The sequence below is a fragment of the Vibrio paucivorans genome (assembly GCF_054053395.1).
In genome coordinates this window covers 1-230686 of the sequence record NZ_CM133231.1, presented here as the reverse complement: position 1 = coordinate 230686, position 230686 = coordinate 1, and the positions used below count along the sequence as shown (strand labels likewise).

At 44.8% G+C, this 230686-nt stretch carries 204 protein-coding genes, 1 tRNA gene and 2 pseudogenes (1 of these 207 cut by a window edge); 97 read left to right on the top strand and 110 right to left on the bottom strand.

Translation table 11 applies throughout. The features are described 5' to 3' along the window. The 4 genes from galE to ACXABW_RS16170 form a co-directional block, all read right to left on the bottom strand. Positions 1 to 629: the 5' portion of a UDP-glucose 4-epimerase GalE gene (gene galE / locus ACXABW_RS16185; RefSeq protein WP_265688244.1), read on the bottom strand. It extends 385 nt beyond the left edge of the window; the window shows 629 of its 1014 coding nt (coding positions 1-629); the start codon lies at positions 627 to 629; the stop codon falls past the left edge of the window. A gap of 113 nt (positions 630 to 742) precedes the next feature. Further along, entirely contained in the window at positions 743 to 2719 is a 1977-nt protein-coding gene (locus ACXABW_RS16180) for a diguanylate cyclase domain-containing protein (protein ID WP_457526182.1), read from the bottom strand. After that, positions 2712 to 3221 (bottom strand): YfiR family protein, encoded by a 510-nt coding sequence (locus ACXABW_RS16175; protein WP_265688242.1) that lies wholly within the window; start codon positions 3219 to 3221, stop codon positions 2712 to 2714. The genes ACXABW_RS16180 and ACXABW_RS16175 overlap by 8 nt, the downstream gene beginning before the upstream one ends. Beyond that, positions 3211 to 5211, bottom strand: a complete 2001-nt coding sequence (locus tag ACXABW_RS16170) for a TonB-dependent receptor plug domain-containing protein (RefSeq protein WP_457526180.1) — start codon at positions 5209 to 5211, stop codon at positions 3211 to 3213. The genes ACXABW_RS16175 and ACXABW_RS16170 overlap by 11 nt, the downstream gene beginning before the upstream one ends. Positions 5212 to 5383: 172 nt before the next feature. Between ACXABW_RS16170 and ACXABW_RS16165 the strand changes: the two genes are divergently transcribed. The 3 genes from ACXABW_RS16165 (at position 5384) to ACXABW_RS16155 (ending at position 7896) form a co-directional block, all read left to right on the top strand. Further along, on the top strand, positions 5384 to 6136 hold the full coding sequence (locus ACXABW_RS16165; RefSeq protein ID WP_457526178.1) for a 5-oxoprolinase subunit PxpA: 753 nt from the start codon (positions 5384 to 5386) through the stop codon (positions 6134 to 6136). A gap of 130 nt (positions 6137 to 6266) precedes the next feature. Further along, positions 6267 to 6983 carry a 5-oxoprolinase subunit B family protein gene (locus ACXABW_RS16160; RefSeq protein ID WP_457526176.1) on the top strand — a complete coding sequence of 239 codons (717 nt, stop codon included), beginning with the start codon at positions 6267 to 6269 and terminating at the stop codon, positions 6981 to 6983. Beyond that, positions 6970 to 7896 carry a 5-oxoprolinase subunit C family protein gene (locus ACXABW_RS16155; protein ID WP_457526174.1) on the top strand — a complete coding sequence of 309 codons (927 nt, stop codon included), beginning with the start codon at positions 6970 to 6972 and terminating at the stop codon, positions 7894 to 7896. The genes ACXABW_RS16160 and ACXABW_RS16155 overlap by 14 nt, the downstream gene beginning before the upstream one ends. Before the next feature lie 77 nt (positions 7897 to 7973). Here ACXABW_RS16155 and ACXABW_RS16150 read toward each other — a convergent pair whose 3' ends face one another. The 3 genes from ACXABW_RS16150 to ACXABW_RS16140 all read right to left on the bottom strand — a co-directional run bounded on the left by ACXABW_RS16150 (position 7974) and on the right by ACXABW_RS16140 (position 12898). Further along, positions 7974 to 9419 carry an FAD-dependent oxidoreductase gene (locus ACXABW_RS16150; RefSeq protein WP_457526172.1) on the bottom strand — a complete coding sequence of 482 codons (1446 nt, stop codon included), beginning with the start codon at positions 9417 to 9419 and terminating at the stop codon, positions 7974 to 7976. Positions 9420 to 9788: 369 nt separating this feature from the next. Further along, positions 9789 to 12224, bottom strand: coding sequence for an ABC transporter permease (locus ACXABW_RS16145; RefSeq protein ID WP_457526171.1), 2436 nt, complete (start codon positions 12222 to 12224; stop codon positions 9789 to 9791). Next, positions 12224 to 12898 carry an ABC transporter ATP-binding protein gene (locus tag ACXABW_RS16140; protein ID WP_457526169.1) on the bottom strand — a complete coding sequence of 225 codons (675 nt, stop codon included), beginning with the start codon at positions 12896 to 12898 and terminating at the stop codon, positions 12224 to 12226. The genes ACXABW_RS16145 and ACXABW_RS16140 overlap by 1 nt, the downstream gene beginning before the upstream one ends. Between ACXABW_RS16140 and tesA the strand changes: the two genes are divergently transcribed. From tesA to ACXABW_RS16120, 4 genes are all read left to right on the top strand, one after another. Beyond that, complete coding sequence (gene tesA / locus ACXABW_RS16135) at positions 12897 to 13496, top strand: multifunctional acyl-CoA thioesterase I/protease I/lysophospholipase L1 (protein ID WP_457526167.1); 600 nt, start codon at positions 12897 to 12899, stop codon at positions 13494 to 13496. The genes ACXABW_RS16140 and tesA overlap by 2 nt on opposite strands. A gap of 78 nt (positions 13497 to 13574) precedes the next feature. After that, positions 13575 to 14786 (top strand): enoyl-ACP reductase FabV, encoded by a 1212-nt coding sequence (fabV, locus tag ACXABW_RS16130; RefSeq protein WP_457526166.1) that lies wholly within the window; start codon positions 13575 to 13577, stop codon positions 14784 to 14786. A 189-nt stretch (positions 14787 to 14975) separates the two neighbouring features. Further along, positions 14976 to 16892, top strand: coding sequence for a sensor domain-containing phosphodiesterase (locus ACXABW_RS16125; RefSeq protein WP_457526164.1), 1917 nt, complete (start codon positions 14976 to 14978; stop codon positions 16890 to 16892). A 95-nt stretch (positions 16893 to 16987) separates the two neighbouring features. Continuing rightward, positions 16988 to 18643 (top strand): P-loop domain-containing protein, encoded by a 1656-nt coding sequence (locus ACXABW_RS16120; protein WP_457526162.1) that lies wholly within the window; start codon positions 16988 to 16990, stop codon positions 18641 to 18643. 77 nt (positions 18644 to 18720) lie between these two features. Here the strand turns inward: ACXABW_RS16120 and ACXABW_RS16115 are convergent, their stop codons facing one another. Both ACXABW_RS16115 and ACXABW_RS16110 read right to left on the bottom strand, forming a co-directional pair. Beyond that, positions 18721 to 19338, bottom strand: a complete 618-nt coding sequence (locus ACXABW_RS16115) for a DNA-J related domain-containing protein (protein WP_265688206.1) — start codon at positions 19336 to 19338, stop codon at positions 18721 to 18723. Positions 19339 to 19486: 148 nt separating this feature from the next. After that, complete coding sequence (locus ACXABW_RS16110) at positions 19487 to 20326, bottom strand: isopenicillin N synthase family dioxygenase (RefSeq protein ID WP_457526160.1); 840 nt, start codon at positions 20324 to 20326, stop codon at positions 19487 to 19489. A 235-nt stretch (positions 20327 to 20561) separates the two neighbouring features. Between ACXABW_RS16110 and ACXABW_RS16105 the strand changes: the two genes are divergently transcribed. Further along, on the top strand, positions 20562 to 21191 hold the full coding sequence (locus tag ACXABW_RS16105) for a DUF2238 domain-containing protein (protein WP_252033895.1): 630 nt from the start codon (positions 20562 to 20564) through the stop codon (positions 21189 to 21191). Here the strand turns inward: ACXABW_RS16105 and cutA are convergent. The 3 genes from cutA to ACXABW_RS16090 form a co-directional block, all read right to left on the bottom strand. Beyond that, positions 21148 to 21474 carry a divalent-cation tolerance protein CutA gene (gene cutA, locus ACXABW_RS16100; RefSeq protein ID WP_457526158.1) on the bottom strand — a complete coding sequence of 109 codons (327 nt, stop codon included), beginning with the start codon at positions 21472 to 21474 and terminating at the stop codon, positions 21148 to 21150. The two genes, ACXABW_RS16105 and cutA, sit on opposite strands and share 44 nt — an antisense overlap. A 323-nt stretch (positions 21475 to 21797) precedes the next feature. Continuing rightward, positions 21798 to 22478 (bottom strand): HAD-IA family hydrolase, encoded by a 681-nt coding sequence (locus ACXABW_RS16095; protein ID WP_457526156.1) that lies wholly within the window; start codon positions 22476 to 22478, stop codon positions 21798 to 21800. Between the two features lie 144 nt (positions 22479 to 22622). Beyond that, complete coding sequence (locus ACXABW_RS16090) at positions 22623 to 23129, bottom strand: flavodoxin (RefSeq protein WP_457526154.1); 507 nt, start codon at positions 23127 to 23129, stop codon at positions 22623 to 22625. 421 nt (positions 23130 to 23550) lie between these two features. Between ACXABW_RS16090 and ACXABW_RS16085 the strand changes: the two genes are divergently transcribed. Continuing rightward, positions 23551 to 24024, top strand: a complete 474-nt coding sequence (locus ACXABW_RS16085; RefSeq protein WP_252033891.1) for a CreA family protein — start codon at positions 23551 to 23553, stop codon at positions 24022 to 24024. A gap of 166 nt (positions 24025 to 24190) precedes the next feature. Beyond that, complete coding sequence (locus tag ACXABW_RS16080; RefSeq protein ID WP_457526152.1) at positions 24191 to 25495, top strand: inosine/guanosine kinase; 1305 nt, start codon at positions 24191 to 24193, stop codon at positions 25493 to 25495. A gap of 81 nt (positions 25496 to 25576) precedes the next feature. On the opposite strand, the gene torS is transcribed toward ACXABW_RS16080, so the two are convergent. Then, positions 25577 to 28504, bottom strand: a complete 2928-nt coding sequence (gene torS / locus ACXABW_RS16075) for a TMAO reductase system sensor histidine kinase/response regulator TorS (RefSeq protein ID WP_457526150.1) — start codon at positions 28502 to 28504, stop codon at positions 25577 to 25579. Between the two features lie 79 nt (positions 28505 to 28583). Here torS and torT point away from each other — a divergent pair, with 79 nt between their 5' ends. After that, entirely contained in the window at positions 28584 to 29588 is a 1005-nt protein-coding gene (gene torT, locus ACXABW_RS16070; protein ID WP_457526148.1) for a TMAO reductase system periplasmic protein TorT, read from the top strand. 62 nt (positions 29589 to 29650) lie between these two features. After that, on the top strand, positions 29651 to 30106 hold the full coding sequence (locus tag ACXABW_RS16065) for a methylglyoxal synthase (protein ID WP_252033886.1): 456 nt from the start codon (positions 29651 to 29653) through the stop codon (positions 30104 to 30106). A gap of 66 nt (positions 30107 to 30172) precedes the next feature. Here the strand turns inward: ACXABW_RS16065 and helD are convergent, their stop codons facing one another. Then, on the bottom strand, positions 30173 to 32242 hold the full coding sequence (gene helD / locus ACXABW_RS16060) for a DNA helicase IV (protein WP_457526146.1): 2070 nt from the start codon (positions 32240 to 32242) through the stop codon (positions 30173 to 30175). Positions 32243 to 32435: 193 nt separating this feature from the next. On the opposite strand from helD, the gene yccS reads away from it, so the two are divergent. The 5 genes from yccS (at position 32436) to ACXABW_RS16035 (ending at position 37495) form a co-directional block, all read left to right on the top strand. Beyond that, a complete protein-coding gene (yccS, locus tag ACXABW_RS16055; protein ID WP_457526144.1) occupies positions 32436 to 34592 on the top strand; it encodes a YccS family putative transporter in 2157 nt (718 codons plus the stop codon). Positions 34593 to 34716: 124 nt separating this feature from the next. Further along, on the top strand, positions 34717 to 34941 hold the full coding sequence (locus ACXABW_RS16050; protein ID WP_457527224.1) for a hypothetical protein: 225 nt from the start codon (positions 34717 to 34719) through the stop codon (positions 34939 to 34941). An 81-nt stretch (positions 34942 to 35022) separates the two neighbouring features. Continuing rightward, the gene (locus ACXABW_RS16045; RefSeq protein WP_265688197.1) at positions 35023 to 35310 is read left to right on the top strand and encodes a hypothetical protein; all 288 of its coding nucleotides are present in this window, start codon (positions 35023 to 35025) and stop codon (positions 35308 to 35310) included. Between the two features lie 101 nt (positions 35311 to 35411). Next, positions 35412 to 36674, top strand: a complete 1263-nt coding sequence (locus ACXABW_RS16040) for a hydroxymethylglutaryl-CoA reductase (protein WP_252033879.1) — start codon at positions 35412 to 35414, stop codon at positions 36672 to 36674. Positions 36675 to 36829: 155 nt separating this feature from the next. Beyond that, positions 36830 to 37495, top strand: a complete 666-nt coding sequence (locus ACXABW_RS16035) for a PilZ domain-containing protein (protein ID WP_457526142.1) — start codon at positions 36830 to 36832, stop codon at positions 37493 to 37495. A 27-nt stretch (positions 37496 to 37522) separates the two neighbouring features. Here ACXABW_RS16035 and luxQ read toward each other — a convergent pair whose 3' ends face one another. The 6 genes from luxQ to ACXABW_RS16005 all read right to left on the bottom strand — a co-directional run bounded on the left by luxQ (position 37523) and on the right by ACXABW_RS16005 (position 43744). Beyond that, on the bottom strand, positions 37523 to 40096 hold the full coding sequence (gene luxQ, locus ACXABW_RS16030; protein WP_457526140.1) for a quorum-sensing autoinducer 2 sensor kinase/phosphatase LuxQ: 2574 nt from the start codon (positions 40094 to 40096) through the stop codon (positions 37523 to 37525). After that, a complete protein-coding gene (locus ACXABW_RS16025; protein WP_457526138.1) occupies positions 40093 to 41190 on the bottom strand; it encodes an autoinducer 2-binding periplasmic protein LuxP in 1098 nt (365 codons plus the stop codon). The genes luxQ and ACXABW_RS16025 overlap by 4 nt, the downstream gene beginning before the upstream one ends. Before the next feature lie 131 nt (positions 41191 to 41321). Next, complete coding sequence (gene traF / locus ACXABW_RS16020; RefSeq protein WP_457526136.1) at positions 41322 to 42479, bottom strand: conjugal transfer protein TraF; 1158 nt, start codon at positions 42477 to 42479, stop codon at positions 41322 to 41324. A gap of 72 nt (positions 42480 to 42551) precedes the next feature. Next, on the bottom strand, positions 42552 to 42869 hold the full coding sequence (locus ACXABW_RS16015) for a GIY-YIG nuclease family protein (RefSeq protein ID WP_286036695.1): 318 nt from the start codon (positions 42867 to 42869) through the stop codon (positions 42552 to 42554). Next, positions 42853 to 43509 (bottom strand): YceH family protein, encoded by a 657-nt coding sequence (locus ACXABW_RS16010; protein WP_457526133.1) that lies wholly within the window; start codon positions 43507 to 43509, stop codon positions 42853 to 42855. The genes ACXABW_RS16015 and ACXABW_RS16010 overlap by 17 nt, the downstream gene beginning before the upstream one ends. Positions 43510 to 43546: 37 nt before the next feature. Further along, the gene (locus ACXABW_RS16005) at positions 43547 to 43744 is read right to left on the bottom strand and encodes a hypothetical protein (protein ID WP_252033873.1); all 198 of its coding nucleotides are present in this window, start codon (positions 43742 to 43744) and stop codon (positions 43547 to 43549) included. Positions 43745 to 43897: 153 nt separating this feature from the next. On the opposite strand from ACXABW_RS16005, the gene ACXABW_RS16000 reads away from it, so the two are divergent. After that, positions 43898 to 44245, top strand: a complete 348-nt coding sequence (locus tag ACXABW_RS16000) for a DUF496 family protein (RefSeq protein ID WP_265689047.1) — start codon at positions 43898 to 43900, stop codon at positions 44243 to 44245. Between the two features lie 120 nt (positions 44246 to 44365). Here ACXABW_RS16000 and ACXABW_RS15995 read toward each other — a convergent pair whose 3' ends face one another. Together ACXABW_RS15995 and ACXABW_RS15990 are read right to left on the bottom strand one after the other, a co-directional pair. Next, complete coding sequence (locus tag ACXABW_RS15995; RefSeq protein ID WP_252033871.1) at positions 44366 to 44884, bottom strand: NUDIX hydrolase; 519 nt, start codon at positions 44882 to 44884, stop codon at positions 44366 to 44368. A 123-nt stretch (positions 44885 to 45007) separates the two neighbouring features. Further along, a pseudogene (locus ACXABW_RS15990) lies at positions 45008 to 46625 on the bottom strand (mechanosensitive ion channel domain-containing protein). A gap of 534 nt (positions 46626 to 47159) precedes the next feature. Here ACXABW_RS15990 and ACXABW_RS15985 point away from each other — a divergent pair. Further along, on the top strand, positions 47160 to 47321 hold the full coding sequence (locus ACXABW_RS15985) for a hypothetical protein (RefSeq protein ID WP_252033869.1): 162 nt from the start codon (positions 47160 to 47162) through the stop codon (positions 47319 to 47321). Between the two features lie 145 nt (positions 47322 to 47466). Beyond that, positions 47467 to 48000 carry a DUF3332 domain-containing protein gene (locus tag ACXABW_RS15980; protein ID WP_457526130.1) on the top strand — a complete coding sequence of 178 codons (534 nt, stop codon included), beginning with the start codon at positions 47467 to 47469 and terminating at the stop codon, positions 47998 to 48000. An 8-nt stretch (positions 48001 to 48008) separates the two neighbouring features. On the opposite strand, the pseudogene ACXABW_RS15975 reads toward ACXABW_RS15980, so the two are convergent. The 4 genes and pseudogenes from ACXABW_RS15975 to ACXABW_RS15960 all read right to left on the bottom strand — a co-directional run. Continuing rightward, positions 48009 to 48515 (bottom strand): annotated as a pseudogene (locus ACXABW_RS15975) (potassium channel family protein); the annotation flags it as partial. Next, positions 48515 to 49579, bottom strand: a complete 1065-nt coding sequence (locus tag ACXABW_RS15970; protein ID WP_252033863.1) for an AI-2E family transporter — start codon at positions 49577 to 49579, stop codon at positions 48515 to 48517. The pseudogene ACXABW_RS15975 and the gene ACXABW_RS15970, both read right to left, overlap by 1 nt. 22 nt (positions 49580 to 49601) lie before the next feature. Then, complete coding sequence (locus ACXABW_RS15965; protein WP_457526128.1) at positions 49602 to 50615, bottom strand: DUF2955 domain-containing protein; 1014 nt, start codon at positions 50613 to 50615, stop codon at positions 49602 to 49604. After that, a complete protein-coding gene (locus ACXABW_RS15960) occupies positions 50605 to 51726 on the bottom strand; it encodes an HlyD family secretion protein (protein WP_457526126.1) in 1122 nt (373 codons plus the stop codon). Before ACXABW_RS15960 ends, ACXABW_RS15965 begins: the two co-directional genes overlap by 11 nt. Positions 51727 to 51888: 162 nt before the next feature. Here ACXABW_RS15960 and ACXABW_RS15955 point away from each other — a divergent pair, with 162 nt between their 5' ends. Further along, on the top strand, positions 51889 to 52881 hold the full coding sequence (locus tag ACXABW_RS15955) for a helix-turn-helix domain-containing protein (RefSeq protein ID WP_457526124.1): 993 nt from the start codon (positions 51889 to 51891) through the stop codon (positions 52879 to 52881). Between the two features lie 68 nt (positions 52882 to 52949). Here the strand turns inward: ACXABW_RS15955 and ACXABW_RS15950 are convergent, their stop codons facing one another. Beyond that, positions 52950 to 54173, bottom strand: a complete 1224-nt coding sequence (locus ACXABW_RS15950) for a carbohydrate porin (protein ID WP_457526122.1) — start codon at positions 54171 to 54173, stop codon at positions 52950 to 52952. A 303-nt stretch (positions 54174 to 54476) separates the two neighbouring features. Between ACXABW_RS15950 and ACXABW_RS15945 the strand changes: the two genes are divergently transcribed. The 4 genes from ACXABW_RS15945 (at position 54477) to ACXABW_RS15930 (ending at position 57745) form a co-directional block, all read left to right on the top strand. Further along, on the top strand, positions 54477 to 55379 hold the full coding sequence (locus ACXABW_RS15945) for a helix-turn-helix transcriptional regulator (protein ID WP_457526120.1): 903 nt from the start codon (positions 54477 to 54479) through the stop codon (positions 55377 to 55379). Between the two features lie 284 nt (positions 55380 to 55663). After that, positions 55664 to 56134 carry a hypothetical protein gene (locus ACXABW_RS15940; RefSeq protein ID WP_457526118.1) on the top strand — a complete coding sequence of 157 codons (471 nt, stop codon included), beginning with the start codon at positions 55664 to 55666 and terminating at the stop codon, positions 56132 to 56134. Between the two features lie 491 nt (positions 56135 to 56625). Next, the gene (locus ACXABW_RS15935; RefSeq protein ID WP_457526116.1) at positions 56626 to 57069 is read left to right on the top strand and encodes a hypothetical protein; all 444 of its coding nucleotides are present in this window, start codon (positions 56626 to 56628) and stop codon (positions 57067 to 57069) included. Positions 57070 to 57097: 28 nt separating this feature from the next. Continuing rightward, positions 57098 to 57745 (top strand): hypothetical protein, encoded by a 648-nt coding sequence (locus ACXABW_RS15930; protein WP_457526114.1) that lies wholly within the window; start codon positions 57098 to 57100, stop codon positions 57743 to 57745. 64 nt (positions 57746 to 57809) lie between these two features. Here the strand turns inward: ACXABW_RS15930 and ACXABW_RS15925 are convergent, their stop codons facing one another. Further along, the gene (locus ACXABW_RS15925) at positions 57810 to 58856 is read right to left on the bottom strand and encodes a GMP reductase (protein WP_252033845.1); all 1047 of its coding nucleotides are present in this window, start codon (positions 58854 to 58856) and stop codon (positions 57810 to 57812) included. A gap of 575 nt (positions 58857 to 59431) precedes the next feature. Between ACXABW_RS15925 and ACXABW_RS15920 the strand changes: the two genes are divergently transcribed. After that, complete coding sequence (locus ACXABW_RS15920; RefSeq protein WP_457526113.1) at positions 59432 to 60025, top strand: porin family protein; 594 nt, start codon at positions 59432 to 59434, stop codon at positions 60023 to 60025. A 24-nt stretch (positions 60026 to 60049) separates the two neighbouring features. Here the strand turns inward: ACXABW_RS15920 and ACXABW_RS15915 are convergent, their stop codons facing one another. The 4 genes from ACXABW_RS15915 to ACXABW_RS15900 all read right to left on the bottom strand — a co-directional run bounded on the left by ACXABW_RS15915 (position 60050) and on the right by ACXABW_RS15900 (position 63798). After that, positions 60050 to 61525 carry an NAD(P)H-hydrate dehydratase gene (locus ACXABW_RS15915; protein WP_457526111.1) on the bottom strand — a complete coding sequence of 492 codons (1476 nt, stop codon included), beginning with the start codon at positions 61523 to 61525 and terminating at the stop codon, positions 60050 to 60052. 122 nt (positions 61526 to 61647) lie between these two features. Then, entirely contained in the window at positions 61648 to 62085 is a 438-nt protein-coding gene (locus ACXABW_RS15910; protein WP_252033839.1) for a PAS domain-containing protein, read from the bottom strand. Further along, complete coding sequence (locus tag ACXABW_RS15905; protein WP_252033837.1) at positions 62085 to 63089, bottom strand: response regulator; 1005 nt, start codon at positions 63087 to 63089, stop codon at positions 62085 to 62087. Before ACXABW_RS15905 ends, ACXABW_RS15910 begins: the two co-directional genes overlap by 1 nt. A 247-nt stretch (positions 63090 to 63336) precedes the next feature. After that, positions 63337 to 63798 (bottom strand): TetR/AcrR family transcriptional regulator, encoded by a 462-nt coding sequence (locus ACXABW_RS15900; RefSeq protein ID WP_265688809.1) that lies wholly within the window; start codon positions 63796 to 63798, stop codon positions 63337 to 63339. 533 nt (positions 63799 to 64331) lie between these two features. Here ACXABW_RS15900 and ACXABW_RS15895 point away from each other — a divergent pair. Both ACXABW_RS15895 and ACXABW_RS15890 read left to right on the top strand, forming a co-directional pair. Beyond that, complete coding sequence (locus ACXABW_RS15895; protein WP_252033833.1) at positions 64332 to 64631, top strand: YfcZ/YiiS family protein; 300 nt, start codon at positions 64332 to 64334, stop codon at positions 64629 to 64631. A 197-nt stretch (positions 64632 to 64828) separates the two neighbouring features. Continuing rightward, the gene (locus tag ACXABW_RS15890) at positions 64829 to 65428 is read left to right on the top strand and encodes a hypothetical protein (RefSeq protein ID WP_457527206.1); all 600 of its coding nucleotides are present in this window, start codon (positions 64829 to 64831) and stop codon (positions 65426 to 65428) included. Between the two features lie 69 nt (positions 65429 to 65497). On the opposite strand, the gene ACXABW_RS15885 is transcribed toward ACXABW_RS15890, so the two are convergent. Continuing rightward, complete coding sequence (locus ACXABW_RS15885; RefSeq protein ID WP_457526108.1) at positions 65498 to 66601, bottom strand: 1-acyl-sn-glycerol-3-phosphate acyltransferase; 1104 nt, start codon at positions 66599 to 66601, stop codon at positions 65498 to 65500. 176 nt (positions 66602 to 66777) lie between these two features. Here ACXABW_RS15885 and ACXABW_RS15880 point away from each other — a divergent pair, with 176 nt between their 5' ends. Next, positions 66778 to 67386: an AraC family transcriptional regulator gene (locus ACXABW_RS15880; RefSeq protein ID WP_265688807.1), complete on the top strand. Its 609-nt coding sequence runs from the start codon at positions 66778 to 66780 to the stop codon at positions 67384 to 67386. A 31-nt stretch (positions 67387 to 67417) separates the two neighbouring features. Here ACXABW_RS15880 and ACXABW_RS15875 read toward each other — a convergent pair whose 3' ends face one another. Beyond that, positions 67418 to 68788: an alpha-amylase family glycosyl hydrolase gene (locus ACXABW_RS15875; RefSeq protein WP_457526106.1), complete on the bottom strand. Its 1371-nt coding sequence runs from the start codon at positions 68786 to 68788 to the stop codon at positions 67418 to 67420. A 234-nt stretch (positions 68789 to 69022) separates the two neighbouring features. Here ACXABW_RS15875 and ACXABW_RS15870 point away from each other — a divergent pair, with 234 nt between their 5' ends. Together ACXABW_RS15870 and ACXABW_RS15865 are read left to right on the top strand one after the other, a co-directional pair. After that, complete coding sequence (locus ACXABW_RS15870) at positions 69023 to 69676, top strand: DsbA family oxidoreductase (protein ID WP_457526104.1); 654 nt, start codon at positions 69023 to 69025, stop codon at positions 69674 to 69676. 318 nt (positions 69677 to 69994) lie between these two features. Next, on the top strand, positions 69995 to 70912 hold the full coding sequence (locus tag ACXABW_RS15865; protein ID WP_457526102.1) for a M14 family metallopeptidase: 918 nt from the start codon (positions 69995 to 69997) through the stop codon (positions 70910 to 70912). 40 nt (positions 70913 to 70952) lie between these two features. On the opposite strand, the gene ACXABW_RS15860 is transcribed toward ACXABW_RS15865, so the two are convergent. Then, a complete protein-coding gene (locus ACXABW_RS15860) occupies positions 70953 to 71741 on the bottom strand; it encodes an AraC family transcriptional regulator (protein WP_457526100.1) in 789 nt (262 codons plus the stop codon). 99 nt (positions 71742 to 71840) lie between these two features. On the opposite strand from ACXABW_RS15860, the gene ACXABW_RS15855 reads away from it, so the two are divergent. Both ACXABW_RS15855 and ACXABW_RS15850 read left to right on the top strand, forming a co-directional pair. Further along, the gene (locus ACXABW_RS15855; protein WP_457526098.1) at positions 71841 to 72737 is read left to right on the top strand and encodes a DMT family transporter; all 897 of its coding nucleotides are present in this window, start codon (positions 71841 to 71843) and stop codon (positions 72735 to 72737) included. A gap of 173 nt (positions 72738 to 72910) precedes the next feature. Then, positions 72911 to 73633: a LuxR family transcriptional regulator gene (locus ACXABW_RS15850; protein ID WP_457527204.1), complete on the top strand. Its 723-nt coding sequence runs from the start codon at positions 72911 to 72913 to the stop codon at positions 73631 to 73633. A gap of 12 nt (positions 73634 to 73645) precedes the next feature. Here the strand turns inward: ACXABW_RS15850 and ACXABW_RS15845 are convergent, their stop codons facing one another. Beyond that, entirely contained in the window at positions 73646 to 74227 is a 582-nt protein-coding gene (locus ACXABW_RS15845; protein ID WP_252033820.1) for an acyl-homoserine-lactone synthase, read from the bottom strand. 247 nt (positions 74228 to 74474) lie between these two features. Continuing rightward, entirely contained in the window at positions 74475 to 76292 is a 1818-nt protein-coding gene (locus ACXABW_RS15840) for an MOSC N-terminal beta barrel domain-containing protein (protein WP_457526096.1), read from the bottom strand. Between the two features lie 138 nt (positions 76293 to 76430). Here ACXABW_RS15840 and ACXABW_RS15835 point away from each other — a divergent pair, with 138 nt between their 5' ends. Then, positions 76431 to 76598 (top strand): YqaE/Pmp3 family membrane protein, encoded by a 168-nt coding sequence (locus tag ACXABW_RS15835; protein WP_252033816.1) that lies wholly within the window; start codon positions 76431 to 76433, stop codon positions 76596 to 76598. A gap of 160 nt (positions 76599 to 76758) precedes the next feature. Then, positions 76759 to 77787 (top strand): dihydroorotase, encoded by a 1029-nt coding sequence (gene pyrC, locus ACXABW_RS15830; RefSeq protein WP_457526094.1) that lies wholly within the window; start codon positions 76759 to 76761, stop codon positions 77785 to 77787. Between the two features lie 371 nt (positions 77788 to 78158). Here the strand turns inward: pyrC and ACXABW_RS15825 are convergent, their stop codons facing one another. After that, complete coding sequence (locus ACXABW_RS15825; protein ID WP_252033812.1) at positions 78159 to 78359, bottom strand: restriction endonuclease subunit S domain-containing protein; 201 nt, start codon at positions 78357 to 78359, stop codon at positions 78159 to 78161. Between the two features lie 305 nt (positions 78360 to 78664). On the opposite strand from ACXABW_RS15825, the gene ACXABW_RS15820 reads away from it, so the two are divergent. The 7 genes from ACXABW_RS15820 to ACXABW_RS15790 all read left to right on the top strand — a co-directional run bounded on the left by ACXABW_RS15820 (position 78665) and on the right by ACXABW_RS15790 (position 88372). Further along, positions 78665 to 79621, top strand: coding sequence for an AAA family ATPase (locus ACXABW_RS15820; RefSeq protein ID WP_457526092.1), 957 nt, complete (start codon positions 78665 to 78667; stop codon positions 79619 to 79621). Positions 79622 to 79634: 13 nt separating this feature from the next. After that, complete coding sequence (locus ACXABW_RS15815; RefSeq protein WP_457526090.1) at positions 79635 to 80558, top strand: DUF58 domain-containing protein; 924 nt, start codon at positions 79635 to 79637, stop codon at positions 80556 to 80558. Further along, positions 80558 to 81052: a DUF4381 domain-containing protein gene (locus tag ACXABW_RS15810; RefSeq protein WP_265687209.1), complete on the top strand. Its 495-nt coding sequence runs from the start codon at positions 80558 to 80560 to the stop codon at positions 81050 to 81052. Before ACXABW_RS15815 ends, ACXABW_RS15810 begins: the two co-directional genes overlap by 1 nt. Then, complete coding sequence (locus ACXABW_RS15805) at positions 81045 to 82013, top strand: vWA domain-containing protein (RefSeq protein ID WP_457526088.1); 969 nt, start codon at positions 81045 to 81047, stop codon at positions 82011 to 82013. Before ACXABW_RS15810 ends, ACXABW_RS15805 begins: the two co-directional genes overlap by 8 nt. Continuing rightward, a complete protein-coding gene (locus tag ACXABW_RS15800) occupies positions 82006 to 83964 on the top strand; it encodes a VWA domain-containing protein (protein ID WP_457526086.1) in 1959 nt (652 codons plus the stop codon). The genes ACXABW_RS15805 and ACXABW_RS15800 overlap by 8 nt, the downstream gene beginning before the upstream one ends. 2 nt (positions 83965 to 83966) lie before the next feature. Continuing rightward, positions 83967 to 85604 carry a BatD family protein gene (locus tag ACXABW_RS15795; protein ID WP_457526084.1) on the top strand — a complete coding sequence of 546 codons (1638 nt, stop codon included), beginning with the start codon at positions 83967 to 83969 and terminating at the stop codon, positions 85602 to 85604. Between the two features lie 233 nt (positions 85605 to 85837). Continuing rightward, positions 85838 to 88372, top strand: coding sequence for a bifunctional diguanylate cyclase/phosphodiesterase (locus tag ACXABW_RS15790; RefSeq protein ID WP_457526081.1), 2535 nt, complete (start codon positions 85838 to 85840; stop codon positions 88370 to 88372). Between the two features lie 109 nt (positions 88373 to 88481). On the opposite strand, the gene ACXABW_RS15785 is transcribed toward ACXABW_RS15790, so the two are convergent. Further along, complete coding sequence (locus tag ACXABW_RS15785; protein WP_457526079.1) at positions 88482 to 90605, bottom strand: sensor domain-containing diguanylate cyclase; 2124 nt, start codon at positions 90603 to 90605, stop codon at positions 88482 to 88484. A gap of 294 nt (positions 90606 to 90899) precedes the next feature. Here ACXABW_RS15785 and ACXABW_RS15780 point away from each other — a divergent pair, with 294 nt between their 5' ends. Next, positions 90900 to 91376, top strand: a complete 477-nt coding sequence (locus tag ACXABW_RS15780; protein WP_457526077.1) for a L,D-transpeptidase family protein — start codon at positions 90900 to 90902, stop codon at positions 91374 to 91376. A 120-nt stretch (positions 91377 to 91496) separates the two neighbouring features. Here ACXABW_RS15780 and ureG read toward each other — a convergent pair whose 3' ends face one another. From ureG to urtA, 13 genes are all read right to left on the bottom strand, one after another. Further along, on the bottom strand, positions 91497 to 92132 hold the full coding sequence (gene ureG / locus ACXABW_RS15775; protein ID WP_457526075.1) for an urease accessory protein UreG: 636 nt from the start codon (positions 92130 to 92132) through the stop codon (positions 91497 to 91499). A 45-nt stretch (positions 92133 to 92177) separates the two neighbouring features. Continuing rightward, entirely contained in the window at positions 92178 to 92858 is a 681-nt protein-coding gene (locus ACXABW_RS15770; RefSeq protein ID WP_457526073.1) for an urease accessory protein UreF, read from the bottom strand. Between the two features lie 40 nt (positions 92859 to 92898). Further along, positions 92899 to 93510, bottom strand: coding sequence for a HupE/UreJ family protein (locus ACXABW_RS15765; protein WP_457526071.1), 612 nt, complete (start codon positions 93508 to 93510; stop codon positions 92899 to 92901). Positions 93511 to 93625: 115 nt separating this feature from the next. Beyond that, positions 93626 to 94078, bottom strand: coding sequence for an urease accessory protein UreE (ureE, locus tag ACXABW_RS15760; RefSeq protein ID WP_457526069.1), 453 nt, complete (start codon positions 94076 to 94078; stop codon positions 93626 to 93628). A 99-nt stretch (positions 94079 to 94177) separates the two neighbouring features. After that, positions 94178 to 95881 (bottom strand): urease subunit alpha, encoded by a 1704-nt coding sequence (gene ureC / locus ACXABW_RS15755; protein ID WP_457526067.1) that lies wholly within the window; start codon positions 95879 to 95881, stop codon positions 94178 to 94180. Positions 95882 to 95921: 40 nt separating this feature from the next. Beyond that, positions 95922 to 96257 (bottom strand): urease subunit beta, encoded by a 336-nt coding sequence (locus ACXABW_RS15750; RefSeq protein WP_252033787.1) that lies wholly within the window; start codon positions 96255 to 96257, stop codon positions 95922 to 95924. 11 nt (positions 96258 to 96268) lie between these two features. Then, on the bottom strand, positions 96269 to 96571 hold the full coding sequence (ureA, locus tag ACXABW_RS15745; protein WP_265687195.1) for an urease subunit gamma: 303 nt from the start codon (positions 96569 to 96571) through the stop codon (positions 96269 to 96271). Between the two features lie 124 nt (positions 96572 to 96695). Further along, the gene (locus ACXABW_RS15740; protein WP_457526064.1) at positions 96696 to 97631 is read right to left on the bottom strand and encodes an urease accessory protein UreD; all 936 of its coding nucleotides are present in this window, start codon (positions 97629 to 97631) and stop codon (positions 96696 to 96698) included. After that, positions 97628 to 98323: an urea ABC transporter ATP-binding subunit UrtE gene (gene urtE / locus ACXABW_RS15735; RefSeq protein ID WP_252033781.1), complete on the bottom strand. Its 696-nt coding sequence runs from the start codon at positions 98321 to 98323 to the stop codon at positions 97628 to 97630. Before urtE ends, ACXABW_RS15740 begins: the two co-directional genes overlap by 4 nt. Before the next feature lies 1 nt (position 98324). Then, positions 98325 to 99167 (bottom strand): urea ABC transporter ATP-binding protein UrtD, encoded by an 843-nt coding sequence (urtD, locus tag ACXABW_RS15730; protein WP_457526062.1) that lies wholly within the window; start codon positions 99165 to 99167, stop codon positions 98325 to 98327. Further along, positions 99164 to 100336, bottom strand: coding sequence for an urea ABC transporter permease subunit UrtC (gene urtC / locus ACXABW_RS15725; protein ID WP_457526060.1), 1173 nt, complete (start codon positions 100334 to 100336; stop codon positions 99164 to 99166). Before urtC ends, urtD begins: the two co-directional genes overlap by 4 nt. A gap of 10 nt (positions 100337 to 100346) precedes the next feature. After that, complete coding sequence (gene urtB / locus ACXABW_RS15720) at positions 100347 to 101975, bottom strand: urea ABC transporter permease subunit UrtB (protein WP_457526058.1); 1629 nt, start codon at positions 101973 to 101975, stop codon at positions 100347 to 100349. 156 nt (positions 101976 to 102131) lie between these two features. Continuing rightward, positions 102132 to 103418 (bottom strand): urea ABC transporter substrate-binding protein, encoded by a 1287-nt coding sequence (gene urtA, locus ACXABW_RS15715; protein WP_252033773.1) that lies wholly within the window; start codon positions 103416 to 103418, stop codon positions 102132 to 102134. A gap of 328 nt (positions 103419 to 103746) precedes the next feature. Here urtA and ACXABW_RS15710 point away from each other — a divergent pair, with 328 nt between their 5' ends. Continuing rightward, positions 103747 to 104748, top strand: a complete 1002-nt coding sequence (locus ACXABW_RS15710; RefSeq protein WP_457526056.1) for a metal-dependent hydrolase — start codon at positions 103747 to 103749, stop codon at positions 104746 to 104748. Between the two features lie 109 nt (positions 104749 to 104857). Here the strand turns inward: ACXABW_RS15710 and ACXABW_RS15705 are convergent, their stop codons facing one another. Further along, the gene (locus ACXABW_RS15705) at positions 104858 to 107218 is read right to left on the bottom strand and encodes a Lon protease family protein (protein WP_457526054.1); all 2361 of its coding nucleotides are present in this window, start codon (positions 107216 to 107218) and stop codon (positions 104858 to 104860) included. 227 nt (positions 107219 to 107445) lie between these two features. Between ACXABW_RS15705 and ACXABW_RS15700 the strand changes: the two genes are divergently transcribed. Both ACXABW_RS15700 and ACXABW_RS15695 read left to right on the top strand, forming a co-directional pair. After that, a complete protein-coding gene (locus tag ACXABW_RS15700) occupies positions 107446 to 107940 on the top strand; it encodes a hypothetical protein (RefSeq protein WP_457526052.1) in 495 nt (164 codons plus the stop codon). Between the two features lie 12 nt (positions 107941 to 107952). Beyond that, positions 107953 to 109572: an ABC transporter ATP-binding protein gene (locus ACXABW_RS15695; RefSeq protein WP_457526050.1), complete on the top strand. Its 1620-nt coding sequence runs from the start codon at positions 107953 to 107955 to the stop codon at positions 109570 to 109572. Positions 109573 to 109924: 352 nt separating this feature from the next. Here the strand turns inward: ACXABW_RS15695 and ACXABW_RS15690 are convergent, their stop codons facing one another. Next, on the bottom strand, positions 109925 to 110824 hold the full coding sequence (locus ACXABW_RS15690; protein ID WP_252033764.1) for a LysR family transcriptional regulator: 900 nt from the start codon (positions 110822 to 110824) through the stop codon (positions 109925 to 109927). Between the two features lie 156 nt (positions 110825 to 110980). On the opposite strand from ACXABW_RS15690, the gene ACXABW_RS15685 reads away from it, so the two are divergent. The 3 genes from ACXABW_RS15685 to ACXABW_RS15675 all read left to right on the top strand — a co-directional run bounded on the left by ACXABW_RS15685 (position 110981) and on the right by ACXABW_RS15675 (position 117249). Beyond that, positions 110981 to 112672, top strand: a complete 1692-nt coding sequence (locus ACXABW_RS15685) for an L-lactate permease (RefSeq protein ID WP_457526048.1) — start codon at positions 110981 to 110983, stop codon at positions 112670 to 112672. 201 nt (positions 112673 to 112873) lie between these two features. Next, entirely contained in the window at positions 112874 to 114010 is a 1137-nt protein-coding gene (lldD, locus tag ACXABW_RS15680; RefSeq protein ID WP_457526046.1) for an FMN-dependent L-lactate dehydrogenase LldD, read from the top strand. Positions 114011 to 114396: 386 nt separating this feature from the next. Continuing rightward, the gene (locus ACXABW_RS15675) at positions 114397 to 117249 is read left to right on the top strand and encodes an FAD-binding and (Fe-S)-binding domain-containing protein (RefSeq protein WP_457526044.1); all 2853 of its coding nucleotides are present in this window, start codon (positions 114397 to 114399) and stop codon (positions 117247 to 117249) included. 190 nt (positions 117250 to 117439) lie between these two features. Here the strand turns inward: ACXABW_RS15675 and ACXABW_RS15670 are convergent, their stop codons facing one another. Together ACXABW_RS15670 and ACXABW_RS15665 are read right to left on the bottom strand one after the other, a co-directional pair. Further along, on the bottom strand, positions 117440 to 118300 hold the full coding sequence (locus ACXABW_RS15670; protein WP_457526042.1) for a hypothetical protein: 861 nt from the start codon (positions 118298 to 118300) through the stop codon (positions 117440 to 117442). A gap of 251 nt (positions 118301 to 118551) precedes the next feature. Next, the gene (locus ACXABW_RS15665; RefSeq protein WP_457526040.1) at positions 118552 to 120060 is read right to left on the bottom strand and encodes a DUF3360 domain-containing protein; all 1509 of its coding nucleotides are present in this window, start codon (positions 120058 to 120060) and stop codon (positions 118552 to 118554) included. Between the two features lie 527 nt (positions 120061 to 120587). Here ACXABW_RS15665 and ACXABW_RS15660 point away from each other — a divergent pair. The 4 genes from ACXABW_RS15660 to arsB all read left to right on the top strand — a co-directional run bounded on the left by ACXABW_RS15660 (position 120588) and on the right by arsB (position 123891). Further along, on the top strand, positions 120588 to 121358 hold the full coding sequence (locus tag ACXABW_RS15660; protein ID WP_252033717.1) for a hypothetical protein: 771 nt from the start codon (positions 120588 to 120590) through the stop codon (positions 121356 to 121358). 230 nt (positions 121359 to 121588) lie between these two features. Next, positions 121589 to 122221: a triacylglycerol lipase gene (locus ACXABW_RS15655; protein ID WP_457526037.1), complete on the top strand. Its 633-nt coding sequence runs from the start codon at positions 121589 to 121591 to the stop codon at positions 122219 to 122221. A 116-nt stretch (positions 122222 to 122337) separates the two neighbouring features. Beyond that, complete coding sequence (locus tag ACXABW_RS15650; protein ID WP_457526035.1) at positions 122338 to 122679, top strand: ArsR/SmtB family transcription factor; 342 nt, start codon at positions 122338 to 122340, stop codon at positions 122677 to 122679. 102 nt (positions 122680 to 122781) lie between these two features. Next, on the top strand, positions 122782 to 123891 hold the full coding sequence (arsB, locus tag ACXABW_RS15645; RefSeq protein WP_457526033.1) for an ACR3 family arsenite efflux transporter: 1110 nt from the start codon (positions 122782 to 122784) through the stop codon (positions 123889 to 123891). Positions 123892 to 123957: 66 nt separating this feature from the next. Here the strand turns inward: arsB and ACXABW_RS15640 are convergent, their stop codons facing one another. From ACXABW_RS15640 to ACXABW_RS15615, 6 genes are all read right to left on the bottom strand, one after another. Next, entirely contained in the window at positions 123958 to 125313 is a 1356-nt protein-coding gene (locus tag ACXABW_RS15640; protein ID WP_457526031.1) for an EAL domain-containing protein, read from the bottom strand. Between the two features lie 250 nt (positions 125314 to 125563). Next, on the bottom strand, positions 125564 to 126409 hold the full coding sequence (locus ACXABW_RS15635) for a mechanosensitive ion channel family protein (protein WP_457526029.1): 846 nt from the start codon (positions 126407 to 126409) through the stop codon (positions 125564 to 125566). A gap of 53 nt (positions 126410 to 126462) precedes the next feature. Then, entirely contained in the window at positions 126463 to 127377 is a 915-nt protein-coding gene (locus ACXABW_RS15630) for an OmpA family protein (protein ID WP_457526027.1), read from the bottom strand. Positions 127378 to 127386: 9 nt separating this feature from the next. Then, the gene (locus tag ACXABW_RS15625) at positions 127387 to 130914 is read right to left on the bottom strand and encodes a hypothetical protein (protein ID WP_457526026.1); all 3528 of its coding nucleotides are present in this window, start codon (positions 130912 to 130914) and stop codon (positions 127387 to 127389) included. Between the two features lie 60 nt (positions 130915 to 130974). After that, the gene (locus tag ACXABW_RS15620; RefSeq protein ID WP_457526024.1) at positions 130975 to 142089 is read right to left on the bottom strand and encodes a DUF11 domain-containing protein; all 11115 of its coding nucleotides are present in this window, start codon (positions 142087 to 142089) and stop codon (positions 130975 to 130977) included. Between the two features lie 192 nt (positions 142090 to 142281). Continuing rightward, positions 142282 to 142749 (bottom strand): DM13 domain-containing protein, encoded by a 468-nt coding sequence (locus ACXABW_RS15615; RefSeq protein ID WP_457526023.1) that lies wholly within the window; start codon positions 142747 to 142749, stop codon positions 142282 to 142284. Positions 142750 to 143030: 281 nt separating this feature from the next. Between ACXABW_RS15615 and ACXABW_RS15610 the strand changes: the two genes are divergently transcribed. Both ACXABW_RS15610 and ACXABW_RS15605 read left to right on the top strand, forming a co-directional pair. After that, on the top strand, positions 143031 to 143798 hold the full coding sequence (locus ACXABW_RS15610; protein WP_457526021.1) for a winged helix-turn-helix domain-containing protein: 768 nt from the start codon (positions 143031 to 143033) through the stop codon (positions 143796 to 143798). Then, on the top strand, positions 143795 to 144262 hold the full coding sequence (locus ACXABW_RS15605) for a hypothetical protein (protein ID WP_457526019.1): 468 nt from the start codon (positions 143795 to 143797) through the stop codon (positions 144260 to 144262). Before ACXABW_RS15610 ends, ACXABW_RS15605 begins: the two co-directional genes overlap by 4 nt. 39 nt (positions 144263 to 144301) lie before the next feature. Here the strand turns inward: ACXABW_RS15605 and ACXABW_RS15600 are convergent, their stop codons facing one another. Beyond that, a complete protein-coding gene (locus tag ACXABW_RS15600) occupies positions 144302 to 144946 on the bottom strand; it encodes a hypothetical protein (protein WP_457526018.1) in 645 nt (214 codons plus the stop codon). A 286-nt stretch (positions 144947 to 145232) separates the two neighbouring features. Here ACXABW_RS15600 and ACXABW_RS15595 point away from each other — a divergent pair, with 286 nt between their 5' ends. Further along, positions 145233 to 145682, top strand: a complete 450-nt coding sequence (locus tag ACXABW_RS15595; RefSeq protein WP_457526016.1) for an exoribonuclease R — start codon at positions 145233 to 145235, stop codon at positions 145680 to 145682. A 217-nt stretch (positions 145683 to 145899) separates the two neighbouring features. Further along, positions 145900 to 146754 carry a hypothetical protein gene (locus tag ACXABW_RS15590; protein WP_252034189.1) on the top strand — a complete coding sequence of 285 codons (855 nt, stop codon included), beginning with the start codon at positions 145900 to 145902 and terminating at the stop codon, positions 146752 to 146754. Positions 146755 to 146822: 68 nt separating this feature from the next. Here ACXABW_RS15590 and ACXABW_RS15585 read toward each other — a convergent pair whose 3' ends face one another. The 4 genes from ACXABW_RS15585 to ACXABW_RS15570 all read right to left on the bottom strand — a co-directional run bounded on the left by ACXABW_RS15585 (position 146823) and on the right by ACXABW_RS15570 (position 151187). Then, the gene (locus ACXABW_RS15585; RefSeq protein WP_265687452.1) at positions 146823 to 147539 is read right to left on the bottom strand and encodes a carbonic anhydrase; all 717 of its coding nucleotides are present in this window, start codon (positions 147537 to 147539) and stop codon (positions 146823 to 146825) included. Positions 147540 to 147831: 292 nt separating this feature from the next. Next, a complete protein-coding gene (locus ACXABW_RS15580; RefSeq protein WP_457526014.1) occupies positions 147832 to 148683 on the bottom strand; it encodes an ion transporter in 852 nt (283 codons plus the stop codon). Positions 148684 to 148882: 199 nt separating this feature from the next. Beyond that, positions 148883 to 149914 (bottom strand): L-threonine 3-dehydrogenase, encoded by a 1032-nt coding sequence (gene tdh, locus ACXABW_RS15575; RefSeq protein WP_252033692.1) that lies wholly within the window; start codon positions 149912 to 149914, stop codon positions 148883 to 148885. A 79-nt stretch (positions 149915 to 149993) separates the two neighbouring features. Beyond that, positions 149994 to 151187, bottom strand: a complete 1194-nt coding sequence (locus tag ACXABW_RS15570; RefSeq protein WP_252033691.1) for a glycine C-acetyltransferase — start codon at positions 151185 to 151187, stop codon at positions 149994 to 149996. Positions 151188 to 151520: 333 nt separating this feature from the next. Between ACXABW_RS15570 and ACXABW_RS15565 the strand changes: the two genes are divergently transcribed. Together ACXABW_RS15565 and ACXABW_RS15560 are read left to right on the top strand one after the other, a co-directional pair. After that, positions 151521 to 152258: an EAL domain-containing protein gene (locus ACXABW_RS15565; RefSeq protein ID WP_457526011.1), complete on the top strand. Its 738-nt coding sequence runs from the start codon at positions 151521 to 151523 to the stop codon at positions 152256 to 152258. An 11-nt stretch (positions 152259 to 152269) separates the two neighbouring features. Next, positions 152270 to 153883: a response regulator gene (locus tag ACXABW_RS15560; protein ID WP_457526009.1), complete on the top strand. Its 1614-nt coding sequence runs from the start codon at positions 152270 to 152272 to the stop codon at positions 153881 to 153883. On the opposite strand, the gene ACXABW_RS15555 is transcribed toward ACXABW_RS15560, so the two are convergent. Further along, positions 153864 to 154682: a helix-turn-helix transcriptional regulator gene (locus tag ACXABW_RS15555; RefSeq protein WP_457526007.1), complete on the bottom strand. Its 819-nt coding sequence runs from the start codon at positions 154680 to 154682 to the stop codon at positions 153864 to 153866. The two genes, ACXABW_RS15560 and ACXABW_RS15555, sit on opposite strands and share 20 nt — an antisense overlap. Before the next feature lie 199 nt (positions 154683 to 154881). Between ACXABW_RS15555 and ACXABW_RS15550 the strand changes: the two genes are divergently transcribed. Beyond that, positions 154882 to 155817, top strand: a complete 936-nt coding sequence (locus tag ACXABW_RS15550) for a LysR substrate-binding domain-containing protein (protein ID WP_457526005.1) — start codon at positions 154882 to 154884, stop codon at positions 155815 to 155817. A gap of 28 nt (positions 155818 to 155845) precedes the next feature. Continuing rightward, positions 155846 to 156229: an SMU1112c/YaeR family gloxylase I-like metalloprotein gene (gloA2, locus tag ACXABW_RS15545; protein WP_252034186.1), complete on the top strand. Its 384-nt coding sequence runs from the start codon at positions 155846 to 155848 to the stop codon at positions 156227 to 156229. A gap of 42 nt (positions 156230 to 156271) precedes the next feature. Here gloA2 and ACXABW_RS15540 read toward each other — a convergent pair whose 3' ends face one another. The 5 genes from ACXABW_RS15540 to ACXABW_RS15520 all read right to left on the bottom strand — a co-directional run bounded on the left by ACXABW_RS15540 (position 156272) and on the right by ACXABW_RS15520 (position 160145). Continuing rightward, complete coding sequence (locus ACXABW_RS15540) at positions 156272 to 157699, bottom strand: PepSY-associated TM helix domain-containing protein (RefSeq protein WP_457526003.1); 1428 nt, start codon at positions 157697 to 157699, stop codon at positions 156272 to 156274. A 102-nt stretch (positions 157700 to 157801) separates the two neighbouring features. Continuing rightward, positions 157802 to 158158 (bottom strand): hypothetical protein, encoded by a 357-nt coding sequence (locus ACXABW_RS15535; RefSeq protein ID WP_252033679.1) that lies wholly within the window; start codon positions 158156 to 158158, stop codon positions 157802 to 157804. Positions 158159 to 158338: 180 nt separating this feature from the next. Beyond that, the gene (locus ACXABW_RS15530) at positions 158339 to 158737 is read right to left on the bottom strand and encodes a cytochrome b562 (RefSeq protein WP_457526000.1); all 399 of its coding nucleotides are present in this window, start codon (positions 158735 to 158737) and stop codon (positions 158339 to 158341) included. Between the two features lie 173 nt (positions 158738 to 158910). Continuing rightward, on the bottom strand, positions 158911 to 159654 hold the full coding sequence (locus ACXABW_RS15525; RefSeq protein WP_457525998.1) for a PHP domain-containing protein: 744 nt from the start codon (positions 159652 to 159654) through the stop codon (positions 158911 to 158913). A 47-nt stretch (positions 159655 to 159701) separates the two neighbouring features. Then, positions 159702 to 160145, bottom strand: coding sequence for an SRPBCC family protein (locus tag ACXABW_RS15520; RefSeq protein ID WP_252033673.1), 444 nt, complete (start codon positions 160143 to 160145; stop codon positions 159702 to 159704). A gap of 313 nt (positions 160146 to 160458) precedes the next feature. Between ACXABW_RS15520 and ACXABW_RS15515 the strand changes: the two genes are divergently transcribed. The 4 genes from ACXABW_RS15515 to gnd all read left to right on the top strand — a co-directional run bounded on the left by ACXABW_RS15515 (position 160459) and on the right by gnd (position 167369). Next, a complete protein-coding gene (locus ACXABW_RS15515) occupies positions 160459 to 163335 on the top strand; it encodes an HD domain-containing phosphohydrolase (protein WP_457525996.1) in 2877 nt (958 codons plus the stop codon). A 334-nt stretch (positions 163336 to 163669) separates the two neighbouring features. After that, on the top strand, positions 163670 to 165172 hold the full coding sequence (gene zwf / locus ACXABW_RS15510; RefSeq protein ID WP_457527202.1) for a glucose-6-phosphate dehydrogenase: 1503 nt from the start codon (positions 163670 to 163672) through the stop codon (positions 165170 to 165172). Then, complete coding sequence (gene pgl, locus ACXABW_RS15505; protein WP_457525994.1) at positions 165169 to 165885, top strand: 6-phosphogluconolactonase; 717 nt, start codon at positions 165169 to 165171, stop codon at positions 165883 to 165885. Before zwf ends, pgl begins: the two co-directional genes overlap by 4 nt. A 35-nt stretch (positions 165886 to 165920) precedes the next feature. Beyond that, positions 165921 to 167369, top strand: coding sequence for a decarboxylating NADP(+)-dependent phosphogluconate dehydrogenase (gnd, locus tag ACXABW_RS15500; protein ID WP_457525992.1), 1449 nt, complete (start codon positions 165921 to 165923; stop codon positions 167367 to 167369). A gap of 84 nt (positions 167370 to 167453) precedes the next feature. Here gnd and ACXABW_RS15495 read toward each other — a convergent pair whose 3' ends face one another. Continuing rightward, positions 167454 to 167651, bottom strand: coding sequence for a hypothetical protein (locus tag ACXABW_RS15495; RefSeq protein WP_457525990.1), 198 nt, complete (start codon positions 167649 to 167651; stop codon positions 167454 to 167456). Positions 167652 to 167978: 327 nt separating this feature from the next. Here ACXABW_RS15495 and ACXABW_RS15490 point away from each other — a divergent pair, with 327 nt between their 5' ends. Next, positions 167979 to 168122: a hypothetical protein gene (locus ACXABW_RS15490; RefSeq protein ID WP_252033660.1), complete on the top strand. Its 144-nt coding sequence runs from the start codon at positions 167979 to 167981 to the stop codon at positions 168120 to 168122. A 60-nt stretch (positions 168123 to 168182) separates the two neighbouring features. Here the strand turns inward: ACXABW_RS15490 and ACXABW_RS15485 are convergent, their stop codons facing one another. After that, entirely contained in the window at positions 168183 to 168623 is a 441-nt protein-coding gene (locus tag ACXABW_RS15485; protein ID WP_252033658.1) for a YtoQ family protein, read from the bottom strand. A gap of 2 nt (positions 168624 to 168625) precedes the next feature. Next, the gene (locus ACXABW_RS15480) at positions 168626 to 168934 is read right to left on the bottom strand and encodes a putative quinol monooxygenase (protein WP_457525987.1); all 309 of its coding nucleotides are present in this window, start codon (positions 168932 to 168934) and stop codon (positions 168626 to 168628) included. A gap of 86 nt (positions 168935 to 169020) precedes the next feature. On the opposite strand from ACXABW_RS15480, the gene ACXABW_RS15475 reads away from it, so the two are divergent. Further along, positions 169021 to 169425, top strand: coding sequence for a VOC family protein (locus ACXABW_RS15475; protein WP_252033654.1), 405 nt, complete (start codon positions 169021 to 169023; stop codon positions 169423 to 169425). A 19-nt stretch (positions 169426 to 169444) separates the two neighbouring features. On the opposite strand, the gene ACXABW_RS15470 is transcribed toward ACXABW_RS15475, so the two are convergent. Continuing rightward, positions 169445 to 171223 carry a sigma-54-dependent Fis family transcriptional regulator gene (locus tag ACXABW_RS15470; RefSeq protein WP_457525985.1) on the bottom strand — a complete coding sequence of 593 codons (1779 nt, stop codon included), beginning with the start codon at positions 171221 to 171223 and terminating at the stop codon, positions 169445 to 169447. Between the two features lie 256 nt (positions 171224 to 171479). On the opposite strand from ACXABW_RS15470, the gene exaC reads away from it, so the two are divergent. Both exaC and ACXABW_RS15460 read left to right on the top strand, forming a co-directional pair. Further along, positions 171480 to 173000: an acetaldehyde dehydrogenase ExaC gene (gene exaC, locus ACXABW_RS15465; protein WP_457525983.1), complete on the top strand. Its 1521-nt coding sequence runs from the start codon at positions 171480 to 171482 to the stop codon at positions 172998 to 173000. 144 nt (positions 173001 to 173144) lie between these two features. After that, complete coding sequence (locus tag ACXABW_RS15460; RefSeq protein WP_457525981.1) at positions 173145 to 173921, top strand: substrate-binding periplasmic protein; 777 nt, start codon at positions 173145 to 173147, stop codon at positions 173919 to 173921. A 79-nt stretch (positions 173922 to 174000) separates the two neighbouring features. On the opposite strand, the gene ACXABW_RS15455 is transcribed toward ACXABW_RS15460, so the two are convergent. After that, positions 174001 to 175941, bottom strand: coding sequence for a DEAD/DEAH box helicase (locus ACXABW_RS15455; RefSeq protein ID WP_457525979.1), 1941 nt, complete (start codon positions 175939 to 175941; stop codon positions 174001 to 174003). A gap of 368 nt (positions 175942 to 176309) precedes the next feature. On the opposite strand from ACXABW_RS15455, the gene rnb reads away from it, so the two are divergent. Continuing rightward, complete coding sequence (gene rnb / locus ACXABW_RS15450; protein WP_457525977.1) at positions 176310 to 178310, top strand: exoribonuclease II; 2001 nt, start codon at positions 176310 to 176312, stop codon at positions 178308 to 178310. An 84-nt stretch (positions 178311 to 178394) separates the two neighbouring features. On the opposite strand, the gene ACXABW_RS15445 is transcribed toward rnb, so the two are convergent. Continuing rightward, the gene (locus tag ACXABW_RS15445; protein WP_457527200.1) at positions 178395 to 178742 is read right to left on the bottom strand and encodes a DUF3024 domain-containing protein; all 348 of its coding nucleotides are present in this window, start codon (positions 178740 to 178742) and stop codon (positions 178395 to 178397) included. Positions 178743 to 178895: 153 nt separating this feature from the next. Between ACXABW_RS15445 and ACXABW_RS15440 the strand changes: the two genes are divergently transcribed. Next, complete coding sequence (locus ACXABW_RS15440; RefSeq protein ID WP_457525975.1) at positions 178896 to 179714, top strand: phosphate ABC transporter substrate-binding protein; 819 nt, start codon at positions 178896 to 178898, stop codon at positions 179712 to 179714. Positions 179715 to 179761: 47 nt separating this feature from the next. Here ACXABW_RS15440 and ACXABW_RS15435 read toward each other — a convergent pair whose 3' ends face one another. After that, positions 179762 to 180439 (bottom strand): MaoC family dehydratase, encoded by a 678-nt coding sequence (locus ACXABW_RS15435; protein WP_457525973.1) that lies wholly within the window; start codon positions 180437 to 180439, stop codon positions 179762 to 179764. A 317-nt stretch (positions 180440 to 180756) separates the two neighbouring features. Between ACXABW_RS15435 and ACXABW_RS15430 the strand changes: the two genes are divergently transcribed. The 3 genes from ACXABW_RS15430 to ACXABW_RS15420 all read left to right on the top strand — a co-directional run bounded on the left by ACXABW_RS15430 (position 180757) and on the right by ACXABW_RS15420 (position 182816). Then, a tRNA-Ser gene (locus ACXABW_RS15430) sits at positions 180757 to 180847 on the top strand. Between the two features lie 164 nt (positions 180848 to 181011). Further along, a complete protein-coding gene (locus ACXABW_RS15425) occupies positions 181012 to 182238 on the top strand; it encodes an integrase domain-containing protein (protein WP_457524208.1) in 1227 nt (408 codons plus the stop codon). 128 nt (positions 182239 to 182366) lie between these two features. Continuing rightward, on the top strand, positions 182367 to 182816 hold the full coding sequence (locus ACXABW_RS15420; protein ID WP_457524207.1) for a hypothetical protein: 450 nt from the start codon (positions 182367 to 182369) through the stop codon (positions 182814 to 182816). Between the two features lie 37 nt (positions 182817 to 182853). Here the strand turns inward: ACXABW_RS15420 and ACXABW_RS15415 are convergent, their stop codons facing one another. After that, positions 182854 to 183279, bottom strand: a complete 426-nt coding sequence (locus tag ACXABW_RS15415) for a hypothetical protein (RefSeq protein WP_457524205.1) — start codon at positions 183277 to 183279, stop codon at positions 182854 to 182856. Between the two features lie 123 nt (positions 183280 to 183402). Next, positions 183403 to 183615 (bottom strand): hypothetical protein, encoded by a 213-nt coding sequence (locus tag ACXABW_RS15410; protein WP_457524203.1) that lies wholly within the window; start codon positions 183613 to 183615, stop codon positions 183403 to 183405. Between the two features lie 223 nt (positions 183616 to 183838). Between ACXABW_RS15410 and ACXABW_RS15405 the strand changes: the two genes are divergently transcribed. After that, positions 183839 to 184150, top strand: coding sequence for a hypothetical protein (locus tag ACXABW_RS15405; RefSeq protein WP_457524202.1), 312 nt, complete (start codon positions 183839 to 183841; stop codon positions 184148 to 184150). A gap of 114 nt (positions 184151 to 184264) precedes the next feature. Further along, positions 184265 to 184714, top strand: a complete 450-nt coding sequence (locus tag ACXABW_RS15400) for a hypothetical protein (RefSeq protein ID WP_457524200.1) — start codon at positions 184265 to 184267, stop codon at positions 184712 to 184714. Positions 184715 to 184843: 129 nt separating this feature from the next. On the opposite strand, the gene ACXABW_RS15395 is transcribed toward ACXABW_RS15400, so the two are convergent. From ACXABW_RS15395 to ACXABW_RS15385, 3 genes are all read right to left on the bottom strand, one after another. Next, the gene (locus ACXABW_RS15395) at positions 184844 to 185020 is read right to left on the bottom strand and encodes a hypothetical protein (RefSeq protein WP_457524199.1); all 177 of its coding nucleotides are present in this window, start codon (positions 185018 to 185020) and stop codon (positions 184844 to 184846) included. Next, complete coding sequence (locus ACXABW_RS15390; RefSeq protein ID WP_457524198.1) at positions 185017 to 185415, bottom strand: hypothetical protein; 399 nt, start codon at positions 185413 to 185415, stop codon at positions 185017 to 185019. The genes ACXABW_RS15395 and ACXABW_RS15390 overlap by 4 nt, the downstream gene beginning before the upstream one ends. A 113-nt stretch (positions 185416 to 185528) precedes the next feature. After that, positions 185529 to 186278: a helix-turn-helix domain-containing protein gene (locus tag ACXABW_RS15385; protein ID WP_457524197.1), complete on the bottom strand. Its 750-nt coding sequence runs from the start codon at positions 186276 to 186278 to the stop codon at positions 185529 to 185531. 141 nt (positions 186279 to 186419) lie between these two features. Between ACXABW_RS15385 and ACXABW_RS15380 the strand changes: the two genes are divergently transcribed. After that, positions 186420 to 187316: a hypothetical protein gene (locus ACXABW_RS15380; protein WP_457524195.1), complete on the top strand. Its 897-nt coding sequence runs from the start codon at positions 186420 to 186422 to the stop codon at positions 187314 to 187316. 813 nt (positions 187317 to 188129) lie between these two features. On the opposite strand, the gene ACXABW_RS15375 is transcribed toward ACXABW_RS15380, so the two are convergent. Continuing rightward, a complete protein-coding gene (locus ACXABW_RS15375; RefSeq protein WP_457524193.1) occupies positions 188130 to 188699 on the bottom strand; it encodes a recombinase family protein in 570 nt (189 codons plus the stop codon). A 190-nt stretch (positions 188700 to 188889) separates the two neighbouring features. Between ACXABW_RS15375 and ACXABW_RS15370 the strand changes: the two genes are divergently transcribed. After that, a complete protein-coding gene (locus ACXABW_RS15370; protein WP_457524191.1) occupies positions 188890 to 189159 on the top strand; it encodes a hypothetical protein in 270 nt (89 codons plus the stop codon). A 786-nt stretch (positions 189160 to 189945) separates the two neighbouring features. Here the strand turns inward: ACXABW_RS15370 and ACXABW_RS15365 are convergent. Then, the gene (locus tag ACXABW_RS15365) at positions 189946 to 190905 is read right to left on the bottom strand and encodes an NAD(P)H-dependent oxidoreductase (protein WP_457525971.1); all 960 of its coding nucleotides are present in this window, start codon (positions 190903 to 190905) and stop codon (positions 189946 to 189948) included. A gap of 157 nt (positions 190906 to 191062) precedes the next feature. On the opposite strand from ACXABW_RS15365, the gene ACXABW_RS15360 reads away from it, so the two are divergent. The 3 genes from ACXABW_RS15360 (at position 191063) to ACXABW_RS15350 (ending at position 192781) form a co-directional block, all read left to right on the top strand. Beyond that, the gene (locus ACXABW_RS15360) at positions 191063 to 191962 is read left to right on the top strand and encodes a LysR family transcriptional regulator (RefSeq protein ID WP_457525969.1); all 900 of its coding nucleotides are present in this window, start codon (positions 191063 to 191065) and stop codon (positions 191960 to 191962) included. A gap of 201 nt (positions 191963 to 192163) precedes the next feature. After that, a complete protein-coding gene (locus tag ACXABW_RS15355; protein WP_457525967.1) occupies positions 192164 to 192601 on the top strand; it encodes a hypothetical protein in 438 nt (145 codons plus the stop codon). Then, entirely contained in the window at positions 192602 to 192781 is a 180-nt protein-coding gene (locus ACXABW_RS15350) for a DUF1289 domain-containing protein (RefSeq protein ID WP_457525965.1), read from the top strand. It abuts the gene before it with no gap. Positions 192782 to 192819: 38 nt separating this feature from the next. Here the strand turns inward: ACXABW_RS15350 and rcnR are convergent, their stop codons facing one another. Continuing rightward, complete coding sequence (gene rcnR, locus ACXABW_RS15345; protein WP_457525963.1) at positions 192820 to 193092, bottom strand: Ni(II)/Co(II)-binding transcriptional repressor RcnR; 273 nt, start codon at positions 193090 to 193092, stop codon at positions 192820 to 192822. Between the two features lie 321 nt (positions 193093 to 193413). On the opposite strand from rcnR, the gene ACXABW_RS15340 reads away from it, so the two are divergent. The 3 genes from ACXABW_RS15340 to ACXABW_RS15330 are packed head-to-tail and all read left to right on the top strand — an operon-like array spanning position 193414 to position 195180. Further along, a complete protein-coding gene (locus ACXABW_RS15340) occupies positions 193414 to 193710 on the top strand; it encodes a hypothetical protein (RefSeq protein ID WP_457525961.1) in 297 nt (98 codons plus the stop codon). A 51-nt stretch (positions 193711 to 193761) separates the two neighbouring features. Beyond that, positions 193762 to 194499, top strand: coding sequence for a HupE/UreJ family protein (locus tag ACXABW_RS15335; RefSeq protein ID WP_457525959.1), 738 nt, complete (start codon positions 193762 to 193764; stop codon positions 194497 to 194499). A gap of 18 nt (positions 194500 to 194517) precedes the next feature. After that, on the top strand, positions 194518 to 195180 hold the full coding sequence (locus ACXABW_RS15330; RefSeq protein WP_457525957.1) for a transmembrane anchor protein: 663 nt from the start codon (positions 194518 to 194520) through the stop codon (positions 195178 to 195180). Between the two features lie 31 nt (positions 195181 to 195211). Here ACXABW_RS15330 and ACXABW_RS15325 read toward each other — a convergent pair whose 3' ends face one another. The 11 genes from ACXABW_RS15325 to hisD all read right to left on the bottom strand — a co-directional run bounded on the left by ACXABW_RS15325 (position 195212) and on the right by hisD (position 205197). Continuing rightward, positions 195212 to 195472, bottom strand: a complete 261-nt coding sequence (locus ACXABW_RS15325; protein WP_457525955.1) for a hypothetical protein — start codon at positions 195470 to 195472, stop codon at positions 195212 to 195214. A 48-nt stretch (positions 195473 to 195520) separates the two neighbouring features. Beyond that, complete coding sequence (locus ACXABW_RS15320) at positions 195521 to 195811, bottom strand: hypothetical protein (protein ID WP_457525954.1); 291 nt, start codon at positions 195809 to 195811, stop codon at positions 195521 to 195523. Between the two features lie 254 nt (positions 195812 to 196065). Next, positions 196066 to 196938: a heme o synthase gene (cyoE, locus tag ACXABW_RS15315; protein ID WP_457525952.1), complete on the bottom strand. Its 873-nt coding sequence runs from the start codon at positions 196936 to 196938 to the stop codon at positions 196066 to 196068. An 8-nt stretch (positions 196939 to 196946) separates the two neighbouring features. Next, a complete protein-coding gene (gene cyoD / locus ACXABW_RS15310; protein WP_457525950.1) occupies positions 196947 to 197258 on the bottom strand; it encodes a cytochrome o ubiquinol oxidase subunit IV in 312 nt (103 codons plus the stop codon). After that, positions 197258 to 197857, bottom strand: a complete 600-nt coding sequence (cyoC, locus tag ACXABW_RS15305; protein WP_457525948.1) for a cytochrome o ubiquinol oxidase subunit III — start codon at positions 197855 to 197857, stop codon at positions 197258 to 197260. Before cyoC ends, cyoD begins: the two co-directional genes overlap by 1 nt. Beyond that, positions 197847 to 199883 (bottom strand): cytochrome o ubiquinol oxidase subunit I, encoded by a 2037-nt coding sequence (gene cyoB / locus ACXABW_RS15300; RefSeq protein WP_457525946.1) that lies wholly within the window; start codon positions 199881 to 199883, stop codon positions 197847 to 197849. Before cyoB ends, cyoC begins: the two co-directional genes overlap by 11 nt. Positions 199884 to 199887: 4 nt before the next feature. Continuing rightward, the gene (cyoA, locus tag ACXABW_RS15295; protein ID WP_252033633.1) at positions 199888 to 200769 is read right to left on the bottom strand and encodes a ubiquinol oxidase subunit II; all 882 of its coding nucleotides are present in this window, start codon (positions 200767 to 200769) and stop codon (positions 199888 to 199890) included. A 563-nt stretch (positions 200770 to 201332) separates the two neighbouring features. After that, entirely contained in the window at positions 201333 to 202046 is a 714-nt protein-coding gene (locus ACXABW_RS15290) for an alpha/beta fold hydrolase (RefSeq protein WP_457525944.1), read from the bottom strand. A gap of 10 nt (positions 202047 to 202056) precedes the next feature. Next, a complete protein-coding gene (locus ACXABW_RS15285) occupies positions 202057 to 203052 on the bottom strand; it encodes a cupin domain-containing protein (protein WP_457525942.1) in 996 nt (331 codons plus the stop codon). Between the two features lie 116 nt (positions 203053 to 203168). Next, positions 203169 to 203903 carry an SDR family NAD(P)-dependent oxidoreductase gene (locus tag ACXABW_RS15280; RefSeq protein WP_457525940.1) on the bottom strand — a complete coding sequence of 245 codons (735 nt, stop codon included), beginning with the start codon at positions 203901 to 203903 and terminating at the stop codon, positions 203169 to 203171. Position 203904: 1 nt separating this feature from the next. After that, the gene (gene hisD / locus ACXABW_RS15275; protein ID WP_457525938.1) at positions 203905 to 205197 is read right to left on the bottom strand and encodes a histidinol dehydrogenase; all 1293 of its coding nucleotides are present in this window, start codon (positions 205195 to 205197) and stop codon (positions 203905 to 203907) included. Positions 205198 to 205487: 290 nt separating this feature from the next. Between hisD and ACXABW_RS15270 the strand changes: the two genes are divergently transcribed. From ACXABW_RS15270 to ACXABW_RS15250, 5 genes are all read left to right on the top strand, one after another. Then, entirely contained in the window at positions 205488 to 206237 is a 750-nt protein-coding gene (locus tag ACXABW_RS15270; RefSeq protein WP_457525936.1) for an HpcH/HpaI aldolase family protein, read from the top strand. Between the two features lie 149 nt (positions 206238 to 206386). After that, the gene (locus ACXABW_RS15265) at positions 206387 to 207349 is read left to right on the top strand and encodes a LacI family DNA-binding transcriptional regulator (RefSeq protein WP_457525934.1); all 963 of its coding nucleotides are present in this window, start codon (positions 206387 to 206389) and stop codon (positions 207347 to 207349) included. Positions 207350 to 207861: 512 nt separating this feature from the next. Continuing rightward, positions 207862 to 208836, top strand: a complete 975-nt coding sequence (locus tag ACXABW_RS15260; RefSeq protein WP_252033622.1) for a nuclear transport factor 2 family protein — start codon at positions 207862 to 207864, stop codon at positions 208834 to 208836. Positions 208837 to 208887: 51 nt separating this feature from the next. Further along, positions 208888 to 209883, top strand: a complete 996-nt coding sequence (locus ACXABW_RS15255) for an ester cyclase (protein ID WP_457525932.1) — start codon at positions 208888 to 208890, stop codon at positions 209881 to 209883. Continuing rightward, the gene (locus tag ACXABW_RS15250) at positions 209876 to 211621 is read left to right on the top strand and encodes a sodium:solute symporter family transporter (RefSeq protein ID WP_252033618.1); all 1746 of its coding nucleotides are present in this window, start codon (positions 209876 to 209878) and stop codon (positions 211619 to 211621) included. The genes ACXABW_RS15255 and ACXABW_RS15250 overlap by 8 nt, the downstream gene beginning before the upstream one ends. Positions 211622 to 211848: 227 nt before the next feature. Here ACXABW_RS15250 and rplT read toward each other — a convergent pair whose 3' ends face one another. From rplT to ACXABW_RS15220, 6 genes are all read right to left on the bottom strand, one after another. Beyond that, positions 211849 to 212202, bottom strand: coding sequence for a 50S ribosomal protein L20 (gene rplT, locus ACXABW_RS15245; RefSeq protein ID WP_004401084.1), 354 nt, complete (start codon positions 212200 to 212202; stop codon positions 211849 to 211851). 41 nt (positions 212203 to 212243) lie between these two features. Continuing rightward, positions 212244 to 212438, bottom strand: a complete 195-nt coding sequence (gene rpmI / locus ACXABW_RS15240) for a 50S ribosomal protein L35 (protein ID WP_019275792.1) — start codon at positions 212436 to 212438, stop codon at positions 212244 to 212246. Positions 212439 to 212544: 106 nt separating this feature from the next. Then, positions 212545 to 213096 (bottom strand): translation initiation factor IF-3, encoded by a 552-nt coding sequence (infC, locus tag ACXABW_RS15235; protein WP_252034180.1) that lies wholly within the window; start codon positions 213094 to 213096, stop codon positions 212545 to 212547. A gap of 3 nt (positions 213097 to 213099) precedes the next feature. Further along, a complete protein-coding gene (gene thrS / locus ACXABW_RS15230; RefSeq protein ID WP_457525929.1) occupies positions 213100 to 215028 on the bottom strand; it encodes a threonine--tRNA ligase in 1929 nt (642 codons plus the stop codon). A 253-nt stretch (positions 215029 to 215281) separates the two neighbouring features. After that, the gene (locus ACXABW_RS15225; protein ID WP_457525927.1) at positions 215282 to 215737 is read right to left on the bottom strand and encodes a hypothetical protein; all 456 of its coding nucleotides are present in this window, start codon (positions 215735 to 215737) and stop codon (positions 215282 to 215284) included. A 12-nt stretch (positions 215738 to 215749) separates the two neighbouring features. Further along, a complete protein-coding gene (locus ACXABW_RS15220; protein WP_457525926.1) occupies positions 215750 to 217705 on the bottom strand; it encodes an alkyl/aryl-sulfatase in 1956 nt (651 codons plus the stop codon). Between the two features lie 353 nt (positions 217706 to 218058). Between ACXABW_RS15220 and ACXABW_RS15215 the strand changes: the two genes are divergently transcribed. The 3 genes from ACXABW_RS15215 to ACXABW_RS15205 all read left to right on the top strand — a co-directional run bounded on the left by ACXABW_RS15215 (position 218059) and on the right by ACXABW_RS15205 (position 220778). After that, positions 218059 to 218397: a DUF3316 domain-containing protein gene (locus ACXABW_RS15215; protein WP_252033609.1), complete on the top strand. Its 339-nt coding sequence runs from the start codon at positions 218059 to 218061 to the stop codon at positions 218395 to 218397. A gap of 182 nt (positions 218398 to 218579) precedes the next feature. Continuing rightward, the gene (locus tag ACXABW_RS15210) at positions 218580 to 218960 is read left to right on the top strand and encodes a cystatin domain-containing protein (RefSeq protein ID WP_457525923.1); all 381 of its coding nucleotides are present in this window, start codon (positions 218580 to 218582) and stop codon (positions 218958 to 218960) included. A gap of 258 nt (positions 218961 to 219218) precedes the next feature. Then, positions 219219 to 220778, top strand: coding sequence for a methyl-accepting chemotaxis protein (locus ACXABW_RS15205; protein WP_265686904.1), 1560 nt, complete (start codon positions 219219 to 219221; stop codon positions 220776 to 220778). A gap of 38 nt (positions 220779 to 220816) precedes the next feature. Here the strand turns inward: ACXABW_RS15205 and ACXABW_RS15200 are convergent, their stop codons facing one another. Then, positions 220817 to 221044: a hypothetical protein gene (locus ACXABW_RS15200; protein ID WP_457525921.1), complete on the bottom strand. Its 228-nt coding sequence runs from the start codon at positions 221042 to 221044 to the stop codon at positions 220817 to 220819. Positions 221045 to 221080: 36 nt separating this feature from the next. Then, positions 221081 to 222469, bottom strand: a complete 1389-nt coding sequence (locus tag ACXABW_RS15195) for an MATE family efflux transporter (protein ID WP_457525919.1) — start codon at positions 222467 to 222469, stop codon at positions 221081 to 221083. An 88-nt stretch (positions 222470 to 222557) separates the two neighbouring features. Between ACXABW_RS15195 and ACXABW_RS15190 the strand changes: the two genes are divergently transcribed. Further along, on the top strand, positions 222558 to 223448 hold the full coding sequence (locus ACXABW_RS15190; RefSeq protein ID WP_457525917.1) for a LysR family transcriptional regulator: 891 nt from the start codon (positions 222558 to 222560) through the stop codon (positions 223446 to 223448). 49 nt (positions 223449 to 223497) lie between these two features. On the opposite strand, the gene ACXABW_RS15185 is transcribed toward ACXABW_RS15190, so the two are convergent. After that, the gene (locus ACXABW_RS15185) at positions 223498 to 224667 is read right to left on the bottom strand and encodes a lytic polysaccharide monooxygenase (protein ID WP_457525915.1); all 1170 of its coding nucleotides are present in this window, start codon (positions 224665 to 224667) and stop codon (positions 223498 to 223500) included. Between the two features lie 231 nt (positions 224668 to 224898). Then, a complete protein-coding gene (locus ACXABW_RS15180) occupies positions 224899 to 225411 on the bottom strand; it encodes an RNA methyltransferase (protein WP_457525913.1) in 513 nt (170 codons plus the stop codon). A 215-nt stretch (positions 225412 to 225626) separates the two neighbouring features. Between ACXABW_RS15180 and ACXABW_RS15175 the strand changes: the two genes are divergently transcribed. The 4 genes from ACXABW_RS15175 to ACXABW_RS15160 all read left to right on the top strand — a co-directional run bounded on the left by ACXABW_RS15175 (position 225627) and on the right by ACXABW_RS15160 (position 229584). Beyond that, positions 225627 to 226004 (top strand): DUF3316 domain-containing protein, encoded by a 378-nt coding sequence (locus ACXABW_RS15175; RefSeq protein ID WP_457525912.1) that lies wholly within the window; start codon positions 225627 to 225629, stop codon positions 226002 to 226004. 90 nt (positions 226005 to 226094) lie between these two features. Further along, positions 226095 to 226778, top strand: a complete 684-nt coding sequence (locus ACXABW_RS15170; protein ID WP_457525910.1) for a heavy metal response regulator transcription factor — start codon at positions 226095 to 226097, stop codon at positions 226776 to 226778. Further along, the gene (locus tag ACXABW_RS15165) at positions 226762 to 228120 is read left to right on the top strand and encodes a heavy metal sensor histidine kinase (protein ID WP_457525908.1); all 1359 of its coding nucleotides are present in this window, start codon (positions 226762 to 226764) and stop codon (positions 228118 to 228120) included. The genes ACXABW_RS15170 and ACXABW_RS15165 overlap by 17 nt, the downstream gene beginning before the upstream one ends. A 207-nt stretch (positions 228121 to 228327) precedes the next feature. Continuing rightward, complete coding sequence (locus tag ACXABW_RS15160; RefSeq protein ID WP_252033595.1) at positions 228328 to 229584, top strand: hypothetical protein; 1257 nt, start codon at positions 228328 to 228330, stop codon at positions 229582 to 229584. A gap of 94 nt (positions 229585 to 229678) precedes the next feature. Here ACXABW_RS15160 and ACXABW_RS15155 read toward each other — a convergent pair whose 3' ends face one another. Further along, entirely contained in the window at positions 229679 to 230686 is a 1008-nt protein-coding gene (locus tag ACXABW_RS15155) for a substrate-binding domain-containing protein (protein ID WP_265686899.1), read from the bottom strand.

Below are 230686 nucleotides of genomic sequence, written 5' to 3'. Positions count from 1 at the left end.
CTGCCAACAGCGACTTGAGATACAAATGGCATCAAGTTGTTTGGGATTCCTTGAGGATCCTCCCCAAGTTCACCACTAGGATGAGAACCTACTGGGTTGAAATAACGCAGTAGCGTAATGCTCCAGTCTGAGTTAGCCTTTTGAAAATCCGTCAAGCACTCTTCAACCATAAGTTTACTGCGTCCATATGGGTTAGTCGCACTGGTAGGAAAGTCTTCAGTAATAGGCACTGACGCAGGGTCACCGTATACCGTTGCAGATGAACTGAATACCAATGTTTTTACCCCTGCTTCACGCATAGCGTCAACTAGCACAAGCGTACCATTGACGTTGTTATCGTAATACTCTAGAGGCTTTTCTACCGACTCACCTACCGCTTTAAGGCCAGCAAAATGAATGACGCTCTCAATGGCGTTATCTTTCAAAGCCGATGTCAGTAAGTCTTTGTCACGGATATCGCCTTCAATGAACTTTGGGCGCACACCTGCTACTTTTTCAATTCTATCCAGAACCGTATTCTTACTGTTATAGAGGTTGTCCAAAATAATAGGCGTCATTCCTGCTTGGATCATTTGAATACAAGTGTGGCTTCCGATATATCCCATACCACCGGTAACTAAAACATTCATTGTTTCTAACCTTCTGATAAATTTTGGAAATTGTACATAACCACCAGTAAACCTCAATCTAGAAACTGAGACTAGGAAGAGTTAGTGGTCTTAAACACAAACTGTCTTGAATTTTATGAACCAGTACGTAGTTTGCTGTGTACAACATAGCGCCCTTTCCCAGATGACTTCGCTTGGTACATCGCTGTGTCTGCCGCTTTCATAATTTCATCTTGAGATTCACTGCCACCCGTAATGTGGTAGCCACCAATACTCGCACCAACACGCAGCACACGGCCTTTATAAATTATCTCTTTTTCCATTAAGCTTAGCAGCCTTACCGCGCACTCCTCTAAGCTATCAACATCACACGAGCGCAACACCAAAACAAACTCATCTCCAGACAGCCTTGCAACTAAATCTTGGCTTTGAACTTGGGAAAGCAAACGTTCGGCTACTTGCTTCAAGACTTCATCGCCGGCATCGTGGCCATAGGTATCATTAACTTGCTTAAAGCCATCGAGATCTAAGTATAGAAGGCCAACACCCTCTTCGATGCAGTATTGTGGCGAAAGTATCTCATCCATAACGCGGTTCAACTGCGCTCTATTGGCTAGACCTGTTAGTAAATCGTGATGAGCCAAATATTCGAGGCGTTCCATCTCTTTCATATTAGAAAGGTCAGACAAAATAAGTACGTAATCGTAGACGCTATCACCTTCTTCAGTCACGATTCGGTTTACTTTGACAAACATCGGAATCGCTTGGCCTGAGGAGTGCTTTTCCCAAATTTCTCCTTGCCATTGGCCAAAGTTGTCTACTGACTCAATAATCGTCGGCATCAAAGTACCAAATTGGCGCCACTCCAATACATCAGACGGTCGCTTATTCATCAACTGCTCTTGTGAATATCCAAGTAACTTTGCTACCGCTGGGTTAGTCATGGTGATCACACCATCTTGATTAAGTACAACTAATCCATCTTGGCTGTTTTCAAATACTCCGGCCGCGAGTTTTTGACGTTTAAGCGCCGCTTCAACTACAGTCACATCTCTGATTGCAAACAAGAATTGGTCTTGGCGTGACAGCTTCCTACAGCTCACTTTAAGAAGCTGTTTATCACTGAATACATTGGTGAATACCAACAATTCATCGTCAAACTCTTTACCCGTTTTGACCGCATCTAATAGTAAGTGATACTTGTCCGTATTGAGTATTTCTAGGAAGTTGGCGCCTTTCAGGTAAGCAGGTGTGCACTTAAACACTTCATTACTCGCAGCATTGCTGTGCAGGATATTCCCACTGCTATCAACAACAACTAATGCATGGCGAACCGCTTCGACCACTTCGTTAACAAAGAATTTTTCTTGCTCTAGCTTATCTAAGGTATACGCAACTTGCTGATCACGTTGACCAATTTTATCTAGCATGTGATTAAACGCGTTCACTAGATCGCCTATCTCGTCGCTTGAAGAAGCGGACAGTCTCGTGCTTTGAGTCTTACGCTCATTAAATGACTGGATGGCTTGGTTCAACGCATAAACCGGATCGAGTATAAACTTTTGCGCCATTAAATAGAGCGTTGCTGAGGAGATCACCAATAAGCCTAAAAACAACATAGCGTTATTGACAGTGCGATCGTAAATTTTTGAAAACGACGACTTAGAGACAACAACCCTTAATTTAGCAATCACCTCACCTTCGACTAAGATAGGGACCAGCAAAAATAGATGTTTATCGCCCATTGAGTAACCTTGTTTAACAATCTCGGCACGCTGAGTTACATTCGGAATGGGCGCACTTGCGTCTCTGCGTTCATACATAGAGAAAAGCTGGCCATCAGCAGTGTACAGCTTCACTCGTAAGATCTGTTCATCGGCAGAAAACGCTGAAAGAACTTCTTTAGCGCCCAAACTATCGTTAAACAAAATTGCAGCTTGCAAGTTATAGGCAACACCGTTCGCTAGTACTTTAGTTCGCTCGACGAGTACATCTTTTTGCTCTGCGTGGCTCGATACAAAACTATAAAGCTGTGACACAAAGAAAATTACGACACTAAATAGAATTATCGGAGTTAGCAGTTTACTTCGTAAGGAGAAAGTACTAATCATCTTGGCTGCCCCCTTCGATAATTGAAATTCGTAACAGGCTGGATGAAATCGAGTAACTGCCGATATTATCTATATTAATCTTAGGTTTGATTCGGCCTTCACTCGGCACAAGTGCGATAACGCCTCCTCGCTCCGTAAAGCGTTTTGAATCACTTATCGTCACCATCGAATCACTATGAGTGATGTCTTGAGACAAAAGGCTCTTTTTTGAAACGAACAACACATTACACTTTTCACTAATGCCGGGATATAAAGCGAGCGGCATCGAGCGAATGGTCTTCCCTTGAATAATGACGTCGAGCAATCGGGCGATTTGTTTATCTCCTTCAACACAAAAGTTCAGTGATGTCATCGACGCTTCATCGGGCCAATTAATGAAATTAGCAATTCTAAATACATAAACTGCCAATACTTCTTCTGGTTTATAGGCGGCATGGAGATGCCCTGGCACCGCTACGCACACCATTAGAATCATTGCGATATAAATGCGCTTAAAATTCATAGGATACTCTCAGGTAAGCCAGTTGCTCTTGTGTATACCCCATCCAATCTTGAGTATATCCTTCCTTTTCTCCTAGATTTTTGACGATCGCTTCAAACAAGGGGGCATGCGAATGTTTTTGCCACGCTAGCCTTAGATCAACGGCGATAAAATTAGGTACTTGTTCATACTGCTGCGCATACTCAATTTCTTGAGCTCGAACTAAGAAGTCGAATTGCCATTGTGGATTAATGTCGAACAGCCCCTGCAATGTAGCCAGATGTTGATGTTCAACGGTATATAAGTTTTTAGATTCTCCCGTCGAATATTGACCACCGTCCCATTCTCCCTGAGCAGAGAAGTAGGTGTATGTACCAAATACCTTAAACCAATCTCTTACCGGCCACTGAGCCGCTAGCTCTACCCCATGACTGTCTAGCGAATAGTCATCTGTTGTCACATTCACATCTACCTGATAGTAGTCTGGGTGGTAACCAATGAAATCCTGGCCTCTTACATTGTCATGTTGACTGTAAAATACGGTAGCATCGAGCTCCAATCCCGCTGACAAGTAGCGATAACCTAGTTCATAGGTCGTCACAATTTCTGGTGACATATCAGGTTGAGGATAATATCCCGAAATCCAATAGGCGTCCCCTTGAGGGTAGTTATTAAAATAGTACGAATTCGTTTCAATATAGGACGGTGCCGTGGCACTGCGACCAATTCCAGCCCAGAATGATTGGTTGTCCGAAACTTGATACAAAGCACGAGCTTGAGGCGAGAGTTCAAATGCGCTGGTATGTTCGAAGTACTCTCCTTTTATACCAAAAACAGTTTTGAATGATTCGGTCCAGAATTTGTCCGATTGAATGTACGCGCTCGCTATACTGTCACGTGTCGAATCACCGCTGAACGCTCGAATAAAATAGTCAATATTATTGAAGTCCACATCGGAAATCTCAGAACCAAAATCAATCGCCACATATCGATAGGCAAATCCGTATGACACAATTTGGGTTGGTTCCAGATCTTGGACAAAATTGGCTTCTATATCGAATGTTGTGTATGTGCCCGGCGCGTCCAATGCCTCATCTTTATTGGTTTCAAGCGCAATCATACTGTTGGCATGAACAGACTCTGACAATTCGTGCTCAGTATTGAGCTGAACATAAGCCGAGTGACTGGCAACGTCACCCTCCGAGCTTGTTAGCGCTTGCGACTGGCCATTTTCATATTGAACCTGATAAAAGGTTCGGTCGTATTTAGATTGTTCTCCACCAAATCGTAGTGTCCACTGTTCCTCATTTTCTAGCACTACACCAGCCGACTCTCTTAACCAATGTTGCGCGTCACTTGAAAAATCACGTTTCTCATCTCTTCGCTTATAAAACGCTCTGCCCGTCACTGATTCATTAAGCTGTAAACCATGTCGAACGCTCGTAATATAATCACCATTGTCTGCAAATGCCCCTTTTACGAACGTTCCTAACGTATCTTGCGTCGACTTGGTAATAATATTGATGACGCCGTTAACTGCATTTCCTCCCCACATCGCCCCACCTGGGCCACGCAGTACTTCAATTCGGTCTATATCCTGCAATATGTAGTCAACATCGGACCAATAGACCCCGCCATAAACTGGGCTGAATAAACTGCGTCCATCTATCATGACTAACATTTTATTGTACAAGCCGTCATGAAACCCACGGGACGAAACCATGGGCTCTGTTTGAGAAAACATAGAAACATTGAGGCCAGGGACTAACGCCAGTGCTTGAGCTATCGTTGTGGCACCGCTACGTTGAATACGGTCGCTTTCGAGTACATAAACGGACGATGGAATATCGGTCAGCTGCTGAGAGTATTTTGACGCTGTCTGCATCTCAATTTGAAGTAAAGAAAGTTCTTCTAAGCTCATTGACATGAGATGCTCTAAGACACTCTCTTCAGCCAGAACTGGGCGGGAAACTAGAGAAAGAAAAAGAGACGTTAACAACGTGTATTTCATACAGCACTCTCGTAATATTAGTGAGTACTATTATTCCATTTATTGATAGAAATATACATACAGCATGATAGGTCTATATACCAAAACCCGCTAAATGATGAATTCGATCACTGTTTATATTTAACAATGATAAATATTACACTAATTACACATGGAACACGTGAATACACTGATGAAGAAACGAACAATCACATTAAACTGCGATATGGGCGAGAGCTACGGCTCTTGGAAAATGGGTTTAGATGAAGACGTTATCCCATTTATAGATATGAGCAACATCGCTTGTGGTTTCCACGCCTCAGACCCCCATATCATGAGCCATACCATCGATTTAGCCATCAAGCACAATGTTATGATTGGTGCTCACCCGAGCTACCCAGACCTACATGGTTTTGGTCGTCGTTCTATGGCGTTTTCGGCCAGTGAATTGGGAGAGATTTTGATTTATCAGATTGGTGCGCTCAAAGCGTTATGTGAGAGTAAAAACACCGAGCTTAGCTACGTAAAACCTCATGGTGCTTTGTATAACGATATGATGAGAGACCAAGAGATTTTTGCCGCCGTCGCCGATGCAGTGTCCTGCTTTAATGTACCATTAATGATGCTTGCAACCCAAGACAACCAAGCATTTCTCGACATTGCAGAAAGGTACGATCTCCCACTGATCTTTGAAGCGTTTGCGGACAGAGCCTATCTCGCTAATGGCATGCTTGCTCCGCGTTCAGAAAAAGGAGCGGTTCTTGGCAGTGAAGAGGATATTCTTAATCAAATAAAACAGCTAGTCAGCTACGGCAAGGTCACAACCTTGGATGGTTTTGTTATCCCTATAGAGGCAGACACAATATGTGTTCACGGAGATAACCAAGAAGCTATCGCCCTGATTGAAAATATCGCGCAGACTATCGACAACCTAAGCCAACGCTAGCTCGTTGCTTTACCGATAGATCTTACTTTACAGATAGTTATTACTTTGCAGTCAGTACTGCGCTCTCAATATCAACGGTGCTTTAGAGCCACATAAACGTTATAGAATCAAATGAACGTTGGAGTATCAAATGGAATTTGAATTCACTCTCGAACCAATCGCCGAATGTTCAACTCTGGTGTGCTTTAACAGTACTCCGTCACCTGCCCTTTCATTGCATATCGCTCAAGTCAGCAAAGCCATACTTAATGAGCTTGGCATGCTCGTCATGAACGTTACGCCTTCTTACCACACCATTTTGGTGGATTACTTACCTCACCGTGTCAACGTTTTCGAATTTCATGCACGTCTAGAAAGCGTTATCAAACATACTCAGGTTGATTTAGATGCGAGTCTCGCTCCCGTCATTGAGTTGCCTGTCTACTACGATATTGACGTCGGCCCCGATATCCCGTTGTATCAAGCTAAGGGAATTTCAATAGAAGATCTCATCGAGGCTCATACCTCCGTTAGCTACACCGTTTCTGCTGTTGGGTTCGCACCAGGGTTTGCGTTTCTAACCAGCGTTGCTGAGTCGTTACAGCTTCCACGTAAAAACAGCCCTAGATTACGGGTTCCGAAAGGCAGCGTTGCGATCGCCGATAATCAAACGGCTGTTTACCCAAATCTATCTCCAGGTGGATGGAATATCATTGGTAACTGCCCTATCGACTTATATGATCCCAATAATTCCCCTATGACACCTTTCGAAATTGGGGCTCAAGTCCAGTTTCGCTCGATCAACAAACAAGAATTCACTTCTTTGGGTGGCGTGATTTCATCGGAGGTGTTCAATGAGCTATCTTAACGTCATCAAACCCGGACAACTTAGCTTAATTCAAGATTTCGGCCGCTATGGGCACAGCCAATCAGGTGTGACACAAGGAGGTCCTGTAGATGATTACGCCTATAGCTGGGCCAATCATCTGCTTTCTAACCCTATCAATAGCTCGACGCTGGAAATCACCTTAGGGCAAGCCGAGTTTAAGGCACAAGGCGACTGTGAACTTGCGATAGCAGGAGGAAACTTAAACGCGAAGTTAGACGGTCGAACGATCCCTAACTGGAGTACCTTCTGTGTGCGTAAAGGACAAACCCTTACCTTCGGCTTGCCATCTAATGGCCTTCGCGCTTATTTAGCCGTAAAGGGAGGCTTTAACGTACTTCCTCAGCTTGGAAGTACGGCAACCGTGGTGCGTGAGAACTTAGGAGGCTTAGAGCAACAGGGGTTAAGATTACAAGTGGGAGACCAGCTCTCGTTTAACTCACACAATTTAAGCAAGCACACCGTACAAACAACCTTTCGTTATCAGCCCAACTACAATTTGCCGCTGCAACTGAGAGTGATAGAAAGCTACCAAAACGAATTATTTTCAGAATCAGCTCAGCAGTCGATTTATCAACAGACATTCCAAGTCAGTCAGCATATCGATCGAATGGGTTATCGTTTAACGGGCGGGAACATTACTCCGCCTAGTAATGGCGTGATTAGCGAAGGGATTGCACTTGGCTCAATCCAAGTACCTCCAAATGGAGAGCCCATTATATTGCTCAACGACAGTCAGACTATTGGCGGATATCCTAAATTTGGCTGCGTCGCGCGTATCGACCTGCCTAGACTCGCTCAAGCAAAACCCGGCCAAGAAGTGCAATTTGTAAAAGGCGATTTACTTGGTTTGCAAACCGTTTGGGCTAAATGGGCCCGATTTTTTGGCTATTAGGGTCTGTTGAGCTTACAGATAATACAAAGGGGGAGCATTTGCTCCCCCTTTGTTTATTCAAGCAAATCAATTCGGTTCTATCTCTCACCTATCACAATAGCCAACTGCTTTGGGTATCCGCGACTTATAGCTAACTCACAAGCTAAGGTTTCAACTTGCGCTTCGGTCAGCGACATACTCAGAGGGTGTAGCTGCTCAATATTCTCAGGTTGATAATCTTCAACCAAACTCCAATGTTCAATGATCTTAGACGCTGCTTCTAATGCCGACGACCCTTTAACCACTTCCATTCGAGCATAATTTTCGTTTTCAAATGTCACATCCGCAGCCCGCAGCGTTTCATCTCGACCTGGGATTTGTTGTGCACCGTATAACGGCTTGCCCGCCACTTTTGCTGAATCAAAGCTTGGGACATATCGAGCCACATGCTCTATCGCCCGTTCTGTGCGTAATTGAACAACATCTGGCTGCCAACCTTTTTCTAACTTGTTGGTCAGAACTTCAGGTAACTTAGGATGAGAAGATTGGTAACAAGACGACACGAGTCCGCCTTCAAAAAGGGTAATATCTTCGGTCATGCCATGGAGTTGGAACACACCATCAGCATAGGGAGTTAACTGGGCCATCCCATTTGGTGTCCCTCTTTCACCATGGAAGATCACTTCTGGCCACTGGGCTTGTCCATTTCCCCATTGAGTCACATAAGCGGCCTTGAATTCAACCAAGCGAGAGCGAGGTAACTCCGCGCTATCGTCGACCTGGCCTGTTTGATAACCACAAGCGTTAATCAAATATTCCGCATGAAGCTCTTTCACATCACCTTGGGAGTCTTTGTACGTGAGCACCCAACATTCATCCTTTCGCTGCGCCCGCAATAAGGTGCTATTGAGCATCAGTCGACTGTATTTTGACTGCTGAATCGTAAGCGTTGCACTGGCCGCCAAGCGAAAGACACTCCAGCCATATTCATTAACGGCAACAACGGGATATTTAATAGAGTCTAAGTCTACCGATTTAGCAAAAGGTATTAGCCATTGCTCAAAAGATGTTGGCGTATCAGGTTGAGACTGACCTGCAAGCAATTCAAGCTCATCACGCTCGAATAATCGATAATACTGCTTAGGGTCACCCAGCACATGATTTTTGGGCTCTTGGTCTACTAGCGTTTGATAGCTACTTGTAATGCGTTTTAGGCGCGGTAGTAACTCTTTCGGGCAACCCGTGTCAGTATGAGGCACCGCAATGACGGTAGGCCTCTTATTAATAGTATGGGGAAACAAACGAACGGAAGCGATGGACTGCTCTAGTAACTCGATGCATTGCTGTTCAGATATCTCGCGATACAGATTGCCACCAGCGTGAAGATGGCAGATAGGTGGGCCATTGACTAGCCCAGGGCCTTTTTCCAACAGCGCAACATCAATTCCCAATTCACCTAAGTGAACTGCAGCTGTTGCTCCCGAAACACCACCTCCAATGATGGCAACTTTTACAGATTGTGACGCAGATTCGTGTGTTTTCATTTCAAACGCTATGCTTTTATTCTGCCAGCATTTTAAAGCCAAACACCTCGTATGAAAATCACATTTTTTGAGTGGGATTTTAGTGGTGATCTGCGTGCTAGAATCAGGGTTTTCATACAAGTTATTAACACGTAGCAAGGCATACAGAATCTTTATGCCGTTTTAATGAAAATTAGCTAAAAAAGATTGAAAAAACTCTTGACTCATTAATCCCCGAATCTGAATTTTTACTCTGTGTGAATAACAAAAATTGCTGCAGCCAAAGCAGCATGTGGGCTGCGCCTCGATACCAAGTTATCTACAGGGTAAGTTATCCAAAACTTTATCCACTGTTTTTGTGGATAACTGAATAACGAGGCACTCCCAGTTTTAGCTAAACGCTTTATTGATAGGGGTTAGCAGCTTATTTATCAAACTATTAACAACCAAGAAAAGTGTGCAAAAAGCAACCACAGGGAGCAATAACCATAACCAAATATGTATCTGTGGATCGAGCTCAAAACCGAATTTCATGATACTTGCCACAACGATTTCCGCTCCTAAACTCGCGACTAAACTCGCTGTTAGAGCCATGATTCCATATTCAGCCCAGATGGTTGTGCTTATACGCTTTCTACTTGCTCCAAGAGTACGATACAACCTGACTTCCTGTTGACGCTGACTCAAGTTCAACCGCAATAATGTGAAGATCAAAAGTAATCCAGCAACACCCGATAGCCCAGCAAGCACCGTAATAGACAATACAATATTGGCGAGCAAGTCTCTGATCTTGTCCCCCATCCTTCTAATGTCCATCAAACTCACTGTTGGAAAATCTCGCGAAAGCTTAGAAATCAAGTCATTATGGGTATCATCTAATCGGAAACTCACCAGATAAGAAGCTGGGAAATTCGCCAAAACATCAGGAGTAAAAATAAAGTAGAAGTTTGGTTTCATCTCTCGCCATTCCACCGCTCGGATGGTGTTAACTTCCGCGGTATAGGTTTGAGAGGCGATGGAAAACTCTAATTTATCCCCAATTTTCAAGCCAAGCGCTTGTGCAACTTCGCTTTCAACTGATACACCGTTGGTCTGTGTCCAATTACCTTCTAGTGTTTCATTGTACTTAGGTAGCGTATCCGCCCAAGTAAAGTTCAACTCGCGCCTTAGCGCGTCTGTTTTTTCCTCAGCGACATCAACTTGCTTTGCAGGCTCATCGTTCACCTTAGTCAAGCGTCCACGAATAATTGGGAAGGCTTCAGAGCGTTCGATATTGTTTTCATCTAATACGTTCAAATATTGCTGCTGCTCATAGTCCGCAATATTCAACGCAAAAGCATTAGGCGCGTTTTCTGGCAATGTCTGCTGCCAGTCTGAAAGAAGATCGGTACGAATTAACCAAATCGTCGCGATAAGCATCAACGAAAGCCCTAACGCCCCGAATTGAAACCCTGTCGCAACGGGTGAACGGTTGATACGGCTCAACGCCAGTTTCATGGATACGCCAACCGGTGCCTTGGCTAACAATCGATTGATTAACACACCACATACAGCCAATACAGCGAACAAAGTGACAACACCAAACAGCACCATCCAAACCATTTGATTGTCGCCATACGCAAATCCTAAAGCAGCGATGGGTAAGGCAATAAGCCATAGTGGCTTTTTGCTGCTACCTGTTACCTGCTGAGTTTGCATCACATTGGCAGCACTGACATTAAGTAATCCCATCAATGGAATACTCAGCGCTGGCAAAGCAATCACAACACTGGTACCAATCGCAAGAACAAAAGGATAAATGCCGTAACTCGGAAGCGGATCAGGAAGGAGGTCAACTAACGGGATCCTCAACAAAAACTCTAAACCGACTCCTATTAGTGAGCCGACTACCGCTGAAGTCACAAACAGTAAGGCAACCTGAGTAACAAGCCAGCGCTGCAACCAATGTTTTGTCGCACCAAGACTTTTTAACATTGCGATAGTCGTACGACGGGTAGAAACATAATGCTGACAGGTTAGAACCAGTGTGGTTGCTGCCATGAGCACGACAATAGCGACACTTAAAGACAAATACTGTTGAGTCTGCGTAAAGACTTCGTTAGTGCGGCTACCACTATTTTCATCACGCCAGCGATCGCTCGGTTGAAGTTCTATCTCTGACTTTAATGCGTCAATAGCCGCAGCATCGCCATTAATGAACAAGCGGTATTGGACACGGCTTCCCATCTGAATAGCCCCTGTTTTATCCACATCTTGCTGATGAATAAAAACGGTAGGCATTTGTTGGAATGGGTTGAAGCTCATCCCTGGCTCTTCTGCAATACGACCAGAAACAGTGAAGTCAGCATTACCAATGGACAGCGTTTGTCCCACTTCGGTATTTAACTGCGCAAACAAGCGCTCATCCAGCCAGAGCTCCCCGGGCTTTATGTTGGATTGAGCCCCCTCATCGCCCACTAACACCATCTCGCCTTGCAGTGGATAATTGCTTTCGATCGCTTTAACCATAACAAGCTGCATACCTTGGTCACTGAATGCCATGGTTGAAAAGCGAGTATAGTTCGAGGTATCGAGACTTCTCTGCTGAGTCAGTGTCGTTAGATCCTGTGGCAACGGATTTGAAGAAACAAAGACGCTATCAGCGGTGAGAGCTTGCTTTCCCTGAGTAACAACAACTTGCTCCAATCGATTGGCTAGAGCACTAAGTGCAAACACTGAAGCAATAATAAGAACAAGTGCTAACGCAACGGGCCATAATTGCCCTTCTTTAATTTCTCGGAAGCTCCATTGGAGCATTTTCAGGTTGTGTGTTTGTTGGCCTTTCATTAGGACTCCTCCACACCACCAGATTTCAAATGAATGGTTCGGTCACAACGCTTCGCCAGCGACAAGTCGTGTGTAACCAACACTAACGTTGTTCCGTGATTCTTGTTCAGCTCAAACAACAGTTCAACGACTCTTGCAGCTGTCTGTTGATCAAGGTTGCCTGTCGGCTCATCAGCAAACAACACGCTAGGTTCAATCATAAAAGCACGCGCCAACGCGACACGCTGCTGCTCACCACCAGACAGTTGTGCGGGCGAATGATCGACCCTGTCAGCCAAGCCCACATCCGCTAAAAGTTTAAGTGCGCGCTCTCGATTCTCTTCTTCGCCTTTAAGCAAACATGGTAACGTCACGTTTTCTAATGCGGATAAACTTGGGATCAAAAGAAAGCTTTGAAATACAAACCCTACTGACTCGCTTCGGATCTGAGCACGTTGCTCATCAGACATGGTTGCAAGCGAATGACCAAGTAGCTCTACGCTACCATGGCTCGGTACATCGAGCCCTGCCAATAAAGTCATCAGCGTTGATTTCCCTGCGCCTGATGTACCCACTATCGCAACGCTTTCGCCTTGCTTGATATCTAGGCTTACATCGTTAAGGATTGTTAATTGCTCTTGTTTAGTAGAGACTACTTTCGATAATGATTCAGCTTTAATAACGGATGTTTGCATGATTCGATTACTTTCCTTCGTATTCGCTTTGTTTGTGTCTAGCTACGCCAGTAGTACCACATTATTAATTTTGGGTGATAGCCTGAGTGCGGGATATCAAATGCCGATCGCTCAAGCGTGGCCTTCATTGCTGCCTGAAGAACTGGCTAAACAAAATAAAACCGTTGATGTCGTTAATGCCAGTATATCAGGTGACACAACGGGTAATGGATTATCTCGCTTACCCTCGTTATTGCAAGAACATCAACCGTCTTACGTACTTATCGAGCTCGGTGCCAACGATGGCTTACGTGGTTTTCCGCCCAACATTGTTGAGAAGAACTTATCAGCAATGATTGCACAAGCGAAAGCCTCTGGTGCGACACCTATTCTGATGCAAATTAGAGTGCCACCTAACTACGGTAACCGTTATAGCGATGCGTTTTTCGACATCTATCCAACAGTCGCCCAAAAAGATGGTGTGAGCCTAATCCCTTTCTTTCTCGAACAAGTGATAATTAAACCAGAATGGATGATGTCTGATGGTCTGCATCCAAAACCAGAAGCTCAGCCGTTCATTGCAGAGTATGTGGCAGGTCACCTAGTTAAGCATCTCTGATTTTACTGCCCTAGCTCAATAAAATTTACCTTGCTTTACGTTACGTTATTTGAACGTTGCGTAAATCAGGATAGGACTATGATTATTGAACCCGTAATCAACGGCGTGGTTGCCCGAACTGCTCACCCATACGGTTGTGAACAAGCGGTCTTAGAACAAATTCGTTATATCCAACAAACGACTACCTCTGACAAGAACACCAATCATGGGCCAGCAAGAGTATTAATTCTTGGTGGCTCTTCCGGCTTTGGCCTTGCTGCCAGAATCGCTCTCGCATTCGGCGCTAGTGAGTCTGATACCATCAGCGTCTCATTCGAAAGAGGCCCTTCTAAAAAGGGTGTAGGCACCGCGGGTTGGTACAACAATTACTATTTTAAAAAGCATGCAGAACAAGAAGGTCGAATAGCCGTCAATATCGATGGTGACGCTTTTAGTCAAGAAACGCGAACCCAAGTGATTGAAGCGATCGAGACCTATTTCGAAGGGGAAGTTGATCTCGTTGTTTACAGCCTAGCCACTGGCGCACGTCCAAATCCAGAGACAGGTGAGCTGTGGCGCTCGTCAATAAAACCTATTGGAGAAGCCGTTACAGGCGCCAGTGTGATGTTGGAAACCGACACATGGCAAGATCTCACTTTACAACCTGCCAACGAGCAGGAAATCGAATCAACAATGAAAGTGATGGGCGGCGAAGATTGGGAAAGCTGGATCGATACTTTAATTAACGCTGAATCAATTGCCGATGGTTGCCAAACCATCGCGTTTTCATACATCGGCCCTGAAGTTACCCATCCTATTTATCTAGACGGCACTCTCGGGCGAGCGAAAGTTGATCTACACCAGACCAGCCACGCGCTGAACTTAAAACTCGCAAACTTTGGTGGTGCTGCCTACGCGACGGTGTGTAAAGCGCTTGTCACTAAAGCCAGTGTATTCATCCCCGGCCTAACCCCTTACATCATGGCGTTATATGAAGTGATGAAAGAACAAGGCACCCATGAAGGATGCATAGAACAAATGTATCGTTTGTTCGCCCAGAAGCTCTACATCGATGAGCCAGTGCACGTAGACGGTGAGCGGTTGATTCGTATAGACGACTTAGAACTCGATTCGGAAACTCAGCAAAAAGTACAGCAGCTACTTGGTAAACTTAACCGCGATAACTTTAAAGAACTCGCTGATTACCGTGGATTCAAAACTGAGTTTATGAATTTAAATGGATTCGACTTTGATGGAATTGATTACAAAGCGCCCATCAATATTGATGAGTTTATAAATATAAACCCTTAATTATAAATGTCTTATTTTTAAGACTAATTGCAAACGATAAAGTCCTATTGTCTAAATAGGACTTTTTTTTGTTACATTGCCAATGCGTTCTTATAATTAAGAATAAGTCTCGTCCACAGATAGAGTATTTGACGGGTAATAAGAGCAAAGGACGCTCATTCATTGCGAAGTTCCCAAGGATAATTACGTATGTCAAAAATCAACACACAAGAGTTGACTATTCCGGCTAGCACATTGTCGGGGTGGCAAAATATTGTGAACTTGCTTGCTGAAATAATCTCCGTACCTTCCGCACTTATCATGCGTGTACGCACAGACACTATTGAAGTCTGTAGCTCAAATAATAACGTCCCTACTCCCTATTCAATCGGCGACTCAGAATCATTAGGGCAAGGTTTATATTGTGAAACCGTCATCCAATCTCAGCAAGAATTACTCATCCCAAACGCGCTGTCCGATCCTGAATGGGACAAAAACCCAGATATCAAGCTAGGCATGATCGCCTACTGTGGTCTTCCGATTAATTGGCCGTCAGGCGAACCTTTTGGCACCATCTGTATTCTGGATACCAAAGAGAACCCGTTTTGCGATACCTACCGTAACCTGCTCGACAGTTTCAAGGAGTCGATTGAGTCTCAATTGAAGACCATTTACCAACATGAGCGTCTCAATCAACTTAACTTTGAACTACAAAATCGAGTCGAGACTCGTACAAAAGATCTTGCTACGTTAAATTTCTCGTTAAGCCAAGAAATAGATAAACGTCGCGCGGCAGAACAAAAGATTCAATATCAACAAAGGCACGACATTGGCACAGGTTTTCTTAACCGTACTGCGATCGAAAGCGAACTCGACGGTTGGTATAGAAAAGCTATAGAGCAAAACCAGAAGCTAGCCGTGATTCATATCGGATTCAGTAACGGTCGACGCTTGCAATCGAAGTACGGCTACACCGAGTGGGATAATATCCTCACCCATTATCGAAACCGCTTGAGTGCACCTTTTCACAGCTTAGAGCTCATTACTGCAAGACCAACCTCCACTGATTTGGTGCTTATCGTAAAAGCCGATCAAATTCGCGGACAACTCGAAGCGTTATGCCACACTTTGGTGGAAATCGGCCATTCCGAATTCAAAGTCGAAGATGACATGGTTCATTTACATGCCTATATTGGCGTGTCCACTTCAGAGGATGCTAACAATGGTAGCGACCTATTGAAATACGCGGCTGAAGCGATGATTTCATGCAAAGATTCAGGGCATAAGTTTAGTTTCTATTCTCAAGCATTTTCAGATACTCAAAGTCACTTGAACCAACTTGAAAGCTACTTACTGCAAGCAGTTCGAAGCGATGATTTGTTACTCTATTTCCAACCTAAGGTTTCTCCAACCACTCACCGTTGGACAGGCGCTGAAGCCTTACTCCGTTGGCGACACCCTGTGCTGGGTGATATGTCCAATGAAAGATTGATCCATATCGCCGAACAAAATGGATTGATTTTTGAGCTAGGTAATTTCGTATTACGCTCTGCGATCGAAAAGGCTTCTCAGTGGGCTCGCTATGTAAACGACTTCAAGATTGCAATTAACGTCTCTGCGGTACAACTAAAAAACACTAACTTTGCTCAACAAGTGAAGGATTTATTGCAGACCTACAACCTACCCGCTCATTACTTAGAGCTAGAAGTGACAGAAAGCGGTTTAATCGGCGATGAAGTGGTAGCCAGTAACACATTAAAAGCACTGCACGATCTTGGCGTAACCCTTTCTCTGGATGACTTTGGTACAGGTTACGCGTCTTTCCAATACTTGAAGAAGTACCCGTTTGACAGCATCAAGATCGATAAAAGCTTCCTCCATCAGCTCGAGAACAGTGAGCAAGACAAAGCCATCATTCGCTCAATTATCAATGTTGCAAAAAAACTCGACCTCGAGGTGATAATGGAAGGTGTAGAAACTAAGAGGCAAGAAGATTTTATCATCAGTGAAGGCTGCGAGTATGGACAAGGTTATTTCTATGGTAAACCGATGCCTTGTGATGAGTTTGAGGTAAGCCTCATTGGCCAAAACAACGTCGAGCTACCTTGGCCTAGCTATCATCACTGATAAGCCTCATACGCAGGCTCGGGAAAACCCTTTACTCAACGGGCGGTGATTTCTATAATCGCCGCCTTTATCATTATTTAAATGAGCGCTTGGATATGGATCGACTCATCGCAGTCCTTAAAAAACTAGAAAAACAAAACTACCGTGCGTATCAGCAAATCAAAGGCAACTACGATTTTACTGATTACACGCTTTATATTGATCACATCCAAGCCGACCCATACGCCTCTGCTTCTCGATTCCGTGCCACAAGAGCTTGGTCACTAACTGGATTAGAGTGGCTAAAAGACAAATCCGAGGCATATCAAATCGCGGCCAGAGATTACATCGCCCGTAAGTTCGCGGAATTTGCTAAGCAAGAAAATAGCATCAGCATTGCCTTAACTGGCCAAACTGTACTCGACAGCACAGCAGTTCTTTTCACTGAAGAAGGCATTGAACTACGCTTTCGCGTACACCTTCCTGCAGAAGGACGCCAGATCCTGGCTAAGAAAGCAACGAACACCCTTACCTTCCACCTACCTAAGTTCATTCGACGCGCTACACTTGAGCGTGAACTCGATAAAGATGCTCTCATTCACCATTGTGAGGTGATCGAAGATCAAGAAGCAATGCGTGCCCAACTAAGTGATAAAGGCTTAGTCGCATTTATCGCCGATGGTAGTGTGCTACCTAGGGTTGCAGGTAACTGCGATTTGCCAATGAAGGAAGCGGTTGCTTTTCAGGCTCCGGAATCTCTAAGGGTTGAGCTAGAAACACCTAACCAAGGCAAAGTTGTAGGTACCGGTATCGCAAAGGGCATTACTTTGATCGTTGGTGGTGGCTTCCATGGTAAATCAACTCTGCTGACAGCAATTGAACGTTCTATTTACAACCATATTCTAGGCGATGGCCGAGAAGGTGTGGTCACTAGCCTAGATACCGTGAAGATTCGAGCGGAAGATGGCCGATGTGTTCATCATTTAAACTTATCTAACTACATCAATCATTTACCTATGGGTAAGGATACAGGTGACTTTTCTACTCAGGATGCGTCAGGCTCAACTTCTCAAGCCGCTTGGTTGCAAGAATCAATTGAAGCTGGTGCGACATCGATGCTCATTGATGAAGACACCTCCGCTACCAACTTCATGATTCGCGATGAGCGCATGCAGGCGCTGGTTAGTAAAGGTGCAGAACCAATTACCCCACTTGTAGACCGTATCGGTCAACTACGCGATGAGATGAATATCTCAACCATCATTGTTATGGGTGGCTCAGGCGATTATTTAGATGTCGCTGACACTGTTATTCAAATGCATGATTACCAGCCAATCGATGTGAGTGAAAAGGCGAAAGAAGTGATTGAGCAACACCCGACTCAGCGCTCAAATGAATGTGAGTCACCGCTGAATTCATTTAGGCCACGTGCGTTAAACCGAGCGTCGTTGCAAAGCATTTTGGTCGACGGAAAGTTCCGAGTCTCAGCTAAAGGCAAAGATTCACTAAGGTTTGGCAAGGAGTTCACTGATATCTCTGCTCTAGAACAACTAGAATCTGCATCTGAAGTGAATGCGATTGGTTGGGCATGGTTCCAGTTTGCACAACTCCCAGGCTGGTCTGGCAACCCAGCAAAAGAGTTCAACGAGCTGCTTAACGAAAATTGGCATGTAAATATGCCCAACCATGGCGACTTAGCTAAGCCTAGAGTGGTCGATGTAATGGCAACCCTAAACCGTATGAGAAAGTCACATTTCAAACCGTCCAAGTAGCTATACTCCGCGACATAAAAATAAAAAAGACGCTTTAATGCGTCTTTTTTATTTGAAAATGAAACATCATTTGCGAACTAGTGACGAAGTACGTGCCACGCTTCGCACAGAACTCTAAATTGGTCTGCGTCACCGTTGTCTCTATCAGGGTGCCACTTCAGCGCGAGCTTACGCCATGTCTTGCGAATTTCAGAGTTACTTGCATCATAAGGAAGCTTAAATAGGCTCAAAGCTTTAGCTCTGTCCATATCTTTGCCATTGGTGCTACCAACAAATTCACGGTATCGTGTCCAGAACTCGTTGAGCAAGCGTTTCACCTCTCCCTCTTCGGCTTCATAGTTCACCCATTGAGTATAATACTCTCTCAGTGCATCCTGATGCCCCATTTCCGTCTCAGACACTCGATACGCGGGCATCAGGGCAATGTCCATCGCTTCTACCTGCAACCATTTTTCTGGGTACAAGGTTTCTTGCAATTGATACAACGCATTCATAATGAGGAAATTGCGCTTGAATAAATCTTTTTCTGGAGAGCCATCCAAAACCGGCATCAAGCCAAGTTCAGTGATGTGAGAGGCTAAAGTGTGGACTTTCCAGCCATTTGGCTGCTTTTTTAGAACTTCGAGAATTGGCCAGAGCAACGGATTTTCCATATAACTCTGAAAGGTGGCAGTAAGGTCATGCTGTTCGGTCATAATTGTTCTAAACGTCGTAAGCCAATAACTTAATTCAAAGCTACTGTGCTCCGTTTGTCGAATTATTACTGCACTGAGATGGCAACGACATGATCCCTGCTACAAAAAGAGCCAGCGATGCTGGCTCTGACTTTATTATCAATTAATCCTAGATCACACCGAGCTCTCTCAGGCGTTCCATTAGGTAGCTGTCCGCTGTGTAGCGCTCAGAAAGAACCACATCCGGCTTCGGATGTAAGAACAAAGGAAGTGAGATACGAGAGTGTTCCTGACGACCACCTGTTGGGTTAATAACTCGGTGAGTCGTGCTTGGGAAATATCCGCCCGATGCCTCTTGCAGCATGTCACCAATGTTGATGATCAAGTTACCAAAATCACACGGCACATCAATCCAGCCTCCGTCTTGACCTTTTACTTGTAAGCCAGGCTCGTTAGCAGCTGGCAATACTGTTAGTAGGTTGATGTCTTCATGTGCTGCTGCACGAATTGCTCCCGGTTCTTCTTCGCCCGTCATTGGTGGGTAATGAAGTACACGTAGCAAAGTTTTTTCACTGCCGTTAATCATGTCAGAAAGTGCAATAGAGAAACGCTCTTGTACTTCTTTTGGTGCGTGAGCTTCTACCCAGCTTAAGAGTTCTTCAGCAAACGCATTTGCACGTTGATAGTAATCTAAGATCTGCTCTTTGAGCTCTTCAGGGATTTGTCCCCATGGGTACACATGGAAATACTCTTTAATGTCTTTAACGCTGTGCCCTTTTGCCACTTCAGACACCGACGGTGGGAAGTAACCGTCTTGGGTTTCTACATTGAAGTGAAATTCGTTCTTACGCTCAGAAGAAAAAAACTTGTACCAATTCTCGTAAATTGATTCGACCAACTCTTTTGGAATTGGGTGATTTTTCAAGACACCGAACCCTGTTTCTCTCAGTGACTTTACAAATTCTTCCGCTGCGTTCTCAGCAAGATAATCGACGGTTTCCAGTTTCATGGCTTTACTTTTATAGTTATTTAATTGAACGCATAATTTTAAAAGTGAGTCATATGTAAATCAAACTTTAATGAAATGCTTACTCGCCGTTTGGACATTATTGTGCCAAATATTCATCTTTCAACATATTCGGTTACTTTAAGGCGAAACTGTCTAACCTCGACAAATAAAGTATTGAACAGTGTTCATTATCAAGTAACATGACTTTGATAAACGCAAATTTAAGGTGAAGACCATGTCATCCAACTCAAATAGATTGACCTTCAATGTATTGCTACTTTTCTATACTGCTGTATTTCTATTCTCTGCAATCTCGCCTGCTTCTCGCGCAGTATGGATCGCGGAAATCATTCCTGCTGTAGCCATCCTAGGCGTCATTGCATGGGTATCCACTAAAGTCGAATTCAGTAAAACGGCTTTAGTGATGATGTTTATCTGGTTGTGCTTACACACCATCGGTGCAAAGTATACCTTTGCGGAAGTGCCATTCGATTGGTTCAATCATGTTATTGGTTCTGAGCGTAATAACTTTGATAGAGTCGCCCACTTCTCTATCGGGCTATATGCCTACCCAATCGCCGAAGTATTAATCAAGAAAAAAGTCGCAAAGCCAGTATTTGCAAGTTTATTCGGCCTGTTTGCCATAATGAGCGTTGCTGCAGCGTACGAGATAATTGAGTGGTGGTATGCGGCCATTGCCGGTGGTGATGAAGGAATCGCTTTCCTTGGCTCCCAAGGCGATATTTGGGATGCGCAAAAAGACATGTTGTGCGACACAACAGGCGCATTGGTCGCGCTATTGATCATGCGGGTACAACGTTCTACTGACTGGTATTGCTCTGAATCCAGCTTAAGTAAGGGTTAAAACCATCGATAAATGGTACCTCGACGATTTGAGGTACCTCATAAGGGTGTCGGCTTAGCAACGCCGACTCTAACTGTTGATAAAGAAAGTGCTGAGTTTTTATCACCAATAAAAATTCAGCATCACAACACACTTCACCGTTCCAAATGTAGCTACTTTTGATTTCCAACTGCTGAATGCAGGCTGCGAGTTTATTCTCTAGGACGTAAGCGGTAATGTCAGCCGCACTTTCTACAGAATTGGTTGTGGTTAATACCATGCTATACACACAATCGCTGCTCATTGATTACCTTCTTTCCGTCAAAAACGTCAAAATACTATGAAATGCTTCTCAAAGTTAGCATGAAAACTGCGGTTATGATTCATCCATTTGCCCCTTAGGCTAAGATGAAAGAACGCACTACAACTGTAGTGCTTTTAGCTGCTGAGACAAAAATATGAAATATAATAATTCTGAAAAAGACATCCCATCGTGCTGTCCATTATGTACATCCGATGAGTTTTTAATCTCTGAAGATAACAACACGCTGCTGTGTGCACACTGCGGTTCCTTTCTTGAACAAGTACCACACATCCAACAAGCCATTCACCCCTTACCAACCGTCACTACCCCAGCGATACATTCAATAAGTTGTGCTGTGCACTGATCCAGTGCTGAAGTGACGGTAAATCAGGAAGCGTTTCAACATCATCGTAGATAGAGCTTGTACTAGAGTTGACTAGTTGAAACGTTTTCACTCCAGCGCGGATACCCGCTTCCACACCTTTTAACGTGTCATCAACGTAAACACATTCAGAAAGCGTATACCCCATATTCATTGCTGAATATCGGATGAGATCGGGCTCAGGTTTCCAGCTATTGGTATCAAATGCAGAGAAGACATTGCCGGTAAAATACTGTTCTAAATGGGTAAGCTTGAGTGAATGAATGATTTTGCTTCGCGGGCCATTCGATGCCACGCAAAAGTCTATTCGATTGGCCATCAAAAACTCGAGCAAATCACGCGCACCAAGCATGGGTTTCAAATTCAACTCAAATAGGCGAGTTACTTCCTCACGGTAAAGCGGTTCAAGAGTGTCGAGAGGAATACTCACCCCAGCATCTTGACTGGCAGAAGCAAGAATATCGGCCAGTTTTCCTCCCTCGAAACGGTTAGTCGCCTCTGACAAAGAGTAACGAACACCGAGTCGATTAAAAATATTCACCAGCGCCTGACAGCAAAGTATTTCACTGTCGACAAGCGTTCCATCGCAATCAAAAATAACGCATTTAATCGGATTATTCATAGCTCGCCTCATCCATATGACTTACTTCATCATATTAAATAAGATCCGTTTGAATACGATCTGGTTAACAGTACTAAGAACTTACTCGAATAAATCGACGAAAATCGACGTTAAATCACTATTTGTTCAAATGATATAGAGAGATTACTCAACCACTTCTATCAATATTTCATCGTAGTCGCTTGCGCTCACTTTTGCTTTCGACAAAACAGCGCTAACAAAGCAATGCTTATCACTAGCTTCTCCCAGACAGAAAACATCCGATACCAACGCTATTGAATGATGTTTGGTTACGATCGCAGTTGAGAAAGGTTGCCCATCTTTAAAGCCAACAAATAAATCGCAAGGGGGAGAGAAAATGATTTGAGTAAAAAATTCCAAAATTGCAGACTTTTCTTCTTCACTGCCCCATTGTTGCCCTTGCAGTAACGCAAACATTACTGTTAAACGATGAAAGTCGACGAGGTATATATCGTCTAAAGAAAATCCATTTGGTTGTTCGCCTACTTCTAAGTAATGCTCATAGGTCGCGGTATCCATTCGCGCTTGATAGAGCGCCTTACCTTGTAAGCTTTCTTTAGTAGGGAATTTCACGTTGACGTGATCGAAGAGCCAGTTGTTCTTTAGTCGTGCAATCTCAGGAGTAGACATAAATACGTCCGTTGTAGAAGTTAGCACAAGCATAGCGATGCGCTGTCACCCCCACAAGCGCTATTTCAGATTTTGCAATTTGTTGTTATGAATCTGGTACATCAATAACAGATAGGTATATACCCAAGTAACCTCAAGATGCGTAGTTCAGCGAGAATTGCCTAGTTTGCAAACGCGGCAACGATTCAGACAATCTAGTCGTTCTAAATTGAGGATCGTTAACAACGTGTGCGAGCTAGGCAAACTCGCCCTTTGGGAGCGTATCACTGGCTCAATTTCTACGTTAAATGCCTTGGAAAGAACCCGTTATTCCGCTGAGCCATTTGTCTTGAACTTGAACCAGTGATAACGCTCTGAATCCTTCATCTTGAAGTCACTTGGGTATACACTAGTCTGAACATTAAGGATTTAGGTTAATAATATGATGAAGAAAATCGCTGTACTATCTGCTTTAACACTCGCTTTGGTCGGTTGTGACAACAAAGAAGTAGGCGACGTAAGCCTTGGATTTTTTACGTTGAAAGACATTAAAATTTCCAACCTAGACGATGAGAAAATACCGGGGGTTACTTGTCATATTGCTTCTGTTGAAGCAAACCTGAGCCTCTCCGATCCAAGTGACAGCTCTATCTCTTGCCGACAAACTGGCGATATCACACCGGAGATGATTGCATCAATTGACAAAAGCAAATCCGGTGAGGTGGTCTTTAAGCAATCTAAGAGTATTTTCTTTAAAACAATGAAAGTACGTCGTATCTACGATGCTGAAAACCAAGCCTTGCTGTACCTGTCTTACACAACAAAAGAAACTGAAGGTAGCTTTAAGCACAGTCTATCAACCGTCCCGCTGTGGGGTACTAAAGCCTACGTGGACCAACCTGAATCGGTAAAATAAATTAAAAGAGAGGAGCTGAGTTAGGCTCCTCTTTTGATTCTGCTTAAAACTCAAACAAGCGCACTGTCACCTCGCGTTATAAAACACGTTTTTATGTAATTTAAATGAAAGCCATATAACATTTATGTGATATTATGCAGGAAAATTCTCAACTACCCGTTTTCACATGAAGTTCCCTGGACAGCGTAAATCTAAGCACTACTTCCCTACTCATGCTCGTGACCCATTGGTCAATCAAATACAGCAAACACCCAAGTTACATCGCCCTATTATTGTTGGCGTTGGGCAAACGATTGTTGATATTGAAGCTCGTGTAGGCAATGAGTTCCTAGAAAAGTACGAACTCAGCAAAGGACATTCATTAGTCCTAGAAGAAAGTAAAGCGAACGCTCTTTACGAAGAACTCGTCGAGCGTGGACTGATTACTCACCAGCATCCAGGTGACACAATCGGTAACACACTGCACAACTATTCGGTGCTTGCAGACAGTAAATCAGTGCTACTTGGCGTAATGTCGAAGAATGTAGAAGTAGGCTCTTACGCTTATCGTTATCTATGTCGAACTTCTTCACGGATGAACCTAAACCACCTACAAATGGTGGATGGTCCTATCGGCCGTTGCTACACCCTGATTTCAGAAGATGGTGAACGTACATTTGCTATCAATGAAGGCCACATGAATAAACTTCGCCCAGACAGTGTGTCTGAAGAGGTGTTCGATAAAGCATCAGCGCTAGTGGTTTCATCTTACCTAATGCGTGGTAAGCCTGAAGACCCTATGCCTCAAGCCGTCGCTCGTGCGATTGAGATTGCCAAATCTAAAAATGTTCCTGTTGTACTGACTCTAGGGACCAAGTGGGTCATTGAGGGCAACGAAAAATGGTGGCAAGACTACATCAAAGAAAACATTACCGTTGTCGCAATGAACGAAGAAGAAGGTGAATCACTGACTGGTGAGAAAGATCCTCTATTAGCTGCAGACAAGGCACTTGAGTGGGTTGATCTAGTGTTGTGTACTGCCGGACCAATTGGCCTATACATGGCTGGTTACGTTGAAGACTCTGCAAAACGCGAAACTGAATTACCTCTGTTGCCAGGTAACATTCCTGAATTCAATAAATATGAATTTAGCCGAGCAATGCGTAAGTCTGAATGTAAGACCCCGACCAAGGTGTACTCACATATAGGCCCTTACCTAGGCGGTCCATTAGAAATCAAGAATACAAATGGTGCTGGTGATGGCGCTCTATCTGCATTACTGCATGATATGGCAGCAAATAGTTATCATGAAACGAACGTGCCAAACTCGTCTAAGCATGACCAACCGTACTTAACTTACTCTTCACTCTCGCAAGTGTGTAAGTACGCTAACCGCGTAAGTTATGAAGTGTTAACTCAGCACTCTCCTCGACTTTCTCGCGCACTCCCAGAACGAGAAGACAGCTTAGAAGAAGCGTATTGGGATCGTTAAGCTATCTTGTTATTGAACTGAAAAGGCTGCCAATAGCAGCCTTTTCTATTTTGTAATCTAGCTATCCATTCGTTGTTGGTCTTATTGGGATTGATAACTCCTAATCAAAGCAACATACGATGAAGTGACCAGATCGTTTAGGAGCGCTTGATTATTGAAGTATTCAGTAACAGGGTTAGTACTGGTCTCGATGGATTTACATACCATATATAACTGCGTTAAGCCCAGACTGGAAGCTGAACCTTTTAGTTTGTGGGCATGTGCTTTAGCAGATTGATGATCTTGCTCTGCTGCAGCCTGCTCTAGCGCTGTCACACTCTCTTTAGCGCCAACCTCGAACAATTCTACGATTTGGCGTACTTTATCCACTCCAAGGACCTCAATATCCCTGTTCAGCACTTTTTCATCAAGTAGCTCGTTATCGACAAGCGAACACACTCCATCTGACAACTCATTGCTCGGGTCGAGACTCAACAAGGTTTTGTCTTCACTCGCAAACGGCGCCATCTCAATTGGTGTTCCCCCAGTTAGCTCGCTTTGAATCGCTTTTGAAAGCGCTCGCTTATCTAACGGTTTTGGTAGAAAACCATCAAAGCCAGACGCCAAGTAGCTTTCAACTTCCTCGTTAAAGACATGCGCAGATACCGCATACATAGGCAAAGATGGATGAAGTTCCCTCAACTGATTCAAAAGCTCAACGCCACTGCAGTCAGGTAGATTGATATCAAGAAGCGCAATATCAAAGACACCATTTTTCGCTACTTTTAAAGCAGATTCACCACTCTCCGCGGTTGTCACACTATGGCCAAGGCTATGTAAAAAGCCCTCAGCGACCATGCTATTGACCGGATTATCCTCCACCAGCAGTACGTTAGCGGTAAGTAAATCAATCTCTAAAGCTTCAGTGGCCTCTTGTAACTCCTCACCTATAGTAAGTGGTACTGATACAATGAATTGGCTCCCCTCTCCTTCTACGGAGCGAAAACTTAGCTCACCTTCCATAGCTTCAACAAGTCGCTTGCTGATAGCCAAGCCCAGCCCAGTCCCACCTTTTGCTCCGACACCGCCCGATGCTTGTGTAAAGGCATCAAATAATGCCGCCTGCTCGGATTCTGCAATACCGATCCCCGAATCTGAAATTTCAAAAACCACAATGTCTTCATTATCTGGATCAAGGCTAATGTAGATATCGACATAGCCTTCGTCTGTAAACTTAATGGCATTTCCCACTAAGTTATTGAGCACTTGGCTTATTCGAGTCACATCGCCCAGCCAGAACTTGGACACATCACTTTCAATTTGCAGATTAAGGTCTATCCCTTTCTCGGTTGCTCTACCTAGTAACAATTGGTAGGTATCATCGGCCATAGAATGAAGGTTAAAGTTAACCGGACGAATGGCTAAATGCCCTGCTTCAATCTTTGAGTAATCGAGTACATCGTTGAGGATAGCGAGCAAGGTATTTCCGCTTCTGTTGATCACGTTGACATAGTGACTTTGCAGATGATTCAGGCCTGAGTCTTGTAACAAATGTGCGGTACCCAACACACCATTCATCGGTGTACGAATCTCGTGACTCATGGTGGCCAAGAAAGCCGATTTTGCGCGGTTAGCTTGCTCTGCTTGGCTTCTAGCTTTCGCGTGATTCAGCACTTCTTGGTTAAGCTTGGTATTACTCTGCTCAAGTTGTTGAGTGCGTTCCGTGACTAATTCTTCTAAGTGTTCCTTGTGCTCTTGAAGCTCTTTCTTCGCTTTCGCTTCACTTTCAGCAGTCACTTTCAAGGCACTGGCTGTATCTCTAGCTGTTACTATCGCCTGCCCCATATGAGCAAGCTCATCGCTGCCTTTTACTGAGATATCCACATCTAGCTGACCACGAGCCACAGATAGCAAAGCCGCTGAGTACTCAGCCAATCTGCTTACCACTTGCACGTAAACCACTCGCCACACGATCACAGCCACAATAATAAGACCAAACATACTCAGTACAACGAGTGTAACTTGAGCGTAATCGAGAGTCGTTTTCAGTTCTTCAACTGCGGCTGTCGTGGTCGAATTGGAATCATCAACCAATTGATTTACGGTGTTGTTTAAGTCTGCAAATTGAACAAGCGTGTTTTGCATTAACGTTTGGGAGTTTTGCTCGTTGTTATGCCGTTCTTCCAGAACATTAAACACGCTCGCCCGTTCAGCCAATTCATTTAACAACACGGTCATTTGCTGAGATCGCGTTGGGTCTTCAACAGCGGTCGCCCTACGCTGCATAATGCTCAAGTTGGATTTAAACTCTTTCCGAATTGCCTCAATACGATTCGCATCCGTCACCGTTTGAGTTTCTTCGATTTGGTTTAGCATAGTGAATGCGAGTAAGTGCAGCTCGTGTAGACGTTCAGAAAGGTCGAGATCGACCTCGACTAACGTATCCAAAGCTTGATAAGCACTGTCTAGCTGCTTTTCTTCGAGTAAGTCATAAATATGGGTCACGTTAGCGACTGCAACAGTACTGGTATTGAGTACTTGGGTACGGGTAAGTTGTTCAAGCTCCGTTGCAAGGGCACGCATCTGCGCTACCCGAGTCGCGAGTTCATCGTCTAAGTTCAGCCTTTGCTCAACGGTCAAGCCAAGCTCAGCCAACGTATCGATAATGGTTTGAACGTCTCGCTCGAGTTTGGCCAGCAGGTCAGAGTCGAAAGAGTACGCTCCGAGTTGTTTGATATGGGTGAGTAGTGATTCAAGCTGGGCAAATAGCAACTTTCCCGACTCTTGCCTTTCATCTTCGGTTCGAGCATTAGACAGTACCTGAACAGAGGCAATAATTCGTGCACTGAGTTCAGATACTTGGCGCGCTTCAATCATTGAAGGGATGGCAAAGTTCACCACGTTGCGCTCCGTTTTCGCAACCGAAGAAAAACCAAATACACCGATCAATGCCGATGACAAGACAAGTAATGCCATCGCCAAAAAAGCGAACAGTAACTTTCGACCTATACTGGCCTTCGCCAACAACATATGAAAACTTCACTTCTTTACTGAAACAGAATCCGATATATTCTGCAGTGTTTACCGTCAATATGCCACTGAATTACCCATGAGCACATCTAATATGCTTTCTAAGTTCAAACGTATAACACTACTTGGCTTAATAACTGGGTTAACCGGCGTTGCACATGCAGACGACAACAAGCTGTGTGCTATCTACCCTCATTTAAAAGACTCATATTGGTTGTCAGTGAACTACGGCATGGTCGATGAAGCTCGTAAGCTTGGTATACAGCTCCAAGTATTCGAGTCCGGCGGCTACCCTAACCACGACAAGCAACGGGAACAGCTGAAGCGCTGCACTCAGTGGGGAGCAGATGCCATAGTATTGGGTACCGTCGCTCCGAATATCTATCAAAATGATCTTCCTGAACTGATTGGTAATACCCCGCTTTTTGCAAGTGTGAACCATCTAGAAGTGGGGAAAGCTAACCAGGCTTCACTCAAAGGTGAAGTGGGTGTTGATTGGTACTGGATGGGCTACCTAGTTGGCCAATACATGGCAGAAAAGCACCCTAAAGGCTCAGGGATAACCAACATTGCTTTGTTGCCTGGCCCCGTATCTCGGGGGGGAACCAAACCGGTTATTCAAGGTTTTCATCGAGCGATAAAAGGCAGTGACATTAATGTCGTGGAAACCTATTGGGCGGATAACGATAAAGAATTGCAGCGTAACCTAGTTCAAAAGGTCATTGATGGTCACGAAGTGAAGTATATTGTTGGCAGTGCCGTTGCTATCGAAGCAGCGATTAGCGAACTTCGCACTGCTGGAAAATCTCAGAAAATCTCATTGATATCGACTTACCTCAGTCACGGTGTATACCGCGGCCTGCTGCGTAAACGAGTCGAGTTTGCTCCAACGGATAAAATGGTCAAACAAGGGCGCCTTTCAGTTCGTCAAGCATACCAATACTTGAACAACCAACCCTATGAGTTCGCACAAGCACCAATCATTGAACCCCTTACTCCGAATAAATTAAAACCGAGTGTCATTGCAGATTCCCTCTCTCCTTCCGAGTACAGGCCAACTTTTGAGGTTAACCTGATTGATTAGTGCCGCATTTTTCGTTATTGATAAACAAAGAATTAAAATTGATTGAAACATTAGGAACGTACATGCAAAAAACAACACGCACCATGCCAGCACATAAACATGTGGCTTTGGTCGCTCACGATAATTGTAAGCCTGAACTGCTACGCTGGGTGAAAGAGAATAAAGAGAAGTTACAAAGTCACTTTTTATACGCTACCGGAACGACGGGTAACATGCTTAGTAAAGAGACAGGCTTAGCAATCAAGAGCATGATCAGTGGCCCAATGGGCGGCGATCAGCAATTGGGCGCGCTGATCTCTGAAGGCAAGATTGACATGATGATCTTCTTTTGGGACCCGCTTAATGCTGTGCCGCACGACCCTGATGTTAAAGCCTTGCTTCGTATCGCCAGTGTATGGAACATTCCTGTCGCAACTAACCGTGCTACAGCGAAGTTTTTGTTTGAGTCCCCACTGGTTGAACAAGAGGTGGATATCGAAATCCCTGATTACGAAGCTTACCTCGCTGAGCGTACATAAGTATCGAGTCGCTAGGTTGAAAAGCAAAACACCCCGCAAAAGCGGGGTGTTTTCTTTTGATGCAAGTTATTTGAGCTTAGCGACCGGATAATCATTATCGGCAAGCTCTTTCACAAAGCTAGAACCACTACCGTTATGTAGGATCCACACCTTCTCTTTGGCACGAGTCATCGCCACGTAAAATAGGCGTCTTTCTTCTGCATAAGGGTAATCATCATCCGACTTAGTCAATGCTCCATCTAGATGCAATGTTTTCACCCTTGAAGGGAACTGCCCTTCATCAACAGAAAGAATAATAACAAAGTCAGCTTCTTTACCTTTGCTCGCATGACAGGTCATAAACTCGAGCGACAACATCGAGAAACTCTTTTGCCACTCACCCAATAACTCAGGGCAGTGATAATGATTACGGCCTAATAGCAATACGGATTTCGATGACTTCGCACTGCGATTGAGCTGATCGAGGATTTTTTCAATACGGCTTGTAGGAGCTAGAGATACAGACTTCTGCTTCTTTTGTTTGTAGCTGTTTAGTTGCTTTTCTAGCTGTGCAGGGTTTTCTTGAATGAAACGATTCGCCACTTCACCAATTTTGTCATTAAATCGGTATGTCGTATCCAAGTAATGCACCGTAGAGTGTGGAAAACGCTGCTCAAAACCAGTGGTAAGGTCGACATCCGAACCAGCAAATTGATAAATAGACTGCCAGTCATCACCCACTGCAAATAATACGCAAGGATCCGTTTCTCGGTTTTGCTCACATAGTGCTTCCACTAGTGCCAAACGATCCGGTGAAATATCCTGATATTCGTCAATCATGATGTATCGCCAACGCGATTTAAACTTACCTTTCTTCACGTGTTGGGTCGCACGATTGATCATTATATTGAAATCAATGTGTTTCTCGTCTTTTAGCATCTGCTGCCAAGCTTGATAACATGGCCATACTAATGCGATTTCACTATTCAAACGCGTATATTCAGGGTGTGACACTAAGCGCTCTTGCAGTTGTTTTTTGTTTAATCCAACCGCCGCCAACTGCATCATCTGCTTTTCCAACCAAGCGATCAGCTTAGGGTTTTCTACGTGACTCCCAAGCTCGTCATCGCCGGCCAAATATGCAATAGGCCATTGAGATAAGTGCTTCTGCCAACGCTTAAAGCTTGTTGGCGTCATCCAGTGCTTCTTGAGCCAATCAATACACCAAGCTTGTCTTAACTTGTCGTCCAACGCCACTGGCGAAATGGTGACGGGTTCCTTTTCTACATCATTGAGTATCTTTAGGCCAAGTTGGTGAAAGGTGTTCACCTGAATACTTTCTGCTGCCAGACCGACTTTATCGTTCAAGCGTTGGGACATTTCTCCAGCGGCCTCTCGGCCAAATGCCAACATCAGAATATCTTCTGCTTGCGCAAGGTGGCTCTGAAGTAAATAAGCAACACGGGCTGTAAGCACGCTAGTTTTACCAGAGCCAGCCCCAGCGAGGATTAGGTTATTGTCATCATTAAGAAGTACAGCGTGCTGCTGAGACGCATTCAGTGGCGATGACTCTACTTGGTTGAATAACACTTCCCAATTACCAAGCTCATTGGCGATCCAAGCTTTATTGCGTTCAGCTAAAACCTTATCGCTTTCAATAAGCCAAGGTTCAAGAGCTTGAATTCGAGCCGGCATCCGTTGGCTTGCTTCAAGTAGGCTCATCCCCATGGTTTCAAAGTCATTTGAAATAGAGCTGTACCAGTTATTGATCTGAGAATGCGACAAAAAAGTCGGTAATTTAATGAGACGCTCGAGCTCTTGCTCCCAGTTAGGCAAATACTGATGAAGCTGTTCACATTGATGGTTGTGCCACTTTTGATAACTCGCGACAGCAACTCGCGCAAATTCTCGGCAGCGCTCCCATGGCAGGCCTTGAACCATCCAAGACTGTTGAACACCCTCCTCTTCATGTGCGAAGAACTGAATACTCCCCCAAAATAGCCCACGTTTGAGCGTGACATGCCCGTTCCAGACATGGAAAGGAATATGCTCTTCACTTATACCCGAAGAGAGAATAAGAAGAGCCGGTTCAAGGTTAACTTGGTGATACTCGTTTTGAATAAGATACTGTGCAGTCTTATTAGCACTCAGCTGCATTGGAATTTAGCCTGTTGTTTTTATTAGTGGGTAGCTGGATAGCAGTATATATGAATGGTTTCTCATTATGATAAGTTTTTGTCAAGAAAGTGAGTGACCAATTAGTAAGCATTCGGCACCTTTTCTGTATCTGTGTCAGAAAGTTAGATGCAAAGTCTGCTACACTCATTTTTTTGTTATGAGTTGAACCCGCGTGCCACTTTCGAATCAGTTACGCCTATACTGGGCAAACAAAACGATAAACTATAGCATCCTGATTGTAATCACCCTTCTGGGGGTTGTGGTTCCGGCTTGGTACTACCAACTCAATACTCTCATTATTCCATTGATTCTTGGCGTCATCGCCGCAGCACTTGCCGAGAGTGACGATAGTTTTACTGGGCGATTAAAATCTCTCATCATCACTTTAATCTGTTTTGGCATCGCCTCTTTTTCGATCGAGTTTTTATTTAGCACACCAATATTGTTTGCTTTAGGCTTATTTGCCTCTACTTTTGGTTTCATCATGCTCGGTGCTATTGGCCCACGCTACGCAAGCATTGCATTTGGCTCTTTGCTAATCGCGATTTATGCCATGCTCGGTGCACACGAAAGCACCAATCTATGGTTCCAGCCTTTAATGCTGCTCACTGGGGCAAGCTGGTACTACTTCATGTCCATGATTTGGCATATATTTTGGCCTATGCAGCCCGTTCAACAGAGCTTAGCGAATGTATTTTTGCAGCTAGCCAATTACCTCGAATCGAAAAGCAATCTGTTCCACCCTGTTTCAGACCTTGTACCTCAACCTCACCGAATTGCTGAAGCCAAATTAAATGCCGCGACCGTAACAGCCCTGAACCTATGTAAAGCGACGCTACTCACTCGCTCAAAGCGTGGGCACATCGACGGTGCCAGTGACCGTTTCTTGAATATTTACTTTCTTGCGCAGGATATCCACGAGCGTGTCAGTTCAAGCCACTATCGCTATCAAGAGCTCGCTCAAAACTTCCAACGTTCAGATGTGATGTTTAGGTTCAAGTATCTACTCGAGACACAAGCCAAGGCATGTCGAGAGATTGCTTATTCCATTCGCCTTGGAAAAGAGTATCAGCATACTGAAGACTCAATCATGGCTTTGGACGAGCTGCAACTTTCTCTAGAGCATTTGCAGCATCACCGTTCCAGTGAAATACGAGGTTCTCTGGCTCAGCTTGATTATCTGTTTAACAATTTAGCGACGGTAGAAAAACTCCTCAACAATGTGAACAACCCAGACGTACACAGACTTGAAGAAGACGTACTCGATGACACTGATGCGCATACCCTAAAAGCAATGTGGCAGCGGATTAGAGCTAACTTCAGCAAAGACTCTATGCTCTTTAGGCACGCCGTTAGAATGTCGATTGCGCTCACGGCCGGTTACGGAATCATACAAGGATTTGATATTGAAAGGGGATACTGGATTCTACTGACCACCTTATTTGTCTGCCAACCTAACTATAGCGCGACAAGACAGAAGCTTACGGCTCGTGTTTTGGGCACCATAGCGGGTCTGCTTATCGGTGTACCTCTACTGACCTTTTTTCCATCTCAAGAAAGCCAACTGTTCTTAATCGTGTTCTCTGGAGTCATGTTCTTTGCCTTCCGTATCAATAACTATGGCTTTGCGACTGCGTTCATTACTTTGTTGGTTCTCTTCTGTTTTAACCAACTCGGTGAAGGTTACGCTGTTGTCCTGCCTCGTTTGGCCGATACACTAGTAGGCTGCGCTCTAGCGGTTGCGGCGGTCGTTTTCATCATGCCAGACTGGCAGTCTAAACGACTTCATAAGGTTATGGCAGAAGCCATTGACTCAAATAAAACATACTTAGGCCAGATTATTGGGCAATATCGCATTGGCAAGAAAGATAGCCTGACCTACCGTATTTCTCGCAGACATGCTCACAACAATGATGCCAACCTAACGGCTGCTATTAGTAGTATGCTAGCAGAGCCTGGGCGCTACCGAACCGCAGTAGATGAAAGCTTCCGTTTCCTCACCCTAAATCACGCACTGTTGAGTTATATCTCAGCACTGGGAGCCCACCGTACGCGCATAGAAGACGAATCGACCCATCAACTCGTTCTGGATACTCACCGTGTGATCCACAAACATCTGGAGGTGCTCCATACTCAACTCCATGATCATTGTGGTGACTGCGACACATCTGATTTTTCTGACCCTGCATTGGAGCAACGCCTGTCAGAATGGCGCGATGATGATGACACTTCGGCGAGAATGGTATTGCAGCAGCTGCACCTAATATATCGAATGCTTCCCGAGCTGCATTCTTTAGCCAGCAAGTTTGCAGTACGAGTAAGCAACTAGCTGCCTAAATTGGTAATATCTTACCTTTGGTTTACGTTTGTCTTACATGGATTGACAAAAATCGGACAAATATTGCACTACAGCAAATACAATGATCTCAGTTTATTCTTACGAGGGTAACGAGATGAATGGATCTGTCTCTTACTTTCAAGATAGCGTGACTACGCATATTTTGGGAAACAAGCAAATGACATCGATTCAATTTGAACAGTTGAAAACACAGTTAAAGCTGCTAACTCCTCAACAGTTGAGATCTCTGCAAGGTGAGATTCGTTCTTCTCTAGATATTGAGAAAGAAACGGTACTAACCGAAGAAGAGCTGAACCTTATAACAAGCCTATTTGACTAGCGCCTTTGCCCTACAGTCACTGCTAGCACAGCTTGCGAAAATTGCAAATGCGTCTTACGCTTTTATTAGCGGAGGTACGTTATGCCAGTATCAGGAGTCCAATCTGGTTATCAAGTAATTGAGCAATCAAACAAGATGGCAGAAGAAGCCGCTCTTGAAATTGCCCAACAGCAGTCCATTGCCCCTGTAGAATTGCATGACAAATCACTCGAGTTCAACAAGATCGATGACGACTCCCCTCCTCCTCTACCTAGCTCTCATGAACCACTCATCAAGCTTGGAAATGCTCAACACTACAATCGCATAGGCACTAATATGCTTCAGCGTGAACAAGATATGATTGGCTCGTTGCTCGATATACATGTTTAGATGAAATCTAGCGACGATTTCGTTGCAAAACGTTCCACCAGCATTGTGTTTCTATACTCAGTCAGTAGAATCCCAACTCAAAGTTACAATATCGGTTCACTATGCCAAAACTAAACCTGCACCAACGCGATTACGTTTCCTTTCTTGGAGGTGAACTGAGCGCTGACCAGTTAGAACAAACCCTACGCCCGAATCTAGGCAGGTCTTCCCTAAGACTTACTCCCAGCCCCTACCTAACAGATAAGAACGTCGACAAACGCTGGAGTGTCTTGGAATCCTTAACCGATAAAAGCCAACTTCTTGATGCCACGACAGAGCAACAAAAAGAAGTGTACGCAAAAAACATCGAGCACTTTATCGGTACGGTCAAGCTACCTGTTGGTGTGGCAGGCCCTCTTCGAGTCAATGGCCTTTTCGCCAATGAAGATTACCTGATTCCCCTAGCGACGACTGAAGCGGCATTAGTGGCGTCGTACAATCGAGGCTCTCAGCTCATCACTGCAGCGGGTGGCGCGAGTGCCATGCTGCTTAACGAAGGCGTGACACGTACACCCGGATTCGCTTTTCATAGTTTAAAAGAAGCCGGCCAATTCGTCGCTTGGGTTGTGACTCAATACGACACCTTCAAACAAATTGCAGAGTCAACCACATCGCACGGTAAACTCACCGATATTAACGTCAATATCGAAGGCAACCATGTCTACCTCGTTTTTGAGTACCTGACTGGCGACGCATCCGGACAGAATATGGTGACAATAGCTACCAATGCAGTATTCGAGTTCATTATGGAGCACACTCCAGTTGATCCTGATTATGCATTTCTAGATGGCAACCTGTCTGGCGACAAAAAGCCAAACGCACACTCCCTTCGTAGCGTTCGAGGTAAGAAAGTCACTGCCGAAGTACATCTAACCAAAGAGTTGGTGGAAAAATACCTACATACAACGCCTGAGAAGATGGTTCAATTTGGACAAATGACCACGGTTGGTGGTGCACTAAGTGGTACAATTGGTATCAATGCCCACTATGCCAATGCTCTCGCAGCGCTCTATATTGCATGTGGCCAAGATGCTGCTTGTGTTGCTGAGTCTGCAGTAGGTATGACTCGGATGGAAATCAATAAATCCGGTGGTTTATACGCTAGCGTAACACTACCAAACATTATGGTCGGTACAGTTGGCGGTGGTACTGGGCTCCCAAGCCAAAAAGCCTGTTTGGATATTCTTGGTTTACACGGTAATGGCAAATCCCAAGCATTAGCTGAAGTTGCGGCTGCGCTTTGCCTCGCGGGTGAACTGTCGATTGTCGGCGCGTTTTGTGCGGGGCACTTTTCTAGAGCCCACCATAAACTCGCCCGTAAATAGCTTTCTAACTCTGCTGTTCATCGCTAGCTCCAACCAAATCAAGTCAACGGTCTAGCGATGAATCACACTTCACCGACTTTCATCTTTATGTCCCTGTAGGCGAATGGTAATTTAACCATCTAAAATTATGACAAATATGCCTATCAGCACACGCTATGCCTTCTACTCATCAGTCTATTGACGAGCTCTACACATTGCTCACTCCTGGCCTAAAACTCTCGGTGGTGATTGAATTTGGCCCCAATGATCAATTTACATTTGCCACCCATTTGATCGGGTTCAAGCACGGTGCGTTCATTATCCTAGATGTCCCAATGAAAGTACGCTCGTCGTTAGTTATGCGTACTATAGATAACGTCTCTATTGTCGTGCGTGGCATCTCCAATTCAAAACTCGGCCACATTATTGCCTTCAAAACGACCATACTGACTTCAACAACTAAACCTGCGAACTTAATGTTTCTTCGTCCACCTCAACGCTTTGCTTCAAAACCAACAAGAGCACACGAGCGCTACAGTTTAGATTTAGAAACGACCATTACCGAAGGAACCAAGACGTACCAAGCGTATTTGAGAGATATTTCACTCACCGGGTGTGCACTTTTCATTTTAGGGGAAAATGAGCTGACGAAGTCGAGCGTTATTGAAATTGAAAATGACCTCACCACGTTTTTCAGTAACGAAATTAAATATCAAATTGTCAACATTACTAAAACCAAATCAGGCCATAAGATTGGTATCAAGTTTAATCATTCAATTGAGATGACCGATGAGCTGAAAGGACGAATCTTGGAGCTATCGGTTAATGCGTCAGTGCTATAAAAGAACGGTGCGACAGGTAAGAGAATGCTATTCGACTAAATCGTCGCTTAAGTAATGAGATTTTAAATACATAAACGCGTCAAATAGCGCTTTTTCTTTAAGCGGTTTAACCAACACATAATCGGCACCCGCTGCAAGAAATTCTCGCTTAGTGTCGAGCATACCATCGGCGGTACAGGCAAATACTGGCACTTCTGATTGCAGCTCTTCTTTTATAATTCGTGTTGCTTCAACGCCACCAAGATTTGGCAACTGATTGTCCATCAGTACGAGGTCATATTGGTGTTTTTGGACGCTTTCAATCGACTGGATTCCATCTTGGACCCAAGTCACCTCCATGCCATATTTCTCACAGAATGCTTTGGCAATAAATGCATTGGTGTGATTGTCTTCCACCAGCAAAACGCTAAGCTGCCTGTCGAACAGTTCATCAGGGTTAACATCATTGGCGGTATTGGGTTGAGAACCGTGACAATCGACGACATCTACTGGTATCACCACCTCAAAGCGAGAGCCACGGCCCAGCTCACTGTGAACGTCGATCGTACCACCAAGCAAGTCAACCAAACTATTCACTATCGTCAATCCGAGGCCGCTTCCTCCATATTCGCGCGTGGTTGTTGATTCAGCCTGAACAAATGGCTCAAAGATCGTGTCCGTTTTATTCTTTGATATTCCGATACCACTATCTTCTACTACTACGCTTAACTGGCTCTGTTTATCGGCGGTCTTTAAAGAAACCAACACATTAACAAAGCCTTGGTGAGTGAACTTCACCGCGTTACTTACCAAATTGAACAAGATTTGGTTGAGACGAACCTGATCGCTGTTGAGGATAATGTCTGGTTCAAAGTCTGTTTGAACCGACAAGGAGACCCCCTTTTCGTCACAAAGTGGAGAGAATATTTTTTCGACCGCTTGGTTCGTTTCAATTAAACGAAATTCAGTGTGTTGAATATTGAACTTACCTTGCTCTATTTTAGAAAAATCGAGAATATCGTTCAGTACCGCCAATAGGTGCTCGCCACTATTGCAAAGTATGTCCACGTGTTCTTTCTGTTCAGGCTCATTCAACCCACGTTTAAGTAACTGGGAGACACCTAAAATACCATTAAGCGGTGTGCGAAGTTCATGGCTCATCTTAGCCAAGAAATCAGCCCTAACGCGAGCCGATTCTTCCGCTTCTAATCGAGCAGTCTCACTTTGCTGTTCAGCGAGGATAAGTGACGTGATGTCTTGTCCCTGAGCCAGAATGTGCTGTGTTTGATGTTCAACTCTAATTGGCGACAAATTCCATCGAAAGACTTTGTCATTTAAAGGAATATTGAGGCCAGTCAGCGTCGCACCACGTGCAGCCATCATGACTTGAGGAAGTAGCTTTTCAACCAATTGATGGAAAGTTGGGTCCTCAACTTTACTTGCGTTGAAGTATTTTTGAGCCGCAGGGTTCATTTTGATCACTCGCCCTTCACGATTCCACACAAGAATTGGTGAAAGAGAGAAATTAAACAGATCTTCAAATTGCTTTTCTTGTTCAGTCAAGCGCTTAAAGGACAACTCTAATGCTTGACCAATTTGGTCGAACTCTTCGATCTTGCTGCCATTAAACGGCTCAATATAACGCCTTTCAACCGTATCTGAAGTGTACTGCATTAACGAGCCTAACTCTTGGGTGACTCTACGTTGAATCCAATATCGGGTGGTCACAGCAACAACACTCATGAGAGCCAAAAGCGTCAATATCCAAAAATAGTGGTGTCGCTTGAACTGTAGAATAGAGTCGTTATTTTGCACGGTGTAAACAGACAGATACGTCGGCACACCATTAATACGTATTTCAGTTTCTCCGACTAAGTATGCAGACGTATTATCGTGCTCTGCAAACTGATTGATGACATCGAGCTGTGTATAATCATCTTTCTTCGATAGCGTTGATGCAATGACTTGAGAACCCACTAGCATCAATACATTTTCGGAGTTACTGCCCCTTTTTAATGCTTCAATCAAACCAAAGTTGTTGTTAAGTACAACACCGATATGTAGTGTCGCCATCACTTCACCACTCGCACTATCCACTATCGGAGTCTTGCGTGCCAAAATATAGCGAGCTCCTAGAGAAGACGGTACCTGAGTTATGTGCCAGTTACTGCTCAATGTCATATCTTGGCTCAGCTGCGCTAAAGACGACGTTTCCATCCCATAGAACTGGTAACTAGCGTCATCCCAAATTAACCGATTATTGATGGTGATGTAACGAAAGTCCGGTGTGTAATCCGGTTCCGTTTCATCAACACTATCGAAGAACTGACTGATTTCCCCCTGAAGACTGGCGCGTATTGCTTTGACCAAGGTGTCATTCCTGCTGTAACTGTCTTGCTGAATCTGTAAAGACGTGAGCTTAAAGTTGACGATCCCTTGAGCCAAGCTGGAGGTCTGTTTGGTTGTCCGTTTGATTTCTTCTGAAATAAGCTGTGAACTAACCTGATAGTTTTGAAACAAAACTATCAGTGTTAATGCCGCGATCACCACAAACACCGATCTTGAAATCAGTGTCGCTAGGTTTCTCGTTTTAGGCCTTAACTTTTCGCTCAAAAATCTCACTGGTCTGAATACCTAAATGCTCTCTTTTTCAATCCGTCTATTTTCTCCTGACTGTCTTCTGCAGTCACAAGTTCAAAGTCACCTGAATATACCTGCGGTACAGGCTTGCCTTCCAAATCCCATTTGATGGCTTCAGCCATTGCAATGCCAGTGTCATCGTTCATGCGCATTACAGTCACATTAAGTTCGTTGTTCTTAATTGCTTCAAGCTCGGCACTGCCGCCGCCCCAACCATTCAATACGATATCAGTACGGTTGAGTTCTTTTAGAGCATCTGCTGCGCCCAAAGCCACATCAGTTGAACACGCATAAATGAACGATACATCAGGCTGCTTTTCAATCGCATTCAATGCGGCCTGATAGCCACTTTCTCGAGTCGCCTTGGTGTAAAACGACGACTTCAGTTGGTATTTATCATGATGAGTCATTTCTTCAATAAAGGTATTGCCACGCGCGTCACTCACGTAACCTTCCGAGAAGTATAAAACGGAGTAATCCCCACCTTCTGGGAACTTTTCTCTGTAGTAATCTTCCAGCACTCGCGTACCCGTTGCGTGGTCAAAACCAACATACATAAAAGGTTGGCGGTCTTCCCAAGCTCTGAGTGGCGTGGTGATATTCTGCAAAATCAATTTTGTGTTATTCGCAGCAAGAACATGTTCTACGAACTTACGGTGACGAGTCGTATCAAGCGTGAAGATTAAGTAATCAGACTTGTTTTTCACCGCCTCCATTAACGACAAGCTCTGTTGACGAACATCGACATTTGGGCGAGTAAATACTTGGTTAATTTGATATTGAACACCAAGCTTTTCCAGCCGAGTTTCAAATGCCTGGATATTCCGAACCCAATAATCGGAAATTTGCTGACCAGGATAAACCACTGAAATATGAACAGGCTCTGACTGCTCTTGGCTGAGTATGATAGGGCGCTCGCGCACCGTCGATGCTAAAGACTGAGTCAATTCAGCCTGCTGTGGATAAGCATCAAGGAAATCTTGATAGCTCCAGTAGTCGGTTAAAGCCTGAGCCGATTGTGCCGAGTTAGCGAGTGTGCAACATGTGAGCAGTGATATTTTTATAAAATTATTCATTCCTGCCTTCTTGAAAAATAGCCAATTATACGTTGTGAGCCTATCTTATCCGCTTAATACCGTAGGTCATAGTGATTGGAACAAAATTATTTTATTCCAACCACTTACGCTCAGTTAATGAACAATTGTCATTAAAATGTAAAGGCCAAATTAGCCGATGCACCGAATTGATTATCTCCCGCATAACTCCCAGCAAGATCAAAGCTTACGAGATCTCCGGGACTGATCCCAACACCAAAAGTGACGGAATCGTCTAGTGTATCTTCCATTTCAATTTCATAACCAATACGTGCTTGTGCCCAGCCCCATGCGTTGACTTCTCCGCCAAAACGTAAGAACTGCGTATCATCATTAACGCCACTAAATCGTTTTTGTTTGGTCAGGTCCCAGTCAGTAGTCAGTACAAATAGGTTATGTACATAGGCGCCTGACAAGGTAACTTGTGTATCTAAGTGGTATGTACTTACGCCACTGACATCCAATGTGTCGATTTCCTGTGAGAACAAATCTCTTACCACTACCCCCGCCCGGTAGTTGTTGTATAACCACACGGCCCCGAGGTCCATGTTAAACGCATTCTTAGATGTTTCACTTTGGTCATAATCGCTGATGTCAAAATCTTCGATAGAGATGTCTTGCTTATAAGTCCGCATCTGTTGGAATTTGGGCGTAATACCAAACGACACATCCTGACCTCCAAGCTTCATTCTTTTTGCGAGGGCTAGGCCGAGTTCGGTATATCCGAATGCAATAAGATCTACTGAAGATGTTTCATAGCGTGTTTCTACCGCGGAAGGGGTATCTCCCGTATTCTCGGATATTTCTGGGCTAGCGATAACTTCGGCATAACCACGAACAAAGAAGTTACTTGAAACAACATCGAATGGAATCGCCACAGCTGCCGCTGCACCACCAGAAATAGCCAGCGGCTTGTCATCTTCAAGATCGTCCAGATAACCGTTCATCCGCGAAATGAGTTCCGGAGACGGCGTATTAGTGTTTTCGAATTCGTTGATCGAATCTTGAAGGGAGTCAATAGTATCTAGAGATTCATCGGTATCGCGAGCATTGATGCCAAGTGAAGGAAACAGTATCCCTATATTGTCCCTATCCCGGTACACCGCGACAAGTGCAGGATTGTAGAAAGGAGCTAACAGGTAATCTGCTGTTGTGACACCGGTATTACCCATACCGTTACCACGCGCATCGGAGACAGCGGTCGCACCCTGTGCAGCCATCGTCACCAAAGAAGCCCCTACCACCACTGATAATTTTGTTAGTTGTTTCATTTCCTTACCAACCTTTTTTATGTTCCCATAAACAAGGTTAATACATACTTTGAATCACCACATAAAAATTAATCAATTAGCTTCAACGACCTGCGTCAAGGACAGCTCACCACTAACCAAGGCTTCCTTAGTCTGTTTTGGTAATCGCTTTAAATACAGCTCTAACTTCGTCGCATCACTTCGGGTCGTTCCAGCACTTTCACTCCAAACTAGAGTGAGTGGTGATTTTCCTTTTAACGCTTTTGCGCCTTTACCTTGGCAATGCTGAGAAAAGCGACGCTCTACGTCGGTTGTGATACCGCAGTAGAGCGCGTTGTTCGGCATTCGTACGAAGTAAGCATACCACTCACAAATACCTGTATTGGAGGACATATTAGCTGGTGAGGTCATTGACTAGGCTGCGAAGTTCAGCCAGTTCTTGTTTAAGAACAGCGACTTCACTCTCCAGTTCATCAAGTCTCGTATTCGAAGCGGCTGGTGCAGCAGGTGCGGCATATTGTGCCAATGCTTCAATGTCTACTTCACCACTGAATAAGTGCTGGTATCTCGACTCTCGTTTTCCCGCTTCCCTTGGGAGTTTAACCACCAGCGCTCCAGACTCACGTGAAGCCATCGCATCGAGCACAGATTCCACTTCTTTTACATCACCAAACTGGCACAAGCGGTTAGTTCGAGTACGAAGCTCCCCTGGCGTTTGAGGGCCTCGTAACAGCATGCAACAAACAATGCCTTTCTCTTGTTCACTCAGTTTCAAATCACCAAACTCAGTGTTGCAGAAACGGTGTTGGTATTTACTTGCACGACTATTGAAGCCACTTTCATCGCTCACCAAACGCTTAGCAATCAAACCTTCCAGTGCATCCTGTACTTCTGCATCCGAAAGCGCCATAACAGGCTCTCGATTACTTTTTTGATTGCAGGCTGTTGTGAGGCCATTTAACGTCAAGGGATAGTAATCAGGTGTGGTTACTTCTTTTTCGATTAAGCAGCCAATGATACGTGCTTCAATCGCTGTCAACTCAATAGTCATGTTCATATCCTTTTCTATTCCGCTTCTCTCACAGGGCTTAATGCTCTGCCAAGAGTGATACCTTTTTCATGTTACCGTGTTCATCAATCATGAAGACTTTCGCACGGCTTAATTCCACTTCAACGACTTCCAATTGCTTGCTCTCACTTTGGTAAGCTAACCGTAGGCGCTCATTAACCAAAGGGGCAACTTTCTCATTCTCTATTGGTGGAAGAATGATCTCTGATTCTTGCATAGTACGTGGTACAAACTTCTCTAACTGCAAGCATAATATATTGATAAAAGTGAAGATGACAAACGGATTTAGCCCAGTTGATGATTAAATCGTCAAGATACCGTTTGGATTGATCTTAAGACTGTTCTGGACTCTATTGTTATGCTTTAATCGTTGACAGTTAATAAATCTAGGGAAAAGGAACCTATGAGTAGTGTATTTGAAATCGTGAACCAAGCACGTCGTAAAAACAAACTGAAGCGTGAACTTCTAGATAACGAAAAGAAAGTTCGTGACAACCGCAAGCGTGTTGATCTACTTGAGAACCTACTAGACTACATCAAGTCTGATATGAGCCACGACGAGATCGTTGCTATCATCAAAAACATGAAAGCGGATTACGAAGACCGTGTCGATGACCACATCATCAAGAGTGCTGAAATCTCTAAAGCACGTCGCGACATCAGCCGTCGTATTCGCGAGCTAACAGAAGAAGACAAACAGACTCAAGGTAAGAAATAACCCTTTGCGTTTGTGATGCGGTAAGACTGGTCCTATAGCACCTTACCACTTGAATGAAAAAAGCCCGAACTCATTGAGTTTCGGGCTTTTTTGTTTTTGTGCTATGTCAAAGGAGCTATTTCATAGCATCTCTTTTGCGACAAGCTGAAGCAGGAATGTTTCTCGCTCGATGCTCATACCTTTCTTGTCGCTCTCAGCAATGGTTTTTTCATTGTGGGCAATCGCGTCGTGGATATTAATCCAAACCGGTTTCATCCCGTTTTTGATCTCGTAATCTTCGTAGTTGGTCTCGCCAAGTTCTCGATTGATTTTGCAGGTGTAGCAATACGAAATCATGTGGATGACATCTGCGTCATCTTTATACCACGGACGAAACTCTTCAAAAATGCCAAATGGCTTTATGCTGTGGATGTTTTGCGCGCCCGTTTCTTCTTCCAGCTCTCTAACCATTCCTGCTATCACGTCTTCACCGTCATCAAGGCCACCACCTGGGATTGAATAGTCGTGATAACGTTCGGTGTACAACATCAAGATATCTTCTCCATCGACAACGATAGCGCGAGCTGCATTTCGTTTATAAACCGTTTGGTTATCGAGGTGTTCAATATCAGGGTGAACCGTGGTTTTTAAATGTCTCATACCAAAAGCAAATTGATTAATTTGTCGCGATTCTAGCACAAGAGAGTTCGTCACGTGCAAAAACGGCGACCTTATAGGCCGCCGTGTTACTGAGCTTGGTTCTCAGTATGAAGGTGTGAACTCTTATTTGGATTCAACGTTGTGGGTATACAAATGAACATCGCGTTGTGGGAACGGAATAGTGATCCCTTCGGAATCTAGGCGTTTCTTCACTTTCTCTGTGACATCCCAATACACATCCCAGTAGTCATCAGTTTGTACCCAAGGCCTTACAACAAAATCTACCGAAGAATTCATTTAATGTATGCAGTTTGACCATTGGCTCAGGGTCTTTTAGTACTCGTGGGTCAGCAAGCAAGATCTCCATGAAGATGGCTTTAGCTTTATCGATATCATCAGCGTAACCAATGCCAAACACCATATCGACGCGGCGGATAGTCTCTGCTGTGATGTTGTTGATCACATCACCCCAAATCTTATTGTTTGGAATAACTAAGCGTTGGTTATCAATTGTTTGTACCGTGGTCGATACTAGGCTCATGTTCTTAACGGTACCTTGAATTCCCGCCACTTTGACCATATCACCAACATCATAAGGGCGATAAATTAGAATCATAAGTCCAGATGCAAAGTTCGAAAGAGTATCTTGCAATGCAAAACCGATGATCACACCCGCGACACCGAAACCTGTCAATAGTGGACCGAGCTCAATGCCGACTTGCGATAAGGCTACCAGTAAGCCGACAAAGACAACTGCTTTTGATGCGATCGATACGAAGAACTCTTGCATTAGGACGCTAAAGTCCATTTTCGAGTGCTTCACGCTACGACCAACGGCACTCGAAACTACTTTGGACAATTTACGAGTCAAGTACAAAATAGCTAAGAATAGCGTTAGCTTAACCACCATTGACGGAGTGTTTTCGAATGCCCATTCTTTAAATGACATCAGCCAACCTTCGAGTAGGCCATAAGCAACACTAATGTCTAACACGTCCGCATTGATATCACCGGTTAAGGTCAGTAGTAACTGCTTGTATTCAGTAACGTCTTGCCCCATCGCCTCCATGAGTGCGATACCTGATTCGAAACTCACGACCATCATAGCGATACGCTCGTTGTATCGAACCATATCTTCTGTCAGATTCGCTTTTTCCGCTTCACTAACATAAGTAAGACGCGATTCAGTTTCTTTCTTTTGGGTGTCTAGGTACAAAGTCGCATTGGCTAAGTACTCCACCCTACGCTTCAGCTTTTGCTTAAATTCATCTCGAACACTAGAAACATCGATTGAGCGCTGCTCAGCCATTTTGAGCGTGGTTTCAAGCTGGTCATAGTATGTGTCCATCACTGCAATTCTGCGCTGGATCCTAAACTCAATCTTCGCTTTGTCTTCGTCAGCAGCCGCTCGTGAGGCCTTTGCTAGCTTCGAAATTGCCGATTCACTTAAATCCAATAAACCCTGCAGTAAATCAATTTGGGCGAGCAGTACTGGCTTGGCTTTTTCGTCTGACGCGCCACTACTTAATTGTTCTGTGATTCTATCTCTTAGGCGCTCGTTTTTACGCCTAAGTACATCCTCGAGAAAAGCCTGCTCACTTTCGTGAGCTTGTTTTAGTGTCTCTAGATCCGCACTAAGTGCAGATTGAGTATCCAAGATTGGTTGTGCATACGCGATATTGGCTACGGACACCAACATGCTGAGAAACAGTATTTTAAATACCATCATTACACGATTCATGAGTTCACCTTAGGTTGATTCATTGCAACATTAGGTTGTTATCACTAACAACATTACTGTTCATTGGGCGACACCGAACGGTTCGCTGAATATAAAGAATTAAGCCGCTCAGCTAATAGTAGTCGAGCATTTATAAACATGTTCTCAGTGACTTATCACTTCCATCAATTTAAACCGACTTGAGGTCACGTTTTGATTATGTCGATAGGATTGAGATCAGTATCTCGGTTATTCCTCGGATTGTTTAATTAACACCCGACACCGATGACACCCCTGTTTAAAAGATACACATAGTTTATTTCATGGTTCAAACACAGACTTACCACTTTACGCCGGATCCACTTTAGCTGACGTTATGATGACCAAGCTTCATATCAACCTGTTTTTATTTTCACTTAATTTTTCCTACCGACATCAAGTGAAAAACAAACTGGCGCTAAATGGTAAGTACGAGAATTATCGCTCGGATATAGTTCACCCCATCAAGGCAGAGCGTCTGGAACGGATTCTTCATTCAGTTATAAGAAGATAGCAATGACTTATTCCGATTTTAAACACAGTGATCTGCATAAATGCCTTAGTACCGCAGGTGAACTTCTGTTCATGGTAGGCAAATATACGCTGAAGATTTTTGCTGGTATTACGAAGTTCATATTTTGGTTAGCAGCCAAAGCGTACTACTACGTAATGAAGTAATAGCAGCATCTAAAGCTCCTTGAATTCACCATTTCTACGTAAACGACAGAATTAGTTATTGGCGTAAAGTGGTAAAACAATCGAATTTAAAAACGGGATACTACGCTCGTTTTAACACAACAACATATTAAACACAGGTATCGAAATGAAAAAATTAGCACTTAAAGTAGTAGGATTAACAGTTTTAGCGTCAGCACTAACTGGTTGTATCGGTAGCAATGCCGTAACAGGGAAAGTAATGAAATTTAACGTTGAAGTTGTTGATAACCGCTATGCTCGTGCTGGAGTAAACTTCCTTTTGGCACCTGTTTACGGTATCACAACTGCGGCTGATTACGTGGTGTTTAACTCTCTAGAATTCTGGACAGGTAAAAACCCAATTTCAGGTGCTCCACACATCTTTGATAGTAAAGTTGATACCCAATTCAAAGTAAACGATGAGCTGGATCCAAGCTTAAAAGACGCTCCGATTGATCCTTTGTCAAACAACCGTACTATCGAAAGCGGTGAAATGATCAAAATTGATGACAACACTGTTCAAATGGACATTGTTTACAACAACGGTGACAAAGCAACACTAACAGGCATCAAAGATGGCGAGAACGTTAGCTACTACATCGACGGTGAGCTTGTATCGCAAACAACAATCGCTGAGCTAGAAGCACTTCAAAACAGCTAAGATTGACAGACAAAACTAAAATAAAGTGCATTAAATAAGTTGGTTAACCAAGGCTTCGCTTCTAAACCAGTAAATGCAACAGGGAATACTTCTAATATCAACAAATACAGTGTTGCCCAAGCTAACCCTAATAAGAGGTAGATACACAACGAGCCAATGATATGGTTGGTGGTAACCGTTTTAGTTTGCATCACTTGCTTAAGCGCAGAATAGATATGCGACAACAAGAAGGCTAACAGCGCCGACAAGGTCACGATAGAAAGATCATAGTCTTCAAAGAATGAGAAAATGCCCGAGACGGAAGCCGTCACGAGCAGTACTCCATACCAAGAACGATAAATCGCTTTTCCTCGATTGATACCCGCAATGGAAGCCGCAAGCGTAACAATGATCAGCCCCAACACTGTTTTTTGGCCTTCCGGAAAAAACTGCTGCATTACCGCACAGCCAAAAAACAAGATAAGAAGTGCGAAAAACAAAAAATAGAAATTATCGTCCTTCGAAATAGGCTTCATTATTTAGCCTCTTGCGGGTGACTTTCTAGCCAAGCAACCATTAGCTGATAAGTTAAACTAAGCACAACCGCACCTACGAATAAGCCTACAATACCCGACATCGCCATACCACCTAGTGCCCCAAGCAGAATCACAAGCATTGGGATGTCTGAACCACGACTTAACAAAATTGGCTTAAGGATAGCGTCACTGCCGCTTACGATGATACACCATACAAGGAAAAGGCCTGCAGCCAGTGTCGATTCAACGCTGAACATGTAAATAATTGCAGGAAGAAGCGCTACGATTGGTGGCAGTTGAATGATAGCAACAAGTAAAACAGCAAGCGCCCATACCGCAGCCATAGGTACGCCAGCAACCACAAGGCCAATTGCCGACAAAGTCGACTGAATCACAGCAACGCCGATTACGCCTTGAACAACGCTTCGCACTGTCGACTTAGATAACTCAACAAGTTCTTCACCTCGCCCATCCGTTAAACGCGTCACAAGCATCGTCATGCCCGCTTGGCATTTATCTGCATTGCTCATGAATGCACCCGCAATGATGGTAGAAATAATGAATTGAAGAAAGCCACCGCCAACAGAACCAATTATAGAAGCCGCTTTACCTGCAAACTGTTTGATCTCTTCTGCGTATTTCACAAAAGCCCCTTCAATATTCGAAGAAGCAAATAGCATGAAGCTATACAGTTTCTCACCAATTAATGGTAGATCTTGAATAGAAGCTTTTGGCTTAGGTAACGTCAGAGTGCCCTCTTGTACTCCGGTTACTAGCTCCGATGCACTGGTATAGATACCAGAAGACAATGCGACCAAAGGAATCAACAGCAGCAACACCCCGATAAAGCTTAACAATGCACTCGCTTTACCTTTCGAGAGTCCAGTTCTTTTGTGAATGGACAGCGCCACTGGATAAAGTGCAGTAGCAATGATTGCCCCCCACACCACCAGCATTAGAAATGGTCGAAGTATTGAAAAACACCAATAAACCAAAATCGCCACAACAGCAATTTTAATTGCTGCATCTATAGCATTACGAGAAAACTCGTGATCTATCTTCATAAGACACCCTTTTAAATTAACGCTAGTTCTGTAAGAACTTCCAATTTCTCGTCTCTAAAAACAAACTAGCTAAAATCATATACACCCCAATCATGACTAACTGGAATATACGAATAAACGTACTGCTATCTATATCACCTGAACTCATTAACGTACTACCCACTAATACCAACAACGTACTAAAGGCAGTAGCAAATATCGGCGCTTTCTCTGGAATGGTATAAATTTTCCTTGCCATGATGATTGCAATGAGTCCGATAAAGCACGAATAGAACACAATGCTCGGCACAATTGCTAAAATTGAAAAGGAAATAATTGCTAATAAACCACCAATACCATTACTAATAATAAGGAATGCGCTCAACTTGACCGACTTTTCGGCGGTTATCATCAAAGACAACAATGCAATAAACATCATTGTGAGCAGCGCTTCTGATATTTGGAAAATAAAGAAAAAGCACACGACTGGGAAGGAAATAATCATGGCTCGAAATGCAGCGTGCCATCGCTGCTGTCTGTTGATAGGTGGCTTAGCAAAGCCAGCAAATTCACCTTTTGGTTCAGGAAAATAAATATGAACTAACGCAAAAATACCTACCGCTACCACCCCTGAAGCCGATAGCCCGCTTGCCAGCAACACCGACACACCCGGTGTAGCAATTGCCATGAATGGCAGCATCAAAACAGAAATCAATAGTATCGTAGCGAACAAGTTCCACTTAGGATCGGTAAACAAGTAGTATCCCCAAAGCATCATCAGCCCTACGACTGTTAATAACGGCAGCGGATACTGAGTGATCCCTCTAGATAGCAGTAACCCGAGCGCCATGGTTGCCAGTAATGCAAGTAACAACTCGTAAATGGTTTCCTTATGCAGCCTCGGCTTATCTATCAAAAATTTTGCCGTAAATACTGGAGCGACAAAAGCAAGCGGCCAATTGATCCAAGCAGCTAGGAAAACCGAGAGCGTTACTCCCACCATAAAGCGAATGATGCGAGTCTGTATTTGCTGGTCTGGTATGAGCTTATCGGACATAAGAAAGCAAGCTAATGAAGCGAATCCAAACTTTACCAATTGCGTTAAAGATAAAGTTGTCACCACTATAGACAATCACATCCGCTTGGCCGCCCACTCTCAGCATGCCTCTCACCTCTTCTCTATCAAAATCGATAGAAATCGGTAGCATTTGAGTTTGACGTAGCCAACCTGTCTGTTGGCTTGCTTGAGCCAGTTTACCAGCTTGATCATTCTGGCCCCAATCAACCCCCCAGTCGATGCTTGTTACTCTACCTTGCACCACTTTTCCAGGAACAAAATCAAGCGCAATTTCTACTTTGTCACCCACCTTAATATTACCTAGGCTGTTTTCTCGAAAATACGCTTCAACCCAAATATCTTCGGTAGACACGAACGTCATCAAAGGCTGGCCAGCTGACGCATAAAAGCCTTCCGATAGACTAAAGTTCGATACCCCGCCCTGAGTTGGAGCTTTAACAACTGTGCGTTCAAGATTTAGCTGAGCTTGCTCTAATGCGAGTAACGCCGCTTTCACTTGACTGTTCTCTTCACCATCTTTACCCAGTTGCTGTTTCGCGCGTTCTAAATCAGCTTCAGCATTCACAACCGCTGCTCGCGCAGTCGCTAAAGACGCTCTCGCTTCGTCAGCATCCGATTTAGATACCACACCCTTTTCTACCAAGGCTAAAATACGATTGGTTTGCAGTTCTGCATTTTGCTTTTCAACCAAAGCAGACGTTAAACGCGCTTGAGCCGATGCAATATTGGCAGTTTGAGCACCGACATTTTGCCCCGCTATTTCTAAGTTTTGCTCGGCTTGTTGAACAGCAATGATGTAATCAGATTGGTCGAGAATAGCGAGCTCGTCACCTTCCTCAACCAATTGATTTGGTTTGACTTTGATATCCAGTACCTTACCCGAAACCTGAGGCTTAATCGGGACAATGTAACCCTGAACACGAGCACTATCGGTGATAGGAATAATTCGGTCAGCCACCACACTAAAAAGCAACATAAAAGCAACAAAAAACAACAGATAGTTAGTCACTTTCCTTACTTTGTCTTTCTTGTTGGCTTCTTCTTTTGGCTGCGGCTCATTTTGTTGAACGTCGTCCTTAACTTCAGACATACAGCTCCCTTCTTGTAGATTAAACTTAATAAAATTAATACGTTAAGAATATACCCATCGACTTAAAACACAAGAAAATTGACTACTTTTTTGTACGTCATGTTATAATTTTGCGACTGTACTTTTATTGCCGAAAATCTAGCCTTTGGAGCGTGCGAACACATGAGCTCAGACTCTTTCCAAGTCCCTGTTATACAAACTAATTACGCAAAGATATTGGTTGAGATCTTTTCTGAATACGGATTTGACGTACATAAGTTATTGAATGAATCTGGGCTTCCTGCTGATCTGTTTCAGTCCAACAGCGATTTTGTGCCCTCTGACTCGATAAAACGACTCATTTACTTAACATCTTCTCAACTCAAAATTTCAAACTTCGTCGAGTTACTTAGGCTAGCGCTACAACAACGTATTATTCCGCATATACTTCATCAGTTTGCTGAATACGACACAATTGGTGCAGCACTGAAAGATGTCAATCGCATCTTCGTCAATGACACCCCCAGTAGTAGAGTTCATTTCAGGCAAGAGCATGGAATGAGTTGGTTTTGCGTTGACTCACCGCATAAAGAAGGCCTCTACCCTGAATGGACTAAGCTTTTCCCGATAGTCTACATCCAAGAGCTCATGAAGTTGCTTACCAATTCCGACTGGCAATTCGAAAGTGTAAAACTACAAAATACGGATATTGATATTATTCAATCTGCGTTACCAAAAAGCTGCCAAGTGTTTGTCGGCCACGAATATACTGCGGTACTGATCCCACAATCGTTACTAGACAAAGAGATCCATCTACCTAAAAGCGCTTTGAGCCCAAAACCCGCCATTGTTGAATGGCACACCAGTTTTACTGACAGTGTGTTTGAAGTGCTTAAACCGTATGTAAAAGAACGAAACCTAACCATTGAAGATGCTGCCGAGCTGCTGAATTTTTCAGTGCGTACGCTGCAACGAAAACTCAAAAATGAGCAAAGTTCATTCAGAAAAATCAAAGAAAATCTGATGTTCTCAGTGGCTTGCGAATTAATGGAAGAGGGCCATTCGCTGACCTATATTTCTAGCCAGCTCGGCTACAATAACATTTCACATTTTTCGCGTGCCTTTAAACGAGTGTCAGGTTTAACGCCAAGGCTTTATCAGAAGTCCATCACCTAAAAAAGCAGAGCTTATTGCTCTGCTTTCTAGTGAAATTAGCTCTTTGCCTAGAGTGCCTAACTGTTTTTCTAGATAATGATTCTCGCTCTTAGGCCTACAACCCAAGTGCTGTCTTCACTAGAAAATGCGGGATCGGAGATATACTGTAAATCGGGCGTCAATTGAACAAAGTCATTAAGCTCAATGTTGTAGTAAAGTTCAGCCGTAAATTGCTTCGACTCTCCCACTGCATACGCAGATTCTAAATTGTCATTCACGTTACTCCAGTTCACTGCAAATCCTAGATTGTTCTTCTCACCAGCTAATCCAAAGTACCCAAAACCAAGCGTAAGCGAGCGGTCATATAAGGCAACATCCCCTTCCGATATCCCACCACGAACGAACGGCATTAGATGGGGTGTTGCAAAGTAACTGGCTGAAAAATTGATACCCCGCCCACTTTCTTCACTAGTTAGGTTGTGCTGTGTACCTCCATCTAGGTGCCATGCTGTAATATGGATATTGTCCGTGTAGATCTGATCTTGAGATGCCGTCCAGCCGAGCTCAAAGGTAGTAAACAGTTTATGGTCATTAAAAAGCGTCTCGAAGCCATCAAGTGGTTTATCGGAGTTTCCTTTCCCATCAGCCACACCGGCAACAACATAGAAGTTTTGAGTGAGCATGTGTCCTGCCGCTACGCCCAAAATACCATCATCAGGTAAGCCAACTGCCCCAGCCCCTGTGCTAAACGCTAGGTTAGTAAATCCTGTCCAAGGGCTAGCCAAAGTATAGACATCTACATAATCGGTGGTATCCAAGTAACCCACCATGATGGTGCCTCTACCATCACTGATTTTTTGTTTCCAATATAGATTTGTTAGTCGACTGCCTTGGTTGCTATAAGCTGGAGCTATCATACCCGCATATCCTAAACCATTGCCGATAAATGCAAGATCTTTAGGAGCGAGTTCCGTATACGAATGGCGATGCTCCAATTTCCAAACCACCCCACCACGATTCGCTCCATTAAGCCCGACAAGTTCCCATGAACCATAGAACCGCGCTACACCGCTAGAGGCAGTATTATCGCCCCCAGACGTCGGAGCGGAAGCTGAAAGAGCAAGCGCTTGGTAGTCGAAACCAAACGTTAAGTGATGCTTAGCTGCTAAGTGTTCTCGCCAACTTTTCTTTTTACGTTCGTTTTCTCTAATGGCGTTGTCGACTGAATCTGGACTACCAAAATTAGCTTCAGCAAAAACAGAAGGTGTTAACAGCAAACAACAGACACTTGCGATTGCAGCAGTAAATTTCATGATGACCCTTTTGATAGAAACCTATAAGAGTAGGGATAAAGGCATTAAAGGGAACGAGCTGAATCGCGTGAGGAACAATCGCGATAAACAACGTGTCACTTACCTCCACTCTTGACTGTGATGGGCATTCTAGAGGCTCGAGCATGCTGAAATATACATTTTGCGCCAGTCAACACATCCCTGCTAACCTATTAAGCATGAATGGTTTGGTTTCACTACGATAACATCGAATAAAACTCAAATAGCAAATAGTTAAGCTTTTGATTTAATGTAGATATTTACAGGGAACAACGTGAGGAATGTATGCGATTACCCACTATAGACAAACGTATTGTGCTGTCTTATCTAAAACAGCTGAAATTGTGTTGCGGCTCTTACGATCAGTTAGTTGACAAGGCAGGCATGCCGTTTTCGCTCGAAACCACACCCGCCCTACATGTTCCCTTTTTACCTTTCAGTAAGCTACTTCACTTAGCCAAGTTAGAGATGCAGGGGGCAGACTTTACCCAATACTTAATACACTCTGTGAATACTGTACCTCGTGAAGCCATAAACCTTGGTGACCTCTATGGGCGCCTTCCGCTAAGCCACTTACAGTTAAGCAAAACGGAAAGCAGTATGTCACTGCAAGCACAGCTTATTACATCTGTTGAATTAAGCGTAGAATCCGAACTTAGCCTGATCACTTTACTTCATGCTAGTTTCAACGCTCATGTAAGAACTACGTTAGAACCGATTAGCTATCATTTGCAATCAACAAGCTCACAAGAGCTAGACCAACTCAAGATTAGAAACGACATCCCACAATATATGGGAGCAAAGGCGACAACAATCGAGTACTCCGTGTATGCAGATACTGAATTACCGCCAATAACGGAATCAGAACAGTCGTTCACTGAATCTGTACGGCAGTCACTCGCACCCTACATTGGAAGACAAGATATATCGCTGGAGAACTTAGCTGAGATTTCCGGAATGTCCCGCCGCACAACTCAAAGGTATTTACAGTCAGACGGCTCTACATTTAGGGGAATTAAAGAACAGCTGAATATTGAATTTGCCAAGCGGGTTTTGGTAGACAGAAATGTTAGTATCGCCGATGTCGCTATCCACCTTGGCTACTCTGATTCAGCGCAGTTTATACGAGCATTCAAAAGAGTCACCAAATCTCCTCCCAAACAGTGGCTAAAAGAGCAACTTCGTTAGAAACTCAACTTATCGATTTCACAGGCGTTTTAGGCAATTTATCTTGCATAAATGTTGCCAAATCTATGGCCATCCATAGCTCTTCTACATCCTGAACTCTAAAGTAAACAATCATAATAAGCTCTTAGTTTTGGAATAGAAGCGTATGATAAACAGCAGCTCCCCACCCTGCTTACCAAATAGCGCCACTAAGCTATTTGAATTGCGCCCAGGAGTATAAAAGCAAATTCGAAATAGTGTTCGCGATCTACTAGGGTAAGATCATGTTAGTAAAAGGAATTTACATGAGCAACGTAGAAAAGGTATACGGGTTCAACACACCTCAAAGGTTATTTGTTGGATATACATTGGCTATTCTGGTCGACTTAACCGTTCTCAATTTTTTTGATGAGTACTGGGAATACGTAACGATCGACTCTTTTACCATTTCATTTGCTGCAGCGATATTGCTTCAGTTACTCCTCAAACTCTCAATAGGGTTAGAACACAAACTTGCCAACTACTTCAAAACGAAACCGGGAACTGGTGCAAAAGTGATGAGAGGGATCTCTACGTACATCATCTTGGTTGGCTCCAAATTTGTGATGCTAGAAGCCATCAACCTTATGTTTGGTGATAAGGTCCAGTTTACCGGCCCACTCAACGGCGTTGTGGCTTTTTTTGCGGTGGTGTTTGTCATTCTAATCTCGGAAATAACAGTATCTCGAATCTATTTTGCATTAGAAGACCGGAAAGAAGACAAAGTATGCGAATAAAAAAAGCCCCATGATGCAAGCATCATGGGGCAAGATCCGGCTGTAAAATACAGAATCGAACAAACTCTTAATTCGAAACTGCGTATGTTCAGGTACCGCTACCACTACAGCCAATACAGGTTCCCCCAGGGCATGGGGGCTCTCTCCTAAGTGGTGGAACAAACCGAGGCGAATTATGCAGTCTTTTGCTCGATACGACTTACCAATTTACGCCACAACATAATCTATTTGATAATTAAGTTATTAATCCAATCTCGAACATTTCCCTGCCTCTACTAATTCCCTTCAAATAAATCTCGTACTTTGATTCGCTTCCAAACATCACAAATTTCACGCAATAAATGTCACTTCTGCCTTATATTTTGTGCATCACCACACAACAACATAAGAAACCAAGCGCATATAAACTTATTAATTATCATGGATACTACAACTACTAGGCATCAACGCAAAAGCTATTGATGCTTCTATAAAATAATAAGGAATATCAGATGGCTAGTATCAAACTCACTCAAGATACAGTATTAAAGCACTTTGAAAAACGGACCCCAGAAGTACCTATAAACTCCGATAATTGGATATCAGTCGCTCAGAACAATCACCTTGAGCGCGGTGGCAATGGGAATCCTAAAGTCGCTAATACCAATACACTTCTATTTGTTAACGTTGAAGTATGGGAAAGCATCTGTGATGGCAGTTATTTTGGGGAGGTTCATGATCAAATTGGATCCGGCCAAATCGCACTCACGATTGATTCCCAAGATTTAGACCGGATCATTACTACTATACGAGACAATGGCGATTATTCAGTTGTTTACGACAGTATCAACGAAGCTTCATGTCCAAGTGCCACATTCCTATGCGGCTCGACACCGATTTTAGTTGGTGGTGAACAACAGTATGAAATCGTCCACTTTGAAGGACTGGGAAACTAATTAATCACGTATTGATAAGGGAAGAACAATGGGAAAAATTAGAGAGCTTATAACAGGTGCTGACGAATCAGACAAAATCGTACAAGAGCAGAATGCCCACCTCGACACACTCGCAGAATTGGCAGACGTGAAAGCGGAACTATTTACCGAAACGATCGCGCAAAAGCTAATTAATGCAGGGCAAGGAACAGATAAAACTATTCCTATAACGCAAGTTCAGGACTCTATCACAGAAACTCATGCCTATCTCTCATCCAACGCTGATAAGATTTCGGGCGCGGTAACAGATGCTGTACAAGGTTTCGTTCAAGGTGGTAAAGAGAATATTACCAACGGTGTATGTAAGTTAATCACTACCGCGATCTCGGCTTTGTTTGGGGAATCTGAAGCAGATGATACTAAGTTTGAGAAGTACTACATTACGCTTGAAGGGGTTTCTCTGATTCGACTCGATATCATGGGTTGGAAAAGAGCAGTTAAAGGAACCTCTCTCACGACCAAGGTTGAGCAAGTTAGTGCGTTTGTATTGACGAAGTCTACAGTAGATATTGCGAAAACAGACAAGAATACATTCTTAGACTTATATCAATCCGCTATTCTTGCTGAAACCCCAGATGCGACAATGGCCGACGTTATTAAAGAAGCCAACGATTTGTACAAGGCGCTCACAGCATAAGCCAAAAAACAAAAAAGAGCCGCATCAAGCGGCTCTTTTTAAATAACTCATTGGTAATCGAAAATTACTTCTCTTTACCGAATACGTTGTTCTCTTGCTCTTGTACGCGGATAAAGGTAGTACGCTTAGTTAGCTCTTTAAGCTTAGCTGCACCTACGTATGTACACGTTGAGCGAACACCGCCAAGGATGTCTGAAATCGTGTTGTTTACATCACCACGGAAAGGAAGTAGTACTGTTTTACCTTCAGCTGCACGGTACTGAGCAACACCACCAGAGTGCTTGTCCATTGCAGATTGAGAAGACATGCCGTAGAACTTCATGAATTTCTCGCCATCTTTCTCAATAACTTCACCACCAGATTGCTCGTGGCCGGCTAGCATACCGCCAAGCATGACGAAATCTGCGCCGCCACCAAATGCTTTAGCAACGTCACCAGCACATGAACAGCCACCGTCACCAATAATCATACCGCCTAGGCCGTGTGCTGCGTCTGCACACTCGATGATTGCTGAAAGCTGAGGGTAACCAACACCAGTTTTAACACGCGTAGTACATACAGAACCTGGGCCAATACCTACTTTTACGATGTCTGCTCCCGCTAGGATAAGCTCTTCACACATATCGCCAGTTACAACGTTACCTGCAGAGATAGTTTTCGTTGGGAATGCTTCACGAACACGCTGAACAAACTCAACTAGGTGCTCTGAATAGCCATTAGCAATATCGATACAGATGAACTCTAGATCTTCGCTTAGCGCTAAGATTTCAGAAGTTTTATCAAAGTCACGATCAGACGTACCTGTTGATACGAATACTTTGTTTAGCGTTTCTTTGTCTGAATTTTTTACGAACTCAGCCCATTGCTCAACAGTGTAATGCTTGTGCATTGCCGTCATTGCGCCATGCTTAGCTAGTTCAGTCGCCATTTCAAAGCTACCTACTGAATCCATGTTTGCTGCAATAACTGGAACTCCAGACCATTGACGACCACTGTGCTTGAATGTAAAATCGCGGGTTAAATTTACTTGAGAACGACTTTTAAGAGTTGAACGCTTCGGGCGAAACAGTACATCTTTAAAGCCTAACTTAAGTTCTTGTTCGATACGCATTGTGTAAATTCCTTGATTTATTAGTACATGTTCCAGTGGGCATATGGCTTACTCGAAAGAGCACAGTCATAACTAAACACAGTCATAACTAAGCATAGTGCGTTGGCATTGCGTTGGCAGACGCTTTACCTTTCTTCGGACACAAAAAAACCGGAGCGTTGGCAGACGCTCCGGTTTTCAGCATTATAGGTTGTGATTTATTTCCCGCAAGACTGATAAAATTATTTTTTTTGTGTTACCTTACGACAGAAATCATACCCCAAAACGTGCAAACCGTTCTCTTCTCCTAAGAACACCCTAATACCTCCTTAAATTACAAACACTTAGCTAGAATTTTATATTCTTTAATTTTGCAACCATCGTTTCGCAAACGTTTACCGAAATCGTTACCTCTCATTACAAAAGCCACACTATGTGATTCAAGTCACATCTAAAACCCTAGAAAGGCGGTTAATTTTCATACTGTTCTTTCCGATTATTTTTCACATCACAAAGAACATAGAAATAATCTCAAGCATTACTTATCTGGTTTAGTTATTGCTTTAATTTATTCATAACGTCAAAAGAACAACAACATGAATACCAAGTCATCATTAACATGGAGTGAAGTGATGAAAGTAACCTACTCAAGCTTGTTTATTATCGCACTACTACTTATTAAGCCCGCTGTATCTCTGGCGGCTTCATCACCACACCAAATCTATATCGATACCGGTTACGCCGAGCTCAAAGGGCCACTAGGTAAAGATGACACTTGGGTGACCAATGTAGGTTACAGCTACTTTTTTACACCATTCATCGGCTTCGACGTGGGCTACACAGACACGGTGATCAGCACCGCTGAATATGTGAACTCGCTAGATGAAACAATTGAGGCTGGTTATAAAGGCTTTTATGGCGGGGCTAGAATTGAACACCCGATACGCAATATCGGTATGCTGTATGCGAAAGGTGGGCTGAGCCATACAACCCTAGAAGAAGTGAATGTGACTAGTGCTCCTAACACCACCATTGACACCTCTGGCACTAATCCTTACTTCGGCATTGGTGCCACAATTCCTTCACGCATGCAGCCGAATCTGGAGTTTAGTATCGAGTACAACTACCAAGACTTAGAGGGAGATTACAAAAACTCGGCGATTTTATTCGGTGCACACTATCGACTTTAAATGGTTATTGACCAGTTTAAGTCATCATTGATTCATCAGGCGGCGAATAGCTGGAATTAGGTCGCTTGCGAGTAGCCCTCTTGAGCCAAATTCAGTTGCAAGTTCGTCTGCTGCGACGCTATGTAGCTGAACCCCTGTCAGCGCAGCATCACCCAACGACATGCCCTGCGCCAATAAGCTGACAATAACGCCCGTTAATACATCTCCCATTCCACCAGAACCCATTCCAGCGTTACCGGCGGTGCAAACATAGATGGTTTGTCCATCATGTACTAGCGTACCAGCACCTTTGAGAACAATAACCCCTCCATAGATTTGCTGTAGCTGAGTCACGGCTTGGAAACGATTCGATTCGACTTCTTTAATTGAACATGCCAACAAGCGTGCTGCTTCACCAGGGTGAGGCGTTAGTATTCGGTTATCGTCTTTGAAGGGATTTTCAGCCAATAACGTCAAAGCATCTGCATCCAACACTTTTGCTTTGTCATAACGGCGTACTAATTCAAACAGTGAACGAGCATGGTTTGACGTGGATAGCCCGGGACCAAGAGCAATGGCATCAGACCAATCAACCCGTTTGGCTACAAAAGCCATACTTTGCCAGTTTGAAACCATAACTTCAGGGCAGTGATTTAACATTGGCGCTATACTGACTTCGTTAGTCAGCACTGCAGTAAGGCCTGCGCCTGATCGAGCAGATGCGTTCCCAGAAAGAATAATGGCACCGGAGAAACCTTGCTCGCCGCCTATTAACGCTACCTTGCCATGCGTTGATTTGTGAGAAGCGGGTTTACGTTTCGGTAAAGATGATTGCCAACAACGTGAATCGATAGCCAAGGTAGCCGGCACATTCTGCCTATGGAAGGTTTCAGATACCCCTAACCCATCATAAACAAACTTACCGGTATGATTTCGTGCTCGCCCTGTCACTAACCCCTGTTTCATTCCAATAAACGTGACTGTATAGAACGCTTCAATGGCCACACCCAATACACTCCCTGTATCAGCACAAAGCCCCGAAGGTATATCTACCGAGATTACTTTAGCCGAGTGAGCATTGATCAGTTCGATTAACGATCGCTGCGCAACGCGAACTTCTCCTGTTAACCCAGTTCCGAGTATCGCGTCGACGATCAGTTCAACGTCGCTCACTATCGCGAGAGCTGGCTTTTCAACACGGCCACCGGCACTGATATAGGCTTGATACGCTGACTTAGCGTCGCCAGTTATCTTTTCTATATCTACCGCTGACCAAAGCTCGACCTTGACTCCTGCTTCAAGTAGCAATCTTGCTACGACATAACCATCACCACCATTATTGCCTCCACCACAACACACAAGCACTCGCCGTGCACTTGGAAACTGCCGCTTGATAGTTTGAAACACGGCTAAGCCCGCACGTTCCATCAAGGCATACATTTCGACTTGGCAATCTTTGGCGGCTTTCTGCTCACCCGATTTAACTTGCTGCGCCGTGTAAAAACGAGCTTGTTCATTCATCAGTAGAGTTCTCTAGAGACTATTATTACTCGCTATAAGCATAGACAAAAAAGCCAAGGAAAACCTTGGCTTAGTCAACATAGTGATGATTATAGATACCGGAGTTCAGCTGCGGCAAGGCTTCAAGCTTTACCAGAAATCAAGGCTTCCGCAGTCGCATCTTGGATCGAAAGAAATAGAGATTTAATTTCTCCCGTTGGGGTACGCATCGGATTCAGTGTGACATTTTGGTACATGAAATCCGCTTGCTGGGTAACTGGCCTCACGTTACGACAACGGAATAAATATGGCCGTTGCTGCCAAGTGATAAAGCTTCGACAACCAAGGTCATAAACAGGCTTTGTCTTAAACTTAAACCACTCTTGAGGGATCTCAGGAAACAGTTCAAACAGTGACTTTCCAATCGCATCATGAGATTGCTTACCACTGTGATGAGTCATAAAGCCATTCCACACTTGCACATTGTAGTCCCTGTCGATAACGATCAATCCCATATCGACATTTTGCACCATGTCCACCATCCAGTGGAATTGCTCAAATTCAGCAGGAAGATTCAACATCAAAAGTCCTCCATCAAATAGGCTAGCTTGTTATCGAGTAGTGGGAGTGACTCGTCAACGAACATAAACAGTAAATCACAACGAATCGAAGTGCCATCGATGTTATAACTTACCTCGAAGGTCATGGTCTTTTTAAATGAACCCGTCGTCGAAGAAATTACCGAATCGATAGAAATATGCTGGCCTAACAACACGGGTGAACTCTGGAAGAAACGCACTTCAGATTGTTCTCCCAAGCCGTTAAGAAAAGACCCCACAAGGATGTTGGATACGTCCATCAAAAGCTCTAATTCTTCTAGCTCTTCGCTGTCTGCTGGGATCTTCATAAGCTTCTTCAGATCCGAAACACTGGAATCACTAAGCAGCACCAAAGCTTCGCCCGCAATACCTTCACCACTGAAGCCCTGACACACGCCAGAAACTTGGTCATTTTCAGCAAGGTCACGAAGGGCCATATGGAGTTCACTCAACTCCAATATATTTACGTTAGGCAATGGCAAGTGCACAAACACATCAAAATGACGCGCCAACGCATCGGCTGCGCGTCCAATCGAAACGTTTGCCACTTCCATATACACATCTCGGCGACGAAGTATTGGCAGCTCAACCGATACTGGAGTCACTATACGCGGCTGGGTAACTGGCTCTACAAGTTCTTTTAATACATCGTTGAGAATTTGTTTATCGATGGGCTTTTGAATAAAGGCTTTTGCGCCAAGTGCGGTCACGCGTTCTTTGGCTTTAGGCTGAATATCCCCAGACACAACAACTACAGGGATCGAATAGCCTCGCTTTTGGATTTCTTCTAACGTACCAAAGCCATCCAGCTCGGGCATCGTCAGATCCAAAAACATCAATTTGAATTCATTTTGGGCTAGTTGGTCCAGTGCATCTAAACCGTGCACTGCAAAAGTGATATCTGCGTTGAGTGATGCAGGAAGAGAACGTGCCATCTGCTTGCGCGCAAGCGCAGAGTCATCACAGATGAGTACGGGATAAGACATGCGATCACCTACTACTATTTTACTGTCGAATAAATACAGTGTAACAGATAGTTACCGGACAAGATCCCAAACGTAATGATATTTTCACATTTATATTGCCAAGATTATAAGAAGCGAAGTTGGGAAAAGAAAATGCCGTTAGATAAAAGAGTATGTCACTGTTATTCAACGTTTAATGGCAAGCGTTGCTCAAGAGAAAGGGAGAAAGTAAAAAGCCCTCGAATGAGGGCTTGATAATGAACTGTTTTTATTTGGTCATTCGAATCAACGAGCAACCCATGAGCCACTCCAGCTCACGTGCACTAGCGTCACCAAATTGGGTTTCTAACAGCTTGTACAAGCGGTCTACACCTTGCGCAGCAAACTCATGCGCGTTTTCGGTTGTTACAATATGGTGGAACAGTAAACGAAGAATCGCTAAGAACTCTTCGTTCTCTAGTGATTCAATCCAACTCTGTGAAAACGCTTCTAGGCCGTTTTCAAAGTCTAAGTGTTCAATAAACAATCTGAAAATACGACCATCTAAAGCAGCGGTAAAATCGGTCTTTTTCGGAAAGTGGTGGCTAATACCAGTACGTGATACGCCCGTCTGTTGACTCAGAGTGGTGTACGACATCTTGTCGTAGCCCAGTCTTAACAGTTGGTCGACCACTGCATCCATAATTTTCTGGATAGTGATCTCAGTATCTTCTTTACTACGTTTAGGCATGGTGAGGCTCTTCTCTCTGTAAATCCATCTGACTCAAATTGAGTCTTGAATGAAAATCTCTACGGTTTGTCCACAATGATTCACAGCGATTTATATATAGTTTTGTACGCTATGAAGACTTTTCATCGGTTGGCTTAAACCAAGCTGCTTATTCCGAACAGCATAGCCTAAAACAATCCGACTCACCAAAGCGAAACTAATTTTTCACTTTTGTTTGTGCAACATATCTAGCTAACAAATGTGATAGCTTGCTGCATTGGTTATATAAATATTTTATCCATCGGGATGATGTTATAAAACCAGCCAATACACAACTCAGGGAAACGATACCCCACAGAATTCTGACACACTGTTACGCATTTATATGATCTACATCACATGTAACAAAGCAGGCTGGAGGTATATAGGAAGACAGTTACATACCCGATATCAACATAACATACCGTTTCTTGTGGCTTTAATTTGACTCCGTTTTTGTAGATGAAGATCAAATTCAATTGTAGAATAGCCCTAATTTCTTTAAGGAGTACCTAATGAGCATCGAACAAACCGAAGCTGAAGTATGTGAAGCATGTGGCTGTGCTGGCGAAATGGGCTTTATTATCAAAGAAGGTGACGACGTCGCAGAAGTCACGATTTTTGCCAATAACAAAGAACAGCTAGATGGCGAATTCCAAAAATACCTGACACTGGCACAACAAGTCTGCGCAAACGTCGAGCACGAACTTAGCCCTGTGTCTGACGAGTCTAAAGAACTGACTGCCCGCTTCAAGTTCGAAGTTAGCGCTGAAAAACTGATTTTTGAATTGAAATCTCGCTCTATCTCACGATGAGTCTAATTACTAAAAACGAGCCCTTGGGCTCGTTTTTTATTCCTCACACACATCCAATACTGCCCTTTCCATCCACACACAAAAAAAAACAGCTAAGCCGCTGACATAAAATCACAAATTGTCGGCTTGCCATTGCACTGCCAAACAAAGCCACCGATACTACCACTATGTTTGTATCATCGACTTCTTGGCCATTTATGAAGGCAGCACTACTCTTCTTGACCCTAAGCCTACTTTCTACTCGCGCCGCTGCCGAGCCGCTTGACTATTACCGTATGCTCAACCATTTAGACAACTACGGTAACTTAGATCTACGCAATAAACCCTATACAGCGCTACCCGATGGTCTACAGGTCAAAGGAAACCTCAATATTGCAAAAACATCGATTGAGCGCCTACCTAAGGGCTTGGATATTCAAGGAAGCTTGGATGCCTCAAATAGCAAACTAAAGCGCATTGAAAAAGGCACTAAAATTAAGGGGTTTGCAAACTTGTTAGGCAGCGAACTCACTCGATGGCCTGGCGGAATCCAAGTCGGCGGTTTTATCAACCTAACCGACACCAAAGTTACCTCACTCCCTCCGCGTTTTTATGTCAAAGGCGACTTGAGTGTCATTAGAACCCCCCTTGAGCAGCTACCAGAGGGCCTGACTGTCGAAGGCAATTTGTTTATTGGCGGTTCAAAAATAACGACCTTCCCAGACACTATGACAGTCAATGGCAATATATTCCTTGGCGGCAACGTCGTGACTAAATGGCCAAGCAATTTAACACTGGGTGGAGCGGTAGCTCGTTAACGTGCAGACTTAGCAAACCAAAAAAAGAGAGGCATCAGCCTCTCTTTTTCATTTTGTAACTCAGCAAATTTACGCTTGGTTACGTACTGGGTTAGCGTAGCTGTCTAACAAGTACTGATGCGCATCTTCCGGAAGCTCTTGAAGCTTCTCGTCTAAATGGCTGCGCACCGCAGATTCAACGCTATGATCATTGCCTGCAGCCAAATGGTTAATTGGGTACAGGTTGTAGTTTGCGTGGATCTGACGATCAATTTCTGCAGCGAGCTCTTCAGGCGTTTCAAAGGGATCGGAAATAACGTCACCAAACGCGACGTGAATGCGGCCTTTATTACCCACAATGCCCTGAATGATGCTTTCGATATCTTCAAACTCACCTTTTTCATAGCTGCCATTGGTCGCTTTCTCATACAACTCACGTGCTTTAGCGATATCACACGGGTCATTTTCGTAAGCAATCGATACTGGGACGATTTTCAGAGACTTAATGTAGTCCGGGAAGGCTACTTTTTGTTTGCGACCTTCTACGTGGAACATCTTCAGAATAGCTGGATCGGTAAAATCGTTGCCATCTTTGGCACGACCTTCTTTCTGAGCGATCCAGATAGAATTCCCAGTGTCTAAAGAGTGTTTGATGTAGCTAGACAGTGTACCTAGAGCTTTCATCATTTCACGAGGGCCTTTTGCCGAACGTTTCACAATGAAACTCTTGTTCAAACGCATTAGTTCTGTCGCACATGGCTTTTTGAGCAAGTTATCACCAATAGCAATACGAACCGTTCTGTGGTTCTCTTGGTGTAAGCCATAGTTCACGAGCGCTGGATCCATCGCGATGTCGCGGTGGTTAGACACAAACAAATACGCCGTGCTCTTATCCAGCTTATCTAGACCTGTGTACGTCACACCATTTGTAGTGGTTTCTAATGTCTTAGTGAGGTACTTCTTCACTTCCATTTGAATCGCTTCAACAGAAGTTAATTTGGCCCACTTAAACTTCAGGTAAGCTTTCACAAATGGGCTCATAACCGCTTTGAACCAAGGGGCGTGATTAGAGAATCGGTGCTGTAAAATCGCACTGATAAACTCTTCATCGTTGATAAGCCGATCAATAGCGGATGGAATTTCTTCGTCGTTATACGGACGAATATCTACATAAGGGTCAGTATTAGAACTCATTTTTCACTACATCAAATAAAAAGCTGGCCTATTCTACGCATAGTTTTTATGGTTATCAGCAACAGACGTCTGAGAATACTCAAGGTCAGACCAGAAGATGGTCAATAAACTACCACGCTATTGGCATTTTTGGGAAGAAAAGGTAACCTTAGCGCCCCATTTTTGGAGACGAATTAATGAATTACGCCATTGAACATCAATACGAGCAGTTTAACTACCTAATTACGACACCGCGTAAAAAAGTAATTAAATACAGTTTGGTAAGAGTGATTCATGGCCTAGTCTTGGTTCGGTTAGGAAAACATGAGTACACGGTCGAAGCAGGTGAAGCAATGTGGATTCCATTTGATTGCTTATGCTCACTGTCCTTTTTTCCAGGTTCGAAAGTACAACAAGTACACTTTTCTGCTCGCTTAACCGACTCTTTCCCAAGCCAGGCAGGATACGTAGAACTTAACGACCTAACGGTTGCCCTGCTCGACCGACTAGCAACCAAGACATCGTCTGTGGAGCATAGCCAAGATATGCTGACCGTTGTGCGAAATGAAATCGGCACGCTGAAGCCACTTCTGTCTCTCAACCTGTTGAGCCAAGCAATTTCATCTTGGCAACCTGATAGCGATTCTTCGTTAGCTCGTGATGTGCTTATGGTCTTGACGGTACGTGAAGCTAAAAAGCGCATTCAATCTGGCCAGAAAAAAGCTGTCGTTATTGAACAATTATTTGCGGGTAATGCAGAAGAGTGCGAACAAATCGCACTCTTGGTTCTAGGTGAAGATTTTTAGGCAAGAGACCTATACGGATAAGCGTGGCGTACTAGCTCTTAGATAGTGCGCCTTGTTTAACTAGCATCATACTCTGTTGTGGCGGGACAACCACAGAAAGCTCTCTTTTAACAGTAGAGTATTTCTGAGCACTGAGTAATTCAAACCACTCACCAGACACAGGAAGAGACATTCTCTTCGGCTTACGTGACTTGTTCAGCACAACAATACCTTTATCTCCACGTTTAAACGCTAGGAGATCATCACATGCTTCAATTAAAGACATGCGAAGCCCATGCATTCGGTTGTGGAACTCTATTCTTGCAACCATTTGAGGATCATTCCAAGAATCTACCCAACGCGGTTTCTTGCAAGAATTTACTATCCCGCTAGTATCAAGGTCGGTGTAAATCAACGGCACTCCGCCATCTCGCCCCAATATATAGCTATAGGCTAACCCTTCTAATGACTCGTCCATCACCATATCGGCAAACACATCGTTGTTTGGAATATCGTGTGTGATGGCAAAGGTGATCGCTCTTGGTTTAGACAGTGCTTGGCCAAAACAATATGGGTCGATGAGTGATTTCAATGACCCTTTTGGCTGCAGCGAGTCAAACACCGTCTGAAACAACGGGAAGTCGTAAGCACCAAGCCGTGTTTGCTCTAAGTAGGGTTGTAAGAACAACTCATATTCGGCCTTCGTCGCTCCACCATCGGTAATGATCTCCCCAAAGATATGGATGCCTTCAGTAATATCATCACTCCACACTTTTTTGAGTTGTTCGAGGGTAATGTGCTTTGCCGCGTCAATTCGAAACCCTTTAACACCAAGCGCTTTCATCGCTTTTAAGTAGAGTTTTTGCTGCTCGACCACGTAATCACTGTCTCGAAGTGTAGGCAAACCTGGATCGGTTGGGCCCCCCGTGATCCGGCCATTTTGTACTTCCCACTTGTCTTGCCAATCTTCAATCCCAAATGCTTCTACAAAGTCTTCTTCCGTAAAAATAGGCTCAGAGAGATCACCGAATAGCTTCACTGATTCAAAATATTGGCTGTTTGATTGATAGCTGTCTAACTCTGCTTGGCTAGGATACTGGAGATCATTTCGAATCGAAGACTCGTTCGCCATATGGTTGAACACCACATCCACATAAGTGCGAATGTCATGCTCCTTTAAGGCGGTAATCATTGCTTTGAAATCGACCGTGTTTCCCAACTGGTTATCAATTACGCGATAATCTTGAGGCTGATAGCGTTGCCACCATTTGGTGCCGCTTTTAGTACATAGGGACTTCATTGGAGGAGAAACCAAAACAGATTTGTACCCTGCTTTGGCTATTTCATGAGCTTGCTCTGCAACCGAAAGATATGGCCAATCAAAGGCGTGAAGAATTACGTCGGTATGATGCACAGTTTTCATGTTGTTACTTTCCTTTGTTATACCGACTGACATGGTCATTTTTTGTACTCGCGATCCAATTTTGTCAGTCTGTATGATAAATTTGTAGTGGTACTGGCAAACTGAGATTATATTCAATCTCACGAGCTTTGATTCCCCCTGCTGGGGAAAATTGGCGTATGAGTTAGGGGGCGTAGAGGGCGCGCTATACTATAACGATACTAACAACCAATCGAGGTATTCACAGGAGGGCCTATGTCAACACTGCGAATTGATATTGTTTCTGATGTCGTTTGCCCATGGTGCATCATCGGTTACAAGCGCCTTGAAGTTGCACTTGAGCAGTTGTCTGACCTTGTTGTAGCTGACATCCACTGGCACCCTTTTGAGCTTAACCCAGCTATGCCGATTGAAGGTCAAAACCTCAAAGAACATTTGGCCGCCAAGTACGGGACGTCGGATGAAGCAAGTGCGTCTGCAAGAGAAACTCTGACTCAACTCGGCGCAGACTTGGGCTTTCAGTTCGACTTTTACGACGAAATGCGCATATACAACACTCGAAAAGCGCATCAACTGCTAATGTGGGCGCAAAGTGATGCCAAACAACAAGCGCTGGAACTCGCCCTTTTCAAAGCCTATTTCTCTAAACGGATGGATATCAGTCAAACATCAGTGTTGATTGAAATTGCCACTTCCGTCGGTTTAGATGCTGAGCTAGCCCAGAAAGTGATAGACGATCCTTCTTGGGCTGAAACCGTCGCGTCTACTGAACAACAGTGGATCGAAGCGGGTATCAACGCCGTCCCTGCAATCATTTTGAATCAAAAACACCTTATCGCTGGCGCACAATCAAGCCAAATACTGGTCGATGTGATTACTGAAGTGGTTACAAAAGAGCTCGCCGACTAGACTCATTGACCTCTCCTTACATCTCGCCAGCCCTTTATTCACTGAGGATTTGCCGACTAAAACACCAACCCTGACGAATAACTCACCAGCTAACATTATCAATATCAATAATCGTTGCTCTAGTTGCGCTGCCGTTTTAAGCTGCAAAGATACACACTGGTCGTTGATATGCCATCCCTATTCGTTGGCAATACGTATTTCCACTTACAGGTAGGGAATTCAGTATCAGGGTTTATGTTAGAGGGCAGCCTTTGCTAACAAACCTGTTCAACCGACTGATGTATAACAAAAACAACAAAAAGAAGAAGAGGTAAAACGATGCACAGCTCATACTCCTACCCGATTGGAACAAGCGGAGAAAAGTGGGGACAAGAGGAACGTAAAGCTTGGCGCGCTCAAACCACCATTAAGCGAGAATATCAACAAGAAGTCGTACCCAAAATTAAGGCGCTCGCCTCTGAGTTTCTCGTCGAACAATATGGCGCTCTTTCCTACGATGAACAGCGCTATCCATTATTTTGCATCAAAAGCCCTAATTGGGATGACAACAAGCCCACTGTGCTAGTCACTGGCGGCGTGCACGGTTATGAAACCAGTGGTGTGCACGGTGCGTTAAAGTTTGTAGAGACTCAAGCTCAGCACTACAGCCAATACTTCAACATTGTCGTTGCTCCTTGTGTCAGCCCTTGGGGATACGAGACGATTAACCGTTGGAACCCAAATGCAGTGGATCCAAATCGCTCGTTCTATCAAGATTCGCCAGCAGAAGAATCTGCCAACTTAATGAAGTTAGTCTCAACGCTGGGTGATGTACTCATTCACATCGATCTTCATGAGACAACCGATACCGACGAAACCGAGTTCCGCCCTGCTCTGGCAGCTCGTGACGGAGTTGAATACATTGAAGGCATGATCCCAGACGGTTTTTACACTGTTGGTGACACAGAGAACCCAGTGCCAGACTTCCAAGCAGCGGTCATTGAGTCGGTTAGAAAAGTGACTCATATTGCTCCTGCTGACGAGGATGGCAAAATCATCGGCTCTGAAGTCGTACAAGATGGCGTAATTAACTACTCCATGAAAAAGCTTGGCCTTTGTGGCGGCGTAACGAATTGTCAGTACGGTACGACTACCGAAGTTTACCCAGACAGCCCAAAGGTCACTGACGACGAGTGTAATCATGCACAAGTGGCAGCCATCATTGGTGGTTTAGACTACGTATTGTCTCAGCGCTAACACGCACTGTCGGCTGACAAAACGAAATATAAAAAACCGGCTATAGCAGCCGGTTTTTATATTGTTCTGGAGTTAAGCCAGAGTACTTCTTGAACATCGATATATAAGGGCTCGCTTGGTTGTAGCCCAGTGTAAATGCGACTTCCTTAACCGAGTGCCCCTTTCGCAATAACTCCATGGAATAGAGATATCGAACTCGCAAACGCCACTCTGTGAAACTCATACCCAATTCCGTTTGGCAATGACGTGCTAACGTTCGCTCCGTGGTATGCACCTTTGCCGCCCAATCTCCTAAGCTGGTGTTGTCGGTCGGTGACTCCTCTACCGCTGCCAATATCGGCTCTAAGTATTTGTTGTTTGTTGTAGGCAGAAAGTGGTGTTCAACTTCACCAGTCGCCAGTTGGTCGAGCAACACTTGAATCAGACGCTTGTCCTGTACTGATTCCGCTACGTTAATGTCCCTCGACCTGAAGTCATCAACAATCGCAGAAACAATTGGGGTTACTTTTATCAGGCTGGTTTGACTAGGGAAATGTTTGGTTAAGTCCAACGCAATATTCAAAGACCAGTAATCCAGTGGTTTACGATTGAAGCTACAGTGGTTGATACCCGCGGGCACCCAAATAGCCAAATGAGGTGGTGCTAGAAAACGCGTGTCTTCTGCTTCCATTTCTAAAATGCCACCACTGATTAGCTGAATTTGTCCCCAAGGATGACTATGAACCCGCGTCTCTGTGTTAGACAAAAACGCTTCAAAATTCATAAATACATCTGATGGCGCAGTGTCAATTGATAACGACGGATGAAGGTTACGAGCTGCTCTTTTCAAAATTGTCTTCCTAACGCGCAGAATGTCTTTTTGAAGATACATACAATCATACAGACCTGTCAGACTTGTTACTATCACTTATACTGCGACGGAGCTCACATGGTCTACCTACTACCGCTTTTCACTGTCATGATCTGGGGCGGGAACTCCATCGTAAATAAACTGGCGGCTTCAGCAATCGAGCCGAGCTCTATGAGCTTTTATCGTTGGTTCGTTGCCATGCTCATCCTTACACCATTCTGCTTGCCAACGTTCGTTAAGCAGTGGCAAGTCATTAAGCCTTACCTTTCTAAGCTCGCCTTCTTGGCAATGCTTGGTATGGTGCTTAACCAGTCTCTTGGGTACTACGCCGGATTGACGACGACTGCATCCAACATGGCACTGATCACGTCTTTAGTTCCTCTACTGAGCGTCTTCCTTAGTGTACCGTTATTGGGTAAACGCTTAGCACCTCTAAGTATCGTTGGAGGTGTTATTTCCCTTTCAGGCTTAGCTTTTATGCTTGGTAAAGGGGACGTTGGTTTCTTCCTAGATAAAGATATGACTCAAGGTGACTTCCTCACCATTCTTTCAGCTTCGGTATACGCGCTTTACTGTGTATTGCTTAAACGCTGGAAAATGCCTTTGAGTAACTGGACGCTTATCTACAGCCAAGGGCTTTTTGCTGTCGCCATGCTAATCCCACTGTGGCTTTCCAGCGACACGTTACTACCCACTCAAGCGTCTTTGCCTCTCATCGCTTATGCCTCTATTTTAGGGTCGATTGCAGCGCCTTGGATGTGGGTAAAAGCCATTGACCTCATCGGCGCAGACTCAAGTGCAATGTTTATGAACCTGCTACCGGTTTTCGCAGTGACCCTAGCAGCCATATTGCTTGGCGAAACTATCCACAGCTACCATGTGTTAGGTGGTTTAATGGTTATTTCTGGGGTTATTTTGTCTCAATTCAAACTTCGTAGAGCCGTAGTAACGGCTGTTGATGCGGACAAAGCTTAACGGGTAAAGCAGAATGAGTGGGTGGTGTGAATACCCCACTCCACCAGCTCTTGAACTTAGATATAAAAAATTATTTAGGATAGGCATACTGTTTTTTTATTTAAAAACATGCCTCTAGGGATTTCATCTGATATAACTATCAGTACATAACAACAAATAATTTGTCGCCTATGATGCAACCCATTTTGCAGCTGATCGAAGAAAACCAAGTCATTTCGTCTCCAAAGCAGCTCAAACAAATCTTACTGAAGTTAAATAACATCATCGACCACGAATACTTTTTGCTCGGACTCTCGTTCCAACCCACTTTGGTTGACGGTAAGACACTCATTATCGATAACTACCCCACTACCTGGCGAGAACAGTATGATGAATCAGGCTTCATGCATGTGGACCCAGTGGTGAAGTACAGCATGTCTCATTTTCTACCAGTGCGATGGGATCTGTTCAAGCAAGACACATCCAGTTCTAACGTCATTTTTGAAGAAGCTCGCTGTAATGGCCTCAACGCTGGCTTTAGCATCCCAATACACGGTTTAAGGGGCGAGTTTGGTATGCTAAGTTTCGCCACGTCTGATGAGAAAGCTTACAACGTCGACAGCGCTAGAATTGCCACATCTCAATTGATTGTCCCTTTGCTCACCCAGAACATTCACAACATTGTGTCTGACTCTGAGGACAACGAACATTTGGTGTCTTTAACCAATAGAGAAGTTCAATGCTTAACTTGGGCTGCGGAAGGCAAAAGCGCATGGGAAATTGCCGCAATCATCGGTTGCTCAGAACGCACGGCAAAGTTTCACATTTCGAATGCTTGCAATAAGCTTGGCGCGACGAATCGCTACCAAGCTATTACTAAAGCGATACTCGGGGGACATATCCACCCTCATATCTAATGTTGCGAATCACTAAGCGCCAACACTTTGCCTGTATTGCTCATTCATCGGAATGTGAAGTACCACGGAACGCGTATCTCCCAGCAGATGGACTTGCTGGTCTCCTATCCTAGAGTTTGGGATCCCCATACGGCTGATTAATTTCTCTATTGCTACCGAAGTCACTGTCACATATGAGTCAATCTCATGCGATTTTGCGTGTTGGTACAAGGCCTGAAACATCTTCATCGTCACATTACTCACACCACCCGCTTGAGCTGAAAACTCCTTATCAACTGCAAATCGGCTGAGCTCAAACACCCTTTCTTCCTGTGGCGCTTCTTGCTCGCCAAGCAAAATCGGAAAAGTGTCCTTTAGCATGTAGTCTTGCGTTGTCGGCAGAACACGCCAGCACCCAATCACTGGCCCGTGCTCTTGTTTAGCATACAAATAATGCGCTCTATCGACATCGTACTCATCTGTTTCTTTCTGTTGCTCAACATTGAGCTCCCAATTCAAGCGCTTAGCGAAAACCTTGTAACGTAACGACAATAAGTCGTCATAATCACCAGTAGGAATTTCGCTAAATGTGTGGGACAAAATTGAAATAGACATGTTACATCTCCTTTTTATTGATGGAGATGTCAACGTAGTAGATAGATTGACTTAGAAAACCTGTCCGATCGAACAGTTATGCATACGGTTGATTTTATTTATTATCTAAGAGCTTATTACTAGCAGTCAGTTGGCCGATACCACGAAAACACTACATAAAATTTATTCAGTATTCGGCGTGTATTAAAAAGCCCTTAGCTCATCGAGCTAAGGGCTTTTCTTGTATTGAACTTAGTAGAAAAAGCCGTTAACTAACCACTTCAATATCCGTTTGAGGAACGCAGCAACACGCTAACGCAACCCCCATGTGTTTTTCATCGTCTTGTAGAGCTGGGACATCTGGTTGATGCACCTTGCCTGACTCAACCGTTACTTTACATGCACCACACAAGCCTGCGCGACAAGTATGAGTAATGGCAACCCCCGCTTTCTCGGCTTGTTCTAACAACGTTTCTTGGTTATTTCCTTCAAAGACAGTGCCGTTCACACTCAATTGCACCGACTTAAGCGGTGCCGTTGAAATTTGAGCAACACCAAACGCTTCCTGATGGTAGTGATCCTCTGGCAACCCTTTCTTTAGCAGCAAGTTTTTGGCTTTTTGCATAAATCCATCTGGGCCACACACAAATACTTGTCGCTTTTCAGCATCTTTAATCTGTTTGATGTGAGATAAGCTGATGCGACCTTTCAACCCAAACCAATCGATTGGAGCTTGAGATAATGAAATCAACACTTTCAGTCCAGGGTGCTCACGCTTCAACTGGTCAAGTTCCTCCTTACAAGGAATATCTTCTGCGCTTCGGCATTGGTGGTAAAAGACAACATCGTCTATTTGATTATGGTCTGCCAAGTATCTAAGCATTGAAAGCATCGGAGTGACACCACTGCCCGCCGAAAGCAACAACAGTGGTTGATTCATGTCTTCACTCAAATGAAAACTGCCATCTGGCATTTCTGTGGTGAGCGAGTCGCCCACTTTAAGATGGTCGGCCAGCCAGTTTGACACGCGGCCACCGTCAATACGCTTCACCGATATTGCCAGCCGTCCAGGGCGTGATGGGCTTGATGATAGCGTGTAACGGCGTCCAACACGCTCACCATCAATCGTTACTTCGATTGGCAAGTGTTGTCCTGGCTGATAGCTAGGTGTTGAGGAGTGCTGAGGTTCTAGCCAGAAAGTCACAAAATCTTTGGCAATTTCTTCACGTTCTACACATGTCATTGTCAGCTTAGTTGGCGAGGTATCTTGGTAAACTTCTTTGTCTTTATATTCGAGGACTTCAATCTCGTCCCCCGCTTGTATTAGGCCCTCGTTCTTCGCAACAAGGTTTTGCCCAAAGAATACCCCACCACGTTCATTTGCTCTAAATTGGCTTAAGGTATTGAGTGGCTCTTTGCTTTCTCTGAATGCACCTTTCTCAACATCAACGGTTGTTAGAATGCAACGTTCACACGGCTTTACGCTTTCGAACTCGACTTCACCTATGCGAATTCGCTTCCAGCTGTCTTCAATAAACGGCTCACTTCCACTCACTACTAGGTTAGTACGAAATTGGTCCATACTGTGCTGTTCTGGGCTACGACGGTTCAACTCATCTAACGAAGCCTCACTGATTACCAATACTGGATAGCCGTCTGCGAAGCTCACATTGTGTCCAAGCTTGTCACGAACACGCTGAGATTGCTCACCGGTATAAAGTAACTCAACACGTTGACCGAGCACTTCGCTGAACCAATCGTCCGCTTCATCGGTCGTTGTAAACGCTTCAAAAGTGTCTTTCCACACCGTGGCTGGCGCAGGCTGCATTTTGAAAGATGAGTAACTCAGTTTCAGAGGTGATAAATTAGGAGCGGTAAAGATCAATCCATCCGCTAGCAAGGTCGATGTCACTTTAACCATCTGAGGAAACTTACGAGCTGTGACCATACTGCCATCAGCCAACGCGACCATGAATCGTCTATCAAAAGCCAATCCTTGCTTCTCAACCCAAGAGGTAGAAAGTGAAATTCCTCCAACAGACTTAACTGGGTAGACATTAATTTGTGTGAGCTTAGCTGTCGACATTGCTGATCCTATTGTATTTTTTTATTGATGCGCCATGATAATGCATAATCCGACTCAAAGGGGAAACAGTTGAATAACAATTGGTTGTTTTTTCTTTCGAACACGGCCCTCTCCAATCAAAAACTAAAGAGACTTGTTATGAATGATACTAACCGCCTACTGATGATCATCTTGTGTGTAGTGATTCCACCTTTCGCTGTATTTGTCTCAAAAGGGTTTGGTAAAGACTTCATTATCAACCTTATCCTAACACTGATTTTCTTTGTTCCAGGCATGATCCACGCACTTTGGTTAACACTAAAATAACCAGTAAACTAAACGCTAATTTCCCGCTGTTTCAAAAATAGGATGAAATCAGAGGGGTTTTCCTCTATCATCCTGTCGCCTAAACGGAAGCGTTTGCTTTCACAGATTTCGCTTCAGTTTAGGCTCCAATCAGAAAACTATTCAATGGTGGGAGCCCTTAATGACAACACTTACGATCACTCGTCCTGACGACTGGCACGTTCACCTTCGCGATGGCGAAGTTCTTGTTGATACCGTACGCGACATCAGCCGTTACAACGGCCGAGCGCTAATCATGCCAAACACCGTCCCACCAGTTACCGATACTGAAATGGCTATTGCTTACCGTGATCGCATCATGGCTCAAAAACCAAGTGAGCAATTCCAACCTTTGATGGCGCTTTACCTCACCGATAACACATCACCTGACGAAATTCGCAAAGCTAAAGCTTCTGGCGCTGTTGTCGCAGCTAAGCTATACCCAGCTGGCGCGACTACAAACTCAGATTCAGGCGTAACGTCTGCCAAGAACATCTACCCAGTTCTTGAAGCAATGCAAGAAGTTGGGATGCTGCTCCTTGTTCACGGTGAAGTCACCACACACGATGTTGATATCTTTGACCGTGAGAAGGAGTTCTTAGATACCGTCCTGGCTCCAATCGTGAACGACTTCCCTGAGTTAAAAATCGTTCTTGAGCACATTACGACAGCCGATGCAGCAAACTTCGTGAAGAATGCGAACGAGAACGTTGCAGCTACTATCACGGCTCACCACTTACTCTATAACCGTAACCACATGTTGGTTGGTGGCATTAAACCTCACTTCTACTGCCTACCGATTTTGAAGCGTAACACGCACCAACAAGCGCTGATTGAAGCGGCAACAAGTGGCAGCAGCAAATTCTTCTTAGGTACTGACTCAGCTCCTCACGCGAAAGGCATGAAAGAAGCGGCATGTGGCTGCGCTGGTTCGTATACTGCACACGCAGCATTGGAGCTATACGCTGAAGTATTCGAGCAAGAAGGTAAGCTAGAAAACCTAGAAGCGTTCGCAAGTCACAATGGTCCTGACTTCTATGGTATCCCTCGCAACCAAGACACTGTGACGCTAACGAAAGAAAGCTGGGCAGTCCCTGAATCAATGCCTTTTGGTAGCGACATCGTGGTACCTATCCGTGGTGACGAGGCAATCGAGTGGACGGTTAAGTAACCTTTCTTCGAGTTAACCAATAATAAAAAAAGCCGCTGAATCAGCGGCTTTTTTATGCATTTACTTATGAACTCAATCACTGGATAGCGTTAGATTTTATCGAGCAATCTATCTACCCAAGTCAGTTCTCCGAAAGCAATAAAATCGTAGATAGAGAAAAAAACCGCGCAGATAATCGCAAGCTTTAATAAACGATAAACAATAAACATCGTGGATTCCTTGATAAAAAAAGCCGCATGCGCGGCCTTTCAAAATACTATGCACTCATATCATTTCTGTACGAGTGTCCAGGGTCTGTTGACCTTTCGTGGTTAAATTTCCCACAAAGTGCTGCAAAAATCAGCTCGAAAGATCAACAGACCCTATAAGCCTTAGTGGATTGGAGTATCCGTCTTTGCGTAGAACTTGCCGAAGTACTGTTCCATCACTTCTGGAGTCAGTTTACCTTCTGCTTCAAGCTTCTTAAGCTCTGCAACCACAGCTTTTTGCTCTTCAAGTGATGGAAGCTTAACTTCAGGCTCTTCAGTCATTTGCTGAGACATCGCTTCTAGTTCTTTTTCGAAATCACTCATTGTACTTACCTTCAAATAATAACTACGGCAAAGTTTACCTATTTTCACCGTTCGGATCTACATTCCAGCTCGTTGCCACCCATCCATTCAACTTGTAAAAAGTCCCCGAAAGCCTCATTTACAAAAACTAACTTTTCTAAACTAAAACCCTTGGAACAAAGCTCATAATCCCCATATCCTAATTAACTGATAGATAAGGCAATATGATTGAATAAAACCTAACCAAACGATTAGGTTTACAGCATTCTTTACGGAACTTTTTACCTTACTGACTCACTAATTGAAAAATTAGGAGATAAATACTCATGAATTCTTCAGCATTACAACAACTACAGCACTACCTACAAGGCCAAGTGATCGGTCAAGCCGACCTAGTAAAACAACTGCTTGTCGCTCTACTCGCTGATGGCCACATCTTAGTAGAAGGCCCTCCTGGGCTTGCAAAAACTCGTGCTGTGAAATCTTTGGCCGATTGTATTGAAGGGGATTTCCACCGCATTCAGTTTACTCCTGACCTACTTCCAGCTGATTTAACTGGTACCGATATATTCAGGCCGGAAACCGGTGAGTTTGTGTTCCAGTCTGGTCCAATTTTCAATTCACTGCTTTTGGCAGATGAAATCAACCGTGCTCCGGCGAAAGTTCAAGCTGCGATGCTCGAAGCCATGGCTGAAAAGCAGATCACAGCAGGTCGCAAGACTTACAAATTACCAGAGCTCTTTCTGGTAATGGCAACTCAAAACCCCATTGAGCAGGAAGGCACGTACCCGCTTCCAGAAGCGCAGCTCGACCGTTTCTTACTACACCTAGACGTGAATTACCCAGACGCTCAAAGCGAGTTGGAAATCCTTCGTCTCAACCGCGGTGAAGCGAAAGGTGAAACAAGTACAACACCACCAAAGCTGACTCAGACCGATATTTTTGCTGCCCGCCAAGAAGTGCTCAACATCCACATGGCTGAAAGTATTGAGCAATACATTATTCGCTTAGTGATGGCGACTCGCCAACCTAGTGAATACGACAGTACTCTAGCGCAATGGATTGAACTTGGTGTAAGCCCACGTGCGACTATTGCTCTAGACCGCTGTGCACGCGCTCACGCTTGGCTTGCAGGCCGTGACTTTGTCTCCCCTGAAGATGTTCAGGCCATGGCGTTTCCTGTGCTTCGTCACCGCCTCCTACTCAGCTATCAAGCGCAAGCAGAAGGTGTTCACCCGAATCAAGTGATCAATCAACTTCTGTCACTCGTGGGCAGTGCATGAATTGAGTAACAACATGGATTCAAAACTTCCACCAAGCACTGATGGCGTGACATTGTCACTCGATGAACTGTTGTTTTACAAACAACAAACTGTTCATTGGTTACCGCCAGCCAAAAGTTTATGGTCTCAAATGCTCGGACAGCACCAAAGTCGCAGGCTGGGTAGAGGCATGGATTTCGCTGAAGTACGCCAGTACCAAGCAGGAGATGATATCCGAAGCATTGACTGGCGAGTCACCGCGCGCACGGGTAAACCTCATACTAAATTGTTTACCGAAGAACGAGAAAAGCCAGTCGTTCTCTATATCGATTTGTCTTCCAGCATGTTCTTTGGGTCAAAGCTACTTTTGAAATCAGTTCAAATGGCCCATATGGCAAGCCTGATTAGTTGGCTATCCGTCGCTAATCAAGACCGAGTCGGTGCAGTCATAGACACTGGCAGCCAGTTACTGGACATTAAGCCAAGTGCTCGCAACAGCGGTCCGTTACAAATCATTCAACAGCTCGTCACTGAGCACAATAACCTTCTTAATCGAACCGCGGTAACAGAAGCAACCTCAATGGCGCCCGCTTTTGAAGCACTTAATCGGCTATGCCCGAAAGGAAGCGAAGTGATTTTGCTGAGTGATTTTGTTCGCTTTAGTGAAAGCAACCAAGCTCTATTGGCTCGCCTACGACAACACAACCTCGTTCGAGTCGTACATTTTTCAGACCCTTTGGAACAGGGAGTAACAAACTACCGAGGAATACAACAAGTCGCGGATAAAGAGAAAACGCAGTGGTTTGATTTTTCTTCTCGCGCAACAAGAAAACAGCTCGCTAATGCCTATATGAGTAAAGTGAAGGCCTTTCAGGAGATCTGCCAATCACACGGCATCACCTTTACCTCATTGGCAAGTGACCAACCATTATTACAACAATTATCTGGACAACATTAATGAAGGAATCATCAGACTCAACGCTACCTACTCTCGAATTACCATTGAAGGCATTGCATCTTCCAGACGCACCTTCTTGGTTCCCCCTTGCATGGGGATGGTGGGCATCTTTTGCGGCAATCATTGTGGCGATACTCGCTGTCGTATTGCTTATACGCTGGAACAAAAAGAAGCAGGCTCCGAAGAAGACCGCACTTCGCTTGCTGAAACCTTCACATACTGCAGTAAAACCGTCTGCAGCTATCGAGCTCGTACGTCAAGCTGCTTTGTGCTACTTCCCTAGGGAGCAAGTAGCACAACTTACCGGAAAAGAATGGTATGCATTTTTGGACTCTCAACTCACAGATCCTCTTTTCCAACCAAATGAACACCAATGGCAAGCAGCGCTTTACCAAAAAGACGCAGTCGAAAACCCTGAAGAACTGGTAGAGCACTGCTATCAGTGGGTAAATGACGCTTTGCCGCCGAAGAAAGGGAGAGCCAAGCTTGGCTAATTTTGCACTTGAATGGTGGTGGGTACTAGCTGTGCTTCCGCTGCCAATACTCATCTATTGGCGAGCGCCGGCAACGCGCCAAACCACGCCCATTCATTTGCCCTATTTGCCCCAAAGCGAAGGAAAAACCGCCCCTAAAAACTGGGCGGCCCGACTATTAGCTGCCCTAATTTGGGTATGCCTAGTCGTTGCCTCAGCAAGGCCAGTTTGGTATGGAGACCCCATTACCGCCCAACCTAAGCACCGCGATGTCATGTTGGTAGTGGATTTATCTTACTCGATGAAACAAGCCGACATGAAACAGGGTGATGAATACATCGATCGCCTGACAGCAGTAAAACAAGTGCTGTCAGAGTTTATCGACAAACGAGAAGGCGACCGCTTAGGGCTGGTTTTGTTTGCCGATCATGCCTATCTGCAAACACCACTCACCCTCGATAGGAACACCGTTGCCGATCAACTCAACCAAACGGTATTGCGCTTAATAGGAACCCAAACCGCCATTGGTGATGGCATCGGACTGGCCACCAAAACCTTTATTGACGGTGATGCTCCACAACGAGTCATGATTTTATTGAGTGACGGCAGCAATAACGCTGGTGTACTTGATCCAATCGAAGCAGCCAACATCGCCAAGAAATACGGTACAACCATTTATACCGTTGGCGTTGGAGCTGGCGAAATGATGGTAAAAGATTTCTTTATGACGCGAAAAGTGAATACGGCCGAAGATTTAGATGAACAAGCATTGACTAAAATCGCCGACATCACTGGCGGGCAGTATTTTCGAGCTCGCGACAGCCAGGACCTAGCCCAGATCTACGACACAATTAATCAGCTTGAACCGGTTAGCCAAGCAACACAAACCTGGCGTCCGCAAACCGAATGGTTCCCATATCCATTAGGGTCAGCATTGGTGCTGTCACTGGTACTGATCGTATTAAGGAGAAATCATGTCTGACTCCACTTTCGTCATGCCAACTTCTCTTGGTGAACTATTCCTAAACCCACAATGGCTGATTGCATTGATACCCCTAGCGTTACTGTTAGCCTGGGTGTTTTTCAGCGACAAATCGCAGCAACTTGTTGCTCCCCATTTAGCCAAAGCTATGGGGATTGATAACACAACACGCTCTAAATGGTTTGTATCTCTAACCACAGGTTCACTTGTCTTAGCGGTTATCGCTCTCGCGGGGCCAAGTTTTGAAAAGTCTGAACGACCGAATTTTGCAGCGGCCAATGGCCGAGTGTTAGTGGTTGATATGTCAATGTCGATGTATGCCAAAGATATTAAGCCAAATCGATTGACTCAAGCTCGGTACAAAGCACTCGATCTACTTCGCGGCTGGAATGAAGGTGTCACTGGGCTCATCGCCTACGCAGGGGACGCATACACAATCAGTCCAATGACCTCTGATAGCCACACTATCGAAACATTGGTTCCTAACCTCAAGCCCGAACTCATGCCCTACCCGGGTGCAAATGCGGCCAATGGTGTTGCGCTCGCGATAGAGATGATGACTAATGCTGGGCTTTCGTCCGGCCATATTGTCTTGCTCGCCGACGACTTAGATGATAACGAAACAACTGAAATTACATCGCTATTACAAGGTACAGATTGGAAACTTTCCATTTTGGGCGTGGGTACTCGTGCGGGTGCACCGATTGCACTGGAAGACGGCTCACTACTCAAAAGTGAATCAGGAAACACTGTGGTCGCAAAAACCAACTTTTCTAACATGAAAGATTTAGCAAACCGTGTTGATGGCTTCTTTACACCAATTCGCCGCACCAATGACGATGTGAGCAGTATTTTGAATCGCACACAAATCTCTGCACTCGATGACTCCGCAATTAAAGGCCAAAGCTCGAGTTCAGAGCGAGTTAACAACGGCTACTGGCTACTTCCTCTTCTGCTGATCCCAGCTGCGTTAATGTTCCGCAAAGGTGTTATCCTCAGCCTTATGCTGGTGTCGGTACCACTGCTTACAACACCTTCAGCAGAAGCGAGCCCTTTCCTCAATAGCAATCAAAGCGCAATGAAGAGCTTTGACCAGCAAGAGTATCAAAGTGCCAGTGACAAGTTTACCGATCCCGCATGGAAAGGCGCAGCTCAGTATCAAGCAGGTGACTTTAAAGGTGCGATCCAAACCCTCTCTCAGCTCGAAGGAAGTGACGTTCAATATAACCTTGCAAACGCATACGCACAGGATGGTCAATACGACAAAGCCATTGAGCTGTATGAACAACTGCTGGTAGCTAACCCAGATAATCAAGATGCCAAGAGTAACTTAGAGGTAGTTCGACAAGCTCAACAGCAACAGCAACAGCAACAGCAACAGCAACAGCAACAGCAACAGCAACAGCAACAGCAAAATTCTGACGGCGAGAATTCCGAAGAACAACAAGATTCTCAGCAACCATCTGAAAAAAAAGAGCAACAAGGCAATAGCGCTCAGGATCAATCTGGTGAAGATAGTCAATCTGGAGACAGCAAACAGACCCAAAACAGTGACGAAGCTGATCGCTCCTCACAAGAGAGGTCTCAGCCTAACTCAGTAGACAAAGACTCCGCTCAAACAAACCCACAGCCTAGCGATCCATCTAAAGAGTCAGCACAACAAGACTTGTCCGAACAAAACTCCCAGAGCAACCAGTCACAAACGGATGATTCCAACGAGCAAAATACTGTATCGCCAGAGCTCGCTCAAACATCACCGCAAAATAGTAGCGAAACACAAGATGGCCAGACCGCGTCATCAGCGATGGGAGATCAAGAATCCGTCGCACCAGAGATTAGACGCTTAGAACAAGTAGAAAGTGCTCGTGATCCAAGCCGGTTATTACAAGCACAGATGCTACTGCAGGCTAAACAGAAACAACCACCGCAGGATACAGGTAAAAAATGGTAACGATGAAATTACACAAAAGCCTAATGGCGGCTTTATTATGCGCGATGGCGTTATTTAGTGTATCCAGCCAGGCAGCAACCGCTTGGGCAACGGTGAGCAAAAACAAAGTCGCTAAAAACGAAGTGTTTCAGCTAAGAGTCGTGGTTGATGAAAAAGTATCCTCTAGCGACATCGATTTCAGCCAGTTAGAAGACGATTTTTTCATCAGCAGACCAAGCTTCGGAACATCCGTCAACATCATTAACGGTGAACGTAATGTGCGAAGCGAATGGAACATTTCACTTGCCGCTCTCAAGTTAGGGACGCACACCATTCCAAGCTTTTCGGTTTCTGGAACTGAGTCTCAGCCGATCAACATTACCGTCGTCATGGATCAAGATACGCCTGATGTCTCTGAATTGATCGAGCTACAAAATCACCTCGATAAAACGCAGCTTTACCCAAGCGAAAGTGCGATTTTGAAATCTCGCCTGATCATTAAGGCTGACCCTCGTCGATTACAAAACCCTAAGGTCGTACCACCTTTAATAAAAGGGATGACACTAACCGCGCAAGGTGAACCAAACCAGTACCAAAGCGTGTTAGATGGTGTTGAAGTGACCGTGCTTGACCAAACGTACCGAGTTACGGCACTAGAGTCAGGAACCTACACTCTAAATGCGCCAGCCTTCAATGGCGCTGTTGTGTATGGAAACAACCATACGGGCACTACTAAGCTGATTTCTGTCGATACCAAGCCAGAGCAGTTTGAAATCACAGTTGAACCCAAACCAAGTCAGTATCAAGGTTTCTGGTTACCGAGCTCTAAACTAACGCTATCTCAGGTTTGGAAAGATCAAGATGGCAATCAAATTGACCCTAGCACTCCATTTAACACCAGCGTTGGTGAATCACTGACAAGAGAGGTCTCACTGTCTATCGAGGGGCTAACATCCGAACAATTCCCGAATCTAGTCACTCACTATCCAGACAGCATTCGCTTGTACACAGAGAAGCCACACTTCTCTACCAATGATGATGGCCTAGTGACAATGACCATCAAGCAGGTGCTGATCCCGCAGCAAGCTGGTGAAGTTCAACTGGATAACCTCAGCGTTAATTGGTGGCACAGCCAAACTAAAACACCGAAAACAACCAGCATAACTGGGTTGGCATTAAACGTGGAACCAGGTGATGCGCTCAATGCCATTGCCCCAACCTCTACGCCGCCCACCCAGCAACCAGTCAAAATTGAAACGGTGACGGTAAAAGACAGTGGTGTTTGGCCTTATCTCACTGCCTTGTTTGCCGTGCTTTGGCTAGCCACACTAGTGTACTTTTTAAAACAACGTAAAGCGCCAAAACAGGAAGAACAGCGCGCTCCTTACCCTTCAGACGATAACCTCACAGCACTAAAAGAAGCGTTACTGCGCAAAGATGTTATTCAAGCTCAGCTTTACGGCCAACGTTGGTTACAGTCGCAGCAAAATTTAAGCTCAGAAGATAAAGCTGAATTCGAGAGCGCTTTAAGCCGTCTGGCCAGTACGTTTTCTACAACACCATCTGAAAACGACACTCAGACGTTGTTAACAATGCTCGAAGCACTAGAAAAACAAACTCGATTCAGCAAAGCCTCAAAAGAGCATCTCGCCAAACTATAACCACACTTCAGAGCCAAGGTAATACTATTTACCTTGGCTCTAATCTACATAAAAGTTACTACCATCAAGTTCTAATGTAGGAGTCACTGCTCTATACACAATTTTGAGCACAAATCTTGTCTATACTTCTATCGGTAACATAGATTACTCAATGCGCGATTAATCAGCATAAAAGCAAATAACACAACTCTTGAAACTAACGTCAGAAGCCTTAATTTAAAGGTGGTCTCACTATGGCGGATAACTTTCAGATTCAGCTCAAAACTGCACTCATCCTACCGTTTGTCTGTGTCTTCTTTGTAACGATGAGCATAATACTCTGGTTTCAACAAACCAGTTATGAGTCCATGCTTAGCAATATCAGTGAAAAACGCCTTAATGCTCTCACTCACGCCGTCGATTTAGAATTAGATCATTTCCTCAAAGAGCCGTTCAACGCCGGCTATGCACTAAGCCATGCAATCAGCTTTAACTCTTTGTATCAACCTAATGACATGCAGCGAATCGAGCAATATATGTTAGAAAGTGCTGAGGCCATATATAACAAAATAGAACACCTCGACGTAATCGCTTTTGGTAGCGAGGTCGGTGATTTTGTCGGCTTTCGGAAAGAGGCAAACAGTGGTCAAACGTTGATGCTACAAGACAGTCGTACTAACCAAAACTTAGTCATATACCGTGGTAAGTCGATCAGTCAGGACATACGTTCAACATTCGAAGGATATGATCCCCGAACAAGGCCTTGGTATGAACCTGTCGCAAAATCAAAATCTCCAAAGTGGTCTTCTATCTACGCGAATGTCGATGAACGCAAAGACGTGACGCTCTCTGCGTTGTCGCCAGTATACACACAACGAAAATTCAGCGGCGTGGTCGTTCTCGATATCAAAATCGACACATTCAACTCTTTTCTCGCTGAGCAGCAAAATCTCACCGATGCATTCATCTATATTTTCGACAGCAATCAACAACTCGTCGCGCACTCTATTCAGTCGTCAATATTCTCCGAAAGCAACCGCGCCAAGCTAAGCGAAAGCCCAAACGCGGTCATTCAAGGTGTGAGCAATAAGATAAATACTCCTAACAGCATGCTCGAAAACGCTCCTTTATCATTTGATATGGTATTGAACAACGAACGTTACTTTAACCACATAACACCATTTAACGACGAAAACGGGCTAAGTTGGTACATCGGTGTATCAATTTCCGAAAGTAATCTATTAGGAGCTCTTGCTGAAACACAGGAAAATAGCTTGTTTGCGGCACTCGCAGCAGGCGTTATCGGCCTACTGTTAGGATTCTACCTTTTACATCAAGTGGTGCTACCCATTATCTGGACGGCTAAAGCGGCCAATAATCTTGCAAAAGGCGACTGGGATTGTCCCCTACCTAAACGCGGAATCATTCGAGAAACGAACGTTTTACTGTATTCATTCCAAGAAATGGCGACACATTTACAAGCTTCGTTTAAAGCCCTCAGAGAACAAATTGTGTATGACAGTCTGACTAAGATTTACAGTCGACAGGGTTTTGCAGAGAAGTGTGACTCACTTGAACCCGCTCTTGGCTGCCTAATGATAATTGGCTTAGATAAGTTCCGCGAGGTCAATGACAATTTGGGACACTATCATGGTGACCAAATACTGAAGATCGTCGCAGCACGCCTTAAATCTTTGTTCGACGGTTCAAACCACTACATGGCAAGAGTGGGAGGAGATGAGTTTGCGTTGTTTCTCCATTGCGAGTGCAGTGAAGACGTCAATAGATTGAATGCAAACCGTATTCTTCAGTTGTTCGCTTCCCCCATTTCTACTGAGGGAGAACAAACTCTAGTTCATGCGTCGATCGGCATGGTAAACGTCAATGATCAAGAAAGTATGTCGATATGGTTAAGAAAAGGGAGTATTGCTCTAAGTCACGCTAAGTCAAGCCCCACCAAAATAAGCCAATACGAGTTGCAAATGGATCAAGCCTCGAGACAAAAGATGCAACTGGTTCCACGCATTAAAGATGCATTGGACAATAATGAGTTCGTCCCTTTCTATCAGCCACTTATTGACCTTAAAACCCATCAGTTTACTGGTGCCGAAGCGCTCGCTCGCTGGATAAGCCCTGAGCACGGGTTGATTTCACCGCTAGAGTTTATTTCAGTGGCTGAAGAATACGACCTAATAAACGATATTGGCTTGTGTATCCTCGAAAAGGCATGCTCTGACACCGTTAAAGGTATCGATGAAGGCAAGTTTCCTTCTAATTTTCAGCTTCATGTTAACTTATCTGTTAAGCAACTCGCGATGCCCGACTTTGTCCCAACGCTCGAAAGTGTCATACGTAAAACTCGAATGAATCCAGTGCAATTGTCGCTAGAGATCACCGAGTCGAAGTTGATTGACAGTGACCACGTTACCATTCGAAACATGCATGCAATTCGTAAACTTGGAATTGGCATTGCAATTGACGATTTCGGCACGGGCTACAGCTCACTGTCGTACATTCATACCTTGCCATTCAATTGTTTAAAGATCGATAGAGTCTTTATCGAGAGAATGAACGCAGATAACGCGAAACACTCTTTGGTGAAAACCATCATTGATATGTCGACCACACTCGGGTTTGAAATCATTGCAGAAGGGATAGAAACAGAGCAACAATCCCAAGCGCTTACCCGCCTTAATTGCCCGCTTGGTCAAGGGTTCTTATTTGGAAAACCAGTCCCCTACTCAGAGTGGAGCGATGTACCGCTCAACGCGAAACGGACCGCTAGCTGATTTCACGGTGCATTAGCTGAGTCTATCCACATTCCAGATGATTCCAACACAGCAACCAAGTAAAAAGGAGACCAACTGTCTCCTTTTTACTTTCCTAACGGCTGAGGTATTAGCTTTGTAGGGCCTCATCTTTTACTAAACCTACGCACTGGTTTCTGCCCTGATCTTTGGCTTTATACAGCGCTTTGTCGGCGTAACCATACAGTAAATCGAAGTTAAACTTGTCTGGCGACAACTCCATATAGGTATAACCTATAGACACCGTTAAATACTGACCTACCGGGCTTGTTTCATGGTTAATTCGTTCTACTTCAATACACTGACGAATGCACTCAGCAAGATCGGAGACTTCTTGTTCCGATTTATTCGCAACCAACAGCACAAACTCTTCACCACCGATACGACAAAATACTTCATGCTCCAGAGAGGTATGGTGCTTCAAGATATTACCAACTCGCATTAAAGCAATATCACCTTCTAAATGCCCATAGTGATTGTTGAACAAACCAAAGTGGTCGAGATCCAGCAAGATCAGTCCATAGGTCCCCTGTTGCTGGCTTCCCCCCATGCATTGCGACTCTAACAAATGTTCCAACATTCGGCGGTTACCCAAACGCGTCAGTGGGTCCATTTTGGCGAGTAGTTCAAGCTTTTCATTGGCCTCTTGAAGCTGCTTGGTACGGCTTTTTACTTCTCTTTCTAGATTTTCGTTCAACTCATGAATGGCCTCTTGAGCTCTAGTTTTCAATAAAACTTCAGTCACATTAGAGGCAAACATACGAATCACTTCGCGTAGCTGAGAAGTCAGTGGTGTTCTCTTTAACAAGTTATCAGCGGCAATAAAAGCAATGGGTTCACCGGTTGCACTGGTGAGCATGGTCATGGCTGTCCAGCCAAAACCCACAATATTGAAATCATGGTAAATCGGTACTGACTCTTCAAATACCACCTCATTTGGGTTAGCGCGTGCCATTGTCACGATAGAGCGGTCATGGGTTTCTGAGCTGTAATAGGACTCATCAACAATATTACCTTGGATATCCGTACCCCAAGTTCCTTTCATATAAGTACATTCGGGGTTGGTTAGGAAGACCGCTAAACGGTCGATACCTAGCCGGTTAATTGCAAACATCACCGCCGAACGACACACCTCTTTGGTGGTCATACAGCGAGACAGTTCCACCATACTAGCGTGTAGCATACGAACGTTTTGTTCTTGACGTTTACGGATATAAATTTGGGAGAGTTGCAGACCAAACGCTTCTAGCGCTTGTTTTTGATAAGGCGTTATTGGGTGACGGTTGATAAAGTTATCGACGCTGATCCAACCTATGGTTTCATTACCGTCACGAAGAATTAGCATACCGTTCCACCCCTGACCGACAACATTGCCTGCGGTGTACAAGGGAGCGTCTTCTGCGATAACCACACTCCTAGAGTCATCAAAAATGGCTTCTATATATTCCTCTTCTAATTGGTGTAAATCGTACTGAGTATGATGTTCGCTAATGGTTCGGCCTTGCTCATCGGTGCCGTAAGTACCACTGAAACAACGCTTTTTCATATCAAGTAACATGAATACGGCTCGGTCAAACTTGAGCTGTTCTCGCACCGCTTCAACCGCTTTTTTATATAGCTGATCAAGAGTTTCTGGATTAGCCATATCTGTCGCGATCTCTTGCACCAGTTTCATGTTATCAATGAAGTGCTCGCGCTGTTTGATTTCATCTAAGTATTTCGCTTCACGAATATCACGGTTTTTAAATTCGCGTGAGGCCTCTCGCTCTGCACGTACGCACTGCCAACGCGAAGCAATGAGCATTAAGAAATCTAAACGACCTGATTGCTCAAGCCGAGTAAAGGTGTCTCTGTCTGCAGCCTCTATGACTAAGAAAGTGCGCATATCGGGATGGTTATCCAGCATGAAGATAAAGGATTCACCACCCATTAAAGATAAGTAATCCCACTTGCAAGTATTAATAGCAAGTGGCAATACGCTATCGGAGGTATCAAACTGAGCAGCCCAGTTCCAAAACGTGTCTGGGTATTTAGCAATAGATGTGCATTCACCATGAGTGAAAAGTAGTTGCCCAGAAGAGTGCATGCTAGGACTGACAATCACACTCGCGGCTCGTGGAGAAAGCAGATCATCAATAGAAGCGAACATCAAATTAGCGAGATAACGAAGGTTTCTAGCTGAAGAGATCTGCTTTAAAAGAACGCGAGAGTACATGGTGCTGACCTAGCTGTTGGTATAATTTTTAATAAAAAATTAGTCAACATTTAATATGCAATCAACACAACACCCTAGCCACTGTTAACCCCGCCGCAAAACACCATTTTTAGTTCCTACATTCTTGAGACGAACGACATTTATTAGACCTTGTTTCCATAATTTTCATCAATTTGCACAATCTTTATACTTCTATAAATTCGCTAAAGCTCACCGTTTTGAGTCTTACCTTTGCCCATTAGAAGCGGCGTGACGTAAAATAGTAAGGAAAGCAGTACAAACCTATCGCGTGTTATGAAAGCTCTAATTGTCACCATTTTATGTCTATTTTCTATCAACAGCTTTGCGGCTGTGGACCTTGTTCAAATCGACAAGTCAAAACGAAGAATGTATTTAGTAAAAGACGAGCAAGTCATTCGCGAATTTCGTATCGCTTTGGGCGCAAATCCCAAAGGACACAAAGTACAGGAAGGCGATAACAAAACCCCAGAAGGTCGATACAAACTCGACTTTGTTATCGAAGACTCCGCATTTTACCGCTCTATCCATATAGACTACCCAAACCAAAACGACATCATCAAGGCCGAAGCATTAGGAGTCGCCCCTGGTGGGGACATCAAAATACATGGCATTAAAAACGATGACACTCGACGACCAGAGTTTATTCAAAGCTTTGACTGGACCAACGGTTGCATTGCAATCACTAACGAAGAAATGGATGAGTTTTTGGAGTTGGTTGAAATGGGAACACCGATTGAAATTGAGTGGTAAATCAGCCCATTTCGTTGTTTCTCTATACATTACGGCTCAGCCACATGACAGGATGCGAACTGAGCTGCAATAGTAATTACACCGATTTAATAAAGGTGCACCGTCAATCGTTCATTGCAATTAAACGGCGGTAGATTCTTTAAGAGTCAACATCCCTTCCGTTACGATGAAGTCAATGATGGTATCTAAGCCTTTACTCTCTTTTAAGTTGGTGAACACATAGGGTTTAGTAGGACGCATACGCTGTGTGTCTTGTTCCATTACCTCAAGCGACGCTCCAACATATGGTGCTAAATCGATCTTATTGATAACCAACAGATCAGATCGTGTGATACCCGGCCCGCCTTTACGTGGGATCTTCTCCCCTTCCGCCACGTCAATCACATAGATGGTGAGGTCGGCGAGTTCAGGGCTGAATGTCGCACTTAGGTTATCGCCACCACTCTCAACGAACACCACATCGAGATTCTTATGTAGCTTGGCAAGCTCTTCTACAGCAGCAAGGTTCATCGATGCATCTTCTCGTATCGCCGTGTGCGGACAGCCGCCCGTTTCTACACCGATGATGCGGTTAGGTTCCAGAGCTTCTGCTCGAGTGAGTATTTTGGCATCTTCTTGTGTGTAGATGTCATTAGTAACCACGGCAATGTTTAGCTTGTCGCGAATAGCCTTACATAACACTTCTAATAACGCTGTTTTACCAGACCCTACCGGGCCGCCAATACCAATTCGAAGTGGTTGTTTATAACTTTCCATTGTCTACTTCCTTAAATTTTCCCTACCCTTCGTTCGCGCCACCTGCTACGAACGAAATAGTCGTGTGTATTGTGTTTCGTGCAATGAACTGGCGAGGGCCATTGATGGTGAGAAGCTCCCTATCATCCAATCTTCTATCGAATGCGCTTTTTCAATCATTTTTGGAAACGTGTTGGTGATATTGATTAAGGCCAGCTGGCCATCGGTTTGCCCTAACGGGACCAACTTAACCCCTGCAGTCACCATGTTTTCAACCCAACTCCATAAGTAGCCTTGCTTGAGGCTTTCAAGATCAATCCCCCAGTATTGAGCCGCTATGCACATTCCCAACAGTTGGTTTGGATGACTATCAATAGACTCAGCCATTGATATATCGATCTCTAACTTTTTTAGTAAGGTGTTTAATGCCTGGCCTCGCTGCTTTTCTTCTGCTCGCAATTCACTGGTTTCACGGCTTGAGTACAAGTAGTTACACCAATGCTCGAGCTCATCGAGTTCGCCTGCTTCTAAAGCATGATAAAGGCGCTCTAAGATAGGTAGTTCCAATGTCGCAACACTCGAACTAACAACAGTATTGAGCCACTGCTCCATGCTGTTTCGGTCCTTTACCCACCCAGCTTCAACCGCGAATTCCAAGCCCTGTGAATAGGTGAAACTTCCAATCGGCAATGATGGGCTGATTAGTTGAAACAAACGATAAATAGCGACATTTTCCGTTGTGGTCATGTTAGTGCTCTCTTTCTTTTGAATCGAAAAGTCCGAGAGCCTATACGCCTAACAGCAATGCAGCGCTTGCTGACGCCACAGCGACTGACAACCATTTAGAGTAAACTGCACGACCGATAAAAGTCCCCATAGCCATTAATGCCATCGCGCTGATGCTCATACCGATTGTGAATTGAGTTAAGTTGCTCGCGGCTTCAACACCGTGCGCATAGCCATGGAAAAACAACATAGCAATGGAAGCGGCCAATACGCTGGTGACACGCTTGGTAGATGGCGAGAATACGTACCATAAACAGAGGCTTATCACGAATAGAGAAGCGATAATAGCTGGTTCAACAATCACCGAGAAGCCTAGTGTTTGGCCTGCAAAAAGCCCCACTACCAACGACGCCAATCCCGCTCCAATTAAGGTAGCTTTTATCTTAGTTGAGAACGACAATGCACCAATTAATAAGCCGAAAGCGATCAGCATGATAAGATGATCCATCCCTGTCACAGGGTGAGTTAAGCCAGACATGAATGAATGAGGGTCACTCACGGAATGGGAACCATGCCCTGGGTGAGCGAACGCCAATGTTGATGTTGTTAGAGAAGCGATAGTTAGTGACGCTGTTGTTAACTTGCGTAAGCCTGTAGCAGTTTTCAATTTCATCGCGAATTCCTTGCGTTAATTTGTGTCTCTTTTCTATGAGAAAGTGTTGTTATTGGAAAATGTTTCTAATGCGTACTCAGTACAGTGCGTGACCAGATTCAGCCGTACTCATTATTTAATGATGGTGATGATGACCACCAGAGCGACCACCATAGGCACCGCCTTCTGGCTCAAAAGGTTGCTTTTCTGTCGTCACTTTCGCTCCCAAGCCTTCAACCATTTCATCTAAAACATGGTCGTGTTGGTAGCGAACCCAGCCAGCTTCGACTTGCAGCGGAACGTGACGGTTACCAAGGTGGTACGCCACTCGAGTAAGCAAGTGGGAATCTTCGCAGTACACTGTGGAAACGGTTTCGGGAGCGGCTTTCACTTCTACGACTAAGCCGCATTCACTAGAGAGTTGTTCACCTCCACGCAAAATATGCCCTCGTGGTAGGAACAGCCCTGCATCTCGGCCATCATCAAGAGTCACTTTAAGGCGACTCTTGATTCGACTATCGATCGGTAGGCTTAGAAAGCCATCGGGAGCCGTGTTCGACTCCGCTTGAATTTGAGTAAGTTCAATCATGCTATTACCTCAATCTCCTTATGATATTTATAACGTTCAAAGTAGGTTCGCTAAAATAAGAACCCTCCGCCATTGGCAAAAATATGCCCTCAGCGAGTGCTAAAACAAAAAGTAACGCTGCGCCATTGGCAACTCTTCAGCTGGTTCGCACGTCAACAACTCACCATCAGCACGCACTTGATAAGTCTGCGAGTCCACCTCTATCTTTGGCATCCAGTCATTGAGCTTCATGTCAGCTTTGCTGATGTTTCTACAATTGCTCACCACACCAATCAGACTTTTTAACCCCAATTGCTTATCAATGTTCTGTGCTTTGGCTTCCTTAGAAACAAACAGCATCGATGTGTTCTGACATGCTTTACCATAGCTACCAAACATAGACCGGTAATGAACAGGCTGAGGGGTCGGAATAGAAGCGTTTGGGTCACCCATTGGCGCCATAGCGATCATGCCTCCTTTCAAGATCACACTCGGTTTCACACCAAAGAATGCTGGTTTCCACAACACCAAGTCTGCCAACTTGCCTTCTTCAATAGAGCCGATTTCATGCGCCATACCGTGCGTAATTGCTGGATTAATGGTGTATTTGGCGACATAACGCCTTAAGCGGAAATTATCGCTGTAGTCTGAATCCTCTTTTAGGCTCCCACGCTGCACTTTCATCTTGTGTGCAGTTTGCCAAGTACGAGTGACCACCTCACCAACCCGCCCCATTGCCTGAGAGTCCGAAGCGATCATCGAAAACGCACCTAAGTCATGAAGAATGTCTTCTGCGGCAATGGTTTCACGGCGAATACGAGACTCCGCAAAGGCAACATCCTCAGCAATCGATGGTGAAAGGTGATGACACACCATCAGCATATCTAAATGCTCATCGACCGTATTGACGGTGTAAGGTCGTGTTGGGTTAGTTGAAGACGGCAATACATTCGGCTCGCCTGCAGCGCGGATAATATCGGGAGCATGTCCCCCGCCCGCACCTTCAGTGTGATAGGTGTGAATCACGCGCTCTCCGATAGCGCCAAGGGTCGATTCAACAAAGCCCGACTCGTTCAAAGTATCGGTGTGAATCGCAACCTGTACGTCCATTTCATCTGCAACAGCCAAACAATTATCGATAGAAGCAGGCGTGGTTCCCCAGTCTTCATGCAGCTTTAGGCCCACTGCACCTGCGGCTACTTGTTCTCGCAGAGCCTCAGGTTGGCTCGCGTTGCCTTTTCCTAATAAACCAAAGTTCATTGGAAACTGGTCGAGAGATTCCAGCATACGGTGCATGTTCCAAGGCCCCGGTGTGCATGTCGTCGCGTTAGTACCCGTATTTGGCCCAGTGCCCCCACCTATCATAGTGGTTACGCCAGATGCCAAAGCTTCTTCAATCTGCTGTGGGCAAATAAAGTGGATATGTGAATCAATGCCACCAGCAGTGAGTATCGAACCTTCGCCAGCCAAAATTTCGGTGCCAGGGCCAATGACAATATCGACACCGGGCTGAACATCAGGGTTGCCTGCTTTACCCAATGCGTGAACGCGGCCATCTTTGATAGCGACGTCAGCTTTTACGATGCCCCAGTAGTCCAGCACGATAGCATTGGTGATCACCAAGTCTGGAGTTTCGGCACTTGGACGCTGACTTTGCCCTTGCCCATCACGGATTACCTTACCGCCACCAAACTTTACTTCGTCTCCATAGACGGTGTAATCCTTTTCAACTTCTAGCCATAAATCGGTGTCAGCGAGGCGCACACGGTCACCGATCGTTGGCCCAAACATTTCGGCATACGCCTGCTTGGATATCGTCGCCATGATCAATCCTTTGTCGTTTTAGTTATTTCTGTGAATGGGCTTAGAGCTTGCCCATCACTTTCCCTTGGAAGCCGTAGATCTCTAATTTTCCGGCATAACGCACCAATTCAACGCTACGCGACTGACCCGGCTCAAAGCGGGTTGCTGTCCCAGCAGGGATATTAAGTCGAAAGCCTTTGGTCGCCTCTCGGTCGAAGATAAGCGAAGGGTTTGCTTCATAGAAATGATAATGAGAGCCAATTTGTACCGGACGATCGCCAATGTTCTCGACCTTGACAGATGTCGTGTCTCGCCCTTCATTTAGAGTGATGTTACCCGCAGCGGTTTCAACCTGCCCGGGAACTAAGCCTGAATAATGTTTTGGGGAACCAGCCATACTACTCCCCCTTACACGATAGGTTCATGAACGGTCACCAACTTGGTGCCATCAGGGAAAGTTGCTTCAACTTGCACATCTGGGATCATGGAAGGGACTCCCTCCATGACGTCATCGACGGTAAGAAGTGTACGCCCAAAATCCATCAGTTCCGAAACGGTTTTACCTTCTCGAGCACCTTCTAAAATAGCACTGCTGATCAGCGCTATTGATTCTGGGTAGTTCAGTTTTAAGCCTTTTAGTTTGCGCTGTTGCGCCAGCATTCCTGCGCAAAAGATAAGGAGTTTATCTTTTTCTCTTGGTGTTAATTCCATTTAGCCGCCCGCTGTTAGTGTTGTTCTCTTAGTGCTCAAAAAATGGAGCACTAAGTGGGATTCAAACACAGCAAGCTTGAACGCATCTGACTAGAAAGGAGAGCGGCGCTTCTTGAAAACAAAGCTAAGTCGCCCAGATCCTCGGTAAATCAGGAGTGGTACCACACAAGTGAGAACGCGTAGCTTGCCAAACTTGTCCAAAGGCTTGAAGGATATCTTCACTCCAATTGCCCAATGCTCTTATTACAATCAATCCTTCTATTTGTGTAGCGCCCAATATTAATGCGGGCTCACTCGAATTTTTTGATGTAACTGCTTGCTGTTTAATAGATAAGAGCAAGCTCTGTACCAACTCTAAATCTTGCTGATGATCTGAGGTAATATAAAAGGTGCCCATCATTGAAAAGCCAAGTAAACCCATATCTATCAGTAAGTTATCGCCACCATGAAAATCAAACCCTTCCGTGAGTAGCCTTTGGTTATCTAGGTAGATTTCCGTTTTCCCCACTAAATGACCATGCTCAAATCCCTCATTCTGTGCAGGCCTTCCAAAACAGTGCATCTCCCACCCCCAAAACTGTGCACCTTTTTCTAGATGGATTTCAGTGTCTAAGCGAACGTGAGCATTCGGGAAAAAAATGTTCTCTTGGGGCATCCACTCTAAACGAGCCCCTTTCTTCACTCGAAGCGTTTGCTTCTGCTTGGCGTACTTGTTATTTGAACGATAGAACTTAGTTGCCCCTGGAGTGGTGATCAACGCATGAGCACTATTCTCAACGGTCGCTTCAATATTCAGAGTGTCACCACCTACGACTCCCCCAGGAGGATGGAGCAAGTAGGTATGACACGTCTTCCTATCAGGGTATAACGGACGTTGCACCGCCAGTGGGCCCGATTGCTGACGATGCTTTAATACTGTTCTATCACCACGGTCTGCAAAGGTGAGATTTAATTCGGCTTGCCAACCGTCCCGAATATCTTGTTCAATGATCTCATTCAGAGGCAATGATTCAGCTTGGGTCGTATCCCCTGCTTTACTCAAAGAATAAATAGTGTTCATACGGTTAAGTACTCCTTAATCAGAGACTCATCGAGCCTTTTCATTTCACCTTCCGCGACCTGACGACCTCGGTCGAGAATACAAAACCGATCGCCCACCTTTCTCGCAAAGGGCAACTTCTGCTCGACAAGCAACACCGTAAGCCCCATCTTTTCGTTGAGCATACGAATGATATCGCCAATTTCCTGTACGATATTGGGCTGAATCCCTTCTGTGGGTTCGTCCAAAATCAATAGTTTTGGATTGACCACCAAGGCACGACCAATGGCTAGCTGTTGTTGCTGACCACCAGATAAGTCACCTCCACGGCGATGCAGCATCTCTTTTAACACAGGGAATATCTCGAATATAAACTCTGGGATTTTACGGTCGCCTTTGTCTCTAATTGGCAACCCAACTTCCAAGTTTTCTTGAACAGTAAGCATCGGGAAAATCTGACGCCCTTGAGGAACATAGCCTATCCCTTGTCGTGGACGCTCCTCGGCATCAGATTTCAGCAGCGATTCACCAAATAAAGAGATATCACCACTTTCAACCTTAACGAGCCCCATGATGCATTGAAGTAACGTCGTTTTTCCTACACCATTTCGTCCCATTAACACCGTACATTTCCCTTGTGGGATCTGCATATTCAAATCCCACAAAGTATGGCTCTCACCGTAATACTGATTAACTGATTTAACCTCTAACATCCTATTCTCCGAGATAAACTTGTTTAACTTCAGGGTGAGCCTGCACTTGGTCCATGGTACCTTCTGCCAAGACGTGGCCTTGATGGAGCACGGTTACGTGGTTAGCAATTGAGCGAACAAAGTCCATATCATGCTCAACCACTACAACCGAGTGCTTGCCGACTAGCGAGTTGAGTAATTCAGAAGTACGATCCATTTCTTGGTGAGTCATACCCGCAACGGGTTCATCCACCAGTAGTAACTTAGGGTTTTGCATCAGCAACATGCCAATCTCTAGCCACTGCTTTTGCCCGTGAGAGAGGTTGCCTGCCATATTCGTGGCATTATCTTTTAGATGTATCAATTCAAGTACCGATGTGAGCTTGTCCTTTTGCTCACCAGACATAGCAGCAGTGAAGGTCGCCCATACAGAGCGATTGCCAGCCATAGCTAACTCTAGGTTCTGCCACACAGTTAAACATTCGATCACCGTCGGTTTCTGAAACTTTCTCCCGACACCTGCATTGGCAATTTCTGCTTCGTTCATCTTTAGTAGGTTGATGTTTGAGCCAAGCCACACATCACCTGTATCCGGCTTAGTTTTCCCAGTAATGATGTCCATCATGGTGGTTTTACCTGCGCCATTTGGACCAATGATGCAGCGCAGCTCGCCCTCTTCGATATACAAATTAAGATCGTTGATCGCTTGAAAGCCATCGAAACTCTTATTGACACCTTCCACGTACAACAACACGTTGTGACGGGTATCAATAGCAGGGTGAATATCCGGTTTGAGGTAGTCGAAGACTTCATCTCGACGAGTCAACGCTTGAACCGACTCCTTGATGCGATTAAATTGGGTCATGCGATCACCTCCTTGGATTTAGCCTGCCCACCTTTGCTTTGCGTCCCACTGTTCGAGTCCGATACTTTTCGTAGCTGCTGCCACTTTTCGCTAACAAAGCCAATGACTCCTTGTGGGAAGTACATGGTTGAAAGTACAAATAGGCCACCTAGTGCGAATAACCACACCTCTGGAAACTCAACCGTAAACCAGCTCTTGGCATAGTTGATGATCAATGCTCCAACAATGGCACCAAATAAAGTGGCGCGACCTCCTAAGGCAACCCAAACAACAATTTCAATCGAATTAAGTGGTGCAAACTCTCCAGGATTGATGATGCCGACTTGAGGTACATATAACGCCCCCGCAATGCCTGCGATAACTGCTGAGAGAACAAAAACCCACAACTTAATGCCATCAACGTCATAGCCCATAAAGCGAGTGCGAGATTCTGTGTCACGAATCGCCAGTGCCACTCGACCCAAACGACTTGTTACCACTATTCGACACACTACATAACTGAAAATCAAAGCGATGCCAGTACAAACGAACAGCCCAATTTTGACTACATCACTTTGTAGACTGAGACCGATGATATCTTTGAAATCCGTGAGCCCGTTATTGCCACCAAAGCCCATCTCGTTGCGGAAAAACGCCAACATCAAGGCGTAAGTTAGCGCTTGAGTCATGATTGAGAGGTACACCCCAGAGACTCGAGATCGGAAAGCAAGGTAACCAAACAGGTAAGCCAGCGCTCCTGGAACTAATACCACCATAATGCAAGCGAACCAGAACTGATCGAAACCGTTCCAAAACCATGGCAAAGCCGACCAATCAAGAAACACCATGAAATCAGGTAAGACAGGATCGCCATAGACCCCACGGTCACCAATTTGGCGCATCAGGTACATCCCCATGGCATAGCCACCAAGAGCAAAGAAAGCACCATGGCCAAGGCTCAATATGCCGAGGTAACCCCACACAAGATCGAGAGCGAGTGCCAACATAGCGTAGCTCAAATATTTGCCCATCAGTGAGATGGTAAAAGTCTCAACATGAAGCGGATGTCCACTTGGCAGCATGGTGTTAGCCAGTGGAACTAAAATCATGGCTGCAAGTATCACAAAGATGGTCAGTTGACCCCCTTTGTCACCACGCATCGCCGAAAGTACAAATGATTTTGACTGCATGATGTTGTCCTTAACCTTCAGCCGCACGGCCACGTTGTGGGAACAATCCACGTGGGCGTTTTTGAATAAACAGAATGATGAAAACCAGTACTAAGATTTTGGCGAGTACCGCACCAGCCCATGGTTCTAGGATCTTATTGAATAATCCAAGGCTTAATCCCGCTACTAGTGTGCCCCACAAGTTACCGACACCACCAAACACCACCACCATAAAAGAATCAATGATGTACGCTTGCCCCATATTGGGACCAACATTGGTTAATTGAGACAGCGCCACACCCGCTACACCAGCGACACCAGAACCCAGCCCGAACGTCATTGCATCAACACGTTCAGATCGAATCCCCATCGCACGAGCCATACCACGATTTTGAGACACAGCACGAACCTGTAACCCTAGCGGTGTCTTCTTGAGCACCATTAATAAGCCGATAAACACCAAACCACAGAAAAGAATGATGTATAAACGGTTGTAGGTCAGTGACAACATTGGGTTTAGTTGGAGTGCGCCCGACATCCATTCAGGTGTACTCACTGAACGGTTCAATGGAGAAAAGACTGAACGAACGGCTTGCTGCAAAATCAAGCTCACACCAAAGGTCGCAAGCAAGGTTTCAAGTGGGCGACCATAAAGATGGCGAATCACGCTTCGCTCAATCGCTATACCAACCAGACCAGATACAATAAACGCGGCTGGAATAGAGAGAATCAGTGCCAGTCCGATATGATTGGGCATCAAAAGTTGCAGCACATATGTGGTGTAAGCGCCAATCATAATCAGTTCACCATGCGCCATGTTGATAACGCCCATTACACCGAAGGTAATAGCCAAGCCAATGCCCGCCAATACCAACACAGATCCCAAGCTCAAACCGAAGAATACGGTTTCAACGCCCGAGTACAGCGCTTGGCTTTGCTGATAACCGTCTAGGGCGCGTTCCGCCGCAGCCAAGATCCTCGGGTCCTGCTCACGATTAAGCAGTTGGTTCAGTGTTTTTAGTACCACTGATTGTTTAAAATCCCCTACTCGTTCAATCGAAGACACGCGCTCTTCTGTACTTGCGCTAGTATCGAGCGCGCTATAGATAGCCAACGACAGATCCATAAGCTCTGATACCGAGCCTTCCGACTCGTTTTTCCTCAGTTCCGAAATTCGAGCGATAATGTCTGCATCTTTCGTCCCCAACAGATCGGACACCGCCTTATAACGCACATCTGAGTTGCTACTGCTTAACCCGATAGAAGCGATCTCACCACGTAAGATCCCGCGTAGTTTGTTGTTTACACGAACCTTTTTAAATAGCTTGGCATCTTCAATGTTGAGGATAGAGTCTCCCCAAACAGACTGAGCCGAGGTCGCTGTTTTAAAGCTTTGAATAAGATAGAGCTGCTTATACTGTTCGCTCTGTCTGTCATTGAAATAGTAGAGGTATCCATTTAACCATCCATCCAAGATGGCTTTAGCTACTTCTTCTGATTGCGTCTCAACCACCCAATCGATGGACAGTTCTTTATCCGATGTCTTCTTACCAACTAGCGCCTTGGTAAAGCTAGCCTCATCCGTTATACCAGCAAAAGCCAACTGGGCACTCACTGCTAAAATCAACAGTGCCTTAAACACGTTCAATACGTTCTTCATCCCTGCTTCCTTAGTCCACCTAGCTAGATATTGTTATTTTTGCTTGATGGATACGTGGATAATTATTGTTACTTGAAGCAATGAGCCTTCCATTAGTGGAACTCCTTCACTGGCACTTCCTCCTATACAGAAGGCTCCATGTGCTAACCAATCGCTCTAGTTACTACCGGAACATTTCTTGGTTTCAACGTTGAAAGCACCACATGAGAAAGGCTTCGACCAGCTCGAGAATAGCTTCGCAGACTCAGGTAGGTAACTAGACCATGCATCACCCGCGACAAGGCCTGTGGTTTCCCAAACGATATCGAATTGACCGTCGTCCTGAATCTCACCGATAAGAACAGGTTTAGTTATGTGGTGGTTAGGTAGCATGGTTGAGTAGCCACCAGAAAGGTTAGGCACCGACACGCCGATCAAAGCATCTTGTACCGCTTCTGCATCTGTCGTGCCCGCGTTAGTAACCGCTTGAGCCCACATATTGAAACCAACATAATGCGCTTCCATTGGATCGTTGGTTACGCGTTTTTCACTCTGGATAAACGACTGCCACGTTTCCACGAACTCTGCGTTAGCTTCAGTATCGACACTCATGAAGTAGTTCCACGCTGCTAAGTGGCCAACCAATGGTTCAGTATCCATGCCTGACAACTCTTCTTCACCAACAGAGAATGCGATAACTGGGATATCTTCAGATGAAATGCCTTGAGCACCGAGCTCTTTATAGAAAGGGACATTCGCATCGCCATTTACAGTAGACACCACAGCGGTTTTCTTGCCCGCAGCACCGAACTTTTTGATGTCAGACACGATTGATTGCCAGTCAGAATGACCAAATGGCGTGTAGCTGATCATGATGTCTTCTTCTGCGACACCTTTGTCTTTTAGGTAGGCTTCTAGGATTTTATTGGTTGTACGAGGGTAAACGTAATCGGTACCTGCTAGTACCCAACGTTCCACTTCCAACTCATCCATTAGGTATTCGACGGCAGGAATCGCCTGTTGATTGGGCGCAGCGCCTGTATAGAAAACGTTCTTAGACGATTCTTCACCTTCATATTGTACTGGGTAGAAAAGAATACTGTTCAGCTCTTCAAAGACTGGCAGCATCGACTTACGTGACACCGACGTCCAACCACCAAAAACGACATCAACCTTCTCTTTCTCGATAAGCTCGCGGGCTTTTTCAGCAAACAAAGGCCAGTTTGATGCAGGATCAACCACTACTGGCTCGAGTTTTTTGCCAAGCAAACCACCCTTTTTATTCTGCTCTTCAATGAGCATTAGCACGGTATCTTTTAGCGTTGTTTCGCTTATCGCCATTGTGCCGGATAGTGAATGTAAAACGCCCACCTTAATTGTTTCCTCTGCCGCAAACACCGTTGCAGAAGAAAGTGAAAGAGTTGTACATAGTGCAGTTAGCGATAAATTGAACACCTTGTTCATGTTGTTACTCCATAATTGTATTTTTGTTATCCAATTACAGAGTTACAAGAAGAATGCCAAATAAACGTACCGTGCAAAGTGGAAATAAGTAGCTGTTATTAAAGGATATTTATTTATCTGATCAATTTCGGTGCATTATGAGTCAATCATGTATGACGTAATGTGGTGCAGAAAATCTAATAATGAACCAGTATGAAACATGGGCGGTAAATGATATTGAACCTCGATATCCACTAAAGCTCAAAGCCAGCTGGCTACTTAGCTCAATTTTCAGCTGGAACCTGTCCTATGTTCTACTATTAAGTCATGTGCTATCAATGAGTTAATTATGGATCCAATAACACAGGGTTTACTGGGCGCCTCCTTGTCACAGTCGTTTAGCAACAAACAACACTTGGTGACTGCGGGCTCTATTGGACTACTTGCTGCAATGACGCCAGATCTGGATGTATTGATCCGTTCGCAAACCGACCCGTTGCTATTTCTCGAAGCACATCGGCAGTTTACTCATTCACTCTTTTTTATCCCTATCGGTAGTTTCCTTTGTGCGTTGGTATTGCACTATCTGCTGGCAAAAAAGCGAGGGTTTTCTTTTAAACAAAGTTGGCTGTATGCCGCCATAGGGTTTAGCACTCACGCGCTGCTAGATTCCTTCACTTCATACGGTACGCAGCTGTTTTGGCCGCTATCCAATCATCGATATGCATGGAACGCCGTGTCTGTCATCGATCCACTATTCACGCTCCCCATATTGATACTGCTAGGGCTGGCAATAATGAAGCGGACAGTGTTGTTTTCGCGTATTGCGTTTCTTTGGGCTGTAACCTACTTGATGCTAGGAGTCGTTCAAAGAGATAGAGCTGAAGCCGCTGGCTGGGAATTGGCGAAAGAAAGGCAACACAACCCAATTCAGCTAGAAGCTAAACCGAGCTTTGCTAACATTTTGGTGTGGAAAGTCGTTTACGAAACACACAACGCCTATGTCGTTGACGCCATTCGAGTCGGTTCATCTGTCAAAACATATCCCGGCGAGTCCATCACTAAGCTAAGCCTTAGCAGAGACTTCCCATGGCTTGTACCAGGCTCTCAACAAGCGAAAGACATTGAACGTTTTCGCAGATTTTCAAATGGGTATTTAGCGCAAGACCCCACCAACGAACTGCGCATTATCGATGTGCGATATTCTATGGTGCCAAACCAAATCAACCCATTATGGAGCATTGAACTCTCTCCATCGGCAACTATGGGTACACACGTCGAATACGCAGTGCATCGAGACAGTAGTTCCGAGTCCAGACAACTTTATTTAGACATGCTTTTGGATTTCTAGCGTGGAGTATCGGGAATGAAATGGCACTGGGCATCGAGTCGCGTGACCACAAATTCAGACAAAAAAACGCCCAAGATATCTTGGGCGCTTTTCGTCTCTTCCTATCGTGCTACTTTCGCAATGCGTTCAACTTAGCTTGCGCGATGCCATAGATGGTATCTATTGGGTAGCTGCCCTCTTCACTTGGTTCACCCGCTGGCTTACCGGTAAAGATCTCAATCGCCTCTGTGACATGGTCAATGGCCCAAATATGGAACTCACCTTTTTCGACCGCTTTCACCACATCAGGTCTTAGCATTAGATTATGCATGTTGGAGCGAGGAATGATCACACCTTGTTCGCTAGTGCGTCCTTTAATACCACACACATCGAAGAAACCTTCAATCTTCTCGTTTACGCCGCCAATGGGCTGAGACTCACCAAACTGGTTCATCGAGCCAGTAATGGCGATATCTTGGCGGTTGGCTTTCCTAGAGAATGCCGACACAACCGCACAGAATTCCGCCATGCTGGCACTGTCACCATCGACACCACCATAAGATTGCTCGAAGGTGATATTGGTGGTTAAAGGCACTCTCGCTGTCTTACCAAATACGGAAGACAAGTAAGCAGTTAAGATCATCACCCCTTTCGAGTGAATGCTGCCCCCCAGATCGACGCTACGTTCGATATCAATCACTTCACCATCACCGTACGACGTTGTTGCTGTAATACGGTTTGGCGCACCGAACATGTGATCGCTGGTACTCAGTACCGATAACGCGTTCACTTGCCCTACTGCTACTCCATCGGTATGGATCAGCGTAGTACCATTGATGAAGCTTTCCATCACGCTATCTTGCAGCCGGCTTACGCGCAGTTGCTGGTTACTTAACGCCTCTTCAACGTGGCCTGTACGAATCATATTAGAGTTCGCTTGGCGAGCGACATAGTTCGATTCACGCAACAGATTCGCAATGTGTGCAGAGTGAAGCGAAAGCTTACTTTGGTCGCCTGCCAGCCTAGAGCTGTGCTCGATGATCCTTGCAATGGCTTTGCGGTCACAATGCAGCATGTTGTTATCGTGAACAATGCTGGAAACAAAGCGTGCATAATGCAGCTCTGAATCTGGTGTGCGTTTCATTTCGTCTTCGAAATCTGCCGTCACACGGAACAACTCGCTAAATTCTGGATCGTAATGTTGGAGAAGTTGGTAGGTACGGTAATCACCGAACAAGATGATTTTCACATCCAGTGGAATTGGCTCAGGATCAAGAGACACAGCACCCGTTAACGTGACTTCTTTTTCCAATGAAGTGAAACTTAGCTGACGCGCTCTTAGCGCACGCTTTAACCCATCCCACACATAAGGTTGTTCTAGTACCTTTTGCGCATCCATCAGCAGTACACCACCGTTAGCTTTATGTAAGCTACCCGGGCGAATCAAAGAGAAATCGGTAAATACTGTACCTTTGAATGTTGCCGTTTCAATGTAACCAAACAATGAGTGATAGTTTGGATTCTCTTCCACCACAATTGGGAAGTCATCGTTTTTTCGGCTCACCAACACATTCACTTTGTATCGGCGAGGCAGTTTTTTATCCAGTGATGCCGTTGCAATCTCGCCTTGCTCTCCCGTTTCCTCTAGGAAGATGTCAGCATTTTCAACGATGTCTTTTTGAAGCTCAGTAAGGTAAGACTTAATATCTGGATAGTTGCTGTAATCAAGCTTGAGCTGCTTAATAAAATGGGTGATCACATCTAGGGTCACATCGTCGTTTAGCTTTTTGATTTTTTCGCTGTACGACTCTTCCCACTCAGTAAGCTGGCGAACCATCTCACGCAAGTCCACTTCAAGTGCATCGATAGTAGAGCCGAAATAGTCTTGCTCTTTTTTACTTAACGCCTCAAACGATTCTTCGGTATGCAGCTCTTCACCATCCATTGCGACAAATTGGTAATCGCCTTGCGTGGTCAACGTTAAACTAATACCGCGCTCTTTCGCGTCTTTACTGATTTTTTCTAACTCGACCTGCTGCTTGGCTGCCAATTGGTTTTTAAGCCTTTCTGCGCGCGAAATGTACATTTCGTTATCGAAGGCGAGCGGGATCGCATTAACCAACTTGGTGATCAGTTTATCGATATCTTGCTTAAGTTTTGCGCCCACACCGAATGGCAGCTTCAGCACTTTTGGCGTTCGAATGTCTTCGAAGTTCGCCACATAACACCAGTCAAACAATGAATCGACTTCATGCTGATGACGGTTTAAGTAGCGCAGTATCATGGTTCGTTTGCCTAGGCCATTTTGACCAATGGCATAGATGTTGTAGCCCTTTTCCTTGATGGACATAGCAAACTCGACCGCTTTTTGAGCGCGCTCTTGGCCGACTATCTCATCGATTGGAGCCAGTTCTTTGGTCGACTTGCACGGCAACATCTCTAATTCTGCAGTATTGTAGAGTTGCTCTGAATTCAATCTTTGAATCGCCATCACTACCTCCTAAACGTTTATTCTTCCTTTTTGTTTTACCAAGTGTAGATGGTTTATTTATACAATTTAGTGACTTACACCGAAATCATGGTTAAGTGAACAAATAACAATCAATTCACAAAAAAAACTTTCCAAATAGCACCCACCTCCATCATTAATGATAATTATTTGCAATTGAGCTTCATTTCGATTTAAATATTTAGCGAACGTACGGTGAGGGTAACGAGATGGACTTACAATATTGCTGGGCAAGTTATTTAAAAGCGGAACAATTGCTCGAACAAGGCCACTGGCCAGAAGCGCATCGCTTGTTTGAGGAGGTGCTTCAACACATGCCCACGCATATCCAGCAAGCGATGGAAGATGAAGAAACCAAACCGTGTCAATTTGTGTGCTTAGTGTCTGGCTTACGAGATGCTGCCGTGTCTCAGTCGGAAATCCTTAATAAGATGGGCCAACAACAGCAAGCTTTCGACACTCTCAATCAGAGTTATGGCTTGCTTCAGTTTGTCTCTATTGAGCAAACCCAACTGGTTCAAACAACCACCAGCATTTTGCATAAACACAGTGAAGACCTACTCAACCACATGGCCGCTTTCTGTTCGGCTCAACGCAATGCTCAGTGGATGCTAGAGCTCGAACATGTTCAAAAAGCCCATCACTATTTCACTACCCTAAAACACCATAATGACTTTATGACTCACGCGCCCGTGCTCAATTGATAAGGATGTACAATGACACAGCCCCCTATTCTTACTGTAAGTAACCTTTCGGTTAGCTTTACCACCAACGACGGCATCGTGGACGCCGTCAAGAACGTCAACTTCGAGCTTAGCAAAGGTGAAACCTTGGCTATCGTTGGTGAATCTGGCAGCGGAAAATCGGTCTCAAGCAGCGCCGTGATGCAACTACTGCTCAAAAATGCCCTTGTTCACGAGCAGTCGCGTATTCAATTTGAGAACCGAGACTTACTGACTAAAACAGAACAAGAAATGTGTGCTGTTCGAGGCGATCGCATTGGTATGATCTTCCAAGAGCCGATGACCTCTCTCAACCCATATCTTCGCGTTGGTATTCAAGTTGCGGAAGCGATGACTTGCCATCGTTCAGTCTCAGCTCAAGCGGCTAAAGCACGCGTTTTGGAACTATTTAATTTAGTTCACCTGCCTAATCCTGAGCAAGCCTACAGCAAATTCCCCCACGAGTTCTCTGGTGGTCAGCTACAGCGCATCATGATCGCAATGGCCCTGATTAACGAACCTGACATCTTGATTGCAGATGAGCCAACAACGGCGCTTGATGTCACTGTGCAAGCCGAAGTGCTCAACCTTATCAAAGAAATACAGGCCAAAATGGGCATGGCTATTTTGTTCATTACTCATGACCTAGGGGTAGTTAAGCATCTGGCGGATCGCGTATTGGTGATGTGTAAAGGCGATGTTGTTGAAGAAGGCATTACTCAGCAGCTGTTCCAAAATCCAAACCACGCCTACACAAAAATGCTGATTAACTCCGTTCCTAAGGGGCAAAAAGATCCTGTTGAAGCCTCCGCACCTGCTTTACTTAGCGCTGAAGATATTCGTGTTAAGTTCATGATTAAATCCCACTTCATACCTAGTAAATGTGAATACTTTGAAGCGGTTAAAGGCATTTCCTTACAACTCAAACAAGGTGAAACACTGGGGATTGTTGGCGAATCAGGATCTGGTAAATCCACGCTTGGCCGTGCACTGATTGGATTGTTGCCATCGACAGGCAAAGTCGAGTTTAAGGGCCAAGATGTAAGCCAATTGGACGACAAGCAACGTTTTGCTTTGAAGAAAGACATTCAAATGGTTTTCCAAGACCCTTATGGCTCCTTGTCCCCACGTATGACCGTTGGAGAAATCATCACTGAAGGCTTAACTGTCCATCAGCCTCAGCTCAGTAAAACGGAGCGACTGCAGCGTGCTCGTAAAGCACTTGAGGAAGTGCGCTTAGAGCCAAGTTCAATCAACCGTTACCCTCATGAGTTTTCTGGTGGTCAGCGTCAACGCATTGCAATCGCTAGAGCACTGATTCTTGAGCCCTCTTTTATCCTACTGGATGAGCCCACATCTGCGTTGGATCGTTCGGTTCAGCTCACTGTGATTGAACTTTTGAAAGAAATACAGAACAAACATAATATCGGCTTCCTTTTCATCAGCCACGATTTGAGCGTGGTAAAAGCGCTATCCGATAGAGTGTTAGTGATGCAAAAAGGTGTCGTAATGGAGGAAGGAACGGCAGATGAAATCTTCCATAATCCTAAGAGTGACTATACACGTAAGTTGATTGAGGCATCATTCGAACTCGATAGTGAAGAAGCCGCCTAAACAGTGGCAATAAATACAAACGTTTAAGAGTTGTACCTAAATTCAATATCTAGTCTACTCTTATAAAAGAATACCAAATCAGATGCATAACCTGCATTTGGTATATTCCGCCTAAAAGCGGATATAGCACCTAAAAATCGGTTTGGCCGCCGACCAAAAGAGCGCTGCATGGATGCGGCGCTTTTTCTTTTTGTTAGGGCCTGTTGATCTTTCGCACTGATTTTCGCCGCTCTTGTGGGAAATTTATACAAGGTAGAGGCTTTGATGTGTAGTTAGCCTGCATTAGAAGCCGATTACGCAGTAGAAATGGACCACAAAAACCTGCCCCAAGAGTCTGGCTACGCACCCCAAACTAAAAATAATGAGAAATAGCCAGATACCGAGTGCGGATATGCTCTATGAGCAATTTAACTTTGTTGGGTGGTTGCCTTGTAAACGGGTACACCGCATAGATGCCTAACTTTTTGCCGACGAGTTCGGGAAAAATATCAATAAGCTGGCCATTTCGTATATCGTGATACACCAAACACCTAGGTACATAAGCCACCCCGTACCCACCAAGCGCCGCTTTCCTTAGCGCTGTCGCATTATCGGTCGAGAACGAACCTGACACCCGCACAATGTAGTTCCCTTGTGAGCCTTTAAACTCCCATTCACTTGCACCTGTGGTTTGGTAGGCGTATTGGAGGCAGTTATGATTCACCAAATTCTGCGGCTCAATAGGTTTACCATGTTTAGCTATGTACGACGGAGAAGCACAAACCACCCATTGAGAATCAAGGATATGACGGGCGATTAGACTTGAATCTTCTAAATACCCGGTACGAATCACGAGATCAAACCCACCGTCCACCAAATCGACAAACTTGTTATCTAGTGACATATCGACACTCAGGCCTGGGTGCATATCGCAAAACTCGGCCACAGCATCAGCCAATATCAAATCACCCGATATGGTAGGCACCGACATTTTGATATGACCACTCACGTTTTCACCAAAGCCTGCAACTGAGTCCATAGCCTCCTGAGCGGCTAACTTCACAGTTTTCGCGCCGTGCAGTAGAGCCTTGCCCGCCTCAGTTAGCGTTAATTTACGCGTTGTTCGATATAATAGTTGAACGCCAATTTGTTCTTCTAAACGCGCAATGCGTTTACTAACTACCGAATTTGTAAGGTTATTTTGCTCTGCGGCCTTGCTAAAACTACCGAGTTCTATGACCTGTGAAAACAGGATTAAATCGTCTGCTCGCATCTTATTATGTCACTTTTGGAATTAATCATTTTCATTATTTCCCTATATCAGTAAAAAATAAAGGGTTAAATTCACCTCGCATTAACATTGCTAACAGAATTACAAACTCCAAGAGGCTTTGAAGAGCCCTGATTAATGAAAGTAAAGGACATACCAATGAGTGAAACATTACTTGCCCTCGTGGCCTTCTCACCGATAGTGGTGGCTGCCATTCTACTCGTGGGCCTTAATTGGCCGGCGAAACGCGCGATGCCTGTCGCATTCGGTCTCACTGTAGTGATTGCACTGTTTGCATGGGACATGAGTACCACACGAGTTTTGGCTTCCGTATTCCAAGGCCTAGGCATTACCGTCTCGGTACTATGGATCGTGTTTGGCGCTATCTTCCTGCTTAACACGCTAAAACATACCGGTGCTATTTCCACTATCCGCAATGGATTCACCAATATCTCCCCGGATCGACGCGTGCAAGCCATCAGCATCGCTTGGTGTTTTGGTTCATTCATTGAAGGTGCATCCGGTTTCGGTACACCAGCTGCCATTGCTGCACCACTATTGGTTGCTATCGGCTTCCCTGCTCTAGCTGCTGTTCTTATGGGTATGATGATCCAATCAACACCGGTATCTTTTGGTGCAGTCGGAACGCCTATCATTGTGGGTGTGAACAAAGGCCTCGATACCCACAATATTGGTGAAGCCCTGTTAGCGAACGGCTCAACCTGGGAAGCCTACTTACAGCAAATCACTTCAAGTGTTGCGTTAATTCATGCCAGCGTGGGGACTTTAATGCCAGTCTTAATGGCAATGATGCTCACCCGTTTCTTTGGCAGAAATAAGAGCTGGACAGAAGGCCTAGACATTCTTCCTTTTGCTATCTTTGCTGGCCTTGCGTTCACCATTCCATATGCGTTAACGGGTGTTTTCCTAGGCGCTGAGTTTCCATCTCTAATTGGTGGTTTAGTTGGCCTATCTATCGTTGTGTCTGCGGCTAAACGTGGTTTCTTAGTACCGAAAAGTACATGGGATTTTGAAGACGAGAAAAAATGGCCTGCTGAATGGCTGGGTTCACTAAAAATCGATCTAAAAGATTCTAGCGGTAAACCAATGAACCTAGTCTTAGCATGGTTCCCATACGTATTGCTTGCCGTGGTATTAGTTGCGAGTCGCGTAAGCGCTGACTTTAAAGCGATGCTCACAAGCGTCAGCGTGTCATTTAGCAATATCCTAGGTGAAGTGGGAGTTAGCGCTGCTATTCAGCCTCTCTACTTACCGGGTGGTATCTTAGTGTTCGTGGCCCTTGTTGCAGTAGCCCTGCAAGCACGCAGTGTCGCGCCGCTAGCAAAAGCGTTCGGCGAGTCGAGCAAAACCCTAATCGGCGCTGGTTTTGTACTTATCTTTACGATTCCAATGGTTCGCATCTTCATTAACTCTGGCGTGAACGGAGCCGATCTGGCCAGCATGCCTGTGACTACCGCCAACTTCGCGGCAGGCCTTGTCGGTGATGCTTTCCCTGCCCTAAGTGCAACTGTGGGTGCATTGGGTGCGTTTATCGCGGGTTCAAACACGGTATCGAACATGATGTTTAGCCAGTTCCAGTTTGAAGTTGCACAAACACTGACTATTTCCAGTGCTGTTGTTGTTGCTCTGCAAGCGGTAGGCGCAGCGGCCGGTAACATGATTGCGATTCACAACGTTGTCGCGGCGTCAGCAACGGTAGGCCTACTCGGCCGAGAAGGTGCCACATTGCGTAAAACCATCATCCCTACGATGTATTACCTACTCGTCACGGGAGCAATCGGCTTAATCGCCATCTATGGCCTTCAGATCACCGACGCGTTAATGAAATAAGCTTTCCCCTTTAGGTGCGAACTTCTTGAAGATATGACCAATATCGGCACTACATAGTGGTCAAATCGTGCTCTGTACTTACTCTTGAACATTAATAGATGTTCAACATCAGTAGATACCCGGCATTAGCTAACCGAGATATTCGCACCTATTTTTAACAAGCCTTCGTAGAAAGGCCACTAACACAATTAGGACTGAATTATGATCATCTCTGCTTCGACGGATTATCGAGCGGCTGCTAAGGCCAAGCTTCCACCGTTTTTGTTTCACTACATCGATGGCGGTTCATATGGAGAGCATACGCTGAGAAAGAACACTGAAGATCTGGCAGACATTGCCCTAAAACAGCGAGTGCTCAACAACATGGAAGATCTCAGCCTAGAAACAGAGATTTTTGGTGAACATTTCTCTATGCCAATCGCCTTAGCCCCTGTCGGTTTAACGGGTATGTATGCACGAAGAGGTGAAGTACAAGCCGCTAAAGCCGCAGCGAATAAAGGGCTGCCATTTACTATGTCGACCGTTTCCGTTTGCCCAATAGAAGAAGTTGCTCCCGCGATTGACCGCCCAATGTGGTTTCAGCTCTACGTCCTTAAAGACCGTGGTTTTATGAAGAATGTACTTGAGCGTGCCAAAGCGGCTGGCGTAACGACACTTGTATTTACCGTTGACATGCCTGTGCCTGGTGCACGCTACCGAGACATGCATTCTGGCATGAGTGGGCCAAATGCCGCAGCGAGACGCGTTTTTCAGGCGATGCGCCACCCAAGTTGGGCCTTTGATGTGGGTTTATTGGGTAAACCACACGATTTGGGCAACATCTCAACCTACCGAGGAGAGCCGACCAAATTAGAAGATTACATCGGATGGCTCGGAGCGAACTTTGACCCTTCAATTTGTTGGAAGGACTTAGAGTGGATTCGGGATTTTTGGGATGGCCCTATGGTAATCAAAGGCATTTTAGATGAGCAAGATGCCAAAGATGCAGTCACCTTTGGTGCAGATGGCATCGTGGTCTCAAATCATGGTGGCCGCCAGTTGGACGGGGTTCTTTCTACGGCAAAGGCCCTACCCACTATTGCAGATGCAGTAACCGGTGATCTCAAAATATTTGTCGATTCAGGTATTCGAACTGGTTTAGATGTGGTCAGAATGCTGGCTCTTGGCGCCGACTGTACGTTACTCGGGCGTTCATTTGTCTACGCCTTAGCAGCGCAAGGCCAATCTGGCGTTGAAAACCTTCTCGACCTGTATGAGAAAGAAATGCGAGTCGCCATGACGCTGACAGGTGCTAAAAGTATCAAAGACTTAGATAGAAACTCACTCGCCAATTTTTAAGTATTTTATAAAGGTGTCACAACAATTTAACTTTAGCTGTGACACCTTGTTCAGTACTGGACCAAATAAAATATACAAACCAGTCACTAGGGTCTGTTGATCTTTCGTGGTTAAGTTTTGTTCGAGATAAAATCGTTTTAGGCGAGGCGAAGACTGTGTCGCCTAGTCATTCTAAGCAAATAGTCTTCAACAAAGCATAAAACGATTTTAACCGAACCCTTCGGGCAGTCTTTGTGGTTCATTTCTACTGCGTTATCGGCTTCTCATGTAGGCTAGCTACACATCAAAGCCTCTGCCTTGTAGAAATTTCCCACAAAGTGCTGCAAAAAACATCTCGAAAGATCAACAGACCCTAGTACACAGTGAAAAACAGGTAGGAAGCCTCAATGTCGACACTCAACTCAGACACTCCAAATACAGACCAAACCTATCAACAGCTCGAGTCACTCTTTGCGGTCGAAATCGAGCCAAGCAGAATCATCACGCAACAGGCGAAACGGTTAGCTTATGGCACCGATGCGAGCTTTTACCGCTTGGTTCCTCGTATTGTGTTGCGTTTAAAAAGTCTCAACGAAGTGATTTATGCCATTCAGTGCTGCCGAGAAATGAACGTGCACTTTACGTTTCGTGCAGCGGGGACAAGTTTATCTGGCCAAGCCGTCTCTGATTCGGTTCTCATTACTCTCACCGACGATTGGCGTGGCCACAAAATTCTTGATGATGGTGAGAAAATTGTCCTACAGCCTGGCGTAATTGGCGCTGACGCCAATAAATACTTAGCACCATTTAAACGTAAAATCGGCCCAGATCCCGCTTCTATTAATACCTGTAAAATCGGTGGTATTGCGGCGAACAATGCCAGTGGTATGTGCTGTGGCACCGCGCAAAACTCCTATCGAACCGTCGACAGCATGAAGTTAGTGTTCAGCGATGGGACGTTTCTCGACACTTCAAGCAAAGACAGCATTGCAGCTTTTCATTCTACTCGCCCAGATATCATCGATGGGCTCACAGAACTAGTGAATGAAACCAAAGCAAATACAGCACTGAGCGAACGTATTCGACATAAGTACCGACTCAAGAACACGACAGGTTATGCACTCAACGCGTTAGTAGATTTTGATGACCCAATCGCAGTACTAGAGCACTTAATGATTGGTTCTGAAGGCACATTGGGCTTCATCGCCGAAGTCACCTATAACACCGTCATCGAGCATAATTTTAAAGCCTCTTCTCTGCTGGTGTTTGCCGATATTGAAGAAGCCAGCCGTGCAGTAACCACGCTATCGAGCACCCCTGTCGCTGCTGTTGAGCTTATGGATGGCCGCGCGCTTCGTTCCGTCGCCGATAAGCCAGGCATGCCCGAGTTTATTCAACAACTCGATTTAGAAGCCGCAGCCCTGTTGGTCGAAACCCATGCCAGCGAGCAAACCGAAATCAATGCTCAATGTTTGTCTATCATGGAGTCTCTTTCTGACTACACCATCATAGAATCAGTACCGTTTACACTCGACCCCAAAACAGTCGCGACCCTGTGGGGCATCCGTAAAGGTATGTTCCCTGCTGTTGGCGCCGTTCGCGAAGTCGGTACAACAGTCATCATTGAAGACGTGGCGTTTCCGGTCGAAAACCTCGCCAATGGCGTCCGTGACCTGCAAGCCTTGTTCGACAAATACCACTATAGCGAAGCCATCATTTTCGGCCATGCTCTGGAAGGCAACCTGCACTTTGTCTTCACTCAGGGGTTTGACTCACAACAAGAGATCAATCGTTATGGCAACTTTATGGATGACGTGGCCGACTTGGTTGCAGTGAAATATCAAGGTTCATTGAAAGCTGAGCATGGCACAGGGCGTAACATGGCGCCGTATGTCGAGCTTGAATGGGGCCAAGATGGCTATCAATTGATGCAAAAGATCAAAGCGCTCTTTGATCCACAAGGGCTTTTGAATCCGGGCGTTATCATCAATGACAACCCTCATTCACACATTGAAAACCTCAAGCCAATGCCGGCTGCAGATTCTATTGTAGATCGATGTATCGAATGTGGTTTCTGCGAACCCGTTTGCCCATCGCGCACGCTTACCCTGTCACCAAGGCAGAGAATTGTGTTGTATCGAGAGTTACAACGCAGACGCGTTGCGGGCGAAGATACATCGGCAAGTGAACTTGAAAAGGTCTTTGAATACCAAGGCATCGATACGTGCGCGGCAACAGGACTATGCGCTGAACGATGCCCTGTAGGGATCAATACAGGCGATCTCGTCAAACAGCTAAGAATCGCGAAATACCAGAAGTTTACGCCAATAGCCAAGTGGACCGCTGATCACTTTTCTACCACAACAACGCTTACCCGCGCTTCGCTGAAGGCCAACCGCATTGCAACCAAAGTGATTGGAGAATCGGGCGTATCCGGCATCACGAATGGGATTCGTAAACTCAGCAACAACAAAACGCCAGCGTGGCTTCCTGAAATGCCAAAAGCGAACACACATAGTGTTGAAAAAGCGATGGAGCTGTTAGTGCGCTCAGACAAGAAAGTGGTTTACGTCCCTTCTTGTGCTTCACGCACCATGGGTCAGCAATCCGATGCGCCCGATCAGCGTAGCCTAACCGAGGTCACGCTATCTTTGATTAAGAAAGCTGGGTTTGAAGTGATTATCCCTGAAAAGATCAACGACCAATGCTGTGGTATGCCTTACGACAGCAAAGGGATGAATGACATCGCGCACGATAAGGCGATGCAGCTAGAGGCAGCGCTGTGGAAAGCAAGCTACGAGGGAGAATACCCAATCCTTATGGACACCAGCCCTTGTGCCAAACGCAGTATTGAGCAATTCACCAAACCTCTTGAAGTGCTGGAGCCCACTGGATTTGTATCAAAATACTTAATGGATAGCCTTGCCATCACGCCTGCACAAGAAACCATCATGCTGCACGTTACCTGTAGTTCGCGCCGAATGGGGTTAGAGGGCGACATGCTCGCGCTAGCGAAAGCTTGTGCTTCAGATGTGATTGTTCCTGAGCACATCTCTTGTTGTGGCTGGGCGGGAGATAAAGGGTTCACTACCCCAGAGCTCAATGAAGCAGCCGTACACCCACTCAAAGAGCAAGTGCCAGCAGAGTGCAAACGCGGATTCAGTAACAGCCGCACCTGTGAAATTGGCTTATCTCACCACAGTGGTATTCCATATCAATCCATCCTCTACTTGGTCGATGAGGTTTCCTCTCCTATTTAACGAAGAGCCAAATTGCTAGAAAGTTACGATACGACAAAGCCGCTTGGTGGACACATCAAGCGGCTCTAGAGGCTAACTCGAAGTTGGACAAAAACGTGTCAGCGCCTTTCCTAAATTAGCATTTGACGGATAATCTTAGGTATTGCAAACACTTTTATCGATTGACCAAAGTTGCTCATCCACAACAGCCTTACTCTCTTGCTTTTACTTCAAAAAAATCAAGCTCAGATAGTTTCGCGTCGAGCCAAAAGAAATCATTACTAGCTGGATAGTCTAATCTTGCGTTTGCGAAAGCACACATTTTATCAAGAACCTTTCTCAGAGCCATAATAGACATTCCAGTGCCGTCAGCAATAATTGGGAACACATGCCAACTGTTGTGGTCAATTTGAATGGACACGGAATGATCGCTATCACCTTTGGCATTAATACCAAACGCTAGGCATGTATCTCTGAAGCTTTTATGAAGATGAATTACATGTTGCTTGTCCCTAGAGTCTTCAATGTGTTTTACCCAATTTTCAAAACTACCGTAAGCCATTTCTTGACCTTTGAGGAAAGAAACTAAGCCGCCTAGAGGACTTACGTTTTCCATTTCGCGATCAAAAACCATGTTGTAAGGGGAGTTTTTGGGAAACAACCAACGATACAACGCATCAGAATCAACTTCTATATCAAGAAACTCACTCTTAGTTACTCTGTCGCATAGCTCTGCGAACTGTTGTTTATGAAGATAATAATTACTAGCTGTGTTTTGGATTTGAGTCTCGATCAACTGCCTCTCAGACTGAATCATCTTACTTGCAGCTTTAATCAGTCCCAAAATTGGTACTAATGCAGCCAATGTTAGAAGAGGAACTTTCAACACCTCCCCGAAAAAGTAGTTCACTCCAGAAACACTAAGGTCAACTGGTTTAGAAAAGGCATCAACAAGCACGATTGATAGTAAGCAGAGGACTAGAGTTAATCCGATATAAAACATCAGAAGAAACATTTTTTCTAGCCTACTTTGCTTTAAGTCGAGAGCTTTTCTCTTCGCCTTATTATCCATATAAAATTACAATCCAATGAGTTATGGAGGTGATATCCAAACTATGTTGGTACTTTATATGGGTTAGATAAATTGCGTCAAACTAAGGGTGCTAAAGCGAGATGACTATCGATTTAAACACGTTTTGGGGCAAAAGTTGTTTAGAAAAATCTTCAAACCACTAAATCACATCATACCCTCTTCTAACGTAGTGGCACTTAATAAGAAAGATAAGAAAAAGGGCCAAACAGTCAGTGGCCCTTATTTAAAGATTAACGAAAGCTTGGGATAATCGCTGGTATCCCGGGTAGTAAGCCAACCAAGGCCATTACGCCTGTTAGCACAATAAACATTATCCCCGGCAGCACCCAACGGCTCATTTTACTCAGTTCACCGCTACGTTCTTTACAGCCAACTAAGCCCAAGTTATCTAACAGCATGGTGAGCGACCAACCAAATGCTGGGTTAACTAGCGCGGAAGAAAATACAACAATCGCAGCCGATTGGGTGGTTTTCCCTTCACGCGTCATTTCCATTCCAGCTTCTAGTAATGGCACAAACACACCAACAATGAGTGCAACACAAAGTACAGGTTGCCAAATAGCTAAATCCATTGGGTAGCCCCAAACTGCAGCAACGATGCAGAACAGTGCCGTTAGCAAAGCGCCAGCAGGAATCGGACGTTTAGCAATTGCGGCTGGCACGATGTAAGTCCCCCACGAAGACGTGAAGTTAGTACCACCAAGCAGAGAACCGAACGTTTGACGAATAGAAGCTGTAGTCATGGTGTCGTCTATGTTCATGTGCACTTTTTCAGTGCGCTCTGGATAGCTGATTTTCTGAAATACTTGATGCCCTAAGAAATCTGGCGACCACATCGCTACGGCTAAAATAGCAAATGGCAATACCACCATGAAGTGTTCAACTGTTGGTAGGCCTAGCATCCAGCCTGTATTTTCGCCCCACCAATACATAGGGTTCATATTGGGTAAACCAGGCTCGGTTTGGAAAGAGAAAGGAGCTCCCATAGCGAAAGCTAACGTACCACCCAGCAAGCAACTAAGAGGCACGGCTAGCCAACGCTTACGAAAATGTTCCAATAAGGCATACAAAATAATGGTGCAGAAGATCACAACGAACGCTATATGGCTCATCCCGATTCCCTCGGCCCAAGCGAATAGCTTTTTAACTTGAGAAACAGTTCCAACAAAACCAAGGTAAAGCAACAAACCGCCACACACGCCTTTACTGGTGAGGTTGGCCAACATACTGCCCCCTTTACTGATGGCTAAAAGCAATCCAAAAGCACCAATCTGCAAACCAAAGGCCATAGGATGGCCGCCTGCGGCAACCACGATAGGAATTAATGGGATAAGCGGGCCGTGTGTACCTGCGAGGTTAGCGGTTGGCAGTAAAAAGCCAGAGAAAAGAATAATGAAAACAGAGGCGATGAGTAGCTCATAACGGACGTTTTCTAAGATGAAGCCTTCGCCTAATCCGAGAGCGCCGGCAAAAGTGGCTGCAATGGCCCCCACCATAACAACCTTACCAATAGTCGCCGCCATCGCTGGGATGGTGTCTTCTACCTCAAATCGATAATCTTTGAACGGCAAATTAGGACGCCAACGTTTAGGCGCCATGATTTGTAATTCGTGCTCAAGGTACTGTTCCCGTGAGTCAAATTCTGAGCTTGGTTTATGCTGTTGCTCGTAGGTGAGTTCATCCTCAAAGGCTTGAGGCTTATCTGTTTGTATTTGTGCGGAGTCTAAAGTACTGCTCATATTGATTCCTTTCATTCACACTCTAAGGTGCGTTTTCCAACCAACGTTACCTACTCACTAAGCGAGTCGTTGTCGGTATGTTTTCTTCTACAACGAACTCGAAGACTGTTTTTATCAAACGTTGAAATTCAGTTGCTAGTACCTTATATCAAACGAAAAAACACTAATAGCCTCAGACAGTTAGACATTAGTCGTAGAGTGCAGCTACCAATATAAGCTTTGTTGTGGAATTCAATGGAACTGATTTAGGAACCTACGCTGTGAGAGTTGCGCTCTTTCGCTAGCTATTTTTACCTGCTCAATTATTGCACTTTTGTTAGAGCAAATTTAAAACTCATCCAAGTGCTCAATGCCGCTTGTCAGCAACATGTTTTTGTTACCAAGCGAACCGATTTGTTACAGTTTTCCTTGGTGATAACCAACAGTTATAACCGAGATAAGTGGAACTCAAAAAAACGTCGTTCAATAATAGCTCCGTTGAATTAGCAAGGCTTCTTTGCTTACTACTAACCATTTCGGAGTTCACTATGAAACTTTTTACTAAATCTTCTCTCGTTGCTGCTCTGTCTCTACCGCTATTGGCAGGGTGTGTAACTCCAGGTGAAGACGATCCGAATGCCCTAACTAAGCAAGGAGCTGCTGGTGGCGCACTACTGGGCCTAACACTTGGGGCATTAACTGGCGATGCAGAGCTAGCAATGAAAGGCGCTGTTGCTGGTGGTGTTGCTGGCGGTGTTGCTGGCGCTGGTGCCGATATTCAGAACAATCGCGAAAACATGCGTGGCTCCAGCCGCGACGAAGCAATCGCGAACATTGGTAACAACAACCAAAACGCCGCTACGAACCAAAAACAAACTTGGGACGAACTAAACAACTTTGTGGGTGAATGGAATGTATCTATTCGCAGCCACTCTGGTGACTTGAAAGACGCGCACCCTATTTCAGGTGAAGGTAAACTGGCAACAACTAGCCAAGCGAATGTCGACCTGTCTAATGACCAAGGCGTAAACATTTCGGCGCAGTTCTCTTACTCACAAGACCAAGGCTACCAGTTAGATTTGGTTAACAACGCGAAAGACGTAAAAGTTAACTTTGCAGGTGAATTTCAGCCGCAAGCTAATCGTTACCAGTTCTACCCAACCAACATCAATGATGTGATTTACCAAGATATCCCAAGCGCGGATATTCGTGTAGAACTAGGCTTTGCGGGCAGCAATGTTTGGATCATCGACACTTACGCGTACATCGATGGCGCAGAGAAAAAGCTACAGACTTTCCGCTTCAACCGCGCAGGTTAACCTTCGCAACTCTGATATCGAAAGCCAGCTACACGCTGGCTTTTTTTGTCTCAAGACGAAAGCAATTCCATGCTTGTTCACCCAAAGCGTGACAAAATATCCATCAAGATTTGCTTACATTTCGACTCGATAATTTGCTGAAAGTTAACCACTATTTGTGATCAATTAACTTTCCCCGCCTAGCGTTTATGTCATTATAGATTGAGTAATTCTGGTCGTTAGAGGTGTGAATGAAAGTAATAATTTTGCATGGTCTGTATATGCATGGCATGGTCATGCAGCCCCTTAGCCAAAAGCTGCAAAAGCTCGGTTATGACAGCGCTGTGATCAGCTACAACACACTCTCTATCAACGAAGAAACGGTTTTCAATCAAATCGACCACGCACTTGCCCCTAATACGCCAAACATCCTTGTGGGACACAGCCTCGGTGGCTTGATGATCAAACACTACCTCGCTGCAAGACCAAACAATTCAAACCGCATTTCCCACGTTGTCGCGATAGGCTCACCGCTTAGAGGAGCTTCTATTGCAATGAAAATTCAAGATATGGGCTTTGGTGCCCTACTGGGTAACTCCCCTCACTATGGGCTAGATGAACATGACGACGTTTGGCTGTTTCCTCAAAAACTCGGTAGCATTGCCGGCACCACACCTGTCGGTTTACGCCCACTATTGATGGGTAACGGCCATATGTCAGACGGTACCGTCACTGTGGAAGAAACGAAAATCGAAGGCATGACCGATCACATTGAAATTCGTGGTAGCCACACCGCCATGATTTACACTAACTACGTGCCAAATCAGATTGATCATTTTATTCGCTTTGGGCGGTTTAAGCACCGCCAAACCACCACCGTCTGATGAGCGCCTCTCACCTGCGTAAGATCTCTTAGGCAGTTTCGCTCTCTTCACACTTGCAACTCAATAAAGTCAGGAGTATAGTTAATCGCAATTCGACGATTAACTATGAGTACAGCATGACATCTCAATGTAGTATCGCCAATCAGCAGGCATTTACGTCCAGTGAGCAAGACATAGCGAATGAACAAGAATTCGCGCAATTAGCCAAGGCGCTATCGCATCCGGCTCGAGTCAGAATTCTTAAAATACTGATCACTTTGGACAACTTAGGTGGCTGCTTGAACAGTGATTTAGTTTCTGAACTAGGGTTAGCCCAGTCGACTGTTTCTGAACATTTAAGAATTTTGAAACAAGCGGGCTTTATTATTGCAGAGCCTAATCCGCCAAAAGTCTGTTATCGAGTTGCTCGCGACAAGATAGAACAATTTCAAAGTTTGTTTGTATCGATTCTCGACTAACTCCGTTTTAAACAAATTTTCTAGCTGGATGAATAATGGGTATCCAGCTTTTTTAAACTTAAACCAATCGTCTTTCGACGATAAACGAAGAGCGCAAATATTATGGCGACTAATAACCATCCGTCTTCAAATAGCAAACCGTCTTCACAACAAGATGTGTCCACCAGCACCTCAGACAAAATGAGCTTTCTTGATCGATACTTGACCCTATGGATCTTTGTCGCGATGGCAATCGGTGTTGGGATTGGTGCGGCTTATCCAGAAATTACCGAGTTGAATGAAGCCGTGTCTGTGGGCAGCACTAACATCCCGCTGGCCATTGGCTTGATCCTAATGATGTACCCGCCATTGGCTAAAGTAGACTACAGCCTTTTGGGTAAGGTCACTCAAGACAAGCAAGCTATCGCGCTATCACTTGTGATGAACTGGATTGTAGGCCCTATCCTAATGTTTGTTTTAGCACTGACATTTCTTGGCGATCACCCAGGTTACATGGCGGGCATTATCTTAATTGGATTAGCACGTTGTATTGCGATGGTTCTGGTGTGGAATGACATCGGTGGCGGTAATAAAGAGTACGGCGCTGCGTTGGTTGCACTCAATAGTGCATTTCAGATTGTCACCTACAGCTTCATGGCTTGGTTGTTCATCACAGTATTGCCCCCACTGTTTGGTTACCAAGGCTTCGCAGTTGATATTTCAATCGCCGATATTGCAGAGAGTGTATTCATCTATTTAGGCATTCCATTCTTAGCGGGCTTCCTGAGCCGCAAGATCCTCGTCGCTAAGAAAGGTGAGCAGTGGTACAACGAAGTCTTTATCCCGCGCGTGTCACCAATCACTTTGATCGCCCTACTCGCCACCATCGTTTTGATGTTCAGCTTGAAAGGTGAAATGATCTTAGAGTTGCCAATGGATGTGGTTCGCGTAGCGATTCCACTGGCTATTTACTTCGTGTTGATGTTCCTCGTTAGCTTCTTCGTTGGTAAGAAAATGGGGATTCCTTACGACAAAAATGCCTCCATCGCCTACACCGCGACAGGCAATAACTTCGAGCTAGCGATTGCGGTTTCGATTGCTGTATTTGGTATCAATTCAGACCAAGCCTTTGCCGGGGTAATTGGCCCTCTAATCGAAGTACCTGTACTCATCGCCTTAGTCAACGTGTCGCTCAAAATGAAACAGAAGTATTTTGTTCCAGCAACAAACTAGTTGAGTGAAGAGCCTCCTATACGGAGGCTCATTGTTTTAGAAGACAAAGGCGATAAGAGATAAATGTTATAGGGAGTAAAACTCGTAGTTTTCATCTTTCGTTGAGTGCTGGCAGAATGTCACCGTTTCAATAATTTCCGCCAGTGGCATCGGCTTGAAGAAATAGAAACCTTGCAAACAATGAATGCCTTGCTGCGCCATGAAATCCACTTCTTCTTCACATTCCACGCCCTCAACCACCACTTGCGCACCTGTGAGTCGAACAAGCTTACTCGTCAGCCGGAACATCTCTCTTCCGTTGCGATTCTTTAAATTCTGCACCAATAAGCGATCAATTTTCACCTTATCGAATTCGAATTTAGTCAGGTAACCAATTGAAGAGTAGCCTGCTCCAAAGTCATCCAACGCGATAGAAATGCCAAGTGTTCTCAGTTCTTTTAACACTTCCCATGTTATTTGTTCATCTTGGATCAGTAAGTCTTCAGTAATTTCAAACTCGACCTGATTAAAGTTTAGTTCACTTCGCTTGATCAAATCCACCACTCGCTCAGTAAACTCCGATACCAAAAAAGTTTCCGGCGAAATATTTATCGACACCCTAAAGTTCGGGTTGTCCGAGAAGATAGAAACCTCAATAAGGGCGGTTTCGATTACCCATAGATCCAGATCGCTCATCAGCCCGAGTTTGGCAAAGCTGCGCAAGAAATACGGTGAAGAGATGACGCCCGTTTTAGAACGGTGCCTCAGTAGCACTTCCATGCCATTTACACAGCCATGGCTCGTGTCGAATTGAGGCTGGTAGTAAAGCTCAAAGTCCCCTTCACGCATCAGGTCGCTGATCTCTTTTTTTGCTGCAAAACTGCCGTTTAGCGCAGGAAAGAAGCCTTTTTTATCCAACGAAGTGCCTAGTACTGGCAGTGACATGCACTCTTCAAACACCGGCTTAGACGTTATCTTCAATCGGTTAGATGTGCGATTGACCAAACGACATAACGGATAATACAAAGGCGTTACCAATAGAATAATGGCGATCTCGAATGCAAAGTCGATATACGAATATTGCATGTACACTTCGCCGCTCAGTACCGACAAAGTTACCCACCCCATCAGCTCTGAAATCACAAATGAAGCCAGAATAATAATCACGCGAGCGCTACGGTCGACCGATGCAAGATAAAGCGAGAAATAGATCACCAGTAACACTGGGAACAATTGCCATATCAGTACGCTAACAGACAGTAAAGTTTCTGCGCTTTTGGGCGTACCAACAAGTTGTAGAAGCAAACTGATGAGAATGCTCCCTAGAGACAAAACAAAGATAGGTAACAGCATAACAGTTGCGTTAATGATGCCACTTAGGTACGCGTTACCTGTAAAAACTAAACGAGATTTATAGCTAGTTGGAGGGTTCATTGTTTTCATTTAATGCCCGATGACGTGTCGCATCCGTGCTCTTTGGTGTTTGCTCTCCCTATCCACCGTAAGTTGCTTCACTTGCACCACATGTAATTTAAGCCTTATTGAGTGGCATTTAATCAAGCTAAGCAATTGGGCGCACATTAGCCGCGAATTCACTTTGCGTCTATCAAATTAAATTTGTCGTTAAGATGAATATCGATAGTGAAAAACAAGACTATTCCGACACAAAAAAAGGAGCGAATGCCCCTTTAATCTATTGAATTTGTTCGGGAAATACCTCGTGGTATTTTTCCATGAAATCTTTTCGGATCTCTTGTTCCAAATGTGAGGCTTTTTCAGTCGGACAGAAAATCATGTAATGGACGATTTGCTCTCCGGTTGGTGCACTGCCTATTTCAATATGCGGCTCAGAACCCGGCAAATCGACCCCTGCATGCTTTTCAATCACACTGTTGTAACGCCTTGCGACTTCAATAAAGTCTTCACAATGATGCTCAATTTTTTCTGTGAGCTCAGGAAGCAGTGGGTACAGGTTAACGAAGTCTTTCACGACAATAGAGAAGTTATGGTAGACATAACGTTTCATGAAGTTGAGATTCTTCACCGGATACGTGAAAAACATACTATTCGGCAGTGTCGCGGTTTTACCAGTGTAGTGATACTGACCATGTGACAAGTCGATTTCTTGGATCACCGTTGCCATTAGGTTGTGTTCAATTACTTCACCACTCAGCTTACCGACTTCAATCCAATCACCAATGCGGAATGAGCGTGAACTCGCGCGCTGAATAGAGCCTGTAAAACATAGGATGATTTCTTTCGATGCCACGACTATCGCAACCGCAATCGCCGTAACAGAAAGCGCAAACTCGTTGATCTCGGATTGCCACAACATAAACAGCAATACGACAATAATCGTAAAGGTTCCGTTCTTAGTTCGTGACATCCATTTACGCTGGTCTTCTGATAAGAAGGCCTCTTCTCCACGAATTTTAGACAGCACAATCCGCTTAACCAAAGAGATCAACATGATGATCAGCAAGGTAAAAATCAATTTGTGAGTGAGAAGAAAATCAACAGCTAAATACACTTTCTCCATGCTCTACTCCCTTTATACAAAAAGGGGCATTAAGCCCCTTAGTTTCCAACTTGTTACTGTGGAGAAGGGAGTTCTGGTAACTCTCCTTCTTTGAATATCACCACCGCCCGCCTATTGAGTGCGTTTGCATCCAAGGTTTGCTCTTGAGTGATGGGATTCAATTCACCGAATGATTTAACTTCCCACACAAACTGAGCTGGGTCTAGTTTGGTTTGTAAATATTGCAACACAGATTGCGCTCTCTGCTTTGCAAGGTTTTCATTGTAACTTATTGAACCTTGGTAATCGGTATGACCAGCAATTAAAATCCGGCCATTTAAGCCAACCAAATTATCGGCAAACTCATCTAACGACGTTTTATCTAGATCCGTCACTTGCGACTTATCAAAGCCAAAGTGAGGCGTCATAGCAACAAACACCTTTCGTTTTGGCTCGGGCGGTGCACAAAATGCGTTCTCTTCTTCTGTCTGAGTTTGCTCAAACACAATGTAGGCTCGGCGGTTTTCAGCGTTTGCGGCAAGTGTGGTGCCTTCGGCAATCGGCTTCGATTCGCCATAGTGCTTTAATTCCCAGTCATAGCGAGACGCATCCAATCTCGACTGCATATAAGCTTGAACGGCTTGTGCCCGACGCAGAGAAAGCTTCTGGTTATAATCAGAAGCGCCTTGATAATCAGTGTGGCCGACTATCGCAATTTGGCCATGTAGCTTCTTAATACTATCAATAAGCTGGTCGATAGCCGCGTGGTCTTGCTGTTTGAGCTCTGATTTGTCGAAATCAAAATGTTCTGCCACTGCGATTCGAATATCCCGTTCGGGAACAATACATTCCCGAATGAGAAACTTCTCCACATTGGGATCACCAAACTTATCTATGTTTTCTTTGCTTACGTAAGTATCTGTCGAGCAACCAGAAACACTCACCAGTAAAACGGACATTATTGCGGTTAGAACTAATGCAGATTTCATCGTCTTTCCTTAAATTTTACCAACCAAGTTCAAGAAGAAGCCAGTTGCATCGTAGTCATCGTCATTGGCTAAATTGCTGTCAAAGCCAGAGAAGTTATAGCCCACACCCACCTTAAAGTTATCAGAGAGGTGCTTGTTGAAAGAGAGCAATGCACCATGTTCTAACTCTTCATTGAGCGTATCGGTTTTCCAATGATATTCGCCGGTCACATCCCAGTTTTTCATAATGTGATACGAAGCATTCACACCATATAAGTTGATATTGCTTTCCACGATTTCAAACGTGCCTGAAGCCCGCTCAAAAGCTTCACGCTTGTCTTTATGAGCGTATTTTGCCCCTAAGTCCCAGTGGGCATCTAAGGAGTAGATTCCCTCGAGTTCGATGATGTGGCTTTCTTCATCGGTATAATCAATGTCGCGGTCTAACTGGTCAAAATCGACCAAATAAGTATATCGCGTCAGTAAGTTGAGCCTATCGTTGTAAATCGGACGATAAGCTAATCCACCCGTTGCTTCGATAAAACGTACCAGTGTTTCATCTGTTTCTTTACTCACCGATTTCGAATAGTTGTACTTACCAAACAGCGTGTATTCTTCGGTGAGATGGTGCGTGTAACGGTTTGTCGTAACGATTTGATCGATACGTTTCTTTTCTGCGTCGACGTTGTCGTTCCCCTTATCAACACGGTACTCGAACTTGTGCTTAAAACTAATATCATCGAGATCAATTGAGGCATTGAAAGAAACGGCTCTGCGTTCCGTGATTTCTTTTCTCCCCTCGCCAATCGGTTTCTCTATTTCGCCCTGCTGATAACCGATACCGAAGTCGACATCATCATTCATGTCATAGCCGAAGCCATAAGAATCGATTTGGCCTTTACCATTGTTTTCGTCAACGAACTGATTTTCTTGGTAGAAATCCACGCTCGATGTTAGGTCTGCTCGTTGACCGACAATTACATTGTTTTGCCCTTCGTAGTTATCATCCACATACGTCACATATGTGGAATAGTCACTGGTAACGTCGTAAGTTGCAGTTGCTTCCGTTGCCGTACCGCGATCGCCTGAGGTGTATTCGGCGCCAAGTTTTAAGTCATCGAGGATTCTTGCTTCAGCACCAACACTGACGCTGTCGTTATCATCGTATTCCGCGGTTTTGTCGACCGTTGTTTGACCTTTAATGTAGACGCTGGTATCTGAATCCCAGATATAATCAGCCCGAACACCAGCAAGAGAACCTTTACCTTTCAGGCCATCGTTGTTGAGCTCCTCAACTTGTTTACCCGCAGCCGACAGCTTAATGTGCTCAGTCACTTTTAACTGGCCTTCGACTTCAATTTGTTCACTGTCGGTTCTAACGTCGCCGTCGATTTCTGTTTCCAGCATCGAGGTATAACGAGTCGCGATGCTGATTCTATCGGTTGCTTGAAACCTTAATTCCGTGCCATAAGATTCTTGTTCTAAGTCATCACTCTGGCTGGCGTAGCTGTAGCCCGCATCTTTGGATTTGTACCAAGCTTTCACATCATTACCCACTGCACCAAAGATGTTTGGAGCTAGATCGTATAAGTTCGCAACGGCTTTTACCTGTACCGAATCACCTTCACGTTCTTCTAAGGACTCCCCCACTGGGGTAAAAGTTAAACCACCATCGTAGGAAATAAAGTTAGAATCCGTTTGGCGACCTTTACTGTGAGCAAATTCGGCCTTGATGTAAGTCCCTTCGGTCGCTCTCAACGTCACATCAGTGCCGTAAGCTTCGTAGTCTTGGTTATCTTTTTCTTCCGTGGTGTAAGAAGCACCTAGGCCGACATAATCGTTCACCCAACCTTTGACACGGCCACCGTAAGCGAGTGAATCCAAAGCATCACTCCCTTGCGGTACGTATTCATAATCCACTGCAAGATAGTTGTCGTACCCGTCACTTGGGAAGTCGTCCAACACACTACTGAAGTTATCTGAAATAATATTGTTCAGAGGGCGAGTTAGGATAATCCGCCCTTGATAAGGGTCGATTTCATAGTCACGACCAGACACAAGCGGGACTTCGCTTTCTGATATCCCGCTGTTTTTATTAACGACTTTGATGTAAACCTTGTCGCTCCCTGGGACTACTTCACCATGACGTAAGAAGTATAAAGAGCCGCCTGTCCCTAGGAATTCTTCATGGGAGTAAAGCGAATCGGCTTCAGAAGTAAAACCAACGATATTCAGCCTATCTTCACCAAACTTGGTGGTGGAACGGGTTCGGTAGTCCCCTTTAAAGCCATACATACTACGGTTGTAGTCGTTGTTGTCCGTGCCCGTGAGACCAGTATTGTAGTTGCCCCACATCACTTGCGATTTGTCATATTCTAAATCAAAGTAAACCTTACCCTTGGTGTTTACTTCCTGACGAATATTCGCGCTGTCTCCGTAGTCACCATAATAAAGCTCGTCATCGTCTTCTAAAATATCGAACACGCTCGACGAATCAGAAGCAAATGGGTGCTTGAAAATATCGCTGATCTCTCCGTCTTTGGAGTCAAAATGAGTGGTAAGCCTTAATTTGTCACCAAACTTACCTTGCCCGAAATACGCTATACGCCCTTGATTGTAGATATCGTCCTGATATTGCTCGTTAACCCCTAACGCGCCGGTATTGCCTGTCACACGGTTGTTGCCAATGTAGAAGTCCGCTAAACCAGCTTGTGCATAATATGTATCTGGAATGCGAACATATAACTGATAGCGACGTTCATCACCATTATCGAACACCACTTTGGTTGGGAATACATAAGCATCGGTTGGAAGAAACTGCTCGGCGTACAGTTCGCCATCTTCGATATCAAATTCATCTTCACCGATGATGACTTTATCGACACCTTTTAACCCGGTACCGATAAATTTGGCGAGTCCAGAAGACGTCGGAATGTTATGACGCATCAGTTCGGCGCTACCGAAACGTCGCCCTTTATCTTCTTCGTTTTCGTTTCGATCCAGTTCAACTTCTGAGTCGGGCTTAACCATATCCATGACACCAACGGTGGTCACATCAAAGTTGCCGTCTTTATCCCAAACTTTGAGTCGAAACAGTAGCTGCTTACCCGGAGCAAATGTGTAATCGACGTCACTGCTACCATCCCAGCTAATATCGAAGTCATTGGCAAGCTCTCCACCTTCAATCACCGCAAGAGGTTGAGATAAGCTTCGGTCCTCACCACGAAACACCTCTACTTGATACTTGGTGATGTAGTAGCTGTAGTTAGTGGTAATGGTAAAGCTCACCTCATCTTTGAGCTTGCCGTCTGCAACCTCCAGTTCATCACCCACACTGACATCAAGAACAGGGTCGAAACGCATGATGTCTCGACTCGCCCATATCGCCCCCTCTTCCAAGTAAATTCGGGAGCTGTCTTCTTGTTTGTGAGGGCTGACTTCAATTCCCGTCGAATCGGAATCGAGTTTTTCTAATTGGCTCGTGTCTTTTGCCGCAACCATCAAAGGTATTGCGGTTAATACACACACTGCAAGTTGAGTCTTTTTAAATATCTTCATATCGTTATCCAGAAAACCGTATTGAGCGACATCCATCTACTCTTATTGTTCTGTGTACGGTTAGTCTTCCTCCCCGGTATGAATACTGAAGTTGAACTTAGTCAGTTTATTCGGAGAGATCCTCTGTACTTTCGGGTTTTCACTGATGACCTTCATACCTGTTGGCAGCGAATCGGTATCGACTTTTACTAAGAAGTTTTTGCCCTTCTTATCTAATACCCACTGATCAGGAACGTGGAATCGACCGTATTGATCGGTTTCAATCACTATCCCCTCTGTAGTAAGTAATCGAACGCCTGGAATACCATCTTCATAGATCCCCTTGTTCTCAATAACGATTTCCCACAGGTAATCATTTCCGTCTTTGTAAAGGTTGCGCGTTATATCCAAGTTCTCAGCGGATAGACCCTCAGCCTTATCCGACGAATGATTAGTCTTGATCTTGCCGTCACGATCGAATTCCAAATAGCTACCTGCATTGGTTTCAATACGGAAAGAGAAACCTGCACGGGAGCGGGTTTTTAACTGGTACGCGATTTTGTTGCTGTGCGGTAAGGTTCGATTTGAAGACATACCGAACAACTTGTCCAACGTGTGGCCTTTCGCCAACACAGAGTCGTGTTTATTTTCCAGACGAGCTTTAGCCTCACCATAACCGTGTTCATACTGGCCTTTAGTGTTCAGCTCTACACCATAAGTTGTGCTTGGGTGGTAATCCGATTTGAATGGCACATCCTCTAACAGGATTTCTGCCCCTTCTTTGGTGATTAAAGTGGTTCCAGGAATATAATCCTGCTCATCCATATTTACTTTAATGTGTACATCGTAAGCTGTGGCATCTGCTTGGAAGCCATCTTGATTATGGTCTTCAAAGACTTTACCGATAATAGAAGCAGTATCGAAAACCTTATCTGGCACCACTTCGACTATCGCACTGGCTTTATTTGAGTTCACCACAAGAGCCCCCGAAGACTGGCCTTCAGGAGGGGTCATCGCAACGGCAGTATTGACGTATTTGCCAAACGTCGCTCCAACACTGACTCTGAGTAAGTAACGGATACGGATTTGTTCAGTCGTCGTCCCATCATCGTTACCATAAGCCAGCATATCACCTACATTGAACACCATTTCATTGGTAACAGATGGGTCAGCGGTGGACAGCACATCATCCCCCGTATCGAATGCGCCATCAGGCCCGCTATTGGTCATTTCAGTCGAGCCTTCAACATACTCGAACCCTGCTGGATAGCGGTCGACCAATTTGACATTCTTGAATTCAGAATCATTGTTGTTCTGAATAATGACTTCATATTCAACCACATCACCGACGGAAACATCGTTTTGCAAGGCTTCTTTGGTGACGGAAAGCTGCCCTTCATTGTCAGCAAACTTTTTAACGTGAACGGTTACTGAATCAGAAGCCGTTTGACCTGTGGCCGGATCTTTAACGGTAAAGGTGTTAGTGACATTGTCATCTAAGCCTTTGTTAAGTTGACCAGTGATGGTAATTTCATAGCCATTACCCATGTAAGGCATAAGATCAAGCGATAGGCTACCATCAGGTAACATCAGATCTTTGTCCGTAAACTCCCCTTTCAATTGTCCTGTTGGCCACTCTTCGATTCGTACTTTCCAAGAGGTAAATAATGCGTTGCCATTCGCCCCAACAAGCTTGCTGATTTCATCAACCATCTCGACACCCGAAATCGTCGCAGCACCCTCGTTACTCACTTTAAGCAAGTACACCAAATCGTCATCCTCGTTGGTATATTGAGCGTTGTCGCCTTTGGATGTGGTTTTATCAATAGCAAAACGTACGGCTTCAGGCGTAATCATCGCGCTGACCGTTTCTATCGTAGCGTGGTTTGAAGGTGAGGTAGCACTGCGGTTTGATGTGTTCCCACCAGCATTGCTACCACCGTTCTGAGCGTTATCTTTTGCTTCTGCAATCTTGTTCGCTACGTTAACAATCTCACCCATGGCTCGGGCATCGACTGTACCTGTAATTGCGAACTCCACACTGTCTCCCGGCGCAATATCCATCACCGCTTCAATGTCCGCGTTGGCAGCGATAGAACCTGGAATCACTTTCGTTCTCGGATCACTGCTGCTGATATCAACTGTCCAATCAGTGAATGCTCTCACCACCTGACGCTGGCCAGTACTAATATCTGGTCGAGTCGGTACCAACATACGTGAAATCATATTGCTCAGTACGATATCGTTAGCAAACCCTTTACTGTCATTAAATAGGGTTACCCTAAACGTTGATTGCTCCCCTGCGATATAAATCGGGTTGTCGGCTACTTCCGTGATGAGTACGTTATCTGGCTCAGGCAATAGGCTAGCGACTGCGGTGTAACGTTGAGCGCGTCCCGACAACGTGGTCATGCTGGCCTTGTTGTCAATCTGACCATTGGCAAACTCGTTCACTTTGCCTTTGATAGTCAATTCCAAGGTATCATTTGGGGCTAGGTTTACTGTCGCATCAACCTCTTTATTCGCACCACTTGGGTCTGGTGAAATAGAGGTTAGCTTGCTGCCTTTAGAAACATCTATCGTCCATGTTTCAAATGCTTTCTCAGTGCTACCTTTGACTGTAGTCACCTGCATCGACTTCAAGAGATCTTTTAGCTGAATACCAGCAACAAATGCTTCGTTCTGGTTACTCAGAACCACTCGGAATGTTGCCTCTTTGCCCGGTTCATAGGCCATTTGGGTATCACTACCCGCTTCACCCACAAACTTCTCTAATTTCAACGACACAGGTCGATGTTTTATCAAAGCGTCCGCCGTTATCGGTGCTTCAGTCGGAGCGGTTACCGAGACTTGGTTATAGATATCAGAAGTAGCGTAGCTGTTTACTTTACCTTTGATGACAAAGGTAATATTGCTGTTAGGCGCAATATCCGCCAAGGTATCGATATCTGGGTTGTTGCCCGTTGGCTCCGTTACCAGTGACGACCTTGGGTCACTGTATTTGGTTTCAATGACCCACTGTTCAAATGCTTTGCCTTTGCTGCCATCGACCAGGGTAACCATCACATCAGACATCAAATCTGTTAGTTCAACATCATTGGCAAACCCATTGCCATCGTTGGTTACCGTGATGGTAAATTGAGCCAACTGACCCGCTTGGTAATACTCTCTATCAGCGACCTTTTCTACCTTAATAGTGGATTTCTCAGGCTCAATCACCGCTGTAGGTGAGTACTCTTTACCATCAAACTTCACCAATGCCGTATTTTCGATCTGCCCAATCGCTTTGTCTTCGACCGGCCCTTCAACCGTGAACACAATGGTGTCGTTTGGTGCTAAATCAATGACATTATTGATGTCGGTGTCCCAACTGTAGGTTGAAGACTGAATTTGAGTTCTAGGATCATCTGCTCTCCAGTCAACCAACCAGCGACTGAAGGCCAACTGCTCTGTGCCATCTGTCGTTTCTACCAAAATGCTGGAAATCACATCTTGCAAGGTAATATCGTCAGCGAAGGCGGCGTCTTGGTTTTCTATCGTGATAGTGAACCCATTTTGTTTTCCGGGTTCATAGGTCGGATGAATCGCTTGCTTGGTCACACTGAGTTTAGGTACCAACGGTTCGCTAACTGCTTCATCACCAACGGTTTTGCCATCGTAATCCACCGTCACAGTATTCTTAACTTCACCAACGATGTCTTCTTTGAGCGTCGCTTTAATGGTTACGGTAATGGTGTCATTCGGGGCAATGTCGACCGTATTATCAATGTAGTCACCCGAAAGAGCTGGTAACGAAGTAGTTCCTAGTGACGATACCCCTGTGATTTGATAGCTACCAGCATCAAACGCGGTAACCGTAGCACCGGAAATGGACGTTGAGCTTACTCTGTCAATCAGGTCGACAACATTCACATCTGCCGCCCATACGCGCTGGGTGTTGGTCAGTACGATAGTGTAAGTCAGCGTATCACCCGCGAGATACACGTCTTTATCGACCGTTTTTGACACGGTGACTTCAGCATCAATTGGTTGATAAGTTGCGCGAGCAGTTAACGCATCTTGGTTATCTGCTGTTACCTCCACTTGGTTTTCAATCTCTCCGATGACATTCGAACGAACTGTGCCCTCTAAATGCAAAACCACCTTAGAGTTAGGAGCGATGTTGTAGTTACCTTTGAATCCATCACTGCTGTCAAAGGCCGTTTCCGAAATCACCTGTGTTTTACTCGCCGATGAGTCAACCACTGAAACACTGCTCTTCGAAGCATCCCAAGAGTCGAAAGCCTGCTGAGGCAATAAGCTATCTACCACATCCGCTTTGATCTGTTTGGCAAGGTCTTCAATCACCACATTTTGGACGTAACCACCGCCAGTGTTTTCTACTTCGATATCAAAACCAATCGAATCACCCGGTGCATAGAGAGCCGGGGACAATGAAGCCACCTTGCTTACTTGCAAAGTACCTTGCTCTGGGTAAATAAAGTGTTGCTGCAAATCGTATTGCTTTGTATCGACGTAGAGGGTGTTTCCAAACTTGCCAATCGCATCTTCTCGCACGTGGCCAACAACATTAATTTGCAGTACGGTTGGTTCGGTACTCGCGGCCCCTAGCTTAACAATGGCGTCAATATCACCTTTGGTTTGAATAGCACTCGCATCGTTATGAGCCGCACCAGCATTGCCGACAAACTTGACCGATGTTGTCCAATCTTTCAGCGCTGTTTTTTGAGTGCCGTCTGCTGTTTCTACGGTAAAGTTTGAAATTTGGTCTTGAACGCGTACGTCAACGTTAGAGTCGGATTTGTTTGCCACGTACATGGTGTAACGGACTTCACCGCCCGGTACGTAGGTTGGTGTATCCGTTGATTTTGAAGCCAAGATTTCCGCCTGACCTTGCCCCAATACGATATCGTTTGAATCGGCTCCGTCTACTTTGGCGATGTTAGTGATAGTACCTGTCGCGTCCGCATCGACGACTCCTGACAGTCCAAATATAACCTTATCACCCGGCATAAGGTCGAATGTCGCGTTTAAAGGCATATTGCCTTCATAGCTGCCCGAAATAGCAAAGCGGTCAGAGCTTGGTTTCTCTAAAATGGTGCTCGATAAGTTACTGAACGCTTTTGTCCCAGTAGAGGTTGAAATCTTGTTGAGCTCATCGACGATAGACACGTCATTTGCAATGCCTTCACCGTTATTCTCTACAGTGATCGTGTAGTTCACCTGTCCACTTGGGTTGTATTCACAACCGCTGCCAGAATTCGACGGGAAAGTACAAGAACTGCTATCGGCAGTGGTATTAACGACTAGCTTTTCAAAATCGATCTTAGGTGCGATAGGTGGAATCGTAGGTGTCACTACCGTGGTGCTTCCGCCTACGGCTTTGTTCGCATCAATTTCACCTAGCGCATCTTCACGAATCGTTCCCTTAATAGTGAACTGAATGTCTTCTGCTGGGCCAATATCGGTGATTAGGTCAATGTCACTATTCGCATCATAGTCTGGTAAGTAAGTATCGACGCGAAGCTCTAGCCCCTGTGAAATCGTGTGGGTAATAGCAAAGCTATCAAACGCTTGCTCTGTCGCACCGCCAATCACTTCTACTTGAATGTCAGACACAATGTCGCGAATACGAGTTTGGTCTGTCCAAACTTTGGCTGCGTTATCGACATCAAGCAAATAGATGACTTCCTCGCCTGGTTTGTAGGTATCACCATCACGGTAAGCTCTACCACCAATCGAGAGGATCTGTTTACTCACTATTAAGTTTTGTGCGTCTGGCTTAAGCGTTGATTTTTGAAAGCTGCTACCGTTGTAGTTTGGCTTCACGATGACATTTTCTAACGCATCGTCTCGAATCTTGCCCTCAATAACAAAATCAATCCAACCACCAGGTGCAATGGATAGTTTTGGAATATTGATATCGACATTTGAACCACCCGCGTAACCACCAATATCTGTCACTAACTCACCCGAGGTAGTGGCTGTTACTGTCCAACCATATTGCTCAAACACAAAACCTTTCTGGTCATTCGGCTCTCCTGCGGCATTTTGCGCCAAGCGAGATTTAACCTTAGAAAACTCTTCTTTAAGCGAAGCTAAAAACTCCGTACCCTTACCTTTGTTTTCTATACGAAGGTGATAAACAACCTCTTGCCCCTTGTCACGCGAGTCAAAGTTGTAGTTGGTTTTCTGAGTATTAAAGCTGGTGTCTGTGTAGGCTTTATGTGTTTTCTTAAGGTCAGCAGCCAACATATCAGAGCGCTCTGACGGCAAGTTATGGCTATCATCTACTCGAGCGATATTTTGAATAGAGCCCACCGCTTTTTCAGACACTTTCGCTTTGATTACGTAGCGAACAAACGTACCGCCTTTGGCAAATTTGCTACCCGCAATGTCAAACGCTGTATCAATATTGCTGCTGTCTGTAATCGTTCCTGCGTGTGAAAGGCCACTATCGTCTACTTCGGTTCTGATGGTCCAGGAATCAAATGCTTCGCCTACCGAACCGTCGAAGTAGTCCGTTGATATACCTTGAATATCATCAACGATCTTTATGTCCTGCAAGTGAACATTATTCTTGTTCTCTAGTAGGATTTGATACTCAATGTAACCACCCGGCGTATAGCCACCGACGAGTTCTGTTTTGCCATCTTGGTCGTAGTACTTCAGCACTCTCTTTTCAAATACATATTTTTCTGTATCCGTTTTAGATTCGGCGCTGACCGTATCATTGTCGACACGAAGCAAGTTCAAAATATCGCCGACGGCATTCTGGTTTACAGGCGCTGTCACGACGTATTGAATCGTTTCACCAGCAGGAACCGAGATATGAGTGTTGATATCACGGTTATCTGCCAGAGTGCCATCAAGATCGACTTCGGCGACTTTACTTCCGCCAAGCACCTTGGGTTCAATTTTCCAGCCGTTAGGGAAGGCTTTGCCTTGAGTGGTATCAATCAGTTCCACCTCTATCGTGGAGAGTTCATCCTCAATTGGGATGTTGTAAGCACTGCCTTTGCCGTCATTTTTGACCGTCAATCGGTAGGTCAGGTTTTCACCCGGTTGGTAATTCTTTTGGTCGACTGTTTTGGTAAACGTTAAATGGTACTCGTATGGCTCAACGGTAATACCGCCAATGGTGATATCTCCGACCGCGTCATCACGGACAACGCCCTCAACCGTGTACCAAACAGAATCGCCACCAGCCACATCTATCGTTGTATCAATGTTTTCATTGTCAGCAACGACTCCGTCCTGCTCCCCAGTCGTCGTGCCATTACCACCATCGCTGTCCTCTTTATCTACGTCTACGCTGAACATATCGTTAAACGGGTTTGCTGACGTTCCGTCGAGTAACTGAACACTCACGCCCTTAATGTTCTCGTTCACCACATGGTCGTTCATGTAGCCATTTTGAGAAGATAGCGTCACTTTATAGGTCAGCGTATCGCCTGGTGCGTAGTATCGACTTGGTGAGCCATTAACAAGGAGTTCGCGTGTCACACCGCCGCCAGATGCGACTCGCTCCATTTCATGGTGAGAAACATGCGAGGCTTCCGTCACTTGCTTGTAATCTCTGAAGATGTAGGCATCGTTCGCTATTATTGGCTCAAGAAAGCCCACGTTATCCGAGCCGATAACGTTGTCTTTGATGCGCGCTTTTATCTTAAATGTTCGGGTTTCACCAGCAGCTAGAGAAAATGTGGTGTTCTCATCCCCTTCTGGGTAAACCAAGTCGTCAGTCACCTTACCGCGCCAACCAGCGCCATCAGCGTAATCGAACTGCCAATATTCAAATGGAGACTGATCACGATAGTTGGCGAAATGATCATCTTTTTGGTTCGCCAATACCGATTTGATTTGAGTGAGAGGGTCAACCAGCTTGAGTCTGTCGGCTTTGTGTTCGCTGAGGTTAGCCAAAGTGATCAGGTAGGTAACGTCTTCTCCCGGGATAAAACGTCGTTTATCTGCTGATTTGACTATCGAGACGTTGAGTTTTTCATCACCACTGTCCCCAATCTCTGCAGACGCTGACTGATCTAGGTTGTTGATTGGCTCATGTATCTCCGCTGTATTGGAAATTTCATATTTTTCATAGTCACTTCGCACTAAACCACGGATGGTATAACGAACAAACCCCATACCTTGTTTCGTTTGCGGGTCGATATCCACCTTGGTATCAATATTGTTATTGTCGGCATAATTCGTAGGGCTGCCCGCATAGCTCCCTGTTTTATAAGGGCTATTATTTCGATCAGTAGATGAGCTTATTTCCCACTTTGAAAAGGCGTTCATCGCTTTAATGTCGTCTTTCACCGACACTTCATTTGCGTAGCCAGCACCTCGGTTATAGACCGTCACATCAAACGTTACCCATTGCCCTGGAAAAAACTCATTTTCTTGAGTGGTTTTCACAACAACCACATCCGGCTCTTTCGGGTATACCACTGCTGTATCAGAAGTTGATTCTTGCGAGTCTGAGTCTGGTGTTTTCACCGTGACCGTATTATCAAAACGCTTGTAGAGAATTCTATCTCCATCGCTACGGTCCATTTGACCGACTATGGTGTAGATAATCTCGACATCTGGTGGAATTTGAGCGGTTACATTGAGATCTTTATTGTCTTCAAAGTCACCCACTTTGGTATAGGTGTCATTGCCGTTTAGCAAGGCGTTATCCGATACAATTTCGGCCGAGATAGTCCACGAGGTAAAGACTTTCTTAGATTCATTATCTGGCTCCAGTACACCCGCTTCAATCTTAGAAATTTCATCGATAATCGAAACATTGGTTGCAAATCCATTGCCTTTCTTGTTCTTCACGTGTAGCTGGTAGGTGACTTCATTGTCGTTCTTTGAATAGCTCACACGTTCACTGTTAAAACCACCACTGGTGTTGGTTTTAACTGTTTTGTTGAGCGTAATTTCAAAATCATGAGGATCGGAGCCACGATCTGCATAAACGGAATTATCAACCGTTACACTGTTTTGGACATGTCCATTGGCTAAAGGATTCGTCTTGGCTGCAATGGTATAAATCACATAGCTATGAGGCTCAATGGTTGCTTTAACGTCAAGGATCTTTCCGTCAGCCATTGAACCGTCTATCGAGCCAGAAATGCCTGTATCGGTGGCGCTTGCTGCGCTGCCATCAGAATGGAAAGCCTCAGCGGTAATCGTCCAGCTATCAAATGCTGGTTTCACTTCTCCGTACACATTCACGGTTTGAACGGCGGTTAGGTCGTCAATAACTGGGACTTGGTCTGCAAAGCCGTCGCCATCATTATCAACACGAATGGTGTAAGTGAGTATGTCTCCGGCGGAATAGTAGCGAGAGTCGACATCTTTGCTAGCGCGCAGGTTATCTTCTGGCATTTGAATACCAGACCCCTCTTCAGAGACATTGTCTGAACACGCAGGGTTGTCATCAATGATCAACCCGACACTAGAGTCATTAACTTCCGCCGTGAGCGTATAGGTAACTGTCTCACCCGGCGCGACATCAGGTGACAGCGTAACTGGTGAGGTTATCCAATTTCCATAGGAATAACTGCCCGGGTCCGTACCTTTGTCATCTTCTGAACTGCTCGGCTCAATTTTCCAACGTTTGAATGCTGAACCTGTACCGGCTCCACCAGCCTGCTCAGTCTGGACACACGTTAAGTCATCGACCACCGCCAAGTCATTAGCAAAATACTTAGACGAAGAGTTGGTCACTTTGATTTCGTACTCAACTTGGCCACCAGGCAGGTATTCAGATGCTTTGGTGGTTTTCTGGATATTGATTTCAGAGTCGTTGACACCCAAAACCCGCTCTGCTTCTATCACTGAACCGATTTGGCTATCTTTCACCAAGTTCCCGCTCGCATCGTGGACAGCAGCATTGGCCCCCAAAACAGGCCCAATAGCGACAGGAGACAATTCAGCCTTGATCAGATATGTGATCGACTCACCTGGGTAGATGGATACAGTGTCATCAATCGGAATATTGGATTGGATACCAGAAGAGCGATAGTTCGATAATGAGTTATCGCCGATATCACTGACTTCAACGGTCCAAGAACGGTACGGGTTTCCATCAACATCAGAATGGTTATGTTCCGAAGCCAGGTTATTCGCAAGACCAAGTTTTGAAACCAGATCGGCAATATTTTGTTTGACGTGGTAGTCGTGGGCAATCCCTCCCCCTTGGTTGGAAACTTCAACCGTATAATTACGCTTGGTAGAAACGAGGTAGGGGTTGGTTTTATCCAGAGAATGTTCAATTTCAACCTTGGGCTCGCTCGGTGGGGTAACAACAGGTGTTGTTACGACGTTTCCATCTTTAGTTGAAGAGTCGGCCATCACTTCAATATCACCAACCAAAGTATCAGCGATAGTTGTGTCGATGGTATACGTAAGGGAGCCCCCAGAAGCTATCCTAGCGTCGGTAACATTGAGGTCACCAGAAGAGTTGTAACTCCCCAAATCGCTCGACGAGCCAGATTTTTTTCCTGATATGTTGATGGCTTGAAATGGCGATATCGTGCTTCCGTCATTAGAAGCGACGTTAAGGCTGTCCAGAGGCAAACTAATGTCTAGCCCTCTAACATCATACCGGCCCGTGTTCGTGACTTGGAGTGTGTAAGTTAACCTTCCCCCTACAGCGTATTCGGATTTATCGGCCGTCAACTCCATTTCGTATTGATACGCTACAGGTTTGAATACACTGCCCGAAAACGGAGTAAATGATTCAGAACTTCCGTCGCCGTTGATATCAGCTTCCACTGTTGTGGAACCTAACTGAATATCGCCGACTGCGCTATCCCTCACCAAAGCTGAAATTGAATAGGTAATTTTTCCGAATGCAAACAGCGTAGCATCAGCTACTTCGAGATTGGCGTCAGTGCCCGTGAAAGTGCCTTCACTTGAGCCCCACGAATGGGTGGCCGTCACAGAGGCAGAATCAAATGCTCGCCCTCCTGAGGACGTTGCATCCCAATAAAGATCTTCAATTCGAACATTTTTTAAGGTTTTAGCGGTCGTGTTCTTAACCTCAATTTGGTAATTGATGTACTCACTGTTTTCGTAAAGCGCGCTACTTGGGGATACGGTAACTTCAATTTCTCCCGCAGCCCGAGCCTGGAAAGTAACCAACGCAAACACACACACCAGTAGATAGCTCACACGAGCAAGAGACTTATAAAACGACACGACACTTTCCCAACTTAAGATTTAGTAAGCTAAGCCCTACATCAACTGCTCATCTAGTAAGCCAACGGCCTACTCACCTATGTCGTCATAGTTTTGACGCGCTAAACATTGGTACTACTGGGCAAGCTGAACAAAGTAACACTTTGTAATTTCTAGCAAACTGTCAGTTTGAGTTAAGGTTTCCCAAAACAGTCACTGTAATTTGGCGGAAGTAATATACTCCCCAAAGGTCTCACACCATATGATTACGGTATTAAATTCAGAAATATCTGACACATCAGATATAGAAAGGGAGAATCTATCGAAGCGTGTTACGTTGCCAACGTTTAACATTTGATCTTTATTGGCCATGAAGTCTGCCTCTGTTTCAACATAAACAGGAGAAAGGTACGCTTTGTAATCCGGGCCCGGTGCTAACTCACCGACAAAGATAAGTTCACTGTCGGTAATGGAAACCGTCCCTTCTCCCCAATGCAAAAAGTCGCTGTCAGCGCGTTCTCGTTCAAAAGTGCCGCTGAGTATCACTTCGTCTGGTTGGAGAGTAATTTCGTTGAGCTGCGAAGCTGGCGGTTGGATCAGGATAGGAAGCGCATAGATACCGAGAGCAAAGCCCAGTACACCGACAGCAAAGTGGGAAAAAGTCAGTAGAATCCACTTCATAATAAACATCCTTATTGAATATTGATACCGTATAAATGTACACGACAGCCAATAAGATAACAGGATGATATATATTAATTTTCAATAACTTTATTTATTTTCGAGTGAAGCTCACAATTAAACAAGTTTAATATCTACTTATTGGTATTTTGGCTTCAACAACCAAGCTAACCAAATGTCACGGCGAATGCCTCTGCATATATACTTTTCATTCGTATACTGGCTTTACATAAATCGGGTGAAGTGTTCTACTTTGGGCGTTATTGATAAAAGGAATCAGCGTGGGTAGCAGGGAAACTATTTTTATTGTTCAGACCGGTGAACTGCGTCAGGGTGAATTAACCACGCACCTTTCCTATACAGATTCAAGAGTGTTGGATTATCTCGTACAACACCAAAGTGATGTCGTTAAAAAAGAAACGCTTAAGCAATACGCTTGGGAACATACAGAAGTCACCGACTCATCACTCGCCAAATCAATCGCCAAACTTAGAGAAGCGTTAGCCCCTTTTCAGCTTTCTGATGATGTCATCGTATCGATCCCTCGCATAGGTTACCGCCTCAAGCTAGATAGTCCATCTCAATTAGTCGTCAAGCAGAAACTAGATTCCATACGGGAGACTCAACCCGAACCCGTTCTCACTAGCTCATCTCTTATTACCAAAATTCGTAATAATAAACAGTGGCTGTTCTTCCCAGCGTTAATCAGTTGTTCTTTGGTTCTTATCGGGCTCTCGGTGCAAAACTTTTATCAAGCTCGGTTTGATAATTCAGCCTATTACCTCAATCCAAATAACATCATTCACAGCACACAAATCGCAAGTCGTGAATTCAAGATCATTGCGCCGAGGGGACACGTTTTGACCAAAGCTCAACGACACCTGATTCAAAGCATAGGCTGTGACTGTACTTATTACATAGAAAAGAACGATACGGCCCTCATCCTAAGTGTCTATCAGCCCGACAAAAAATTTGGTAAGACCTATGCTTTACCACTTGAAGATATCGAGCAGGCAGCGAAAGTAATCAGAAAAGAGATACACCCATGAGAGCCCTCCTGATATTACTGACCCTCTCTGCCGGCCTATACTTATTTAGCGAAAGCTATTACCGGAGCCACATATCAGTTGGGGGCGAATATCGCGCGCACTTCAGTGATTTAAGGAAGGACGGCAACAAACTATACGAAGTCATCAATGCGAGCATTACGGAAGATAAGTTCACGACGGATGTATACCTAAAAGAGGAAGGTATTGATTCAGTATCTGTTTTCCACTCGAAGGGTAAGTTTCTACGTTTCAAACATGGAACGTATCGTTATTCTGCACAAATTACTCCAGAGCAGAAGGCAGCCATAAACAATTTAGAGGCTTCAGAAGAATACAAGGACATGTTGCAACGCAGCATTATTGAAGAGAACGATATTCTAGAGTTACTTTATTTAGATAAACACATAGTGATAGTGAGCAGAGGAAAGCAAAGGCACGTTTATCTTTATACGCGTTTAAAATAGAAAGGCCCTCCATGGCCTCAGCGTAGTACAAGTAAGAGACTAAAATCGATATTCGATATGTGTCATTAACTGCACTTCATCATCATATTCTACTTTTAGATCAGCGTAGTTTTCAGCATCGAACCTAGCCTCAACGCTGTCTTCCATATTGTGCTTTACATACGCCACTTCTGTACCGAGCACCCAGTTTGTAAATCGATACTCCAATCCTGTTTGAACGCCGTACATAATCCCTTTCGGGTTTAAGATACCGACTTTGCTCTGTTCATACCCTAACGTGGCACCAACCGTCCAATCTAGCGAGTGAGTGATTGGAACTAGATAATCATACTTCGCATAGAACTCATGTATGGTAGAAAACATACTATCCTCATCTTCATCGCCAAGATCCACTTCCTTGATGCTTGAGTCAGCTCGGTAACCAAAACTTATCTTATGCTGGTCTTGCAATATTAATCCGCCATAAAGTCCTAACGCTAAACCTCCGCTTGTTGAATATTCACTTGAATAAACATCTATAGCGTTACCGTCTTCGACCGAACTCCCCAACTGTTTAAAATTTCCGGTGTCAGACAAAGTGTACCCAGCATCAATTCCCCAAAAATAGTCGGTTGGCGCAGCCTGAGCCATCGAAGTAAACCCCATAACCACTGCCAAGCTCAATACTGCATATTTTAATCTCATTGCATGTTCCTATGTGTTGATAACCTTAAGTCCTCTAATGATTGGCCAAGCTGCCTCTCATCAATGCAGTGAATATTAAGAACGGCTAAGCTAAATCCCTAGTAAACTGTATTGAGCAGTAAAGAATTGCGTGGAATAAATCTAAAACGATATAAAAAACACTATTAAACAATATCTTATATATGAATCATCACTACAAAAAAGGGCACTATGGCATCAGTTTGGGTAGCAATTTCAGCCCTAGGCGATACAATACGCCCCCAAATAAAAGGCCAGTGAGACAACAATGCAACGCGACTACACTTTAAATAGCCTGCAATCAATGCCGAGAGAAGAATTGGAAGAATTCAGTTTACGAATGATCCATCGATTGGTACCGGAAGAAGCAATGACCGAGCTGTTTACCTTTGAACAAGAAGAAACAGAAAATGAAGAACGCCTTCAGTCAGCCAAGTTCGACGCAATGCTCAGAATGAACGCTATCGCTCTCAGTGAGCTTAATTTGGCGTTTAGTGAATCAGATAATGCTAAACAGAACATCGATCGCATGACGCGACTGCTACTATGGCACTTCTACGCGGTTTCATTTCATTTAGAAAAAGCGATTCCGCTAGAAGTACACTGTGACAAAGTAGAAACCATCATTAAAACCATGCCTTCAGATGCGTTTGGGTGGGTGAAAACTCTAACAGAGTTACTGCACTACTATGCGGAAAAAAGCGATAGCCAGAACTAAGTCGTCACCGAGCGTCAGTTGATGCCACATCGCTCAGCTCGCACAACCAATAAATAAAAGCACTCCAATTGATAGAATAAACATATACTATTGATTGGAGTGTTTTTTTGTTCACAGGGTTGTGTTGTTGCTGTATCCAAATCCCATCTTATTTCTCGTTTTCGCTGGCTTACTATTCCCAGTATCTTCCGTCGCTAGCGAATCTGATACTGAAACCATCGACGAATGTAACACTGTGGACGACGACGCAGGATTTTTAGATAGCGCCTACGCTCGCCTCAATACCCGTTTCTGTCAACCTGCTGTTTGGTTTGATAACTTCTTTATAGATGAACGAGCCGATGAAGATGCCAGGGCTGGCACCCTCGTACGCTGGTACAACGATTTCTCTTGGGTTGAAAACGAAGGGTATAAATTCAAAACCAAACTTAAAGCACGATTCCATTTACCGAAAGTAACTCGCAGGCTCAAGGTTGTGTTCGAATCGGATGAAGAAAGCGATGTATTTGATCTATTCCCACAATCGTCGGAAGACGCAGAAAGTACGTTAGGTTTGCGATACGACTGGCTAAGTAAAGGCAGAAGCAGTTTCAACTTCAGAGTAACTGCAAGGCCGAGCATTGAAGCTCGCTATCAATATACATACCCATTTACCATTGATACCCTCGCCCGCTTCACCCAGAAGGTTTATCAAAGAAAGCGCGTAACAGGTGAATCCACACAGCTAGATATTGACCACTCTTTTAGCCCTGAGTATTTATTGCGTTGGACGAGTTTCGGTACCTACGAAGACGATATTAAAGGTTGGGAGCTGGGCTCAGGAGTCACGCTCTACCAACACTTGTCCGACACCCAAGCAATGAGCTATCAGGCAAGCACTTCAGGAACCAACCGTCCTTATCATTACATCACCAATACCCACCTATCGGTCACTTATCGGCAGAACATCTGGCGAGACTGGCTATTCTACGAGCTAAAGCCAGAATATAACTGGAACAAAGAAGAAGACATTGAGCGTTACGAAGAGGCAAAGTTCACGCTGCGCTTAGAAATTACATTCCACAATATCTAACCGAACAACTAAAAAAGCCGCCCTACTGAGCTAGGGCGACTTTTATAGTTATCGGAGAACTAGAGGGACTAGTTTTCCAAAATCACGCGTGCATTGTGCGCTTGAATTGGACGGTTGTTTTCACCCATATTTTCTTTTAGTAACTCACCTTGAGCCTGTGACATTTCTACTGGATCTTTCATTACGTACCAACGAACACCTTCGCTACAAGGAGGTGTCGTCAACGAACCATTAAAGCGGTAGTAATCACCTTCTTTAGGCAGCAGATCAGCCACTTTGAACGATTGACTTAAGTCCACTGAATTACCACTGCTTGGTAGTGACTGGCTGAGCTTTTTCAACGCTTGGTTTTCCGAGCCAGGCTTGAACATCACGGCAATCACAGCTAAGTTGCCGTTCTCATCGGCATGAACGAAGTGTGCCTCAAGCGGGTACTGCTTTCCTCTGATCAAGTTCTCTGATGGGGTATGAAAGTGGAACTGCTTTAATTCAAATTCCACACCACTGATCATCAATGTATTTTCACCATCTAGAGCGGCCTGCAATGTATGGCCGTTGTTCGCAAGGCTAACTACATTACCTTGGTAATTTGGTTTGATGTCTTTAAGGTCTGCTTCAACGATATTATTGATGTCTATTGGGCTTTGGTTTTTTCCCGTCTCACACTCTTTGGCTACCTTTCCCCAATGCTCTGGGCCATGATCACCTTCGTAGCCCCACTCTGCCGCATTTGCTGCTCCAGCAGCCATTACAGAAACCGATAATGCCAACAGTAACTTCTTCATCATTTCTCCATTTTGGGTTTTGGTTTTAATTAGTGATCTCAGTTTAATCACAACCTCATCGAGGTGAGCAACATGCAAACTTTGTTTGCTGTTCATCATTGGAATCAGTCCCTAGTAATTATGTAATTGTCTTAATTATCAAATACCTTTGGTAACTCAATGAAATAGGAAGCAAAACTCCACAACACTGTGTTACCCCCATAAACACGCAAAATAGATGAGAGAATTGGGCACAAAAAAGCCCGCAATCAGCGGGCTTTAACGTTCTAATTATTACTTGCTGGCAACTATCCTATCCTTGTTGGTTTTGCTGCTTAAGTAACTGCTTGATCTCGTCAAGCTCTTGCTTCAATTCTGCCATCGTCGGTTCATTAAGCTCTTCACTTTCTTCAAGAGCAATTTTCTGACGCTCTTGCTCTAGTACATTAACCACAATACCAATAACCATGTTCAAGAACGCAAATGCAGTAAAGAAGATGAACGACAAGAAGTAAATCCACGACAGCGGATAATGCGCCATCGTTTCGTACATGACACTTGTCCAACTCTCAAAGGTCATTACCCTAAACAGGGTGAGCATACTTATTGAAATATCACCCCATAGCACAGGGTTGATCGAAGCAAAAAACGTAGAACCCACTGCCGCGTAGATGTAGAAGATGATAAACATCAGCAGCATTACGTAACTTAACTGCGGCAATGCTTTAACCAGCGAGTTAATCAACAGTCTAAGTTCTGGGATAATAGACACCATTCTTAACACGCGGAAGATACGCACTAAGCGTCCCAGTACCGCCATCTCGCTGTCTTGGATCGGAATTAAACTTACTACCACGATAAGTGTGTCGAATATGTTCCAGAAGTTATTAAAGAAGCGTTTTTTGTTTGGCTCGCCGATAAATCGGATCGTAATCTCAACTAAGAAGATGAGCGTGATACCGAAGTCTAAAACCTTGAGTAAACTGACCAAACTGGGCGGCATATCATAGGTGTTGGCGCCTATCATCAATGCCGAAAATACAATAATAGAAATAACAAACCACTCAAAGATCTTGTTATTTCTTAAACGATAGAAGCGCTCTTGCAGCGTTCTGTGCCCGGGTGTCATAAGCTGACTATCGACGGATTTTTCCATTTCAGTCATGGGTTGTCGTGATTCCTAATGAGTTTATATTGAGCTGACTTTGTGGCGTTGATACGCCTATATTTTTGAGGTGAGACTATAGCAAAACGTGATGTTCGTCGATGCGAAAATAGTGTTAAAAAATATTGATGAAGACAATAAAAAAGCCGAACTTTCACAAGCTCGGCTTTTAATACTTTTGGAATCAGACAGTTAAGCCTTATTCCCAGTCAAGAATCACTTTACCAGACATGCCGCTACGCATCACATCGAAGCCTTGTTGGAAGTCATCGATCTTGTAGTGGTGCGTGATGATTGGTGTCAGATCTAGGCCAGATTGAATCAATGAAGCCATCTTGTACCAAGTTTCGAACATTTCACGACCGTAGATACCTTTGATAACCAAGCCTTTGAAGATAACTTGGTTCCAGTCGATACCCATGTCTGATGGTGGAATACCTAGCAGAGCAATACGACCACCGTGGTTCATTGTCTTCAACATAGTGCTGAATGCCGCTTGAACGCCTGACATTTCAAGGCCAACATCGAAGCCTTCTGTCATGCCTAGCTCTTCCATCACGTCTTCCAGCTTTTCTTCTGCTACGTTGACTGCGCGAGTTACGCCCATCTTACGCGCTAGATCTAAGCGGTATTCATTCACATCTGTGATTACAACGTGACGAGCGCCAACGTGTTTCGCCACAGCTGCCGCCATGATACCAATAGGGCCTGCGCCAGTAATCAGCACGTCTTCACCAACTAGGTCGAACGACAGTGCCGTATGCACAGCATTGCCAAACGGGTCGAAGATAGACGCTAGGTCATCTGAAATGCCTTCAGGGATCTTAAATGCATTAAATGCAGGGATCACTAAGTACTCAGAGAATGCACCAGTGCGGTTTACACCCACACCCGTTGTGTTGCGACACAAGTGAGTACGGCCGCCACGACAGTTACGACAGTGACCACAAGTGATGTGGCCTTCACCTGATACACGATCGCCAATTTCGAAGCCACGAACTTCTTGGCCGATTCCTACCACTTCACCCACGTACTCATGGCCAACGACCATAGGTACTGGAATCGTGTTTTGAGACCATTCGTCCCAGTTGTAGATGTGGACATCAGTACCACAGATTGCCGTTTTCTTAATTTTGATCAGAATGTCGTTGTGGCCAAGCTCTGGCTTGTCCACTTCAGTCATCCAAATGCCTTCTTCAGGCTTCAGCTTAGAAAGAGCTTTAATTTTCATAATGTTACCCAATTCATCTCGCCCACCGTTCGGGCGAGAATCAAAAATTTTGGTTATCTAAATTCGACGTTTGAGCGAATTAGATAATGCCCATATCTTTACCAACAGCGATGAACGCGTCGATTGCACGGTCTAGCTGCTCACGAGAGTGTGCTGCTGACATTTGAGTACGGATACGAGCTTGGCCTTTTGGTACTACAGGGAATGAGAAGCCAATTACATAGATGCCTTTCTCTAGTGCACGTTCAGCAAACTCTGCTGCCACTTTTGCGTCACCCAACATGATTGGAATGATCGCGTGGTCTGCGCCACCCATAGTGAAGCCTGCGCCTTCCATACGTGCACGGAAGTGAGCTGCGTTTTCCCATAGACGGTCGCGTAGGTCACCCGACTCTTCTAGTAAGTCTAGAACTCGGATTGAAGCCGATACAATTGCAGGAGCAACTGAGTTAGAGAATAGGTATGGACGCGAGCGTTGACGTAGCCAGTCGATCACTTCTGCTTTACCAGACGTGTAACCACCTGAAGCACCACCCATCGCTTTACCTAGCGTACCTGTGATGATATCGATACGGTCTACAACATCGTGATATTCGTGTGTACCTGCACCTGTTTTACCCATGAAGCCAACCGCGTGAGAATCGTCGACCATAGTTAACGCGCCGTACTTGTCTGCTAGGTCGCAGATAGCTGGCAGGTTTGCAACCACACCGTCCATTGAGAATACGCCGTCAGTAACAATAAGAATGTGGCGAGCACCCGCTTCTTTCGCAGCGATCAACTGTTGCTCTAGCTCTTCCATATTGTTGTTTGAGTAACGGAAGCGCATCGCTTTACATAGACGAACGCCATCGATGATTGATGCGTGGTTTAGTGCATCAGAGATGATCGCGTCTTCTTTGCCAAGAATCGTTTCGAATAGGCCAGCGTTCGCATCGAAACAAGAAGTGTAAAGAATCGTATCTTCTTTACCCAAGAATTTAGATAGCTTTTGCTCAAGCTCTTTGTGGATGTCTTGAGTACCACAGATGAAGCGCACTGACGCCATACCGAAACCGTGGTCATCCATACCTGCTTTACCCGCTTCGATAAGCGCTGGGTGGTTTGCTAGGCCTAGGTAGTTATTTGCACAGAAGTTCAGAACTTCCTCACCTGTTGAAATCTTTACCGCAGCTTGCTGCTGTGAAGTAATAACACGCTCTGACTTGTAAAGGCCTTCTTCCTTTACTTCTTCAATTTGAGTTTTGATCTGTTGGTAAAATGCAGATGACATTTCAAATTCCTTCCTAGTTATTATCTTTGTATCGCCCAATCGACTTAAACCAAAGTATGGTTGCTCGAATGGGCTTGTAGGGTGCTCCGCTAAATCGCAAAGCAATTCTGTTGCGGTAAAGTGTAATCCAACCCGCTGTAATGCATTAGAGCGTCAACCGGAAAAACATTAGTGAACCACAGGCACAAATAATCTTATTTAGTGACTTGGTTAACAATTCCGAATTTTTATGCTGATATATCAAACAGAAAAATCTTTGCTCAATTCAATATAGTCCTCCAGCTGCAGACTGAAGAGAATATGCGTCCTTTTTCACCACTTAAGGTCGTACTCATGAATATCTCTGATCAGTTAATCAAGGACGCTTTTGCCAAGGGTTGGCATACCTGCTTTTACCAACCTCTAGTCGAGCCAAGCTTTGATACTGTGAAGGGTGTTGAAGTCCTGTTTCGCCTTAAGACACCAAGCCACGGCATTGTTTCCCCTGCCTCATTTATCGAACGCGCATTCGAATTGGGTTTCGAACAAGACATTTTCCAAATCGTGCTAAGCACAGCATTGACCGAAGTTACCTCGCTGTCTTACCCATGCCCTGTTGCGATCAATGTAAGTTATAACGTACTAGATAACGAAAAAACCTATGAATCCGTTCGAGCTCTGCTTTGGGATCACTCCTATCCGGCACATATGTTGACATTCGAACTAAGCGAGTCAGACGACGTCACTGAATGCTCGCAAGCATTGATAGATAAGTACAAGGCACTGGGGATCAAGATCTCTATTGACGATTTTGGCGCTGGTTATTCAAACATCAACAAGCTACTTGCCCTCAATGTCGATGAAGTGAAGTTCGATAAAAACCTTATCAACACAAACCATCAGAACGGTTATGCACTGCTGAAAAGCATTCTGATGTTTTGCAAAGAGATGGGAATCGCCACTGTCGCTGAAGGGGTAGAAAGCGCTGATACTCGCATTTACGTGCGTAACTTAGGCTTCGACCAGTACCAAGGTTTCCACTTCTCTAAGCCAGTTTGCTTTCAAGAACTTAAAACTTTGGTTGCGGCATAAGGCTCAGCACAATGAAGATCTTAAAAGACAGCCAACTTCTCAACTCAGCTCAATACAACAACTTTGGCAAACTGAAAGTATTGATCGTCGACGACAGCACTCTGTTCATACAAAGCATCAGAAAAATCCTGTCCAAGCTGAAAATCGATGACAAAAACATTCAACATGCATCTGATACCAAACTGGCGTCGTGGTACCTCAAAGATAAAATCGAAGACGAGGGGTACGACGTCATTATTTGTTCGTATCGATTCAAAAGTCGTCCGCTTGGGAGGGATTTTCTACGCTACTTGGAAAAAGAGCAGTTCCGAACAAAACTGACGTCATTGATCGTGACAGACAACACCCTTGATCTCGATACTGCTCGTGAAATCGATACCAATATCCCAGACGGCTTTATTGCTAAGCCATTTAATCACAATCAGTTCGTGGCTAAGCTCACGAAGATCGTCCAGAAAAGTATCAAGCTAAAGCCACTTAAGAACGCATATTTTGGCCGCGCATACGATCAGGTCATTGAAAAATCAGAACAACTACTGTTCGAAAGCCCTCAGTATGCCAGTGAGATTCTGCGCTTGAAGTGCCTAGCACTAACGAAATTGAAGCGGTTTGAAGAAGCAATTCAATGCTGCAAGTCAGAACTGCAAACAAGTGCCGAATGGCCCCTTGTACAACTCGTCGAGCTATACAGTTTGTTGGGGAAACATACGTTAGTCACCGATTTGCTCGACAGCGAACCGTCAATCAAATCACACCCTAAAGTGAGCTGGATCTTACGTGAAAACAACGTTGAAACAGACACGTGTCAGTCGGTAATAAAAGAGTACATGAAATCTAATGAAGACCATGAAAAGATCATCAAAGCCGCGGTTCTTCACATGTACAACCTCGACTATAGCTCGGCTTCGGACACTCTCACCCGCTATATCAGGCATAACCGAAGCAACCCACTACTTGAAAAGCGTGCAGTGTTGTTTCTGCAATGTTTGCGTGCATTGGAGCAAGTATTTGTAGGCAAACCTAAATATGTAGAGCCGCATATTTTCGACAAGTTAGTTTCAGAGCAAGATAAACAGGACAATTTGTACTTTCTGTTTATGTATATCCTGAAAAACTACGATAAGAAGTCACTGTTCAAAACCCGTCAGCATATCGAAGCCTTTAAAGCTCGAGCACTGTATTGCAATGATAACTTAGTGCTTATTCTGCTCGCTTTAGCATGTTACCACCTAGGGCTAAACGCTAATGTGAAAATGTTGCACAACAAACATCTTATGTTCGTGGAAAATGATTACTTGTCTATTGTGACAAACAAAGTGTTTGAAAGCTTAGTTCAGCACAGTGCTGATAAAGAGCTGCACTTCGATTTGAAACGAGACTCAGATCTATCTGCTTTGGAATCAATGACAGCTCAATCTCCACTCAACCAACACTATCACGAAAGTTTTGTATCACTGATTGCACGCACACTCGCGAACAAACCAGTGAAAAAAACCAAGGGGTTTCTATCCAACATTGAGACCAGCATTAGCTTCCTCAAAGACTCGTACAAAGATCTTGGGCAGCACAACAATTTAATGAGGTTAAAAGCGGAATACGATCAAATTAGGTTTCACCTAAGATAAATTCGATGCTCTTTTTCTTCATTTTTAGATCGTGATAGCGAATGTACTTAAAGTACACGTCATTGCGAGTTTGAATGGTTTGCGAGAAAGGATTCTCCACCACTTTTTTGATACTTGAACGGAAACACGTCAAACCATGTTGAGTGCCTACTGGTTCCAAATAGAGGTCGTAGAGGAACTGTGCCATCGCAGGGTCAATTGTTGGAAAGTTGAACTCCATATCATTGGTATGCTGCGCTAAATAATCAAAAATACGCCTGCGGATCACTATGCTCACAGCGCCCACGCTGAGCAGCGTATGGGTCGCCCCATCGTATATTACATGGCCGAGAATCACGCTCTCACACATAAAAGACAGAACCACCACCGACGCCGGGCTAAACGACATTCTCTCTATGATTTGGCCGATATCCTGTCCGTAGAGCTTCTTGTGTAGAGCACACATCAGCGCTAATCGCTGTGGATCAGCATCGGCATAAGTCGCGTGTTCAACATGAGAAATTTGATAATCGTACACTGCGTCTTGATTGAAGACTTTATCCATCAATTTACTGGCTGATTTCACCCGCCCCATTTCATCAACTGAAAAGTCGTAATCCACTTTGAAAAAGCTCGCCAACCCTAAACGGCGCACAAAACTGGGTATGGTTTTCCCTCGCTCCCATTGACTCACCGTCACTTGATTGACCCCTAAAAATGCACGATGAGATTGAGACAGCACTTCGACCAACTCTTCTTGAGAAAGCTGCTTTTGCTCACGTAATTCTTTAAGCCGATGAGAGAAATTATCTTTGTTCATTATGCTGCGCTCACACTTATCTTTATGGATCACATAGTTACCTTGTCTTCTTAGTGTAGAACACTCGGCTGTAAAATTGGTATCACAACCCTATACACGGCTCAGTTTCGGTGCTACAAGTTGAACTCTCCTCTCGAATACGCTTTACTTCGGCTATTCACTGAGTGCTCCACCCTAATCATCAGAGTCTTCTGTTACTATGCTCAACCCGAAACTCATTTCTCTGTTACCTGATCTTGCTTCATTTATCCTCGTCGTCGATGAGGGAAGCTTTACCGCAGCTGCAAAAAAGCTCGATGTCACACCTTCAGCATTGAGTAAGCTCATCACCCGTTTGGAGAGCTCACTGTCTGTTAAGCTTTTCGAAAGAACCACACGTAAACTGGTTATCACCCCTACTGGCCGTCAGATTTACGACCAGGCGATTTTAATGGTCAATGCTGCCCAACAAGCTGTAGAACTTTCAACATCGGACCATACCGCTCCGACGGGCTCTCTCACCGTAGCCGCACCAGAGGCGTTTCTTAACTCGGTACTGCAACCTTTTGTCGTGCCATTTTTGCAAAAGTACCCAGACATTCAGCTCAAGCTTCGTGTTGCTGACGGTGAAATCGATTTACTGCGTGACCGAATTGATATCGCATTTAAACTCACCGACAAGCCTGACGAAAACTTGGTATTGAAAGAAATCGCCTCAACCAACTTAGTGTTGTGTGCAAGCCCTGAATACATCGCTCAGCGTGGGGAACCACAACACCCTACGGATTTAGAACAGCATGACTGTCTGTACTTAGCAGAAACCGAGCGCGATAACCGCTGGGAGTTTTTTAAAGGGGATGATTACCATACGGTTTCCGTTACAGGGCGCTACGCGGTCAACCATTCACAAATGCGCCTACGTGGGGTGAAAGACGGGCTTGGCATCGGCATATTCCATGACTTCGTAATCAGCGATGCGCTACGCAAGAAAAGGGTCATTCCGATACTGCAAGATTGGACGATTAAAAGTGCTTATCACGGCGCTATTGCTATGCAATACCCGCAAACCAAATATATGCCTGCTAGGCTAAGAGTGTTCATCGATTTTGTTATGGAGAACCTCACTACGACAGGCTCTGCTGAGCCTAGGAGTTAACGGAGTGAGTGATATGAAGGAAGAGTCAATGTTCAAACGTATTCATCATGTTGCGATAATTTGTTCGGATTATCTCGTTTCAAAGCGATTTTATTGCGAGGTGTTAGGGTTTAAAGTTTTAGCGGAAACCTACCGCGAGGCGCGCGACTCATACAAACTCGACCTTGAGCTTCCTGACGGTTCGCAAATCGAGTTATTTAGTTTTCCAGATACCCCTGAACGCCCTAGCTATCCAGAAGCTCAAGGATTAAGGCACCTAGCTTTCCATGTCGATAATATCGAACGCGTAGTGGATTACTTGGTAGGAAAAGGCATCGATGTTGAGCCAATTCGTACTGATGAATTGACTGGTAAAACATTCACCTTTTTTGCCGACCCAGATGGCTTACCACTCGAGATCTACCAATCTTAACTAAGCACTAAAAGCCCCGCGATTGAGCGCGGGGCTTTTACATTAGCTTAGCGCTAAACGCAGCTTCGCTACACGCCTAATCAGTAGCCAATCGATTAGCATTGCTACAATGATACTGATACCTGCCAGTGGAAATGCAATCGCAATAACAACCAAAGTCAACGCGCCCGTTTTCCAAATCGAATCTCGCTCAAAGCGTGGCGGAACACCCACTTTTCCTACCCCACTTGGTCGTCTCATCCACCACATCAAGACACCCGTTACCGATATCACAATGAATAAGACACATATCAGAGCATTCGCCGCCTTGTTAACGACTGAGATGTCACCTTGGTGAAGCGCAATACCCGCCGCCATGGCTTTGGCTATCAAACTGTAATTTTGCCACGTCACATCAGCCAGCAGTTCGCCAGAATACTGATCCACATGCGAGGTTCTATCCTGAGTGGGATCACTAATGTCGCCACTCATCGTGTTCGCAGAAACAGTAAATACACCGGTTTCTGAACGAGGGAAGTTGATTCGATAGCGAGTGAAGCCCATCGTCTCTGCTTTGGCAACGACGGCATTAATGCCAATGTTATCCATAAACACTTCGCCACTTTCCATCATAGCGGAATGATCATGCGATTCAGGCACTGGCGTTTGCTCTAGATTCCAAGGCATTTCTTCTTCACTGCCATGGTTTAGGTCTTTATGTGTCAGCGAAGATAATGGCACATCATCCCACTTTTGCGCCGGGAACGTGTTCCAAGGCTGCACGAATTTGGCACCCCAGATGCCGGCCCAAGCCAATCCAGACAGAACAAAGAACAACAGCACGAGTGAGAGCACACCACCTATGTTAGTATGCAGATCTCTAAGCAGCGTGCGACTGCCGTTTTGTAGTCTAACCTTAAGAAACCCAGCAGCGCTTGCTCTGTCGGTTGGCAGCCACATATAAATGCCAGACACCAATAACAAAATGGTCAAACTTGCGGCCATCTCAATGAGAAAATCACCGGTTTCACCCACCAGCAACGTCCCGTGAATGTCGTTAGCCAATTGATACCAACTTTCGCTGCGGTCAATTTCACCTAGCACTCTGCCAGTGTATGGGTCGACGGTCACCAATACTGTTTCACCGTTACTCTTAGTGACAGAAAACCGATTCGCAGTGGTGGAACTAGGTGCGGTGATGAACTGAGTAACACTAGCGTCTGGGTACGCACTTTGAACCGCGTCTAACTGCGCCGAGGGGGTCACTTGGGCTATCTGAGGAGTCACTTCAATGACATCGCCATATCGGGCAAACTCGATTTCATCATCGAATAACATGACAAGGCCAGTGAGAGAAAGCATCAGCATGAACGGGACGACAAATAAACCCGCATAGAAATGCCAGCGCCAAGTGAGAAAATAGAGTGTTTTTGCTGACTGAGCAGCGTTTTTCGCAGAGTCTGCTTCCTTTTGCGTTGATTGATTCAACATTATTTTTCCTTATTACACGCAAAAAAACACCACCGCCAATATAAAAAGCGGAAGTGCTGAGCGTGATGACTTTACTTAAGTGATTATTTTAATTTTGGTTATTTAAGTCGCTAGGAAACGAGGAGGTGCACGAGGAACATGCTTTTCAAACCGGACACTTAGAGCCAAAAAAGTGTAACGGTCTAGAAGAGCAATACTTTGCGATGAAAGTAAAGGAGGTGTTGGAAGGTTGTCGTGATGAAAGCTGGAGAAGTGACTAAACGGACAAGGCTTGCCATTATGGGTTTCTGCGGTGCCTTCTTCTATTTGAACCAGCTCAAAGCCATTTACGGTACATAACGTCGCCCATACCCCAGCGCTACTGCCGTGCGCGTTGATCACCGGCATCAAGGTCACAAGCACCCAGCTGAGGGCACTTGCTAATAGCATTGAGCGATGAAACGAGGCTGACTTAAACATTGGGCGACCCGAAATAATTGAGCCGATACTATAACTTTAGCCGATAGATATTACCGCTTTAAACCTCTCAAAACGCTACAAAATATTATCGATATTTACATTTTCACTACAGAGTCAGAAACAAAAAAGCAGCGCTTATGCGCTGCTTTCTAACATTTAGGAAGTCATCACCAATGTGATTTAACCGAACAAACGGCTCCAGATACTTGGGTTACGTCTATCATGATATTCAATTCGAAGATCATCCACTTCTCGCAACAGCTCTTGCGCTTGCTCTAAATCACCCGCTTCGATTTGCGCTTCAACGCCGTCGATAGCTATCGCGAGTTTTTTAAAGCCTTCCATGTATAACTCTTGCTTTTCTACAGGGTATTCAGCTTGCTTAGACTGCTCAACTAGCTCTGCTAGATTAACAATCGGTTGCTGCATCTGCTCGATACTCTCTGCTTCTGCAGCTTGTTTAAACTCGAAACGCATTTTTTTCATGGTTTGAGTTAGGTCGAAAGGCTGAGCAAACACACTTGAAGCAAATGCTAGGCTCGCCACTAGGCCAGCAATAGCAGGTATATTGTTTTTCATATTGGAATAATTACTTTTTATCGTTGAGTACGAATCTTACTTTTTTGTCACTATACCGAACATAACAATAAAGGGAGAGTAAGAAATTGTTTCAATTTGCGAAATGGCTACATGCCAACAATTGCTTACTTCGATAATGGCTTACTCTGTTCCTTCTGACTTTCCGACGCGCCCTAAAGAGTATGATACTCCTCAATCGGCTCTCGGCCTCTCAGCTCAAGAAAATCGAGAAACTGCCGTGGAGAATGAGTAATCACCTTGTCACTGGAAATCCCAACTTTATCCAGTAATTCACTCACCAAGCCTAGGTCGCCAACATCATGGCAAAAATGCGCATCACTCCCCGTAGTGACAAAAGCACCATGCAATTTCGCTAACTCGGCAATCTCGTAGCAGCGCTCAACGCTGCCTACTCGGCTATTACCTTTCAATGTAGTGTTATTGATCTCTATCGCCACATTGTGCTCAGAAGCACATTGAATCACTGCGTCAAAATCAAAGTCGAAATTGGGATTCCCAAGGTGGCCCAGCGCATCAACACGACCACCACGTATAACATTAATGAGCGCTTGAGTATGCGCCGCTTTATCCGCAGGTTTAAATACAGGTTCATGGAAACTCGCGATAACCCAGTCTAGGTTGCGGTCGACAGAAAGAGGAATGTCGATGTCACCGGAGGTGTTCATGATGTTTGACTCTACACCACGAATGACAGCTACACCTTCAAGAAAACGAGGGAGAACACGTTGATTAGAGAAAAACCAATAGTGTGGAGCGCCGGGCATGGTTTCGGAGTGGTCCGTGGTACAAAACATTGCTAGACCATTTTCTTTGGCCAATTTAGCATTTTCAATTAAGGTGCTATAAGCGTGCCCACTGGCATAAGTATGGGTGTGCGTGTCGACAAGTAACTTCATGAACGGCTTAACTATCTCTATTCGATTTATCGCCTAGTTTAGCAGCTTCAATCTTGCTCACAAAGTAGCTTAATCATGGGTAACGCTCGCTCCCAACCGTTGTTGAACATTGCGGTAAACTCTTGGTGTGTGTTGATTTTCACTTTGAGCAATACGCTCGACTCAAGCGAGACTATTTCAAACGATTCACTCGAACCAATCCACTTTCTTGCCACGTCACTATTGATGTCTTGGATATGATCGGGCGTGAAAATCGCCACGTGATGATAGGAAAGCAGTTTACCTTCTTCAACAGTGTCAATCACAGCGCGAGTCCCACCTAACGCAGGGTCAAAGAAAGTCATGTCTGCCCCTTCTCGCCATTCACCTTTGAATTGAGATTGAGGTGAAAAGGCAGCGGCCCACTTCTGATAGCTTTCAAGCTCAGTCAAGATAGCCCACAAATTTTCAGCGTTCGTTTCGATTTCTATTTGATAATTAAGCGATTGCATATCACATCCCTAAAAGCGTTGTTTATGCCCGAATGCCTTGGAATGAACAGGTTACTTCACTGAATCATTTTCCAAGAAAACCAGTGACATCGTTCTGAATCCCGCGTCTTTAAGTCATTTGGGTATATTAGGTATAGAAGATAAAAATGACAAAACATCGGAAAACGAAGGGAATTCATTTATAGAACGGTAGCTTTTTATTCTTTTTTGAACTGACTCACGTAATTTCAAGTGGTTAAATTTTCCGTCTTTTTTTGCATCATCGATAGATTAGACAATAATTAGATCAGTCAATTGCCCAAGGAAGAGCAACATGAGAAAGCAGCGCTACTCGCTGAGTATTCATATTACTAGCCTGTTTTTGGTGCTGACTACACTCGTGGGTGTCGTCCTTATTTCAATCAGCTACCAACACTCTCAGCAGTTGCTCTCCGGCAGCGCAAAAGAGCTCAGCAACGAAAACAGCCGTAAACTTGAATCAGCGTTTAAGCAAAGCGCGGGCCCTATTCTCACCACTCTGGACTTTATGGCGCTGAGCGCCAGCACGGAAGATAAGAAAGTCCCACTTAAACAAAAGCGCTGGCTTGCCTCAATTGACCTCATTTTTCAGCGTAACGAGGGGCTTGTTGCACTCTATTACGGTAATGAAAGCGGCCAGTTTATTCTCATGCGCCCGCTGCGTGACAACAAAGCTCGAGAACGCTTTAACGCGCCAGAAAAAGCCAGCATGTTCATCAATCATACTCAGGCTAATGGCCTGAATGAGTTCTATTATCTCGACGGCAACCACAACCAAGTCGGCTATACCAAAACCAACGATAATGAATTTGATCCACGAGTTAGGCCTTGGTTTATTAATGCCGATTTGGATGGTGAAATTCGTCTCACTGAACCCTACTTTTTCTATTTTCTACGAACCACTGGCGTTACCTTGTCTCGAAGATCGATCAATGGCAGTGCGGTAGTCGGCGCCGACTTCACTCTGGATTCTCTGTCCCAACAAATAAGCTCCATAGGCTACTCAAGCAACTCAAGACTTGTCCTGTTCGACAATCAGTTCAAAGTGTTGGCCCATCATCAATCTGGGGTTGAATTAGGAGAAGAGGAGCAAAAAGCCAGAGCGACACTCAACAACGGCGTCTTCGCCAATATGCTCGACCGTAATAGCAGCCAAACCCTTTATGAGAATGTATTTTTCGATGAACAGAACTGGTCGGTCACGCTGACACCAGTCTCTCTGAACAAGCATGTCAGGCTGCTTTTGGCCGAAGCGACACCGCAAGATGACTTACTCGCAAACCTGATGTCGATGCGAGACAAACAAATCACCGTGGCCCTAACCATGCTATTAGTCAGTTTTGTGGTGGTTTGGATCATCGCCAAACGCTTAGCTAACCCGTTACAAAACTTGGTTCTGCTCACTGATAACATTGCACGATTCGATTTCAAGAAAACTCGTTATCCAAAGAGTATGATTAAAGAGGTCTCTAACCTCACTGAATCAATTGAACTGATGGAGCACACACTGCATGACCTACTTCGCTTGCTCCGAGAAACCGCCAGCAACCAAGATTTTAACCTACTGGCCAAGACCATCACTCACCAAAGTTATTTGGTGACTCGCGCCGAAACGATTATTTTGTTTGTCCACTCTGAGAAAGAAAACAAATTCACTACCGCAGCCAACCACGCGATAATTCCATTCAAAATCGAAATTAATGAGTTTCTCTCCGACACGCCTTGGCTAATGACGGAACTTAAAAAAGGAGAAACCATCCACCTAAATCGAGACGATAACGCTATTGGCCCGCACCGCGACCACTTCTATAACTCTGATGTGTATTTCTTCCCGTTACTCAACCGAGAAAAACATCTCGTTGGCGTGCTTACCTTGGGTTACGAGCGAGCAATTACCAAAGAACAAAGCGATAAACATGCCTTCCTGAGTGAATTGCTCAGCTTTGCCGAAATAGCCAAAGACAACATCGACCAGATGCAACAACAGAAAGACATGCTTAATGCTTTCATCGAACTAATGGCTTCGTCTATTGATACAAAATCACCTTACACTGGCAGCCATTGCCAACGTGTGCCAGCGCTAACCAAAATGCTCACCGAGGTCGCCGCCAAAGATGAGCAGTACTTCCCTCGATTTGGGATGACAAACCAACAATGGGAAGAATTGCATCTAGCGTCTTGGTTGCACGATTGCGGTAAAGTTACCACCCCGGAATACGTCATCGATAAGGCGACAAAGCTGGAAACCATCTATGACCGTATTCATGAAATACGCATGCGATTTGAACTACTTAAGAAACAGGCTGAAACGGACTACTGGCAAGCGTTACACAAAGGCGGTAACGAGTCAGAACTCAAGCTCGCGCTTCATGAGCAGCACCGAACCTTAGATGAGGAATTTGCCTTTGTTGCCAAGTGCAATATTGGTGGCGAATCGATGAGTGAAGAAGATATCGCCAGGTTGGCCCAGATTGGCGCTCGTGAATGGACACGAACACTGGATGATCATCAGGGCATATCATGGATAGAAAAACAGCGTAGCGACTCCAAATATACCCTTCCGACGCAAGAGCAGTTACTGGCTGATAAAGCGGTTCATCGCGTTGAGTGGCCTCGTGGGGAAAACCCAAAACAACATTGGAATGAGCCTTATATTTTGGAGCCAGGTAACGTCAAATACGACCGCGGAGAGTTATATAATCTTTCTATTCAAAGGGGTACCCTGACCTCTGAAGAACGATTTATTATCAACGATCACATCATTCAAAGTATCTCGATGCTGAATCGACTTCCTTATCCCGAGCACCTCAAAAATATTCCTGAAATCGCAGGGGGTCACCATGAACGAGTCGATGGTGAAGGTTACCCTAAAGGCTTGAGTGACGAAGAGTTATCTGTACCTGCACGCGTGATGGCTATTGCTGATGTATTCGAAGCACTCACATCTTCAGATAGACCATATAAGAAAGCGAAGAGCCTTGATGAATCGATTCACATCATGACCGACATGGCGACCACGGGGCACATCGACCCTAAGTTGTACCTGTTGTTTCTTGAAAATGGAATCGACCAAACCTATGCCGACGAGTTTTTAGCGCCAGAACAAATCACCCCTATCGACCGTGAGTTCCATCTTCAAAAGGTCAGAGAGTATCTAAAAACTATATTCTAACGCCACCTAATAGCCCCTAGCCTTTGTCGTACTCAAATATAGAGTAATAACTTCATTTTTAACCAAAATATCACTTAGATTATTACTCTATGTTTTTTAATGACTTAGCAACAAAATGAGTCATTATTTAAACGATTGCGCTTTCGACTATTGATGTGCATCAAATAGTCATGGACAATACGCACCCGTGTCGAAAGTGATCTGCATCACTTTCAAGAGCAGCAAAAGTTATCGATTTTGGCTATCGGTACGATAGGCAGAGTCAATTATCAAAATTTGTGTGACGCTGTTAACGTTAGCGCTCACCTAATACCGTGTTTTTAAAGGGAAGATGATGGTAATACCTGAAAACAGCAGCATCGTTATTTTTGGTGCCTCGGGAGATTTAACTTATCGTAAGTTGATCCCAGCTCTCTATCACCTATATGCAAGCGATAAGCTTCCAAAGTCTTTTGCTATTTTGGGCGTGAGCCGAACTGAGTACAGCGACGATTCATACCGCGAAAAACTCAAGAAATCGCTTCAAGAAATGGAACAGACCGAGCCTGCAGTGCTTGACGCTTTCATCAACCATCTTCACTACCAAGCCATTAACACTTCAGACTCTCAAGACTACGCTAAGCTAGTGACTCGTCTTGACTCACTGTCTACTGAATACGGCTTCGAGCAACGTAACACTCTATTCTACTTGGCGACCCCACCAAGCCTATACAGCGTTATTCCTGCAAGCCTTGCCCAGCATGGCTTAAGTAACGAAGACGATGGTTGGAAACGCCTCATCATCGAAAAGCCATTTGGCTACGACCTGGAGTCAGCACAAAAGCTCGATAAAGAAATTCACGAGCATTTCCAAGAGCACCAAATCTACCGTATCGACCACTACCTTGGTAAGGAAACGGTACAGAACCTACTGGTTCTGCGTTTCTCAAATGCGATGTTTGAGCCACTTTGGAACCGTAACTTTATCGAATACGTTGAAATTACCGGTGCTGAGTTCCTTGGCGTCGAAGAACGTGGCGGTTACTACGATGGCTCTGGTGCGGTACGTGACATGTTCCAGAACCACCTGCTTCAAGTTCTTGCGATGGTTGGTATGGAACCACCAGCACAAATCAACGCAGATTCTATGCGTGACGAAGTAGTAAAAGTTCTGCAGTGCTTGAAACCTCTAGATGAAGAGTCACTGCGTAAAGACCTTGTTCTTGGCCAATACACAGCGTCTGACGTTCGTGGCGAACACCTGCTGGGCTACCGTGAAGAAAACGGCGTCGCTGACGATTCACGTACAGAAACCTACATCGGCCTAAAAGCGTACATCAACAACTGGCGTTGGAATGACGTGCCATTCTACGTACGTACGGGTAAGCGCCTACCTACTCGCGTTACTGAAGTGGTTATCCACTTTAAGAACACACCGCACCCAGTATTTGGTCAAAACGCACCTGAGAACAAACTGATCATCCGTATTCAGCCGGATGAAGGCATTCAAATGAGCTTCGGCTTGAAAGAACCAGGCGCAGGCTTTAAAGCCAAAGAAGTGAAGATGAACTTCTCTTACAACGATTTAGAAGAGACTCAAATGCTAACCGCTTACGAGCGCTTACTGCTTGATGCTTTGAACGGCGATGCTACTCTATTTGCGCGTACTGATGCGGTAGAAGCATGTTGGAAGTACGTTCAGCCTATTCTCGATTTCAAACAAGACCCACAAGCACTATTTGGTTATGCCTGTGGTACATGGGGACCAAAAGAAGCGGATGATCTACTTCAACGTGCTAACCGCGCTTGGCGTTTCCCATGTAAGAACCTAACAGATACGGACTACTGCGAATTATGATCAACCATAAGATCTTTCAAACCGCGGAACAGGTTGTTGAAAGCCTAGCGAACGACATGAAAGCGTTCAGCGAACTAGGTCGCCCTGTTCATATTTCACTGTCTGGCGGCAGCACACCTAAGATGCTGTTCAAGCTACTAGCGACAGAAACATACGCAACCTCAATCCAGTGGAACAACCTACACTTCTGGTGGGGTGACGAGCGCTGTGTAGCACCAGATGACGCTGAAAGTAACTACGGTGAAGCAAATACTTTGCTTTTCAGTAAAGTCGAACTGCCAGCAGACAACATTCACCGCATCCGTGGTGAAGAAGAACCAAAAGCAGAAGCAGAGCGCTTCGCGAAAGAAATGGCAGACGTGATTCCAACAGAGAACGGAACGCCTGTTTTCGATTGGATTCTGCTAGGCGTGGGAGCCGACGGCCACACAGCTTCGCTATTCCCAGGTCAAACTAACTATCAAGATGAGAACCTATCTGTATTGGCTTCTCACCCTGAATCAGGCCAGATTCGTGTTTCTAAAACAGCAAAAGTTCTAGAAGCCGCTAAACGTATCAGCTACCTAGTGCTTGGCGCAGGTAAAGTTGAGATCGTTAATGAAATTCATACTACTCCTGCAAGTGAACTGCCTTACCCGGCAGCGAAAATCCAGTCTAAAGCTGGTGAAACAGAGTGGTACTTAGATTCTGACGCAGCAGCAAAAATCGCGTAATGCGAGCGTCCAAATAGGAAAACTGGAGACAAACAATGAAAGGTGATATCGGTGTAATTGGCCTAGCAGTAATGGGTCAAAACCTTATCCTAAACATGAACGACCACGGCTTCAAAGTAGTGGCTCACAACCGTACTGCTGCGAAGGTAGATGAATTCCTTGAAGGTCCAGCAAAAGGCACTAACATCGTTGGTGCTTACTCTCTAGAAGAGCTAGTAGAGAAGCTAGAAGCACCACGTAAAGTGATGCTAATGGTTCGTGCGGGTGCTGTTGTTGATGCGTTCATCGACAACCTAATCCCACTTCTAGACGAAGGCGACATCATCATCGACGGTGGTAACACTAACTACCCAGACACAAACCGTCGCGTAGCGCATTGTCGTGAGAAAGGCATCCATTTCATCGGTACTGGTGTATCTGGTGGTGAAGAAGGCGCGCGTTTTGGTCCTTCAATCATGCCGGGTGGTGCTGCTGAAGCTTGGGAAGCGGTTAAGCCAATCTTCCAAGGTATCTCTGCAAAAACTGACGCTGGTGAACCTTGTTGTGACTGGGTTGGTAACGACGGTGCTGGCCACTTCGTTAAGATGGTACACAACGGCATCGAATACGGCGACATGCAGCTTATCACTGAAGCGTACCAGTTCATGAAAGATGGCCTAGGTATGTCTGCTGATGAAATGCAGGCAGTATTTGCTGACTGGAACAAGACTGAGCTAGACAGCTACCTTGTTGAAATCACTGCAGACATCCTTGGCTACAAAGATAAAGACGGTGAAGCGCTAGTTGAGAAAATCCTAGACACTGCAGGCCAAAAAGGGACTGGTAAGTGGACAGGTATCAACGCACTAGACCTAGGTATTCCTCTAACACTTATCTCTGAGTCTGTATTCTCTCGTTGCCTATCTGCACTGAAAGATCAACGTGTTGAAGCTGAATCTCTATTCGGTAAGACAATCACACCAGTTGAAGGCGATAAGCAAGAGTGGGTTGACGCACTGCGCCAAGCTCTACTTGCTTCTAAGATCATCTCTTACGCTCAAGGCTTTATGCTAATGCGCGAAGCTTCTAACGAGAATGGTTGGGACCTAAACTACGGTAACGTAGCACTAATGTGGCGTGGTGGTTGTATCATCCGCTCTGCATTCCTAGGTAACATCCGTGATGCGTACGAAGCGAACCCAGATATCGCATTCCTAGGTTCAGATGATTACTTCAAAGGCATCCTACAAAACAGCCTGAGCGCATGGCGCAAAGTAGCGGCTAAGTCGCTAGAAGCTGGTATCCCAATGCCTTGTACTATCTCTGCACTTTCGTTCCTAGATGGTTACACGACAGCTCGCCTACCAGCGAACCTACTTCAAGCTCAACGTGACTACTTCGGTGCTCACACTTACGAGCGTACTGACCGTCCACGTGGTGAGTTCTTCCACACGAACTGGACTGGTACAGGCGGCGATACAGCGTCTACTACTTACGACGTTTAATAACAAAATCTCATAAACGAAAAGGATGCCTGTAGGCATCCTTTTTTATTTTGTTGTGTTTACAACTCCAACAGCCTTGAAGCGCTATGCATCCCGCTCTTTTGGTTTGTTCTTATCTTTAAATATATCAGCAAGATAGACCACCGCACTCACGACTAAGCACATCACCGATGCAAACAGTAATGCTGGCATTCCTAATACCCATGCAAAGGTCGCAGTAAGAAATGCGATAAAGCAGATGAACCGACTTGATGACATTACATGACCGAGTTTCTTGTTCATAACGCCCCCTTAATGACCGTTTTTTATTGCACAATCATTGTCTCATTTATGACCAGAAAAGCAGCTAAATAAACCTCAAAAAAGGTTATTTAATGACCAACATCAAACTTTAGAGGTCACCGTTCCATTAACAGAATCGACAGTAATCATGGGGTGGATAAAAGCAATTGGGTAAGCCCTTTTACTCAGCCTATAATTAAATTGATAAGGATGAGGTTGAATATGCCTCAACCTTTAAACTTGTTCTTAACGTGCATGAATCCATCACAGACTGATGAGATTCATTTTTCCAGGAAGGTGTAATGTTACTTAATTGAGGTTCTTGAAATGACGATAAATAAATACTTTGTTTTTGTACCGAGCGCACAACAAGATGAGCCAGAACAAACCAACAAAGCTATCTCAGAAGCGGAAACTCAACGTCAGGCTTTATTAAAACAAGTCCAGCAAGATGGTGGCTTGTCAGGCTAATATTCACCAGGCTGTAAATTGAACGCACACCGCCCGAAAAAGCGGTGTGCGTTTTTTTGTTTAGTTACTGGTGACGTATCTTAGGATTTCAACCACTTGCTGTGGCGTCTCTGCCCACGCCATTGCTGCCGCATCGACCTCTTTAAGAGGGTGGATGATGCCTTCATCATGAAGCGTAATAAATGGCTTATCGAGCGCAGCAAGCATTCCTGCATCGAACGCTGCGTTCCACTGACGGTATTTGTCACCAAACCTGACGACACCAATATCACACTGCTTGATTAGATTCTTAGTACGAATCGCGTTCACTTTTGATGACTGGTGGTCACGCCAAAACTGCACATCATTTTCTCTGAGGTGATCACCCGCGGCATCGCTAGAGTCGTGGTCCGTATTCGCTGAGTAAAACTCAACATCCAATTCTAAACGAGCCGCTCCTGCAATGATTTGCTCACGCCAGTCGGTGTGGATCTCACCGCTCAAATATACTTTCCAACTCATTGTTATTCCTTATTATTTGGGTTTGTTGCAATGACATCCGCTCGGATAACCGAAGTTTCTACCACTAAGTCTGCCAGTAACTTGCGGCTATCTAAATAGTGTTGCGTTTGTTTGTGTACCTGCAGTGCTTGCTGATCTTGATAGATTTCGTACAAATAGAAGTCTTGTGGTGACTCTTGATCCTGCACAACATCAAATCGATAGCACTCAGGCTCATTTGTCACTGATGCTTGAGCGTTTTCTGTAATTATCGATTTATAGCGTTCTTCACTGCCCGGTTTCACTCGGTTACGGACAATAATGCAATACATCTTACCTTCTCCATGGCACTTATTTGAAATCACACTCAATTATTGTATACAATTTAAATCAAAATAAAATACAAAGGATGTAAATAATGAAAAGGCCAGCCCCGTTTAATGGAATGAGACACATCGCGTTAGTGGTACAAAAGTTTGAAGAGTGTGAAGCGTTTTATACTGACATCATGGGAATGGAGATTTTAAGGCGCGCGAATGACAACCTTGTCTATTTAACGTGTGGCAATGATAACCTCTCTCTCGGACGAGCTCGCAGCCAACGAGTCTGCTCGCCAATCAGTGTCGACCATTTCGGCTTTGTTGTGAACAGTAAGCAAGAGCTGCAAGATTGGTATGAGTTTATGCAGGCTAAGGGCGTTACACTGCTTGATGAGCCGCACGACCACAGTGATGGCGCGCGCAGCTTTCATTGCAAGGATCCAGAGGGCCATGTGATTCAGCCACTCTACCACCCGGCAGTATCACACCAAACGCTAAGCTAGCTCTCTACTTCGGGTAACGTTAGTTAGAGATGATACCTATCGCTTTTAGCTTTCGATAAATGGTGTTGCGGCTTACGCCCAATAAGCGTGATGTTTTACTTACGTTACCTTGAGTGGCTTCAAACGTTTGAAGCAACGTGGAATCAATAGTCGACTTTAAATCTGTTTTTTTGGCAGCTCCCACTAGCTGTCCGCTCCCTTGTGCTATGGGTATACCTAGAGTTTGATTGAGTAATGAACTCGGTAAATGGTGAAGCGCTAACTCCGCTTCATCACTTGCTAACAAGCTCGAGACTTTCAGGACGTTATCCATCTCCCTTAGATTCCCAGGCCATGTATGCTGATCAAACGCTTCTATTAAGCTAACAGAAAGCTTCTGCCCGACTTCAGCATATTTGGCGTGTATGGCTTGATACAGCGCCTTCTTATCAGCCCTATCGCGCAATGCTGGTAAGTTCAATACCAGACCATTCAATCGATAATACAAATCCTGCCTAAATTCCCCCCTCTCCACTAACTGCTCTAGATTCTTGTGTGTCGCAGCGACAACTTGAATATCAACTTGATGACTCTGAGTTGAGCCCACCGGTACTACCACTTTTTCTTGTAAGACATGCAGCAAGCGGCACTGCGCTTCAAGCGGCATGTCAGCAATCTCATCTAGGAACAAGATCCCTTTGTCCGCTTGACGTACCTTACCGATATAACCTTTACTACTCGCCCCTGTAAACGCACCCGGGACGTGTCCAAACAACTCTGATTCAACCAGGTCCTTCGGCAATGCACCACAGTTCACCGTCACAAGCGGCGCATTTTTCTTCGCACTGTTCTTGTGTAATGCCTTAACGAACTCACCCTTACCTACGCCCGTCTCTCCTAGGATCAATACGCTAACGTCTTTGTCGATCACTTTGTTCGCTTGCTGCCATGCATGCTCAATCGTGCTGTCGCCATAATGCAAATCACTGGATGCAGACACCGTTTTACGTACCGCGACTTTGCTATCCAGATATTGCTTTTCAAACACTAAAGACGAGGAATATTTGGTTTCCTCAAGTATCGCATCCAAACTAGAGCCTATTGCTGAATTTAATGACAACAACTGCGATGCTACCTGATTGTGTGCGACAACTAAGCCTGATTGATCAGCAATCACAATCCCCTGCCAGCCACTATTGAGCAAAGCTTTTTCACAGGCTAGATCGACTCGGATCGAACCTTCTGGAATGTGACTCAAAAGGTGATTCTCGACCAACTGAACCATATTCTGGACTAGGACTTGTGTGGTTACATCATGTTGTTGCTGCTCACTGGTGATGTCTAACACCCCACGCAAATTTCCCATGTGGTCGAGCACTGGACTAGCAGAACAACTGATGAACTGATGCTGCTTAATAAAATGTTGTTCACCAATCACAGAAATTGGCTTGGCTTCTACCAACGCGGTGCCTATTGCATTGGTGCCTTTCAGCCTTTCCAACCAACAACTCCCCGTACCAAGTGCAATACTCGTCAGCTTCTCTTGAAAGCGTTCCTGCCCCCAACTTGCTATAACGACCCCTTCGTTATCGGTCAGAATCAAACGGCTATCTGTACGAGCGAACATTTGATTAAACAACGGTAACGCAAAACGTTCGACTACCTCAATCAAAGTGCGGGCTTGTTGTTTGCGCTGTTTAAGAAGCGGTTCTGAAATCCGGGTATCTTCCGGTAATTTTCGCTGTTTTAAACCCGCATCACTACTTCTCACCCATGAAGAAGATAACCAAGATGGTGTGTCATTAACTTGAAGCTGCATAACTGTTCCATTTCGCCACAGTACGGGTGTTCCATTATGGAACACTTGAACAATGCACGGGTGTGCTACGGCTTGCCCAATTTTGCGCACATTAAAACCATTAACGTTTTGCAATCATAGTTTTACAATTATTTAACAACAAACTTTTCCTTCTTGGCGTGTGATTTGCGTTTATCAATTTGAAAAGGAAACTCGCCAAGTGCGTGTTTTAAACAAAAACGATGAACATCAATACGTTCACTAGAAGGATCTCAATATGATTTATGCACAGCCGGGCAGCGAAAACTCAGTCGTTAATTTCAAGAGCCACTATGATAACTACATCGGTGGCGAATGGGTAAAACCGGTTAATGGCGAATACTTCGATAACAGTTCCCCTGTCAACGGAAGTAATTACTGTAAAGTAGCGCGTTCATCGGCGGAAGATATTGAATTGGCTCTTGATGCCGCACACGCGGTAAAGGCTAGTTGGGCAGCGACAAGCGTAACAGAACGCTCAAATATCCTACTTAAGATCGCCAACCGAATTGAACAGCACCTTGAAGAATTAGCGGTGGCTGAAACTTGGGAAAATGGCAAACCAGTACGAGAAACGCTGGCCGCAGACTTACCGTTGGTTGTAGACCATTTCCGTTATTTTGCGGGCTGTATTCGCGCGCAGGAAGGCAGCGCGGCTGAGCTAGACGCGAATACCGCGAGCTACCACTTCCCGGAACCAATCGGTGTCGTTGGGCAAATCATCCCTTGGAACTTCCCTATGCTAATGGCGGCATGGAAACTTGCTCCAGCTCTCGCTGCGGGTTGTTGTGTCGTACTTAAACCAGCCGAGCAAACGCCAACATCTATTCTGGTGCTGATGGAGAAGATCGGCGACCTTATCCCAGCTGGCGTCGTGAACGTGGTGAATGGTTTTGGTAGTGAAGCTGGTCAAGCACTGGCAACTAGCCAGCGAATCGCGAAACTTGCTTTCACCGGTTCGACAGAAGTCGGTAACCATATTCTGAAATGTGCTGCCGATAGCTTGATCCCATCAACAGTCGAGTTAGGCGGTAAGTCACCGAATATCTACTTCCCAGATGTCTTCAACTATGAAGATGAATACCTAGATAAGTGCGTAGAAGGGATGCTGTTGGCTTTCTTCAACCAAGGTGAAGTGTGTACCTGCCCATCTCGTGTATTAATCCATGAGTCTATCTACGACCAGTTCATTGCTAAAGTTGTTGAACGCGCGAAGACCATTAAGCAAGGAAACCCACTCGATACTGACACACAAGTTGGTGCTCAAGCTTCTCAGGAGCAATTTGATAAGATCCTCAGCTACCTAGAAATTGGCCGCCAAGAAGGCGCACAAGTTTTAGTTGGTGGTGAAATTGCCAAACAAGACGACGACTTGGGCAATGGTTACTATATCCAGCCGACGATGCTCAAAGGCGATAACAAAATGCGCGTATTCCAAGAAGAGATCTTTGGACCTGTTATTGCCATCACAACGTTTAAAGATGAAGCAGAAGCACTGGCGATTGCCAACGACACCGAGTACGGCTTAGGCGCAGGTGTTTGGACACGTGATGCAAACCTTGCCTACAGAATGGGTCGTAAAATCGAAGCTGGGCGTATCTGGGTTAATTGCTACCACGCGTACCCAGCACATGCGGCATTCGGTGGATACAAAAAGTCTGGTATCGGACGTGAAACTCACAAAATGATGCTCGACCACTACCAAAATACCAAGAACCTGCTGATTAGCTACGACGTTAACCCACTTGGCTTCTTCTAAGCACTCCAAATAGCGCTCAAAAGAAACCTGAACGTTTAGGTTCAAAACTCAGAAAGCACCCTCGGGTGCTTTTTTATTTAACCAATCGAACTGCAACCATGCGTCTATACTAGAGTTAAGCCCATAAACGAAAGAGCTAGAAAAATGCAATCAGCGATGCTGAATACGCTTTGGTTGATGTTACTTATTGGCTTCTCATTCTCTGCTCAAGCGAATTCATTATCCGGAAAACATCTAACTATTTGTGGTGATGCTATCGACTGGCCTCCATACACCTACGTTCATGAAGATATGGTGAAAGGGGTAGACGTTGAAGTACTAAAGTTGATCCTGCCAAAACACGATATCAGCTACGAAATCATTATGACCTCATGGGCGCGCTGCCTTAAAGGCGCGGCAATGGGACAATATGACATAGCACTCAGCGCCAGTTACAGCGAAGAGCGCAGTCAATACTACCTCTACACAGATTCTTACTACTCTATCCGCCCACTTTACATCTACTCCGAGCTTGCCTTTCCTGATGCCCCTCCCGTGAAGCAACTAAGTGATCTGTACAACTACCGCGTGTGCGGCATATTCAGTTATAACTATGCGGATTTTAAGTTAGATGCAAGTGCGATTGAACAGAACACCCATTCAGTGTTTGAAACCTTACAAGAGATAAAACACGATCATTGCGACGTGTTTTTGATGTGGCACGAAATCTTAGATGGGTTTGAGAGAATCTGGGATGTGGATTACACCACTAATGAGTTTCAAGTTGCCGAAATAGCCGACCTTGCTCCACACAAATTCTATATGATGGTGTCAAAAAAGAATCCACAAGCAGAAAGCATTAAAACGCTACTCAATATCGAGATTGGCGAACTGAAAGAATCTGGTGAGTTGGATAAGATTATTCAAAGCCACCTTAAATAGTGATTCTGAAACAGTTGTTGCTAAAAACAAAAAAGCCCTCGCATCAAGCGAGGGCTTTTTCTAAATACTCAGCAATCTATTATGCTTCGTTACCGCGTCCACGACCATGGCCACGTTCGCCACGGTAGTTACCACGGTGGTCGCCACCACGGTTACGGTCGAAACGACGCTCACCATCACGGCCGCCTTCGCGGTTGCCACGGTATCCGCCTTCACGGTTACCATCGCGGTTACCACGGTAGCCACCGCCGTCACGGTTGCCACGACGCTCGCCACCACGGCCACCTTCACGGTTACCACGGTAGCCACCGCCATCACGACGTCCGCCGTCACGACGACCACGAGGCTCACGGAAGTCATCGAAGTCACACACTACTGCGCCTACTTCTTTTTGACGAATACGTAGCTTGCGTAGTTTACCTGCCGTTTCAGAGTTCATCGCTTTTGGAAGCTGTACGTAAGTTTGGCCTTGAGCCAGCTTGATCGCACCGATAGAACCTTTAGTTAGGCCAAGCTCGTTTGCTAGTGCACCAACGATATCTTTAACTTGAACGCCTTGCTCGCGGCCAACTTGAAGCTGGTAAGTATCCCAGTCTTGGTTGTTGAAGCTACGACCACCGTCACGACGACCATCACGGCCACCTTCACGACGCTCTTTACGACGTTGCTTGTCACGTTCAATTGCTTCAATCATTGGATCAGCACCAACGTAGAACAATGGACGCTTACCTTGCTGACGCTTAAGCAGGATTGCAGCTAGAGTTGCTGCATCAAGCTCTAGAGATTCTTGTAGCTGTTCAACTAGCTCAGTGAATTTCTCTAGTGATTTGTGTTCTTTCTCAGCTTCTAGCTCAGCACCTAGTTTAACTAGACGAGCTTGTGCTACTACGTCACGTAGAGGAAGTTGGATTTCTTCCATTGATGACTTAGTTACGCGCTCGATAGTGCGAAGCATGCGGATTTGGTTAGTGCGAACAAGAAGGATCGCTTTACCTTTACGTCCAGCACGGCCAGTACGACCGATACGGTGGATGTATGACTCAACATCGAATGGAATGTCGTAGTTGAATACGTGAGTGATACGTGGAACATCTAGGCCACGTGCCACAACGTCAGTTGCAACTAGGATATCAATCACACCTTGCTTGATGTGGTCTACAGTACGCTCACGAAGAGACTGAGGAATATCACCGTGTAGTGCTGCTGCTTTGAAGCCACGAGCTTGTAGCCAATCAGCTAGACGCTCAGTGTCTTGACGAGTACGTACGAATACGATTGACGCGTCAGTTTCTTCAGTCTCTAGAAGACGAGTCATTGCTTCGTCTTTCTCTACACCTTTAACAACCCAGAACTGCTGCTCTACTTTGTCTACTGTGTGGTTCTTACCAGCAACGTCTACGTACTCTGGTTCACGCAAGAAACGATCAACGATCTTCTTAAGCATTGGAGGCATAGTTGCAGAGAACAATACACGTTGTGCAGTTTCTGGAGCATGCTCCATGATCTCTGTTACGTCGTCAACAAAGCCCATGTTCAGCATTTCATCTGCTTCATCTAGAACAAACGTGTGTACTTCGTCTAGGTGTAGACGGTCACGGTTGATCAAGTCTTGGACACGGCCAGGAGTACCAACAACAACGTGTGCACCAGATTTAAGAGCGCGCATTTGATCTACGATAGATGCACCACCGTAGATTTCTAAAACTTTAAGACCCTTGATGTTTTGACCAAGGTTTTTCATCTCTGCAGCAACCTGAATCGCAAGCTCACGAGTAGGAGCAAGTACCACAGCTTGTGGTTTATGTTGATCAAGGTCTAGCTTGTTAAGCAGAGGAAGAGAGAAAGCAGCTGTTTTACCAGTACCAGTTTGAGCTTTACCTAGCGCATCTTTACCTTCAAGAAGGTGCGGAATAGCCGCAGCTTGAATTGGAGTTGGAGATACGAAACCCATTCCGTCTAGAGCAGAAAGGATTGAATCGTTCAGGTCAAGTTCGCTGAACTGAATTACAGAATCTTGCATTGGGATCCCACTATATTAATTAACAAAAGGTCCCACGTGCTCTACCAATTCCAATACCAATCCAGTTTTGAGCTGATTCCATTCAGATGCGGAGTAGTGTTAAAACGCATCAAGCCGCTAGGGACGACAACTTAGGGAGGCGGATTATTCCTTAAATGCATAAAAAAAGCCAGAAAAAATTGAAATACATCACAATTTTTTCTCTAAACCGATAAAAATGGTCATATATACATCATAGCGCCCATTTTTCGAGCCTTTTTCACCCTATGGCGAAGCAAAAAATTCATGCTGGAAAAACACCCTTTTTCTAGCATTACCGCCCCTCAATGATTATAGTGAGCGCAATTAATCACGTTAGAAAAGATAAGATGTTTCAAGATAACCCACTACTCGCTCAGCTTAAGCAACAGATCCAAGAAACCCTGCCTAAGAAAGAAGGAACCATCAAAGCCACAGACAAAGGTTTTGGCTTCCTAGAAGTAGACAGCAAAACAAGCTTTTTCATCCCGCCTCCATACATGAAAAAGTGCATGCATGGCGACAAAGTTGTGGCGATCATCCGCACTGAAAAAGAAAAAGAAGTCGCTGAGCCGGAAGAGCTAGTAGAACAAGGTTTGAACCGTTTTATCGGTCGCGTGAAAATGTTCAAAGGTAAATTGAACGTAACGCCAGATCACCCACAACTGAAAAAACAATCTTTGAAAGCCAAAGTCAAAAAGGGTTTAAACCCAGAGCACTTTGCTGAAGGAGATTGGGTTGTTGCACATCTTATCCGCCATCCGTTAAAAGGCGATAACGGCTTCTTCGTAGAAATCTCCGAAAAGATCACTGACGCGAACGATAAAATCGCGCCATGGTGGGTAACGCTAGCGCAAAACGATCTACCAAACAGTGAACCAGCAGGTATTGATAACTGGTCACTAAAAGACGATGAAGCACTTGAAAGAATCGATATGACGCACGTACCGTTCGTTACTATTGATGGGGCGTCTACTAAAGACATGGACGATGCGCTTTACGCAAAGAAAACCGAATCGGGTGACTTTGAACTGACTATCGCGATTGCCGACCCTACTGCATACATTACGCCGGAAGATGAAATGGACAAAGTGGCGCGCGAGCGCGGCTTCACTATTTACCTACCGGGTCGCAACATTCCAATGCTTCCTCGTGACCTTGCAGACGACCTATGTTCACTGATTGAAGACGAAGTGCGCCCAGCTCTTTGCTGTAGCGTTACAGTGTCGAAAGATGGCGTAATCAACGACGACATCAAGTTCTTCGCTGCGAACATCAAATCACACGCTCGCCTTGTTTACGACCAAGTCTCCGACTGGCTAGAAAACGGTTCAAGCGATGAGTGGCAACCAAACGAACAAATCAGCACTATTGTTCGTGACCTATACGAATTCTCTCTTGCTCGTGCAAATTGGCGTGAAGAAAATGCAGTCGTCTTCCCGGATCGCCCTGATTACCGCTTTGAACTGAGTGAAGATAACAACGTTGTGGCGATTCATGCAGACATGCGCCGCTCAGCTAATCGTCTAGTTGAAGAATCAATGATCACAGCTAACATCTGTGCTGGTAAAACGCTACAAGCGACGTTCAATAGTGGTGTATTCAACACCCACGCAGGCTTCAAACCAGAAAAGATTGCAGACGTTGTTGAGCTGGTTAACCCGCGAGGTGAGCTTCCATATAGCGCAGAAAGCATTGCAACACTTGAAGGTTTCTCTGCTCTACGCCGTTGGTTAGGCAAACAAGAAACCAGCTACCTAGATAACCGTATTCGTAAGTCTCAGGCATACAGTGGAATCGGCAACCAGCCACTTCCACACTACGCAATGGGATTAGATATCTACGCAACGTGGACATCACCAATTCGTAAATACGGCGATATGATCAACCATCGCATGCTAAAAGCGCACATCTTAGGTAAAGAACCCGTTCAAACTCCGGATGAGACGGTCGGTGAAGAACTGGCCCTGCATCGTAAGCACCACAAAATAGCCGAGCGCAACGTTGGTGACTGGTTATACGCTCGTACGCTAGCTGAAGAGCCAAGCAAAGCCACAACATTCACTGCTGAGATTTTTGATATAAACCGAGCGGGTATGCGTATTCGCTTAATCGAAAACGGCGCGGCAGCGTTCATTCCTGGCTCACTTATCCTAGATAACAAAGAGCGTTTGGTATGTAACTCCGAAGAGGGTTCTATTTCCATCGACAATGAAGTTGTTTACCGCTTAGGTGACACGCTTGAGGTTGTATTGACGGAAGTAAACCAAGAAAACCGTAGTTTAGTCGCTAAGACAACTCAAGTGTTTGCAGACAGTAAACCCGCGGAAACTGAATCTGCGCCTGAGTAATCAGCACCGCACACCCATCGAAAAAGGCGCTATGAAATAGCGCCTTTTTTATTGTTCTGCATTCGGTGTTCTACATGTTTTGGTTTACCAAAAATACGATTTGGGGTCTTTTTCAACTTCGCGGGTTAATGCGGTAAGATCAGAACTACGCGCCAAATATGGGTACGGTACCCAAGCCTCTTCAGGCTCTTCTTCCGATGGGATTTTCAACTCCCACTTCTCAGATTGCACATCCCATGTAATACGTGCCACCAAACTGGAATAATCGCAATGGCTCGAATCCAGCAAGTAGTGCTGCTTAATAAATTGGACACCATTTTCTAGTGGCTCAAAACTCGATTTCCCCAGTTCCACTGGCAAACCTTTGTTTCGATTTTGACAGACTACCCGAGCGCGGCTTTCAACTTGCCGTTGCAGTAGATTCACTAGGATCATCTCAGCGCCTCCCATCGAGTGACTTTGCCTTAATATTAGTTCAGTCTCATCATAGGCATAAGTCAAATTCACAACTTGGCTCGTTTTCACAAAACTGTCATCTAATCGACATAAGATACTCGGGCTTATTTACAATCTACGGAGTTCATTATGTTTCGAGTCGCACTTGCTGCCCTCTTATCTACTACATTCTTTACCAGTGCTGTTGGGGCAAGTGAAATCAACGTTTCCGGCTCAACCTCTGTAGCGCGTGTGATGGATGTTCTTGCTGAAGACTATAATGCCAACCACAAAGATACGTACATTGCTGTACAAGGTATTGGCTCAACTGCAGGCATTACTCTAGTGAAAAAAGGTGTCGCGGACATCGGCATGAGCTCTCGCTACCTCACTGAGCGTGAGCAAAGTACAGACCTAAAAGTCACCCCCATTGCATTCGATGGTTTAGCCGTTGTCGTGAATCAATCCAATACCGTAGCCGATCTCTCACGCGAGCAACTGTTTGATATCTACAAAGGGAAAATCACTAACTGGAAACAAGTAGGTGGCGCAGACCAAAAAATCGCAGTAGTAACACGTGAAGCCTCTTCAGGTACCCGTTACAGCTTTGAAAGCCTGCTTGGCCTAACAAAGATCGTGAACGACAGACTGGTTTCCGACATCAACCCAGACAACCTAGTGGTCAACAGCAACAGCATGGTGAAAACCATCGTCAACCACAACAAACAAGCGATTGGGTTTATCTCAACAGGCTCAGTAGACCGCTCAATCAAAGCATTAAAATTTGAAGGTACAGAAGCTACCAACGCCAACATTGCCAATGGTAAGTATGAGCTTTCTCGCCCATTCCTAATGGTTTATCAGCCAGAAGACCTAGATGAGCAAGCTGATAGTTTCCTAAATTACCTAAATTCAGAGCAAGCCAAATCTCTTATTGCTGAATACGGCTATACGCCAGTCAAAAAATAGCACAAAAAAAGGAGAGCTTTCGCTCTCCTTTTTCTTTTCAATTCACTTTAAAAATGCAACTGAATCACAGATACCACTACCGCACCTGGGCGACGGATACCTTCAATTTCTACTTTGATTTCACGCTCAATCTCTAAACCTTTTTTAATAGGCGTTACTTTTAGCAGAGTACTTTTTGCTCGTACATTATTACCAGACTTCACTGGGTACGGGAAACGCACTTGGTTCAAGCCAATGTTTACCACCATTTTTGCCGTTGGGAATTGAGCGTGCTCAGGATCAACACTGTCTGTCAGGCGTGGTAATAAAGATAACGTTAAGAAACCATGAGCAATGGTCGTTTTAAATGGAGACTCAGATTCCGCACGGCTTGGATCCGTATGAATCCACTGCATGTCTTCAGTCACCTGACCAAACTGGTTGATACGCTCCTGATCAACAGAAATCCAATCACCTACATGGATCACTTCACCAATCTGCTCTTGCAGTTCTGCATAAAGTGCTTGTGCTTCTGGCTTTAGAACAATTGGTTCTGGAATTGGCGCGTCTTCATTCACTGCAGGTTGCTGGAAATCACGTACCCAAGAAAACAGGTGGCTGCTGTTCGTCTTATTCAAAAACTCTCCCCAGTACTCACGAAGAGTAGGAGACATCCACTGCACAAACTCGTTGTGGTGTTTTGATAACGATTCACCACGATGCTTAAAAAGATTCGCGACTTTCATAAATAACCTCAGAAAATACTTAAGGAGTTAATAACCCATTAATTTTGAAGCAGTTCACAAATATGTGCAAATACTTTATTGCGTACACCCGTTAACTGAACTGTGTTTTATTTAAATTTTTCAAAAACTTATAAATAAAACATTATTTTATTAGAACAGGATCATTTAGAGTTAAAAGACTAGATTTTCATCAAAAATGTGAACAACATCTCCTAAACCAGCTCTTAACATCTGCACATTAGTTGGCCACTTAAACCAAAACCACTCAATTTATCCTTTACAACATTTATGCCAATACCTATTATACGTCCCGCAACGGAGAGATGGCTGAGTGGTTGAAAGCACCGGTCTTGAAAACCGGCATACGTTAATAGCGTATCTAGGGTTCAAATCCCTATCTCTCCGCCAAACACATGAAGAAAGACGCCTTAGGGCGTCTTTTTTTTGTACCTAAAATCTTGAATTATAAAATGTTACGTCGTTTTATGGCTTGTTTCCTAGCTTAATAGCGTAGCATTTTAGGTACACCCTTGGGTACATTGTCCGTATGTTCAATTTAACGGTGTACCATCATGGCAAAACAAGTAAAGCCTCTTACGGAAACACAAATTAAAAATGCTAAGCCAAAAAGTAAGGAATACATTCTTTCTGATGGAAATGGCCTTCGCCTCAGAGTGAAGCCGAACGGCACAAAAACATGGTTACTAAATTATACTCATCCAATATTATCCAAGCGTATCAATTTTACGTTAGGTACTTATCCAACGACTTCTCTAAAGATAGCGCGAGAAAAAACTCGCGGAGCACGTGAACTCATAGAGCAAGGTATCGATCCTAAAACTCACAAGGATAAGCAAGCATTACAAGAAAAAATGCGCTTAAACATGACATTAGGTAAAGTGGCTGAAAGTTGGCTAGACGTGAAAAAAAGTAGTGTTTCTAGTGATCACGCTGATGATATCTATCGTTCTCTAGAGATTCACCTTTTACCAGAGTTAGGCAATATACCTATCTCAGAGCTGACACCGCAGCTTGTTATTCAGACACTCAAACCATTAGAGCGTAAAGGTAGGCTAGAAGTACTACGCCGTGCTTGCCAGCGTCTGAATGAGATCATGAAATTTGCTAAAAACACTGGCTATATTGAAGTTAACTGTTTAACTGACATAAAAGACGCTTTCAAAAAGCCACAAGCAATACACATGAAAACGTTGCCGCCAGAAGCGTTACCAGAGCTTATGTTTGCCCTATCACGGGCTCGTATCTTTAGCACAACCCGTTGTTTGATATTATGGCAACTTCATACCATGGTTCGCCCCTCTGAAGCAGCAGGAGCAAGATGGGATGAAATTGATTGGGCTAAAAAGTTATGGCGTATCCCTGCAAAAAGAATGAAAAAAAAGCGCGAGCATTGCGTTCCTTTATCAACGCAGATGCTAGCTTTACTCAATGAAATGAAAGCGATTAGTGGGCATGGTGTCAGTGAGTTTATCTTTGCTTCCCATAAAGATGGATCACGTCCATGCTGTAACGCAAGCGTAAATATGGCGCTAAAGCGTATGGGTTTTAAGGGACGATTGGTATCTCATGGATTGCGTTCACTCGCTAGTACGACGTTGAATGAACAATCTCAATTCACCGGGGACCTAGTAGAAGCAGCTTTAGCCCATGCGGATAAGGATAAAGTGAGAGCAGCGTACAATCGTACTCAGTATGTTGAGCAACGACGAGAAATGATGCAGTGGTGGAGTGACCACATTGATGATTCAACCCAGTTTAATGAAGCTTATTCCGTTTAGCTTAAATGTTCCTTTTTATTTTTGATTGAACTTTGAACAACAAAGTGCATGTGATAGCATACTGGATTTATTGGGTAGTGTTTATTTGAGAGGTGTCTATGGTTACGTACGAGGAGCTGCTACAGAAGTTGAAAGTTCAAAGTGAAGGGGTTCTGGATCTTAGGCGTTGGTTGGTCGACCATGCGAATGAGCTATTAGATGTTACTAAACAAAAATTAGGCTGCGAGGATGTTTGTTTTAAAGCTTGGGGTGATGAAGTCGTTAAACATCCTTTTCCGTTGTTCCTTTCTCCAGTTGGAAAAGTGGATGAATTTCTACACTATCCTGATATTGATGAGCATGGCTTTGTTAAATTCTGGTTTAACGTGAAAATCTCTGACAGAAGTAATATTACTTATTACCCAATGTATATTGGTCGAAAGGATGGTGAGCCTGTCTTTTTGTTGTTTGATTCTGCAGATGACCGTTTAGACCGAGATTTAAGTAAATGGTTTTCTTTAGATGAAGCATCTAATTGCCTTATTGAATGGATTGATAAATCTGTTAGTGTTGACACTGCTAATTCACATTTTTTGTAAAAAAAAGAGAGGGCTTGTTTGCTCTCTCTTTTTTTATTTAGCCTTGAAACAAGGCGAATATTTCAGACTTAAACGCTAGCGCTACGATTAGGCCAGCTATCCACCAAAGACGATTGTCTAGCTTAGCTATTTGCGCATCTTGTCTATCTAAACGTTTCTCTAGCGACTTCATGTCGCCTTTTAACTCGGTGCGTAAAGATTGGTTATCTTCTTTCATTTCTTTACGTAGCGAATCAATACTGGAATCTATTTTAGAGTCCAGTTTGTGTTCAACAGACTGGAGTTTGTTCTCAACTGTCAGTAAGTCTTCACGTGTCGCTAAGCCATCAAATCGTTTGTTAGTCTCTTTGATTTCTTCTTGAACCGCTTGGACTTCTTCGCGGGTGGCATTGTGTTGCGCCTGGTCAAACAACAGCTTGAGTAAGTCTTTCTGTGTTATTTGGTCGTTGTTATGTTCTGACATAAATACCTCGATATTCTCGACGATAAGTTAAGTGTGGCAGCCTAGGTCGAGGCACTAGACGTTCGGTAGCGAACCTAGCCACCCTCTAATCATATCAAAAGTAACCAATGTATCCAACGTTAACTAAGGCCGCTTTAGAGCGTCCTGGGTAAGTTGGTCCAGTTTACTTTTTAACTCTTCAATTTCTGAACTTAAGTCAGACTGGATGCGGTTTATCTTGTCGTTTAACTCCTTACGGCTGAATAGCTCATCAATTTGATTTCTCTTCGCTCGACCTTCCAGTAGAGCGACTAATTGATCTGCAGTGAGTGTGATCTTGTCAGTTTCATTCTCCATGTGTTACGTTTCCTTAACCTATGGGCATTGGTGCACATTTGACAATTAAAGTGTTGACATTGTTGCATATGGTTGCAACTATTTTACCCCAGAACCCCAGAACCCCAGAACCCCAGAAGGGGTAGGTATACTTCCAGAGTCTTGCCGGACTCTGAAGGTGTCGAGAGTGATAGAGTCCGGCAAGACTCTATCGAGTGTTTAACAATTTAATAAGGAAAAGCTTATGTTCAATTGGTTAAAGTCAGTCATGACTAAAGCCACTATTTGGGCGAAAAAGTTATTTTCGTCAGGTAAAGAACCTCCTAGTCGAGTAGATGAGCCTGGAATCTCATTGAATGATTTGGTGGAGTCTATTGCTCAGACAGCAAAACAACTCGCCACTGCAGTAAAGCAGATTGCTTATTGGGGCTTTCAATTGCTTGCCAAGTTTGTACCGTGGCCACAACCACGGTTCAATCTTGCAGCCATTACGTCTTCTGAGGTAAAGAACACCTACAGGTGGCTTGAGGGAAAGCCCTTAGGACTTGTTGCGTAATCTATAAACCCGATACGTATCAGGTCCTAAAAAGCAAAGGGCAAACTAATGGAATTTCATACAGTTACTAATTTGACACACTCTCATTTTATTAACTGATATGGAGAACATTAAATGTTTACTTGGCTCAAAGAAGCTTACCTAACTACTGTACAAGCAGTGAAATACGCAGCTAAAGCTGTTTACAAAACCGCTAAGGCTCTCTTTAGCTTTGCTAAAGAGAAGGCCAAGGAGAACCCTAAAACAGCGCTTGCGATTGCTGCTATAGGAACTGGTTGGATATTTTTTGTTTTCGCGGGGCCTATTGCCGCCTATCTAGGTAAGAAAGGTTTGTTAGGTCTAGCGGGTACTGGTACTGAAATTATTACTTTAAATGGTCAACCTTTAGTTGACGCATCATTAAAGGCAATTGGTTTCGGCATCAGTGTTAAGGTTGGTGTAGCAGTAATTACCACGGTGGGTGCAGTCTTAGGCTTCGGTATTGGATGGCTTGTTACAAAGCTATTCAAGAAAAGACAGCCTGAGCTTGCTATGTACAACGAGGGAGTTTTATTGCTGAACTAATCATTTAATCCTATGGAGATAGTTAACGCTATCTCCATATTTCTCTACGGTCTTGTAGATTTCTAGTACCACCGAATAAGATTCATTGAGTAGTACACCTAAGTAATATAGACCTATAATTTTTTGATATTACTTTTCACTGCGTTTTTTCTTGAGCCAAGGCCGCTCAATCAAAAGAGCAAAGAGGACAATTAAAGGAAATACTGTAAACGCATACTCACCTAAAGAGCTCCAGAAAAAGTGCGCTCCAAGCGCAACTATGATCGAAACAATAAGTAGTAAAAGTCTATCTTTTATCCAGCTCATCCTTGCTTCCTTAGTAACTCGTGTCCTTTCTGTTGTCTCAGAGCGTCATCAGCAGCCCATGAGGGCAAACCTAGTTCTTGAAATGCTTTCTTTAATTCTTCTGAGCTGCACGAAGTTGCTCTTTTTGAAGCCATGAGCGCAGATCCAATAATAGCTCCAGCGTAATATGCAGAGTATAGACCTGCTCCCTTTGTACCTAGTCTAGCCCCTTTAGATATTGCAGATAGTGGGACGTCGTGGGCTTTTGTCATTAAAGCTACATCAATACTTGCTAATGCTCCTGACATTGTAGTGACACTACCAAATATAGTTTTAGGGACAGGTAGCCCCATTGCCTCTAAGTTACTTTCAATATTATACGTAAAGTTATCTACGTTGAATTTACAAATACTCATGAAATTAATCCCTTATATAGATAAGAAACTTTTACCATACTCACCTGATTTCACAAGTGATTTATAGGGCTATTTCTACTTTTACGAAAGTGGCTCCCTGATCCCCACCCACCCTAATAAGTGAGCAAAAAGTAAGCGTGATTAATCACACGCTCAGGGTAGTATTGACGTTGAATCAAGCTCTGTAACTCACGTCCTACACGTTCGATTTCATGCAAATGTTTCAAGTAATCCGATTCTGTATAAGGGTAAAGTGGCTCACTATCAAGCCACTCTATACCGTTTAAAAATAACGATTTAAATTCATTCGTAACCTTTACGTAAGAGCCCAGGACTTTCCCGCCCTGGTACTGACTACGACAGGTGACGACTTCCAGTAATCCCCTTGCCTTCATTTCACTCAAGCAACGAGATACATTCTCCTGCGACGTCGAAGTTAACGCCGCAATCTCTTTTTCACTGTAGAACGCACAATCTAAACGCCAGTTTAACTGCAGTGCGACAAATGTAGCGATCTTAATCAAATTCAATCGATAGTCCAAACGCAACGGTAAACCACTAAAGTACTCCCGCACGTTAGCGTTCGCTGTAGCTGAGCCCATCAAGCGTTCTACGCTTTCCTTTCGCCAAATACGCAACGAACTATTCAGTGGCGATTGTGGCAATACCACATCCCACTTAGACGGCGTTTCATCGATACCAATCGCATTCCTGACCGTTTTGAAAACGTCCTTCTCTCGATACGGACGCGCTTCAAACGGCTTTGCTATCAGTGAGTATTTGATAGAAAACGCGGTATAACCCCCGTCTGAGTGCAGTATCGCTACTGACTCAGTACTGAATTGATTTATAACAACTTTCATTTAATTACATTCAGGAATTAAAGCTCTAATGATAGCTGTTTAATCAAGTGTGAGTACAAGTCAGGGCTTCAATATGAGAGGTCGTATCTATCCTTCATATTCCGTAAGATAAGGTTTTCTGAATTAAACAAGGAAGTAGATATGGACCAATTTATCATTAACAAAATTGGTGAAGCTATGACTAAAATACCGCACCCACAATACGGACACACGGAAGATTCTAGTCTCATGTGGCGTAAAGAGTTTATCTACGAGTTACTGAGTGACAATTTGAACATCCCCATTACTGCGAGTGAATGGACCATGTTGGTTACCAACTATGATAATCGTGAGATGGCAGAGAGAGGGTATTCTGGTGCGTTCTCGTATGGTGCAGAGTTAAGCTATACCGCACTGTGCCAAATATTTACGGATTTAAAGGGACAGTTTGTTCAGTCCATTGTCATGCAGGACAGGGACGAATTTTACCGCCGGGTTAATATGTTATTAGATTACTTCAATCCTAATATCGGTGAACAGTGGGTGATTGAACATTATTCTCGCTGGATTAATCGTCAAAATTATAAAGAAGAATACAAGCACCAAACCCGCAATCTAGATCTTCATAATCAACAACCAATGAATCAAGCCCATCAGATAAACCATTCGCAATTTGAACACGATTCTAATCGTGCTCTATTTGGGAGTGAAAATGCGTGGGACGTCTTATCTGTTCCTGATGGGCAACCTATTGTAGATGTTGCTCACAACCAGATAGTCAATGGTAAAACTATGGCAATGAATGCCAACAACCACTACATGACCAGAAATAATCATCAAGTTTCAACTGAGCAGCTTAATGCTACTAATGAACGTAATCACACGATCATGCGTGAGGCGATTGAATCTATGATGGGTGTACCACCCGAAGAGCTTCCACAACAGACAAACTATGTTTCTTTCTGTCAAAAATACGGATTTAGACACCCTAGAGCTGATTTCAATGAGCATTTAAACGCACAACCCACCCACTATCCACCATTAACGAGAATAGCGTAATAACAAAAAACTATGTCGCTCAATGGGCTTTCTGTCCATTGAGTTTTATTGTGTGGGTTCCTTTCTGCTATTAGGAGTTAATAATAATGCCTGGATATTTATTGTCGGTGCCGGACATTGATAAATCGGTGGTAAGGCCGGTGGTGATTCAAGTGTGTAGTGCGTTAAAAACGCATTTGAATTTAGGACGGGATTGTGAATTGAGTTACGCGGGGGATACGTTAGCGATCCCACAAAGCGGGTCGTTTTTAAGTGAGAGAAACGATTTACCCAATGTGGGAAAAGGGGAAAACTCCTAATAGCAGAAAGGAACCCACACAGTGAGATGGAGTTAATCAGTACATAGAAAGTACTATTATATGTAGGGAAATAAAAAGCCTACGTTAGCACGTAGGCTTTTAGTTATCGTTCATAGAACTGAACATCTTATATTTTCCTTTTAAATTATTGTTCTTTTTTAAAGAACATAATCTGAATGATACAGTACGTATCATTTTAAATAAAAAAGCAACAGTTACTAAATTTGTAGTTATGGTGTAACTGCTAAAGTGCTACTAATTGTCAAGCCATGTTGGGTCTAGCCCTATGTAATCTCCTTCTCGGTTGAATTTTTCACCATATTTATTAGTGATGGTTCCTGTTGTATCGCAGGTGCAACCTTCACATGGATCGCATACGCAATCATCCTCTTCCATTCCTCTCATGATTTTACTCCTATGAATGATTTGAGAGTTAAGGCCATTAGTGGCCACCTATGAACCTCTGGTGTTGCGAGCACCAGAGGTTCTATTTTATCCCACACTCTGAGCAATGTCAGCAATTCCAGTTGCGCTTGATTGTGGATAGCGAGCAGCCGAGTTCTTTAGCTGCGGCGCTTTGACTAAACCCTTGTTCTCTAAGCTTCTGAACGCTATCAGTCGTTTTTATGGCCTTTGGTCTGCCTAGCTTCTTTCCTTCCTTCTTCGCACGTCTCAAGCCGTCCTGTGTACGCTCTCGAATACGGTTACGTTCAAACTCTGCGAATGAGCTAACCATCTGCAGCATGAGTTTGCCTTCTGAGCTAGATAGATCAGGTATAGGCAAGTCTAAGCACACAAGCTTTACACCGCGTTCTGATAGGTTAGAGACGGTGTTTTGTACATCGATGTTGTCACGGCCTAGGCGATCCAGCTTGGAAACTACCAGCGTGTCGCCTGGTTCGAGTTTGTGATCGACTAGATTCTTAAACTCTTTTCTCTTCATGGCTTCGACTGAGCCACTCACGGTTTCGCTGACTACTCTGTAATCTGGTATGTCATGCCCTGCTTCTTCAATGGTTCTGATTTGGTTTTCAACGGTTTGTTCTGTGGTCGATACGCGACAGTATGAGAATGTACGACTCATGATTTAGTCCTCTTTTAGTGTGTGTTCAATAAGGTGGTTTCATATAAAGAGGGGTATTAGTAAATCGCTAAGTATTTTTTGACACTAAATATTTCTGTGAAAGAACTGTGACCAGAACCGGGTGTTTGTTGCTACCTATGTCATGAGGTAAGCGGTATATTGACCTTTTAACCCTACGGGACAGATAGCCATGAGTTTGATTGAGATAGACGATATTGAAATGAAGTACTTTCCTTTGAATAAGGAGTTGGTTGTAGATGATGAGTTGTTAAGTATCGAGATTTACGAAGGGGATACGTCTGGACGTTGGATTCTAGAAGTCGTTGCTGAGTGCGGTACATCCACGGTATGGGATGAAGAGTTTGAAAGCGACCAAGCGGCTTTTGATGAAGCGCTAAAGACGATTAACGAAGAAGGGATCAAAGCTTTTAAGATTCAGCCAGCAGATAACCTTCACTAAAATAAAAGCCTTGCATTGTCAGCAAGGCTTTTAGTCACGCTGTACTTGTTTGTACATTTTGTATTTTCCTTTTAAATATTTATTAAAACAGCTACTTAGTTTGTTTTTGTAGCGTAACTGTCGCTATAGATATTAATTCATAACAGTACTCCTATATATTATGTGGATAGTTGCATATTTGTTAATGAAGCCGATCATCTTTTAAGATTTGGTGCACTCTGGAAGGTGTAACTTTCCATTTGTTACCAATTTCCTTAAGAGTCTTTCCGTTTCTTTGATCATTTAACATTGATACTTGACGCTCAAGCTTGGAGCACCTTTTTTCAAGAGTCTTAAGTTTTCTTTCAACTTCTTTTTGAAAAGATTCATTACACATTGGCTTTATCCTTTTGTGTTATGTTGGACTATAAGTAGTAGTCCGCTATGATCATTACTTATAATGATCTCCTAGGTCCCTATGGTGTTGTGAGCACCATAGGGACCTATACTTTATCTAACTTTTTGCATATTGTCATCGATGTTCTCAAAGAGAATTAACGTTGTTATTCGAGTGTACGATACCTATGTGACAAGCAATGTATCTAATGATTATCTGTTTAGGTACACATATGGGTACATCACTGTTATGTCAAAGGCTAAATCTAATCATTTGGTCAATTAAAACAGTACCTTGAGAGCGTTTGGTTCAAATCCCTATCTCTCCACCACATTCAGAAAAAGCCGTCCTTTGGGACGGCTTTTTTGCGTTTGTAACCTTAAACGTTCAATGTATTTATAGCCATGGTGTTAGGCCAATGGAACGACTGAATAATCATGAATGGTGACCTTACCCTGACTATCTAACGACACTTGCCAAGTTTCGTCGACTGATAGTTCGATTGTCTCTCCATGCATAACAGAATCAGCATAGGTTTCAGCTTTCAATCGAATGCGTAGGTTAAGTTGATAGCCTTTACCGGAAGACTTCACTTCTAACTGCTCCACATCATGTTGGCAGTTGGGCTTGAAGATGGTTCGGGCTATTGCATACCAATCCCTAAACCCTGTATGGCCTTCAAACTTCCCTTCAGGCATAGTCATCACCACATCTTCAGCCAGTGATTGAGTGAAGTATTCATCTTGCTCAGGAAGAACGTCAAACTTCTCAAACCACGTAGAAACAAACTTACTTAGTAAGACTTCATCGGATGTTATGTGACTTTCAATAGACTCAATCAAACGACCAACATGATCTCTAGCTCGTGCTTGAACCTCACCTAATTCGTTGTATACATTAGGAATGTATACCATGCGGTGAGTATAAACGGGTTTGCAGTAGTTCATTCCTGCTAAATACGCTAATTGCTGCAATGGGCGCAAGAACTCTTCGACGGTAAAATGGTTGTAGCCAAGCGGATTATAGGACTCTTCTGGGCCGCCAATCGTTAAAGAGAGAATAAAATCTTTCCCTTTTAACTTATCCCCTTCTGGACCATAGGCGAAGTTAAACGTAAACACATCATCGATCCATTTCTTCATCAGTGCTGGCGTAGAGTACCAATAGAATGGGAACTGCAAGATGATCACATCGGCTTCTAAAGCCGCAGCCTGCTCTGCTTCTACGTTAATATTGTAATTTGGATAAAGCGTATCTAGGCGACGAATTTCAATATTATCAACCTGTTGGCTTAGTTCCTGCAAAATAACACTATTCGTGTAAGACGCTTCAAGATCCGGATGACCAGAAATAACTAATACTCGGCTCATGTTTATTACCTATGAAAAATGCTGATGCGATTTTTGGTAAGACGGTCTACCTCTCACCTGTTGACCATTACTATAAAAGAAGAGATTGATTATAATTAGATGACTATTGACTAAATAATTATTAGCTAAAGACTAATAATAGAGGGAGTATTGTCGAATGAATGGCAGTATGTTTAACCAGATTATGATGTTTCATGCGATTGTAAGCGAAGGAAGCATTACCAAAGCGGCACAGAAATTAGAAGTGGCCTCACCCTCTGTTAGCATCGCTTTAAAATCATTGGAAGAGCAGCTAGGTCTGCCACTTTTTACTCGAACTACACGTAAAATTGAACTGACCGAAGCCGGACACCTCCTTTATAAACGAACATTTAATGCGACTTCAGAGCTGAGCTTCGCTGTCGAGAGTGTCAGTGATCTAAGCAAAGACCCGTCAGGCAAAGTCAGCATTACCATGCCTCGGTTTGTCTATCAGTCAATGTTCGAACCTTTTTATACGGAGTTTTGTTTAACTTATCCGAAGATAGAGCTAGAAATCTCTATTAACGATGCTGCTATTGATATTCTGAAACAAGGCATCGACTTAGGTATCCGTTTCGGAGATAGAGTTGAAGAAGGAATGGTCGCTCGCGCACTAACGGCTCCGATGAAAGAGGCCCTATTTGCCTCACCAGAGTACATTGCCCAGCATGGCCTACCAAGTTCTCCAGAGCATTTGGAGCAACACAAAATGATTCAGTATCGCTTCATTGCTTCCAATCAACTAGCGCCATTGTCTCTGATAAAAGATGGAGAGACCTTGACTGTCAAAACGCCTGCGGCGCTAGTAGTGAACGACACCGAAATAATGATAGACGCATCGATCAAAGGGCTCGGCATTGGGCGTATTGTTGAGCCCATGGTTAAGCAATACTTTGACAAAGGCTCGCTCGTCCCTGTGTTACCAGAAAGCTGGCCGACACTTTCTGGCTTGTATGTCTATTTCCATAAAAACAGCCAGAAAGCAAAACGAGTACGCGCATTGATTGATTTTTTGTTGGAGAAAAGCCAACGCTAACTCAATCGCCCGTTAACTTGCTGGGTTTTACCAATACAACTGACATGATTAGTACCACAAAAAGAATGCTATTTGAGATGGCTGAAGTAAATAGTTTCTCAGCCGACATCTTCATTTTTCACCTCAAATATACTGGGGGGTAGTATATAGCATACTAGAAGGGTATAGTCTTAAGTCATATTTATGGACGAGGTATGAGGCATGAAAGATATCAAAGGTGTATTCCGTAACCTTGAAAAAATGCTAGAAAAAGCAAATTGGTATAACGATGGTTGGGAAATATACAATCGTGGCGATTACCTGCAGCTATACAAACAGAACTGGTTCAACCAAAACCAAGGGGGAGTCCACTTTGAGACTTACATTGAAGCAGCCCAAATTAAACAGAAGTCTTTCCCAATTTGTATGCATGCAGAGGAAGACTGCCCTTCTCAATCCGAGTTTATTCGACAATTTTTAGAACAAGAAGCAAGCCAAATTAAGAGTTGGAAAGGTTATAAGACACTCGATAGTAGTTATGGGATATGCCAGCGGACATTACCCTTAAATTTTAAAAACCTAGAACAACGGCTATTTGAAGAGTTCAATCGACTCAGAATGCTTGAAGCGAGTATTGATCAGATTCTAAATAGGTTATGAATGAAGAAGCAAAAGAGCCCGTGCATTAATATCTGTGACTTTTCCCATAGCAAAGGGTGGTGCTTGGGGTGCGGACGAACTCGAGAAGAGTGTAAAACTTGGGATTCAATGAAGCCTTATGCAATTAACCGCTTAAAGAAAGAGTTGCAAAAACGGTTATCACAAATGAAAACTTCATGAGCAATAACGCTAAGCAGTGATTACAGTTCTACCAAGAATTACTTGATGTAAGAGTTTAATACTTTTAGGACGATATCCATATCTGCCTCGCGTTGCTCCTTGGCGTCTTCAAGGACAACATGTTCGAGTAGATGTCCTTTTATCACCTCTCTCATCAATCCATTAACCGCGCCTCGAATTGCGGCTATTTGCTGTAAAACGTCCTGGCATTCTTTTTCCTGATCCAGCATTTTTTGTAAGCCACTTACTTGGCCTTGAATTTTGCTGACTCTAGCTTTGAGTTTTTTCTGATCTTTAACTGTATGTGACATGAGATAGCGTATAGAAACAAAAACCGTACCTATTAATTTAGCACTTAACGTATACTAGGGGGTAGTATAAATTAGATTCTGATTGCCACAAGCGTATTTTTAATGTGGAGAATCTCTTAGCTTCTGTGCGGTCAAATTATGTCTTACTTCGAAACTTATAGAGTAAATTCATATTAATTGTGACCTGAATTGATCTTTTAACATTGTTATAATATAACACTACATCTAGAAACGAATACTCCTCCTTAATAACAGTACATGTACCCTAAGCCAATAAACAGATTTATCAGTTTAATCATGCTCATTTCCATCGCGTTGTGCATGAGTTCTTCTGCTATTGGGGAGTTTCGTTCACATTCATTCTCCATTACCTACTCTTTGCAATCGCATGAACACAGCCATGACTATGCTCATTTTCATGCAGTTGACGACAAACACCAATTCCAGCACGACATCAGTAACCACAACCACAGCTATGATGGCGCAACGTTGCGCACTATCGGTTTGGCTATATTCCTCCATACTCGAGTGTCAGAAAGCTTTGACCCGCCTCTAGGCAAACCTACTTATCAGCCCTTCCGATTAGAACGCCCTCCTAGAGCCTTGTTTATTGCATAAGATTTGCCGGTAACGGCGTTAATACACAATAAACAAAACAATGGAAATGACATGAACTTATTTTCTTTATTCGCGTCGTTGCATTCTCCTCTAGGAATGCAGCTTCGTAAGGGGGTTATCTACCTCACTTTTATACTTATCTCATTAAGCAGCACTGAAGCATTGGCCCATGCTGTCGCTCAGGGCGATAAAGGGTATATCCAAGAAATCACTGGTACAAATATCATCTCGTTTATGTACTTAGGTGCAAAGCATATGGTGACGGGCTATGACCATATTCTCTTTTTGTTCGGCGTGATTTTCTTTCTCTATAAGATGAAAGATATCGCCCTTTATGTGAGTTTATTTGCACTAGGACACTCTTCAACCATGCTGCTCGGTGTGTACTTTAATATCGGGATAAACAGTTACATCATTGATGCAATCATCGGTTTATCCGTGGTTTATAAAGCAATGGATAACGTTGGGGCATTTCAGCGTTGGTTTGGCATACAGCCCAATACCAAAGCGGCTACGTTGATCTTTGGCTTCTGTCATGGTTTTGGCCTATCGTCCAAAATCATTGAATACGATATTTCTCCTGATGGACTCATTCCTAACTTATTAGCGTTCAACATAGGTGTCGAGATTGGGCAACTTATCGCCCTAGGCACCATTTTGATTGTGATGGGCTACTGGCGAAGACAACCAAGCTTCGTCCGCCAAGCATACTCAATCAATATCACCATGATGAGCCTGGGCTTCATGCTCATGGGCTATCAATTAACTGGCTACGTTGTCGCTCAATAAATTATTAAGGAACTCATTATGTATAACTCTGATATGCCAACTCGTGCAGAACTACCAACAACGAAGCAGTTGCTTCGTTCAACATTCATCGCTCTATCCGCGGCTATTGCGTTGCTCATCACGGTAATATTACCTGCTGAATACGCCGTCGACCCTACCGGTGTAGGAAGAATTCTTGGTTTGACGGAGATGGGAGAAATCAAAGCTCAGCTCGCACAAGAAGCCGAGGAAGATGAAGCAAGGGAAATGGCTTCCGTTACGACGAAACCTTCTGCTCAGGCATCCGAACGTGACGTTTCAGCAGCAGCAAACGGTACAAAAACGCAAGTGGAAGCGGCTGAAAGCACTCCACAACCCGATGAATCTGTTTGGAAAGATCGCAAACTGATTGCTCTGGACCCAGGCCAAGGCGCTGAAGTGAAACTCGTCATGGAAAAAGGCCAAGTGGCTCAGTTCGAGTGGGTTGCTAAAGGTGGCCCTGTTAATCACGACACGCACGGTGATGGCAGTGGTCAATCGATAAGCTATGAAAAAGGCCGCGGTGTCCCTAACGGAGAAGGTGAGCTCGTCGCCGCTTTCGATGGCAGTCATGGATGGTTCTTCCGCAACCGAAACAAAAATAAGGTGATGGTCATACTCAAAACAAGCGGCGAGTATGCTCAGATAAAACGCGTACTTTAGCGGTAATGAAAGCCCTCTATCGAGGGCTTTTTTATTTTTCCTGCGGCATCGGGTAAGTATCTCCGACCTTACAGACAAGACTACCCCATAGAGCTTTGTCGTAGCGTATTGTCCCTTTGGCATTGGAGGGCTCTAAACTCTGCTCACCATCCACAATATGGTTAATTTCTTGTGCAACCTCTAGTGGGACAAACCAAATACAAGCGGCAATAGAACAAGACGCTGAGTTTTGTTTACAGCCAGTTAGGGTGCTTCCTCGCACCCATTCACTGCCGGTTTCTTTAAGCAGCAACTGCGTAGCGACATATTCTGGGTGTTCGATATATTGTTCACCACCAATTCACGTATCATCATATGGTAAATAAGGACCACGCCAAGTCGTTAAGCTAGGGTCATCAATCAGGTTATTGATGTTCAAATAACCAAATTCAGGATCGGTATCTGAGGTTATTGGAGGGAGCGTACCGTTATCAAGATAGTATTGTCTCGCGGCTTCTAAAACCGTGTCTAGATCCTCAAGTACAGCTTGTACCTCTCCACTTTTCGAAGCGCTTACAGTAGATTGACAGTACGCAAAAGCGCTTCCAATTACGATAGTTAAACCTAGCGTAATAACTTTCCATTTTTTCATTTCCGGCGAAGACTCCAATGCATAATCGGTATTCTTTAGAGCGTGCTTTCTTGTCGCCCTACGTTGCTCTAACCGCAACGCCTATTTGAGAATAAGAGAAAGTAAAAATCAATATAGATGATGACACCAGTCGGTATTTTTTCTAGCAGGCAAATGTTACTGGCTCATTACACCATCTTAGACGCAACAAAGCCGTCCCATAGACGGCTTTTTGATATCAAACTGATGATGCTAACGCACGAAGGCACCCTGCCCTACAGCGCAAACGGTAGCGGTATTAACTCGAGCCCCAGTACGCCACTTATGCTCATTACCACCAGCAGCGATATTTTGAACACTGCCTTCGACCACTGAATATAGTTGTCGTCCGTGACTTTTTGGAAAGTTACTCGAGTCCAGAAAAAGCACACTGCGGCTGATACCGCGAGGTATTCATAACCTGCCTCTCCCAACATAAACAAGCCTGCGGCTACAGCAGCAAACGCAATCACATACGCTTTCATATGCTGGTGTGCTTTGTTAATTCCCGCTTTCACTGGCAGTACCGGAATGCCTGCTTCACGGTAGTCTTGCATGCGGAACATGGCAATCGCGTAGGAGTGCGGCATCTGCCATAGGCAGAACATGGTAAACAACAGTATCGCTTCTAAACTGATGTAGTTAGCAACTGCAAGGTAACCAACAAGCGGAGGGACTGCACCAGAAATGCTGCCCACTAATGTGCCATACACGGAGTTACGCTTGTACCACATGGTGTAGAAGAACACGTAGAACACATAACCCAGCAGCACCACCACAGCCGAAAGCGGATTCACTCTTTGAAACAGTAACGCTGTCCCACCCAGCAATAACGCTAACGCATAGACAAAGGCAACATCGATATTGATGTCCCCCATCACCAATTCTCGGTGCTGGGTACGCTTCATTTTTTGGTCGATATCACGGTCGAAAATATTATTGACGACACAACCTGACGCTATCACTAGCCCCACTCCGACTAACGTTGTTAAGAGCAACAGAAAATCGGCCGATTCTGTTTTCGCGGCGAGGAAGAACCCCGCCGCCACAGAAATCAGGTTGCCGAAAATAATGCCAGGCTTGGTGATAGACACGTAACTTTTCAGCATACCTGAACCTACAATTTCATATTGACGTTCATGTTGTAGATGATCCAAATCGAGCCAGCAATCAGGATAAGCACAACAATGGCAGTAAACATGAGTGACACTAAGTTCCACTTACCATCGGAAGTTTTCGCTTCCATGTGTAGGAAATATTTAAAGTGGACAAAGATCTGTACAATCGCACAGCCCAGTGCCACCACATAAGTCGAGGTCATTGGCAGGACTTTCGCCGATACAACGTAGAACGGAATCACCGTTAGGATCAGTGATGCAACAAAGCCTTTTACGTAATCTGAAGCACCAGAGTCTAGTTCTTGTTTCATTACATAACCCCCATTAAATACACGATGGTAAACACGCAAATCCAGACGATATCGAGGAAGTGCCAAAACAAGCTAAGACACTGGAATCGCATCGACATATTGTCGTTCAAGCCTTTGGTTGATAGTTGGTGGTAGCACACTGCAAGCCAGATCAAACCGAAAGTCACGTGCAGGCCGTGTGTTCCAACTAAGGTAAAGAACGCCGATAAGAACGCGCTTTCTTGAGGCCCATAACCTTCTGCAATCAGGTGATGGAACTCGTATACTTCCATGCCAATGAAGCCAAGCCCTAACAGGAACGTGACCTTTAACCAACGCTTTAGCCCCGTAACATCTTGGCGCTTCATCGCAATCATGCCGAAGCCAAAGGTGATACTGCTAAACAGAAGCAACATGGTTTCGACAAACACAAACGGCAATTCGAATATGTCTTTACCCGTTGGCCCAGAAATAGAACCACTTTCAAGCACTGCGTAGGTAGCGAACAGCGTCGCGAATAACACACAGTCACTCATTAAATACACCCAGAAGCCGAACAGCTTATTGCCAGCGGCATCATGGTGATGATCGTGGTCGTGAACCGCTACATTAGCTTGCATAGGTCACCTCCAGATCGTCTTTCTTATCGTTGTCTTTCACTTCGTTTTTCTTCGCTTCTTCAAGTTGAGCACGTCGCTCCGCTTCAATCGCTTTAATTTCTTCTACTTCAACGTAGTAATCCACGTCGTCGTTGTAGCTGTGCTGGATACAGGTGACAATGATGCCGACAAAGCTTGCAGCTGCCAGCCACCAGATGTACCAAATCATCGCGAAACCAAACACCAATGCCCATGCTGAAACATAGATACCTGTCGGCGTGTTCTTCGGCATATGGATGCGTTCGTATTCCACTTCCTTAGTTGGATCGAACTCGCCGCTTTGCTTTTGGTACCAGAATGCATCTAGCTCTTCACCCTTTGGCAGGTGCGCGAAGTTGTAGAACGGAGGTGGTGACGACGTAGCCCATTCGAACGTACGACCGCCCCACGGATCACCAGTGAGATCGCGATTTTGCTCGCGGTCACGGATACTCACGTAAATTTGGATGAACTGACAAGCTACACCCAACGCAATGACTGCGGTACCTGCCGCTGCAACAGCCAGCAATGGGAAGTATTCAGGGTTAAGATCTTGGCTTAGACGTCGAGTCATCCCCATAAAGCCCAGCGCGTACAATGGTAAAAACGCCATTAAGAAGCCGATGATCCAGCAGTAAAAAGCGCGTTTGCCCCATGCTTCATTCATGGTGAAACCCGTTGCTTTCGGGAACCAGTAAGTGATTGCCGCAAAACAGCCGAATACCACACCACCAATGATTACGTTATGGAAATGTGCAATCAGGAACACGGAGTTATGCAGAACAAAGTCGGCACCCGGAACGGCCATCAGTACGCCTGTCATACCACCTACCGAGAAAGTTATCAGGAAGCCAACAGTCCACATCATAGGAGTGGTGAAGCGAATGCGGCCTTTGTACATGGTGAACAGCCAGTTGAAGATCTTCACCCCAGTTGGGATAGAGATAATCATGGTGGCGATACCAAAGAATGCATTTACATTTGCTCCAGAACCCATGGTAAAGAAGTGGTGCAACCAAACGACGAACGCCAAGATAGTGATGACAATAGTCGCCCATACTAGCGAGGTGTAACCAAACAGCTTCTTGCGAGAGAAAGTTGCCGTTACTTCAGAGAACACACCAAAGATAGGCAAGATTAGGATGTATACTTCTGGGTGTCCCCAGGCCCAGATCAGGTTGACGTACATCATTACGTTGCCGCCAAGATCATTAGTGAAAAAGTGCGTACCGATGTAGCGATCTAACGTCAGTAACGCAATGGTTACGGTCAGTATTGGGAACGAAATGATGATTAGGATGTTGGCACACAGGGACGCCCACGTGAACACTGGCATCTTCATCATTGGCATAGACGGCGTACGCATGCGCAAAATAGTTGCGAAGAAGTTTACGCCCGTCAGCGTGGTACCGACTCCGGATATTTGCAGAGCCCATATCCAATAGTCCACCCCGACCCCAGGGCTCGCCTCAATACCAGACAGCGGCGGATAAGCCAGCCAACCTGTACGACCAAATTCACCCAAGCCAAGTGACATATTGGTGAGAATCACCCCAACGATAAACAGCCAAAAACTCAAGTTATTGAGGTATGGGAAAGCAACATCACGCGCACCAATTTGTAGCGGTACGATAATATTCATCAAACCAATTACCAGTGGCATCGCGACGAAGAAAATCATAATCACGCCATGAGCAGTAAAGATCTGATCGTAGTGGTGTGGTGGTAAGTAACCTGTCTCACCAGCGGCAGACAGCAGTTGTTGGCTACGCATCATGACCGCATCAGCGAAACCACGAATCAACATCACCATTGCCACAGCAATGTACATAAAGCCCAGTTTTTTGTGGTCTACAGAGGTAAACCATTCGTTCCATAAGTATTGCCACTTACCCGCTTTGGTTATCAAAGCAACGACAGCCAAACCAACCATCGCAATCACCGCTAGTGTGACAACGATAATCGGCTCGTGATAAGGGATTGAATCAAGCGTTAATCTTCCAAACATGCGATTATCCTAGGTTTTCCGGCAAACAGTTCATTGAACCCGGATGTTGGGTCACGACGTCGGTGAACAAAAATGGTGGAACACTAGAAAACAGTGTTACTGGCTCGGCAACACTTGGTGAAGCAAGTGAGCGGAACTGTTCCCAGTCTTCAATTCGGTCTGGGCTGGCTTTCACCTTCTGCACCCAGTTGAGGAATGCAGTGCGATCTTCCAGTGCCGCTGCGGTGAACTTCATTTGTGAGAACCCCTTACCGCTGTAGTTAGACGCAAAGCCTTTGTAATCACCAGAGTGATTTGCAATTAAGTTAAGCTTGGTCACCATGCCAGGCATCGCATAAATCTGCGTACCTAAACGCGGAATGAAGAATGCGTTCATGATGTTGTCCGACGTCAGCTTGAACTGAACCGGCACATCTTTCGGGAACGCCACATAATTGACCGTCGCAATGTGCTCTTCTGGATAAATGAATAACCACTTCCAGTCGAGTGACACCACTTCAATCGTGATTGGTTTAACATCACTTGCAATTGGTTTGGATGGTTCTAACTCATGAGTCGAACGCCAAGTGATGGCCGCTAGGATGGCAATGATGATGATTGGAATCGTCCATACCACCACTTCAATTTTGGTTGAGTGTGACCACTCTGGTGCGTATTCCTCATTGGTATTAGACTCGCGGTAGCGATAAGCGAAATAGATTGTCATTAGAATCACGGGGATAACGACAATCAGCATCAGCAACAGAGCCGTAATGATCAACTCTCTTTCCTGTACGCCTATGCTTCCTTTTGGATCTAGTAACGCGGAGTTACACCCAGCAAGCATAAGTATGGTTCCCACCAAACTTACTCTCGCCAAGACGCGTTTGTATCTTGAAGCTTCCATTAACTTTCTCGATGGTTTGCCAGCAGTAGAGCAAGCTCTATGGCTGGTTATTTTTGTCATTAGAATATTTTTATGTTGAGCGTATGTAGCAATAGATTTCAGAGCGTACTGTCAGGTTGCATGGCGGTAAAAACCACACATTCAACGTGAGTATATTGTTACACTTTGAAATACATTATTACATTTCGCGGATTATGAGGAGAGAGAGGAGAAAATTCATCAAACAAAAATGAAAACTAAAGTTCTATTTTTACGTGCTAGAAGATTAATGTATTGATACGTCTGGGACGACAGGCGTAAAAACTGGGTCGCTCCACTCCGTTAGCCAAACCACTTTTGGGAGAGTGTCACACTCTGGGTTTTTATTGTCTTTACAGCAACTGGCAAGATAGAGAGTGCGAACCATCAACTAGGTAGGAAAGCGATGCTAAGTCGATGAATTGCAAAACCATATTGAGTGTGTAACACCCAAAATTCGATAAGATAAAAGGGAATTGAGATCCAAAAAGCAACCAGAACAACCGAGATAAAGCTAGGCGATGAAACTCACCTAGCAATCTGATCTATGCAGCCAGTAATTCCAGCCAATTAGAGAGATGGCGAGCGACTTGATGTGGCTTTTCCATTGTCGACAAGTGACCACAATTAGGCAGCACATGCAGGCTCACATCAGGAATATGCCTTACCATCAACAAGTGATTGTCAATTGGGCAAAGCAAATCTTCTTTTCCCGTAATCACTATTGTTGGTACAGAGATTTCGGCAAGTAATGGCCTTGCATCTGGGCGAGTGGCTAAGGCGTCGGCATGAGCTTGAAATGCGTCAACACCAACATTGAGTGCCATTTGCTCAATTTGTTTCGTTAGCGCCGTATCTGCTGCGCTACTAGGGTGAATCAAAACAGGCATCAACACTTCTGGAGTAAGCTGCCTGAATTCGCCTTTTAATGCCCTTTTAACCAGTGCATAGCGTTTTTCCGATACTTCCGGTTTCTCATCAGCGGAATTGGTGTCCATCAAAATCAAGCCTTTCACTCGATGAGGAGCCTGGCGATAAACCTCAAACGCTAATATTCCCCCCATGGAAAGTCCACCCAGTACAAACTCTCTCGGTGCATTTTCCAATACGAATGACGCAAGTTGTTCCATGCTAGCCAATGCGGGCAGTTGAACGCATTCAGGAGCGACCCAATCGGGCAGCTCCTGATTAACTTGTTCAAACAAAGTACCATCACACAATAAACCCGGCAGCCAAACCAAAGGCATTGGTTGTGTCATGCCCTACTCCTTATAATTTTGCAGGCTTGTCTGACCCAAGAACGCAGTATGTGAAGCTATTCCCGCGTAAGTTAGTTAGAGAATACGAAGCGCCTTCCGGGACACTAAATACGTCTCCACGAGTCATGATGATACTTGCTTGCTCTCCTTGGTGCGTGACTACCACTTCGGTATCACCGTCAAAGTTGATCAGCACTTGCTTATCGTCACGACGATGCAGGGGTATTGATCCACCTTCTGTTAGCTCATACGCCATGATGCTCACTTCATCTTCACTCTTCACGTGGAAATCGTAGTCAGCCAAAGGATGGCCCGTTAACGCGTATTGATTGACGTTAGAGCCCGTAAATTCACCTTGTATCGGGCGATATTCATTCTTAAGCGCAACGAAAGGCATCATTTGCTCGGCGGTGTAAGTATCAAATGTCGCTAGCTGCTCTTCTGTAAGTAGAGGCATTAGCTCAGTTTCACTTGGCACCGCATCGCCGTCGATTGTGTCAACCAATGTTCCATCGGCTTTAAGGTATAGGCCGTAACCTTGGCTGTCTTTGATGACATTCGGGTGCCAAATCACGCCGCCGCCAGAATCATCCCCACCAAGTACAGAGAACATAAATCCGTAATCTCGCCCTACCACTTCAAACCCACGGAACAAGTTAGTTGGAATAGAAATGACATCACCGTGCGACAGCACGGCTTCATGCTCGCCATCATTCCCCCAGTAAAAGCGGAACTGGCCTTTGAAAACCACAAACAACTCTGCGGTTCGGTGTGAGTGAAGCGAGTTTTTGATACCCGGCGGTTGGCCAGCAGCACCAATATTGAAACCCGCTGTATCGCGAATATGGACATGCTGACGGCTGCTTTCTGCAACCCCTGCACCAATGATGCAAAAGTTATCTTTAAGATCGCTGCCTGGAGTACGTGCATCAATAAAAGCACTGGTGCCAGGAATCAGCTCCATATAACGAACAAGATTGTCGTTAATCTGGCTTTGTAGAGTCATAGATAAAATCCTATTTATTCATTCTTATTCTTGGGCCTAGCCCTGACGTTGCTTTCGACGAGTGGATACCAAAAGCAATGGTTTGGTGTTTCTCAATGGTTTGGCGTGTCTATGGCTCAGTTGCCTAATGGACGGCCACCATCAACGGCCAAGGTTGTACCTGTCGAGAAAGTCAGTAACTCGGCGGCAGCGAATACCGCGTTTGCAACTTCGTCATCATTCGCCAAACGCTTAAGTGGTGTCGACTGCTCTTGCTGATTGCGCCAGCTATCGTCCAGCCCTTTAACAAACTCGGTATCAACTAAACCTGGCGCGACCGCTAAGACACGAATATCTGGGGACAGTGCGCGAGCCAATGAACGGGTCATGTTTTCAGCCGCCGATTTACTCGCACAATATGCGATGTTGCTTCCCATCGCGGTTTGCGCTGCAATTGAAGTAATGTTAACGACGCAACCTTTCGCTTCACGAAGCAAAGATTCACATGCCCTTACCATGGCAAATGGCGCGCGCACGTTAACCTGAAAAATCTGATCAAACAGTTCATCACTAAGACCTTGTAGATCCGAATGAGCAACAAACTTTGTCATTCCAGCGCAGTTCACCAGCAAATCCAGTTGCGGGCTAATCTCCGCTACTTGCTTAGCGAGCTCTTCTATCGCTTGCGAGTTAGCTACATTGAGCTGGAACGCGACATGCCCTTCTCCACTGAGAGCCGAAACGACTTGGTCAGCAGAACTCTGGTTGCTGTTGTAAGTCAGGATTACTTGGTAGCCTGAATTGGCCAACTTATGACATATGGCGGCCCCAAGACCGCCACTGCCGCCTGTAACTAAGGCAGTTTTTTGCATATTACGCCTCTTCTACTTTACCTTTGTAACGACGAACTCGAATATCGGCTTGCTCCTTGTGCCCAGCAAAACCTTCGAGTGCACATAGACGTGAACAGTACTCGCCGACTTTCAGCGAAGCCGATTCAGTCACTCGTTGGTAAGTACAAGTCTTAATGAATTTTCCAACCCAAAGGCCACCGGTGTAGCGCGCCGCTTTCTTGGTCGGAAGCGTATGGTTAGTACCAATACATTTGTCTCCGTAAGAAACGTTCGTTTCACGCCCTAGGAATAGCGCACCGTAATTCGTCATGTTATCTAGGAAGTACTTTGGATCTTCAGTCATGACCTGTACGTGCTCAGAAGCAATATCGTCCGCAACTTCTACCATTTCTTCATAGCTATCACACACGATCACTTGTCCGTAGTCAGCCCATGCCTTGCCTGCAACCTCAGCAGTCGGCAAAATCGTTAACTGACGCTCGACTTCTTTGATTGTCTCTTGAGCGAACTTTTCGCTATTTGTTAGAAGGACGGCTGGAGAGTTGTAACCGTGCTCGGCTTGGCCAAGTAAATCAGCGGCTGCCAATTCAGGATCACAGCCTTGCTCGTCTGCAATAACGAGTGTTTCAGTTGGGCCAGCAAATAGATCAATACCCACACGACCAAATAACTGGCGTTTCGCTTCAGCCACAAATGCGTTCCCTGGGCCAACAATCATGTCGACCGGAGCGATTGTTTCTGTACCAAGAGCCATAGCACCTACCGCCTGAACTCCGCCGAAACAGTAGATTTCGTCCGCACCAGCCAAAGCCATTGCAGCGACTATCGCTACGTTAGGTTGACCGTTGAAAGGAGGCGCACACGCGATAACACGTTTTACACCCGCAACTTTAGCCGTCAATACACTCATATGCGCTGAAGCAACTAAAGGATACTTACCACCTGGGATGTAACAGCCCACGCTGTTTACCGGAATGTTCTTATGGCCCAATACCACACCCGGCATGGTTTCTACTTCTACGTCTTTCATTGAATCGCGCTGGATCTGAGCAAAATTACGTACTTGCTCTTGGGCGAACTCGATATCGTGTCGAGTAGAATCGTCTAGCGCATCAACACAAGCTTGAATCTGATCTTGAGTGAGTCGAAATTGCTCTGGAGACCAGTTATCGAATTTTTCTGAAAGCTCGCGGACAGCGCTATCACCTTTCGATTCAATGTTAGAAAGAATGTCTTCAACGATTTGACGAACTTTTGCGTCGTTTGATGCTGAAACTTCTTCGGTGATTCCATTCTTTAGAATACGTGCCATACGATTTTCTCCTTGAGGGTTGGGTCTGACGGTTGTTAATTTTCACTTTTGGATACGAATGCAAAACCAGACTAAACATAAAATTAACATCTTTCAAGCTAAACGTACGCAAGGTCGGCAAACACATTAAGTTTTTGTTTTTAACAGAAAAAAAACCAATTCACTAACAATAACTATGCTAACAACGATGGTTTAATAGTCAATTATGATATTTTGATCACACTATTTTTACTGAGTATTTACATTTATCCATGTTAATTTTTGCATACCTTTGCAATGGAGATATTTTTATGCACAACTTTAAATCTACGCTCTCTCAAGCTTCACTTCTTGGCACTTTTGTAAAAACACCACATCCGCATATCGTCGAGGTGCTGTCACTTGCTGAGCTTCCATTTATCATTCTGGACGCCGAGCATGCACCGTTCGACAGAACCACTTTGGATGCTTGCATACTCGCTGCGCGCGCCAACCAATTGCCTTGCTTAGTCAGAGTTCAAGACAGCGCACCTTCCACCATTTTGAATGCGTTAGATTGCGGCGCGACTGGCGTTCAGATTCCGCACGTTTGTACAGAGCAACAAGCTCAAACCATCGTCAAAACATGCCACTACGGGGAAGGTGGGCGTGGTTATGCAGGCTCCAGTAGAGCCGCGAATTACGCCACAAAACCAATGGTTCAACACCTAACCGATAGTGCTTCGAGCACAGTAGTCATTGCACAAATTGAAGACCCAGAAGGAGTCGATAATGTCGAGGCTATCGCAGGTGTAGAAGGTATCGACGCCCTATTCATCGGGCAGGTTGATCTTACCGTTGCGTATGGTGCAACCAGTGTGAACGACGAAGAAGTTCGCCAAGCAAGCATCCAAATCATCGACGCCGCTAGAAAACACGGTAAGCCAGTCGGAATGTTTGTCGCAACTGCGCAGCAAGCGAAAGATTGGAGTGAACTCGGTGTAAACTTCTTTTGTGTAGGTTCTGAACACAAAATGATCATTGACGGTTTCCGACAAGAAAGAAATGTGATGAATTCCTGAGTTTTCTCCGATAGTTAAACGCTATCAATAGCTAGCTCTAGACAGAGAAATCCTCTAGCCCATACACTCAGGCTAATGAAAAGGGGTTGATACCCCACACAAGGAGCATAACTATTAAAGCGAAAGTAACTTCGATAGACGTCGCCAAGATGCTCGGCGTCTCTCAGTCGACCGTATCAAGAGCTTTTAGCCCAACCGCTAGCATTAGCGAGAAAAAACGGAAAATGGTCATGGATGCTGCAGCAAAGCTCGGCTACACGCCCAATGCTATTGCCCGTAGTTTAATTTCTAATCGCTCTGGCCTGATAGCCATTGCGCTCGATAGTGAGTCTAACCCGATGTACGATCTCCAATCGCGAGCATTGGCAATGGAGATTCAAAGGCGCGGTGGTCAAGTGGTGCTTTGCCCTATTGACAAAGGCGACCTTGATTTAGCTATTTCCCGCGCAATTGAGTATCAAGTGGACGGCTTGGTCATCGCAACCAGTCGATTGACTTCGCGCGCGTTTGCACAATGTGAAAAGTTTGGTGTGCACTTAAGCGTCATCAACCGTTACACCAAAGGAATCAATGCAAATGCGACCGGAATTGATAACCGTTTAGCAGGCGAAGAAGCAGCTGAATACTTGGTTAGTAAGGGATATCAACAGTTGGCGTATATTAGTGGTGATTCCGGTTCGATGACCAGTGAAGAACGTTGGCTAGGTTTTTCATCCAAGCTAAAAGCGCTTGATGTACCCACACCTGTCTTTATTCAGTCTAACTACAGCTTCGATGCTGGTATGGAAGCGGCAAAGGAAGTGCTCGCCCACTCAGTGAGACCTGAAGCGATATTTTGCGCTAATGACATTATCGCACTCGGGCTTATGGATGGATTACGCCTAAGTGGCGCTTCAATTCCTAGCGACTATGCGATCATGGGCGTCGATAACATCCCGATGTCGAGTTGGCCAAGCTACGACCTAACCACGGTTGCACAACCTATAGACGATATTGTTCGTCGCACCGTGGAAGACTTGATGACGCGGATTAACGACAACGTCGATGCTTCTGGAGAGTATCTCCTTGAGAAAGGAACGCTAATCGAGCGTGGCAGCACCGCTCGAAATTAATATTAGCAAAGGGAAATGGTTCAATTAGAGGCATAAGCCTAAGCTCATAATCACCGTACTGACTCAATAAAGCCTCGCATCCCACGCGAGGCTTTTCTCATTTTCACCGCCACAAACGACCGCTGAAAGCCACTGAATTCGTATGCAATAGGGATTGAGACAAGATCACCGTTTAGGAAACTAAACGTCCACTAGCGGTCTATTTGGTCAGACTCCATGCCATTCAAACGCATATCTTTCGTCGAAACCCATTCACCAAGCCCTTTATTTTCCTTATCTATATCACTCATACAAACAAGTACTTAAAGGGAAAAACCTCTCTTATCTACTCGCGTTAAAATCGATTAGCGTATTTACTCTGGGTGTTTTTCAAACAGATGTTAAAAATCTGATCTTAAGCACGATATTAAAACACCAAGAAAACTTACTGTTGACAACATTGCAACATAACTTCATTTTGGATACGTAATCAAAACAAACAAAAATTGAACAATTTGATCAGGAGGTAGGTTATGGCCATGGCTGGCTTTGATGAAAAATGGCGTGATTTCCCAGACTACATTATCGGTATCACCAAAGAAATTTGGGAAGACCGTGGTTTACATACGCTAGAGCACTACTACTCGCCGGATATTGTTGTTCGCACACCTCTATCCATCGCTCAGGGTAACGAAGGGGTGATCAGCGCGACCATGGCAACACTTGCAGAGTTTCCAGATCGCACTTTGTTTGGCGAGGATGTCATTTGGTCTGGCTCACCAGAGCAAGGTATGCTGTCTTCACACCGAATCATTTCAACTGCAACACACAGCATTGATGGTTTCTACGGCAAAGCGACCAACACGAAGCTGCGTTTTCGCATCATTGCCGACTGCCATGCAATCAATAATCAAATTAACGATGAGTGGCTCATCCGCGACCAAGCTGATATCGCCAAGCAACTGGGCATGACCTCGGAACAATTTGCACGTAACCAGATCGAATTTGAAGGTGGTGTAGAAAACAGTAAGTTTCCATTTACTCCTGAGTGCGATGTTCAAGGCCCTTACCTTGGTGTTGGTAACGATGACGAATATGGTCAGCGTTATGAATCAATCTTGAACAGCATCATGAACGCAGAGTTTTCCGTTATTCCAAAAGAATACGATCGTGCATGTATTGGCGAATATGCTGGAGGACGCACCGCGCTTTCACATCATGAGATCGATCATTTCTGGATATCTCTGCGCTCCTCATTCCCTAATGCAAAATTCACTGTGCATCATCGCATAGGTCGCGACGACCCAATGATGTCTCCGCGCGCTGCAATCCGCTGGTCACTGCAAGGTAAGCACGAAGGATACGGCGCATTTGGCCAACCAACAGGTAAAGAAGTCCACATTATGGGAATAAGCCACGCTGAGTTTGGCCCGTGGGGGCTGCGCCGCGAGTTTACGCTTATCGACGAGACAGCAATCTGGAAACAAATCCTACTACAGAAAGGCTAACAACAAGCCACACCACCCGCTCTACAATTTAACGAACAGTAAGGAAACACAATGTCACTTAACATCATCGAGAAGTTTTACCGATCCTATTTCCAAGCCCCAGCTAGCGAGCAAGCGAACATCGCGAATGAAGCCCTCAATCCTGATGTGAAATGGTGTGTTGCCCATCCAATCAACGACTTGAATGGGCCAGAATCAACAAACTCTGAATTCCTAGCACCATTAGCTGCTGCTTTGCCTGATGTAGAACGTCGCCCAATGATTGTAATGAATGGCGAGTTTGAAGGCCGCACTTGGTACAACTCGACAGGTTATTTTGTAGGGACATTTGAAAAGCCTCTGTTCGGTATCCCAGCGACAGGAAAAACCCTTTACTTGCGATACACCGAAATGGTTTGTGTAGAGAACAACCAAATCACTGAATCGTATATGATTCCTGATTTCATCGATGCTATGAACCAAGCCGGTTCTAATCCACTTCGCCGTAGTCTAGGACACGACGGGTTGGTACCAGCACCAGCGACATTCGATGGCATTCAAAACGGAGAGATATGTGCTCAACACAGTGAACAAAGTGGCCAGCTTGTCCATGACATGCTGTCCTGTTTAGGCCGCTTCGATGGTAAAGATCTTTACTCTATGGATCTTGAGAATTACTGGCACAGCGACTTTATGTGGTACGGCCCAGCTGGCATTGGAACCACTCGTGGTATCAAAGGTTTCCGTAATCATCACCAAGCACCATTCGTGTTCGCATTCCCGGATCGAAGTGTCGATATTGAGCTCAATTTTTTGGCTCAAAATGACTACGTATCCACTGGTGGTTGGCCTCATATGCACGGCACTCATACAGGCCACAGTGGCTGGTTAGGGCTTGCTCCAACAGGAAAAAACATTGAGCTTCGCGTTATGGATATCTGGCGACGTGAAGGTAACTTGCTGAAAGAAAACTGGGTAGCGATAGATATCGTACATATTCTGCTTCAACTCGGTTATGACGTATTCGGCCAAATGAAAGAACAATTAGAAGGACCTAGTTATGCATGAGTTTGGAACGCTTAACTGGACGATACTCGGTGTCTACATCGTTCTCACTTTGGTACTCGGTGCCGTAGTGGGTAAAAAAGTCACCTCGGCGAATCAGTTCGCTTTAGGTGACAAAAACATTCCATGGTGGGCAATCGGTATCTCTGTGGTATGTACATACGTAAGCGCAATGTCTTTCTTAGGCGGGCCTGCTTGGTCATACAAAGAAGGGTTATCGGTGATCGCAATTCACCTGAACTACCCTCTTGTGATCTTTTTCATTGTTGCTGTGTTCATGCCGTTTTTCTACAACAATGGCCTTACCTCAATATACGAATATCAAGAGAGACGATTTGGTAAAGCATCTCGCGTTACTCTATCTTTTATCTTCCTCATCAAACAAGCGTTGAGCTCAGCTGCGGTGCTGTACGCGACCGCTATGATACTTGAGTTCATTACAGGGATTGACGTGGTGTACTGCATCATGATTGTTACCGCCATTGCGCTGGTTTATACCGTTATGGGCGGGATTGCAGCGGTTATCTGGACAGACGTCATCCAAGCGGTCATCTTGTTCATCGGTGCATTCATCATCATTGAAGCGGTATGGAATGGCATGCCTGCACCAATGACCGAAGTGATGGCCGAACTTAAAGCTAAGGGAATGACGGACTCACTGCAAACCAGTATGGACTTAAGCCAAGTAACAACCGTTTGGGCTGGTGTTATTGCTATGACGATGTTCCACACGACAGTATACGGTGGTAGCCAGATGATGGTGCAACGTTGTATGGCTGCAAAAAGCATGGGCGACGCGAAAAAAGCAATGCTGATGATGGGCTACGTCGCTTTCTTCATCTACTTCGTATTCATTCTATTGGGCGTGTTATTCAACGCTTACTACGATGGTCAAGAATTCGAAAACGGCAACACTATTATTCTGCACTACGCCAGTGAATATGGCATGCCAGGCCTCATGGGAATCATCGCTGCGGCAATTCTGGCAGCAAGTATGTCGAGCTTAGATTCAGCCTTTAACTCCATGGCTACAGTATCGGTTGCCGACTTCTACAAACGCTTCTACAAGAAGAACGAATCTGAAGAACATTACTTGAAAGCTTCACGCTTCTTCACAGTTGGCTGGGCTATTTTGGTTATCATTCCTGCATTGATGTTCGCGACGAGTACAGGCTCGGTACTTGAAGTACTAAGTAAGGCAGGTTCTTATTTTGTTGGTGCAAGTTTCTGTATGTTTGTGTTGGGCTTCTACTCCAAGCACATTACAGAGAAAGGGCTATTAATTGGCGTCGCAGCAAGCTTTGTCGCTATCTGGTACGTCGCAGTCGCAACCGACATCGCTTGGCCTTGGTACTGTGTTATTGGTGTGGTGGTCAATGCTGTTGTTGCTTATGCAGCGAGCCTACTGCTGACAGGCAAACAGGAAGAAATGCACTTATATACCATCAAAGGTCAACAAGCTGAGTACGCACGATTAAACAAGCCAGTGAAACAAGATGGCTGGTACGTTATCCCTGGTAAGATTGATGCACCTTGCTACGGCCTGTTAGTGATGTTTGTGTTCTCTCTTATATTCCTGTGGGGAATCAACGCATTCACCGACAACGCTCCAATGCTGATTAATTTTGTGCGCGGTTGCTCTATTCTTGTCGCGTTAAGCATTGCCGGGTACGCTGTTTACTCTCTGTTTGGTAATAAGCTCCGCTCTCGAACAGACAATGTTGAAACCCAAAGCTTGTAACTGCTAGAGCTGCAATAACTCCAAATAATTAAGCCCGCTGATAGTCAGCGGGCTTTTTTTGTTTATGCGCATCAATTGAGATTGTCACCAGCCATACCCAAATAACTTCGCTCAACCAAGAGTAGCTTGGTGTGTTAAATCAAAACCTGAAATCATTTGGGTATAGGAAGCAGGCAATAAAAAAGGAGAGCCGAAGCTCTCCTTTCTCTTAACCTTCAAACTGCTAATTAAAGAGCAGCTTTCGCTTTTTCAACTAGAACTGCGAATGCAGCTTTGTCGAATACCGCGATATCAGCAAGAATCTTACGATCGATCTCGATAGATGCTTTCTTAAGACCGTTGATGAAACGGCTGTAAGATAGACCATTTTGACGAGATGCAGCGTTGATACGTGCAATCCATAGTTGACGGAATTGACGTTTCTTGTTGCGACGGTCACGGTAAGCGTATTGACCAGCTTTAGTAACTGCTTGGAAAGCTACGCGGTAAACACGTGAACGTGCTCCGTAGTAACCTTTAGCTTGTTTTAGAACTTTCTTATGACGTGCACGAGCTTGTACACCACGTTTTACGCGAGGCATTATGCTTCTCCTAAACTAAACGATTATTAAACTAAAAAGAATTAAGCGTATGGCATCATACGAACAACTGCAGCCACTTCACACTTAGGAAGGATTGCATTTGGACGAAGCTGACGCTTGTTCTTAGTAGTACGCTTAGTCAGGATGTGACGTTTAGTAGCGTGCTTAAACTTAATACCACCAGCAGTTTTCTTGAAACGCTTAGCAGCACCTTTGTTGGTTTTCATCTTAGGCATGATGAATAACTCCGCATTGTTGAGTTGTTTTAAACAATAGTAATTAGGGCGAACAAAACCCAGCCATTCAAGAACGGCTAGGTTTTGTTACTTGTAAAGCCGTTAATTACTTCTTCTTAGGGGCCAATACCATGATCATCTGTCGGCCTTCGATTCGAGTCGGGAAAGATTCAACAACAGCTAAATCTACTGTATCTTCTTTCAAACGATTCAAAACGTCGACACCGATGTCTTGGTGAGCCATTTCACGGCCACGGAAGCGAATTGTTACCTTCACTTTGTTGCCGTCTTCTAGGAAACGCGTCAGGTTGCGTAGTTTTACCTGATAGTCTCCAATATCAGTTCCAGGACGGAATTTTACTTCCTTAATCTGAATCTGCTTTTGCTTCTTCTTCTGCTCTTTAGCAGCTTTGCTCTTTTCGAAGAGGAACTTGCCATAGTCCATCACACGACAAACTGGTGGCTCGGCGTTAGGGCTGATCTCTACGAGATCCATACCAGCTTCAACAGCTGCTTCTAGCGCTTCATTGATAGAAACGATACCAACGGCTTCACCGTCAGCGCCTGTTAGACGAACTTCACGAACGCCGCGAATTTCACCGTTTAAACGGTGCTGGTTTTGTTTGGCCGGTTGTTGGCCACGTCTTCCGCCTTTAATAGCTTATTCCTCCAGATTGAGCTTACGGGTAGAAACTTCGGCTTGGATGTATGAGATAAAGTCATCCACTTTAAACTTACCTAAGTCTTTACCTTTACGAGTACGTACTGCGATTTCTCCAGCTTCCATCTCTTGGTCGCCACAAACCAGCATATACGGGACACGCTTCAAAGTATGTTCGCGGATTTTAAAGCCAATCTTCTCATTTCTCAAGTCTGCTTTGGCTCTAATTCCACTTTTTTGTAGTTTTTGTGCAACTTCTTGAACATAATCTGACTGTTTGTCGGTGATGTTCATGATAACTGCTTGTTCTGGCGCCAACCATGTAGGGAAGAAACCAGCGTATTCTTCGATAAGAATACCAATGAAACGCTCTAGAGAACCTAGAATTGCACGGTGAATCATCACCGGTACTAAACGCTCATTGTTTTCACCTACGTAAGTTGCACCAAGGCGACCAGGTAGGTTGAAGTCTAACTGGACCGTACCACATTGCCATGCGCGGTCTAGACAGTCGTAAAGCGTAAATTCGATCTTAGGACCGTAGAATGCACCCTCACCTTCTTGAGTTTCGTATGGAATATCCATCGCTTCAAGAGATTGCTTAAGCGCTTCTTCTGATTGATCCCAGATTTCATCTGAACCTACACGCTTTTCAGGGCGAGTCGATAGTTTAACAACGATGTTGTCGAAACCAAATGTCTGGTACGTATCGTAAACCATCTTGATGCAGCTAGTGACTTCTTCCTGAATTTGACTCTCAGTACAGAAGATGTGCGCATCATCTTGAGTAAAGCCACGTACACGCATAATACCGTGCAGTGCACCAGATGGTTCGTTACGGTGACATGAGCCGAACTCAGCCATACGCAACGGTAGATCACGGTATGATTTCAGGCCTTGGTTAAAGATCTGAACGTGACCAGGGCAGTTCATTGGTTTCAGTGCGTATTCACGGTTTTCTGAAGAAGTCGTGAACATCGCTTCCGCGTATTTGTCCCAGTGACCAGAACGCTCCCAAAGAACACGGTCCATGATAAGCGGACCTTTTACTTCTTGATAACCGTATTCGGTCAGTTTTTCACGAACAAAGACTTCCAGATCACGGAAAATAGACCAACCATTGTGGTGCCAGAACACCATACCCGGTGCTTCTTGCTGCATGTGGAACAGGTCTAGGTGCTTACCGATTTTACGGTGGTCACGCTTCGCTGCTTCTTCTAGGCGAGTTAGGTGCGCTTTAAGCGCTTTCTTGTCGTGGAAAGCCGTACCGTAGATACGTTGAAGCATCTTGTTATCGCTGTTACCACGCCAGTATGCACCCGCTACGTTAAGCAACGTGAAGTGCTGACAAAAACCCATATGTGGTACGTGAGGGCCACGACACATATCGATGTATTCTTCATGATGGTATAGGCCTGGACGGTCGTCACGAGCTACGTTCTCATCCAAGATTTCCATCTTGTATGTTTCACCGCGAGCTTCAAATGCATCGCGTGCTTCCTGCCAGCTAACTTTCTTCTTGATAACTTGGTACTTGGTCTTCGCGAGCTCTTTCATGCGCTTTTCGACTTTTTCTAAGTCTTCTTGCGTTAAAGAGTGCTCCATGTCGATATCGTAGTAGAAACCATTATCGATCGTTGGACCAATCGCCATTTTAGCTTCAGGGTAAAGTTGCTTGATCGCGTGACCCAGTAGGTGAGCACAAGAGTGACGAACAATCTCAAGGCCATCGACTTCATCTTTTACAGTGATGATTTCAAGGCTTGTATCGTTTTCGATAAGGTCACATGCATCAACACGGTTGCCATCAACACGGCCAGCGATGGTTGCTTTAGCAAGACCAGGACCGATCGATTGAGCGACTTCTAGAGTTGAAACTGGGTTGTCAAATTGACGCTGACTGCCGTCAGGAAGTGTAATAATAGGCATTAGATATCCTTTACAGTGGTGTTGCATACCAAGCAACACGTGTTCAGTTAATGTTTTAGCTTTTAAAACATCGCATTATAAGACTCTACATTTATGTCGATACAAATACGGATGTACCTAAAAAAATGCGAACGGGCATTGTAACTGAATCAAATTAAATAACAATCGATGCCATGATATTCTCATTATTTGGCAAGTAAACAAGCATAAAAAAGCGGAGGATTGTTTCCTCCGCTTTTACTCTTATCGTTCACTATCTAACGGATACTACCCCTAGACTCAACGCCCTATCAAAGCTCACGTTATCTTTCACTAAGTTGTCGAGTGCAGCTTCAGATAACATCACCACTCGTCTATCTTTGGCCGTAGGAGCGTCTGAGTGAATCTGCATTTGGCTATCAGATGTAAAGTAACTCCATAACTGACTATCGACCAAATAAACGAAGGTATCAGGTTGTATTGGCCCCTGCTTTGTCCATACAGTCAGCCACCAGCTCACTTGTCTCAGCCCTTGTTTCCCAGCAGCAATTGTCGTTGGATGTAGGCTTTGCTCGTTAATCGCTTGTTGTGTGGCTATCGCTACATCTAGCGCTCCCTCATAACTCTCAGCGAAAGGATTACTAAACTGGCCGTCATAAGAACAGGCCAAACTCGCTGGAACGAAGCCGCAAGAAAGTATAATGGCAAGCGCGTATTTTGATATTTCCATACACTACTCCGATTAAGGTGTCACGATGTTGAACCAGAAATTAAAGCTATCAAGCATGCCAACAAAATCCTTGAAGACTTGCTTATCGCCTTTAATTTGAATATCGCCACTAGCGATTGCTTTTTCCAGCGTCACATTACCTAGTTGAACATCATCCAGCGCGGCTTTGGTTAAAGTTAGCGTTACATCAGGCTTATCTGCTTGCATTCTTGTATGGTTTAGAACGGAGTTCTCTACATACAAAGTGTATTGCTCATCGAGATCGGTGAAGTTAATGTTCATCGCGAAGTCTTTGCCTGCAGCTTTGTCTGGCAAGATTCTTACCGCCAAATAGTCGAACAACATTTCTGGTGGCATATTCTTGATGATGTCTGGAGAGGCCGTGTTTGTCCCGCCGGCACTTGGTGTTCCATTCCTAAGCTCATAAGCCCCTTGTAGATAGACAGAACGCCAAGGTCCTGACTCCGCTTGGTAACCTAACTGTTCGTAAGTATCTGCCAGTAGAGCTTTACCGTTTTTACTTTGTGGGTTGGCAAACACAACATGCTTAAGCACTTCCGCTACCCAGCGGTATTTACCCTCATCAAAATCCGCTTTTGCTTTTTCAATTACCGCTCGCTCACCGCCCATGTACTCGACGTATTTCACGGCAGCATTAGTTGGCGGCAAGTTGTTAAGATCGGATGGGTTACCTGAGTACCACCCCATGTATCTTTGATACACCGCTCGGCTATTGTGTCTTAACGTGCCGTAGTAGCCTCGAGTGCTCCAGTTATTTTCTAGTTCATCTGGGAATTGGATGATTTCTGAGATTTCAGAGCCTATGTAGCCTTGGTTCATCAGGCGGACCGTTTGGTCGTGGGTGTATTTGTACATATCACGTTGCTTTTTAAAGTAATCAACGATCTCTTTTTGCCCCCACATTGGCCAGTGGTGACTTTGGAATTTCACCTCAACCTCATCGCCCCAAGTTTCAATCGTTTCTTGAAGGTAACCAGACCATTTCAGCGCATCACGTACTTGTGCGCCACGTAAGGTCAAAATATTGTGCATCGTATTAGTGGTATTCTCTGCCATCCAAAGTGCTTTTTTTTCTGGGAACCACGTATTGATCTCAGTTGGCGCTTCTGAACCTGGCGTGTATTGGAATACCATTTTCACACCATCGACCGTTCTCTCATCACCTGTTTTTTCAATGATATCGGTTGGCTCAATCAAAGTCGCAAGACCTGTTGAAGTGGTTTGTCCTAGCCCTCCGTTCACACCACCAAACTCATTTCTTGGCAGTAGTGCTCCGTACATATAGATGGCGCGTCGTCCCATCGCGTTACCGGCAATAACGTTCTCCGACACCGCATGCTCTGTAAACCCATGTGAAGCAATAATTTGTACTTTACCTGACTTCACATCTGCCTCATCGACAATCCCACGAACACCACCGAAATGGTCAATATGGCTATGGCTGTAAATCACAGCAACCACCGGCCTTTCTCCCAATTCTGAGTTGATAAACTCTAGTGCTGCTTTAGCCGTTTCTTGAGAGATCAGTGGATCGAACACAATCCAGCCCGTGTCGCCCTCTACAAAGGTGATATTGGTCAGGTCATAGCCTCTAATTTGGTAAATACCATCGGTAACTTCAAACAAACCATTGATCATATTGAGCTGAGCATTGCGCCATAAACTCGGGTTAACACTGTCTGGTGCTGGATTCTCTAGCGTGATGTACTTCTTGTATTCTTCTAGGTCCCAAACCACACCTCCCTTATCATTGGTGATGGTGACAGTATCTTGAGCAGCGATAAATCCTCGCTTAGCATTCTCAAAATCCTGCTTGTCTTTAAAGGGAAGCGTAGCAAGCACCTGTTGATTCGCTTTAATGGTCGATGGTGTGGCTGGTTTTGGTTCTGCGGCCCAAACCGAAGTTGAGAGCACTGCAGCAATAAGAGGAACTGTGCAATAGTTCATGGATAACTCCTTGTTTTCCAACTGACATTACTAAAACTAGTTCATATGGCGACAAACTCAATTTCTCCCCACGCTTAAATAGAAAAAACTCATCAGGCTAAGCAAGTTTGAGACAATTTACTGACAAATCCCTCTAAATTAACCACCTCTTCGTTTGCCATTGACCTTACTTATACCAAAGCCTGACAAAATCGACTTCCCTGACCTCTAACTCACAAAGTGTCAATTTTTGTTAGTAAAACCTTTACATTAACTAGGGTAAAACTTACATAGCCTGACGGACTCCTTACACGGCAATCCGTATTATGGGAATCACCAACTCAATGGTCATTCCCATAACTAGGAGAATTATTATGAAAAAAGCAATCCTACTAGCGTCAGCACTTGTGATCAGCTCAACAGCATTTGCTGGTGTAAACTCAAAAAGCAGTGAAACCACTGTAAAGACCGACGCATTCGCGACTCAAGAACAAGCTTATAATGCCGGATATGACCTCATGGACGAGTACAAGGCAATGCCATCGCACCAGTTACGTGCCAAGTTACCAATCAATGAAAACAGCGTACAAACCTCAAGTGTTGAAGTAACCGACGGCAAAGTGACAGTCGAAGAGTTTTCTCCAGCACGCGGCGAAATTCAGTATCGCGCAGTCGTTGAAGTTGATTACCAATACAAGTACCGTGAAAGCTAATTCTTAGCTAAGACTGTGTTCAAAGCCCTAGCCTACAAGCTAGGGCTTTATTGTTTATACTCAAGCCAATCTCAATCGGTCTCCTCAATTGCAATGAATACTAACTTCTCATTTTTCGACACATGCACGGCAAATAAAGAGCGTAGAATAGATGGTCTCACCAGATAACAGAGTCATACCTTATGAACAAGACACTACTCATCACGACAACGTTCATGATTGTCAGCTTGTCAGGATGTAGCCCAGACTCTCCCCAACAAGTTGAAAAGAAGCCAAGTGAAAACCCAATGTGTATCAGCCAAGAAACACTCGCGGGTGGCTGGGCACAATCGGTAGTGACACCAGAGGCCGAATTAGCCCTCGATACCGTTCTCGCCCAAATGAACACAGACGCCAAACTCGAAGAGATCATTTCAGTGAGAACACAAGTCGTTAACGGCATAAATTACGCGATTGAATTCAAGCTCGAGAGCGGTGAAGTTTGGCACACAATTGTATATCGAAGCATAGAAGGTAAATATCAAATGACACAGGTCGCGACTCAAGGGCGTTTTTGTCAATAACATTGGTTAGCCTCTCGTATGTGAGGCTAGCTAGCCTAAGCCTTTAACGCTTCCCCACCTTCCAGTAACAGACTTAATTGCCTCACCCAATATACATACTCTTTGCGAATGAAATCTTGTTGAATGTGAGTTGAGTTTCTTAAACTTTCGGACTATAGAATATAGACAGCACAAATATCGATAATTAAATCCTCACTTATAAGTTGTGTCTGTCCGTTGGCGCTCTGATCGAAAATAATTAGAAGCAATGGAGCCAACATGCGTGTAAATCAGCCTGTCACTCAAAAAGAGATCCTATACCCAGCGAGTTACAACTTGCTGTCTGTTACCTCCCCATCTAGTCACATCACTTATGCCAGCAAAGAATTCTGTGAAGTCGCTGGGTATGAGTTGGACGAGTTAGTCGGAGAGCCGCACAATATTGTTCGCCACCCTGACATGCCACCTGAAGCATTTGCCGATATGTGGAAACACATCAAAGAGGGCAAATCATGGATGGGGATGGTAAAAAATCGCTGCAAAAATGGGGACCATTATTGGGTGGATGCATTCGCCTCACCGATCAAAGAAGGTAACCAGATTGTTGAGTATCAATCAGTCCGTTTATGCCCCAGCCGAGAAAATGTAGAAAACGCTGAAAAGCTCTATGCGCAAATTCGAGAAGGCAAAACACCGACCAAACTCAAACTTCCTAGGACTCGGCTGTGGCAAAGAGCAGCGCTTTTCATGTTCGTTTCTGCCATCGTTTCGATGTTCGCTGATTCAGCACTACCGGGAGCCGGCGTTTGGATCCTATTGCTTTTATCTATAGGCTCTGTCTACCACCTTACCCGAAGGTTAGAAGCGTTATCTGAGCAAGCTCGTAAAGTGTTTGATAACCCTTTAATGGAGCTGGTTTATACCAAGCATGTGGACGATATCTCAGAGATTCAGTTAGCACTAAAAATGCGTCAGTCAGAACTCAATGCGGTGGTTGGTCGGATACAAGACTCCAACGACCAGATTGGCGATGCAGCAAAATCATCGTCCCAAAATTGTGATACCACTGCTCAGAACCTTGAAGGACAAACCCACGAAACCGAACAAGTGGCAGCCGCAATTAACGAAATGCACTCTACCGCCAACGAAATTGCTCAAAATGCCCAAAGCGCCTCTGACGCAACCGAAAGTGCTCATATTGCCGCTAATGAGGGTAAAGAATCAGTCAGACAAACCGTTGAAGCGATTCAAGAACTTGCGACTCAATTGGACGAAGCATCCGATGTGGTTTCCCAACTCGAAGCTCACGGTAAAACCATCGGTGATGTGCTCATCGTGATTCAAGGTATCGCCGAGCAAACCAACTTACTTGCACTAAATGCAGCGATTGAGGCAGCTCGAGCGGGCGAACAAGGTAGAGGCTTTGCCGTAGTGGCCGATGAAGTCCGTACGTTAGCGCAACGAAGCCACGAATCAACGGAAGAAATTCAGTCCGTCATTAGCCAGATTCAGACCAGTACTCAACGCGCCGTATCCGCAATGCAAGAAGGTGGGCAGCTATCAAAAATGTGTGTAGAAAGCGCTGAAACATCAGGACAGCGCTTAGATACCCTCTCTCACCAAGTTTCTGATATTTCTGATAGAAACGGGCAAATTGCGACTGCAGTCGAAGAGATGGCTCGCGTCTCAGAAGATATGAACTCCAGCGTGCAATCTATTAGCGAAGTTTGCTCCGCAACCAATATCCTCGCCAGTGATACCCGCGACGAATGTGAAGGGTTGGTCTCCAATTTAGCCTCACAAGGTAAATTGGTTAGCCAGTTCAGACGCATAGATTAAATGACCTGAACGTAAGCTAGCTATCAGTTAGCTTACGCTTACTCTGTTTTTCCTTTGCCTGCCTGCTCTTTTTCGTGTTTGTAACCCATAGTTCGTATGTGCTCACCGTGAATGGTGTTTTTCATTAATTCCCATAGCGCTGCGAGAAACCTTTTGTGTGCTTCATGATGGCGTATGTATTTCACATGGATAAACAGATAGATTACTAAGAACCCCACAACGGCTAGTGTCACACCATAGGCTTCATATAAGCTCAATAGATTCATAGTTTTACCTCAATATTTTATTACGTTTAAACTGGGTTAATGAGCCAAGAAGTTGATCCACTTCTTGCTGCGGAATCGATACACACAAGCGAACCATTTAAAAAGCGTTTCAAGAAAGAACATGGCGAACACAATGTCTGGTGATAACCCGAGAACAAATGCACCAACGGCCGCTATTGGGATACCAAAACCCCATTGTGTAAAGAGATCCTGATATAGACAAAACTTCACATCCCCACCTGCTCGTAATACACCCACAACCATAGTCGTCGGCAATGACCGGAGGACGATTCCTACACACAAGATCAAATAAAATGTATTGGCCAGCTCTCGAGTCTCAGTGCTGAGTGCCGTGAACAATCCTAAAACAGAGTCTCTAAGTAAATACATACTCACTGCAACTATCAAAGTGACAATAAAAGCTAATGCGGTAAACACAATGGCCTGAGCATAGGCAAGTTCTTCATTTTTGGCACCAAGTTGATTCCCGACGATCACAGATGATGCGTTGGCAATGCCACCCAAAAAGCTAAGAGAAAAGGCTTCGATTGGCGTCATAACCGATAACGCAACTAAACCTTCTTCTCCGGTTTGTCCCATGATGGCGGTATAAGTAAATAAACCTCCGGCCCATAAAATGAAGTTGGTCGTCGTAGGCAGAGCAAGCCGAGCGAAGCGAATAAGTGCAGATTGATTTAATGCTTTACGTAGGGTCGCCATATTGAAAAGTAAGATATGCTTTTTGTAGCTGAGGTAAGCTAAGGTCATCGCAACTTCTAGTAAGCTACTGATCAAAGTTGCGATTGCGGCCCCTTTTAGTCCTAACTCTGGAACCCCCAATCGGCCAAAAATTAGCACCCAGTTCAACAAGACATTTAACGCAATCCCGATACCACTTAACCATGTGCTTACCGAAGCTTGGTGCATCGAACGTAAACCAGCCGCAATGCTGCCAGTAAACGCGATACATAACAGGCTAAAGCTTGTAAAAAACAAGTACTCAGTACCAAGCAACTTAATCGTTTCTTGCTGTGATGCCAAAGACATCACTGACATACCGCAGAACACAAACATTATCACTGGCAATAATGCCGTGACCGACGCCATCACCCACGTCAGTGCAACACTGCGTTGCACACCTTGTTGATCCTTAGCGCCAAAATATTGTGCTGCAAGCATCGAGCCTGCTGCAGTCACACCAGACAGCAAGATAGTCGCGACGAACAGAGCTCTACCGGCTACCCCAGCAGCAGCGATATCTTGTTCAGTCAACTGACCGATCATGATGACATCAATCAGCCCTTTGCTGGAAAATAGAATAGTTTGCAACGTTACTGGTATAGCAATCACTAAAATACTTTTGAGTAATTGTCCATCCAGAACGGAAAGGGGCGACTTACTAGAAGAGACCGACATAAAACTCATAATCCGCACTTAGTGATCAAATAACCTAGCAATTATGCGTGGAACAGGCCACCATTAAAAACCACTTATGATGGGGTAATACGTTCATATGCACACTCTCGATCAGCTTACCGCCTTCGTGGCTGTATTCGAAACTCAGTCATACAGCGCCGCAGGGCGAGCACTCAGCAAAGATCGCACAACGGTCCGTGAACTTGTTAAAGCGTATGAAGATTTTCTTGGGTTTGAGCTATTTCAGATTGAAGGGCGCAAAGCCAAACCCACCAAGCTCGCCATAGAACTAGTAAGCCAGTGCAAGTTGGTTCTTCGTCAAAACCAAAAGCTCTTGCAATTTAGCCTGTCGATTAACCAACTCCCTGTTACCCAGCTTAACATCGGCTACGAAGAAGACTTTCCTTTTGAGTTTATCAGCGAGCTGGAGCAATACGCTCTCATTCACTACCCAGAACTGAGAATCAATTGGATTCATATTGGACGCGCTAGCGCTTTGATGGACATCGTCGAAAACAAGCTCGATATAGCGTTTCTTCCCGCTAAAGGTAAGGTTGCCCCTCGTGAACCTGTTTTGTATAAACACCTAGGCATGGTGAGTTATAGTGCCTACATAGGCACGAACAGTTCGTTGAGTGGTTTAAGTCAACTTAGTTTAGAAGATGCCCAAGTTGAAACCCAATATGTCAGTGCGAATGCGATTGAAGCAAGAGGGACGATTCAAGATTTTTCGTCTCACTATCGTGTGATCAGTAGCAATCAACTGGTCGTTAATTTGTTGGCACGCAATGGATGGGCGCTTTTACCCAACCACTACGCACATCATTGGGCTAAACAAAATATATTGAAAAAAATAGCGTCACCTCTGTTGGTAAATGACCTCAAAGTGCCTTTCAGTGTGTTCTACTCCATAGGTAAAGACAGCTCGCCAGTCGTCACGAACCTGATTCAATATTGCGAACAACTCGCATCCAAACACCTTAACTAGCCGCCGAAGAAAGAGGAGGTTCCCCTCCTCTTTTACCCTTCAATCACGATTAGCGCCATACACCCCATTCACCGGTTGTGCCCGGTTCATCGCCTTTCGTCCACCATTGAGCGGTCCAAGATTGACCGTTATGGGTCACCACGTCTCCAGCGTTGTAAATGCTGGCACTGTTCCACGCGTTATCCGGCTCTACCGGCGGTGGCGTGTCTCCTTTAATCAAAGACACCTGATAGCTGTAACTAGTATCTGGAGCTAATACCTTATTCGCATACACATTGTTGGTATCAAACATGTAGTGGTTCATTTCTGCATGCCAGAACCCTACTAACCAACGGCCTTGCTGCGCGTCGTTAAACTGCCCAGCTAGTTCTGCTGCCCAGGTGGACGTATTATTGGCAGAGATTGCCAACTGAATATCCGTAAGCTCGGCACCACTCGCATCGAAAGTTCTAAATCTAACTGTGTCACCCGATTCCACCGGGCCAAAACCTTGAGCCACAAAGTAGCCCAGTGATTGTAGATTATCGACGGGTTCCGTTGGGTCCGTCGGATCGGTTGGATCCGTGCCAGTACCACTGAAGGAGATGTCACTACAGTTGTAGAACCCTTCCCCTGCTGCGTCCTCACATTGCCAGCGTGTATAGAGAATCGCATCACCGCTTCTGTCTGCGGGTAAAGTCACTTTAATGCGGTATCGCTTATCTTCGCCGACCGCGACATTTCCAGCGGTATCGACAAGTTTGAGGTCGTCCCAAGTCAACGCAACGCTAGGGTCGTAGCTCGGCTTTGATAAATAAAACTGCCAGTAAGACGGATTATGAGGAGCGGTAGCATTGAACACCAAATCAATTTGATTATTGGCATCTAAGCTGATGTTGGTTTTCTGCCAGTGAGGAGAAGGAGCATTAAGCCCCGATTTAGCGGCATCACTTGCTGAACATAGCTCACCATCACGCACGATAGCTCGAACATGTGCCATGTCCTGGTAATTCGGTACGTTCGCGGCCACTTCGTTGCGTTGAACAAATGGGTAAGCACCGGATTCATCGAACGCCGCCTGACAAGCTGCGTTCGGAATCGTATTGTCCCAGAATCCCCCATCGAGATAACAGGTATTCTGCCTCGCGCTTGGAAATTCTACCCAGCCATGTGCCTGCACGTTGATTGACGACAGTGCTGCAAGTGAGCCCATCGCCATAATTATGATTTTCTGTTTCATTACTCATTCCTTGTTAAATATTCTCCATAAGGAGCCCATATGGCCTGCTGTGTAGCACACCATTTGCCTTATGAAGCTAGCAAGGAATAGTCAGTTCGCCGCTGTTAGCACCACTTTTACGCCGCTTAATCGACAAAATTGTCGGCTGCTTTCCAGCGCAATAGAAAAAGAATGTAATGAGATAAATTCGATTCGAGTCACTTCATAGATAGCCACTCCGAGAGCAAGCGCTTATCCGCGATTCACTTCCAGTTTATTGCGACAATCTCGGCTGCTGACAATAAGTTTTTCGCTCACGTCGACTGTTTGAGACTTCGCTAAACGGTCATACAGCAGTACATTCACTGACGCCGCCAAGTTCATACACCCAATTGTTGGCACGTACACCACATGGTGCGCCTTGTCCGCCACTTCTTGAGCAATACTGCCATCTTCTGGACCAAAGATATAAATCGCTTTTTCAGGGTGGGCGAATTCTGGTAGCGGAGTGGCACCTACCGCTAATTCCACGCATACGATAGCCGTGTCGTCATCGAGATCATTGAGCAATGAATCGACCGCAACCAACGGGATAGATTGGGTGACCGATTTGGTGTCGGTTTGGAATTTGGCAGCACGGTCGTAGCGCTCACCTGTGTATCGAACGCTGTCAGCTTGGTAGCAGCCAGCAGCCCTCATTACACCACCTACATTGGTTGGGCTTTTAGGGTTAGTCAGTCCGATGATGACATGAGGTTGATTCATGATAACTCTTGGCTAAGTAGCAAGGCTCCACTCTGAGCCTGGCGAATTTGAAAGGACGCATTCTACAAAACCTAGCCCCAGACTCAAAATAAACCTGAAGCAACTGTTATCTAACGAAATAGCGAATATGACACAAATGTCATTTTACTGAGCGGTTCATGTCATCAACGCATTGTTAATCTTACTTCCAACAAATAAACCGAAAGGAACAAACAATGAAAACGAAGACAGCCCTTCTACTTACATCAACAATCGCCCTGATGAGCAGCAATGCCTTCGCTAACACATTAAACTCGAATGGTATGTACACGGTTGTTGAACGAAACAAAGCCATTCATACAGAAAGCATGACAAGTAAAGATGCGGCCTACCAGCAGGGCCTTGCTATCCTGACACAGCTGCAAGAAAGCTCACCTAAAGAACTGAAAAGAGAGCTCAACGTATTTACGGTAGGCGCTGCTAGCTCGCAAATCCAGCTTAAAGATGGGGCTTATGTTACTACTCAAGAATTCATGAATGCTGATGGCCAAGTGCAGTACAAAGGCATTGTAAATGTTGGTTACCAATACCTAGAACGCACAGGTAACAGCTAAGATATAATTGACAGAAGAATTCTGTCACACTGCGACACGGCCACAGGGTACCCTTGGCCGTGGTTAAGTGGGTTCAACTAAAAGGTGCGCATGAGAATACTGATCGTTGAAGACGAAATAAAAGCCGGAGAATACCTGGTTAAAGGGTTATCTGAAGCAGGGTTTAACTGCGAACACGTTCCTAACGGAGTGGATGGCCTTTATAAAGCCACCAGCGAGTCGTTCGATTTAATCGTCCTCGACGTTATGCTGCCCATGCTCAGTGGCTGGCAAGTGTTGCAAACTTTAAGAAGCAGCAATATCGACACCCCTATCATCATGCTCACCGCTAAAGACCAAGTTGAAGATCGCGTCAAAGGATTAGAACTTGGCGCCGACGACTACCTCGTCAAACCCTTCGCGTTTGTTGAATTACTTGCTCGAATCCGAAATGCGCTGAAGCGCAAAAGTACCACAACGGCAAGTGAATCCAGCCTCACCGTCGCAAACCTGACCATTGATTTATTGCGCCGACGTGTCACTCGGGACAACACGGCTATTACCCTCACCGCAAAAGAGTTTTCTTTATTGGAGTTATTTATGCGCCGCCATGGCGAAGTCATGTCACGCTCGCAAATAGCTTCCGCCGTATGGGATATGAACTTTGATAGTGATACCAATGTCATAGACGTAGCGGTTAAGCGCCTGCGCGCCAAAATAGATAAAGGATTTGAACCGAAACTGATCCACACGATTCGAGGCATGGGTTACCTGTTTGATGACAACAAAGAATAAAACCAGCTCAATGCACTCCATCGCAACTCGGCTGATCCTGTCCTACTTCTCAGCATCACTGCTGGTATTATGCGTTTTGAGCGCCACCACTCTATACGCTGTGCGCTACCACTTTGCTCAGCAGGACTACTCTATATTACAAGCCAGCTTTAACACCATTAACAAACTGCAGTCGGAAGACAATTTCATACTCAAATTTGGCGAGTTCTTTGAAGCCAGTGAAATCAAATTATGGTTGCTTGCTGATGAGCGGTTGATCTACAGCTCGCAAAAAATTCCTCTGCCGATGCAATTGGAGGTAAGCAATTCTGATACTTTCATTGAGTGGAGTCTAGAAGGAACGCACTACCGGGCGCTCAAATTTACCCTTGATGATCGGCCGGGTGTGTACGCTGTTCTTGGCGTCAGTACCAATGCGCACCACGTTTTCATCCGTAACTTTGCTAACGTATTGCTACTCACTACTATCATTGCCAGTATCATCAGCGGCCTGCTCGGCTGGTTAATCGTGCGTAGAGAGCTTTCTCCTTTGCGCCGCTTAGAGCAACATATTAAAGCCATCACTCCACAGAAACTGGATTTGAGAATTCCGAATCAGCATTTCCCGCAAGAACTGATCCAGCTAGTGATTGGCTTCAACGACATGCTTGATCGACTGGAAGGTGACTTTGAAAGGCTGTCGGAGTTCTCATCCGATATCGCGCACGAGTTGCGAACACCAGTAGGCAACATGATGACCCAGACTCAAGTTGCACTCTCCAAACCACGCTCTAATGAAGAGTACCAAGACATACTGGTGTCGAATGTAGAAGAGCTCAACCGGATCACTAAAACCATCACCGACATGCTTTATCTGGCGAAGTCGGAGCACAATCTTCTGCTGAAAACTAATGAGCCTATTGCACTCTCGAACATGGTTGAAGAGTTAATCGAGTTTTACGAAATGGCTGGCGACGACAAAGCACTCACATTCTCGCAGTCGGGTGATGCCGAGATCGTTGCCGACAAATCCATGGTAAAGCGCGCACTCAGTAACTTGCTCTCTAATGCTGTTCGTCATAGCCGCTCGAACAGCAACATCGATGTCGCAATCACTCAAACCCAAACCAGTAGTGAAATAGCAATCACTAACCATGGTGACACCATTGCAGCAGAATCAATCCCTATGTTGTTTGAGCGCTTCTACCGAGCCGACAAATCTAGGCAACATAACTCAAGCTCAGGCGCCGGATTGGGGTTACCCATTACCTGTTCGATAGCCAAAATGCACCATGGCGATGTGAGTGTTGAATCCAGCGATGGCGTCACAACCTTCACGCTTAAGCTCGCGAATAAATCCTAAATCTCGACCAATTACACATAGCACGTACCGCGGTACGTGCCGCAAAACCTAAAAAGCGCCGCCACTTCATACAAGTATATTATTAAAAACATCAACAATTTATTTACACAAACTATAAATGCATACAAACTATATAAACCGCATCTTCTTTTGGCGTTATTTTTAACATTTAAAAGCCCAAATAGTACTGTGATTTAGGGAGAGTTTATGCAGATAAAAATATTTAAGAGAAAGATCAAAGATAAGCTGTTTGGCAAAACCACTAACACTGCTCTCGGTGTGCAGCAACTGGAAATGGCCGATGCTCGAATGGGTGCCATGTTCATGTTAGCCAATACGGAAATCAGCAAAGTTTCCTCCTTTTCTAATGGCCACTTTTTTGAAAACTTTGTGATTGGTGCAGAACCGTTAAGCGACTTAAAAACCGTATCGATGGGATTGCTTGAAAAAACCGATGCGATGGCGAAGTTCCAGCAAACCAAAGCCGGTCAAAACATCACTAAGGCAGTTACGATTGTCGGCGAAGCGACATCGGTTGTGATTCAAAAAGTAAAACAGATTATTTCTGATTTCTTCCGAATGCTGGTCAACAAAGTGAAGGCTGTGTACGGCGAAGCTCTCTATACCGCAGAATGGTTTGCAGAGTTTGGTACATGGCTAGCAGGCGAATTTGCTGGTAACTTCTCAAGCTTTATACCTGGTTGGGGTTATGTTCAGAGCGCAGCAGACATCTACTCTGGTGTAAAACAAGCGGTCTGCAAATCACGCGATTTAGTCACACAGTTTTATGCTGGTCGCGGTGTTGAGCTCCTTGGTGGACACCCAAGCATTATCGCTAACGCGTTAGCACGTCATTCAGCTGCTGGTGCTTTAGGCGGTTTGAAAAATGCTGCTGTCGGCATCACTAAAATAGGTTTGGAAGCAGCAGGCGATGCATTTGCCGGCGCTGGTATGCTGGTGAGCTTTATTACTGGTTTGTTCGAACGCATTGTTGGCCTAGTCGACTACATGGTGCAACGCACCTTGGTCGGAAAAGTGCTAAAACGTGCGAAGAAAGAATGGGTAAATAAAGATTCTGGCTCTAGCATGTTGAAAGACCACAAACGCTTTTCAGAGTGGTTCCAAAGTGCAGTGATCACCACGCCAATCATTGCCGCTCTGGTAATGGGCAGTGGCTTTGTCGGGCACCCCTATAAGTTCATCCAGTTACTTGCCCCTAATTTAGCGGTCGTCTCTCAAGCCGAATTCGACAAAGGGGTAATCTACATAGAAAAACTTAAGTCGCTCTCAAGTGATTATGTCCAAGAATATGTAGAAGGCTACTCAGTCGACTTTTCTAGCCGTAACGGTGTGATTAACGCGCGATTGAATGAGTTGAAAGACGGTAAAGGCATCTTAGATGGAATGGAAGTGTCAGTGTCCAGCACGACCTCCACTTCAACGTCTACCACCACGACGCCTTAATCTGTCACCTAAATAGCTAAAACTCAGTATAAATAACAAAGCCGCAGCGTAATGCTGCGTCTTTAATTTATCTTATGGGTCAGTGGCGACACACCTACTGGTTCAGCACTTTCACACTTGCGCGCTCAACTAGCGTTGGCTCTAATTGAACCACTTGCGCTTCTTCCGTCTCTTTTTCTAGCTTTTTGAGCAAGGTTTCCACAGCCGCTTTACCTAGGCGATACTTTGGCTGGTGAATGGTTGTAAGCGACGGAGACATAAACTTAGCGATGTGGATATCATCGTAGCCAATCAACGAAACGTCTTCGGGAATTTTTATCCCTTTTTCATTTGCTGCATTGATGACGCCCATCGCCATCATGTCGTTACAAACGAAAATGGAGCTTGGTAATTTGCCTTTGGATAAGATCTTATTGAAAGCTTCATAGCCCCCTTCACACTCAAAGTCCGCTTCAACTATCCAGTTAGGGTTAAAGTCCAAACCGGCTTCGTTGATTGCACGCTTATACCCTTCATAACGCATTTGCGCTTGATGGCGGATCAGAGGACCTGTGATACAACCTACCTCTTTATGCCCTGAATCGATCAGGTATTTAGTGGCCATATAGCCGCCGCGTAAAGAGTTATCTTGAATCTTATCGCTGGTAAACAGCATTGGGCCCCAATCCATCACCACGACAGGAATATCTGGGTAACGCTCAAACACATCAATGCGCTCCCCTTCCAGCGTAGAACACATCAGCAACAAACCATCCACGCGCTTTTGTAGCAACGTATTGATAGAGGCTTTCATGCGCTCGTTATCACCTTCGGTATTACACAAAATGAGGTTATAACCTTGGTGATAACAGCTGCGCTCGACCCCTTTTACCACTTCACCGAAGAAGGGGTTGGTCGAGGTTGTCACTAGCATTCCAATGGTTTTAGTGCGGTTGACTTTGAGGCTACGCGCCAGAGCAGAAGGTGCGTAGTTTAGCTCTTGAGCGGCTCGGTTGACCCGCTCGGAGATCTCTTCACTAACATAGCGAGATTTGTTAATAACATGGCTAACGGTTGAAGTGGAAACTCCTGCAAGCCTTGCTATGTCTTTCATCGTTGCCAT

What these genes read in the sequence shown, in the direction of transcription:
- ACXABW_RS16180 (WP_457526182.1), bottom strand. Translation starts at nt 2,719, where the DNA reads ATGATTAGTACTTTCTCCTTACGAAGTAAACTGCTAACTCCGATAATT.
- ACXABW_RS16175 (WP_265688242.1), bottom strand. Translation starts at nt 3,221, where the DNA reads ATGAATTTTAAGCGCATTTATATCGCAATGATTCTAATGGTGTGCGTA.
- ACXABW_RS16170 (WP_457526180.1), bottom strand. Translation starts at nt 5,211, where the DNA reads ATGAAATACACGTTGTTAACGTCTCTTTTTCTTTCTCTAGTTTCCCGC.
- ACXABW_RS16165 (WP_457526178.1), top strand. Translation starts at nt 5,384, where the DNA reads ATGAAGAAACGAACAATCACATTAAACTGCGATATGGGCGAGAGCTAC.
- ACXABW_RS16160 (WP_457526176.1), top strand. Translation starts at nt 6,267, where the DNA reads ATGGAATTTGAATTCACTCTCGAACCAATCGCCGAATGTTCAACTCTG.
- ACXABW_RS16155 (WP_457526174.1), top strand. Translation starts at nt 6,970, where the DNA reads ATGAGCTATCTTAACGTCATCAAACCCGGACAACTTAGCTTAATTCAA.
- ACXABW_RS16150 (WP_457526172.1), bottom strand. Translation starts at nt 9,419, where the DNA reads ATGAAAACACACGAATCTGCGTCACAATCTGTAAAAGTTGCCATCATT.
- ACXABW_RS16145 (WP_457526171.1), bottom strand. Translation starts at nt 12,224, where the DNA reads ATGAAAGGCCAACAAACACACAACCTGAAAATGCTCCAATGGAGCTTC.
- tesA (WP_457526167.1), top strand. Translation starts at nt 12,897, where the DNA reads ATGATTCGATTACTTTCCTTCGTATTCGCTTTGTTTGTGTCTAGCTAC.
- ACXABW_RS16140 (WP_457526169.1), bottom strand. Translation starts at nt 12,898, where the DNA reads ATGCAAACATCCGTTATTAAAGCTGAATCATTATCGAAAGTAGTCTCT.
- fabV (WP_457526166.1), top strand. Translation starts at nt 13,575, where the DNA reads ATGATTATTGAACCCGTAATCAACGGCGTGGTTGCCCGAACTGCTCAC.
- ACXABW_RS16125 (WP_457526164.1), top strand. Translation starts at nt 14,976, where the DNA reads ATGTCAAAAATCAACACACAAGAGTTGACTATTCCGGCTAGCACATTG.
- ACXABW_RS16120 (WP_457526162.1), top strand. Translation starts at nt 16,988, where the DNA reads ATGGATCGACTCATCGCAGTCCTTAAAAAACTAGAAAAACAAAACTAC.
- ACXABW_RS16115 (WP_265688206.1), bottom strand. Translation starts at nt 19,338, where the DNA reads ATGACCGAACAGCATGACCTTACTGCCACCTTTCAGAGTTATATGGAA.
- ACXABW_RS16110 (WP_457526160.1), bottom strand. Translation starts at nt 20,326, where the DNA reads ATGAAACTGGAAACCGTCGATTATCTTGCTGAGAACGCAGCGGAAGAA.
- ACXABW_RS16105 (WP_252033895.1), top strand. Translation starts at nt 20,562, where the DNA reads ATGTCATCCAACTCAAATAGATTGACCTTCAATGTATTGCTACTTTTC.
- cutA (WP_457526158.1), bottom strand. Translation starts at nt 21,474, where the DNA reads ATGAGCAGCGATTGTGTGTATAGCATGGTATTAACCACAACCAATTCT.
- ACXABW_RS16095 (WP_457526156.1), bottom strand. Translation starts at nt 22,478, where the DNA reads ATGAATAATCCGATTAAATGCGTTATTTTTGATTGCGATGGAACGCTT.
- ACXABW_RS16090 (WP_457526154.1), bottom strand. Translation starts at nt 23,129, where the DNA reads ATGTCTACTCCTGAGATTGCACGACTAAAGAACAACTGGCTCTTCGAT.
- ACXABW_RS16085 (WP_252033891.1), top strand. Translation starts at nt 23,551, where the DNA reads ATGATGAAGAAAATCGCTGTACTATCTGCTTTAACACTCGCTTTGGTC.
- ACXABW_RS16080 (WP_457526152.1), top strand. Translation starts at nt 24,191, where the DNA reads ATGAAGTTCCCTGGACAGCGTAAATCTAAGCACTACTTCCCTACTCAT.
- torS (WP_457526150.1), bottom strand. Translation starts at nt 28,504, where the DNA reads ATGTTGTTGGCGAAGGCCAGTATAGGTCGAAAGTTACTGTTCGCTTTT.
- torT (WP_457526148.1), top strand. Translation starts at nt 28,584, where the DNA reads ATGAGCACATCTAATATGCTTTCTAAGTTCAAACGTATAACACTACTT.
- ACXABW_RS16065 (WP_252033886.1), top strand. Translation starts at nt 29,651, where the DNA reads ATGCAAAAAACAACACGCACCATGCCAGCACATAAACATGTGGCTTTG.
- helD (WP_457526146.1), bottom strand. Translation starts at nt 32,242, where the DNA reads ATGCAGCTGAGTGCTAATAAGACTGCACAGTATCTTATTCAAAACGAG.
- ACXABW_RS16050 (WP_457527224.1), top strand. Translation starts at nt 34,717, where the DNA reads ATGAATGGATCTGTCTCTTACTTTCAAGATAGCGTGACTACGCATATT.
- ACXABW_RS16045 (WP_265688197.1), top strand. Translation starts at nt 35,023, where the DNA reads ATGCCAGTATCAGGAGTCCAATCTGGTTATCAAGTAATTGAGCAATCA.
- ACXABW_RS16040 (WP_252033879.1), top strand. Translation starts at nt 35,412, where the DNA reads ATGCCAAAACTAAACCTGCACCAACGCGATTACGTTTCCTTTCTTGGA.
- ACXABW_RS16035 (WP_457526142.1), top strand. Translation starts at nt 36,830, where the DNA reads ATGCCTTCTACTCATCAGTCTATTGACGAGCTCTACACATTGCTCACT.
- ACXABW_RS16025 (WP_457526138.1), bottom strand. Translation starts at nt 41,190, where the DNA reads ATGAATAATTTTATAAAAATATCACTGCTCACATGTTGCACACTCGCT.
- traF (WP_457526136.1), bottom strand. Translation starts at nt 42,479, where the DNA reads ATGAAACAACTAACAAAATTATCAGTGGTGGTAGGGGCTTCTTTGGTG.
- ACXABW_RS16015 (WP_286036695.1), bottom strand. Translation starts at nt 42,869, where the DNA reads ATGACCTCACCAGCTAATATGTCCTCCAATACAGGTATTTGTGAGTGG.
- ACXABW_RS16010 (WP_457526133.1), bottom strand. Translation starts at nt 43,509, where the DNA reads ATGACTATTGAGTTGACAGCGATTGAAGCACGTATCATTGGCTGCTTA.
- ACXABW_RS16005 (WP_252033873.1), bottom strand. Translation starts at nt 43,744, where the DNA reads ATGCAAGAATCAGAGATCATTCTTCCACCAATAGAGAATGAGAAAGTT.
- ACXABW_RS15995 (WP_252033871.1), bottom strand. Translation starts at nt 44,884, where the DNA reads ATGAGACATTTAAAAACCACGGTTCACCCTGATATTGAACACCTCGAT.
- ACXABW_RS15985 (WP_252033869.1), top strand. Translation starts at nt 47,160, where the DNA reads ATGACTTATTCCGATTTTAAACACAGTGATCTGCATAAATGCCTTAGT.
- ACXABW_RS15980 (WP_457526130.1), top strand. Translation starts at nt 47,467, where the DNA reads ATGAAAAAATTAGCACTTAAAGTAGTAGGATTAACAGTTTTAGCGTCA.
- ACXABW_RS15970 (WP_252033863.1), bottom strand. Translation starts at nt 49,579, where the DNA reads ATGAAGATAGATCACGAGTTTTCTCGTAATGCTATAGATGCAGCAATT.
- ACXABW_RS15965 (WP_457526128.1), bottom strand. Translation starts at nt 50,615, where the DNA reads ATGTCCGATAAGCTCATACCAGACCAGCAAATACAGACTCGCATCATT.
- ACXABW_RS15960 (WP_457526126.1), bottom strand. Translation starts at nt 51,726, where the DNA reads ATGTCTGAAGTTAAGGACGACGTTCAACAAAATGAGCCGCAGCCAAAA.
- ACXABW_RS15955 (WP_457526124.1), top strand. Translation starts at nt 51,889, where the DNA reads ATGAGCTCAGACTCTTTCCAAGTCCCTGTTATACAAACTAATTACGCA.
- ACXABW_RS15950 (WP_457526122.1), bottom strand. Translation starts at nt 54,173, where the DNA reads ATGAAATTTACTGCTGCAATCGCAAGTGTCTGTTGTTTGCTGTTAACA.
- ACXABW_RS15945 (WP_457526120.1), top strand. Translation starts at nt 54,477, where the DNA reads ATGCGATTACCCACTATAGACAAACGTATTGTGCTGTCTTATCTAAAA.
- ACXABW_RS15940 (WP_457526118.1), top strand. Translation starts at nt 55,664, where the DNA reads ATGAGCAACGTAGAAAAGGTATACGGGTTCAACACACCTCAAAGGTTA.
- ACXABW_RS15935 (WP_457526116.1), top strand. Translation starts at nt 56,626, where the DNA reads ATGGCTAGTATCAAACTCACTCAAGATACAGTATTAAAGCACTTTGAA.
- ACXABW_RS15930 (WP_457526114.1), top strand. Translation starts at nt 57,098, where the DNA reads ATGGGAAAAATTAGAGAGCTTATAACAGGTGCTGACGAATCAGACAAA.
- ACXABW_RS15925 (WP_252033845.1), bottom strand. Translation starts at nt 58,856, where the DNA reads ATGCGTATCGAACAAGAACTTAAGTTAGGCTTTAAAGATGTACTGTTT.
- ACXABW_RS15920 (WP_457526113.1), top strand. Translation starts at nt 59,432, where the DNA reads ATGAATACCAAGTCATCATTAACATGGAGTGAAGTGATGAAAGTAACC.
- ACXABW_RS15915 (WP_457526111.1), bottom strand. Translation starts at nt 61,525, where the DNA reads ATGAATGAACAAGCTCGTTTTTACACGGCGCAGCAAGTTAAATCGGGT.
- ACXABW_RS15910 (WP_252033839.1), bottom strand. Translation starts at nt 62,085, where the DNA reads ATGTTGAATCTTCCTGCTGAATTTGAGCAATTCCACTGGATGGTGGAC.
- ACXABW_RS15905 (WP_252033837.1), bottom strand. Translation starts at nt 63,089, where the DNA reads ATGTCTTATCCCGTACTCATCTGTGATGACTCTGCGCTTGCGCGCAAG.
- ACXABW_RS15900 (WP_265688809.1), bottom strand. Translation starts at nt 63,798, where the DNA reads ATGCCTAAACGTAGTAAAGAAGATACTGAGATCACTATCCAGAAAATT.
- ACXABW_RS15895 (WP_252033833.1), top strand. Translation starts at nt 64,332, where the DNA reads ATGAGCATCGAACAAACCGAAGCTGAAGTATGTGAAGCATGTGGCTGT.
- ACXABW_RS15890 (WP_457527206.1), top strand. Translation starts at nt 64,829, where the DNA reads ATGAAGGCAGCACTACTCTTCTTGACCCTAAGCCTACTTTCTACTCGC.
- ACXABW_RS15885 (WP_457526108.1), bottom strand. Translation starts at nt 66,601, where the DNA reads ATGAGTTCTAATACTGACCCTTATGTAGATATTCGTCCGTATAACGAC.
- ACXABW_RS15880 (WP_265688807.1), top strand. Translation starts at nt 66,778, where the DNA reads ATGAATTACGCCATTGAACATCAATACGAGCAGTTTAACTACCTAATT.
- ACXABW_RS15875 (WP_457526106.1), bottom strand. Translation starts at nt 68,788, where the DNA reads ATGAAAACTGTGCATCATACCGACGTAATTCTTCACGCCTTTGATTGG.
- ACXABW_RS15870 (WP_457526104.1), top strand. Translation starts at nt 69,023, where the DNA reads ATGTCAACACTGCGAATTGATATTGTTTCTGATGTCGTTTGCCCATGG.
- ACXABW_RS15865 (WP_457526102.1), top strand. Translation starts at nt 69,995, where the DNA reads ATGCACAGCTCATACTCCTACCCGATTGGAACAAGCGGAGAAAAGTGG.
- ACXABW_RS15855 (WP_457526098.1), top strand. Translation starts at nt 71,841, where the DNA reads ATGGTCTACCTACTACCGCTTTTCACTGTCATGATCTGGGGCGGGAAC.
- ACXABW_RS15850 (WP_457527204.1), top strand. Translation starts at nt 72,911, where the DNA reads ATGCAACCCATTTTGCAGCTGATCGAAGAAAACCAAGTCATTTCGTCT.
- ACXABW_RS15845 (WP_252033820.1), bottom strand. Translation starts at nt 74,227, where the DNA reads ATGTCTATTTCAATTTTGTCCCACACATTTAGCGAAATTCCTACTGGT.
- ACXABW_RS15840 (WP_457526096.1), bottom strand. Translation starts at nt 76,292, where the DNA reads ATGTCGACAGCTAAGCTCACACAAATTAATGTCTACCCAGTTAAGTCT.
- ACXABW_RS15835 (WP_252033816.1), top strand. Translation starts at nt 76,431, where the DNA reads ATGAATGATACTAACCGCCTACTGATGATCATCTTGTGTGTAGTGATT.
- pyrC (WP_457526094.1), top strand. Translation starts at nt 76,759, where the DNA reads ATGACAACACTTACGATCACTCGTCCTGACGACTGGCACGTTCACCTT.
- ACXABW_RS15825 (WP_252033812.1), bottom strand. Translation starts at nt 78,359, where the DNA reads ATGAGTGATTTCGAAAAAGAACTAGAAGCGATGTCTCAGCAAATGACT.
- ACXABW_RS15820 (WP_457526092.1), top strand. Translation starts at nt 78,665, where the DNA reads ATGAATTCTTCAGCATTACAACAACTACAGCACTACCTACAAGGCCAA.
- ACXABW_RS15815 (WP_457526090.1), top strand. Translation starts at nt 79,635, where the DNA reads ATGGATTCAAAACTTCCACCAAGCACTGATGGCGTGACATTGTCACTC.
- ACXABW_RS15810 (WP_265687209.1), top strand. Translation starts at nt 80,558, where the DNA reads ATGAAGGAATCATCAGACTCAACGCTACCTACTCTCGAATTACCATTG.
- ACXABW_RS15800 (WP_457526086.1), top strand. Translation starts at nt 82,006, where the DNA reads ATGTCTGACTCCACTTTCGTCATGCCAACTTCTCTTGGTGAACTATTC.
- ACXABW_RS15795 (WP_457526084.1), top strand. Translation starts at nt 83,967, where the DNA reads ATGAAATTACACAAAAGCCTAATGGCGGCTTTATTATGCGCGATGGCG.
- ACXABW_RS15790 (WP_457526081.1), top strand. Translation starts at nt 85,838, where the DNA reads ATGGCGGATAACTTTCAGATTCAGCTCAAAACTGCACTCATCCTACCG.
- ACXABW_RS15785 (WP_457526079.1), bottom strand. Translation starts at nt 90,605, where the DNA reads ATGTACTCTCGCGTTCTTTTAAAGCAGATCTCTTCAGCTAGAAACCTT.
- ACXABW_RS15780 (WP_457526077.1), top strand. Translation starts at nt 90,900, where the DNA reads ATGAAAGCTCTAATTGTCACCATTTTATGTCTATTTTCTATCAACAGC.
- ureG (WP_457526075.1), bottom strand. Translation starts at nt 92,132, where the DNA reads ATGGAAAGTTATAAACAACCACTTCGAATTGGTATTGGCGGCCCGGTA.
- ACXABW_RS15770 (WP_457526073.1), bottom strand. Translation starts at nt 92,858, where the DNA reads ATGACCACAACGGAAAATGTCGCTATTTATCGTTTGTTTCAACTAATC.
- ACXABW_RS15765 (WP_457526071.1), bottom strand. Translation starts at nt 93,510, where the DNA reads ATGAAATTGAAAACTGCTACAGGCTTACGCAAGTTAACAACAGCGTCA.
- ureE (WP_457526069.1), bottom strand. Translation starts at nt 94,078, where the DNA reads ATGATTGAACTTACTCAAATTCAAGCGGAGTCGAACACGGCTCCCGAT.
- ureC (WP_457526067.1), bottom strand. Translation starts at nt 95,881, where the DNA reads ATGGCGACGATATCCAAGCAGGCGTATGCCGAAATGTTTGGGCCAACG.
- ACXABW_RS15750 (WP_252033787.1), bottom strand. Translation starts at nt 96,257, where the DNA reads ATGGCTGGTTCCCCAAAACATTATTCAGGCTTAGTTCCCGGGCAGGTT.
- ureA (WP_265687195.1), bottom strand. Translation starts at nt 96,571, where the DNA reads ATGGAATTAACACCAAGAGAAAAAGATAAACTCCTTATCTTTTGCGCA.
- ACXABW_RS15740 (WP_457526064.1), bottom strand. Translation starts at nt 97,631, where the DNA reads ATGAACACTATTTATTCTTTGAGTAAAGCAGGGGATACGACCCAAGCT.
- urtE (WP_252033781.1), bottom strand. Translation starts at nt 98,323, where the DNA reads ATGTTAGAGGTTAAATCAGTTAATCAGTATTACGGTGAGAGCCATACT.
- urtD (WP_457526062.1), bottom strand. Translation starts at nt 99,167, where the DNA reads ATGACCCAATTTAATCGCATCAAGGAGTCGGTTCAAGCGTTGACTCGT.
- urtC (WP_457526060.1), bottom strand. Translation starts at nt 100,336, where the DNA reads ATGCAGTCAAAATCATTTGTACTTTCGGCGATGCGTGGTGACAAAGGG.
- urtB (WP_457526058.1), bottom strand. Translation starts at nt 101,975, where the DNA reads ATGAAGAACGTATTGAACGTGTTTAAGGCACTGTTGATTTTAGCAGTG.
- urtA (WP_252033773.1), bottom strand. Translation starts at nt 103,418, where the DNA reads ATGAACAAGGTGTTCAATTTATCGCTAACTGCACTATGTACAACTCTT.
- ACXABW_RS15710 (WP_457526056.1), top strand. Translation starts at nt 103,747, where the DNA reads ATGGATCCAATAACACAGGGTTTACTGGGCGCCTCCTTGTCACAGTCG.
- ACXABW_RS15705 (WP_457526054.1), bottom strand. Translation starts at nt 107,218, where the DNA reads ATGGCGATTCAAAGATTGAATTCAGAGCAACTCTACAATACTGCAGAA.
- ACXABW_RS15700 (WP_457526052.1), top strand. Translation starts at nt 107,446, where the DNA reads ATGGACTTACAATATTGCTGGGCAAGTTATTTAAAAGCGGAACAATTG.
- ACXABW_RS15695 (WP_457526050.1), top strand. Translation starts at nt 107,953, where the DNA reads ATGACACAGCCCCCTATTCTTACTGTAAGTAACCTTTCGGTTAGCTTT.
- ACXABW_RS15690 (WP_252033764.1), bottom strand. Translation starts at nt 110,824, where the DNA reads ATGCGAGCAGACGATTTAATCCTGTTTTCACAGGTCATAGAACTCGGT.
- ACXABW_RS15685 (WP_457526048.1), top strand. Translation starts at nt 110,981, where the DNA reads ATGAGTGAAACATTACTTGCCCTCGTGGCCTTCTCACCGATAGTGGTG.
- lldD (WP_457526046.1), top strand. Translation starts at nt 112,874, where the DNA reads ATGATCATCTCTGCTTCGACGGATTATCGAGCGGCTGCTAAGGCCAAG.
- ACXABW_RS15675 (WP_457526044.1), top strand. Translation starts at nt 114,397, where the DNA reads ATGTCGACACTCAACTCAGACACTCCAAATACAGACCAAACCTATCAA.
- ACXABW_RS15670 (WP_457526042.1), bottom strand. Translation starts at nt 118,300, where the DNA reads ATGGATAATAAGGCGAAGAGAAAAGCTCTCGACTTAAAGCAAAGTAGG.
- ACXABW_RS15665 (WP_457526040.1), bottom strand. Translation starts at nt 120,060, where the DNA reads ATGAGCAGTACTTTAGACTCCGCACAAATACAAACAGATAAGCCTCAA.
- ACXABW_RS15660 (WP_252033717.1), top strand. Translation starts at nt 120,588, where the DNA reads ATGAAACTTTTTACTAAATCTTCTCTCGTTGCTGCTCTGTCTCTACCG.
- ACXABW_RS15655 (WP_457526037.1), top strand. Translation starts at nt 121,589, where the DNA reads ATGAAAGTAATAATTTTGCATGGTCTGTATATGCATGGCATGGTCATG.
- ACXABW_RS15650 (WP_457526035.1), top strand. Translation starts at nt 122,338, where the DNA reads ATGACATCTCAATGTAGTATCGCCAATCAGCAGGCATTTACGTCCAGT.
- arsB (WP_457526033.1), top strand. Translation starts at nt 122,782, where the DNA reads ATGGCGACTAATAACCATCCGTCTTCAAATAGCAAACCGTCTTCACAA.
- ACXABW_RS15640 (WP_457526031.1), bottom strand. Translation starts at nt 125,313, where the DNA reads ATGAAAACAATGAACCCTCCAACTAGCTATAAATCTCGTTTAGTTTTT.
- ACXABW_RS15635 (WP_457526029.1), bottom strand. Translation starts at nt 126,409, where the DNA reads ATGGAGAAAGTGTATTTAGCTGTTGATTTTCTTCTCACTCACAAATTG.
- ACXABW_RS15630 (WP_457526027.1), bottom strand. Translation starts at nt 127,377, where the DNA reads ATGAAATCTGCATTAGTTCTAACCGCAATAATGTCCGTTTTACTGGTG.
- ACXABW_RS15625 (WP_457526026.1), bottom strand. Translation starts at nt 130,914, where the DNA reads ATGAAGATATTTAAAAAGACTCAACTTGCAGTGTGTGTATTAACCGCA.
- ACXABW_RS15615 (WP_457526023.1), bottom strand. Translation starts at nt 142,749, where the DNA reads ATGAAGTGGATTCTACTGACTTTTTCCCACTTTGCTGTCGGTGTACTG.
- ACXABW_RS15605 (WP_457526019.1), top strand. Translation starts at nt 143,795, where the DNA reads ATGAGAGCCCTCCTGATATTACTGACCCTCTCTGCCGGCCTATACTTA.
- ACXABW_RS15600 (WP_457526018.1), bottom strand. Translation starts at nt 144,946, where the DNA reads ATGAGATTAAAATATGCAGTATTGAGCTTGGCAGTGGTTATGGGGTTT.
- ACXABW_RS15595 (WP_457526016.1), top strand. Translation starts at nt 145,233, where the DNA reads ATGCAACGCGACTACACTTTAAATAGCCTGCAATCAATGCCGAGAGAA.
- ACXABW_RS15585 (WP_265687452.1), bottom strand. Translation starts at nt 147,539, where the DNA reads ATGAAGAAGTTACTGTTGGCATTATCGGTTTCTGTAATGGCTGCTGGA.
- ACXABW_RS15580 (WP_457526014.1), bottom strand. Translation starts at nt 148,683, where the DNA reads ATGACTGAAATGGAAAAATCCGTCGATAGTCAGCTTATGACACCCGGG.
- tdh (WP_252033692.1), bottom strand. Translation starts at nt 149,914, where the DNA reads ATGAAAATTAAAGCTCTTTCTAAGCTGAAGCCTGAAGAAGGCATTTGG.
- ACXABW_RS15570 (WP_252033691.1), bottom strand. Translation starts at nt 151,187, where the DNA reads ATGTCATCTGCATTTTACCAACAGATCAAAACTCAAATTGAAGAAGTA.
- ACXABW_RS15565 (WP_457526011.1), top strand. Translation starts at nt 151,521, where the DNA reads ATGAATATCTCTGATCAGTTAATCAAGGACGCTTTTGCCAAGGGTTGG.
- ACXABW_RS15560 (WP_457526009.1), top strand. Translation starts at nt 152,270, where the DNA reads ATGAAGATCTTAAAAGACAGCCAACTTCTCAACTCAGCTCAATACAAC.
- ACXABW_RS15555 (WP_457526007.1), bottom strand. Translation starts at nt 154,682, where the DNA reads ATGAACAAAGATAATTTCTCTCATCGGCTTAAAGAATTACGTGAGCAA.
- ACXABW_RS15550 (WP_457526005.1), top strand. Translation starts at nt 154,882, where the DNA reads ATGCTCAACCCGAAACTCATTTCTCTGTTACCTGATCTTGCTTCATTT.
- gloA2 (WP_252034186.1), top strand. Translation starts at nt 155,846, where the DNA reads ATGTTCAAACGTATTCATCATGTTGCGATAATTTGTTCGGATTATCTC.
- ACXABW_RS15540 (WP_457526003.1), bottom strand. Translation starts at nt 157,699, where the DNA reads ATGTTGAATCAATCAACGCAAAAGGAAGCAGACTCTGCGAAAAACGCT.
- ACXABW_RS15535 (WP_252033679.1), bottom strand. Translation starts at nt 158,158, where the DNA reads ATGTTTAAGTCAGCCTCGTTTCATCGCTCAATGCTATTAGCAAGTGCC.
- ACXABW_RS15530 (WP_457526000.1), bottom strand. Translation starts at nt 158,737, where the DNA reads ATGAAAAACAATATACCTGCTATTGCTGGCCTAGTGGCGAGCCTAGCA.
- ACXABW_RS15525 (WP_457525998.1), bottom strand. Translation starts at nt 159,654, where the DNA reads ATGAAGTTACTTGTCGACACGCACACCCATACTTATGCCAGTGGGCAC.
- ACXABW_RS15520 (WP_252033673.1), bottom strand. Translation starts at nt 160,145, where the DNA reads ATGCAATCGCTTAATTATCAAATAGAAATCGAAACGAACGCTGAAAAT.
- ACXABW_RS15515 (WP_457525996.1), top strand. Translation starts at nt 160,459, where the DNA reads ATGAGAAAGCAGCGCTACTCGCTGAGTATTCATATTACTAGCCTGTTT.
- zwf (WP_457527202.1), top strand. Translation starts at nt 163,670, where the DNA reads ATGGTAATACCTGAAAACAGCAGCATCGTTATTTTTGGTGCCTCGGGA.
- pgl (WP_457525994.1), top strand. Translation starts at nt 165,169, where the DNA reads ATGATCAACCATAAGATCTTTCAAACCGCGGAACAGGTTGTTGAAAGC.
- gnd (WP_457525992.1), top strand. Translation starts at nt 165,921, where the DNA reads ATGAAAGGTGATATCGGTGTAATTGGCCTAGCAGTAATGGGTCAAAAC.
- ACXABW_RS15495 (WP_457525990.1), bottom strand. Translation starts at nt 167,651, where the DNA reads ATGAACAAGAAACTCGGTCATGTAATGTCATCAAGTCGGTTCATCTGC.
- ACXABW_RS15490 (WP_252033660.1), top strand. Translation starts at nt 167,979, where the DNA reads ATGACGATAAATAAATACTTTGTTTTTGTACCGAGCGCACAACAAGAT.
- ACXABW_RS15485 (WP_252033658.1), bottom strand. Translation starts at nt 168,623, where the DNA reads ATGAGTTGGAAAGTATATTTGAGCGGTGAGATCCACACCGACTGGCGT.
- ACXABW_RS15480 (WP_457525987.1), bottom strand. Translation starts at nt 168,934, where the DNA reads ATGTATTGCATTATTGTCCGTAACCGAGTGAAACCGGGCAGTGAAGAA.
- ACXABW_RS15475 (WP_252033654.1), top strand. Translation starts at nt 169,021, where the DNA reads ATGAAAAGGCCAGCCCCGTTTAATGGAATGAGACACATCGCGTTAGTG.
- ACXABW_RS15470 (WP_457525985.1), bottom strand. Translation starts at nt 171,223, where the DNA reads ATGCAGCTTCAAGTTAATGACACACCATCTTGGTTATCTTCTTCATGG.
- exaC (WP_457525983.1), top strand. Translation starts at nt 171,480, where the DNA reads ATGATTTATGCACAGCCGGGCAGCGAAAACTCAGTCGTTAATTTCAAG.
- ACXABW_RS15460 (WP_457525981.1), top strand. Translation starts at nt 173,145, where the DNA reads ATGCAATCAGCGATGCTGAATACGCTTTGGTTGATGTTACTTATTGGC.
- ACXABW_RS15455 (WP_457525979.1), bottom strand. Translation starts at nt 175,941, where the DNA reads ATGCAAGATTCTGTAATTCAGTTCAGCGAACTTGACCTGAACGATTCA.
- rnb (WP_457525977.1), top strand. Translation starts at nt 176,310, where the DNA reads ATGTTTCAAGATAACCCACTACTCGCTCAGCTTAAGCAACAGATCCAA.
- ACXABW_RS15440 (WP_457525975.1), top strand. Translation starts at nt 178,896, where the DNA reads ATGTTTCGAGTCGCACTTGCTGCCCTCTTATCTACTACATTCTTTACC.
- ACXABW_RS15435 (WP_457525973.1), bottom strand. Translation starts at nt 180,439, where the DNA reads ATGAAAGTCGCGAATCTTTTTAAGCATCGTGGTGAATCGTTATCAAAA.
- ACXABW_RS15425 (WP_457524208.1), top strand. Translation starts at nt 181,012, where the DNA reads ATGGCAAAACAAGTAAAGCCTCTTACGGAAACACAAATTAAAAATGCT.
- ACXABW_RS15415 (WP_457524205.1), bottom strand. Translation starts at nt 183,279, where the DNA reads ATGTCAGAACATAACAACGACCAAATAACACAGAAAGACTTACTCAAG.
- ACXABW_RS15410 (WP_457524203.1), bottom strand. Translation starts at nt 183,615, where the DNA reads ATGGAGAATGAAACTGACAAGATCACACTCACTGCAGATCAATTAGTC.
- ACXABW_RS15405 (WP_457524202.1), top strand. Translation starts at nt 183,839, where the DNA reads ATGTTCAATTGGTTAAAGTCAGTCATGACTAAAGCCACTATTTGGGCG.
- ACXABW_RS15400 (WP_457524200.1), top strand. Translation starts at nt 184,265, where the DNA reads ATGTTTACTTGGCTCAAAGAAGCTTACCTAACTACTGTACAAGCAGTG.
- ACXABW_RS15395 (WP_457524199.1), bottom strand. Translation starts at nt 185,020, where the DNA reads ATGAGCTGGATAAAAGATAGACTTTTACTACTTATTGTTTCGATCATA.
- ACXABW_RS15390 (WP_457524198.1), bottom strand. Translation starts at nt 185,415, where the DNA reads ATGAGTATTTGTAAATTCAACGTAGATAACTTTACGTATAATATTGAA.
- ACXABW_RS15385 (WP_457524197.1), bottom strand. Translation starts at nt 186,278, where the DNA reads ATGAAAGTTGTTATAAATCAATTCAGTACTGAGTCAGTAGCGATACTG.
- ACXABW_RS15380 (WP_457524195.1), top strand. Translation starts at nt 186,420, where the DNA reads ATGGACCAATTTATCATTAACAAAATTGGTGAAGCTATGACTAAAATA.
- ACXABW_RS15375 (WP_457524193.1), bottom strand. Translation starts at nt 188,699, where the DNA reads ATGAGTCGTACATTCTCATACTGTCGCGTATCGACCACAGAACAAACC.
- ACXABW_RS15370 (WP_457524191.1), top strand. Translation starts at nt 188,890, where the DNA reads ATGAGTTTGATTGAGATAGACGATATTGAAATGAAGTACTTTCCTTTG.
- ACXABW_RS15365 (WP_457525971.1), bottom strand. Translation starts at nt 190,905, where the DNA reads ATGAGCCGAGTATTAGTTATTTCTGGTCATCCGGATCTTGAAGCGTCT.
- ACXABW_RS15360 (WP_457525969.1), top strand. Translation starts at nt 191,063, where the DNA reads ATGAATGGCAGTATGTTTAACCAGATTATGATGTTTCATGCGATTGTA.
- ACXABW_RS15355 (WP_457525967.1), top strand. Translation starts at nt 192,164, where the DNA reads ATGAAAGATATCAAAGGTGTATTCCGTAACCTTGAAAAAATGCTAGAA.
- ACXABW_RS15350 (WP_457525965.1), top strand. Translation starts at nt 192,602, where the DNA reads ATGAAGAAGCAAAAGAGCCCGTGCATTAATATCTGTGACTTTTCCCAT.
- rcnR (WP_457525963.1), bottom strand. Translation starts at nt 193,092, where the DNA reads ATGTCACATACAGTTAAAGATCAGAAAAAACTCAAAGCTAGAGTCAGC.
- ACXABW_RS15340 (WP_457525961.1), top strand. Translation starts at nt 193,414, where the DNA reads ATGAGTTCTTCTGCTATTGGGGAGTTTCGTTCACATTCATTCTCCATT.
- ACXABW_RS15335 (WP_457525959.1), top strand. Translation starts at nt 193,762, where the DNA reads ATGAACTTATTTTCTTTATTCGCGTCGTTGCATTCTCCTCTAGGAATG.
- ACXABW_RS15330 (WP_457525957.1), top strand. Translation starts at nt 194,518, where the DNA reads ATGTATAACTCTGATATGCCAACTCGTGCAGAACTACCAACAACGAAG.
- ACXABW_RS15320 (WP_457525954.1), bottom strand. Translation starts at nt 195,811, where the DNA reads ATGAAAAAATGGAAAGTTATTACGCTAGGTTTAACTATCGTAATTGGA.
- cyoE (WP_457525952.1), bottom strand. Translation starts at nt 196,938, where the DNA reads ATGCTGAAAAGTTACGTGTCTATCACCAAGCCTGGCATTATTTTCGGC.
- cyoD (WP_457525950.1), bottom strand. Translation starts at nt 197,258, where the DNA reads ATGAAACAAGAACTAGACTCTGGTGCTTCAGATTACGTAAAAGGCTTT.
- cyoC (WP_457525948.1), bottom strand. Translation starts at nt 197,857, where the DNA reads ATGCAAGCTAATGTAGCGGTTCACGACCACGATCATCACCATGATGCC.
- cyoB (WP_457525946.1), bottom strand. Translation starts at nt 199,883, where the DNA reads ATGTTTGGAAGATTAACGCTTGATTCAATCCCTTATCACGAGCCGATT.
- cyoA (WP_252033633.1), bottom strand. Translation starts at nt 200,769, where the DNA reads ATGGAAGCTTCAAGATACAAACGCGTCTTGGCGAGAGTAAGTTTGGTG.
- ACXABW_RS15290 (WP_457525944.1), bottom strand. Translation starts at nt 202,046, where the DNA reads ATGACACAACCAATGCCTTTGGTTTGGCTGCCGGGTTTATTGTGTGAT.
- ACXABW_RS15285 (WP_457525942.1), bottom strand. Translation starts at nt 203,052, where the DNA reads ATGACTCTACAAAGCCAGATTAACGACAATCTTGTTCGTTATATGGAG.
- ACXABW_RS15280 (WP_457525940.1), bottom strand. Translation starts at nt 203,903, where the DNA reads ATGCAAAAAACTGCCTTAGTTACAGGCGGCAGTGGCGGTCTTGGGGCC.
- hisD (WP_457525938.1), bottom strand. Translation starts at nt 205,197, where the DNA reads ATGGCACGTATTCTAAAGAATGGAATCACCGAAGAAGTTTCAGCATCA.
- ACXABW_RS15270 (WP_457525936.1), top strand. Translation starts at nt 205,488, where the DNA reads ATGCACAACTTTAAATCTACGCTCTCTCAAGCTTCACTTCTTGGCACT.
- ACXABW_RS15265 (WP_457525934.1), top strand. Translation starts at nt 206,387, where the DNA reads ATGCTCGGCGTCTCTCAGTCGACCGTATCAAGAGCTTTTAGCCCAACC.
- ACXABW_RS15260 (WP_252033622.1), top strand. Translation starts at nt 207,862, where the DNA reads ATGGCCATGGCTGGCTTTGATGAAAAATGGCGTGATTTCCCAGACTAC.
- ACXABW_RS15255 (WP_457525932.1), top strand. Translation starts at nt 208,888, where the DNA reads ATGTCACTTAACATCATCGAGAAGTTTTACCGATCCTATTTCCAAGCC.
- ACXABW_RS15250 (WP_252033618.1), top strand. Translation starts at nt 209,876, where the DNA reads ATGCATGAGTTTGGAACGCTTAACTGGACGATACTCGGTGTCTACATC.
- rplT (WP_004401084.1), bottom strand. Translation starts at nt 212,202, where the DNA reads ATGCCTCGCGTAAAACGTGGTGTACAAGCTCGTGCACGTCATAAGAAA.
- rpmI (WP_019275792.1), bottom strand. Translation starts at nt 212,438, where the DNA reads ATGCCTAAGATGAAAACCAACAAAGGTGCTGCTAAGCGTTTCAAGAAA.
- thrS (WP_457525929.1), bottom strand. Translation starts at nt 215,028, where the DNA reads ATGCCTATTATTACACTTCCTGACGGCAGTCAGCGTCAATTTGACAAC.
- ACXABW_RS15225 (WP_457525927.1), bottom strand. Translation starts at nt 215,737, where the DNA reads ATGGAAATATCAAAATACGCGCTTGCCATTATACTTTCTTGCGGCTTC.
- ACXABW_RS15220 (WP_457525926.1), bottom strand. Translation starts at nt 217,705, where the DNA reads ATGAACTATTGCACAGTTCCTCTTATTGCTGCAGTGCTCTCAACTTCG.
- ACXABW_RS15215 (WP_252033609.1), top strand. Translation starts at nt 218,059, where the DNA reads ATGAAAAAAGCAATCCTACTAGCGTCAGCACTTGTGATCAGCTCAACA.
- ACXABW_RS15210 (WP_457525923.1), top strand. Translation starts at nt 218,580, where the DNA reads ATGAACAAGACACTACTCATCACGACAACGTTCATGATTGTCAGCTTG.
- ACXABW_RS15205 (WP_265686904.1), top strand. Translation starts at nt 219,219, where the DNA reads ATGCGTGTAAATCAGCCTGTCACTCAAAAAGAGATCCTATACCCAGCG.
- ACXABW_RS15200 (WP_457525921.1), bottom strand. Translation starts at nt 221,044, where the DNA reads ATGAATCTATTGAGCTTATATGAAGCCTATGGTGTGACACTAGCCGTT.
- ACXABW_RS15195 (WP_457525919.1), bottom strand. Translation starts at nt 222,469, where the DNA reads ATGAGTTTTATGTCGGTCTCTTCTAGTAAGTCGCCCCTTTCCGTTCTG.
- ACXABW_RS15190 (WP_457525917.1), top strand. Translation starts at nt 222,558, where the DNA reads ATGCACACTCTCGATCAGCTTACCGCCTTCGTGGCTGTATTCGAAACT.
- ACXABW_RS15185 (WP_457525915.1), bottom strand. Translation starts at nt 224,667, where the DNA reads ATGAAACAGAAAATCATAATTATGGCGATGGGCTCACTTGCAGCACTG.
- ACXABW_RS15180 (WP_457525913.1), bottom strand. Translation starts at nt 225,411, where the DNA reads ATGAATCAACCTCATGTCATCATCGGACTGACTAACCCTAAAAGCCCA.
- ACXABW_RS15175 (WP_457525912.1), top strand. Translation starts at nt 225,627, where the DNA reads ATGAAAACGAAGACAGCCCTTCTACTTACATCAACAATCGCCCTGATG.
- ACXABW_RS15170 (WP_457525910.1), top strand. Translation starts at nt 226,095, where the DNA reads ATGAGAATACTGATCGTTGAAGACGAAATAAAAGCCGGAGAATACCTG.
- ACXABW_RS15165 (WP_457525908.1), top strand. Translation starts at nt 226,762, where the DNA reads ATGACAACAAAGAATAAAACCAGCTCAATGCACTCCATCGCAACTCGG.
- ACXABW_RS15160 (WP_252033595.1), top strand. Translation starts at nt 228,328, where the DNA reads ATGCAGATAAAAATATTTAAGAGAAAGATCAAAGATAAGCTGTTTGGC.
- ACXABW_RS15155 (WP_265686899.1), bottom strand. Translation starts at nt 230,686, where the DNA reads ATGGCAACGATGAAAGACATAGCAAGGCTTGCAGGAGTTTCCACTTCA.